216 protein-coding genes, 2 tRNA genes, 1 other RNA gene, 2 pseudogenes and 1 riboswitch (2 of these 222 only partly in view) are annotated in these 225,019 nt (G+C 66.9%); of the genes and pseudogenes, 87 read left to right on the top strand and 134 right to left on the bottom strand.

Annotated features, from left to right (window positions below):
- From XM1_RS01915 to metZ, 4 genes are all read right to left on the bottom strand, one after another.
- Positions 1-963 carry the 5' portion of a phospholipase D-like domain-containing protein gene (locus XM1_RS01915; RefSeq protein ID WP_068428870.1) on the bottom strand. It extends 279 nt beyond the left edge of the window, so only the first 963 of its 1,242 coding nucleotides appear in the window; it begins with the start codon at positions 961-963; its stop codon lies off the left edge, out of view.
- 109 nt (positions 964-1,072) lie between these two features.
- Complete coding sequence (gene folE / locus XM1_RS01910; protein WP_068428867.1) at positions 1,073-1,768, bottom strand: GTP cyclohydrolase I FolE; 696 nt, start codon at positions 1,766-1,768, stop codon at positions 1,073-1,075.
- A gap of 32 nt (positions 1,769-1,800) precedes the next feature.
- Positions 1,801-2,193, bottom strand: a complete 393-nt coding sequence (gene apaG / locus XM1_RS01905; protein ID WP_068428864.1) for a Co2+/Mg2+ efflux protein ApaG — start codon at positions 2,191-2,193, stop codon at positions 1,801-1,803.
- A gap of 83 nt (positions 2,194-2,276) precedes the next feature.
- A complete protein-coding gene (metZ, locus tag XM1_RS01900) occupies positions 2,277-3,488 on the bottom strand; it encodes an O-succinylhomoserine sulfhydrylase (protein WP_068428861.1) in 1,212 nt (403 codons plus the stop codon).
- Between the two features lie 50 nt (positions 3,489-3,538).
- Positions 3,539-3,617: riboswitch (SAM riboswitch) on the bottom strand.
- Between the two features lie 172 nt (positions 3,618-3,789).
- On the opposite strand from metZ, the gene fabI reads away from it, so the two are divergent.
- The gene (fabI, locus tag XM1_RS01895; protein ID WP_068428858.1) at positions 3,790-4,593 is read left to right on the top strand and encodes an enoyl-ACP reductase FabI; all 804 of its coding nucleotides are present in this window, start codon (positions 3,790-3,792) and stop codon (positions 4,591-4,593) included.
- A 90-nt stretch (positions 4,594-4,683) separates the two neighbouring features.
- Here the strand turns inward: fabI and XM1_RS01890 are convergent, their stop codons facing one another.
- Positions 4,684-4,959 (bottom strand): hypothetical protein, encoded by a 276-nt coding sequence (locus tag XM1_RS01890; RefSeq protein ID WP_068428856.1) that lies wholly within the window; start codon positions 4,957-4,959, stop codon positions 4,684-4,686.
- Between the two features lie 57 nt (positions 4,960-5,016).
- Positions 5,017-5,652, bottom strand: coding sequence for a helix-turn-helix transcriptional regulator (locus tag XM1_RS01885; protein ID WP_068428854.1), 636 nt, complete (start codon positions 5,650-5,652; stop codon positions 5,017-5,019).
- A gap of 119 nt (positions 5,653-5,771) precedes the next feature.
- Here XM1_RS01885 and XM1_RS01880 point away from each other — a divergent pair, with 119 nt between their 5' ends.
- The 6 genes from XM1_RS01880 to XM1_RS01855 are packed head-to-tail and all read left to right on the top strand — an operon-like array spanning position 5,772 to position 9,527.
- Positions 5,772-6,128, top strand: a complete 357-nt coding sequence (locus XM1_RS01880) for a hypothetical protein (RefSeq protein WP_068428852.1) — start codon at positions 5,772-5,774, stop codon at positions 6,126-6,128.
- Positions 6,125-6,616 carry a hypothetical protein gene (locus XM1_RS01875; RefSeq protein WP_068428849.1) on the top strand — a complete coding sequence of 164 codons (492 nt, stop codon included), beginning with the start codon at positions 6,125-6,127 and terminating at the stop codon, positions 6,614-6,616. Before XM1_RS01880 ends, XM1_RS01875 begins: the two co-directional genes overlap by 4 nt.
- Before the next feature lie 34 nt (positions 6,617-6,650).
- A complete protein-coding gene (locus XM1_RS01870) occupies positions 6,651-6,860 on the top strand; it encodes a hypothetical protein (protein ID WP_068428846.1) in 210 nt (69 codons plus the stop codon).
- 2 nt (positions 6,861-6,862) lie between these two features.
- Positions 6,863-8,497: a portal protein gene (locus XM1_RS01865; protein ID WP_068428842.1), complete on the top strand. Its 1,635-nt coding sequence runs from the start codon at positions 6,863-6,865 to the stop codon at positions 8,495-8,497.
- Complete coding sequence (locus tag XM1_RS01860) at positions 8,484-8,750, top strand: hypothetical protein (RefSeq protein WP_068428839.1); 267 nt, start codon at positions 8,484-8,486, stop codon at positions 8,748-8,750. Before XM1_RS01865 ends, XM1_RS01860 begins: the two co-directional genes overlap by 14 nt.
- 39 nt (positions 8,751-8,789) lie before the next feature.
- Complete coding sequence (locus XM1_RS01855) at positions 8,790-9,527, top strand: hypothetical protein (RefSeq protein WP_068428836.1); 738 nt, start codon at positions 8,790-8,792, stop codon at positions 9,525-9,527.
- Between the two features lie 61 nt (positions 9,528-9,588).
- Here the strand turns inward: XM1_RS01855 and XM1_RS01850 are convergent, their stop codons facing one another.
- Both XM1_RS01850 and XM1_RS01845 read right to left on the bottom strand, forming a co-directional pair.
- A complete protein-coding gene (locus tag XM1_RS01850; RefSeq protein WP_068428833.1) occupies positions 9,589-10,347 on the bottom strand; it encodes an MBL fold metallo-hydrolase in 759 nt (252 codons plus the stop codon).
- An 18-nt stretch (positions 10,348-10,365) separates the two neighbouring features.
- Complete coding sequence (locus XM1_RS01845; RefSeq protein ID WP_068428830.1) at positions 10,366-11,094, bottom strand: chemotaxis protein; 729 nt, start codon at positions 11,092-11,094, stop codon at positions 10,366-10,368.
- A 189-nt stretch (positions 11,095-11,283) separates the two neighbouring features.
- Here XM1_RS01845 and XM1_RS01840 point away from each other — a divergent pair, with 189 nt between their 5' ends.
- The gene (locus XM1_RS01840) at positions 11,284-11,766 is read left to right on the top strand and encodes a hypothetical protein (RefSeq protein ID WP_156428610.1); all 483 of its coding nucleotides are present in this window, start codon (positions 11,284-11,286) and stop codon (positions 11,764-11,766) included.
- 58 nt (positions 11,767-11,824) lie between these two features.
- On the opposite strand, the gene scpA is transcribed toward XM1_RS01840, so the two are convergent.
- From scpA to XM1_RS01820, 4 genes are all read right to left on the bottom strand, one after another.
- The gene (gene scpA / locus XM1_RS01835; RefSeq protein WP_068428827.1) at positions 11,825-13,975 is read right to left on the bottom strand and encodes a methylmalonyl-CoA mutase; all 2,151 of its coding nucleotides are present in this window, start codon (positions 13,973-13,975) and stop codon (positions 11,825-11,827) included.
- Between the two features lie 140 nt (positions 13,976-14,115).
- Positions 14,116-14,775: a carbonate dehydratase gene (gene can / locus XM1_RS01830; protein WP_068428824.1), complete on the bottom strand. Its 660-nt coding sequence runs from the start codon at positions 14,773-14,775 to the stop codon at positions 14,116-14,118.
- Complete coding sequence (locus XM1_RS01825) at positions 14,772-16,763, bottom strand: acetyl/propionyl/methylcrotonyl-CoA carboxylase subunit alpha (protein ID WP_068428821.1); 1,992 nt, start codon at positions 16,761-16,763, stop codon at positions 14,772-14,774. Before XM1_RS01825 ends, can begins: the two co-directional genes overlap by 4 nt.
- 13 nt (positions 16,764-16,776) lie before the next feature.
- Positions 16,777-18,315, bottom strand: coding sequence for an acyl-CoA carboxylase subunit beta (locus XM1_RS01820; RefSeq protein ID WP_068428818.1), 1,539 nt, complete (start codon positions 18,313-18,315; stop codon positions 16,777-16,779).
- 168 nt (positions 18,316-18,483) lie between these two features.
- Between XM1_RS01820 and XM1_RS01815 the strand changes: the two genes are divergently transcribed.
- On the top strand, positions 18,484-19,914 hold the full coding sequence (locus XM1_RS01815; RefSeq protein WP_172821876.1) for a short-chain fatty acyl-CoA regulator family protein: 1,431 nt from the start codon (positions 18,484-18,486) through the stop codon (positions 19,912-19,914).
- 43 nt (positions 19,915-19,957) lie between these two features.
- Here the strand turns inward: XM1_RS01815 and XM1_RS01810 are convergent, their stop codons facing one another.
- Together XM1_RS01810 and XM1_RS01805 are read right to left on the bottom strand one after the other, a co-directional pair.
- Entirely contained in the window at positions 19,958-20,191 is a 234-nt protein-coding gene (locus XM1_RS01810) for a hypothetical protein (RefSeq protein WP_068428815.1), read from the bottom strand.
- 99 nt (positions 20,192-20,290) lie between these two features.
- Entirely contained in the window at positions 20,291-22,717 is a 2,427-nt protein-coding gene (locus XM1_RS01805) for a helicase-related protein (protein WP_068428812.1), read from the bottom strand.
- A gap of 50 nt (positions 22,718-22,767) precedes the next feature.
- Here XM1_RS01805 and ffs point away from each other — a divergent pair.
- Positions 22,768-22,866, top strand: an RNA gene (gene ffs, locus XM1_RS01800) — signal recognition particle sRNA small type.
- Positions 22,867-22,995: 129 nt separating this feature from the next.
- Here ffs and XM1_RS01795 read toward each other — a convergent pair.
- The 7 genes from XM1_RS01795 to XM1_RS01765 all read right to left on the bottom strand — a co-directional run bounded on the left by XM1_RS01795 (position 22,996) and on the right by XM1_RS01765 (position 27,688).
- Entirely contained in the window at positions 22,996-23,352 is a 357-nt protein-coding gene (locus XM1_RS01795) for a MarR family transcriptional regulator (protein ID WP_068428809.1), read from the bottom strand.
- An 86-nt stretch (positions 23,353-23,438) separates the two neighbouring features.
- A complete protein-coding gene (locus XM1_RS01790; RefSeq protein WP_068428806.1) occupies positions 23,439-24,152 on the bottom strand; it encodes a nucleotidyltransferase family protein in 714 nt (237 codons plus the stop codon).
- Positions 24,149-25,156: an aminoglycoside phosphotransferase family protein gene (locus XM1_RS01785; RefSeq protein ID WP_082700317.1), complete on the bottom strand. Its 1,008-nt coding sequence runs from the start codon at positions 25,154-25,156 to the stop codon at positions 24,149-24,151. Before XM1_RS01785 ends, XM1_RS01790 begins: the two co-directional genes overlap by 4 nt.
- On the bottom strand, positions 25,149-25,619 hold the full coding sequence (gene tsaE, locus XM1_RS01780) for a tRNA (adenosine(37)-N6)-threonylcarbamoyltransferase complex ATPase subunit type 1 TsaE (protein ID WP_068428800.1): 471 nt from the start codon (positions 25,617-25,619) through the stop codon (positions 25,149-25,151). The genes XM1_RS01785 and tsaE overlap by 8 nt, the downstream gene beginning before the upstream one ends.
- Positions 25,616-26,560: a tyrosine recombinase XerC gene (locus XM1_RS01775; protein ID WP_068428797.1), complete on the bottom strand. Its 945-nt coding sequence runs from the start codon at positions 26,558-26,560 to the stop codon at positions 25,616-25,618. The genes tsaE and XM1_RS01775 overlap by 4 nt, the downstream gene beginning before the upstream one ends.
- A 13-nt stretch (positions 26,561-26,573) precedes the next feature.
- Complete coding sequence (locus tag XM1_RS01770) at positions 26,574-26,951, bottom strand: DUF805 domain-containing protein (RefSeq protein ID WP_068428794.1); 378 nt, start codon at positions 26,949-26,951, stop codon at positions 26,574-26,576.
- Between the two features lie 23 nt (positions 26,952-26,974).
- Entirely contained in the window at positions 26,975-27,688 is a 714-nt protein-coding gene (locus XM1_RS01765; protein WP_068428788.1) for a DUF484 family protein, read from the bottom strand.
- Between the two features lie 50 nt (positions 27,689-27,738).
- On the opposite strand from XM1_RS01765, the gene XM1_RS01760 reads away from it, so the two are divergent.
- The 4 genes from XM1_RS01760 to recQ are packed head-to-tail and all read left to right on the top strand — an operon-like array spanning position 27,739 to position 32,371.
- Positions 27,739-29,931, top strand: coding sequence for a primosomal protein N' (locus XM1_RS01760; protein WP_068437372.1), 2,193 nt, complete (start codon positions 27,739-27,741; stop codon positions 29,929-29,931).
- A 50-nt stretch (positions 29,932-29,981) separates the two neighbouring features.
- On the top strand, positions 29,982-30,215 hold the full coding sequence (locus XM1_RS01755) for a type II toxin-antitoxin system ParD family antitoxin (protein ID WP_068428786.1): 234 nt from the start codon (positions 29,982-29,984) through the stop codon (positions 30,213-30,215).
- 9 nt (positions 30,216-30,224) lie between these two features.
- Complete coding sequence (locus XM1_RS01750; protein WP_068428782.1) at positions 30,225-30,536, top strand: type II toxin-antitoxin system RelE/ParE family toxin; 312 nt, start codon at positions 30,225-30,227, stop codon at positions 30,534-30,536.
- Between the two features lie 8 nt (positions 30,537-30,544).
- Positions 30,545-32,371, top strand: coding sequence for a DNA helicase RecQ (recQ, locus tag XM1_RS01745; RefSeq protein WP_068428777.1), 1,827 nt, complete (start codon positions 30,545-30,547; stop codon positions 32,369-32,371).
- Between the two features lie 70 nt (positions 32,372-32,441).
- On the opposite strand, the gene XM1_RS01740 is transcribed toward recQ, so the two are convergent.
- Positions 32,442-32,675, bottom strand: coding sequence for a zinc ribbon domain-containing protein (locus tag XM1_RS01740; protein WP_068428771.1), 234 nt, complete (start codon positions 32,673-32,675; stop codon positions 32,442-32,444).
- A gap of 322 nt (positions 32,676-32,997) precedes the next feature.
- Here XM1_RS01740 and XM1_RS01735 point away from each other — a divergent pair, with 322 nt between their 5' ends.
- The 10 genes from XM1_RS01735 (at position 32,998) to XM1_RS01690 (ending at position 41,053) form a co-directional block, all read left to right on the top strand.
- Positions 32,998-33,552 carry a F0F1 ATP synthase subunit delta gene (locus XM1_RS01735; protein ID WP_068428768.1) on the top strand — a complete coding sequence of 185 codons (555 nt, stop codon included), beginning with the start codon at positions 32,998-33,000 and terminating at the stop codon, positions 33,550-33,552.
- Positions 33,552-35,081 (top strand): F0F1 ATP synthase subunit alpha, encoded by a 1,530-nt coding sequence (atpA, locus tag XM1_RS01730; protein WP_068428765.1) that lies wholly within the window; start codon positions 33,552-33,554, stop codon positions 35,079-35,081. Before XM1_RS01735 ends, atpA begins: the two co-directional genes overlap by 1 nt.
- A gap of 22 nt (positions 35,082-35,103) precedes the next feature.
- Positions 35,104-35,988 (top strand): F0F1 ATP synthase subunit gamma, encoded by an 885-nt coding sequence (locus tag XM1_RS01725; RefSeq protein WP_068428762.1) that lies wholly within the window; start codon positions 35,104-35,106, stop codon positions 35,986-35,988.
- 20 nt (positions 35,989-36,008) lie between these two features.
- The gene (gene atpD / locus XM1_RS01720) at positions 36,009-37,433 is read left to right on the top strand and encodes a F0F1 ATP synthase subunit beta (RefSeq protein ID WP_068428759.1); all 1,425 of its coding nucleotides are present in this window, start codon (positions 36,009-36,011) and stop codon (positions 37,431-37,433) included.
- A 71-nt stretch (positions 37,434-37,504) separates the two neighbouring features.
- On the top strand, positions 37,505-37,906 hold the full coding sequence (locus XM1_RS01715) for a F0F1 ATP synthase subunit epsilon (RefSeq protein WP_068428756.1): 402 nt from the start codon (positions 37,505-37,507) through the stop codon (positions 37,904-37,906).
- A 111-nt stretch (positions 37,907-38,017) separates the two neighbouring features.
- Positions 38,018-38,839: a ferritin-like domain-containing protein gene (locus XM1_RS01710; RefSeq protein ID WP_068428754.1), complete on the top strand. Its 822-nt coding sequence runs from the start codon at positions 38,018-38,020 to the stop codon at positions 38,837-38,839.
- Positions 38,840-38,849: 10 nt separating this feature from the next.
- Entirely contained in the window at positions 38,850-39,410 is a 561-nt protein-coding gene (locus tag XM1_RS01705) for a pyridoxamine 5'-phosphate oxidase family protein (protein WP_068428752.1), read from the top strand.
- A 34-nt stretch (positions 39,411-39,444) separates the two neighbouring features.
- Positions 39,445-39,867: a bacteriohemerythrin gene (locus tag XM1_RS01700; protein WP_068428747.1), complete on the top strand. Its 423-nt coding sequence runs from the start codon at positions 39,445-39,447 to the stop codon at positions 39,865-39,867.
- On the top strand, positions 39,864-40,448 hold the full coding sequence (locus tag XM1_RS01695) for a hypothetical protein (RefSeq protein ID WP_231920654.1): 585 nt from the start codon (positions 39,864-39,866) through the stop codon (positions 40,446-40,448). Before XM1_RS01700 ends, XM1_RS01695 begins: the two co-directional genes overlap by 4 nt.
- Positions 40,445-41,053 carry a hypothetical protein gene (locus XM1_RS01690; RefSeq protein WP_068428741.1) on the top strand — a complete coding sequence of 203 codons (609 nt, stop codon included), beginning with the start codon at positions 40,445-40,447 and terminating at the stop codon, positions 41,051-41,053. The genes XM1_RS01695 and XM1_RS01690 overlap by 4 nt, the downstream gene beginning before the upstream one ends.
- A gap of 60 nt (positions 41,054-41,113) precedes the next feature.
- Here the strand turns inward: XM1_RS01690 and XM1_RS01685 are convergent, their stop codons facing one another.
- The 6 genes from XM1_RS01685 to XM1_RS01660 all read right to left on the bottom strand — a co-directional run bounded on the left by XM1_RS01685 (position 41,114) and on the right by XM1_RS01660 (position 48,302).
- On the bottom strand, positions 41,114-41,878 hold the full coding sequence (locus XM1_RS01685) for an enoyl-CoA hydratase-related protein (protein WP_068428735.1): 765 nt from the start codon (positions 41,876-41,878) through the stop codon (positions 41,114-41,116).
- 66 nt (positions 41,879-41,944) lie between these two features.
- Positions 41,945-44,701 carry an FAD-binding and (Fe-S)-binding domain-containing protein gene (locus tag XM1_RS01680; protein WP_068437369.1) on the bottom strand — a complete coding sequence of 919 codons (2,757 nt, stop codon included), beginning with the start codon at positions 44,699-44,701 and terminating at the stop codon, positions 41,945-41,947.
- A 56-nt stretch (positions 44,702-44,757) separates the two neighbouring features.
- Positions 44,758-45,414, bottom strand: a complete 657-nt coding sequence (locus XM1_RS01675; protein WP_156428609.1) for a lactate utilization protein — start codon at positions 45,412-45,414, stop codon at positions 44,758-44,760.
- Entirely contained in the window at positions 45,407-46,843 is a 1,437-nt protein-coding gene (locus tag XM1_RS01670) for a LutB/LldF family L-lactate oxidation iron-sulfur protein (protein ID WP_068428729.1), read from the bottom strand. Before XM1_RS01670 ends, XM1_RS01675 begins: the two co-directional genes overlap by 8 nt.
- Positions 46,833-47,582, bottom strand: coding sequence for a (Fe-S)-binding protein (locus tag XM1_RS01665; RefSeq protein ID WP_068428727.1), 750 nt, complete (start codon positions 47,580-47,582; stop codon positions 46,833-46,835). Before XM1_RS01665 ends, XM1_RS01670 begins: the two co-directional genes overlap by 11 nt.
- Positions 47,583-47,687: 105 nt before the next feature.
- Positions 47,688-48,302, bottom strand: coding sequence for an FCD domain-containing protein (locus XM1_RS01660; RefSeq protein ID WP_231920653.1), 615 nt, complete (start codon positions 48,300-48,302; stop codon positions 47,688-47,690).
- 201 nt (positions 48,303-48,503) lie between these two features.
- On the opposite strand from XM1_RS01660, the gene XM1_RS01655 reads away from it, so the two are divergent.
- From XM1_RS01655 to XM1_RS01635, 5 genes are all read left to right on the top strand, one after another.
- Positions 48,504-50,147, top strand: coding sequence for a lactate permease LctP family transporter (locus tag XM1_RS01655; RefSeq protein ID WP_068428721.1), 1,644 nt, complete (start codon positions 48,504-48,506; stop codon positions 50,145-50,147).
- A gap of 98 nt (positions 50,148-50,245) precedes the next feature.
- Positions 50,246-50,959: a gamma-glutamyl-gamma-aminobutyrate hydrolase family protein gene (locus tag XM1_RS01650; RefSeq protein ID WP_068428718.1), complete on the top strand. Its 714-nt coding sequence runs from the start codon at positions 50,246-50,248 to the stop codon at positions 50,957-50,959.
- Entirely contained in the window at positions 50,956-51,843 is an 888-nt protein-coding gene (locus XM1_RS01645) for a pseudouridine synthase (RefSeq protein WP_068428715.1), read from the top strand. The genes XM1_RS01650 and XM1_RS01645 overlap by 4 nt, the downstream gene beginning before the upstream one ends.
- A complete protein-coding gene (gene rsmD, locus XM1_RS01640; protein WP_068428713.1) occupies positions 51,818-52,372 on the top strand; it encodes a 16S rRNA (guanine(966)-N(2))-methyltransferase RsmD in 555 nt (184 codons plus the stop codon). Before XM1_RS01645 ends, rsmD begins: the two co-directional genes overlap by 26 nt.
- Before the next feature lie 45 nt (positions 52,373-52,417).
- Positions 52,418-53,749: a DNA recombination protein RmuC gene (locus XM1_RS01635; RefSeq protein WP_068428710.1), complete on the top strand. Its 1,332-nt coding sequence runs from the start codon at positions 52,418-52,420 to the stop codon at positions 53,747-53,749.
- 70 nt (positions 53,750-53,819) lie between these two features.
- On the opposite strand, the gene mtnA is transcribed toward XM1_RS01635, so the two are convergent.
- Both mtnA and XM1_RS01625 read right to left on the bottom strand, forming a co-directional pair.
- Positions 53,820-54,908 carry an S-methyl-5-thioribose-1-phosphate isomerase gene (mtnA, locus tag XM1_RS01630; protein ID WP_068428707.1) on the bottom strand — a complete coding sequence of 363 codons (1,089 nt, stop codon included), beginning with the start codon at positions 54,906-54,908 and terminating at the stop codon, positions 53,820-53,822.
- A gap of 105 nt (positions 54,909-55,013) precedes the next feature.
- The gene (locus XM1_RS01625; RefSeq protein ID WP_068428704.1) at positions 55,014-55,901 is read right to left on the bottom strand and encodes an S-methyl-5'-thioadenosine phosphorylase; all 888 of its coding nucleotides are present in this window, start codon (positions 55,899-55,901) and stop codon (positions 55,014-55,016) included.
- Between the two features lie 84 nt (positions 55,902-55,985).
- Here XM1_RS01625 and XM1_RS01620 point away from each other — a divergent pair, with 84 nt between their 5' ends.
- Together XM1_RS01620 and XM1_RS01615 are read left to right on the top strand one after the other, a co-directional pair.
- Positions 55,986-56,474 (top strand): GNAT family N-acetyltransferase, encoded by a 489-nt coding sequence (locus XM1_RS01620; RefSeq protein WP_068428701.1) that lies wholly within the window; start codon positions 55,986-55,988, stop codon positions 56,472-56,474.
- 45 nt (positions 56,475-56,519) lie between these two features.
- Complete coding sequence (locus XM1_RS01615; RefSeq protein WP_068437366.1) at positions 56,520-57,590, top strand: PA0069 family radical SAM protein; 1,071 nt, start codon at positions 56,520-56,522, stop codon at positions 57,588-57,590.
- Here XM1_RS01615 and msrB read toward each other — a convergent pair.
- The 5 genes from msrB to elbB all read right to left on the bottom strand — a co-directional run bounded on the left by msrB (position 57,582) and on the right by elbB (position 62,397).
- Positions 57,582-57,980: a peptide-methionine (R)-S-oxide reductase MsrB gene (msrB, locus tag XM1_RS01610; RefSeq protein ID WP_156428607.1), complete on the bottom strand. Its 399-nt coding sequence runs from the start codon at positions 57,978-57,980 to the stop codon at positions 57,582-57,584. The two genes, XM1_RS01615 and msrB, sit on opposite strands and share 9 nt — an antisense overlap.
- Positions 57,981-58,181: 201 nt before the next feature.
- Positions 58,182-60,344: a polyribonucleotide nucleotidyltransferase gene (pnp, locus tag XM1_RS01605; RefSeq protein WP_068428696.1), complete on the bottom strand. Its 2,163-nt coding sequence runs from the start codon at positions 60,342-60,344 to the stop codon at positions 58,182-58,184.
- 169 nt (positions 60,345-60,513) lie between these two features.
- Positions 60,514-60,783, bottom strand: a complete 270-nt coding sequence (gene rpsO / locus XM1_RS01600; protein ID WP_009870465.1) for a 30S ribosomal protein S15 — start codon at positions 60,781-60,783, stop codon at positions 60,514-60,516.
- Positions 60,784-60,792: 9 nt separating this feature from the next.
- Positions 60,793-61,728, bottom strand: a complete 936-nt coding sequence (gene truB / locus XM1_RS01595; RefSeq protein ID WP_068428693.1) for a tRNA pseudouridine(55) synthase TruB — start codon at positions 61,726-61,728, stop codon at positions 60,793-60,795.
- Complete coding sequence (elbB, locus tag XM1_RS01590; RefSeq protein ID WP_068428690.1) at positions 61,729-62,397, bottom strand: isoprenoid biosynthesis glyoxalase ElbB; 669 nt, start codon at positions 62,395-62,397, stop codon at positions 61,729-61,731.
- A gap of 103 nt (positions 62,398-62,500) precedes the next feature.
- Here elbB and XM1_RS01585 point away from each other — a divergent pair, with 103 nt between their 5' ends.
- From XM1_RS01585 to XM1_RS01565, 5 genes are all read left to right on the top strand, one after another.
- The gene (locus tag XM1_RS01585; protein ID WP_156428606.1) at positions 62,501-63,997 is read left to right on the top strand and encodes a carboxypeptidase M32; all 1,497 of its coding nucleotides are present in this window, start codon (positions 62,501-62,503) and stop codon (positions 63,995-63,997) included.
- Between the two features lie 13 nt (positions 63,998-64,010).
- On the top strand, positions 64,011-64,319 hold the full coding sequence (locus XM1_RS01580; protein ID WP_068428684.1) for a hypothetical protein: 309 nt from the start codon (positions 64,011-64,013) through the stop codon (positions 64,317-64,319).
- Positions 64,319-64,591, top strand: coding sequence for a hypothetical protein (locus tag XM1_RS01575; RefSeq protein WP_068428681.1), 273 nt, complete (start codon positions 64,319-64,321; stop codon positions 64,589-64,591). Before XM1_RS01580 ends, XM1_RS01575 begins: the two co-directional genes overlap by 1 nt.
- Before the next feature lie 8 nt (positions 64,592-64,599).
- Positions 64,600-65,589 (top strand): methylmalonyl Co-A mutase-associated GTPase MeaB, encoded by a 990-nt coding sequence (gene meaB, locus XM1_RS01570; RefSeq protein WP_068428678.1) that lies wholly within the window; start codon positions 64,600-64,602, stop codon positions 65,587-65,589.
- Positions 65,590-65,665: 76 nt separating this feature from the next.
- Positions 65,666-66,232: a protein phosphatase CheZ gene (locus tag XM1_RS01565; RefSeq protein ID WP_231920652.1), complete on the top strand. Its 567-nt coding sequence runs from the start codon at positions 65,666-65,668 to the stop codon at positions 66,230-66,232.
- 168 nt (positions 66,233-66,400) lie between these two features.
- On the opposite strand, the gene XM1_RS01560 is transcribed toward XM1_RS01565, so the two are convergent.
- From XM1_RS01560 to XM1_RS01550, 3 genes are all read right to left on the bottom strand, one after another.
- Positions 66,401-67,849 carry a TrkH family potassium uptake protein gene (locus XM1_RS01560; RefSeq protein ID WP_068428672.1) on the bottom strand — a complete coding sequence of 483 codons (1,449 nt, stop codon included), beginning with the start codon at positions 67,847-67,849 and terminating at the stop codon, positions 66,401-66,403.
- A gap of 7 nt (positions 67,850-67,856) precedes the next feature.
- Positions 67,857-69,305, bottom strand: a complete 1,449-nt coding sequence (locus XM1_RS01555; RefSeq protein ID WP_068428669.1) for a TrkH family potassium uptake protein — start codon at positions 69,303-69,305, stop codon at positions 67,857-67,859.
- 158 nt (positions 69,306-69,463) lie between these two features.
- On the bottom strand, positions 69,464-70,846 hold the full coding sequence (locus XM1_RS01550; RefSeq protein ID WP_068428666.1) for a M17 family metallopeptidase: 1,383 nt from the start codon (positions 70,844-70,846) through the stop codon (positions 69,464-69,466).
- A gap of 83 nt (positions 70,847-70,929) precedes the next feature.
- Between XM1_RS01550 and XM1_RS01545 the strand changes: the two genes are divergently transcribed.
- Both XM1_RS01545 and XM1_RS01540 read left to right on the top strand, forming a co-directional pair.
- Complete coding sequence (locus XM1_RS01545; protein ID WP_068437363.1) at positions 70,930-71,556, top strand: glutathione S-transferase family protein; 627 nt, start codon at positions 70,930-70,932, stop codon at positions 71,554-71,556.
- 130 nt (positions 71,557-71,686) lie between these two features.
- On the top strand, positions 71,687-73,111 hold the full coding sequence (locus XM1_RS01540; RefSeq protein ID WP_068428663.1) for a methyl-accepting chemotaxis protein: 1,425 nt from the start codon (positions 71,687-71,689) through the stop codon (positions 73,109-73,111).
- Here XM1_RS01540 and recR read toward each other — a convergent pair whose 3' ends face one another.
- Genes recR through XM1_RS01520 form a run of 4 tightly spaced genes read right to left on the bottom strand, consistent with a single transcriptional unit; the run spans position 73,112 to position 76,902 of the window.
- On the bottom strand, positions 73,112-73,705 hold the full coding sequence (recR, locus tag XM1_RS01535) for a recombination mediator RecR (RefSeq protein WP_068428660.1): 594 nt from the start codon (positions 73,703-73,705) through the stop codon (positions 73,112-73,114). It abuts the gene before it with no gap.
- Positions 73,706-73,729: 24 nt separating this feature from the next.
- Positions 73,730-74,053 (bottom strand): YbaB/EbfC family nucleoid-associated protein, encoded by a 324-nt coding sequence (locus tag XM1_RS01530; protein WP_068428657.1) that lies wholly within the window; start codon positions 74,051-74,053, stop codon positions 73,730-73,732.
- The gene (locus tag XM1_RS01525) at positions 74,050-75,852 is read right to left on the bottom strand and encodes a DNA polymerase III subunit gamma/tau (RefSeq protein WP_068428655.1); all 1,803 of its coding nucleotides are present in this window, start codon (positions 75,850-75,852) and stop codon (positions 74,050-74,052) included. The genes XM1_RS01530 and XM1_RS01525 overlap by 4 nt, the downstream gene beginning before the upstream one ends.
- A gap of 36 nt (positions 75,853-75,888) precedes the next feature.
- Positions 75,889-76,902 carry a TAXI family TRAP transporter solute-binding subunit gene (locus XM1_RS01520; RefSeq protein ID WP_231920651.1) on the bottom strand — a complete coding sequence of 338 codons (1,014 nt, stop codon included), beginning with the start codon at positions 76,900-76,902 and terminating at the stop codon, positions 75,889-75,891.
- Between the two features lie 171 nt (positions 76,903-77,073).
- Here XM1_RS01520 and XM1_RS01515 point away from each other — a divergent pair, with 171 nt between their 5' ends.
- Positions 77,074-78,105: a hypothetical protein gene (locus XM1_RS01515; RefSeq protein ID WP_068428649.1), complete on the top strand. Its 1,032-nt coding sequence runs from the start codon at positions 77,074-77,076 to the stop codon at positions 78,103-78,105.
- A 90-nt stretch (positions 78,106-78,195) separates the two neighbouring features.
- On the opposite strand, the gene XM1_RS01510 is transcribed toward XM1_RS01515, so the two are convergent.
- From XM1_RS01510 to XM1_RS01475, 8 genes are all read right to left on the bottom strand, one after another.
- The gene (locus XM1_RS01510; RefSeq protein ID WP_068428646.1) at positions 78,196-78,567 is read right to left on the bottom strand and encodes a response regulator; all 372 of its coding nucleotides are present in this window, start codon (positions 78,565-78,567) and stop codon (positions 78,196-78,198) included.
- A gap of 20 nt (positions 78,568-78,587) precedes the next feature.
- Positions 78,588-81,692, bottom strand: a complete 3,105-nt coding sequence (locus tag XM1_RS01505) for an EAL domain-containing protein (protein WP_231920650.1) — start codon at positions 81,690-81,692, stop codon at positions 78,588-78,590.
- A gap of 67 nt (positions 81,693-81,759) precedes the next feature.
- Complete coding sequence (locus XM1_RS01500; RefSeq protein ID WP_231920649.1) at positions 81,760-83,019, bottom strand: NupC/NupG family nucleoside CNT transporter; 1,260 nt, start codon at positions 83,017-83,019, stop codon at positions 81,760-81,762.
- Positions 82,998-84,098 carry a hypothetical protein gene (locus XM1_RS01495; protein ID WP_068428637.1) on the bottom strand — a complete coding sequence of 367 codons (1,101 nt, stop codon included), beginning with the start codon at positions 84,096-84,098 and terminating at the stop codon, positions 82,998-83,000. Before XM1_RS01495 ends, XM1_RS01500 begins: the two co-directional genes overlap by 22 nt.
- A 34-nt stretch (positions 84,099-84,132) precedes the next feature.
- Entirely contained in the window at positions 84,133-85,104 is a 972-nt protein-coding gene (locus XM1_RS01490) for an SAM-dependent methyltransferase (RefSeq protein WP_231920648.1), read from the bottom strand.
- Complete coding sequence (locus XM1_RS01485) at positions 85,071-85,940, bottom strand: lysophospholipid acyltransferase family protein (protein WP_068428631.1); 870 nt, start codon at positions 85,938-85,940, stop codon at positions 85,071-85,073. The genes XM1_RS01490 and XM1_RS01485 overlap by 34 nt, the downstream gene beginning before the upstream one ends.
- Positions 85,937-86,914 (bottom strand): tetraacyldisaccharide 4'-kinase, encoded by a 978-nt coding sequence (gene lpxK, locus XM1_RS01480; RefSeq protein WP_068428628.1) that lies wholly within the window; start codon positions 86,912-86,914, stop codon positions 85,937-85,939. The genes XM1_RS01485 and lpxK overlap by 4 nt, the downstream gene beginning before the upstream one ends.
- Entirely contained in the window at positions 86,901-88,175 is a 1,275-nt protein-coding gene (locus XM1_RS01475; RefSeq protein ID WP_068428625.1) for a 3-deoxy-D-manno-octulosonic acid transferase, read from the bottom strand. Before XM1_RS01475 ends, lpxK begins: the two co-directional genes overlap by 14 nt.
- A gap of 131 nt (positions 88,176-88,306) precedes the next feature.
- Between XM1_RS01475 and XM1_RS01470 the strand changes: the two genes are divergently transcribed.
- Together XM1_RS01470 and XM1_RS01465 are read left to right on the top strand one after the other, a co-directional pair.
- The gene (locus tag XM1_RS01470) at positions 88,307-88,762 is read left to right on the top strand and encodes a BPSL0067 family protein (RefSeq protein WP_068428622.1); all 456 of its coding nucleotides are present in this window, start codon (positions 88,307-88,309) and stop codon (positions 88,760-88,762) included.
- Positions 88,763-88,792: 30 nt separating this feature from the next.
- A complete protein-coding gene (locus XM1_RS01465) occupies positions 88,793-89,194 on the top strand; it encodes a hypothetical protein (protein WP_068428619.1) in 402 nt (133 codons plus the stop codon).
- Positions 89,195-89,196: 2 nt separating this feature from the next.
- Here the strand turns inward: XM1_RS01465 and XM1_RS01460 are convergent, their stop codons facing one another.
- The 5 genes and pseudogenes from XM1_RS01460 to petA all read right to left on the bottom strand — a co-directional run bounded on the left by XM1_RS01460 (position 89,197) and on the right by petA (position 94,382).
- Positions 89,197-89,892, bottom strand: coding sequence for a lysophospholipid acyltransferase family protein (locus XM1_RS01460; protein ID WP_068428618.1), 696 nt, complete (start codon positions 89,890-89,892; stop codon positions 89,197-89,199).
- Positions 89,893-89,898: 6 nt separating this feature from the next.
- Positions 89,899-91,683, bottom strand: a complete 1,785-nt coding sequence (gene msbA / locus XM1_RS01455) for a lipid A export permease/ATP-binding protein MsbA (RefSeq protein WP_082700314.1) — start codon at positions 91,681-91,683, stop codon at positions 89,899-89,901.
- Positions 91,684-91,818: 135 nt separating this feature from the next.
- Positions 91,819-92,472: pseudogene (locus XM1_RS24770) on the bottom strand (cytochrome c1); the annotation flags it as partial.
- Positions 92,473-92,583: 111 nt separating this feature from the next.
- Positions 92,584-93,816: pseudogene (locus XM1_RS24765) on the bottom strand (cytochrome bc complex cytochrome b subunit); the annotation flags it as partial.
- A gap of 11 nt (positions 93,817-93,827) precedes the next feature.
- On the bottom strand, positions 93,828-94,382 hold the full coding sequence (gene petA, locus XM1_RS01445; RefSeq protein WP_068428611.1) for a ubiquinol-cytochrome c reductase iron-sulfur subunit: 555 nt from the start codon (positions 94,380-94,382) through the stop codon (positions 93,828-93,830).
- Positions 94,383-94,536: 154 nt separating this feature from the next.
- On the opposite strand from petA, the gene XM1_RS01440 reads away from it, so the two are divergent.
- Both XM1_RS01440 and XM1_RS01435 read left to right on the top strand, forming a co-directional pair.
- The gene (locus XM1_RS01440) at positions 94,537-95,001 is read left to right on the top strand and encodes a tRNA (cytidine(34)-2'-O)-methyltransferase (protein ID WP_068428608.1); all 465 of its coding nucleotides are present in this window, start codon (positions 94,537-94,539) and stop codon (positions 94,999-95,001) included.
- Between the two features lie 17 nt (positions 95,002-95,018).
- Positions 95,019-95,717, top strand: coding sequence for a class I SAM-dependent methyltransferase (locus XM1_RS01435; protein ID WP_068428605.1), 699 nt, complete (start codon positions 95,019-95,021; stop codon positions 95,715-95,717).
- A gap of 168 nt (positions 95,718-95,885) precedes the next feature.
- Here the strand turns inward: XM1_RS01435 and XM1_RS01430 are convergent, their stop codons facing one another.
- From XM1_RS01430 to XM1_RS01385, 10 genes are all read right to left on the bottom strand, one after another.
- Positions 95,886-96,401: a hypothetical protein gene (locus tag XM1_RS01430; protein ID WP_068428602.1), complete on the bottom strand. Its 516-nt coding sequence runs from the start codon at positions 96,399-96,401 to the stop codon at positions 95,886-95,888.
- An 84-nt stretch (positions 96,402-96,485) separates the two neighbouring features.
- Positions 96,486-96,944: a 23S rRNA (pseudouridine(1915)-N(3))-methyltransferase RlmH gene (gene rlmH / locus XM1_RS01425; protein WP_068428599.1), complete on the bottom strand. Its 459-nt coding sequence runs from the start codon at positions 96,942-96,944 to the stop codon at positions 96,486-96,488.
- The gene (gene rsfS, locus XM1_RS01420) at positions 96,945-97,367 is read right to left on the bottom strand and encodes a ribosome silencing factor (protein WP_369816056.1); all 423 of its coding nucleotides are present in this window, start codon (positions 97,365-97,367) and stop codon (positions 96,945-96,947) included.
- Positions 97,364-97,975 (bottom strand): nicotinate-nucleotide adenylyltransferase, encoded by a 612-nt coding sequence (locus XM1_RS01415; RefSeq protein WP_068428596.1) that lies wholly within the window; start codon positions 97,973-97,975, stop codon positions 97,364-97,366. Before XM1_RS01415 ends, rsfS begins: the two co-directional genes overlap by 4 nt.
- Before the next feature lie 157 nt (positions 97,976-98,132).
- Complete coding sequence (locus XM1_RS01410) at positions 98,133-99,395, bottom strand: glutamate-5-semialdehyde dehydrogenase (protein ID WP_068428593.1); 1,263 nt, start codon at positions 99,393-99,395, stop codon at positions 98,133-98,135.
- Positions 99,396-99,397: 2 nt separating this feature from the next.
- Entirely contained in the window at positions 99,398-100,510 is a 1,113-nt protein-coding gene (gene proB / locus XM1_RS01405) for a glutamate 5-kinase (RefSeq protein WP_068428590.1), read from the bottom strand.
- 103 nt (positions 100,511-100,613) lie between these two features.
- Positions 100,614-101,867: a GTPase ObgE gene (obgE, locus tag XM1_RS01400; RefSeq protein WP_068428587.1), complete on the bottom strand. Its 1,254-nt coding sequence runs from the start codon at positions 101,865-101,867 to the stop codon at positions 100,614-100,616.
- Positions 101,868-102,056: 189 nt separating this feature from the next.
- Positions 102,057-102,326: a 50S ribosomal protein L27 gene (gene rpmA / locus XM1_RS01395; RefSeq protein WP_068428584.1), complete on the bottom strand. Its 270-nt coding sequence runs from the start codon at positions 102,324-102,326 to the stop codon at positions 102,057-102,059.
- Between the two features lie 32 nt (positions 102,327-102,358).
- Positions 102,359-102,661: a 50S ribosomal protein L21 gene (rplU, locus tag XM1_RS01390; protein WP_068428581.1), complete on the bottom strand. Its 303-nt coding sequence runs from the start codon at positions 102,659-102,661 to the stop codon at positions 102,359-102,361.
- Between the two features lie 143 nt (positions 102,662-102,804).
- On the bottom strand, positions 102,805-103,017 hold the full coding sequence (locus tag XM1_RS01385; RefSeq protein ID WP_068428578.1) for a DUF1289 domain-containing protein: 213 nt from the start codon (positions 103,015-103,017) through the stop codon (positions 102,805-102,807).
- A gap of 99 nt (positions 103,018-103,116) precedes the next feature.
- Here XM1_RS01385 and XM1_RS01380 point away from each other — a divergent pair, with 99 nt between their 5' ends.
- The 6 genes from XM1_RS01380 (at position 103,117) to rbfA (ending at position 110,235) form a co-directional block, all read left to right on the top strand.
- Entirely contained in the window at positions 103,117-104,331 is a 1,215-nt protein-coding gene (locus tag XM1_RS01380) for a 6-phosphofructokinase (RefSeq protein WP_068428575.1), read from the top strand.
- A gap of 157 nt (positions 104,332-104,488) precedes the next feature.
- A complete protein-coding gene (gene rimP / locus XM1_RS01375; protein WP_068428572.1) occupies positions 104,489-104,986 on the top strand; it encodes a ribosome maturation factor RimP in 498 nt (165 codons plus the stop codon).
- A gap of 15 nt (positions 104,987-105,001) precedes the next feature.
- Entirely contained in the window at positions 105,002-106,513 is a 1,512-nt protein-coding gene (gene nusA / locus XM1_RS01370) for a transcription termination factor NusA (protein WP_068428569.1), read from the top strand.
- 11 nt (positions 106,514-106,524) lie between these two features.
- Positions 106,525-107,124 carry an RNA-binding protein gene (locus tag XM1_RS01365; RefSeq protein WP_068428566.1) on the top strand — a complete coding sequence of 200 codons (600 nt, stop codon included), beginning with the start codon at positions 106,525-106,527 and terminating at the stop codon, positions 107,122-107,124.
- A gap of 27 nt (positions 107,125-107,151) precedes the next feature.
- Positions 107,152-109,770: a translation initiation factor IF-2 gene (gene infB / locus XM1_RS01360; protein ID WP_068428563.1), complete on the top strand. Its 2,619-nt coding sequence runs from the start codon at positions 107,152-107,154 to the stop codon at positions 109,768-109,770.
- A gap of 36 nt (positions 109,771-109,806) precedes the next feature.
- Entirely contained in the window at positions 109,807-110,235 is a 429-nt protein-coding gene (gene rbfA / locus XM1_RS01355; protein WP_068428560.1) for a 30S ribosome-binding factor RbfA, read from the top strand.
- A gap of 567 nt (positions 110,236-110,802) precedes the next feature.
- On the opposite strand, the gene XM1_RS01350 is transcribed toward rbfA, so the two are convergent.
- The 10 genes from XM1_RS01350 to XM1_RS01305 all read right to left on the bottom strand — a co-directional run bounded on the left by XM1_RS01350 (position 110,803) and on the right by XM1_RS01305 (position 122,491).
- Positions 110,803-113,493, bottom strand: coding sequence for a DUF2235 domain-containing protein (locus tag XM1_RS01350; protein ID WP_068428558.1), 2,691 nt, complete (start codon positions 113,491-113,493; stop codon positions 110,803-110,805).
- Positions 113,494-113,724: 231 nt separating this feature from the next.
- Complete coding sequence (gene leuB / locus XM1_RS01345; protein ID WP_068428555.1) at positions 113,725-114,834, bottom strand: 3-isopropylmalate dehydrogenase; 1,110 nt, start codon at positions 114,832-114,834, stop codon at positions 113,725-113,727.
- A gap of 96 nt (positions 114,835-114,930) precedes the next feature.
- Positions 114,931-115,536, bottom strand: a complete 606-nt coding sequence (gene leuD / locus XM1_RS01340) for a 3-isopropylmalate dehydratase small subunit (RefSeq protein WP_068428552.1) — start codon at positions 115,534-115,536, stop codon at positions 114,931-114,933.
- Between the two features lie 11 nt (positions 115,537-115,547).
- The gene (gene leuC / locus XM1_RS01335) at positions 115,548-116,951 is read right to left on the bottom strand and encodes a 3-isopropylmalate dehydratase large subunit (protein ID WP_068428549.1); all 1,404 of its coding nucleotides are present in this window, start codon (positions 116,949-116,951) and stop codon (positions 115,548-115,550) included.
- A gap of 187 nt (positions 116,952-117,138) precedes the next feature.
- A complete protein-coding gene (rplS, locus tag XM1_RS01330; protein ID WP_068428546.1) occupies positions 117,139-117,576 on the bottom strand; it encodes a 50S ribosomal protein L19 in 438 nt (145 codons plus the stop codon).
- 3 nt (positions 117,577-117,579) lie between these two features.
- Positions 117,580-118,326, bottom strand: coding sequence for a tRNA (guanosine(37)-N1)-methyltransferase TrmD (trmD, locus tag XM1_RS01325; protein ID WP_068428543.1), 747 nt, complete (start codon positions 118,324-118,326; stop codon positions 117,580-117,582).
- Positions 118,286-118,816, bottom strand: a complete 531-nt coding sequence (gene rimM / locus XM1_RS01320; protein ID WP_068428540.1) for a ribosome maturation factor RimM — start codon at positions 118,814-118,816, stop codon at positions 118,286-118,288. The genes trmD and rimM overlap by 41 nt, the downstream gene beginning before the upstream one ends.
- Before the next feature lie 6 nt (positions 118,817-118,822).
- A complete protein-coding gene (rpsP, locus tag XM1_RS01315; RefSeq protein WP_068428537.1) occupies positions 118,823-119,188 on the bottom strand; it encodes a 30S ribosomal protein S16 in 366 nt (121 codons plus the stop codon).
- A gap of 45 nt (positions 119,189-119,233) precedes the next feature.
- Positions 119,234-120,598: a signal recognition particle protein gene (gene ffh / locus XM1_RS01310; RefSeq protein ID WP_068428533.1), complete on the bottom strand. Its 1,365-nt coding sequence runs from the start codon at positions 120,596-120,598 to the stop codon at positions 119,234-119,236.
- Between the two features lie 135 nt (positions 120,599-120,733).
- Positions 120,734-122,491: a DEAD/DEAH box helicase gene (locus XM1_RS01305; RefSeq protein ID WP_068437355.1), complete on the bottom strand. Its 1,758-nt coding sequence runs from the start codon at positions 122,489-122,491 to the stop codon at positions 120,734-120,736.
- 266 nt (positions 122,492-122,757) lie between these two features.
- Between XM1_RS01305 and XM1_RS01300 the strand changes: the two genes are divergently transcribed.
- The 4 genes from XM1_RS01300 to XM1_RS01285 are packed head-to-tail and all read left to right on the top strand — an operon-like array spanning position 122,758 to position 133,161.
- The gene (locus XM1_RS01300; RefSeq protein WP_231920646.1) at positions 122,758-124,233 is read left to right on the top strand and encodes a TolC family protein; all 1,476 of its coding nucleotides are present in this window, start codon (positions 122,758-122,760) and stop codon (positions 124,231-124,233) included.
- A complete protein-coding gene (locus XM1_RS01295; protein WP_068428528.1) occupies positions 124,211-126,232 on the top strand; it encodes a peptidase domain-containing ABC transporter in 2,022 nt (673 codons plus the stop codon). Before XM1_RS01300 ends, XM1_RS01295 begins: the two co-directional genes overlap by 23 nt.
- Positions 126,233-126,234: 2 nt before the next feature.
- Positions 126,235-127,620 carry an HlyD family type I secretion periplasmic adaptor subunit gene (locus XM1_RS01290; protein WP_068428525.1) on the top strand — a complete coding sequence of 462 codons (1,386 nt, stop codon included), beginning with the start codon at positions 126,235-126,237 and terminating at the stop codon, positions 127,618-127,620.
- Positions 127,621-127,644: 24 nt separating this feature from the next.
- Positions 127,645-133,161, top strand: a complete 5,517-nt coding sequence (locus tag XM1_RS01285; RefSeq protein ID WP_068428522.1) for a cadherin-like domain-containing protein — start codon at positions 127,645-127,647, stop codon at positions 133,159-133,161.
- A gap of 12 nt (positions 133,162-133,173) precedes the next feature.
- Here XM1_RS01285 and addB read toward each other — a convergent pair whose 3' ends face one another.
- The 6 genes from addB to XM1_RS01255 form a co-directional block, all read right to left on the bottom strand.
- Positions 133,174-136,098: a double-strand break repair protein AddB gene (gene addB, locus XM1_RS01280; RefSeq protein WP_068428519.1), complete on the bottom strand. Its 2,925-nt coding sequence runs from the start codon at positions 136,096-136,098 to the stop codon at positions 133,174-133,176.
- Positions 136,099-136,177: 79 nt separating this feature from the next.
- Positions 136,178-136,263 (bottom strand) — tRNA-Leu (locus tag XM1_RS01275).
- Between the two features lie 84 nt (positions 136,264-136,347).
- Entirely contained in the window at positions 136,348-137,328 is a 981-nt protein-coding gene (locus tag XM1_RS01270; RefSeq protein ID WP_068428516.1) for an MBL fold metallo-hydrolase, read from the bottom strand.
- A 90-nt stretch (positions 137,329-137,418) separates the two neighbouring features.
- Complete coding sequence (metH, locus tag XM1_RS01265; RefSeq protein ID WP_068428513.1) at positions 137,419-140,892, bottom strand: methionine synthase; 3,474 nt, start codon at positions 140,890-140,892, stop codon at positions 137,419-137,421.
- Between the two features lie 85 nt (positions 140,893-140,977).
- Complete coding sequence (gene metF / locus XM1_RS01260; protein WP_068428510.1) at positions 140,978-141,874, bottom strand: methylenetetrahydrofolate reductase; 897 nt, start codon at positions 141,872-141,874, stop codon at positions 140,978-140,980.
- Complete coding sequence (locus tag XM1_RS01255; RefSeq protein WP_231920645.1) at positions 141,871-142,845, bottom strand: metalloregulator ArsR/SmtB family transcription factor; 975 nt, start codon at positions 142,843-142,845, stop codon at positions 141,871-141,873. The genes metF and XM1_RS01255 overlap by 4 nt, the downstream gene beginning before the upstream one ends.
- Positions 142,846-143,110: 265 nt before the next feature.
- On the opposite strand from XM1_RS01255, the gene XM1_RS01250 reads away from it, so the two are divergent.
- Together XM1_RS01250 and XM1_RS01245 are read left to right on the top strand one after the other, a co-directional pair.
- Positions 143,111-143,923 carry a VacJ family lipoprotein gene (locus tag XM1_RS01250; RefSeq protein WP_068428507.1) on the top strand — a complete coding sequence of 271 codons (813 nt, stop codon included), beginning with the start codon at positions 143,111-143,113 and terminating at the stop codon, positions 143,921-143,923.
- A gap of 23 nt (positions 143,924-143,946) precedes the next feature.
- Positions 143,947-144,576, top strand: a complete 630-nt coding sequence (locus XM1_RS01245; protein ID WP_068428504.1) for a phospholipid-binding protein MlaC — start codon at positions 143,947-143,949, stop codon at positions 144,574-144,576.
- 70 nt (positions 144,577-144,646) lie between these two features.
- On the opposite strand, the gene XM1_RS01240 is transcribed toward XM1_RS01245, so the two are convergent.
- Positions 144,647-144,952 carry a 4a-hydroxytetrahydrobiopterin dehydratase gene (locus tag XM1_RS01240; RefSeq protein ID WP_068428501.1) on the bottom strand — a complete coding sequence of 102 codons (306 nt, stop codon included), beginning with the start codon at positions 144,950-144,952 and terminating at the stop codon, positions 144,647-144,649.
- Between the two features lie 94 nt (positions 144,953-145,046).
- Between XM1_RS01240 and XM1_RS01235 the strand changes: the two genes are divergently transcribed.
- From XM1_RS01235 to XM1_RS01225, 3 genes are read left to right on the top strand one after another with little or no spacing between them, the layout of a single operon-like run.
- A complete protein-coding gene (locus tag XM1_RS01235) occupies positions 145,047-145,442 on the top strand; it encodes a metallopeptidase family protein (protein ID WP_068428498.1) in 396 nt (131 codons plus the stop codon).
- A complete protein-coding gene (locus tag XM1_RS01230; RefSeq protein WP_068428495.1) occupies positions 145,439-147,898 on the top strand; it encodes a Lon protease family protein in 2,460 nt (819 codons plus the stop codon). The genes XM1_RS01235 and XM1_RS01230 overlap by 4 nt, the downstream gene beginning before the upstream one ends.
- Complete coding sequence (locus XM1_RS01225) at positions 147,898-148,944, top strand: extracellular solute-binding protein (RefSeq protein ID WP_068428492.1); 1,047 nt, start codon at positions 147,898-147,900, stop codon at positions 148,942-148,944. The genes XM1_RS01230 and XM1_RS01225 overlap by 1 nt, the downstream gene beginning before the upstream one ends.
- Here XM1_RS01225 and soxZ read toward each other — a convergent pair whose 3' ends face one another.
- The 3 genes from soxZ to XM1_RS01210 are packed head-to-tail and all read right to left on the bottom strand — an operon-like array spanning position 148,945 to position 150,262.
- Positions 148,945-149,265: a thiosulfate oxidation carrier complex protein SoxZ gene (gene soxZ / locus XM1_RS01220; RefSeq protein WP_197603100.1), complete on the bottom strand. Its 321-nt coding sequence runs from the start codon at positions 149,263-149,265 to the stop codon at positions 148,945-148,947.
- 5 nt (positions 149,266-149,270) lie between these two features.
- Positions 149,271-149,726, bottom strand: coding sequence for a thiosulfate oxidation carrier protein SoxY (gene soxY / locus XM1_RS01215; protein WP_082700311.1), 456 nt, complete (start codon positions 149,724-149,726; stop codon positions 149,271-149,273).
- 11 nt (positions 149,727-149,737) lie between these two features.
- Entirely contained in the window at positions 149,738-150,262 is a 525-nt protein-coding gene (locus tag XM1_RS01210) for a hypothetical protein (RefSeq protein WP_068428482.1), read from the bottom strand.
- Between the two features lie 86 nt (positions 150,263-150,348).
- On the opposite strand from XM1_RS01210, the gene XM1_RS01205 reads away from it, so the two are divergent.
- Positions 150,349-151,176, top strand: a complete 828-nt coding sequence (locus tag XM1_RS01205; protein ID WP_172821874.1) for an alpha/beta hydrolase — start codon at positions 150,349-150,351, stop codon at positions 151,174-151,176.
- Positions 151,177-151,305: 129 nt separating this feature from the next.
- On the opposite strand, the gene XM1_RS01200 is transcribed toward XM1_RS01205, so the two are convergent.
- The 15 genes from XM1_RS01200 to XM1_RS01130 all read right to left on the bottom strand — a co-directional run bounded on the left by XM1_RS01200 (position 151,306) and on the right by XM1_RS01130 (position 165,150).
- On the bottom strand, positions 151,306-153,501 hold the full coding sequence (locus XM1_RS01200) for an ATP-binding protein (RefSeq protein WP_068428476.1): 2,196 nt from the start codon (positions 153,499-153,501) through the stop codon (positions 151,306-151,308).
- A gap of 158 nt (positions 153,502-153,659) precedes the next feature.
- Entirely contained in the window at positions 153,660-154,865 is a 1,206-nt protein-coding gene (locus XM1_RS01195) for a VWA domain-containing protein (protein ID WP_068428473.1), read from the bottom strand.
- A gap of 7 nt (positions 154,866-154,872) precedes the next feature.
- Positions 154,873-155,262, bottom strand: coding sequence for a bacteriohemerythrin (locus XM1_RS01190; protein WP_068428469.1), 390 nt, complete (start codon positions 155,260-155,262; stop codon positions 154,873-154,875).
- On the bottom strand, positions 155,262-156,107 hold the full coding sequence (locus tag XM1_RS01185; protein WP_068428466.1) for a MoxR family ATPase: 846 nt from the start codon (positions 156,105-156,107) through the stop codon (positions 155,262-155,264). The genes XM1_RS01190 and XM1_RS01185 overlap by 1 nt, the downstream gene beginning before the upstream one ends.
- Positions 156,108-156,357: 250 nt before the next feature.
- On the bottom strand, positions 156,358-156,708 hold the full coding sequence (locus XM1_RS01180; protein ID WP_068428463.1) for a phasin family protein: 351 nt from the start codon (positions 156,706-156,708) through the stop codon (positions 156,358-156,360).
- A 181-nt stretch (positions 156,709-156,889) separates the two neighbouring features.
- The gene (locus XM1_RS01175) at positions 156,890-157,321 is read right to left on the bottom strand and encodes a CBS domain-containing protein (protein WP_068428460.1); all 432 of its coding nucleotides are present in this window, start codon (positions 157,319-157,321) and stop codon (positions 156,890-156,892) included.
- 116 nt (positions 157,322-157,437) lie between these two features.
- Positions 157,438-158,823, bottom strand: a complete 1,386-nt coding sequence (gene pgmG / locus XM1_RS01170) for a phosphoglucomutase/phosphomannomutase PgmG (RefSeq protein WP_068428457.1) — start codon at positions 158,821-158,823, stop codon at positions 157,438-157,440.
- A 1-nt stretch (position 158,824) separates the two neighbouring features.
- Positions 158,825-160,453, bottom strand: coding sequence for an alpha-D-glucose phosphate-specific phosphoglucomutase (locus XM1_RS01165; RefSeq protein WP_068428454.1), 1,629 nt, complete (start codon positions 160,451-160,453; stop codon positions 158,825-158,827).
- A 63-nt stretch (positions 160,454-160,516) separates the two neighbouring features.
- Positions 160,517-160,903 (bottom strand): GxxExxY protein, encoded by a 387-nt coding sequence (locus XM1_RS01160; protein ID WP_068428451.1) that lies wholly within the window; start codon positions 160,901-160,903, stop codon positions 160,517-160,519.
- A gap of 109 nt (positions 160,904-161,012) precedes the next feature.
- Positions 161,013-161,675, bottom strand: a complete 663-nt coding sequence (locus XM1_RS01155) for a DUF2971 domain-containing protein (protein WP_068428448.1) — start codon at positions 161,673-161,675, stop codon at positions 161,013-161,015.
- Positions 161,676-161,696: 21 nt separating this feature from the next.
- A complete protein-coding gene (locus tag XM1_RS01150) occupies positions 161,697-161,903 on the bottom strand; it encodes a hypothetical protein (RefSeq protein ID WP_068428446.1) in 207 nt (68 codons plus the stop codon).
- A 140-nt stretch (positions 161,904-162,043) separates the two neighbouring features.
- A complete protein-coding gene (locus XM1_RS01145; protein WP_068428443.1) occupies positions 162,044-163,351 on the bottom strand; it encodes a UDP-glucose/GDP-mannose dehydrogenase family protein in 1,308 nt (435 codons plus the stop codon).
- Positions 163,352-163,364: 13 nt separating this feature from the next.
- Positions 163,365-164,237, bottom strand: coding sequence for a UTP--glucose-1-phosphate uridylyltransferase GalU (galU, locus tag XM1_RS01140; RefSeq protein WP_068428440.1), 873 nt, complete (start codon positions 164,235-164,237; stop codon positions 163,365-163,367).
- Between the two features lie 115 nt (positions 164,238-164,352).
- Positions 164,353-164,838: a DnaJ domain-containing protein gene (locus tag XM1_RS01135; RefSeq protein ID WP_068428436.1), complete on the bottom strand. Its 486-nt coding sequence runs from the start codon at positions 164,836-164,838 to the stop codon at positions 164,353-164,355.
- Between the two features lie 9 nt (positions 164,839-164,847).
- On the bottom strand, positions 164,848-165,150 hold the full coding sequence (locus XM1_RS01130; RefSeq protein ID WP_068428433.1) for an STAS domain-containing protein: 303 nt from the start codon (positions 165,148-165,150) through the stop codon (positions 164,848-164,850).
- Between the two features lie 177 nt (positions 165,151-165,327).
- Between XM1_RS01130 and XM1_RS01125 the strand changes: the two genes are divergently transcribed.
- From XM1_RS01125 to XM1_RS01115, 3 genes are read left to right on the top strand one after another with little or no spacing between them, the layout of a single operon-like run.
- Positions 165,328-167,283: an acetoacetate--CoA ligase gene (locus XM1_RS01125; protein WP_068428430.1), complete on the top strand. Its 1,956-nt coding sequence runs from the start codon at positions 165,328-165,330 to the stop codon at positions 167,281-167,283.
- A gap of 58 nt (positions 167,284-167,341) precedes the next feature.
- The gene (locus XM1_RS01120) at positions 167,342-168,112 is read left to right on the top strand and encodes a carbonic anhydrase (protein WP_068428427.1); all 771 of its coding nucleotides are present in this window, start codon (positions 167,342-167,344) and stop codon (positions 168,110-168,112) included.
- A gap of 7 nt (positions 168,113-168,119) precedes the next feature.
- Positions 168,120-168,917, top strand: coding sequence for a hypothetical protein (locus XM1_RS01115; protein ID WP_068437349.1), 798 nt, complete (start codon positions 168,120-168,122; stop codon positions 168,915-168,917).
- A gap of 3 nt (positions 168,918-168,920) precedes the next feature.
- On the opposite strand, the gene XM1_RS01110 is transcribed toward XM1_RS01115, so the two are convergent.
- On the bottom strand, positions 168,921-169,553 hold the full coding sequence (locus XM1_RS01110; protein WP_231920644.1) for a hypothetical protein: 633 nt from the start codon (positions 169,551-169,553) through the stop codon (positions 168,921-168,923).
- Positions 169,554-169,678: 125 nt separating this feature from the next.
- Positions 169,679-170,530, bottom strand: a complete 852-nt coding sequence (locus tag XM1_RS01105) for a 23S rRNA (adenine(2030)-N(6))-methyltransferase RlmJ (RefSeq protein WP_068428426.1) — start codon at positions 170,528-170,530, stop codon at positions 169,679-169,681.
- Positions 170,531-170,943: 413 nt separating this feature from the next.
- Here XM1_RS01105 and XM1_RS01100 point away from each other — a divergent pair, with 413 nt between their 5' ends.
- The 6 genes from XM1_RS01100 to XM1_RS01075 all read left to right on the top strand — a co-directional run bounded on the left by XM1_RS01100 (position 170,944) and on the right by XM1_RS01075 (position 176,694).
- A complete protein-coding gene (locus XM1_RS01100) occupies positions 170,944-171,468 on the top strand; it encodes a PAS domain-containing protein (protein WP_068428423.1) in 525 nt (174 codons plus the stop codon).
- The gene (locus XM1_RS01095; RefSeq protein WP_068428422.1) at positions 171,446-172,756 is read left to right on the top strand and encodes a methyl-accepting chemotaxis protein; all 1,311 of its coding nucleotides are present in this window, start codon (positions 171,446-171,448) and stop codon (positions 172,754-172,756) included. The genes XM1_RS01100 and XM1_RS01095 overlap by 23 nt, the downstream gene beginning before the upstream one ends.
- A gap of 285 nt (positions 172,757-173,041) precedes the next feature.
- On the top strand, positions 173,042-174,061 hold the full coding sequence (locus XM1_RS01090; protein ID WP_068428421.1) for an aspartate-semialdehyde dehydrogenase: 1,020 nt from the start codon (positions 173,042-173,044) through the stop codon (positions 174,059-174,061).
- Between the two features lie 81 nt (positions 174,062-174,142).
- Complete coding sequence (locus XM1_RS01085; protein WP_068428420.1) at positions 174,143-174,961, top strand: ABC transporter ATP-binding protein; 819 nt, start codon at positions 174,143-174,145, stop codon at positions 174,959-174,961.
- Complete coding sequence (locus XM1_RS01080) at positions 174,961-175,851, top strand: hydrogen peroxide-inducible genes activator (protein ID WP_068428419.1); 891 nt, start codon at positions 174,961-174,963, stop codon at positions 175,849-175,851. The genes XM1_RS01085 and XM1_RS01080 overlap by 1 nt, the downstream gene beginning before the upstream one ends.
- A 75-nt stretch (positions 175,852-175,926) precedes the next feature.
- Positions 175,927-176,694 carry a class I SAM-dependent methyltransferase gene (locus XM1_RS01075; protein ID WP_156428605.1) on the top strand — a complete coding sequence of 256 codons (768 nt, stop codon included), beginning with the start codon at positions 175,927-175,929 and terminating at the stop codon, positions 176,692-176,694.
- A 6-nt stretch (positions 176,695-176,700) separates the two neighbouring features.
- On the opposite strand, the gene XM1_RS01070 is transcribed toward XM1_RS01075, so the two are convergent.
- The 7 genes from XM1_RS01070 to pip form a co-directional block, all read right to left on the bottom strand.
- Positions 176,701-177,633, bottom strand: a complete 933-nt coding sequence (locus XM1_RS01070; protein WP_068428407.1) for a ribose-phosphate pyrophosphokinase — start codon at positions 177,631-177,633, stop codon at positions 176,701-176,703.
- A gap of 102 nt (positions 177,634-177,735) precedes the next feature.
- Positions 177,736-178,551 carry a hypothetical protein gene (locus XM1_RS01065; protein ID WP_068428406.1) on the bottom strand — a complete coding sequence of 272 codons (816 nt, stop codon included), beginning with the start codon at positions 178,549-178,551 and terminating at the stop codon, positions 177,736-177,738.
- Positions 178,548-179,318, bottom strand: a complete 771-nt coding sequence (gene pgeF / locus XM1_RS01060; protein ID WP_068428405.1) for a peptidoglycan editing factor PgeF — start codon at positions 179,316-179,318, stop codon at positions 178,548-178,550. The genes XM1_RS01065 and pgeF overlap by 4 nt, the downstream gene beginning before the upstream one ends.
- Positions 179,319-180,392 carry a class I SAM-dependent methyltransferase gene (locus tag XM1_RS01055; RefSeq protein ID WP_068428399.1) on the bottom strand — a complete coding sequence of 358 codons (1,074 nt, stop codon included), beginning with the start codon at positions 180,390-180,392 and terminating at the stop codon, positions 179,319-179,321.
- Positions 180,392-181,201, bottom strand: coding sequence for a prolipoprotein diacylglyceryl transferase (gene lgt / locus XM1_RS01050; RefSeq protein ID WP_068428395.1), 810 nt, complete (start codon positions 181,199-181,201; stop codon positions 180,392-180,394). The genes XM1_RS01055 and lgt overlap by 1 nt, the downstream gene beginning before the upstream one ends.
- A complete protein-coding gene (gene rfaD / locus XM1_RS01045; protein ID WP_068428391.1) occupies positions 181,201-182,187 on the bottom strand; it encodes an ADP-glyceromanno-heptose 6-epimerase in 987 nt (328 codons plus the stop codon). Before rfaD ends, lgt begins: the two co-directional genes overlap by 1 nt.
- 63 nt (positions 182,188-182,250) lie before the next feature.
- Entirely contained in the window at positions 182,251-183,192 is a 942-nt protein-coding gene (pip, locus tag XM1_RS01040; protein ID WP_068428384.1) for a prolyl aminopeptidase, read from the bottom strand.
- A 95-nt stretch (positions 183,193-183,287) separates the two neighbouring features.
- Here pip and queA point away from each other — a divergent pair, with 95 nt between their 5' ends.
- From queA to XM1_RS01025, 3 genes are all read left to right on the top strand, one after another.
- The gene (gene queA / locus XM1_RS01035; protein WP_068428382.1) at positions 183,288-184,322 is read left to right on the top strand and encodes a tRNA preQ1(34) S-adenosylmethionine ribosyltransferase-isomerase QueA; all 1,035 of its coding nucleotides are present in this window, start codon (positions 183,288-183,290) and stop codon (positions 184,320-184,322) included.
- A 126-nt stretch (positions 184,323-184,448) separates the two neighbouring features.
- A complete protein-coding gene (gene tgt, locus XM1_RS01030; RefSeq protein ID WP_068428380.1) occupies positions 184,449-185,576 on the top strand; it encodes a tRNA guanosine(34) transglycosylase Tgt in 1,128 nt (375 codons plus the stop codon).
- Positions 185,573-186,145, top strand: a complete 573-nt coding sequence (locus XM1_RS01025) for an isoprenylcysteine carboxylmethyltransferase family protein (protein WP_068428376.1) — start codon at positions 185,573-185,575, stop codon at positions 186,143-186,145. The genes tgt and XM1_RS01025 overlap by 4 nt, the downstream gene beginning before the upstream one ends.
- Here the strand turns inward: XM1_RS01025 and XM1_RS01020 are convergent.
- The 4 genes from XM1_RS01020 to XM1_RS01005 all read right to left on the bottom strand — a co-directional run bounded on the left by XM1_RS01020 (position 186,135) and on the right by XM1_RS01005 (position 189,433).
- Positions 186,135-186,653: an invasion associated locus B family protein gene (locus XM1_RS01020; protein WP_068428372.1), complete on the bottom strand. Its 519-nt coding sequence runs from the start codon at positions 186,651-186,653 to the stop codon at positions 186,135-186,137. The two genes, XM1_RS01025 and XM1_RS01020, sit on opposite strands and share 11 nt — an antisense overlap.
- 117 nt (positions 186,654-186,770) lie before the next feature.
- Complete coding sequence (locus XM1_RS01015; RefSeq protein ID WP_068428368.1) at positions 186,771-187,796, bottom strand: OmpA family protein; 1,026 nt, start codon at positions 187,794-187,796, stop codon at positions 186,771-186,773.
- Between the two features lie 135 nt (positions 187,797-187,931).
- Complete coding sequence (gene pssA, locus XM1_RS01010) at positions 187,932-188,726, bottom strand: CDP-diacylglycerol--serine O-phosphatidyltransferase (RefSeq protein ID WP_068428367.1); 795 nt, start codon at positions 188,724-188,726, stop codon at positions 187,932-187,934.
- Complete coding sequence (locus tag XM1_RS01005; protein ID WP_231920643.1) at positions 188,726-189,433, bottom strand: phosphatidylserine decarboxylase; 708 nt, start codon at positions 189,431-189,433, stop codon at positions 188,726-188,728. Before XM1_RS01005 ends, pssA begins: the two co-directional genes overlap by 1 nt.
- A 156-nt stretch (positions 189,434-189,589) precedes the next feature.
- Here XM1_RS01005 and XM1_RS01000 point away from each other — a divergent pair, with 156 nt between their 5' ends.
- Complete coding sequence (locus XM1_RS01000) at positions 189,590-190,105, top strand: hypothetical protein (protein ID WP_068428363.1); 516 nt, start codon at positions 189,590-189,592, stop codon at positions 190,103-190,105.
- A 36-nt stretch (positions 190,106-190,141) separates the two neighbouring features.
- Here the strand turns inward: XM1_RS01000 and XM1_RS00995 are convergent, their stop codons facing one another.
- Positions 190,142-191,083 carry an Ig-like domain-containing protein gene (locus XM1_RS00995; protein WP_068428360.1) on the bottom strand — a complete coding sequence of 314 codons (942 nt, stop codon included), beginning with the start codon at positions 191,081-191,083 and terminating at the stop codon, positions 190,142-190,144.
- A 257-nt stretch (positions 191,084-191,340) separates the two neighbouring features.
- Between XM1_RS00995 and XM1_RS00990 the strand changes: the two genes are divergently transcribed.
- On the top strand, positions 191,341-193,566 hold the full coding sequence (locus XM1_RS00990) for an NADP-dependent isocitrate dehydrogenase (RefSeq protein ID WP_068428359.1): 2,226 nt from the start codon (positions 191,341-191,343) through the stop codon (positions 193,564-193,566).
- 168 nt (positions 193,567-193,734) lie between these two features.
- The gene (locus XM1_RS00985; RefSeq protein ID WP_068428357.1) at positions 193,735-194,952 is read left to right on the top strand and encodes an NADP-dependent isocitrate dehydrogenase; all 1,218 of its coding nucleotides are present in this window, start codon (positions 193,735-193,737) and stop codon (positions 194,950-194,952) included.
- Positions 194,953-195,089: 137 nt separating this feature from the next.
- Here the strand turns inward: XM1_RS00985 and XM1_RS25115 are convergent, their stop codons facing one another.
- From XM1_RS25115 to XM1_RS00965, 5 genes are all read right to left on the bottom strand, one after another.
- On the bottom strand, positions 195,090-195,221 hold the full coding sequence (locus XM1_RS25115; protein ID WP_255360606.1) for a hypothetical protein: 132 nt from the start codon (positions 195,219-195,221) through the stop codon (positions 195,090-195,092).
- A gap of 149 nt (positions 195,222-195,370) precedes the next feature.
- The gene (gene fliP / locus XM1_RS00980; RefSeq protein WP_068428355.1) at positions 195,371-196,126 is read right to left on the bottom strand and encodes a flagellar type III secretion system pore protein FliP; all 756 of its coding nucleotides are present in this window, start codon (positions 196,124-196,126) and stop codon (positions 195,371-195,373) included.
- Complete coding sequence (locus tag XM1_RS00975) at positions 196,123-196,452, bottom strand: flagellar biosynthetic protein FliO (RefSeq protein WP_068428353.1); 330 nt, start codon at positions 196,450-196,452, stop codon at positions 196,123-196,125. The genes fliP and XM1_RS00975 overlap by 4 nt, the downstream gene beginning before the upstream one ends.
- A gap of 2 nt (positions 196,453-196,454) precedes the next feature.
- Positions 196,455-196,721 (bottom strand): hypothetical protein, encoded by a 267-nt coding sequence (locus XM1_RS00970; protein WP_068428351.1) that lies wholly within the window; start codon positions 196,719-196,721, stop codon positions 196,455-196,457.
- On the bottom strand, positions 196,718-197,071 hold the full coding sequence (locus tag XM1_RS00965; RefSeq protein WP_068428348.1) for an EscU/YscU/HrcU family type III secretion system export apparatus switch protein: 354 nt from the start codon (positions 197,069-197,071) through the stop codon (positions 196,718-196,720). Before XM1_RS00965 ends, XM1_RS00970 begins: the two co-directional genes overlap by 4 nt.
- Positions 197,072-197,275: 204 nt before the next feature.
- On the opposite strand from XM1_RS00965, the gene flgB reads away from it, so the two are divergent.
- The 8 genes from flgB (at position 197,276) to recA (ending at position 204,172) form a co-directional block, all read left to right on the top strand.
- Positions 197,276-197,677 carry a flagellar basal body rod protein FlgB gene (gene flgB / locus XM1_RS00960; RefSeq protein ID WP_068428345.1) on the top strand — a complete coding sequence of 134 codons (402 nt, stop codon included), beginning with the start codon at positions 197,276-197,278 and terminating at the stop codon, positions 197,675-197,677.
- Between the two features lie 23 nt (positions 197,678-197,700).
- Entirely contained in the window at positions 197,701-198,111 is a 411-nt protein-coding gene (gene flgC, locus XM1_RS00955) for a flagellar basal body rod protein FlgC (RefSeq protein ID WP_068428344.1), read from the top strand.
- A 30-nt stretch (positions 198,112-198,141) separates the two neighbouring features.
- Complete coding sequence (fliE, locus tag XM1_RS00950; RefSeq protein ID WP_068428343.1) at positions 198,142-198,453, top strand: flagellar hook-basal body complex protein FliE; 312 nt, start codon at positions 198,142-198,144, stop codon at positions 198,451-198,453.
- A 34-nt stretch (positions 198,454-198,487) separates the two neighbouring features.
- Positions 198,488-198,757 carry a flagellar biosynthesis protein FliQ gene (gene fliQ, locus XM1_RS00945; RefSeq protein WP_068428341.1) on the top strand — a complete coding sequence of 90 codons (270 nt, stop codon included), beginning with the start codon at positions 198,488-198,490 and terminating at the stop codon, positions 198,755-198,757.
- A gap of 1 nt (position 198,758) precedes the next feature.
- Positions 198,759-199,523, top strand: coding sequence for a flagellar biosynthetic protein FliR (gene fliR / locus XM1_RS00940; RefSeq protein WP_068428338.1), 765 nt, complete (start codon positions 198,759-198,761; stop codon positions 199,521-199,523).
- 4 nt (positions 199,524-199,527) lie between these two features.
- Entirely contained in the window at positions 199,528-200,595 is a 1,068-nt protein-coding gene (gene flhB / locus XM1_RS00935) for a flagellar biosynthesis protein FlhB (protein ID WP_068428335.1), read from the top strand.
- The gene (locus XM1_RS00930) at positions 200,579-202,969 is read left to right on the top strand and encodes a PAS domain-containing sensor histidine kinase (protein WP_068428334.1); all 2,391 of its coding nucleotides are present in this window, start codon (positions 200,579-200,581) and stop codon (positions 202,967-202,969) included. Before flhB ends, XM1_RS00930 begins: the two co-directional genes overlap by 17 nt.
- Before the next feature lie 123 nt (positions 202,970-203,092).
- Positions 203,093-204,172 carry a recombinase RecA gene (gene recA, locus XM1_RS00925; RefSeq protein WP_068428333.1) on the top strand — a complete coding sequence of 360 codons (1,080 nt, stop codon included), beginning with the start codon at positions 203,093-203,095 and terminating at the stop codon, positions 204,170-204,172.
- A 199-nt stretch (positions 204,173-204,371) separates the two neighbouring features.
- Here the strand turns inward: recA and XM1_RS24760 are convergent, their stop codons facing one another.
- From XM1_RS24760 to XM1_RS23790, 3 genes are all read right to left on the bottom strand, one after another.
- Entirely contained in the window at positions 204,372-208,703 is a 4,332-nt protein-coding gene (locus XM1_RS24760) for a hypothetical protein (RefSeq protein WP_156428604.1), read from the bottom strand.
- Positions 208,704-208,860: 157 nt separating this feature from the next.
- Positions 208,861-209,118, bottom strand: coding sequence for a hypothetical protein (locus tag XM1_RS00915; RefSeq protein ID WP_068428329.1), 258 nt, complete (start codon positions 209,116-209,118; stop codon positions 208,861-208,863).
- Between the two features lie 551 nt (positions 209,119-209,669).
- Positions 209,670-209,957, bottom strand: coding sequence for a hypothetical protein (locus XM1_RS23790; protein WP_156428603.1), 288 nt, complete (start codon positions 209,955-209,957; stop codon positions 209,670-209,672).
- A 105-nt stretch (positions 209,958-210,062) separates the two neighbouring features.
- Here XM1_RS23790 and XM1_RS00910 point away from each other — a divergent pair, with 105 nt between their 5' ends.
- Entirely contained in the window at positions 210,063-210,698 is a 636-nt protein-coding gene (locus XM1_RS00910) for a recombinase family protein (RefSeq protein WP_068428327.1), read from the top strand.
- A 12-nt stretch (positions 210,699-210,710) separates the two neighbouring features.
- Here the strand turns inward: XM1_RS00910 and XM1_RS00905 are convergent, their stop codons facing one another.
- On the bottom strand, positions 210,711-211,061 hold the full coding sequence (locus XM1_RS00905) for a hypothetical protein (RefSeq protein ID WP_068428324.1): 351 nt from the start codon (positions 211,059-211,061) through the stop codon (positions 210,711-210,713).
- Between the two features lie 408 nt (positions 211,062-211,469).
- On the opposite strand from XM1_RS00905, the gene XM1_RS23785 reads away from it, so the two are divergent.
- Genes XM1_RS23785 through XM1_RS22955 form a run of 3 tightly spaced genes read left to right on the top strand, consistent with a single transcriptional unit; the run spans position 211,470 to position 212,898 of the window.
- Positions 211,470-212,075, top strand: a complete 606-nt coding sequence (locus XM1_RS23785; RefSeq protein ID WP_156428602.1) for a DUF6538 domain-containing protein — start codon at positions 211,470-211,472, stop codon at positions 212,073-212,075.
- A 2-nt stretch (positions 212,076-212,077) separates the two neighbouring features.
- The gene (locus XM1_RS00895; RefSeq protein ID WP_068428319.1) at positions 212,078-212,374 is read left to right on the top strand and encodes a DUF1778 domain-containing protein; all 297 of its coding nucleotides are present in this window, start codon (positions 212,078-212,080) and stop codon (positions 212,372-212,374) included.
- Positions 212,375-212,382: 8 nt separating this feature from the next.
- Positions 212,383-212,898 (top strand): GNAT family N-acetyltransferase, encoded by a 516-nt coding sequence (locus XM1_RS22955; protein ID WP_082700309.1) that lies wholly within the window; start codon positions 212,383-212,385, stop codon positions 212,896-212,898.
- 236 nt (positions 212,899-213,134) lie between these two features.
- Here the strand turns inward: XM1_RS22955 and XM1_RS00890 are convergent, their stop codons facing one another.
- From XM1_RS00890 to XM1_RS00865, 6 genes are all read right to left on the bottom strand, one after another.
- Entirely contained in the window at positions 213,135-214,601 is a 1,467-nt protein-coding gene (locus XM1_RS00890) for a DUF6538 domain-containing protein (RefSeq protein WP_369816055.1), read from the bottom strand.
- A 194-nt stretch (positions 214,602-214,795) separates the two neighbouring features.
- Positions 214,796-214,871, bottom strand: a tRNA-Ala gene (locus XM1_RS00885).
- A gap of 50 nt (positions 214,872-214,921) precedes the next feature.
- A complete protein-coding gene (locus XM1_RS00880; RefSeq protein ID WP_068428314.1) occupies positions 214,922-215,932 on the bottom strand; it encodes a hypothetical protein in 1,011 nt (336 codons plus the stop codon).
- Between the two features lie 111 nt (positions 215,933-216,043).
- Positions 216,044-216,949, bottom strand: a complete 906-nt coding sequence (locus tag XM1_RS00875; RefSeq protein ID WP_068428311.1) for a U32 family peptidase — start codon at positions 216,947-216,949, stop codon at positions 216,044-216,046.
- Positions 216,946-217,953: a peptidase U32 family protein gene (locus XM1_RS00870; protein WP_068428307.1), complete on the bottom strand. Its 1,008-nt coding sequence runs from the start codon at positions 217,951-217,953 to the stop codon at positions 216,946-216,948. The genes XM1_RS00875 and XM1_RS00870 overlap by 4 nt, the downstream gene beginning before the upstream one ends.
- Positions 217,953-218,633 carry an SCP2 domain-containing protein gene (locus XM1_RS00865; RefSeq protein WP_068428302.1) on the bottom strand — a complete coding sequence of 227 codons (681 nt, stop codon included), beginning with the start codon at positions 218,631-218,633 and terminating at the stop codon, positions 217,953-217,955. The genes XM1_RS00870 and XM1_RS00865 overlap by 1 nt, the downstream gene beginning before the upstream one ends.
- Before the next feature lie 184 nt (positions 218,634-218,817).
- Here XM1_RS00865 and XM1_RS00860 point away from each other — a divergent pair, with 184 nt between their 5' ends.
- Complete coding sequence (locus XM1_RS00860) at positions 218,818-219,804, top strand: cyclic nucleotide-binding domain-containing protein (protein WP_068428300.1); 987 nt, start codon at positions 218,818-218,820, stop codon at positions 219,802-219,804.
- Between the two features lie 15 nt (positions 219,805-219,819).
- Here XM1_RS00860 and XM1_RS00855 read toward each other — a convergent pair whose 3' ends face one another.
- The 5 genes from XM1_RS00855 to flhA form a co-directional block, all read right to left on the bottom strand.
- On the bottom strand, positions 219,820-221,319 hold the full coding sequence (locus XM1_RS00855) for a DnaJ domain-containing protein (protein WP_068428299.1): 1,500 nt from the start codon (positions 221,317-221,319) through the stop codon (positions 219,820-219,822).
- A gap of 82 nt (positions 221,320-221,401) precedes the next feature.
- A complete protein-coding gene (locus tag XM1_RS00850) occupies positions 221,402-223,180 on the bottom strand; it encodes a DNA polymerase III (RefSeq protein WP_068428296.1) in 1,779 nt (592 codons plus the stop codon).
- Positions 223,181-223,184: 4 nt separating this feature from the next.
- The gene (locus XM1_RS00845) at positions 223,185-223,982 is read right to left on the bottom strand and encodes a MinD/ParA family protein (protein ID WP_068428294.1); all 798 of its coding nucleotides are present in this window, start codon (positions 223,980-223,982) and stop codon (positions 223,185-223,187) included.
- The gene (locus tag XM1_RS00840) at positions 223,979-224,980 is read right to left on the bottom strand and encodes a GTP-binding protein (protein ID WP_068428289.1); all 1,002 of its coding nucleotides are present in this window, start codon (positions 224,978-224,980) and stop codon (positions 223,979-223,981) included. The genes XM1_RS00845 and XM1_RS00840 overlap by 4 nt, the downstream gene beginning before the upstream one ends.
- A gap of 16 nt (positions 224,981-224,996) precedes the next feature.
- Positions 224,997-225,019, bottom strand: partial view of a flagellar biosynthesis protein FlhA gene (gene flhA, locus XM1_RS00835; protein WP_068428286.1) — the 3' end only. Its footprint extends 2,089 nt past the window's final position; only the last 23 of its 2,112 coding nucleotides appear in the window; its start codon lies beyond the right edge, outside the window — the gene reads right to left on this strand; its stop codon occupies positions 224,997-224,999.

Genomic DNA, 225,019 nt, shown 5'->3' with positions numbered 1-225,019 from the left:
TTGGTTCCGGAGGTCGTCGATGAAGGCTCCGGCAAGAGCCGGGATGGTGCTGACATTCGTGCTTTGCCGAATGACCGCGAGATCGGTGATGATCTTTTTACGTAATGCCGCGCCGGCTGAAGTGGTCAGTTGGGAGTGCAGGCGCGTGTAGGGGCGATGCATTCGTCCCAATACATAGCGAGCGTCGATGGTCGACGGGACGGATATCAGCGGCACCCCAAAAACCTCGCGCATATCGTCCGACGACCAGGGCTGGCTTCCCAATCCGGCCAGCAGCGCGCTAATGCGGTGGATGGCGGTCAGATAGTTGTGGGTGTCGCTGAAAATGGTGTGTGGCCATTCCTGTCCCGACCAGAGGCTGTTGCACTCTTTCAGTGCGTCGACATATTCGGCCCAGGACAATTTCGCGTTGGGCGACAGTAATTCCAGACGGTTGGACGGCTCATTCTCCTCGGCCGTCGGCCGGTAATTGGGGCGGCTTCGCTCTTGCCTCTGGCGGTTGCGGTAGGCTGCGATGTCCGAATGGGCCGCCAAGGGGAGCTTTTTCCATTTCTGGCGAAAATATGCAGTGATTGCACTGACATCGCCGGAAACCTCCATGACAGCTTCATCATTCCTCTCGAAGCCGCCAGAGGTCAGATTGGCACTGCCGATCCAGGCCGTGGCGCCCTTATCGTGATGGAAGATATAGACCTTGGGGTGAAAGCACCCACTCGCCGAATGTCCCAGCTTCAATTGTCCGACCGAGGCGAATTCAGCGAGAGCCTGCGCACTGGTGGCCGTCCCGGAAACGCCGATGATTGCTTTCAGGACCTTGTTGCCACCCTTTGTTCGAGCCCACTCGATGATGTCGCGCGCAGCTTTGGGCATGGTGGCCCAGGCGACGCAAATCTCGACGGACTTGCATTTGGACAGCAGTTCCGTCAGCCGTCCGCTCAGCATCTCGGTTGTGAGAATGGTCATCAGATCCCCCGAATTTCTAAAGGGATCCTAGCGCATTGATTGATATGCGCAAGCTTTCACGCGAAATTTCACGCCAAGGCGCATAATTTTCGCGTGAAAGAATACGGGGTTAGACGTTCGACAATCCGCCCGAATGCTGGTTGTGGATCAGCGCCATGAATTCGCGCCGTGTGGCCGGGTTGTCGCGGAAGGCGCCCAGCATGCGGCTGGTGACCATGGTGACGCCGGGCTTGTGGATGCCGCGCGTGGTCATGCACTGGTGCGCCGCCTCGATCACCACAGCCACGCCCTTGGGCTGCAGCACGTCGTTGATGGTGTTGGCGATCTGGGCGGTGAGCTTTTCCTGAATCTGCAGGCGCCGCGAATAGATCTCCACCACGCGGGCCAGCTTGGAGATGCCCACCACGCGGCGGTTGGGCAGATAGGCCACGTGCGCCTTGCCGATGATCGGCACCACGTGGTGCTCGCAATGGGATTCCAGGCGGATGTCGCGCAGCAGCACCATCTCGTCGTAGCCGTCGGTCTCCTCGAAGGTGCGGTGCAGGATCTCGGTGGGGTCCTGGTCGTAGCCGGAGAAGAACTCCTCGTAGGCGCGCACCACCCGGTCAGGCGTGCCCACCAATCCTTCGCGGTCGGGATCGTCGCCGGCCCAGCGCAGCAGGGTGCGGACCGCTTCCTCGGCCTCTTCCCGCGTCGGTTTGTCCTGGCGAGAGCCGGTGGCGGGCAGCAGTTCCTTGGGCAGGGAGAGAGAGGGGGCGTCGGAGCTCACGGCGGCATTCCTTTCGCGTTGGTCACGATCCGGCATGTGGCGGCGCCTTTCGGGTTTTACAAGTCCGACTAATTCAGTCGGGGCTTCTCGTGCGGGCTGTCCAGCGAGAAGGCGGGAATGGCGATGTCGAAGGCCGAACCGTCCTCGTCCTCCATCTCGTAGGTGCCGACCATGATGCCCGATGGCGTGGGCAGGGGCGTGCCCGAGGTATATTCGTAGGCGTCGCCGGGACGCAGCACCGGCTGTTCACCCACCACGCCGGGGCCCTTGACCTCCTGCACCCGGCCGATGGCGTCGGTGATCACCCAGTGGCGGCGCATGAGCTGGACGGTGCGCGAGCCCTTGTTGACGATGCGCACGCGGTAGGCCCAGACGAAGTGGTTGTCGCCGGGCGAGGACTGGTCGTCCAGGTAGAACGGCTTGACGGTCACCTCGATGTCCCGGGTGGTCTGGCTGTACATGGGGTTCCCCGTCCGGAAAAATACCGACACCCATCATATCAGGTGGGTGTCGGTCTTTGTCCACCGGTCAAAGTCGAGGAGGGCTAGCTTTCCAGCGCCCGGCCCAGGTCCTCGACCAGATCGTCGCCGTCCTCCAGGCCCACCGACAGGCGCAGCAGGCCCTCGGAAATGCCCATGGACAGCTTGTCCTCGGGCGCCAGACGCTGGTGGGTGGTGGTCCAGGGATGGGTCATCAGGCTCTTGGCATCGCCCAGATTGTTGGAGATGTCGATCAGCTCGACGCCGTTCAGCAGCTTGTAGGCTGAAGACTTGCCGCCCTTCAGCTCGATGGCGACGATGGAGCCCCAGCCCTTCATCTGGCGCTTGGCCAGATCATGCTGGGGATGGCTTTCCAGGCCGGGATAGATCACGCGGGCCACTTCGGGACGGGTCTCGAGGAAGCGGGCGACCTGAAGCGCGTTGGCGCAATGGCGCTCCATGCGCAGGTCCAGGGTCTCGAGGCCCTTCAGCAGCACCCAGGCGTTGAACGGCGACAGCGCCGGGCCGGTGTTGCGCAGGAAGGGCCCCAGCACGTCGGCGCAGAATTCGGTCGAGCCCAGCACCGCGCCGCCCAGGCAGCGGCCCTGGCCGTCCATGTGCTTGGTGGCGGAATAGGCGACGATGTCGGCGCCCAGCTCGAACGGGCTTTGCAGGATGGGGGTGGCGAAGACGTTGTCCACCACCACCTTGGCGCCGGCCTTGTGGGCCAGGTCGCATACGGCGGCCAGATCGATGATCTCCAGCGTGGGATTGGAGGGGGTCTCGAGGAAGACGCAGGTGGTGGGCACCGAAAGAGCCGCTTCCCACGACTTGAGGTCGGTGCCGTCCACGAACACCCGCTCGACGCCGTAACGGGGCAGCAGCTCGTTGATGATCCAGTGACACGAGCCGAACAGCGCCTTGGACGCCACCACCCGGTCGCCGGCCCGAAGCTGGCAGAGCAGGGCGGCATGCACGGCGGCCATGCCCGACGCGGTGGCCCGCGCCGCCACGCTAAAGCCTGCGGGCGCGCCTTCCATCTCGGCCAGACGGGTCTCGAAGGTGGCGACGGTGGGGTTCTTGAAGCGGGAATAGACCATGCGGTCCAGGGTGCCGTCGAAGCTGGCCTCGGCCTCCTCGGCGCTGTCGTAGACATAGCCCGAGGTCATGAACATGGCTTCGGCGGTCTCGCTGAAATTGGTGCGGGCAAGGCCGCCGCGCACCGCTTTGGTGCGGGGGCGCCAGGAATGGGCCGGCTTGGACTCGTTGCTGCTCATGTGACCTCCGAAGACAAAAGCCCCGACCATGGAGCGGGCCGGGGCTCGACATTCGGAGCACTCGGACCTCTTTAGCGGAATGTTTTACGTGGCCGCAATCCGGTCGGACAAATCACCACGTCAAAGACATAGCCCCCGCCGCCGCCAAGCGTCAAGCCCATTGGCGGGGCGGCGAACATTCAATGTTTTCCGAATATTACTGTTGTGCGAAATGCGAGCCTGATCTGGTCATACCGCTTGAGGCCGGGGCGGGGGAGGTTTATGCTGCACCGCAGCAATGTATTTTGGAGATGGGCCTGACATGAATGGAATCGCCAATGGCGCCCCGGCGCCGCTGCAGCTTCTCGACCTCCGCGGCAAGAAGGGACTGGTGATCGGCATCGCCAACGACCAGTCCATCGCCTATGGCTGCGCCCGCCACTGCCACGCCTACGGCGCCGAGCTGGCCATCACCTACCTGAACGAGAAGAGCGACAAGTACGTCCGCCCGCTGGCCGAGCAGATGTTCGCCCCCATCTACATGCCCTGCGACGTGCGCGAAGACGGGCAGCTGGAGGCGGTGTTCAAGGCCATCGAGGAAAAGTGGGGCCGCCTGGACTTCGTCATCCACTCCATCGCCTACGCCAACCGCGACGACCTGCACGGCCGGGTCACCGATTGCTCGCGCGAGGGCTTTTCCCTGGCCATGGACGTGTCGTGCTTCTCGTTCGTGCGCTGCGCCAAGCTGGCCGAGCCGCTGATGAAGAACGGCGGCTCGCTGATCACCGTGTCGTTCTATGGCGGCCGCAAGGTGGTCGAGCATTACAACGTCATGGGCCCGGTCAAGGCGGCGCTGGAAAGCACCACCAAGTATCTGGCCCATGAGCTGGGCCCCAAGGGCATCCGCGTCCTGGCCCTGTCGCCCGGTCCGCTGAAGACCCGCGCCGCCTCGGGCATCGACCGCTTCGACGAGCTGATGGACGCCGCCGCCCAGAAGGCGCCGACCCATCAACTGGCCGACATCAACGATTGCGGCTCGTTCGCCGCCTATCTGGTCAGCGATCTGGCCAAGTCGGTGACCGGCACCACGCTGTACATCGACGGCGGCGCCCACATCGTCGGGTAGGATCGCGGGGGCTTCTCCGAGGCGTGCGGCCGGGACGGCCGCGCTCCAAGGGGAGGCGAGGATCGGGAGCGCGGGCGTCCCGCCCGCCTTTCAGTCCGGCCGGAGCGCGGCCCAGGCGGCGCCCTGGTCGCGGTAGAACCGCAGCCGTCCCTGGTCGCGACGCAACGTGGCGTCGCCGGGCAGGTCGGCCATGGTCAGCCGGTGGCGGCGGCGCGAGATGTCTTCGCGCTGGTCGGCGGCCAGACGCTGGAACAGGCGTGCCCGCGCCGGGCCTGAAGGCAAGGCGGCGGGGTCGGCGGGCGGGATGGGGCCGTCATGGCGTCGTTCCGCCGCGTCCATCCGCCGGAAGGCAAGGGCAATGGGCATTCCGGTCTCCTCGGGCGAGGCCGGTATAAGACCATATTAGGAATAATTTCGCAAGATCTACTGGCTGGACCACAGGATGCGGGCGATCCAGGCCACCTCCTCGGCGGCCAGCGAGCGTCCGGGATGGTCCGGATTGAGCGAGGCCAGCTCGATGCGCTTGGCGGTCTGGCGGACCAGCTGCTTGACCATCACCTCGCCCTCGGTGGTGCGCACCACCACGCGGTCGCCGCGTCGCACGCCGGCGGCGGGCGAGACGATCACCACGTCGCCGTCGCGGTAGAGCGGCTCCATGGAATCGCCGCTGACTTCCAGCGCGTAGGCGTGGGGATCGCCGATCTCGGGGAATGGAATTTCGTCCCAGCCGCCGCCCACCGGATAGCCGGCATCGTCGAAAAATCCCCGGTCCCCCGCCTGGGCGAAGCCGACCAGGGGGATGGTGGCGGCCGGCGCCTGCGGCTGGGCGGCGCTTTCGATATAGGCGACGAAGGCGGTCATGCTGGCGCTGGTGGCCTCCAGCACCTTGGCGACGCTTTCGGTCGAGGGCCAGCGGGGCTTGCCCTCGCGGGTGATGCGCTTGCTCTTGTTGAAGGTGGTGGGGTCCAGCCCGGCTTTGCGGGCAAGCGCCGACGCTGTGAGCCCGTGGTCACGGGCTAGCGCGTCAATGGCGGCCCAGATGTCAGCGTGCTTCAGCATGGGAAGATGGTCCCGCAAATCGGCTTCGGGTGCCACAGGAACATAAACCTTTCTATTGACTCTTTTCGGCTGATCCGGCACCTAATTTCGGCACGTAATCCTATACGTGAGGAATGAACATGGGCCTAAAAAGGAACATTTCAAAAACATACGACGACCGTGACGGGGAGCCCTTCGCCACGCCCGAGGATGCCTGGATCTGGTATTCCCAATGCCAGCGGGCCCGCGACGACGGCGCGCGGTTCCGCGAGGGAATCGGCGCCGTGGCCCGGCCCTGCGCCCCCGACGACATCGCCCGCGAGGTGCGCAGGCTGGTGCAGCGGCGCGTTCTGGGGCGCGCCCATCTGCGGGTTCTGACGCTGTTCGGCGGCGAGAGCGGGGTGGCGGTGGGTGACGGCGGCGGGGCGGACCGGCTGTGGCGCGAGGCGCTGGGCCGGCTGGAAGCGCCGCTGCGGGCCAAGGGGATCGTCGCATGAGCGCCGCCCCTGCCGCCACCCGCGCCCTGGTGGTGTTCTCGGGCAAGGCCGATCTTGGCTGGCTGCGGCTGTTGCGCCCCGGATTCCGTCACTGTTTCGTCCTGCTGGACCTGGGCGGGGCTTGGGTCTGCGTCAACCCCCTGGCCCATCGCACGTCGGTGGAGCTGTGGTCGCTGGACCCCGCCACCGATCTGCCGGCCTGGCTGCGCTCCCAGGAGGGGCTGAGCGTGGTGGAGACCGTGGTGCGCCACCCGCCGCGCCGGGCCTGCCCGATCGGTATTTTTTCCTGCGTCGAGGCGGTGAAGCGGGTGCTCGGGGTACAGGAACGTTGGGTGCTGACCCCGGGGCAGCTGTATGACCACCTCGCCCGATGCGGAAAAAAAACCTTTACAAGCCGGGCTAACTGGAATATGGTCCGCAAATCAACGCCAGAACCATGCCCGGATGGACCGCCTGCCCCGCAGGCCGGTTCGCATGGCCGTGGCTGAGAACAAAACATGATCATCAACAAGGAGATATGCCATGGGTGGTTTTTTTGCTCCCGATCCGCCGGCCGCGCCCGCGCCGGTGGTGTTGCCGCCGGCTCCCGATCCCGAGGCGGCGGCGGCGGAAGAGCGGCTCGACGCCATCAACCGCAACCGCCGGGGCCTGCTGGGCACCATCGCCACCTCGGACGTCGGGCTGCTGCAGCCCGGAGGTAACCGGGCGGGCAAAAGCCTGCTGGGAGAGTGACCATGGATGGCGAGGAGACCAAAAGCCGCAAGGCCGGGGAGGAGCGGGCCGCCCTGGGCGAGAGCCTGCTTGGGCCCGGCGGCGACGACCCGTCGGCTCTGCTCCGGCGTTACCGCAAGGCCAAGGAGCGCCGCGCGGCCTGGGAATCCCATTGGCAGGAATGCTACGACTACGCGCTGCCCCTGCGTGACGGCATGTTCCACGGCGGCGTGCCGGGCGAACGCAAGGCCGACCGGCTGTTCGACGGCACGGCGCCCGATTGCGTCGATCAGCTGGCCGCCAGCCTTTTGTCCGAGCTGACGCCCCCCTGGGCGCAGTGGTTCGGACTGGCGGCCGGCGACCAGCTGCCGGCGGAAGAGCGCGACGAGCTGGCGCCCATGCTCGAACGCATCGCCGCCGTGATGCAGTCCCATTTCGACCGCTCCAATTTCGCCATCGAGATGCACCAGTGCTATCTGGACGCGGTCACCGGCGGCACCGCCTCGCTTTTGTTCGAGGAGGCGCCGCCCGGCGAGCCCTCGGCCTTCCGCTTCACCTCGGTCCCCCTGGGCCAGGCGGTGCTGGAGGAGGGGCCGTCGGGGCGCCTGGACGTCACCTTCCGCCGCAGCGAGGTGTCGGTGGCGGCGCTGAAATCCCGCTTTCCCCGCGCCGGCTTGCCCGAGGACGTGCTGAAGGCGGCGGCCGACGATCCCGAACTGCGCCTCGGCCTGGTCGAGGCGGTGGTTCCGGTGCGCGGCGGCTATTCCTACGCTGCCGTGCTCGACGACGAGTCCTCGGGGCTGGTCTTGGGGCAGGGACAGTTTTCCAACTCGCCCTTCCTCAACTTCCGTTGGCTGAAGGCGCCGGGCGAGGCCTATGGCCGTTCGCCGGTGATGAAGGCCCTGCCCGACATCAAGACCGCCAACAAGGTGGTGGAACTGGTGCTGAAGAACGCCACCATCGCGGTGACCGGCATCTGGCAGGCCGATGACGACGGGGTGCTCAATCCCGCCAACATCAAGCTGGTGCCCGGCACCATCATCCCCAAGGCGGTGGGGTCGGCCGGGCTGCAGCCGCTGACCGCGCCGGGGCGGTTCGACACCTCGCAGCTGGTGCTGGACGATCTTCGGGGGCGCATCCGCCACGCCTTGCTCGGCGACAAGCTCAGCCAGCCCGCCGCGCCGACGCTCACCGCTACCGAGGTGCTGCAGCGTTCCGACGACATGGCGCGCCTGCTGGGCGCCACCTATGGCCGCCTGCAGAGCGAGCTGCTCACCCCCCTGGTGATGCGCGCCATCCACATCCTGCGGCGCCGGGGCGAGATTCCCGCCCTGGCCCTGGACGGACGGACCATCGACCTGCAGTACCGCTCGCCGCTGGCCCAGAACCAGGGCCGCCGCGACGCCCGCAACGTCCTGTCCTGGCTGGGCGCCCTGTCCAGCCTGGGGCCGGCGGCTTCGGGTACCGTGGACGGCGAGGCGGCCGCCCGCTGGCTGGCCCGGGCCTTCAACGTGCCGTCGGAACTGGTGCGGCCCGATTCGGTCGCGCCGGCGGTGGAGGCTCCTCTGGCCGATGCCGGGAAGCTGGCCCGGGTGATCCGTGACCTGGATGCGCCGCCCGCCGCCCAGCCCAAGGGAGGCGCCCATGTCCCCGCCTGAGTCCGGCTGGGCCTGGCTGGAGAACCCGGCCGGGCCCCGTGGCGACGAGGCCGCGCAATTGCTCTGCCTTCAGGCCGCCCGGCTGTTCGCCACGCCCGATGGCGAGGCCGTCCTTGCGCACTTGAAGTCCATGACCATCGACCGCTGCCTCTCCCCCGAGGCCGGCGACAACGCGCTGCGCCATCTGGAAGGCCAGCGTCATCTGGTCCTGCATCTCCTGGTCCTGGCCGCGCGCGGCCGGGCCGGAGCGTAGAGGCCCCTTCATTCACGTCCTCAAAGGAGTACGCACATCATGATCGCCCAATCCGTTCTGCCCCCCGATTCCGCCGAGTCTGCCGGCGAGGCCGCTCGCCCCGACACCATCCCGGCCAAGTTCTGGGATGCCGCCACCGGAGCCGTGCGGGTCGACGCCCTGCTGCGGGCCTATCGCGACCTGGAGCGCCGCGCCTCGTCCATGGTGCGGGTGCCCGGTCCCCAGGCCGCCGGCGACGAGGTCAACGCCTTCCGTAAGGCGCTCGGCGTTCCCGACAGCCACGAGAACTACCGCATCCAGACCCAGCATCCGTCGCTGGCCAGCGCGCCGGCGGTGAACCAGCGCCTGCATCAGGCCGGCTTCACCCAGGCCCAGGCCCAGATGGTCTACGATCTGGCCCACGAATGCCTGCTGCCCCTGATGGAGCATCTGACCCAGTGCCATGACGAGGAAAGCCAGATCGAGCACCTGAAGCGGCATTTCGGCGGCGAGGCCCAGTGGCAGGAAAGCGCCCGCCAGATCAAGGCCTGGGGCAAGGCCAACCTGCCCAAGGCGGCCTATGACGCCCTGGCCGCCACCGCCGACGGGGTCAAGACCATGCATCGCCTGATGCAGTCCGAGGAGCCGTCGCTGGGCGCGACCCTGGCCCCCGGCGAGGAGGGCCGCACCGAGGAGCAACTGAAGAAGATGATCAACGATCCCCGCTACTGGAAGACCCGCGACCCCGCCTTCATCGCCAGGGTCACCGACGGCTTCCGCAAGCTCTACGGGGAATAGGCGATAAAAAGAGCCCCCTTCCGGCAGGAAGGGGGCTCTTGTCCTGTTTTCGCCCGGGGGACTAGCGGTTCATGGCGGCGACGCCCGACCCGATCTCCAGACCGGCGAACCAGTCGATGAAGCGCTTGACGTCGTCGCCCTTGAACACCAGCCCGTGCTGGGGGGCCAGGAAATCGATGTCCAGCTTCGACACCTGGGCGCACCATGCGTCGCGTGCCCGGGTCGAGGCCAGCCAGCGGCGGTGGAAGCCCTCCATGTACTGCACATGGGTGGCGAAATCGGTGACGAACACCGATCCCGTGGCCTTTTCCTTGGGCACCAGGGCGGCGCCCACGTCGCCGGAGAACAGCACCTTGGCCTTGGGGTCGTAGACGTTGAAATTACCCGACGAATGCAGGTAATGGGCCGGCACGAAGCGCAGGCGGACGTCGTGGGACAGCGAGATCTCCATGCCCTCGTCGGGAATGGTGGTGAAGGTGGCGTCGCGGTCGAAATGGGCGATGAAGCTGGACCACAGCCAGGACAGGTAGATCTTGATGTCGGGCTCGCACACCCGCCGCCACAGGGGCAGGGACGAACCGATGTCAGGGTCCTGGTGCGACAGGAACAGCGCCTTGATGGAAGACACCGAAATCTCGCGGGTCAGCGCCGCCAGCATGGCCGGAAAGACCTCCATCCCGCCGGGATCGAGCAGGATGGCCGAATCGCCCGAGCGGATCAGGTACTGGTTGGTGTCGATCACGTTGTCGGGCTTGTCCGGGTCCTGGCCGAACATCTGCCAGCAATGATCGTCCTGGCGGAAAAGGGTGACGCACTTCATGGGCGAAATCCTGACACGCTATGAGTTGCGATGAAGATCGTCGAGGGCGTCGAGGCCGATGCGCCGAAGCGCCTCGCCCTTCTCGGAAGCGCGGCGCACCGCGTCCGACGCCTCGTCGATCATCTGGCGCAGATCGTCCACATAGGTCCGCATGGTGTCGGACACCGTGCGGAACTCCTTTTCATGCACGCCGGCGGCGGCGGCCTCGATGGCGATGTTGGTGGCGATGGAATCCGACTGGCTGACCACTTCCTCGACCGCATGGGTCCGGCGCGACAGGTCGGTCACCGCGTCGGCCATGCCGTCCAGGGTGTCGACCAGCAGGGTCATCAGGTCGGCGAAGGCCCGCTTGCCGCTGTCGCAGCGCCGCGTGCCGTCCGGTTCGGCCTCGATCAGCTGGCAGGCCCGTTCGAACAGGTTCAGCTGCATCAGGCTGCGCAGGATGGTGGACGAGAACGCGAAGGTGCTGCCCCGCAGGGAATGCATCTCGCCCTGAATCTGGGCCAGGCGGTTGACCAGTTCGCGGGTGTACTGGGTGAGCGCGCGGACCGCCTTGCCCTTGTCGCCGGCCCGGCCGGCCGCCAGCTCGGCGTTGAGCGACAGGATACGCAGGTTTTCAGCCAGTTCGTCGAGATCGCCAAAGGCATGGAAGGCGCGGCGGCAATCGCCGAGCAACCCGTTGGCCCGGCTCTCGATCCGGTCGGTGCGCTGGGTACGTGTCCGCGAGGTCGTCGAAAGCTTCGTCATGCCCGCCTATCCGGCAAAGACCCGATTTTGGCTGATGATAATCGGTTTTGAGCATCCCGGAAGGGGGAAACTTGCTCCGTCCCCCCCCAATGGCCGGGCCTGATCAATCATGGTTGTCGCGCGCTAATCACAATTCACCCCGTGGTTATTCGGCAATGCCGAAACCCTTCATTCAAGAGGAGATGAAACATGTCCGGTTTTGAAGCCATGGTTCCCCTGATCGCCAGCACCGCCATGAGCGTGGCGGGCCAGGTCAGCAAGAATTCCGCCGCCGAGGACGCAGCCCAGGCCCAGGCCGAGGCCCAGGATCGGCAGAACCAGTACATCTACCAGCAACAGGAGCGCGAGCAGCGGCAGCAGAGGAACCTGCTGGAACAGGCCAGCGCCACCCAGCGGGCCCGCATGGGGGCGCTGGGGGTGGGCAACGGCGGGTCGGCGAACGCCATCCTGTCGGGCATGGCCGAGGATACCGCCCGGTCCATCCTGGATTCCAGTCAGGCCGCCCAGGCGCGCTATGGCCGCGCGGCAAGCCGGCGCTTCCAGGCGGGGGGCGGCAACCTGCTGGATTCCGTCCTGAAGCCGGCCAATGTCCTGTCCGTCTTCACCAGCTTCTATGGGTCGGGGGATGCCTCCGACATGAATGACGGCGGCAACGATTTCATGGGGATTTGAAACGAAACGGGCGGGACGTCGCCGTCCCGCCCGTTCAACGCGCCTTGGAAACGGAAGATCAGGCGGCCTTGCCGCGCTTCTTCAGCAGTTCCAGGATCTCGGCGGCGGCCTTGGGGATGTTGGTGCCGGGGCCGTACACCGCCGCCACGCCCGCCTTGTAGAGGAAGTCGTAGTCCTGGGTCGGGATGACGCCGCCGGTCACCACCAGGATGTCGCCCGCTCCTTGCGCCTTCAACTCGCCGATCAGGGCGGGGACCAGGGTCTTGTGGCCGGCGGCCAGGGACGAGGCCGCGACGATGTGGACGTCGTTCTCGACCGCCTGGCGGGCGGCCTCTTCCGGGGTCTGGAACAGCGGGCCGATATCCACGTCGAAGCCCAGGTCGGCAAACGCCGTGGCAATCACCTTGGCGCCGCGATCGTGGCCGTCCTGGCCCATCTTGCAGACCAGCATGCGGGGACGGCGGCCTTCGGTCTTGGCGAAGTCCTCGATGTCGGCCTTGAGCCTCGCGAAGCCCGCGTCATCCTTGTAGACGCCGCCATAGACGCCCGAGATGGTGCGGTTGACGGCGCGGTGACGGGTGAAGGACTTCTCCAGCGCGTCGGAAATCTCGCCCACCGTGGCGCGAGCGCGGGTGGCCTCGACGGCCAGGGCCAGCAGGTTGCCCTCGCCCGATTCGCCGGCCTTGGCCAGCGCGGCCAGCGCCGCGTCGCACTTGGCCTGGTCGCGGGTGGCCTTGATCTGCTTCAGCCGCGCGATCTGGGCGTCGCGCACCTTGGCGTTGTCCACGTCGAGGATCTCGATGGGGGTCTCTTCCGCCGGCTGGTACTTGTTGACGCCGACCACGACCTCTTCGCCCCGATCGATGCGGGCCTGACGCCTTGCGGCGGCTTCCTCGATCTTCATCTTGGGCATGCCGGACTCCACGGCCTTGGTCATGCCGCCCAGCTCTTCCACTTCCTGGATCAGCTTCCAGGCTTCCTCGGCCAGCGCGTTGGTCAGGCTTTCCACGTAGTACGAACCCGCCAGCGGGTCGACCACGTGGGGAATGCCGGTCTCTTCCTGAATGATCAGCTGGGTGTTGCGCGCGATGCGGGCCGAGAACGGGGTCGGCAGCGCAATGGCTTCGTCGAGCGCGTTGGTGTGCAGGCTCTGGGTGCCGCCCAGCACCGCGGCCATGGCCTCGATGGTGGTGCGGATGACGTTGTTGTAGGCGTCCTTCTCGGTCAGCGACACGCCCGAGGTCTGGCAATGGGTGCGCAGCGCCATGGACGAGGGCTTCTGCGGATCGAACTGCTTGATCATGCGCGCCCACAGCAGGCGGCCGGCGCGCATCTTGGCGATCTCCATGAAGAAGTTCATGCCGATGGCCCAGAAGAACGACAGGCGGCCGGCGAATTCGTCGATCTTCAAGCCGCGCCCAAGGGCGGCGCGCACGTATTCCAGGCCGTCGGCCAGGGTGAAGGCCAGTTCCTGCACCGCCGTCGCGCCGGCTTCCTGCATGTGGTAGCCGGAGATGGAGATGGAGTTGAACTTGGGCATGTTCTTCGAGGTGTACTCGATGATGTCCGCGATGATCCGCATGCTGGGCGCCGGCGGATAGATGTAGGTGTTGCGGACCATGAACTCCTTCAGGATGTCGTTCTGGATGGTGCCAGACAGCTGATCCTGGGAGACGCCCTGTTCCTCGGCGGCGACGATGTAGCCGGCCAGCACGGGAAGAACGGCGCCGTTCATGGTCATGGAGACCGACATCTTGTCCAGCGGGATGCCGTCGAACAGGATCTTCATGTCCTCGACGGAATCGATGGCGACGCCCGCCTTGCCCACGTCGCCCACCACGCGGGGATGATCGGAATCATAGCCGCGATGGGTGGCCAGATCGAAGGCCACCGAGATGCCCTGCTGACCGGCGGCCAGATTCTTGCGGTAGAAGGCGTTGGATTCCTCGGCGGTGGAGAAGCCCGCGTACTGGCGCACCGTCCACGGCCTGGCGGCGTACATGGTGGCGCGGGGGCCGCGGGTGAAGGGCGGGAAGCCGGGCAAGCTGCCCAGATGCTCCATGCCCTCCAGGTCGGCGGCGGTATAGAGCGGCTTGACCTTGATGCCTTCCGGAGTCTCCCAGTCCAGGGTGGAGGGCGAGGCGCCCTTCAGGTCCTTGGACGCCAGGGCTTCCCAATCGGCAACGGTCTTCTTCGGGAACTCGCTCATGGACCTTCTCCATCTTCTTGTATCGGCATGCCGTAATCCGGCACGCCTCGACGCCCTCAGTCGCCGGGCGCTTCGCTTGGCTTTCGCCGCATAAGCGGCGGCGGCCTTCGGCCTTGCCGTCCCTGACGGGACGGAGTTCTTTAAAACGCCGCGCCACGCATCAGGTACGACGCACCAAACTCATCCAGCGACTTCAAGCCGGCCACCACCGGACCCAGGGTGCGGACCAGACCGTCGGTCAGGCCGTAGACCCAGGAATGAATCTCCAGTTGCTGGCCGCGCTGCCAGGCATCCTGGATCACCGGCGAGCGGCACAGGTTGCGCACCTGCTGCATGACGTTCAGCTCGCACAGCCGGTCCACCCGGGCGGGCTCGCTGGGCAGCATGTCCAGCTCGTGCCGGTGGCATTCGCAGATGTCGCGCACCGGACGGATCCAGTACTCGGTGACGCCCAGCCGCGCGTCCTGAAGCGCGGCCCGCACGCCGCCGCAGCCGTAATGGCCGCAGACGATGATGTGCTCCACCTTCAGCACGTCGATGGCGTATTGCAGCACCGACAGACAGTTCATGTCCGCATGATGGACCTGATTGGCCACGTTGCGGTGAACGAAAACCTCGCCGGGTTCCAGGCCGACGATCTCGTTGGCCGGAACCCGGGAATCGGCGCAGCCGATCCAGAGGTATCCCGGGCTTTGCTGCTCCGCCAGATGGGAGAAGAAGCCGGGCTTGGTGCGCTCGGTCTCCTCGGCCCAGGCCTTGTTATTGGCCAGAAGGCGGTCAATGCCCGGGACCTTGCTCATGAGGCGAACTCGATGATCTTCTGGTCCACCGCCAGCGAGTCGCCTGCCGCGGCATGGATCTTGGCCACCGTGGCGTCGCGCTCGGCCTTCAGGATGTTCTCCATCTTCATGGCCTCGACCACCGCCAGGGCTTCGCCGGCCTTGACCTCCTGGCCGTCCTCGACCAGCAGCTTGACCAGCAGGCCGGGCATGGGCGAGAGCAGGTACTTGCTCATGTCCGGCGGCGCCTTGAAGGGCATCAGCTTGTTCATCTTGGCGGCGTGCGGGGTGAGCACCAGCACGTCGGCGCGCGAGCCGGCATGGGCGAGGCGCAGCCCCGACCCCACCCGCTCGATCTGCACCGACACCGGACGGCCATCGACCACGGCGCGGAACAGGGGTTCGCCGATCTGCCAGTCGGTCTTGACGTCCACCGTCTCGCCGCCGATGGTCACGGCGAAGCCGTTCTCGGCCGGGCGCACGGCGATGTCGTGGTACTGGCCACTGATCACCACCACCCACTCGTCGCCCGCCTTCATCTCGTGGCCGGGGAACTGGCCGGAGATGCGGATGTCGCGCTCGGCGATGCGGCGGTTGGCGGCGGCGGCCACGGCGATCAGCACGGTCGGATCATCGGCCGGCAGGTCGTTGGCGTGGAAGCCGTTGGCGTATTCCTCGGCGATGAAGTTGGTGGTGAGCGCCCCCTTGACGAAGCGCTCCTTGGAGAACAGCGAGGCCAGGAACGGAATGTTATGGGACAGGCCGCGGATGTAATACTCGTCCAGCGCCTGACGCATGTGGGCGATGGCGGCGTCGCGGGTCGGGCCGTAGGTGATCAGCTTGGCGATCATGGGATCGTAGAACATGCTGATCTCGCCGCCCTCGTAGACGCCGGTGTCGACGCGCACGTGCTGGCTTTCGGCCGGCGGCTGGTAGCGGGTGAGACGGCCGGTGGACGGCAGGAAGTTGCGGAAGGGGTCCTCGGCGTAGACGCGGGCCTCCATGGACCAGCCGTTCAGCTTGACGTCGTCCTGGGTGATGGAGAGCTTCTCGCCATAGGCGACGCGGATCATCTGCTCGACCAGATCCAGGCCGGTGATCATCTCGGTGACCGGATGCTCCACCTGCAGGCGGGTGTTCATCTCCAGGAAGTAGAACTCGCCGGTGGCGCCGCCGACGATGAACTCCACCGTGCCGGCCGACTTGTAGTTGACGATGCGGGCCAGCGCACAGGCCTGCTCGCCCATGGCCTTGCGGGTCTCGGGCGTCAGGAAGGGCGACGGCGCCTCTTCGATGACCTTCTGGTGGCGGCGCTGGATCGAGCATTCACGCTCGCCCAGGTACAGCACCGTGCCCTGGCCGTCGGCCAGGACCTGGATTTCGATGTGGCGGGGCTGCTCGATGAACTTTTCCACGAAGACGCGGTCGTCGCCGAAGGACGACTTGGCCTCGTTGGTGGCCGAGATGAAGCCCTCGTGGGCCTCGGCGTCGTTCCAGGCCAGGCGCATGCCCTTGCCGCCGCCGCCGGCCGAGGCCTTCAGCATGACGGGATAGCCGATTTCCTTGGCGATCTTCACCGCCTCGTCGGCGTCCTTGATCACGCCGAGATAGCCCGGAACGGTGTTGACGCCGGCTTCGCGGGCCAGCTTCTTGGACTCGATCTTGTCGCCCATGGCGAAGATGGCGTGGGCGTCGGGGCCGATGAAGGCGATGCCCGCCTTGGCCAGGGCCTCCTGGAACTCGCGCTTCTCGGACAGGAAGCCGTAGCCGGGATGGACGGCCTGGGCGCCGGTCTGCTTGCAGGCATCGACGATCTTGTCGACCACCAGATAGGACTGGGCCGAGGCCGCCGGGCCGATATGCACGGCCTCGTCGGCCATGGAGACGTGAAGGGCGTCCTTGTCGGCGTCGGAATAGACCGCCACCGTCTTGATGCCCATCTTGCGCGCGGTCTTGATGACGCGGCAGGCGATTTCGCCGCGGTTGGCGATCAGAATCTTGGAAAACATGCGATCGTCCCCCTTACAGCGGAATGTTGCCGTGCTTGCGCCACGGATTCTTGACGTCCTTGTCCTTCAGCATGGCCAGCGAGCGGCAGATGCGCTTCCTGGTGTTGCGGGGCATGATGACGTCGTCGATGAAGCCGCGATGGCCGGCGATGAAGGGATTGGCGAACTTCTGGCGGTATTCCTCGGTGCGCGCTGCGATCTTCTCGGCATCGCCGATATCGCTGCGGAAGATGATCTCCACCGCACCCTTGGGGCCCATCACCGCGATCTCGGCGGTCGGCCAGGCGAAGTTGACGTCGCCGCGCAGGTGCTTGGAGCTCATCACGTCATAGGCGCCGCCATAGGCCTTGCGGGTGATGACGGTGATCTTGGGCACCGTGCATTCGGCATAGGCGTAGAGCAGCTTGGCGCCGTGCTTGATGATGCCGCCGTATTCCTGGGAAGTGCCGGGCAGGAAGCCGGGCACGTCGACGAAGGTCACCAGCGGAATGTTGAAGGCGTCGCAGAAGCGCACGAAGCGGGCGCCCTTGATGGAGGACGAGATGTCCAGGCAGCCGGCCAGAACCATGGGCTGGTTGGCGACGATGCCCACCGTGCGGCCTTCCATGCGGGCGAAGCCGACGATGATGTTGCCGGCATAGCCGGGCTGCACCTCGAAGAAGTCGCCCTCGTCCACGACCTTGAGGATCAGCTCCTTCATGTCGTAGGGCTTGTTGGGATTGTCGGGGATCAGGGTGTCGAGGCTGGTCTCGATGCGGTCGGGCCCGTCATTGGTGGGGCGCACCGGGGGCTTCTCGCGGTTGGAGCTGGGCAGGAAGTCCATGAAGCGGCGCAGCTGCAGCAGCGCCTCCACGTCGTTCTCGAAGGCCAGATCGGCGACGCCCGACTTGGTGGAGTGGGTCATGGCGCCGCCCAGTTCCTCGGCGGTCACCGTCTCGTGGGTGACGGTCTTGACCACGTCCGGGCCGGTCACGAACATGTACGAGCTGTCCTTGACCATGAAGATGTAGTCGGTCATGGCCGGGCTGTACACGGCGCCGCCGGCGCACGGGCCCATGATCATGGAGATCTGGGGCACCACGCCGGATGCCATGACGTTGCGCTGGAACACCTCGGCATAGCCGGCCAGCGACGCGACGCCTTCCTGGATGCGGGCGCCGCCCGAATCGTTGAGGCCGATCACCGGGGCGCCGACCTGCACCGCCTTGTCCATGATCTTGCAGATCTTCTCGGCGTGGGCTTCCGACAGCGAGCCGCCGAACACGGTGAAGTCCTGGGAGAAGACGAAGACCAGACGGCCGTTGATGGTGCCGTAGCCGGTGACCACGCCGTCGCCGGGGATCATGTTGTCTTCGGAATCCATGCCGAAATCGGTGCAGCGATGCTCCTTGAACATGTCCCATTCCTCGAAGGAATCGGGGTCGAGGAGAAGCTCGATACGCTCACGCGCGGTGAGCTTGCCGCGCTTGTGCTGAGCGGCGATGCGCTTCTCGCCGCCGCCCATACGGGCGCCTTCCCTCTTTTCCTCGAGCTGCTGAATGATTTCGTGCATGGACGCGGGCCTCCGGCGGGCAGAGTGACATTGGCGTCGGGTGTATTCGCAAAGCCCCATGGGTGGCAACAGGAGTCGCGGGGAAAAGGGCGGTGTTGCGAAGGTCTTCGCAACACGGCCCTGTAAAGTTGCTAAGGTTGCGAAGATCGGCGGGGGCGGTTATAACCTATGGTCATGAACAAGAAACTGTTTCTCGGCTACAAGCTCCGGCGGCTGCGCGACGGCAAGAAGCTGTCCCAGGCGGCGCTGGCCGCGCTGCTGGAGGTGTCGCCCAGCTATCTCAACCAGATCGAAAACAACCAGCGTCCGCTGACCGTGCCGGTGCTGCTGCGCATCGCCAAGGTCTTGGACGTGGACCTCGCCACCCTGGTGGAGGACGAGGAATCCCGTCTGGTCGCCGACCTGCGCGAGGCGCTGAACGATCCGGTGTTCGGCTCGGGCTCCATCGGCCTGTCGGAGCTCAGGAACGCGGCGTCGGCCTCGCCCGAGCTGGCGAAACGGGTGCTGACGCTCTACCAGACCTTCCGCCAGCTGGACGAGCGCATGCAGTCGCTGACCGAGAACCTGTCCTCGGCCACGGGGGAAGAGCGGGGCGGCCATGCCCACTTCCCCTACGAGGAGGTCCGCGACTTCTTCTACTACTGCAACAACTACTTCGGCAGCCTGGACGAGGCCGCCGAGGCGCTGGTCGAGGCCGAGGGCTTCCGCCTGGGCCAGATGCACAACGACCTGGTGGCCTATCTCGAGAACCGCCACGGCGTGCGGGTGCGTATCGTCGCCGAGGACGACACGGCGGGCATGCGCACCTTCGAGCCCGGCGCGGGCTCGCTGTCGCTGTCGGCGCTGCTGTCGGTGCCCAGCCGCACCTTCCAGCTGGCCCATCAGGTGGCGCTCTTGGCCTATCACGAACTGATCGAGGAGGTGGTGGCCGGCGCCAAGCTGTCGTCGGACGACGCGCGCTCCATCTGCCGGGTCGGGCTGGCCAATTACTTCGCCGGCGCCCTGGTGATGCCCTACATGGCCTTCGCCAACCAGGCCAAGCTGCTGCGCCACGACATCGAGCAGCTGCAAAGCCGCTTCGGCGCCAGCTTCGAGCAGGTGGCCCATCGCCTGTCCACCCTGCAGCGCCCCGGCGCGCGCGGCGTGCCGTTCTACTTCGTCCGCGTCGATATGGCCGGCAACATCACCAAGCGGCATTCGGCGACGCGCTTCCACTTCACCCGCTTCGGCGGGGCCTGCCCCTTGTGGAACGTGCACGAGGCCTTCGCCCGGCCGGGCAAGATCCTGGTGCAGCTGGCCCGCATGCCCGATTCCATCTCCTATATCTGCGTGGCCCGCACGGTATCGAAGCGCGGCGGCTCGTTCCTGCGACCCGACCGCCATTTCGCCGTGGGCCTGGGCTGCGAGACGGCTTACGCCGCCGACGTGGTCTATTCCGCCGGCCTGGACCTCGCCTCGGAACAGGCGGCGGTGCCCATCGGCGTCAACTGCCGCATCTGCGAGCGCGACGATTGCCGCCAGCGGGCCTTTCCGCCCATCGGCAGCCATATCAGCGTGGACGAGAACAACCGCTCCTTCGTGCCGTACCTGTTCGCGTGACGCGAGGCGCGGTGAAGGCCGAAGCCTTCACCGCGACACTCATTTATTTCCCGTTCTGCGTGGTCAGCGCACCGACCGCCGCGCCGGCCGCGCCGCCCAGCAGGGCCGCGCCGATGACCGGGCCGCCGGCGATATAGGCGATGCCGGCGCCGCCCGCCGCGCCGATGGCGCCGCCCGACAGCGCGCGCTGCGCCTGGGTGTTCATGTTCGAGCAGGCCGAAGTGCCGAGCAGGGCAACGCACAGCAGCGCTACGGTCGCGATCTTCTTCGTAATCATTGCGGCCTCCTGTGCCTCAATTCCGATACTGCGAGTATAGCCGGGGTCCTGTGACATGGCCTGAGACCATGCCGTGACAAGGCTGTGACAGGAGGCGCCTCAACGTGGCGTCTTCAGCACCGCGAAGGGCGAGTCCGAGGGCTTTTCCGGCCGCGCCTTGCGCCGGGGTTTTTTGCCTGTCCTGAACCCTTCCTCTGAGCGGACATAGCCCAGGGCTTCGAGCGCTTTTTCCGTGGCGTCGATGCCAAGGCCCAAGGCCGAGTGCATCTCGTGGTCGGGCTGGAAGGGGCCGTGATGGGCGAAAGCGCGGGCCAGGGCGGCGAAGCGCTCGAGCACGTCGCGGCGGATGGCGACCTTGCCCAGGACGCCATAGCCCACCGCCTCGTAGAAGGCGGGCGGCGCGCCGTCGGCTGTCATCACCGCCGGGCGGGGGCCGGGAATGTCGGGGGCGGCACGCTCCGCGTGGACGCTCCACAGCAGGGCGCGCAAGGCTTGCGCCTTGGGCTTCAGAAGAGCGGGGATGTACAGGCCGTGCCGCCCGACCCGGATGTCGAGGCGCGCCAGCGCCAGGGAATCCTCCTTGGACAGCGAGCGGACCAGGGATGCGTCGGCCGGCATGGAACCCAGCCCCTCGGCCAACTGGTGGGCCAGTCCCCGCGCCGCACCCGCCAGCGGCGCGCCGGCCAGGCGGAACAGCGAGGGCAGGCGGGCGGCCAGCCAGATCCCGGTCACCTCGCCCAGCTTCTTGCGCAGGCGCTCGCGCCCCTTGGGCGGCAGCAGGTCGCCCAGCGGCGCCTCCACCTGGGGATGCAGGGCATCGGCGCCGGGACCAAGGCGGGCCAGGACCTCGCCGCGCCACGCCACGCCGCCCGGCCCCAGGTCGAAGGCCTCGGGCGGGTCGGCCAGGGCCGCCGCCAGCCGGCGCTCCACCTCAGGCCCCAGGGCGCGCATGGCGGCGGCCTGCATGGTCCGCGCCGCAGCATTCGTCTCCGCCGTGTCGGCCTCGAAGCAAAAGCCCTTGAGGCGTCCCACATACTCGCCCTCCACCCGAACCTCGCCGCCCGGCCCGATCTCGGACTCCATGACGCCGTCGTCGCGCATGCGCCGCACCAGAACGGCGGTGCGCTTGTCCACGAAGCGGTTGGTGAGGCGCTGGTGCAGCGCGTCGGACAGGCGGTCCTCGACGCCCCGCGTCACCTCCTGCCAATGGGCCGAATCCGCCACCCAGTCGGTCCGATGCGACACATAGGTCCAGGTGCGGATGTTGGCGATGCGTTGGACGATGGCGTCCAGCTCGCCGTCGGTGCGGTCGATGCGCTTGATGTTTTCGGCCAGCCAGTCGGTGGGCAGCCTGCCCCTGGGCGCGGCCAGATGGCGGAACAGGCGGCCCAGCAGGCGGGTGTGGGATTCGTCCATCACCTTGCGGAAATCAGGGACGCGGCAGACCTCCCACAGCAGCTTCACCCGCTCGGGGTGGTTGGCGAGGCGGACGACCTCCTCGTCCTGGGCCAGCGCGGCCAGCGCCAGCTGGTCGTCGGCATCCCTGGCGCGCAGCAGCCCAGGCTTGTCCGGCGGCCGGTCCAGGCTGGCCAGCAAAGCGGGGACCGAGGCGAAGCGCAGGTCTGAATTGCGCCAGAACAGGGTCTTCAGGGGATCGAAGCGGTGGGTCTCCACCTGTTCGGCGATTTCCGGCGCGATGGTCCCGGCATCCAGCGTGGTGCCGAAGGTGCCGTCGTTCATGTGCCGCCCGGCGCGCCCGGCGATCTGGGCGATCTCGGTGGGTTCCAGCGGGCGCGGTGCGCGGCCGTCGAATTTGCGAAGGGCGGCGAAGGCCACATGGTCCACGTCCATGTTCAGCCCCATGCCGATGGCGTCGGTGGCGACGATGTAATCCACCTCGCCCGCCTGGTACATGCCCACCTGGGCGTTGCGGGTACGGGGGGAAAGCGCGCCCAGCACCACCGCCGCGCCGCCTCTGCTTCGCCGGACGAACTCGGCCATGGAATAGACCTCGGCGGCCGAGAACGCCACCAGCACCGAACGTGGCGGCAGGCGGCCCAGCTTCTTGGCCCCCACATGGGTCAGTTGGGAAAAGCGCGGCCGGCTCATGAACTCGACACCCGGCACCAGCCGGCGGATCAGCGGCTTGATGGTCTCGGCGCCCAGGAACAGCGTCTCGGATTCGCCCCGGGCATGCAGCAGGCGGTCGGTGAAGATGTGGCCGCGCTCAGGGTCGGCGCAGAGCTGGATCTCGTCCACGGCCAGGAAGGCGACGCGGCGGTCCAGCGGCATGGATTCCACCGTGCAGACCAGCCAGCGCGGGTGCGGCGGGACGATCTTCTCCTCGCCGGTGATCAGCGCCACCTGGGCCGCGCCCTTGAGCCGCACGATGCGGTCGTAGTTTTCGCGCGCCAAAAGGCGCAGCGGAAAGCCGATCATGCCGCTGGCATGGGCCAGCATGCGCTCCATGGCGAAATGGGTCTTGCCGGTATTGGTGGGGCCGAGAACGGCGAGAATGCGGGTCATGACTCGAATCGGTCTTGCAATGGGCCGCCGGTTGCTCTTATGGTCCGCGCCGGGAGATCGGCATGGACGGACCCGTCGCCAACCCGGTCAGGTCCGGAAGGAAGCAGCCGTAACGATTTCCGGTCCGGGTCGTGTCCGGTCTCCCACCCTCTCTCCACATAATCAGTTTGTCATCCCGAGCAATGCGAGGGATCTCATTCTGGTCTGCTGTTTCCGAACTGGCTGGATCGCGACAGACTCAGATTCCTCGGCTTTGCCTCGGAATGACAGGCGGTATCTCAGCCCGCCTCGGCCGCGTCCGTGCCGGCGGCGACGATGATGTCGCCGAATTCGCGCAGGAACACCGAGCCCTTGACCGTGCGCTGGATCAGCACCGAGCGGCGGTCCTGGTCGTCCACCTTGCGCTTGACCAGGCCGAACTCGGTCAGCCTGTCCAGCGCGCGGGTGATGGCCGGCTTGGAGATGTTGAGCGTGGTCGCCAGGCCGCGCACCGTGTGGGGCGGGGGCGTGAGATAGACGGTCAGCAGCAGCGCCATCTGGCGGGCCGACAGGTCGGGGGCGTCGCGCCGGACGCTTTCGACGATGGCTCCGCGCCAGAGGTCGAGAGCTTGCACCGGTTTCAGGGTAACGCCCATCAATCCACTCATTCGTTGCGACGACGAAATCTTTTAGCCGAGGCGGGGCCGGGGGGCAATGGGCCAAATGACCCCCAACCGAATTGTCATACCCGTGGAGGCAAGAGCAGGCGCTCGACCTCGGGCAGGGCCTCGGGCGTTCCCACGTGGTACCACTTGCCGTCGTGGACCAGTCCGAACAGGCGTTTGGCCGCCGCCGCCCGGTCGTAGAGGACGTTCAGCGAGAACTTGCCCTCGGGCGCGCCCTCGAACAGGCGGTGGTGCAGCACCTGCACGCCGGAGAACAGGTAGGGGGCGGTTGGCGCCTCGCCCCGGCGGTGGGGCACGTCGGCGGCGTCCAGCGAGAAGTCGCCCTTGCCCTCGTAGCCCACGGCGTCCCCGACTTTCTGCAGCAGCAGCAGGGCGTCCATGCGGTCCGGGTCCCACATGCGGGCCAGGCGGGCCAGCGCCGGCATTTCGCCGTCGGTCCAGATGATGTCGCTGTTGACCACGAAGAACGAGGAATGGCCCAGGTGGGGCAGGGCTTTGGCCACGCCGCCGCCGGTTTCCAGCAGCTCCGGCTCGTGCGAGAGCGTGATGTCGCCCCGTCCGGCCAGATGCTCGGCCACCTTGTCGGCCAGCCAGTGGGTGTTGACCACGATGTCGTCGATGCCGGCGCGGGCCACATGGTCCAGCGCCCGGTCCAGCATGGTGCGTCCCGCCACCTTGACCAGCGGTTTGGGTGTGGTGAGCGTGATCGGCCGCATGCGCAGGCCCAATCCCGCCGCCAGCACCATAGCGTGGGTGATGTGGGCGCTCATGGCTTGGATTCCTGGGGGCTGGGCACTCCCCGGGCTTCCTTCGGCATGTGGCGGTCGAGCCATCGGGTCAGCTCCGCCAGCACCGGATGCCGGCACGCCCCCTCCAGCAGGCGCCAGACGCGGGGGATGTGGACCAGATAGCCGGGCTTGCCGTCGCGCTTGCACAGCCGGGTGAAGATGCCGATCACCTTGGCGTGGCGCTGCGCCGCCATCACCGCCCACGACGCCTCGAACACGGCGCGGTCGATGTTGGGGAAGCGCTTGAGGAAGCGGCCCTTCATGATCTCGATCATCACCGGGTCGATGTCGCGGCGCGCATCCTCCAGCAGGCTCATCAGGTCGTAGGTGAGTGGCCCGATCACCGCGTCCTGGAAGTCCAGCAACCCGCAGGCGGCGAGGCCGGGCCGGTCCAGCAGCATCAGATTGTCCACGTGGAAGTCGCGCAGCACCAATGTGTCGGGGACCATGCGGGCGACGGGGAACAGCCGCTGCCAGATCGCCACGTATTCGGCCCGCGCCTCGGCGTCGGTATCCTTGCCGGCCATGGCGGGCATGTACCAGTCGGTGAGCAGGCAGGCCTCGGTCAGCAGCTTCTCGTCGTCATAGGGGGGCGTGCCGGGCAGGGGCGCGTCGGGCCGCGCCGCGATCTCGGCCAGCACGTCGGTGGCCAGCGCGTACAGCGCCGCCTCGTCATGGCCGCCTTCCAGCAGGCGGGTATAGGTGCCGTCGCCCAGGTCTTCCAGCAGCAACAGGCCGTTCTCCTCGTCCACCGCCAGCAGTTCGGGGGCCGACAGGCCCAGCGCCTTCAAGTGCCGCGCGATGCGCACGAAGGGCCGCACGTCCTCCTTTGGCGGCGGGGCGTCCATCATCACCGCCGGGCGGCCGTCTCGCACCAGCCGGTCGTAATGGCGGAAACTGGCGTCGCCGGCCAGCCGGCCGCGCTGGGCCGTCCCCCATCCGGCCTTGGTCAGGAAGGAGCGGATCAAATCCTCGCGGTCACTCATGCAGGAAATCTCCAAGACGCTCGGCCCAGGGGCCATAGGCGGTCAGGGTGGCGTGGCGGCCCAGCCCGGCCTCACCCTGTTGCAGCGAAACGTCCAGGCGTTTGCGCGGCAGATGCGGCCCCAGGCGGTCCGGCCATTCGATCAGGCTGATACCCTCGGCGAAGGCCTCCTCGATGTCCAGTTCCAGGGCGTCGTCGGGCTTCTCCAGGCGATAGAGGTCGAAATGCCAGACCAGCCCCGCCTCCGCGTCGTATTGCTGCACCAGGGTGAAGGTGGGGCTGGGCACCTCCTCGTCGTCCTCGGTCAGCGCCCGGATCAGGGCGCGGGCCAGGGTGCTCTTGCCGGTGCCCAGCGTGCCCGAAAGCGCGATCACGTCGCCCGGGCGCACCAGGGCGGCCAGCCGGCGGCCCAAGGCGATGGTGTCGGCCTCGGCCGGAAGGTCGAAGGAGATGACGAGGCTCATGCCTTGGCCCTCGGATGGGCGCCCTGGTAGACGCGGGTGAGACGGGCGGAATCCACCTCGGTGTAGCGCTGGGTGGTGGACAGCGAGGAATGGCCCAGCAATTCCTGGATGGTCCGCAAATCCCCGCCGCCGGCCAGCAGATGGGTGGCGAAGGAATGGCGCAGCGCGTGCGGCGTGGCGGTGTCGGGCAGGCCCATCAAGAGGCGCAGGCGGCGCATCTGGCGCTGCACCACGCCGGGATTGAGCGGGCCGCCGCGCGCGCCCAGGAACAGCGGCATGTCGGGATCGGCGGGATAGGGCAGGCGCTTCAGGTAATCGGCGATGGCATCCCGGACCACCGGCAGGACGGGCACCACGCGCTGCTTGTTGCCCTTGCCGGTGATCACCATGGTGTCGCCCCGGGGCAGGTCGCAGCGCAGGAGCGACAGGGCCTCACCCAGGCGCAGCCCGGCGCCGTAGAGCAGGGTGAACAGCGCCACGTCGCGGGCCGCCAGCCAGGGCTCGTCATGCAGCTCGCCGGCGCTGGCCAAGGCTTCCAGCGCCTCGTCGGGGGCCAGCGGCTTCGGCACCGATTTGGGCGGGCGCGGCGACTTCACCGCAGTGATGGCCGGGTTGTGGACCAGCCCATGGCGGTCGAGGAACTTGAAGAAGCCGCGCAGCGTGCTCATCAGCCGGGCCAGGGAGGAACGCCCCAGCCCGTCCTCGGTGCGCCGCGCGAGAAAGGCGCGGAAATCCCCCGCTCCCAGCCCGGTCAGGGCGGCCAGATCGGGCTCGGCCCCCAGATGCGCGGTCAGGAAGGACAGAAAGGCGGCCAGATCGCGGCCATAGCCGTCCAGCGTATGGCCCGAGGCGCGCTTTTCCGCCCCCAGCCACTGCTTCCATGACTCCACCGCGCGGGCGAGGTCGGCCTTGGCCGCGAAATGGATGGGGGTCGGCGGCATGGCCCGTGACGGGTTACGGCGCGGGAATCAGCGCGGTCCACAAGGGATCGCTGCCGAACATGTTCTGCCCCTCGGTGCCGCGCTGGCAGAACCACCACAGCAGCACCAGGCCGCCGATCACCGGAATCAGGATGATCAGGAACCACCAGCCCGACTTGCCCAGATCGTGCAGCCGGCGGACCGACACCGCCAGCGAGGGCACGAACAGGCCGATCATCAGGATGGCGGGCAACACCGACAGCACGCCCAGCGAAGCGCCGGCGACCACCGAGGCGATCATGCTGAGGATGATGTTGAACAGGGCGAAGAACCAGTATTCCGAGCGCGAGGCGCGGCCCTGGAAGGTGGCGTACTTGCCGATGCAGGTCTTTACCGCGGTCATGAAATCCATGCGAACCCCCACTCGCTAGACAGCTACCCCACGAATCGCCGCACCGAGCCTTCGACCACGCGGGCCAGGAAGGTGATCAGTTCGGTGGCCTGGCCGGCGTGGAAGGTGCGCCCGTGGCGCGAGCCCAGCGCCATCGCTCCCTCGGGTGACCGCCCGCCCGGCGACAGGCGGACCACGGCCGAGGATTGCACCAGGCCGGCGCCGCCGGCGAACAGGGCGGGGTCGCCCGGCATCTCCTCGGTCAGCGCGCAGTCGCGGTCGGCGCCGCCCATGATCTGGGCGACGGTGCCCACGGCCAAGGTGAGGATGCCGGGCGCCATCAGTTCGGGCAGCGCTTCCTCGGTCTTCTCGAAGCACAGCGTTGCCACGTCCACGTCCAGCAGGGCCGGCAGGTCGTCGGACACCGCCTCCACCAGTTCGGCCATGTTCTCGGCGCCCAGGATGGACAGCACGGCGCGATGGGTGCGGGTCTGGATGGACATGTTGGAGCGCGACGTGTGGATCAGGTGCTCGGCGGCGCCCCGGACCCGCTCCACCTCGTCTCTGAGGCGTTCGATCATGAACACCTGCATGTCCAGCACGCCGTCGTCCTCGGCCCAGCGCGACGGGGGCGACAGCGACAGCAGCAGGTCGGGGTGGCGGACCAGGAAGTCGGGATGAGCCTGCAGGAATGCCATGACCTGCCGTTCGTCGGGCAGCGGCAGATGCAACGCGGCGTCGTCGCGCTTGCGCGCCATAACCAATATCCCTTCCCTGGTTCTCCCTTGTTCCGTAGCTTATGCACGCCATGTCCGCCACTTCAACCCCCTCCCTGTTCAATCCAGGTCAGCGCGTCGCCGTGATGCTGCCCCTGCCCTTGGGCGGAGCCTACGATTACGCCGTGGGGTTCGAGCCCCTACGCCCGGGCGAGTTCGTCGAGGTGCCGCTGGCCAACCGTCTGGTGACCGGGGTGGTCTGGGGGGCGGGCGACGGCAAGGTCGAGATGGGAAAGCTGCGCCCGGTGGCCCGTCGCCTGCCTGCGCCCCCCTTGCCCGAGGTGACCCGGCGCTTCGTCGACTGGGTGGCGTCCTACACTCTGGCGCCCCCCGGCGCGGTGCTGAAGATGGCCATGAGCGTGCCCTCGGCCCTGGAGCCCGCCGCCCCCCATCTGGCACTTCGCCTCGCCGCAATCATTCCCGCGTTCAAGGAGACGCCCGCCCGGCGCAAGGTGATGGAGGCGGCCGGTCGCCTGCCGCCCCTGTCGGCGGCCGACCTGGCCCGCGAGGCCGGGGTGGGGCCGGCGGTGGTCAAGGGACTGGTGGAGGCCGGCGTGCTGGAAACCGTCGAACTGCCACCCCCCCCCGCTTTCTTAGCCCCCGACCTCGCCCAGCAGCGCGCCCTGCTGTCGCCGGCCCAGCAGGAGGCGGCCGACGCCCTGGTCGACGCCCTGGATCGCGGCTTCTCGGTGCAGTTGATCGACGGCGTTACCGGTTCGGGTAAGACCGAGGTGTATTTCGAGGCGGTGGCGGCATGCCTGGCCGCCGGCCGCCAGGTGCTGGTGCTGCTGCCCGAGATCGCGCTGTCGGCCCAGTGGCTGGAGCGCTTCCGCAAACGCTTCGGGGTCAAGCCCGCCTTGTGGCATTCCGACCTGGGCGATTCCACGCGGCGCAAGACCTGGCGGGCGGTGGCCTCGGGCGAGGCCGCCATCGTGGTGGGCGCCCGATCGGGCCTGTTCCTGCCGTTCCAAAATCTGGGCCTGATCGTGGTGGACGAGGAGCACGACCAGGCCTTCAAGCAGGAAGACCACGTCTGCTACCACGCCCGCGACATGGCGGTGGTGCGCGCCCGGCTGGGGAATTTCCCGGCGGTGCTGGCCTCGGCCACGCCCTCGCTGGAAAGCCTCGCCAATGTCCAGGCCGGTCGCTATCGTCTGGTCCACCTGCCCGATCGCCATGCCGGCGCGGTGCTGCCCGACATCGTGCCCGTGGACCTGCGCCGCCATCCGCCGCCTCGGGGCCGCTGGCTGTCGCCCCAGTTGGTCGAGGCGCTGGAGGAGGTGATGGCGGCGGGCGAGCAGGCCATGCTTTACCTCAACCGCCGGGGCTACGCGCCGCTGACGCTCTGCCGCACCTGCGGCCACCGGCTGCAATGCCCCCATTGCACCGCCTGGCTGGTGGAGCACCGATCGGCTGGAAGGCTGGTCTGCCATCATTGCGGCCACCATATCCGCCTGCCCCCCAAATGCCCGGAATGCGAGGCCGAGGCCAATTTCGCCGCCTGCGGCCCCGGCGTGGAACGGGTGGCGGAGGAAGCCGCCCTGCTGTTCCCCAATGCCCGCATCGCGGTGATGACGTCGGACACCTGCACCGGCCCCCACGCGGCGGCCGAGTTCGTCCGCCGGGTCTCGGACCACGAGATCGACCTGTTGGTGGGCACCCAGATCGTCGCCAAGGGCTATCACTTCCCCATGCTGACCCTGGTGGGCGTGGTCGACGCCGACCTGGGGCTGGAAGGTGGAGACCTCAGGGCGGGCGAGCGCACCCACCAGCTGCTGTCCCAGGTGGCGGGGCGTGCGGGGCGCGCCGAGCGCCCGGGCCGCGTGCTGCTCCAGACCTACCAGCCCGACCATCCGGTGATGCGGGCGCTGCGCTCGGGCGAGCGCGACGCCTTCATCGCCCGCGAGGCCGAGTTGCGCCGCGCCGCCGGCATGCCGCCCTATGGCCGCCTCGCTGCCCTGATCCTGTCGGGTCCCGATGTCGGGATCGTCGAGTCCTACGCCCGCACTCTGGCCAAGGCGGCGCCCCGGGCCGAGGGCGTGCAGGTGCTGGGACCGGCGCCGGCTCCCATGGCCCTGCTGCGCGGCAGGCATCGCCGCCGCTTCCTGGTGCAAAGCAGCCGGGCGGTCAACCTGCAGGCCCTGCTGCGCGACTGGCTTTTCCGCGCCCAGCCCCCTAAAAGCGTCCGCGTCCAGGTGGATGTCGATCCCTACAGCTTTTCCTGAATGGCAAAGTATGGCAAAATTTGCCATATCGCAGCGCCAAGGAGTCCGTCATGGCGACCATGAACGTATCTCTGCCCGATCCCATGCGCGAATGGGTGGATTCCCAGGTCAAAGGTGGCGTTTACGCCAATGTCAGCGACTACATCCGTGACCTGATCCGCCACGACCAGCAGCGGCGCCAGGCCCTGGAGGCCGCCATCGCCGAGGGGCTGGACAGCGGCCGCAGCCCGCGCAAGGCCGAGGACATCATGGCCGAGGCCAAATCCCGCCTGGTGCGTGGGTAATTCGGGCGCATGGACGATTACGTCCTTTCCAACAAGGCCGACGACGATCTTGGCCGGATCTACGTCTATTCCGCCCAGACCTTCGGCGAAGCGCGGGCGGATTCGTATTTCCTCGGGCTGCGCGATTGCCTGCAAGCCCAGGCCGACAATCCCGGCCTGGGCCGCCCGGCGGAGCTTGCCGCCGCAGGCCTTCTTCGCCACGAGCACGGCCGGCACATCGTCTTTTACCTGACGGAACCGGGGGGCATTTTCGTCGCCCGCATTCTTCATCAGGGCATGGACGCCGTACGGCATCTGCACCCTGACGACGGGTTGTTTTAAGGATTTCCATGCCCGCTCCCCTGCACGTCCTCAACCACGTCTTCGGCTTTCCCAACTTCCGCGGCCAGCAGGAGGAGGTGATCCGCCATGTGGTGGAGGGCGGCGACGCCCTGGTGCTGATGCCTACGGGTGCGGGCAAGTCGCTGTGCTATCAGGTGCCGGCGCTGTGCCGCGACGGGGTGGCGGTGGTGGTCTCGCCGCTGATCGCCCTGATGCAGAATCAGGTGGAGGCCCTGAACCAGCTGGGCGTGCGCGCCGCCGCGCTGAACTCGGCGCGCAGCCTGGACGAGGTCCGCGTCATCGAGCGCCGCATGCAGGCGGGAGAGCTGGATCTGGTCTACGTGGCGCCCGAGCGTCTGGTGCTGCCCGGCTTCCTCTCCCTGCTCGAAGACTGCCGCATCGCCCTGTTCGCCATCGACGAGGCCCATTGCGTGTCGCAATGGGGGCATGATTTCCGTCCGGAATACCTGCAGCTGGCCCTGCTGCACGAGCGCTTCCCCAGGATTCCGCGCATCGCGCTCACCGCCACCGCCGACGGGCCGACCCGCCGGGATATCGCCGAGCGCCTGAACCCTCAGGACGGGCGGCACTTCGTCGCCGGCTTCGACCGGCCCAACATCCGCTACCGCATCGCCGCCAAGAACAACGCCCGCGAGCAGCTGTTGCGCTTCCTCGAGGCCGAGCACGGCGGGAAGGGGGCGGAATCGGGCATCGTCTACTGCCTGTCGCGGGCCAAGGTGGAGGAGACGGCCTCCTGGCTGGCGGGCAAGGGCTATACGGCGCTTGCCTATCACGCCGGCCTCGACCAGGACAGGCGCGCCGCCAACCAGGAGCGCTTCCTGCGCGAAGAGGGCATCGTCATGGTGGCGACCATCGCGTTCGGCATGGGCATCGACAAGCCCGACGTGCGCTTCGTCGCCCATCTCGACCTGCCCAAGAGCCTGGAGGCCTATTACCAGGAAACGGGGCGCGCCGGGCGCGACGGGCAGCCCGCCGACGCCTGGATGGCCTATGGCCTGGAGGACGTGGCCAAGCTGGGCCAGTTCATCGCCTCGAGCCAGGCCTCGGATGCCCAGAAGCGCGTCGAATGGGCCAAGCTCAACGCCCTCTTGGGCCTGTGCGAGACCACCCGCTGCCGCCGCCAGGTGCTGCTGGAGTATTTCGGCGAGACCGGCGCGCCGCCTTGCGGCAATTGCGACACCTGCCTCGATCCGGTGGCTTCCTTCGACGGCACCGAGCTGGCCAGGAAGGCATTGTCCTGCGTCTACCGCACCGGCGAGAGCTTCGGGGCCGGCCACGTCATCGACGTGCTGCTGGGCAAGGACAACGAGAAGATCCGCCGCTTCGGCCACGAACGCCTCAGCACCTACGGCATCGGCACCGAACTGCCGGCCGAGCAATGGCGTTCGGTGCTCCGCCAATTGGTGGCCGCCGGCATGCTCGCCATCGATACCGAGGGCCACGGCGCCTTCAAGCTGACCGAGGCCTGCCGTCCGCTGCTGCGCGGCGAAATCCGCATCGACCTGCGCCGCGATCCCTTGCCGGCCAAGGGCAAGTCCAAGGCGTCCTCGGCCAAGAAATCCGCCGTCGCCCTCACCGACCCCGCCGACGAGGCCCTGTTCCAGCATCTGCGGGCCGAGCGCCTGGCCCTGGCCAAGGCCCAGGGGGTGCCACCCTACGTCATCTGGCACGATTCCACCCTGGTGGACATCGCCCGCCGCCGTCCCCGCCACGCGGACGAGCTCGACGGCGTCGCCGGCCTGGGCGAGGCCAAGCGCGAGCGCTACGGCCAGATCCTGTTGGACGCGGTGGCGGCGTTCGAGGCGCGGGAATAGGGGCGGGCGGGACGCCCGCGCTCCGCCCCACGCCATTCCATGGAGCGCGGGCGTCCCGCCCGCATCACTCCTACTTCCGCTTCAGCTCCGAGCGGGAATAGTTGCTGAAATGCCCCTCGCGGGCCGCCTGGGCGCGGGCCTTGCCCACCATGCCGGGGGTCTTGGCGGCGGGCGCGGCGGCGCCCAGATGGCGCTCCAGGGCCCGGCTTTCGCAGTGCGGGCAGGCGGGCGCGTCATCGGACGACCGCACCAGGGTCTCGAACACGGTGTCGCACGCCGTGCAGCGGTAGGTGTAGTAGGGCATCGGGAACCTCGACAAACGAACTTCGGCGGCGGCGGCCCCAGATTAGCACCGCCCGAAAACCGTCACGAAAAAAAATGTGGGGAGCGGGTAGGTCCCCCCACCCGGCCTCCCACCCCGATTTCGGCGTGCAGCCTTGCGTTCGGCGCGGAGAGGATAATTGCCTCTCCTCCCCCGAATGGGCAGGAGTCGTCTTGCAACGCAAAACCCGATGTGCTAGTTAACCGACGCGCCGACAGGGGGGCTATTCCTGCAGGCGCCAGAATTATGTTGCCTTTCAATAGGTTACGGCTGCCGGTTCGACCCTATCCAAGGACTTGCCCAGGTGCCTTCCGAAACTATTGGCGTGATCGCCGACCGCTACGCCACCGCTCTCTTCGAGTTGGCCGATTCTTCCGGCTCCCTCGACCAGGTGGCTGGCGACCTCAAGACGCTCCAGGCCATGCTGCGCGAAAGCGCTGACCTGCGCCGTGTCGTCGACAGCCCCGTTCTCAGCCGCGAGCAGCAGGGAGCGGCCATCGGCGCCGTTGCCAAGGCCGCCGGCTTCTCGGAGCTGACCTCCAAGTTTCTCGGGCTGGCGGCCAAGAACCGCCGGCTGTTCACCCTCAACGGGGTGATCGCTTCCTATCTCGGCCGGTTGGCGGCCCGTCGCGGCGAAAAGTCCGCGACGGTGGCTTCCGCCGTGGCTCTCACGCCGGCCCAGCAAGACGCCCTCACCACCGCCCTCAAGGCGGCCTTCGGCGGCAATGTCGCCGTCGATGTCAAGGTTGATCCCAGCTTGCTGGGCGGCCTGGTGGTTCAGGTCGGTTCCCGCATGGTTGACAGCTCGCTCAAGACGAAGCTGCAGCATCTCAAGCTCGCTATGAAAGGGGTTGGATAATGGAAATCCGCGCCGCGGAAATCTCCGCAATCCTCAAGCAACAGATCGCCACCTTCGGGACCGAGGCGGAAGTTGCCGAGGTCGGTCAGGTGCTGTCTGTCGGTGACGGTATCGCCCGCGTGCACGGCCTCGACAAGGTCCAGGCCGGCGAGATGGTCGAATTCCCCGGCGGCATCAAGGGTATGGCGCTGAATCTCGAGACCGACAACGTCGGTATCGTGATTTTCGGCGACGACCGCAACATCAAGGAAGGCGACGTCGTCAAGCGGACCGGCTCCATCGTGGACGTTCCGGTCGGCAAGGGCCTGCTGGGCCGCGTCGTCGACGCGCTGGGCAACCCCATCGACGGCAAGGGCCCCATCGAGGCCGCCTCGCGTCAGCGCGTGGACGTCAAGGCCCCGGGCATCATTCCGCGTAAGTCGGTGCACGAGCCCATGTCCACCGGCATCAAGGCCGTGGACGCCCTGATCCCCGTCGGCCGCGGCCAGCGCGAGCTGGTCATCGGCGATCGCCAGACCGGCAAGACCGCCATCCTGGTCGACACCATCATCAACCAGAAGCGCTGGCACGACGCCAACGACGAGAAGGCGAAGCTGTTCTGCATCTACGTCGCCGTCGGTCAGAAGCGCTCCACCGTCGCCCAGATCGTCAAGACCCTGACCGATTACGGCGCCATGGACTACACCATCGTGGTGGCCGCGACCGCGTCGGAGCCCGCTCCGCTGCAGTTCATCGCGCCTTACGCCGGCTGCACCATGGGCGAGTACTTCCGCGACAACGGCATGCACGCCCTGATCATTTATGATGATCTCTCGAAGCAGGCCGTCGCCTACCGTCAGATGTCGCTGCTGCTCCGCCGTCCGCCGGGCCGCGAAGCCTATCCGGGCGACGTGTTCTACCTGCACTCGCGCCTGCTCGAGCGTGCCGCCAAGATGGGCGACGCCGCCGGTGCCGGCTCGCTGACCGCTCTGCCGGTCATCGAGACCCAGGCCAACGACGTGTCCGCCTACATCCCCACCAACGTGATCTCGATCACCGACGGCCAGATCTTCCTGGAAACCGAACTGTTCTATAAGGGCATCCGCCCCGCCGTGAACGTCGGTCTGTCGGTGTCGCGCGTCGGCTCCGCCGCCCAGATCAAGGCGATGAAGCAGGTTGCGGGCTCGATCAAGCTGGAACTGGCCCAGTATCGTGAAATGGCTGCCTTCGCGCAGTTCGCTTCCGACCTGGATCCGGCCACCCAGAAGCTGCTGAACCGCGGCGCGCGTCTGACCGAACTGCTGAAGCAGCCCCAGTTCTCTCCCATGCCCACCGAAGAGGAAGTCATTTCCATCTACGCCGGCGTGAAGGGCTATCTGGACAAGATCGAGGTGCGCCAGGTCGGCCGCTTCGAATCGTCGCTGCTCGCCGAGATCCGCTCGAAGGCCCCGGAGATCCTCTCCACCATCGCCTCCGAGAAGCAGATCAGCGCCCAGACCGAAGAGAAGCTCAAGGCGTTCCTCGACGCGTTCTCCAAGACCTTCGCTTAACCGTCCCGTGGGAGTTTAGGTTATGGCGAGTCTCAAGGACCTGCGGATGAAGATCGTGAGCGTCAAATCGACGCGCAAGATCACATCCGCCATGAAGATGGTCGCTGCCTCCAAGCTCCGCCGCGCGCAAACCGCGGCGGAAGCGGCGCGGCCGTTCGCCGAGCGCATGGAGCGCATGCTGGGCACCCTGGCCGCCTCGCTGGCTGGCCAGTCGGGCGCGCCCCGCATGATCTCCGGCACCGGAGCCGACAAGGTGCATCTGCTTGTCGCGGTGACCGCCGATCGCGGTCTGTGCGGCGGCTTCAACTCGTCCATCGTCCGCGCCACCAAGGCGATGGCCGCCGACCTGCTGAAGCAGGGCAAGGTCATCAAGATCATGCCGGTGGGCCGCAAGGCCCGCGAGCAGCTGCGCCGCGACTACGGCCAGTACATGATCGAGGGCTTCGAGAACCTGGGCCGCAAGGGCGTCGTCTTCGCCGAGGCCGATCAGGTCGCGTCGAAGATCTCCGCCATGTTCGAGGCTGAGGAATTCGACGTCTGCACCGTGGTCTACAACAAGTTCAAGTCGGCCATCGCCCAGGAAGTGACCCGCCAGCAGGTGATCCCCTTCCCCGTGCCCGAACAGGCTGCCAAGTCCGACGCCGGACCCAAGGCCATCTACGAGTTCGAGCCCGGCGAGGAGGAAATCCTGGCGGAGATCCTGCCGCGCAATCTGGCGACCCAGATGTTCCGTGCCCTGCTGGAAAGCCAGGCCTCGGAGCAGGGCGCGCGTATGACCGCGATGGACAACGCAACTCGTAATGCGGGTGAAATGATCAATGCCTTGGCGATCAAGTACAACCGGTCGCGCCAGGCCCAGATCACCAAGGAACTGATCGAAATCATCTCCGGCGCCGAAGCGCTGTGACGGAAGACTAGGAGCACACCATGGCAAACAAGAACGTCGGCACGATCACCCAGGTCCTGGGCGCCGTCGTGGACGTGCGCTTCGACGGCCAGCTGCCGGCCATCCTCAGCGCGCTTCACCTGGATCATCAGGGCAAGAAGCTGGTTCTCGAAGTCGCTCAGCATCTGGGCGAGTCCACCGTGCGTACCATCGCCATGGACTCCACCGATGGCCTGACCCGCGGCACCGAAGTGGTGGACACTGGCGCCGCCATCCAGATGCCCGTCGGCCCCGAGACCCTGGGCCGCATCATCAACGTGATCGGCGAGCCCATCGACGAGCGCGGCCCCATCGGCAACAAGACCACCCTGCCGATCCATGCCGACGCCCCCGATTTCGTCGACCAGTCCACCGAGACCGAGATCCTGGTCACCGGCATCAAGGTCATCGACCTGCTGGCTCCGTACTGCAAGGGCGGCAAGATCGGCCTGTTCGGCGGCGCCGGCGTGGGCAAGACCGTGCTGATCATGGAGCTGATCAACAACATCGCGAAGGCGCACGGCGGTTACTCCGTGTTCGCCGGCGTCGGTGAGCGTACCCGCGAAGGCAACGACCTCTATCACGAGATGATCGAGTCGGGCGTCATCAAGCTGGACGGCCCGGGCTCCAAGGTGGCCCTGGTGTACGGCCAGATGAACGAGCCGCCGGGCGCCCGCGCCCGCGTCGCCCTGTCGGGCCTGACCGTCGCCGAGTACTTCCGCGACGTCGAAGGCCAGGACGTGCTGTTCTTCGTGGACAACATCTTCCGCTTCACCCAGGCCGGCTCGGAAGTGTCCGCGCTGCTGGGCCGCATCCCCTCCGCGGTGGGTTACCAGCCGACGCTGGCCACCGACATGGGCGCCCTGCAGGAGCGTATCACCTCGACCAAGAAGGGTTCGATCACCTCGGTGCAGGCCATTTACGTGCCGGCCGACGATCTCACCGACCCGGCTCCGGCCACGTCGTTCGCCCACTTGGACGCCACCACCGTGCTGAACCGTCAGATCGCCGAGCTGGGCATCTACCCGGCCGTGGATCCGCTGGACTCCACCTCGCGCGTTCTCGACCCCCGCGTCGTCGGTGCCGACCACTACCAGACCGCCCGCGACGTGCAGCGCATCCTGCAGACCTACAAGTCGCTGCAGGACATCATCGCCATCCTGGGCATGGACGAACTGTCGGAAGAGGACAAGCTGGTCGTGTCGCGCGCTCGTAAGATCCAGCGCTTCCTGTCCCAGCCGTTCCACGTGGCCGAAATCTTCACCGGCTCGCCGGGCAAGCTGGTGGCTCTGGAAGACACCATCAAGGGCTTCAAGGCCATCGTTGCCGGCGAATACGACCATCTCCCCGAGGCTGCCTTCTACATGGTCGGCGGCATCGACGAGGTGATCGAGAAGGCCAAGAAGATGGCCGCCGAAGCGGCCTAAGGCTTTCGGGAATAATTAGGGGCGGGTTCCCTTGGGGACCCGCCGCTAAAGAATGTTGAAGGAATCGCGGCATGGCCGAGAAGATTCAGTTCGAATTGGTGTCCCCGGCGAAGCTTCTGGTTTCGTCCAAGGTGGACATGGTCGTGGTGCCCGGCGGCGAAGGCGACTTCGGTGCCCTGGCCCTGCACGCCCCGATGATCACCACCGTGCGTCCGGGTGTCATCGACATCCATGACGGCGGCAAGGTCTCGTCCTCCATCTTCGTGGCCGGCGGTTTCGCCGAGGTCAACGAGGAGCGCATCACCGTACTGGCCGAGGAAGCCATTCCGGTGGCCGAGCTGACCGCCGAGATGGCCGAAGCCCGCAAGAAGGCCGCTAGGGAAGCCCTGGACGACGCCGGCAACGAGCGTGACAAGGCCCATGCCCAGCGTCTGGCGCTGGTCGCCGAGGCCATGGCCGCCGCCATCGCCTAAACGGCGGGTCGGGATTTTTCGAAAGGGCCGCCCCCGACCGGGGCGGCCCTTTTGTCTTGAAAATCCGTGCCCATCTCCCAGAATGGAATGCTTCAAGGGGAGCGGGGGCGCATGCAAGGCGGCAAGGTCTGGAGCGTGGACGACATCGGCTGGGGTCGGCTCGATCCCCGGCGGGTGGATTCCGATCTCCTGAAGGTGGTCAAGGCCGCCGCCATGGTCGAGCGCAATGCCGCCGACTACACCCTCTATCTCGGCCGGGTGTTCCGGGACGATCCCGAATTCGTCGCCCTGCTGGGGCAATGGCGCGACGACGAGATCCGCCACGGCGACACCCTGGGCCGCTATGCCGAGCTGGCCGATCCCGGCTACGACTTTGCCGCCCGCTGCCGGCGCTTCGCCGACGGCTACCGCATCCCGGTCGAGGCCGAGGTCTCGGTGCGCGGCTCGGCCACCGGGGAATTGCTGGCCCGCTGCATCGTCGAGACCGGGACGTCGTCCTTCTATTCCGCCGTCCGCGATTCCAGCCGCGAACCGCTGCTGCGCGAGATCTGCCATCGCATCGCCGGCGACGAGTTCCGCCACTACAAGCTGTTCTACGACGCCATGCGCCGGACCCAGGACCGCGACCGGCTGCCTTTGTGGCGCCGCGTCCTGGTGGTGGTGCGGCGGATCCGTGAAAGCGACGACGACGAGTTGGCCTATGCATGGCATGCGGCCAACGAGCCGGACGACATGGCCTATGACCGGATGCGCTGCAACGCGGCGTACGGCTCGCGCGCCTATGCGCTTTATGGCAAGGTGCATGCCGAGCGGGCGGCGAGCATGGTCGTCAAGGCGGTCGGGCTGGACCCCAAGGGATGGCTGGGCCGCCGGGCCCGCGATTTCGCCTGGGGCAAGATGCGGCAGCGCGCCGGCAGCCTGCGGCCGTCGTGAGGAGGCAGCATTGGCCCAGCACCACCCCTCCATTTCCGATCGTCACGCCGCGTTCATCGCGGCCCAGCCCGTCTTCTTCGTGGCGACGGCCACCGACCAGGGGCGGATCAATCTGTCGCCGAAGGGCCTGGACGGCACGTTCCGCATTCTCGCCCCCAATCGGGTGGCCTGGCTCAATCTGACGGGGAGTGGCAACGAGACGGCCGCCCATCTGGCCCGCAACGACCGCATCACCATCATGTTCTGCGCCTTTTCCGGCCAGCCGCTGATCCTGCGCCTTTATGGCCGGGCCCGCGCCCTGCACCGGCGCGAGGCGGATTGGGCCGAGTTCGCCCCCCTCTTTCCCGACTATCCGGCCAAGCGGCAAATTGTCGTGGTCGAGGTGGACAGCGTCATCACCTCCTGCGGCTTCGGGGTTCCCCTGATGGATTTCGCCGGGCATCGGCCGACCTTGCCCGATTGGGCCGACGCCAAGGGGGCGGACGGCATCCGGCAGTACTGGCGGGACAAGAACCTTGTCAGCTTCGACGGTCTGCCCACCGGGCTTCTGGACGGGGAGGACGAGGTGTGATGTTGTCGTGCTTGAATGATGGGGATGAGTCGGCATGAGTGGCAACGCATTGTGGCAATACCGGTGGAGCGATGAGTTCGCCCTGGGCGATCCGGTCGTGGACGCCCAGCACCGCGCCTTTTTCGAGGAGGCCGCCGCCTTGCGCACCGCCCTGGCCTCGGAAGAGCCCAAGGACGAGATCGTCTCCTATTGCGCCGCCTTCATCGCCAATCTGCGCGCTCATTTCGCCGACGAGGAGCGATTGATGCAGCGCATCGGCTTTCCCGCCCTTGCCATTCATCGGCAGGAGCACGAGCGTCTTCTGGCCCGCACCGAGGAAGTGGTGGCCGAGATTCACGCCGCCGATTGCCTGATCGACTGTCTGCTGGGCGTCCACTCCCTGATGGAGGCCCTGGTGGAGCACGTCACCAATCAGGACATGCGGATCAAGACCTTCATGCCGCGGCAATGCGCATGATCCGCCTCCTGCCCGCCCTCGCCCTGACGCTGGCCGCGGCTTGTCTGCCCGCCCTGGCCGCCGAGCCGCCCCGCAACGTCGCGGAGATCGCCTCGGCCACCTTCGTGCGGGGCTGCGCCGCCCATGTGGGGGCGCTGGACAAGCTCAGGGAGAAGATGCAGCCGGGCGGCGAACTCTACCTGCCCCGCCTGCCCGACCAGGCGGCCCGGCCCTTCCTGCAGGGGCGGCCGGGCGAGGCCTATATCCGCGAGGAGGCTGGGGTCACCCTGGCCATCGTCCCCGCCGACGAGCAATGCGCCGTCTTCGTGCGCCGGGTGCCCGCCGCCGCGCTGAACGCCCAGGTGGAAAAGGACCTGAAGACGGCGGTGGGACGTTATTTCACGGTGCAGGCCGGAGGGCGCGAGACCAAGGGGGCGTTGACCTCCCGCTTCATCGATCTGGTGCCCACCTCCACCTACCGCGATGAACTGGTGCGCAAGCATGGCGGCGAGCCGGCCGGGCTCAGGGTGATCGTCACCACCTCGGAAAGCGCCAATCCCGATCTTCAGGCCATCATCACCATCGGATTGAGGCAGCCATGAGACGCGCCGCCCTAGCCCTGCTTCTCGCCCTGCTGGCGTTGCCCGCCGGGGCTCAATCGCCGGGCGGCATCGCCATCCGCGACGAGACGTCCAGGCTGGCGGTGGCGGTGCTGGGACGCATCTGCGTCCTCAACGTGGGGGATTTCAACGCCCTCAACATCGCCGCCTCGCCCACCGGCGAGTTCGGCTTCTCCGAAGTGGCCCCCGACGTGGCCGAGACCTTTCTCAAGGGCCGTCCCGGACTGGTCCGCGTGTTGCGCCGTCCCGGCCTGGGCGCCGTCACCCTGGTGGCCGGGCGGGACGGGATCTGCAGCGTGTGGTCGGAATACGGCGACTCCATCTCGCTGCAGCGACACCTGCTGGCCATGGTGGAACGGGGCGGGCTGAAGGGCGGGGCGCAATTGCTGGCGCTGGACGCCCGCGACGAGGCGGGAAGCCTGATCGCCGACTATTACCTGATGCCGTCCGACTGGTTCGCCCGCGACCTGAGCCGCCGCCTGGCCGACGACGGCAGCCAGCCGCTGGCCCTGGTGACCTCGGTCTCTCCCCCCGGCCGCCGACCCATGGAGGCCATGCTGTCGGTCAGCCGGATATTGAAGAAGTAGGTCCTGCGGGCAGGATGCCCGCGCTCCGCATCGGCGTGGAGCGCGGCCGTCCCGGCCGCATCAGCGGCACTTGGAGAAATCGGGCGTCCGCTTCTCCTTGAAGGCCGAGACCGCTTCCTTCAGGGCCTCTCCCTTCAGGCACTGGTCGAACACCTTGGACTCGCGCGAAAGGCGATCCATGATCGGCTCGGGCGGGGTCTTCATCAGCGCCTTGATCTGCCGCAGGATCGCCTGCGGCTTGGCCGCCAGCTTGCGCGCCGCCGCCATGGCGGTTTCCTCCAGATCCTCGCCCGGCACCACGCCGTTGATCAGGCCGATGGCCTCGGCGGTTTCGACGCCAAAGGGTTCGCCCAGCATCAGCATCTCGGCGGCGCGGCGATGCCCGGCCAGGGCCGGCATGGTCTGGCTGGAGCCTGCTTCCGGCACGATCCCTAAGTTGATGAACGGCATGTGGAAGCGGGTGCCCGGCGCGGCGTAGACCAGATCGCAATGGGGCAGCAGGGTCGAGCCGATGCCGATGGCGGCACCCCTGACCGCCGCGACCACCGGCTTCTTCGCCCCGGCCACGGAGCGGATGAACGTGTCGGCCACCGAACCGGTCAGCGCCTGCCAGGTCAGGAAGTCGGGCAGGTCGTTGCCGGCCGAGAAATCGTTCTGGCTGCCGAGAATCAGGAAGACGGCGACCTCGTCGTCGGCCTCGCCCCGGGCGAAGGCCGCGGCCAGGGCGGCGTACATCTCGCCGATCAGGGCGTTCTTCTTGTCCGGGCGGTTCATGCGGACCACCTGGACGCCGCTCTCCACGTGGCTTAGCACCAGCTCGCTCATTCCGGTATCTCCTTGCGTATTTAACTTAAGGAGAAGCTGGCACGAGGGGGCGGCGTCGGCAAGTCCTTACCGCGTCGTTCTATCCAGCAGGTAGACGATGGAGCGGTAGGGCACCTCGGCGTGGTCGGCCAGGCCGATCTCGCAGGTGCGGTTGGAGGAGTAGCCGGCCTCGCAGCCCTTCGGCACCTGGGGCGCCAGATGGCGGAGCGCATGGTCGTTGAGTTCGGGCGTGGTGAAGCCCTTGTCGCCGGCGAAGCCGCAGCAGCCCACGCCGTCCGGCGTCACCACCTGCGAGGCGCAGGCCTTGGCCAGGCCCACCATCTTGTCGTCCAGGCCCATCTTGCGGGCGCCGCAATTGACGTGGACCAGGACCGGCTGGGTCTGCTTATCGGGCGAGAGGCGGGGCAGCACCGCGTCGTGCAGGAACTCCACCGAATCCAGCACCGTGAGGCGCTCGCCCAGATAGGTCTTCATGCGCCAGGCGCAGGCCGAGGCGTCCATGACGATGGGAAGCTTGCCATGCTCGCTGGCCTGGAACAGGGCGGCCTCCAACTCGGCGGCCTTGGCGTCGGCGGTGGCCTGGAGGCCCTTGCTCTCGAAGGCCTGGCCGCAGCACAGATTGTCCAGCCCGTCGGGCATCACCACGCCGAAGCCGGCGCGCTGCAGCACGCGGGTCATGACGGTGGGCAGGGATTCCTTCTCCGGATCGCCGGCGGCGGGGCCCATGGAGCGGGCGGCGCAGGTGGGGAAGTACACCACCCGCTCGCCCACCTGGGCGTTGAGAGGGGGCGTGAAGGCGGCCTTGGTGGGCAGATGCTCGCCCAGCTTGGGCGTGCGCCCGCCCGACAGCTTGCGCAAGCCTCCGGCCATGGCGGCCATGGCGCCGGTTCCCGCCACCTTGCTGACCAGCCCGGCGGCGCCCAGGCCGAAGCGGGTGGCGGCAAGCGCCGCGCCGTAATGCCTGGCCGTCCACTGGCCCACGGCATGGGCGCCCGATCCCAGGCGGCGGCCGCGCAAGGACTTGGTCAGCTTGCCGGTCTCGATGCCCACCGGACAGGCGGTGGCGCACAGCCCGCAGGCGGCGCAGGTGTCGATGCCCTGGTAGTCGTAGAGACGGCGAAGCTCGTCGGCGTTCTCGCCTGTCGCGGCGCGCCGGGAAATCTCGCGCCACGAGGTGATGCGCTGGCGGGGCGACAGCGTCAGGCCGTGGCTGGGGCACATGCGTTCGCAGAAACCGCACTCGATGCAGGTGTCGACCAGGGCGTCGGCGGCGGGCAGCGGCTTCAGGTTGGCGAGGTGGGCGCGGGGGTCGCGGTCCAGCAGCACGCCGGGATTGAGCATGCAATCGGGGTCGAGCAGATGCTTGATGTCCCACATCAACTGGGTGGCCTCGGCCCCCCATTCCATCTCGACGAAGGGGGCCATGTTGCGGCCCGTGCCGTGCTCGGCCTTCAAGGAGCCGTCATACTTGGCCACCACCAGTTCGGCCACCTCGTCCATGAAGCGGGCGTAGCGGTCCACTTCCTCCTTGATGCCGAAATCCTGGGTGAAGACGAAGTGCAGGTTACCGTCCAGCGCATGGCCGAAGATGATCGCCTCGGCATAGCCGTGCTTGCGGCACAGACGCTCGAGGTCCACCGTGGCGGCGGCGAGCGATTCGATGGGGAAGGCCACGTCCTCGATGATCACCGTGGTGCCCACCTTGCGCACCGCGCCCACCGCCGGAAACAGGCCCTTCCTGATCTTCCACAGCTTGCCGTACTCGGCCGGGTCGTTGGTGAACTCGGCCGGGAACACGGTGGTGAAGCCGGCCAGCACCTTGCCGATCTCGGCCAGATTGGCGGCCAGCGCGTCGCCGGATTCGCCCCGGGCTTCCACCAGCAGGGCGGTGACGCCCTCGGCCAGGCCGCGGATCTGGGCCGGCATGCCGGGCTTGTCCTCGACCGAGCGAAGGGAGGCGCGGTCCATCAGCTCGACGGCGGAGACCGGGGCCTTCTTCAGGGCCACCACGGCGCGGCAGGCCTCGGCGATGTCGGGGAACAGCAACAGCGCGCTGGCCTTGTTGGCGTGCTCGGCCACCGTGCGGTAGGTGATCTCGGCGATGAAGCCCAGCGTGCCCTCGGACCCGATCATCAGATGGGTGAGGATGTCCAAGGGATCGGTGAAGTCCACCAGGGCGTTCAGGGAATAGCCGGTGGTGTTCTTGATGGCGAACTTCTTGCGGATGCGCTCGAAAAGGGCCTTGTCGCCCCGCACCCGCTTGCCCATCTCGTCGAGCCGGGACAAAAGGTCGGCGTGGCTGGCGCGGAAGGCGGCCACACTGTCCGGGTTGCCGGTATCCACCAGGGTGCCGTCGGCCAGGACCAGACGCATGGACATCATGGTCTGGTACGAATTGTCCGAGGTGCCGCAGCACATGCCGCTGGCGTTGTTGGCGGCGATGCCGCCGATCTTGCACGAATCGATGCTGGCCGGGTCGGGGCCGATCTTGCGGGCGAAGGCGGCGAGGCGGCGGTTGGCGTCGGCGCCGATCACGCCGGGCTGCAGGCGGATGCGCTTGCCCTGCTCCTCGACCACGGCCTGGGTCCAGCCGGTCCCTAAGATCATCAGCACGGAATCGCTCACCGCCTGACCCGACAGCGAGGTGCCGGCGGCGCGGAAGGTGACCGGAGCGTTGTGGCGGCGGCAGGCGGCCAGCAGGCCCCTGACCTCGTCCTCGTCCCTGACCTCGGCCACCACCTGGGGCACCAGGCGGTAGAAGCTGGCGTCGGTGCCATAGGCCAGACGGCGCAGCGGGTCGGTGACCAGCCGGTTCACCGGCATCACGCCGGCGAGGTCCTGCAGCAGGGCGGAATAGTCGGGGGCAGGCGAATTACGGCTCACGGAGACTCACTCCCGATCAGCAGGACGATCAGTTCCTTGGGCCCATGGACGCCATAGGCCAGGGTCTGCTCGATGTCGGCGGTCTTGGAAGGGCCGGACACCAGCACGGCGTTGGTGGGCATGCCATTGGCCCAGCCCTGGACGCGGATGGTCTCGGCCAGCGAATCGGTGAGGCTGGCTTCCTCCACCAGGGCCACGTGGATGGGCGGCAGCAGGCTCATCAGCCGGGGCTCGTCGGGCGTCGGCCACAGCACCAGCGAGCCGGTATGGGCGATCCCGCCCTTGGTGGAGGTGAAGCCGGCATCGGCCTTGGAGACCAGCACGTCCTTGAAGTCCTCGACCGAGCGGTCATAGGCGACCAGCTCGGGGGCGTCCTTGCCCCAGGCCTGGGCCAACAGCCGTCCGGCGGGGGTGGCGGGCGCGTAGACCATGCAGCCCACGCCCTTGTCGGCCAGGATGGATTTCAGCCGTTGGGGCCAGTCGGCGGCGGTGACCTCGTGAATTTCGGCGTGGGACGCCTCCAGCATGGCCTTGAACTTGGCCTTGCGGGCCTGGGCGTCATAGGAGGGGGGCGTCCAGTCGGGGCGCGGCGGCGCGGCGGCCTTGGGCGCGGCCTTCAGGCGGCCGAGAATACGTTCTCGCGGGCTATTCATCACAGAACCCCTTCTCGCGGGCCAGTTCGTGCAGGCTCTTGGGGGCGAATTTCGGCTTGGTGCGGACCGAGGTCCATTGCTTCAGCATGGGGGCGGAAGACGGCACCAGATTGCCGAACCAGCCGAGCAGACGGGTGCCGATGCGGTAGACGAGCGGCGAACCGTACAGCAGCGTCCAGCCCTTCCAGCCCATTGTCTCGGAAGCCGAGGCCATGGAGCCGGCGCCCTTGACCGCGCCGGGCGCGGCGGGACGCACGGATTCGGTGCGCAACCGGACCAGCAGGTCGGGAATGGGGATCTGCACCGGACAGACGTCGGCACAGGCCCGGCACAGCGTCGAGGCGTGCGGCTGGTCGCCGGCGCAGTCGATGCCTTCCAGCTGGGGCGTCAGCAGCTTTCCGATGGGGCCGGGATAGGTGAAGGTGTAGGTGTGGCCGCCGACCCTGGTGTAGACCGGGCAATGGTTCATGCAGGCGGCGCAGCGGATGCAGCGCAGCGTGTCGCGCAGTTCCGTGTCACCGTGGACGCGGGACCGCCCGTTGTCCAGCAGCACCAGATGCACCGCCTTGGGTCCGTCCTTCTCGCCGTCCTTTCGGGGCGACGAGATCATGTTGACGTAGGTGGTGATGGGCTGGCCGGTGGCCGAGCGGGGCAGCAGCGACAGCAGCGGCGGCACGTCGTCGAGCTTTTCCAACACCTTCTCGATGCCGGTCACCGCGATGTGGAGTGGCGGCAAGGTGGTGGACAGCCGCCCGTTGCCCTCGTTCTCGATCAGCACCAGGGTGCCGGTCTCGGCCACCGCGAAGTTGACGCCGGAAATGCCGGCGTCGGCGCCGGCGAAGGCGCCGCGCAGCGCAGCCCGGGCAGCGGCGGTCAGTTCGTCCACGTTCTCGGTGTAGGGCTGGCCCTCGATCTTGTCGTGGAACAGCTCGGCGATCTCGCCCTTGTTCTTGTGGATGCAGGGCATGACGATGTGGCTGGGGGCCTCGCCCGCCAGCTGGATGATGTACTCGCCCAGGTCGGATTCCACCGGGGTGATGCCGTTGCGCTCCAGATGGGCGTTGAGGTGCATCTCCTCGGTGACCATGGACTTGCCCTTGATCACCGTCTTGGCGCCCGCCGCCTCCAGGATGCCCAGCACGATGGAATTGGCTTCGGCGGTGGTCTCGGCCCAATGGACCTGGATGCCGTTCTTCAGGCAATTGGCTTCCAACTGCTCGAGCAGTTCGGGCAGCTTGGCCAGGGAATTGGCGCGCGCCGCCGCGCCCCGGGCGCGCAACGCCGTCCACTCGTCGCCGTCGGCGAACTGGACGGCTCGCTTGGTCATCAGCCCGTCCATGGCGCGGCGGAAATTGGCGCGCAGCTTGGGGTCGTTGAGCGCCACATGGGCCTTGGCGCCGAACTCCATTTTGTGGGCGTCAGCGACCATGGCAGCGCTCCAGGATGAATTCGGCGATGTGGCGGCCCTTGAAGCCCTTCTTACTCTTCTCGGCGGCGCCGGTGATGTTCATCAGGCAGCCGCAATCGCCCGACACCACGCTGGTGGCCCCGGTTTCCTCGATGGAAGCGACCTTGTCGGCGACCATGGCGGCCGAGATCTCGGCCTGGCGCACCGCGAAGGCGCCGCCGAAGCCGCAGCATTCCTTCTCGCGCGGGTTCTCCACCAGGGTGACGTTGGACAGCTGGCGCAGCAGGGCCTTGGGCTGCTCCACCACCCCGGCCTCGCGCTGGGAGTGGCAGGACGGGTGCCAGGTGATGGTCACCTTCTCGCCCTTGTCCACCAGCTTGACGCCCAGCACGTCCACCAGGAACTCGGTCAGCTCGAACACCCGCTTGGAGAAGGCCACGGCGCGGGCGTGGTCGGGGGTGCCCTCGAACATCTCGGGGTAATGGGTCTTCATCATGCCGGCGCACGAGCCCGACGGCACCACGATGGGCCTCTCGCCGGGAAAGGCGTCCAGCTGCAGCCGGGCCACGGCGCGGGCCTCGTCCTGATAGCCGTTGTTGCGGGCCGGCTGGCCGCAGCAGGTCTGCTTGGGCGGAAACACCACCTTGAGGCCTTCGCGCTTCAGCAGCTCCATCCCGGCCAGTCCGGCTTCGGGGTAGAACAGGTCGATCAGGCAGGTTCCGAAGAAGTAGACGCTTTCCGGGCGGGGCTGCTTGGGCATGGGCGTTCCACCAGTGATTGTTTGGCCGGGGCTTTCGGCTCCGGCGCCACCATGGTTACAGCATTCTTACCAAGAGCGTAAAGTGGTAAAATTATTTTGCCAAAATTATCGGGCGCTGTCCCTGGCCCCATCGCGAGCCCGCCCGATCAGGTCCGAGCCCGCCCGGCGGCGCAGCGCCACGTCGCGGCGGGAATTGGCGAACTGGGCCTCGCGCAGCGCTTCCTCGGTGGAATTGATGTGGGCTTCGGCCGTGGCGCGGGCCACTTCGGGATTGCCCGAGGCGATGGCCTGCCAGATGGCCTGGTGCTGGCGCAGGAAGGCGTCGCGCACGCCACGCCGGCGATAGAGGTCGATGCGGTCGTAGAACACGCCGACCTTCAGCATGTCGAAGACGCGGCGCATCACCTGGGCCATCACCAGATTGTGGGCGGCCTCGTAGATGGCCAGGTGGAATTCGGCGTCGGCCGCCGCCTCCTGGGCGGGATCGTCCAGGGCGTGGGCCTTCTCCATGGCTTCCAGGCAGGCCCGGATCCGGGCGAGGTCCTCGTCCGTGGCCCGCTCGGCCGCCAGGGCGGCAGCGTTGCCGGCCATCACCCGGCGGAATTCGAAATAGTCGAAGACCGTCTCGGGATGGGCCTGCAGCAGGCGGGCCAGCGGGTCGGCGGCGGGTTGCTCTGTGCCGGGATCAATGGCGGTGGCGTGGGGGGCGGCGTGAATCATGCCTTCAGGATAGGACGGGGTGAGGTCATATCCAACCATGGATTTTTGGCATGGCAACTTTTCCATTTACAGCGGATGACGAAGTGAGTTATCCACCGTCATCATCTGGTCAAATTTTGTTACCACGATTCAAAAAACGTTCAACGCCAACACCTCGCCGGCATCTTGAAGGATGCACGGTCGAACCTTCGGGGAGGCACCATGCAAGCCTGGATGCAAGTTTACGATCCGGCCGGCAATCTGTGGCTGTCGTCACTGATCGCCGCCATTCCGATCATCTTCTTCTTCGTCGCGCTGGCGATTTTGAAGCTCAAGGGCCATGTGGCCGGCACCATCACGGTGCTGCTGTCCATCGCGGTGGCCATCGTGTTCTACAAGATGCCGGTCGCCTCGGCCTTGATGGCGGGCGTCCAGGGCTTCCTGTTCGGCCTGTGGCCCATCGCCTGGATCATCATCGGTGCGGTGTTCCTCTATAAGGTCACGGTCAAAACCGGCCAGTTCGAGATCATCCGCGCCTCGGTGGTGTCCATCACCGCCGACCAGCGTCTGCAGATGCTGATGATCGGCTTCTCGTTCGGCGCCTTCCTCGAGGGCGCGGCGGGCTTCGGCGCGCCGGTGGCCATCACCGCCGCCCTGCTGGTGGGCCTGGGCTTCAACCCGCTCTACGCCGCCGGCCTGTGCCTGATCGCCAACACCGCTCCGGTGGCTTTCGGCGCCATGGGCATTCCGATCATCGTCGCCGGCCAGGTTTCGGGCCTCGACCCCTTCAAGATCGGCGCCATGGCCGGCCGCCAGCTGCCGCTGCTGGCCGTGTTCGTGCCCTTCTGGATCGTGTTCATCATGGACGGCTTCAAGGGCGTCCGCGAGACCTGGCCCGCCATCCTGGTGGCCGGCGGCTCGTTCGCCTTCGGCGTGTGGTTCACCTCCAACTACATCGGTCCGGAGCTGCCCGACATCACCTCGGCGCTGATCAGCCTGGTGTGCATCACCGTGTTCCTCAAGTTCTGGCAGCCGAAGAACATCTTCCGCTTCAAGGCCGAGGGCGCGGACGAGAAGCACTCCCACGACTACACCGCCGGCCAGATCGCCAAGGCCTGGGCGCCGTTCCTGATCCTCACCGCCGTGGTGACGGTGTGGAGCCTGAAGTCCTTCAAGGCGATGTTCGCCAAGGGCGGCGAGCTGCTGTTCACCAACATCAACTGGGAAGTGCCCTACCTGCACAACCTGGTGTCCAAGGTGCCGCCGATCGTCGCCGCCGCCAAGGCCGTGCCGGCCGTCTACACCCTGAACCTGGTGTCGGCCACCGGCACCGCCATCCTGATCTCGGCCATCATCACCATCGTCATGCTGGGGATGAAGGGCTCGGACGGCCTGAAGACCTTCGGCGAGACCCTGAACGAGCTGAAGCGCCCCATCTACACCATCGGCACGGTGCTGGCCTTCGCCTATGTGGCCAACGCCTCGGGCCTGTCGACCACGCTGGCCCTGCTGCTGACCGGTGCCGGCGACGTCTATCCCTTCTTCTCGCCGGTGCTGGGCTGGCTGGGCGTGTTCCTCACGGGCTCGGACACCTCGTCCAACGCCCTGTTCGGCGCGCTGCAGGCCACTACCGCCAAGCAACTGGGGATCAGCGACATCCTGATGGTCGCCGCCAACACCACCGGCGGCGTCACCGGCAAGATGATCTCGCCCCAGTCCATCGCGGTGGCCTGCGCCGCCGTGGGCCTGGTGGGCCACGAGTCGAACCTGTTCCGCTTCACCTTGAAGCACAGCATCTTCTTCGTGTGCATCATCGGCGTGATCACCACGCTCCAGGCCTATGTCTTCACCTGGATGATTCCTTAAAAGATCACCCTCCAGCATCCCCTGATGCCGGACAAACTGGCCCGGGCGGTTTCGCCCGGGCCTTTCTTCTTTGGCCCCAGGGGGGTATAGACAGGGATATGAGCCTCTCGCCCCCCCTTATCGGCATCACCCTCGACAGCGAGGAGCCCGGCGGCTATTCCCGCATGCCGTGGTACGCGCTGCGTCGCAATTACGCCGAGATCGTGGCCCGCGCCGGCGGGCTGCCGGTGATGCTTCCGCACGAGCCCCGTCTGGCCGCCGCCTTCCTCGAGCGCATCGACGGGCTGATCGTCACCGGCGGCGCCTTCGACATTGACCCGGCCCTGTTCGGCGCCGAGGCCCGCGCCGGGCTGGTGCTGAAGACCGGGCGCACCCAATTCGAACTGGCCATGGTGCGGGGCGCGCTGGAGCGCGACATGCCCATCCTCGGCATCTGCGGCGGGCAGCAATTGCTCAACGTGGCGCTGGGCGGCACCCTGATCCAGCACATTCCCGACGAGGTGGCGGGCGCCCTGGCCCACGAGCAGCCCAATTCCCGCTCCGAGCCCGGCCACTGGGTGGAGATCGCCACCGGAACCCAGCTTGCCGCCATCGTCGGCGAGACGCGCATTCCCGTGAACTCGGCCCATCACCAGGCGGTGCGCGACGTGGCGTCCGGCTGCGTCGTCAACGCCATCGCCCCCGACGGGGTGATCGAGGGCATCGAGGCGACGGGCAAGGCTTTCTGCATCGGGGTCCAGTGGCATCCCGAATATGACATCAGCCCGGCGGATTCCGCCCTGCTGCGGGCCTTCGTTGGAGCGTGCCGATGACCGAGGAAAAAGGGGAAAGAATAGCCAAGCGTCTGGCCCGCGCCGGCCTGTGCTCGCGCCGCGAGGCCGAGCGCTGGGTCGAGATGGGCCGCGTCTCGGTCAACGGCAAGACCCTGGACAGCCCGGCTTGCGTGGTCGGCCCCGGCGACATCGTGCTGGTGGACGGCACGCCGCTGGCCGAGCCGGAAAAGACCCGGCTGTGGCGCTATCACAAGCCCGCCGGTCTGGTCACCACCCACCGGGACCCGGAAGGGCGCCCCACGGTGTTCGACCACCTGCCCGAAGGCATGCCCCGGGTCATCTCGGTGGGCCGCCTCGACCTCAATTCCGAGGGCCTGCTGCTGCTGACCAATGACGGCGAGCTGGCCCGCAAGCTGGAGCTGCCCTCCAACGCCTGGGTGCGGCGCTACCGGGTGCGGGTCCATGGCGAGGTGTCCGAGGACGCCCTGGCCCGGCTGGAGAACGGCATCACCATCGACGGCATGGCCTATGGTTCCATCAGCGCGACGCTCGACCGTCGCCAGGGCGCCAACGCCTGGCTGACCGTCTCGCTGAAGGAAGGCAAGAACCGCGAAATCCGCCGGGTGATGGAATATCTCGGCTGGCCGGTGTCGCGCCTGATCCGCGTCTCCTACGGCCCCTTCCAGCTGGGCACCCTGGCGGAAGGCGAAGCCGACGAGGTGGCGGGCAAGGTCCTGCGCGAGCAGATGGGCGAGGGCAAGACGGTCTTGAAGCCCAAGGCCGAGCACAAGCCGGCCGGCGAGCGCGAGAAGGAGCAGCGGGTCGCCGCCCGGGCGCGCAAGCAGAAGCTGGCCGAGGACAAGCGCGCCGCCGACGCCAAGAAGGAAAAGTCCCGCGATGCGCATCGTCGCCGGTCTTCATAAGGGCCGCCGCCTGGAGGCTCCGTCCGGCCGCGATACCCGGCCCACCGCCGACCGGGTGCGTCAGGCGCTGTTCGACATCCTGGTGCATTCCGATCTGGTGGAGATGGAGGATGCCCGCGTGGTGGACGCCTTCGCCGGTTCCGGCGCCCTGGGCCTGGAAGCCCTGTCGCGCGGCGCGGCCCATGCCTGCTTCCTCGAACTGGCGGCGCAGCCCCTGGCCGCCGTCTACGCCAATGTGAAGGCGCTGAGGGAGGAGGAGCGGACCAAGGTGATCCGCGCCGACGCCGCCAAGCCCCCCGTTGCCCCCCATGCCTGCACCCTGGCCTTCCTCGACCCGCCCTATCATTCCGGGCTGGCCGCGCCCTGCCTGGAGGGGCTCGCCGCCAAGGGCTGGCTGGAGGAGGGCGCCCTGGCGGTGGTGGAAGTGGCCGCCGACGAGGCCTTTACCCCGCCCGCCGGTTTCGAGATCGCCGACGAGCGCCCGCGCGGCGCGGCGCGGCTGGTGTTCGTGGTTTACCGCCGCCCGTGATGCGTGCTACAAGGCAATCGTTCCCGTAATGTTCGGACGCTTGCCATGGATTTTGCCCTGATCTCCGCTGGTCTCTCCCTGCTCGCCCTGGTGGGCGTGGTGCTGTTGCTGCTGCGCAAACGGGACGACCTGTCCGAGCGTCTCGACCGGCTGGAGCGGGTCTTGCGCGACGAGGCCCGCCAGGACCGGCGCGAGACCGCCGAGATGATCCGCGACCATCAGACCGCTTCCGCCGCCAGCGCCGACAAGTACCACACCGAGCTGCGCATCCTGGTGGAGACCAAGCTGGCCGAGTTCCGCTCGGACCAGGCCACCCAGGCCCGCGCGCTTCGCGAAGAGGTGCTGGGCGGCATCAAGCAGCTGGGCGAGGGGATCGGCAAGACCGTGTCGGAGCAGACCCGCGTGGTCTCGGAACATCTGGACAAGCTCAGGGGCGAGAACACCGCCAAGCTGGAGCAGATGCGCCAGACCGTGGACGAGAAACTGCAGGGCACCCTGGAAAAGCGCCTGGGCGAATCCTTCAAGCTGGTCAGCGAACGGCTGGAACAGGTGCACAAGGGCCTGGGCGAGATGCAGAATCTGGCCAGCGGCGTCGGCGACCTGAAGCGGGTGCTCACCAACGTCAAGACCCGCGGCACCTGGGGCGAGGTGCAGCTGGGCGCCTTGCTGGAGCAGATTTTCCGCGCCGACCAGTATGTGCGCGAAGCCAATTGCCGCAAGGGCAGCCTGGAGCGTGTCGACTTCGCCATCCGCCTGCCGGGCAAGGGCGACGACGAGCCGGAAGTGCTGCTGCCCATCGATTCCAAGTTCCCCAACGAGGATTACGAGCGCCTGCAGATGGCCGTCGAGCGCGCCGATGCCGATGCGGTGGAGGTCGCCGCCAAGGCGCTGGAAGCGCGGGTCAAATCCTTCGCCCGCGACATCCGCGACAAATACGTCAATCCGCCGGTGACCACCGACTTCGCCATCCTGTTCCTGCCCACCGAGGGGCTTTACGCCGAGGTGCTGCGCCGACCCGGCCTGGTGGACCTGATCCAGCGCGACTACAAGGTCGTCGCCGCCGGGCCGACCACGCTGGGCGCCATCCTCAACGCCATCCAGATGGGCTTCAAGACCATGGCCATCGAGAAGCGTTCGAGCGAGGTGTGGGAGATCCTGGGTGCGGTCAAGACCGAGTTCGGCAAGTACGGCGACGTGCTCGACAAGGTGCAGAAGAAGCTGCAGGAAGCGTCGAAGACCATCGACGACGTGGCGGTGAGAAAGCGCGCCATCGACCGCCAATTGCGCAAGGTGGAAGCCATCCCCGATGCCGGCGTCGAGGCCCTGCTGGCCCTTGGCGCCACCGCCATCGACGATGCGGGCGAGGACGAGGGGTGATGCGGGCGGGACGCCCGCGCTCCATTGAGACGACCTTATTCGGAGCGCGGGCGTCCCGCCCGCCCTGTCCTTACGCCCTCTCCGGGAACAGCCCCTTCAACCCCTCCGGCGAGGCCGCGCAGACCCCACGTTCGGTGATCAGGCCGGTGACCAGGCGGGCCGGCGTGACGTCGAAGCCGTAATTGACGGCGGCCGAGCCATCGGGCGTCACCTGGACCTCGTGCACCACCCCGTCTTCGGTACGACCGAAGATATGGGTCTGCTCGCGGGCCGAGCGGGTCTCGATGGGGATCTCCTTGACCCCGTCGGCGATGGTCCAGTCGATGGTCGGGCTGGGCAGGCCGACATAGAAGGGCACGTTGTTGTCTTTGGCGGCCAGGGCCTTCAAGTACGTGCCGATCTTGTTGCAGACGTCGCCGTTGCGCGTGGTGCGGTCGGTGCCGACGATGCACAGGTCGACCATGCCGTGCTGCATCAGGTGGCCGCCGGTATTGTCGGCGATCACCGTGTGGGGCACGCCGTGCCAGTTTAATTCCCGCGCCGTCAGGCTGGCGCCCTGGTTGCGCGGCCGCGTCTCGTCCACCCAGACGTGGACGGGAATGCCGGCGTCAAAGGCCTTGTAGATGGGGGCCAGCGCCGTGCCCCAATCCACCGTGGCCAGCCAGCCAGCATTGCAGTGGGTGAGGATGTTGATGGTGCGGCCCTTGGCCTTGTAATGCTCGGCGATGATCCTGGCGCCGTGGACGCCAAGGGCGGCGTTCTGGGCGGAATCCTCGTCGCAGATATCTCCGGCGCGCTCGTAGGCGGCCTCGATACGGTCCTTGACGGCCAGCGGCTTCAACACCGCCATCATCTCGTCCAGGGCCCATTTGAGGTTGATGGCGGTGGGCCGGGTGGCGTGCAGCACCGCGTAGGTCTTCTCCAGCCCCTTGTCGGAGGCGTCATCGAGGCAGGCCAGGGCCATGCCGTAGGCGGCGGTGGCGCCGATCAGCGGCGCGCCCCTGACCCACATGTCCTTGATGGCCTTGGCGGCGTCATCGAGGGATGTCAGCGCCACGGTGACGAATTCGTGGGGCAGCCGGGTCTGGTCGATGATCTCGACCACGCGCCCGTCGGCGCCCAGCCAGATGGTGCGGTAGGGGGTGCCGTTGATCAGCATGATGAGTCCTTCTTGTCCCTCAGGCGCCGGGCGCGGCCCTTCGGCCCGCTTGGCTTTCCGCGCCATAAGGCGCGCGTCGCGTTGCTCCTAGGGGCTAGGCGAAGCCTAGCCCTTCAGCACCCGTCCCGCCACCGCGTCCAGCTTGCCCACCACGGCCGGGTCGCGGACTTCACCATGGGTGATGATGGCGTTGTCGAGCGCGGTGTGGCAGCCCTTGGCGCAAGGCGCGGTGCGGCCCGTCACCTTGGGGGCGACGGTCTTGACCAGCGAGCGGGCGCGATCGGCATTGGCCAGCAGCACCTTGACGATGGCGTCCACGGTGACCGCGTCGTGGTCGGGGTGCCAGCAATCGTAATCGGTGACCATGGCGACGCTGGCGTAGCACATCTCGGCTTCGCGGGCCAATTTGGCCTCAGGCATGTTGGTCATGCCGATGACGTCGCAGCCCCACTGGCGATACAGGTTGCTTTCGGCCTGGGTGGAGAATTGCGGGCCCTCCATCACCAGATAGGTGCCGCCGCGCACGGCGACGATGCCGGCTTCCTTGGCGGCCGCTTCCACCATGTCGCCCAGGCGGCCACAGGTGGGGTGCGCCATGGAGACGTGGGCCACCAGCCCGGTCTCGAAGAAGCTCTTGGTGCGCGCGAAGGTGCGGTCGATGAACTGGTCGACGATGACGAAGGTGCCGGGCGGCAGCTCTTCCTTGAGCGAGCCCACCGCCGAGACCGACAGGATCTCGGTGACGCCGGCCCGCTTCATGGCGTCGATATTGGCGCGGAAGTTCAGCTCCGACGGCGGGATGCGGTGGCCGCGCCCGTGGCGGGGCAGGAACACCAGCTTTTGGCCGTCCAGCTCGCCGAACAGGAACTCGTCCGAGGTGGGGCCGAACGGGCTTTCCACCCGGCGCCATTCCTTGTTGGTCAGCCCGTCGATGTCATAGACGCCAGAGCCGCCGATGATGCCGAGTACGGGAGTGGAATGTCCGTCCGCCATGGGAAAGTTCCTTCGAATGCGATGGTCCGCTGGTGTTAGGCCAAATCCGTTGGCAGGTCAATGCGGCGGCGGTAGGGTTGGGCAATGATGACGATCCGTTCTGCCCAGGCCGCCGACCGCGATGCCGTCTGGTCTATTCTTGAGCCGGTGATCCGGGCGGGAGAGACCTATGCCCTGCCGCGCGATTGGAGCCGCGAGCAAGCCCTGGACTACTGGTTCGCCGAACCGCACCGGGTCTTCGTGGCCGAGGAGGAGGGGCGGGTGCTGGGGACGTATTACCTACAGCCCAACCAGCAGGGCGGCGGCTCCCATGTTGCCAATTGCGGCTTCATGACCCATGCGGATGCCGGAGGGCGCGGCGTGGCGCGACGCATGTGCGCCCATGCCCTGGAGACCGCGCCCGGGCTGGGGTTCCGCGCCATGCAGTTCAACTTCGTGGTCTCCACCAATCACCGCGCCGTGGCCTTATGGCGGCGCCTGGGTTTCCGGGTGCTGGCGAACCTGCCCGGCGCCTTCCTGCATCCGGTTTGCGGCTATGTGGACGCCATGGTGATGTTCCGGGAACTGGAGTGACGGGGCGCTCGACGGCCGAATGATGTTCATGATATGTTCGGCGTCATGGCATCCCAGGATTGGCCCAAGGCGCGCGGTGCGCGCTCCAACCCCACGCCCCGCTTCGACTGCCTGAGCGCCGAGGCGGTGGATGACGGCTGGGACCTGGTCGAGGAGGAGCGGCCCGCCCCCGGCACCACCATCCATGTGGAGCGGGCGCGCAGTATCCTGACGCGCAACGATTCGCCCGACATTCCCTTCGACCGTTCGGTCAACCCCTATCGTGGCTGCGGGCATGGCTGCGTCTATTGCTTCGCCCGGCCCAGCCACGCCTATCTCGACCTGTCGCCGGGCCTGGACTTCGAGACCAGGCTGACCGTGAAGCCCGACGCAGCCGTCTTGCTGGAGGCGGCGCTGAGGAAGCCCGGCTACCGGCCCGCTCCCATCGCCTTCGGCACCAACACCGATCCCTACCAGCCCATCGAGCGCGACTGGCAGATCATGCGCGGCTGCCTCGAGATGCTGGCCACCTTTCATCATCCGGTGATGATCACTACCAAGGGCTTTCTGGTGACCCGCGATGTGGACATCCTGGGTCCCATGGCCGCCAAAGGGCTGGCGGCGGTGGCGGTCAGCGTCACCACGCTGGACGCCCGCCTGCACGGCAAGCTGGAGCCCCGCGCCTCGTCGCCCGCCCGGCGGCTGGAAGCCATTCGCCGCCTGTCGGCCGAGGGCGTGCCCACCATGGTGATGGCGGCGCCCATGATCCCGCGCATCAACGACCACGAGTTGGAGGATATCCTGGCGGCGGCCAGCGACGCCGGGGCGACAGCGGCGGGCTTCACCCTGCTGCGCCTGCCCTACGAGGTGAAGGATCTGTTCGCCGAGTGGCTCGACGCCCATTTTCCCGAGCGGGCGGCCCATGTGCTGTCCCTGATGGCGCAGCAGCGGGGCGGCCGGCTCAACGATCCCCGCTTCGGCAAACGCATGAGCGGTGAAGGCGAGCACGCCCGCCTGCTGGCAAACCGCTTCCACGTGGCGGTACGCAAGCTGGGCCTGACGGGCGGACGGGTGACGCTGGACTGTTCCCGGTTCAAGCCGCCGCCCCGGGTGGGGGATCAGTTGCGGCTATTCTGACTTCTCGAATTTCAGCGACAGGGAATTGATGCAATAGCGCAGGCCCGTCGGCCCCGGGCCGTCGTCGAAGACGTGGCCCAGATGGGCGTCGCATTGGGAGCACAGGACCTCGGTGCGGATCATGCCGTGGCTGCGGTCGCGTTCTTCCGCCACCGCGTCTGGCGTCGCGGGCATGGAGAAGGCGGGCCAGCCGCAGCCGGAGTTGAACTTGGCTTCCGAGGCGAACAGTTCCTGGCCGCAGCAGACGCAATGATAGCGTCCGGGCTTGAACAGGTGGTCGTATTCGCCGGAGAAGGGGCGTTCCGTCGCCTTCTGGCGGGTCACGGCGTATTGGCCGGGGGTCAATTGCGCCTGCCACTCGGCGTCGGTCTTCACCACCTTGTCGGTCATGGGCTGTCTCCAAGGGTTCGTCATGCCCGGCCTCGTGCCGGGCATCCACGTCCGGCCGCGCCAAGAGCGCCTGGAATTCGGCACGGCATGGATCGCCGGGTCAAGCCCGGCGATGACGAAAAGATGGGAACCTGACGCCCAAGAAAAAAGCGCGGTCCCTTTCGGAACCGCGCCCTTTCTCGTCGGAAGTCACGCCGAGGATCAATCCTCGTGGTGACGCTCCTTCTTGCGCTCGGCGCGCTCGGCTTCCAGCTGGGCGGAGATGTCCTCGCCGGTGGTCTGATCCACCTGCTTCATGGACAGCTTCACCTTGCCGCGGTCGTCGAAGCCCAGGACCTTGACCTTGACCACGTCGCCCTGCTTGACCACGTCGGCGGTCTTGGCGACGCGCTCGCGGGCCAGTTCCGAGATGTGGACCAGGCCGTCGCGCGACCCCAGGAAGTTCACGAAGGCGCCGAAATCGACCACCTTCACGACCTTGCCGTTGTAGATCACGCCCAGCTCCGGCTCGGCGACGATGCCGCGGATCCAGTCGATGGCGCGCTGGCCGGCATCGGCGTCGACCGAGGCCACCTTGATGGTGCCGTCGTCGTCGATGTCGATCTTGGCGCCGGTCTGCTCGCAGATCTCGCGGATGACCTTGCCGCCGGTGCCGATGACTTCGCGGATCTTCTCCTTGGGAATGGAGATGGTGGTGATGCGCGGAGCATTGCCCGACACCGAATCACGGGCGTGATCCAGGCCCTTGTTCATCTCGCCCAGGATGTGGATGCGGCCGTCCTTGGCCTGACCCAGCGCGATCTTCATGATCTCCTCGGTGATCGAGGTGATCTTGATGTCCATCTGCAGCGCGGTGACGCCATCGACGGTGCCCGCCACCTTGAAGTCCATGTCGCCCAGGTGATCCTCGTCACCCAGGATGTCGGACAGCACGGCGAAGTCGTTGCCTTCCTTGATCAGGCCCATGGCGATACCGGCCACCGGCTTGGGCAGGGGCACGCCGGCATCCATCATGGCCAGGGACGAACCGCAGACGGTCGCCATGGACGAGGAGCCGTTGGACTCGGTGATCTCCGAGACCACGCGCATGGTGTAGGGGAAGCTCTCCTTCACCGGCAGGCAGGGACGCATGGCGCGCCAGGCCAGCTTGCCGTGGCCGATCTCGCGACGGCCCGGCGAACCCATGCGGCCGGCTTCACCCACCGAGTAGGGGGGGAAGTTGTAGTGCAGCATGAAGTGCTCGCGGTACTCGCCCGCCAGCTGGTCGATGATCTGCTCGTCCTGGCCGGTGCCCAGCGTGGCGACCACCAGGGCCTGGGTCTCGCCACGGGTGAACAGGGCGGAACCGTGGGCGCGGGGCAGAACGCCGACATCAACCTCGATCTTGCGAACGGTCTTGGTGTCGCGGCCGTCGATGCGCACGCCGGTCTTCAGGATGTTGCCGCGCACCACGTCGGCTTCCAGGTGCTTCAGGATGCCACCGGCGACGGCCAGTTCGGCCGGCTCGGACAAGAGGGCCAGGGCCTTCTTCTTGACCTCGCCCACGGCAGCGTAGCGGTCCTGCTTCTTGATGATCTTGTAGGCCTCGGCCATCTCGGCGGGGACGCCGGCATCGGCGAACTTGGCCGTGACCACCGCCACCTCGGCGGGGGGGGCGGGCAGGTCCCACGGGTCCTTGGCGCATTCCTCGGCCAGATCGATGATCGCCTGGATCACCGCCTGGAACTCCTTGTGGCCGTACATCACGGCGCCCAGCATGACCTCTTCCGACAGCTGCTTGGCCTCGGATTCGACCATCAGCACGCCTTCGGTGGTGCCGGCGACCACCAGGTCGAGATCACTCTTGGGCAGATCGCCGACCAGCGGGTTCAGCACGTACTTGCCGTCCACATAGCCGACGCGGGCGGCGCCGACCGGACCCATGAAGGGCAGGCCCGAGATGGTCAGAGCGGCGGAGGTGCCGACCATGGCGACGATGTCGGGATCGTTCTCGAGGTCATGGGACAGCACGGTGCAGACCACCTGCACCTCGTTGCGGAAGCCGTCGGCGAACAGCGGGCGGATGGGGCGGTCGATCAGGCGGGAGACCAGGGTCTCCTTCTCGCTCGGACGGCCCTCGCGCTTGAAGAAGCCGCCGGGGATCTTGCCCGCGGCGAAAGCCTTCTCCTGGTAGTTCACCGTCAGGGGGAAGAAGTCGATGCCGGGCTTCTGGCTCTTGGCGCCCACCACGGTGCACAGCACGGTGGTTTCGCCGTAGGTGGCCATCACGGCGCCGTCGGCCTGGCGGGCGACCTTGCCGGTCTCCAGAACCAGCTTGCGGCCGCCCCAGGTGAGTTCCTTGCGGTGGACATTGAACATGGACATGTAAGTCACTTCCTTATGTTTAGGACCGCCGCCGGATTGCGGTCGGTCCCGGCGTCAATTTTTCGCGGCGGCCGCTTTCCTGCGGCACAAACGCGGACACCCGCGCGGAGCCATCCCCGCGCGGGTGCGATCCAGGCGACGCCCGGCCTTCGTAAGTCGGCTGTGTGGATTACTTGCGCAGACCGAGGCGGCCAATGAGGCTCTCGTAGCGCTTGTTGTCCTTGGCCTTCAGGTAGTCGAGCATGCGGCGGCGCTGGCCGACCATGATCAGCAGGCCGCGACGCGAATGGAAATCCTTCTTGTGCGACTTCAGGTGCTCGGTCAGGTTGCGGATGCGCTCCGACAGAATGGCGACCTGGACCTCGGCGGAACCGGTGTCACCTTCCTTGGTCGCGTATTCCTTGACGAGTTCCTGGGTACGCTCGGCAGTGATCGACATCGTCTACTCCTATTCATCGGTGAGATTCATGACCCGCACCGGGCGGATTTCGCCGCTTTCGATGCGAACCAACGCCACCAGCCGCTCTGCCTGCATCGCCCGGCACAATGTGCCTTCGGCGAGTTCAGCCTGCGGATGCCGGGAAACCACGTGCATCACTGCGACGGGATTACCGCTCTGGAGGCGGCGGGCCTCGCTTTCCGTCAGGGCCAGGGCCGGGATGTCGTCCAGCGCGGTCTCGATGGGAAGCAGAAAGGTCCAAGGGGCGGGAACTTGACTCAAGTCCTCCAGGGATTCAAGGGAAATCGCGTTTTGCTCAGTAAACGGGCCGCAGGCCACGCGCCGCAGCACCGAGACATGCCCCACCGTGCCGAGAGCCAAAGCGAGGTCGCGGGCCAGCGAGCGCACATAGGTGCCCTTGCCGCAATGGACCTCGAAATCGGCGTGGTCTTCGTCGGGGCGGCCCAGCAGGGCGAGCGAATGGATGGCGATGCGCCGCGGCTTGATCTCCACCTCCTCGCCGGCGCGGGCCAGGTCGTAGGCGCGCTGGCCGTCGATCTTGATGGCGGAGAAGGCCGGCGGGATCTGGTCGATCTCGCCCAGGAAGGCGGGGATGGCGGCGTGGATGGCCTCCTCGGTCGGGCGGTTGGGCGATGTTTCCGTCACCTCGCCTTCCTTGTCGCAACTGGCGGTCGCCTCGCCCCAGCGTACCTGGAAGCGGTAGGTCTTGGCCCCGTCCATGACGTATTGCACCGTCTTGGTGGCCTCGCCCAGCGCGATGGGCAGCACGCCCGACGCCAGCGGGTCGAGCGTGCCGCCATGGCCGACCTTGGCGGCGTTCAGGATGCGCTTGACCCGGGACACCACCTGGGTGGAGCCGAGGCCTAAGGGCTTGTCGATGGCCAGCCAGCCGTGAACGGGATCGCCTTTCCGTTTGCGGGCCACTTAGCGTCCCATCAGCGACAGCAGGGCCTTCACCGTGTTCTCGGCGCCGTCGGCGATCTGGCTGATGGAGGAGTCCAGCATGTAGCAGGGCGAGGTCACCACCTTGCGTGCCTTGTCCACCACCACGCCGCCATGGCCGGCCTGGGTGTGCCGCGCCCCCATGGCCTCGATGGCTTGGGCGGTGCCCTGGTCCGAGCCGATGGTGACGTCGATGCCTTGGCCGAAGATCTTGGCCATCAGGGCGGGCGCGATGCACAGCGCGCCGATGGGCTTGCCCGCCGCCGCCATGGCCTTGACCGCCTTTTCCGTGTCGGGGTCGACGGAACAGTCGGGGCCCTGGGTCGCGAAGGTGCAGAGGTTCTTGGCCGCGCCGAAGCCGCCGGGGAAGACCAGGGCGTCGTAATCGGCCGGGCTGAACTCGGCCAGTGGCTTGATGGCGCCGCGCGCGATGCGGGCCGATTCCACCAGCACGTTGCGGCTTTCACCCAAAGCTTCCTGGCCCGTGAGGTGGTTGACCACATGCATCTGGGCACGGTCGGGGGCGAAGCACTGATAGGCGCCGCCCTGGCGGTCGATGGCCAGCAGGGTCAGCACGGCTTCGTGAATCTCGGCGCCGTCATAGACGCCGCAACCGGACAGCACGACGGCGAAGCGGGGTTTGGCGGTCATGGGTGTTCCTCTTACCGGGCGGGAAAGTTCCGGCATTATACGATTCCCGGAACCGAGGGCCATGGTCTATCGTTTCCACTCCTTAAGACACCATGTGAGTCCCATGAGCCCCAATCCGGCCTACGCCACCCTGGAAGACCGCTTCCGCAAGATGAACTCCGTTGCCGAGGCCCTGTCGGTGTTGTCGTGGGACATGGCGACCATGATGCCCGAGGGTGCCGCCGAGGCCCGCGCCGAGCAGGTCGCCACCCTGCGCGGCATCAACCACGAGCAGATCACCGCCCCCGATCTGGGCGAGTTGCTGGACAAAGCGGCGGCCGGGCCGCTGGATGCCTGGCAGGCGGCCAATCTGCGCGAGATGCGCCGCGACTGGATTCACGCGTCCGCCCTGCCCGCCGATCTGGTGGACGCCCTGGCGCGGGCCGAATCCGCCTGCGAGATGGTGTGGCGCCAGGCCCGTCCGGCCGCCGATTTCAAAATGGTCCTGCCGGCGCTCAAGGTGCTGCTGGGCCTGGTGCGCGAGGTGGGGCACGTCAAGGCCGAGGCGCTGGGCGTCTCCATCTACGACGCGCTTCTGGACCAGTACGAACCCCTGGGGCGTTCGGCCGAGATCGACGCGGTGTTCGATCCCCTGGAAAAGTTCCTGCCCGGCTTCATCGGCGAGGTGCTGGACGCCCAGGCGGCGCGGCCTGCCGTGACCGAGCCGGAAGGCCCCTTTCCCACCGAGCGGCAGAAGGCGCTGGGCATCCGCCTGATGGAGGTGCTGGGCTTCGACTTCCGCCACGGCCGCCTGGACGTGTCGCACCACCCGTTCTGCGGCGGCTATCCCGGCGACATCCGGGTGACCACCCGCTACGACGAGGACGACTTCGCCTCGGCCATGATGGGCGTGCTGCACGAGACCGGCCACGCGCTGTACGAATTCGGCCTGCCGTCGGGCCATTGGCGGCCCCAGCCGGTGGGCCGGGCCCGCGGCATGGTGATGCATGAATCGCAAAGCCTGCTGATGGAGATGCAGGCCTGCCGCTCGGCCGAGTTCGCCGGCTTCCTGTCGCCGCTGCTGAAAACCACCTTCAACGCGGACGGCCCGGCCTGGGAGGCGGACAACATCTACCGGCGCGGCATCAAGGTCGCCCGCGGCTTCATCCGGGTCGAGGCCGACGAGGTCACCTATCCCGCCCACGTCATCATCCGCTACCGCCTGGAAAAGGCGCTGATCGAGGGGCGGATGGAGCTGGACGACCTGCCCGCCGCCTGGAACGACGGCTATGAGCGCCTGCTGGGCATCCGGCCGCCCGACGACCGGCTGGGGTGCCTGCAGGACATCCACTGGTATGGCGGCGCCTGGGGCTACTTCCCCACCTACACCTTAGGCGCCATGACCGCCGCCCAGCTGTTCGACGCCGCCAGGAATGCCGACCCGCAGGTGATGAAGGGCATCGCCGGGGGCGATTTCAGGCCGCTGCTGGGCTGGCTGCGCGCCCAGGTCCATTCCCGGGGCTCGCTGGTCTCCACCCGCGACCTGTTGACCCAGGCTACCGGGCGGCCGCTGGACCCGGCGGTGTTCGAGGCGCATTTGCGGCGGCGCTATCTGGGGTGATAGACTCTTGCCCATGTTCGGCTGGCTGTCCCGTCTGGTCCTCGACAAGCGGGCGCGCGAGGCGCTGAAGCGCCCGGCGCCCGGACCGTCCGTTCGCCCGCAGGTCGCCGCCGCTCCCAAGCGCAAAGAGCGCGATCCCGCCACCGCGCTGGCCGAGGCGGAAGAGCGCATGAAGCGCCTGCCGCCGGAAAAGGCCCAGCTGATCCGCTCGGCCATGCTGGTCCATCGGGCGCGCCAGGGGGTGCTGGCGGAGCTGTCGGACGAGGAGCGCGAAAAGCTCAACAAGGTGGCGCTGAAGGCTTTGCTGGGAGGAGGGGCGTGATGTTCGGCTTCCTCAAAAATCTGTTCGCCGACGAAAAGCCCAAGCCGAAGGCCAGGCCCAAGCCTGCCGCCACCAAGCCCCCGTCCCCGCCTTCGCCCAAGGCCGATCCCGGCTCCGAGCGCGCCGCGCTTTTGAAGCGCGCCCAGGAGGTTCACCGGGCCAAGCGCAAGATTCTCGACCATCTGTCGGACGAGGACCGCGCCAAGCTGGTCAGCATGGCCATCCTCACCTTTCTCAACCAGGGCCGCGAGCCCGACGACAAGAAGAGATAGCCCTTAACGTGAGCTCCTCCCCCGATCCCAAGACCTTGGCCGCCGGCGTCCTGGCCGGCGAGCGCCGCGCCCTGGCCCGCGCCATCACCCTGATCGAATCCACCCGCCCCGACCACCGCGAGGCGGCCGAGGCGCTGATGCACGAATTGCTGCCCCATACCGGGCGCTCGGTGCGGGTCGGCATCACCGGCGTGCCCGGCGCGGGCAAAAGCACCTTCATCGAAAGCTTCGGCCTGCACGTTCTCGAGATGGGCAAGCGGCCCGCCGTACTGGCGGTGGACCCGTCCAGCCCGCGCTCGGGCGGCTCGATCCTCGGCGACAAGACCCGCATGGAGGAATTGTCCAGGGATGCCCGCGCCTTCATCCGCCCCAGCCCGTCGGGCTGCACGCTGGGCGGCGTGGCGCGCCGCACGCGCGAGGCCATGCTGGTCTGCGAGGCGGCGGGGTTCGACGTGATCGTGGTCGAGACGGTGGGCGTCGGCCAATCCGAGACGGCGGTGGCCGAGATGGTGGACATGTTCCTGCTGGTCCTGGTGCCGGGCGGCGGCGACGAGTTGCAGGGCATCAAGAAGGGCATCGTCGAGTTGGCCGACGCCATCATCGTCAACAAGGCGGACGGCGACCTGGCCGCCGCCGCCGCCCGCGCGGCGCGCGACTACAAGAACGCGCTGCACCTGCTGGCTCCGGCCTCGCCCCATTGGACCGTGCCGGTGCTGACCTGTTCGGCCCTGGCGCGCTCAGGCATCGACGAGGTGTGGTCGACCATCGACAGCTACCGCGCCACCATGGACAAGGCCGGCGCCCTGGCCGAGCGCCGCGCCGCCCAGGCCCACGCCTGGATGTGGAACGAGGTTTCGGAAACCCTGCTGCAGGCGCTTCGCGACGACCCCCAGGTGGAAACCCTGCTGCCCGAGATGGAGCGGGGCGTCGCCGCCGGCCTCATGGCCCCGGGCGCGGCGGCCCGGGCTCTGGTGCGGACCTTCCGGGGCAAGGACTGAACGGCGGGATGGCCCTTGGCGTCATCCTGATAAACAGGCTATCCTCAGGCGTCTATATGAAGGCGATGGAATGAACATGCGGACACCGATGACCGACAGCGGCCTCCTCAAGCGCGAGCTGGTGGGGCTGTTCGGGCACCTCCAGAAGATCAAGACCGAGCTGGCGGCCCTCAACCCGCCCGGTGCCACCGATCATTTCGGCAGCATGTCCGAGCAGCTCGACGCCATCGTCGGCGCCACGGAAAGCGCCACCAACACCATCATGGAAAGCATGGAGACCATCAGCGAGCTGATGATCGAGGCCCGCGCCGCCGCCATCGACAACGAGCCGCTGGCCAAGGTGTTCGACAAGGTGGACGACCGGGTCAATCAGGTGTTCGAGGCCTGCTCGTTCCAGGACATCACCGGCCAGCGCATCTCCAAGATCGTCAACTCGATGAAGTTCGTCGAGGACCGGATCAAGGCCGTCATCCTGACCTGGGGCAAGGACGAGCTGACCAAGGTGGTGGTCGAGATCAAGAAGGAAGAGACCGATCCCGACAAGGCGCTGCTGCACGGGCCCCAGCTGCCCGGCCAGGGCGTGTCCCAGGCCGACGTGGACCGCATGCTGGGCCAGGACGCCATCGACAAGCTCTTTGGCTGACATAAGCCGCGAGGTTGTCCGCAACCTCGCGGGACAACGACTCGGGAAGCGGGCGCCGGGCCGTCCCAAGCCCGTTTCCCTCCACCTTCTGCCCGGATGAAAGTACACCGAGGCGAAGCCGAGGGACTTTCATCCGAATTTATTGCCGCCAGAAGGCGGGCCCGGCGGCTATTGCCGCCAGAAGGCGGGCACGAACAGCACCAGCACGGTGAACACTTCCAGCCGCCCGGCCAGCATGCCCATGGACAGCAGCCACTTGGCCAGATCGGGCAGCCCGGCATAGGACCCGCCGGGGCCGATCTCCGCCCCCAGGCCCGGCCCCAGATTGGCCAGCGCCGAGGCCGCCGCCGACACCGCCGTGACGAAGTCGAGGCCGAGGAAGGCCAGCGACATGGCCAGCATGGCGAAGGACAACGCGTAGACGAACAGGAAGCCCATCACCGAGCCCAGAACGTCCTCGGGGATGGGGCGGCGGTTGAAGCTGGCGATCAGCACCGCGTGCGGCCGCAACAGCCGGCGCATCTGCATCAGGGCGTCGGCGAACAGGAACTGGAAGCGGAAGACCTTGATGCCGCCGCTGGTCGAGCCGGCGCAGCCTCCCACGAAGGCCAGGAAGAACAGGATGGCGGCGGGCATGCCGCCCCAATTGCCGTATTCCAGGGTGAAGTGGCCGGTTCCGGTCATCACCGACACCACGGTCAGCGCCCCGTGGCGGGCCGCGTCCAGCGGGGCCAGCCCCCGGCTGGTCATCAGCCACGCCGTCACCCCCAGGGTCCCCAGCAGCAGCAGGGCGAAATACCAGCGCAGCTGGTGGTCGCGGGACACGATCTTCCGGTTGCCGCGCAGGATGTGGAAGAACAGCAGGAACGGCATGCCGCCCAGGATCATGCCCAGCGTGATCAGAAGCGTGATGGCGGCGCTGTCGAAATGGCCGATGGAGGCGTCCGAGGTCGAGGCGCCCGAGGTGGAGATGGTGCCCATGGCGTGGACCAGGGCCTCGAAACCGCTCATCCCGGCCAGCCACAGCGCCAGCGCCAGCAGGGCGGTGGCGCCGCAATAGCCGGCCAGGATGGAAAGCGCGATGCGCTTGCCCCGCGAGGTGGCGCGCTCGGCCGGGCCGGGGACTTCGAGCCGGAACATCTGCATGCCGCCCACCGCCAGGTCGGGCAGGACGGTGATGGCCAGCGCGATGACGCCGATGCCGCCCAGCCAGCCCAGCAGCGCCCGCCACAGCAGCAATCCGCGCGGCAGGGCGTCAAGGCCGCGGATCACCGTGGCGCTGGTGGCGGTCAGCCCCGCCATGGCCTCGAACACCGCGTCGGTGACCGACAGCTGCAGCGGACCGTAGACCAGGGGAAGGGCGGCGAACAGGGCGGGAACCATCCAGCCGAAGGTGGCGATCAGATAGGTCTGGCGCACGCTGCGCCGCCGGTGCGGCGTCCTGGTGCCCAGCAGCAGGGCCAGGCCGAAAAACAGGGTCAGTCCCGACGAGGTGGCGAAGACCCGCCATTCCTCGTGTCCGTCGCGGAAATCGAGGATGGCCGGCAGCCACATGGCGGCGGCCAGCACGCAGACCAGGGCGCCGATGGAGGACAGGACGGGGCGAAGGTCGAGCATGTCTGCGCTACTCCCGCCAATAGCTGCGCGAGAACAGCACCGCCACGGTGAACAGCTCCAGGCGGCCCAGCATCATTTCCGCGGCCAGGATCCACTTGGCGGAATCGGGCAGGGGGCGGTAGCTGCCGAACGGGCCGATCACGTCGCCGATTCCCGGCCCGGCATTGGCCAGGGCGGCGGCCGATCCCGACAGCGCGGTCAGGAAGTCCAGGCCGACCATGCTCAAGGCCAGCGCGAACAGGGCGAAGGTGAAGAAGTACATCACCACGAAGCCCTGCACCGAATCGAGGACGGCGGGCGCGATGGGGCGCTGGTTGTAGTGGATGACGAAAACCCCGTGGGGGTGAAGCAGGCGCTTCAGGTGGATGCCGGCCAGGGCGAACAGCAATTCCCAGCGGAAGATCTTCACGCCCCCGGCGGTGGAGCCGGTGCAGCCGCCGATGAACACCAGGATGAAGAACACCACGTGGGCGAAGCCGCCCCAGGCGCCGTAATCGGTGGAGACGAAGCCGGTTGTGGTGACGGTGGACACCACGTTGAAGGCGGCGTGGCGGACGGCGATGCCGAAGCTCATGTCGTTGACCGCCCATTGCCACAGCGCCATCACGCCGCCGGCGGTGCCGATGAACATCAGGTACCAGTGGGCCTGGGCGTCGTCCATGATGCGCGGGCGGCCCCGGCGCCAGGGGCCGGTCCACAGCACGAAGCTGGAGCCGCCGACCATCATGGCGAAGATGGCGACCCACTGCACGGCGGTGCTCCAATGGGCCAGCTTGGTGTCCGAGGTGGAGAAGCCGCCGGTGGAGATGGCGGCCATGGCGTGGCAGACGGCGTCGAAGCGGCCCATGCCCGCCGCCCAGAAGGCCAGGGCCGCCAGGGCGGTGAACACCCCGTAGACCAGGGCGATGGAGGTGGCCACCTGGGTGATGCGCGGTTTGATGGTGTCGGTCCGGTCCGAGGTCTCCATGCGGAACACCTGCATGCCGCCGATGCGCAGCAAAGGCAGGATGGCCACCGCCATGATGATGATGCCGATGCCGCCCAGCCAGTTGAGCAAAGCGCGCCAGATCAGGATGCCGCGCGGCGCATGGTCCAGGCCGACGATCACCGTCGCCCCGGTGGTGGTCAGGCCGCTCATGGCCTCGAACACGGCGTCGGTGGGCGACAGGCGCAGGTTGGAGAAGGCGAAGGGCAGCGCCGCGAAGGCCGCCGTGGTGATCCAGGCCAAAGTGGTCAGCATGAAGGCCTGGCGCGCCGACAGAGTGGGCCGGCCCTTGGCCCGCGTGCCGAAGGTCAGGGCCAGGCCGGCGAAGGCGGTGACCATGGCCGATACCGCGAAGACCTTCCAGTCCACGTCGCCGGCCAGCAGATCGACCACCGCCGGGATGCCCATGGCCAAGGCCAGCACCAGCAGCAGGAAGCCGTTGACGAAGAGAACCGGCCGGATGTCGATCAAGTCATCTGTCCCCTTGGAAGAGATGACTCATGGAAGGATTCGCCGCCCCTGTAAAGGGTTGTCTTGCTTCCGGGCGGCTGCGGCCGGGACGGCCGCGCTCCAGGCAAAGGCCCTCGTGACCGGAGCGCGGGCGTCCCGCCCGCCGAAAGCCGTCGGCGCTATGTGAACCGCTGGGCGATGGTGGCGAACAGGGCCTTGAGCGCCAGGGCCTCGCCGCCCTCGGGCCGGCCGGGCCGCGCCGCGCCGTTCCAGGCCATGATGTCCAGATGGGCCCAGGCGATGTCGGGTTCAACGAATTCCTGCAGGAACAGGGCGGCGGTGATCGCCCCGGCATGGGGGGAGTCCGTGGCGTTGGCGAGGTCCGCCACCTTGGACTCGATCATGCGGCGATAGGGCTTGTAGAGCGGCAGGCGCCACATGGGCTCGCCCTCGGCCTCTCCGGCCCTCAGCAGGTCGCTGGCCAGCAGGTCGTTGTTGCTGAACAGGGCCGGCAAATCGGTGCCCAGCGCGCTGCGCGCCGCGCCGGTCAGGGTGGCGACGTCGATCAGCAATGCGGGCTTCTCGGTGGCCGCCTCGGCCAGGGCGTCGGCGAGGATCAGGCGGCCCTCGGCGTCGGTGTTGCCCACCTCGACGGTGAGGCCCTTGCGGGTGGCCAGCACGTCCAGCGGCCGCATGGATTCGCCCGAGACCGAGTTCTCCACCGCCGGGATCAGCACGCGCAGCCTGAGCTTTAGCCCGGCCGCCATGATCATGGAGGCCAGGCCCAGCACATGGGCGGCGCCGCCCATGTCCTTCTTCATCAGCTTCATGTTGGACGACGGCTTTAAGTCCAGCCCGCCGGTGTCGAAGCACACCCCCTTGCCCACCAGGGTGACCTTGGGGGCGCGCTCGTCGCCCCAGCGCAGGTCGATCAGGCGGGGGCGGCGGTTTTGCGCCGCGCCGCGCCCCACCGCATGGATGGCGGGGTAGTTCTCGGCCAAGAGGCCGTCGCCGACGATCACCCGGCATTTGGCGCCGAAGCGCGCCGCCAGGGAATCTGCGGCGGCGGCCAGTTCCGCCGGTCCCATGTCCGAGGCCGGGGTGTTGATCAGGTCGCGCACCAGGGTGAAGGCCTCGGCGCAGGACTCCACCCGGGCGCGGTCGGCGGCCTCCGGCCACACCAGGCGGGGCAGATCCTTGCCCTTGCGCGCCTTGTAGCGGTCGAAGGAATAGGCGGAAAGCGCCCAGGCCAGAGCGGCGCGCCCCGAGTCGGCGGCGGATAGCGGCCGGGACAGGCGGTAGGCGCGGGCGGGCAGCTTGGGCGGAAAATGGGCAAAGGCCCAGGGATCGTCCTCGTCGGGCAAGCCCGCCAGCGCGGCGGCCAGGGCGCCGTCCGCGCCGGGCAGCAGGCAGACGGAGCCGGGTTCGGCCTTGAAGCCGCTCTGGTCCACCCAGCGGCGAACGCCTTCCGGCTGGCCGTCCAGCCACGCGGCCAGTTCGCCCTTGCGAAGCGCGACCAGATCCGTCGTCGTCCCGTCGGCCTCGACCAGTTGCTCCAGCACCTTGTTTTCTCCTTAAATTCCCTATTGAAGGCATCCTTCACTTGCTCCCATGATCCGTGACCATCCACGGTTTGGGAAGCGTCATGTCACTCACCCTCGTCGTCGGCACCAAGCGCTGGTCGTCCTGGTCGCTTCGGGCCTGGATGGCCTTGGCGGCCACCGGCGCCCCCTTCCGTCAGGTGCATATCGAACTGCGCCAGCCCGACACCAAGGAGACGATTCTCAAATGGTCGCCGTCGGGCAAGATTCCCATGCTGGATGACGGGGGCGTCAAGGTCTGGGATTCGCTGGCCATCTGCGAATATCTGGCCGAGCGCTTCCCCGAGGCCAAATTGTGGCCCGAAGACCGCGAGGCCCGCGCCCACGCCCGCTCCATCTCGGCGGAGATGCATGCCGGCTTCGTGCCGCTGCGCTCTGCCTGCCCCATGGACGTGGTGGAAGACCACCCCATGGCCGAGATTCCCGACGACGTGAAGGCCGACGTCGCCCGCATCGACGCCATCTGGAGCGAGTGCCGCACCCGCTTCGGCCAGGGCGGCCCCTTCCTGTTCGGGGCCTTCACCAACGCCGACGCCATGTACGCCCCCGTCGTCACCCGCATCCGCACCTACAGCCTGCCGGTGGGGCCGGTGACCAGCGCCTATTGCGACGCCGTCATGGCCCATCCCGCCATGCAGGCCTGGGTGATGGAGGCCCGGGCGGCGTCCTGATCTCGGAAGCTTCATGCCGGCATCTGTTGTTTTTCCGCAGGATCAGACTTTTCTAATCCTGAGGGTGCCGGTATCTTGCCCTGGGCTGTCGGGGGACGCCCGCAAAGGCTCTGAGATCGGAGGGGGGATCATGGAAGGCATGCTCGATCGGCGCGATATCATCGAAATGGACGCGGATCGTCTGATCGGCGTTCTCGCCGAAAGAATCGGCAGGCTCGGCATCAATTCCGCCGATATCGCAGGGCGCATCTTCGATGTCTCGACTCGTATCGCGGCGCAGACCGAGTTGCTGTCCAAGGTCAGCGCGGCCACCGCCGCCATGGAATCCTCCAACGGCCAGATCGCCCTGGCCGCGGCCGAAAGCCGCGAGGCGGCCGGAACCATGGCCGAGCGCATGACCCATTCCCAGGGCGCCATCAAGCAGGCCATGGCCGACATCTTCGGACTGGTGGACAGCACCCAGCGGATCGAGCGGCAATTGCCCGGCCTCCAGGGATCCCTGGAGAGGGTGGGCAAGGCCACCCAGGAAATCGAAATCATCGCGCGGGCCACCAACATGCTGGCGCTCAACGCCACCATCGAGGCGGCGCGGGCCGGCGAGGCCGGACGGGGCTTCACCGTGGTGGCCAACGAGGTCAAGGAATTGTCGCGCCGGACCTCGGACATGGTGAAGACCATCCAGGGCACGGTGGCCGAACTGCGCGACCAGATCACCGCCCTGATCACCGAAAGCGGCGCGGCCACCGGGGCGGCGGCGTCGGCCCAGGCGGGGACGGGGGCCATCGGCGAGGCGATCGCCGGGATCGACGAGGTCTGCGTCTCCATGGACACCATGGCCGGCCGCATCGCCGAAATGGCGGCGGGCGCCGAGGACAACAGCCGGCAATGTTCCCAGGTGGTGGCGGAAATTCGCCAGGTCGCCGACAACGAAGCCCTGTCCAAGGCCGATGCCGAGCAGGTCAGCGCCGCCACCTACCAGTTGCTGGAACATGGCGAGGACCTGATCGAGATGCTGGCCAATGCCGGAATCGAGACCGTGGATACGCCCTATATCCGGACGGTCCAGGCCACGGCGGCGGAAATGGCGGCCTTGCTGGAACAGGCCATCGACTGCGGCGAGATCGATCTGGAAACCATGTTCGACGAGGATTACCGGGAGATTCCCAACATCCGGCCGGAACGCTACACCACCCGTTGGCTTCCGTTGCTGGAAAAGCTCGCCCCGCCGGTGGTGGAGCCCAAACTGGACATCTCGCCCGATGTGGTCCTATGCACCGTCACCGACCGCAACGGCTACATGCCGGTTCACAACAAGCAGTATTCGCATCCCCCGCGCCAGGACGATCCGGCCTGGAACATGGCCAATTCCCGCCATCGCATGCGCTTTTACGACCGCACCGCCATCCGTTGCGGCAAGTCCACCAAGCCGTTCCTGGTCCAGACCTTCCGCCGCAACCTGGGCAACGGGCAGTTCCAAGTGCTGAAGGACATTTCGTCCCCCATTTTCCTCAAGGGAAGGCTGTGGGGCAATGTGCGGCTGTGCGTGAAGGCCTGATCAGAACACGCGCCGCGCCCGAAGGGCCGCGGTGATGGTGCCGTCGTCCAGGTGGTCCAGTTCGCCGCCCACCGGCACGCCGTGGGCGAGGCCCGAGACGGTGACGTGGCACTCCGCCAGCCGCTCCGCCACGTAATGGGCGGTGGTCTGGCCCTCCACCGTGGCGGGGGTGGCCAGGATCACTTCGGTGACGGCCGGGTCGGCGGCGCGGGCCACCAGGGGGGCGATGCCCAAATCGTCGGGGCCGATGCCGTCCAGGGCGGACAGCAGGCCGCCAAGGACGGCATAGCGGCCCTTGAAGCTGCCGGTGCGCTCCATGGCCCACAGCCCGGCCACGTCCTCGACCACGCAAAGCTGTGACGGATCACGGCGGTGATCGGCGCAGATGGCGCAAGGATCGATGGTGTCGAAATTGCCGCAGACCGAGCAGGTGCGCACCTTGGCGGCGGCCTCGGCCATGGCCTGGCCCAAGGGCACCAGCAGGGTTTCGCGCTTTTCCACCAGCCGTAGCGCGGCGCGCCGGGCCGAGCGTGGGCCCAGTCCCGGCAACCGCGAAAGAAGTTGGATCAGGCGTTCGATCTCGGGGCCGACCATTGCGATGGCGGACCTGTTACGGGATCAGAACGGCAGCTTGAAGCCGGGCGGCAGGTTCAGCCCGCCGGTCAGCTTCGCCATCTCGTCGGCCATGGCGGTCTCGGCCTTGGTCTTGGCGTCGTTGAAGGCGGCCAGGATCAGGTCTTCCAGCACCTCGACGTCGCTGGGGTCCACCAGGGACGGGTCGATCTTGACCTTCTTCAGCTCGTACTTGCCGTTCAGCGTCACCTGCAGCATGCCGGCCCCGGCCGAGCCGGTGACCTCCATCTCGGCCATGGTGGCCTGCATCTCGGCCATCTTGGACTGCATCTGCTGGGCCTGCTTCATCAGGTTGCCAAGGTTCTTCATAGATCTTCCTCTCCAGGGATCAGTTCGTCGTCGGCGATCGCCTCGGGGTCGTCTACCGGCGCCGGGGCGGGCAGCAGATCCTCTTCGGTCCCTAAGTCGCGCACCGCCTCGATGCTGGCGCCGGGGAAGGCGGCCAGCACCGCCTTGACCAGCGGGTGCTCGGCGGCGTCGGCGCGGCGGCGCAATTCGGCGTTGGTTTCCTGCTCGGCCAGGGTCGGCTGGGCCGGGTCGGTGGAGTTGACCGACACCGTCCAGCGCCGGCCGGTCCATTCCGACAGCAGCCGCGCCGTCTTGGGCGCCAGGTCGGAGCCGGCGGCGCCGTTCTGCCGCCATTCGATACGGCCGGCGGCGAAGGAGACCAGATTGACCTGGGTGCGCAACTGCACGGCGATCAGGCCTTCGCGGCGTTCGGTGAACAGCGCCACCACCGCCGCGAAGTCGGGAGGCATGGCGGGCAGGATCACCGTCTCGGCGACGGGCGCCGGCTGAAGCTTCAGCGCGGTGGCCGGGCCATGCACCGGTCCGCCGCCCACATGATGGCCGGAGACGGCATCGGCTCCGCCGCCGCCGCCAGCAAAGCCGCCGCCGCCGCCGCCGCCGCCGGGGCCGCGCGGGGCGGGGGGCGGGGGCGGATTGGCGCGCAATTGCTCCACCAGTTCGGCCGGACTGGGCAGTTCGGCGGCATAGGCCAGGCGCACCACCGCCATCTCGGCGGCCTGCAGGGGGTTGGGGGCGTTGCGGGTCTCGCCCAGGCCTTTCAGCAGCATCTGCCAGGCCCGCGTCAGCGCGGCCAGCGACAGGGCCTTGGCCATCTCGGCACCCTTGACCCGCTCGGTCTCGGACGCGCCCAGCTGGTCGGCGGCGTCGGGGGTGACCTTGAGGCGGGTCAGCCAGTGGACCAGCTCCAGCATGTCTTGGAGCACCACCGCCGGATCGGCGCCGGCGGCGTACTGGTCGGTGATCTGGTCCAGCGCGGTGGGCACGTCGCCCTTCATGATGGCGTCCAGAAGATCGAAGACCCGGGCGCGGTCGGCCAGGCCCAGCATGTCGCGCACCTGGGCCTCGGTCACCGCGCCGGCCCCATGGCTGATGGCCTGATCCAACAGCGACAGGCCGTCACGGACCGAGCCGTCGGCGGCGCGCGCGATCAGTTTCAGCGCCGCCGGCGCGATCTCGGCCTGTTCCTTGGCGGCGATGCCCTCGAAATGCTTGGCCAGCACCTCCATCTCGACGCGGCGCAGGTCGAAGCGCTGGCAGCGCGACAGCACGGTGACGGGGATCTTGCGGATCTCGGTGGTGGCGAACACGAACTTCACGTGTTCCGGCGGCTCCTCCAGTGTCTTCAGCAGCGCGTTGAACGCCGCCGTGGACAGCATGTGGACCTCGTCGATGATGTAGACCTTGAAGCGCGCCGAAGTGGGGCGGTAGCGCACGCCCTCGATGATCTCGCGGATGTCGTTGACGCCGGTGCGGCTGGCGGCGTCCATCTCCAGGATATCGACGTGGCGGTCCTCGGCGATGGCGCGGCAGTGCTCGCACGTGCCGCAGGGGTCGATGGTGGGGCCACCCTTGCCGTCCGGTCCGACGCAGTTCAGCGCCCGGGCGATGATGCGTGCCGTGGTGGTCTTGCCCACGCCGCGCACGCCGGTCAGCACGAAGGCATGGGCGAGGCGGCCGGTCTTGATGGCGTTCGACAGCGTGCGGACCATGGCCTCCTGCCCGATCAGACCGGCGAAGTCGGTGGGCCGGTACTTGCGGGCCAGGACGCGATAGGGCGTGGGGGCGGGGGTCTCGCTCATGGTGGCAAGATAGTACGAGCGGTCATGCCCTGCAAATCAGTGAGTGACCCCGGCGTCGAAATAATAGGCCGAGGCGCCGCCATGCAGCTGGATGCCCAGCTTGTCCAGGCCGGCGGCCGACAGGTTGACCAGCTTGCCGCGCGGGTGGCTTTCGGTCAGCAGCTTCTGGGTGCTGGGATGCCACAGCGCGCGGGTGACGCCGTAGATCAGGTCGTTGGGCCGTTCGGCGGCGGTGACCAGCACCACGCCCACGTCCAGGGTCTTCACCTCCGCCTCGATGCCGCGATAGGTCTCCGCCGGGATGGAGGAGGCCGAGAAGAAGGGATAGGTGGACCGCATCTTGTCCACTTCCGGCCCGGCCAGGGGGATCAGCACGATGTCGGTGCGCTGGGCCAGTTCGGCGATGATGGGCACCGGCATTCCGTCCACCACCAGCATGGCGTCCAACTGGCCGGCGGCCATGGAATCGGCGGCGGGGCCGGGCTTGAGGAAGCTTTGCTTGATCTGGCTTTCGTTCATGCCGAAGGCGGCCAGCAGCAGGCGGCCGTGGACCAGCTCGCCCGAATCCTTGTCGCCCAGCGACACCCGCTTGCCCCTGAGGTCCTTGACCGAATGGATCTTGGCATCCTTGCGCGCCACCAGATGCAGGCTTTCCGGATAGAGCATGGCGATGGCCCGCAGGTTCTGGACCGCCCCCTTGCCCTTGTAGATGCCGGTGCCGTGATAGGCCCAATAGGCGATGTCGGCCTGGACCAGGGCGGCGTCGAGCCGTTTGGCCGCGATGGCCTCGATATTGGAAATGGCGCCGCCGGTGGACTTGGCCACCGCCACCATGCCCGGCACGCCGCACGAGCCGCCCTTGTCGCACTCGCGCGAGCCGGGGGGATTGCTGATGGCGTTGGCGATCAGGCCGCCGAAGGCGAAGCGGGTCTCGCCCGTCGGGCCGGTGCCGATCTGGAAGAAGCGGATATCCTGGGCGGCCGCGAGCCCGCCCCCCAAGCACAGCAGCAGGGCGGCGGCGAAGACGAAGCGGATGGCTCTTGCAGGCACGGCAGATTTCCCCCCACGGAAACGACGCATGACGAGGAGAGAGGATACACGACAAATATCATCAATTCCTCATGTATGTGACACATCCAAACGGAATTGGATTCATGTTCCCCATTGCGATCGGCGGCAAAGCAGGCACAATAAGCGCTCGGGATGGGGACCGAGAGTAAAATGTCAGACGACGACGGATTGAAGCCTATTAACGACAGCGACATGGATTCCATGTTCGTGCTGCCGTTATCCATCATCCCGCTCCAGACTCCCGCGCTGCAAAGCGCCAAGCTGATCAAGAACGTGCGGTTGCGCAGCGCGGTCGAGCTGTTCTCCGACGTCCAGACCGGCTCGGGGCAGGTGGACGTGGAATCCCTGCCGGCCATGTTCGGCTGGCCGACCGAGCAGATTCATCCCGATCTCGGCATCCTGCGCCGTCTGGCGCTGCTGCCCAGCTACGACGTCTACTCCCTGCGCATTTCCTTGCGCGAGCATGGCATCCCGGTGAACGACTACGCGGCCTTGAAGCTGTCGCCGGAAAAGGCCAGCGAGCTGACCCGCTACATGATCATGTTCACCCGCCCGCTGATGAAGATGATCTATGCGGACGAGGCGGTGAACATCGAGACCTACGACGACCTCTTGAAGCTGTTCCGCGATCCCGACGTCAAGAAGGCCCGCCAGCGTCTCGAGACCATGGCCCAAAGCCTGAACATCGACATCTTCGACGTGCCGCGCTTCCTCGAGGATTACGGCGACACCTTCATGTCGCTGTCCTACTTCCGCCATTGCCTCGACCGGCTGGAGCCCTATTTCACCGCCTGCGTCCAGGCGCTGGCCCCCATCCGCACCCATTTCCAGCTGAAGCAGAACGTCAACCTGATGAAGACCTGCGACATGATCGAGGAGGTGATCAACTCGATCTCGGCCTCGATCTCGGGTCGGCTGGAAGTGTTCGACAAGCGCACCCGCGAGATGTGGGAGAACATCTCACAGGAAGAATTCCGCTCGGTGAAGGGAATGATCGAGCGCTACCACGTCACCATCGGCGCCGCGCTGTGCGGCCTGACCGTGAAGATGAGCTCGTTCGCCAAGATGTTCCCGCGTCCCAGTTCGGGCGGGCCCATCAAGCGGGCCGACTTCATGATGAGCGAGATGATTCAGGGCATCGACCTGATCAAGGACGTGGAAAAGCAGTTCACCGCCCAGTAGGGCCGGGACGGCCCAACGCCCCGATGCGGCCGGGACGGCCGCGCTCCACGAAGAGGGCTGTTCCGGAGCGCGGGCATCCTGCCCGCATGCTTACTCTCCGCCGCAATAGCGCGCCACTTCGTCCAGCAGCTTGCGGATGGAGATGGGTTTGGTGATCACCTGGTTGAAGCCTTCCTCCATGAACCCGGCCACCGAATCCGGGTCGGCGAAGGCGGTGACCGCGACCACCGGCACGGACCTGGTGCGGTCGTCGGCGCGCAGCTGCTTCAACAGGTCGATGCCGGAATATTTCGGCAGCTGGATGTCCATCAGGATGACGCCCGCTCCGCTGCCGGCCGCCAGGTCCACAAGGCCGTCGCCGTCCGACGACTTGACGGTGGTGTAGCCCGCGATGGTCAGCGCCTGTTCCAGGAGCTTCATGTTCATCGCGTTGTCTTCAACGACGACGACGGTACCGCTCATGACCCGATCCTCTCAGTCATTCAACTCTGTCCCGCCCGCAACGTGGCGACCCTCTCCGGGTTGCGCGGGTGGTAGCCCTTGGCGAAAGTGGTGAAATCGGCCACCGCCATGGGCCGGCCGATCATGTAGCCCTGAATCTCGTCGCAGCCGTGCCGCGCCAGCAGCGCCGCCTGGGTTTCGGTCTCGACGCCCTCGGCGATGGTTTTCAGCGACAGCGAATGGGCCAGCGAGATGATGGCGTTGACCAGAACGCGGCCGTCCTCGTCCTGGTCCAGGTCGCGCACGAAGGCGCGGTCGATCTTCACGGTGTCCACCGGGAACCGCTTCAGATAGGCCAGCGAGGAATAGCCGGTGCCGAAATCGTCGATGCTGAGCGTGACGCCCAGCTTGGCCAGCGAGCGCAGCAGCTTCAGCGTGCCCTCGCCGTCGGCCATCAGCATGCTTTCGGTCAGTTCCAGGTCCAGGTCCCTGGCGTTGACGCCGGTCTCGGAAATACAGTCGGCGACGATGTCGGCCAGATCGGCCTCGCGGAACTGGCGGCCCGAGATGTTGACGCCGAGCCGCAGGCTGTCCATGCCGGAATCGTTCCACAGGCGCAATTGGGTACAGGCCTGGCGCAGCACCCAGCTGCCCATGGGAACGATCAGTCCGGTTTCCTCGGCGACGGGAATGAACTTGTCGGGCGTGATGATGCCCAGTTCGGGATGGCGCCAGCGGATCAGCGCCTCGGCCCCGATCAGGGCGTAATCGGTCAGACGGACCTGCGGCTGGTAGAACAGCTCGAACTGGCCGGCGCGCAGCGCGTCCTTGATGGAGCGCTCCAGCGTCATGCGCTCGGTCACCGCGAAGGACATGGCGGCGTCGAAATAGCCCTTGCGCTGGTCGCTGCGGCGCTTGACGTTGTGCAGCGCCATCTCGGCGTTGCGCAGCAGGTCCAGCGCGTCGTCGCCATCCCTGGGAAAGACCGACACGCCCATGTCCACCGGCACCACCATCTCCGAGCCGTGGATGGTGTAGGGCTTGTTCAAGATGTCGTGGATGTGGTCGACCTGGGCGGTGATCTCGTCAATGCCGTGGGCCTGGGCGACCACCACGGCGAATTCGTCGCCGGCCAGGCGGGCGGCGGTGCCGCCGGCCAGGACCGCCTGGGCCAGGCGCCGCGCCGTCTCGCGCAGCAGGGCGTTGCCCACGTCGTGGCCCATGGAATCGTTGATGGTGGTGAAGCCGTCCAGATCGACGGTGATGATCGCCGCCTGCAGCCCGGCGTTGCGGGCCATGGCGATGGCCTGGCCCAGCCGGTCGGTCAGCAAGGTGCGGTTGGGCAGGTCGGTGAGCGGGTCGTGATTGGCCAGATAGGCCACCCTTTGCGCCAGCTGCTTGTTCTCGGTGAGATCGCGGATGGTGCCGGTGAACAGCCGGCGCTTCTCGACGCGCAGTTCCGAGATGGACAGGTGGACGGGAAACAGCGAGCCGTCCTTGCGCTTGCCCATCACCTCGCGGCCGACGCCGATGATGGCGCCGATGCCGGTGGCCAGGTAGTTCCTGATGTAGCCGTCATGCCGGCCGGCATCGGGCTCGGGCATCAGGGTCGAGACGTTGGCGCCGATCAGTTCGGACAGGGAATGGCCGAAGATGCGCTCCACCGACAGGTTGGCGTTGAGGATGGTGCCGTCCTCGTCGATGGTGACGATGCCGTCCAGCACCGTGTCCATGATGGCGCGAATACGGTGTTCGCGGGCCGCCACCGCCCGCATGGCGGCGGTGACTTCGGTGGTGTCGCGGCCCACCAGCAGGGTGGCGTTATGGCTTTCGCGCCGCAGCGGCACCGCCGACAGCTCCACGTCGCGCACCCGTCCGGCGAAGGTCATCACCTTGACCGGCAGGGGGTGGCCCTCCTCGTACAGGGTGTCCAGGCCGCCCTCGAAGATGGCGCGGTAGTCGGGATGGATGAACTCGGAGAAGTGCTTGCCTTCGCAGGCCGTGGTCGAGGGGGCGCGCAGCATTCCCAGCCCGGCGGCGTTGATGCGCTCGATCACCCCGTCGACGCAGACGCAGATCAGGTCGGGCGACAGTTCCACCAGATCGCGGTAGGACGCCTGGTCCTTCAAGAGCGCCGATTCCAGCATGGAGACGTCGGTGATGCGGTCCAGAAGCTTCAGGATCTGGCTGCCGGAATTGAGGATGGATTCGGCGTACTCGCGATAGCCGACCTGGGTCAGCGGCCCCAGCATCTCGGCCGAGATCATCTCGGCGAAGCCGATCACGTCGTTCAGGGGCGTGCGGATGTCGCGGCTCATGCGGCCCATGAACTCGGTCTTGGCGCGGTTGGCGAAGTCGGACTCTTCCTTGGCCTCGGCCAGCTTGGCGGCGGTGGCGCGCTCCGAGGTGATGTCGCGCGAGAACATGGCCAGCCGATGCTCGCCAACCTCGATTCCGGCCACCGCCAGCAGGCGGTTGGCGAACCAGTGGATGCCGTCGGTGTCCTCGAACTGGACGGTGCGTCCGGTCTCCAGCGCCTCGGCCAGGAACGAGCGGCGATGCTCGGCCAGCGCCTCGGGCAGCAGGTCGAAGATGCTCTGGCCGATCAGGGAATCGGGCGTGGCGTTGAGGTACTGCTCCGCCTCGGTGTTCAGCGTCAGGATGTGCCCCTCGGCGTCCAGCAGCATGGCGATGTCGTGGCTGGCGTCCAGCAGGGCCTGATTGGTGCGGTTCGATGCCTCCAGCGCCGTCTGGGCCTGCTGGCGCTCGATGGCGTGGCGGATGACGCGGGGCAGCAGGGTCAGGCCCGCGTCGGACTTGACCACGTAATCCTGGGCGCCGGCCCGGATGGCTTCCTGGGCGACGCGCTCGTCGTCCAGGCTGGTCAGCACCACCAGCGCCTTGTCGGGGGCCCAGGATTTCAGCCGCACCACCGATTCGATACCCGACGCATCGGGTAGTCCGAGATCGGAGAGTACGCAGTCGAAGGCGTGGAAGGGGGCGTCCTTCAACGCCTCGCCCAGGGTGGCGCGGCTGGATACCTTCCAGCCGGGCTGGGCGTCGGCCAATTCGATCTCGATCAACCTCTGGTCGCCAGGGTTGTCCTCGATGATCAGCAATCGCAAGATGTCGGCGCCCGAACTCATGATCAAATGACCATGCAACATCCGGGGCCTATTGTAAACATGCCGCGAATGGCCGGTACTGGCAGAATCACAGCAGAAGGCCGACCATCGCGCCGGTAAGGCAGCTCGCCAGTGTTCCCGCAACGATTGATCTTCCACCCATGGCGACGATCTCCGCCCGGCGCTCGGGCGCCATCACCGACAGGCCGGCGATCAGAATCCCCAGCGAGCCGAGATTGGCGAAACCGCATAGGCCGTAGGTCATGATCAGTCGCGAACGGGCCGACAGCGCGCCGTCCGGCAGCTGGGCCAGTTCCAGATAGGCCAGCAATTCGTTCAGCACCGTCTTGGTTCCCATCAGGGCGCCCGCCGTGGCCATCTCGGCGGCGGGAATTCCCATGCTCCACACCACCGGGGCCATGATCCAGCCCAGGGCGCGCTGCAGCGTCAGCGGCGCGCCCGCCACCTCGGGCAGCAGCTTCAGCCCGGCATTGGCCAAGCTGACCAGGGCGACCAGGACCACCAGCATGGCGATGATGCCGACCAGCAGGCGGACGCCGTCCATGGTGCCCCGGACCACCGCGTCCATGGAGCCGGCGTAGTGGTGGGCGTCATCCAGGCGGCCGGCCCCGGTATGGGCGGCATCGGGCACCATGATCTTGCCGATCATCAGCCCGGCCGGCACCGAGATCAGCGAGGCGGTCAGCAGATGGCCGATGGCGTCGGGAATGATGCCGTCCAGGAAGGTGGCGTAGAGCACCATCACGGTTCCGGCGATGGTGGACATGCCCGCCGTCATCACCAGGAACAGTTCGCCCCGGGACAACAGCGCCATGTAGGGCCGGATCAGGAGCGGCGCCTCGATCATGCCGAGAAAGGCGGTGGCCGAGGCCGAGACGCCCACGGCGCCGCCTACCCCCATGGATTTCTCCAGCAGGCGGGACGCGGCGCGCACCACCACCGGCAGGATGCGCCAGTGATAGAGCAGGGCCGACAGCGCGCTCATCAAGAGCACCAGCGGCAGGGCCTGGAAGGCGAGGATGAAGCCCGAGGCGGGATTGGCGGCGGTCCAGGGCGCCGGCCCGCCGCCCACATAGCCGAAGACGAAGCTGGTGCCGGCCCGCGTCGCGGTCTGCAGCGCGGCCACCGCCCGGTCCAGGCCCAGGAACAGCAGCTTGGCGGCGGGAACCTTGAGCAGCAGCAGGGCGAGGCCGACCTGGACCACGAGCCCGGCGGCGACCACCCGCCACGACACCGCGCGGCGATCCTCGGACAGCAGAAACGCCAGCCCGATCAGGAAGGCTATGCCGATGAGGCCCTGGCCGGTCAATGCCGCTTGGCCAGCCACTCGTCCACGGCGGGAACCATGGCCTTGACCGACAGCCCGAAGGCCATCATCAGCTTGTCCTTCTCCTGGGTCATATGCAGGAGGTTGTCCACCACCTTGCGCAGGATGTCCTTGGCGAAGGAGGGGATGGCCAGGATTTCCGGGGCGCGGGGACCGAAGCCGGTCTTCAGCGCGTTGACCATCACCTCGACCTTGTCGATGTTGAGGCGCTGGATCTCCTGCAGGTTCTCGGCGGCGATGTAGCACAGCATGTCGGCGAAAATCTTGGCGACGGACTTGTCCAGGGCGGCGCAGACGTTGAAGAAGGCGGAGTCGCGGGCGAAGAACTCCCACGCCTTGGGCCCCAGCATCTTGTGGTAGAACTCGTACATGTCGCGGTTCCACACCGAGATGCCGCCGATGGCCTGGGGGCGGTCGGCGAGGATGGCGCCGAATTCGGAGCCGACGGCGGCCTTGACCTTCTTCAGCTTGTCGGGCTCGAACTGGGACACCGCCTCGACATGGGCGGCGGTGGGCAGGGCCACGATGTCCTCGCCGATCTCGATGATCTGGGGATAGCTGAGCCGGGTGCGGTAGGTCTCGAGCAGCGGCAGCTGCCAGCCGAAGGCGATGTAGCGCGACAGCTCGCGGATCTTGCGTTCCTCGACCGGGTCGACGGCCTGGCGCTCGATCTGCTCGGTCTTCTTGATCAGGCCGAACATGGAGGTCTTGGTGATGGTCTCGGTGACCGTCTCCATGGGCTTGTCGGCCTCGAAGATCTTCTTGGCGCAGGTGCGGACCAGCAATTGCTGGATCTGGTCCAGGCTGACGCCGCACACCAGGGGGGTGGTTTCATCGCGGACCGGCGCGTCGCCGTCCTTGGCCCGCACGATGCCGTCGACCATCTCGCGGCTCGCCAGGAAGGTCTTGATGAAGGCCTGCAGCACATCCGGGTCGGAGATCACCTGTTGGTAGGTGACGGAGGAATCGACCAGTCCGGCCTGCTGAAAGGTGGCCAGCACCTTCTTCAGACCTTCGATGATCCGCTTCTTGGTATCGGTATCGATTTCCACCGGCGGCGGAAGCTTGGCGACAGGCATGAGGCTCACGGTCCCGGAAGGATTTTCCCCGAAGTTACTGGTTTACTCCGAAGGACATAGGGTGGCAAGCCGCATCCCCAATCCGCATCCAGGTCAACTCGTGTTTGTTGTGGGCCAGATGCAAAAGGCGCGAGCCGGGGATGGCGGCGAAGGCCCGCGCCACGGCGTGGTCGGTGGCTCCCTGGAACTTCAGGGTGCAGATGAAGTTGCGCGCCAATCCGCTTTCCAGCCAGCGTTCCACCAGCCGCAGCAGGCGTTCGGGATAGCAGATGACGTCCGAGCACAGCCAGTCCACCGGGCCGATCTCGGCCGGCTCGATGCCGAAGGCGCTGCCCTGGCGGTATTCCACATTGGGCATGGCGGCGACGTTGGGGGCCAGCGGCGCCTTGTCCACGCTGATCACCCGGGCCCCGGTGGCGGCCAGTACCCAGGTCCATCCCCCGGGGCAGGCGCCGAGGTCGACGCAGGTCTGGCCCGGTCCCGGCATCTGGCCCGCCAGGGTCAGGGCTTCCCACAGCTTGAGATAGGCGCGGCTGGGCGGCGTCTCGCGGTCCTCGACGAAGGCGGCCTCGCCGTTGGGAAAGCGGCTTGAACAGTCGGCGGCGGCCAGCACATGGCCTTCGTCGATCCAGGCGAACGAGCCCAGCGGCGCGGCCGGGGCGGGCTGGCCGAACACCAGCGGCCTGGCCGAGACCTTGGGAAGCTTCTCCACCAGGAGCGCGGTGCGGCGGTGCAGGTGGAACTCGTAGGGCCACCAGTTGCGCTGGATGGCCTTGAGCGCCTTGGCCGCCTCGCCGATGGAGGCCACCTCCAGCATGCGGGGCTCCAGCCAGATGTTCTGCGCCCAGGCGGCCGGCCTGGCCGGGCCGGGCGACAGCATCAGGCGGCCGTACTCGGCCGTGACCTCGCCCAGCTCGACCCGCAGGTCGTCCTCGAAGCCCGGCGCGGCCAGATAGGCGGTGAAGTCGCCGCTCATTCCGGCCAGCGCCGGTGGACCCACAGCCATTGCGCGGGCCGCTCGCGGATCCACTCTTCGAGCAGGGCGTTGATGCGGACCAGCAGCAGGCGGTTGTCCTCGTGATTGTCGTTGGTGTGGGGGAATTCCATGGGGGGCAGGACGGTGACGCGGAAATGGGCGCCCTTGATCCGCTCTACCCGGGCGGGGACCAGGGGGCATTTGAATTTGGTGGCGAAGACGGCCTGGGCCGGGGCGGTCATGGCGTCGCGGCCGAAGAAGGGGATGGCCACCCCGTCATTCATCTTCTGGTCCACCAGCATGCCGAGATGGCCGCCCTTCTTCAGGGTGATCAGCGCCTGGCGGGCCCCTTCCGGACCCTTCTGGATCAGGGCGTGGCAGGCGTCGGCCCGGCCCTTGCGGTAGAGATCCTCCACATAGGGATTGTTGGCGGCGCGGTAGACCAGATTGAGCGGCAGGCCGCGCGCCGCCGCCACCGCGCCGTTGACCTCCCAATTGCCCATATGGCCCGAGATGAAGATGCCGGCCTTTCCGTCGTCGCGCAGCAGATCGATGTTCTCGCCGCCGATCAATTCGACCCGCTCGGCGGCGATGCGCTTCAGGTGGGGAAACTCGCCCGCCACCCGGCCGATATTGTCCCACATGTCGGCGATGATGGTCTTGATCTCGGCGTCGGATTTCTCGGGGAAGGCGGCCTTGAGGTTCCGGCGTGCCACCCGGTTGACGCCGCCCAGCAGCGGGCCGACGGTACGGCCCAGCCAGCCGCCCAGCCCCGAGGCGGCGTCCAGCGGCAGGGCGGCGAACAGCCCCCACACCACCCGGGCGCCCAGGGCCTCCAGGCGCTGGCGCAGTTCCTTTTTCGTCATGCCCGCACTCCGATCCGGTCCAGCAGGGGAGTTAGCAGGGAAGGGTCCTCCCAGTCCAGCGTCACACTCAGCACGGTGACGCGGGACTTGAGGTCGGCGGGCAGGCGCACCGCATCCTTGGCGGTGGTGACCAGCACCGCCTCGTTGCTTGCGGCCTCGGCCAGCAGCGCCTCGATGTCGGCGCGGGTGAAGGGGTGGTGGTCGGGAAAGGAATGGTCGGCGGTCAGCCGCGCCCCGCATTGTTTCAGGGTGGCGAAGAACTTCTCCGGTCGGCCGATGCCGGCGAAGGCCACCACCTTGCGGCCCTTCAGGGCGGCGCCGTCCGGGTCGGGGGCCAGCCGGGCGGCCAGCAGCGGCAAATCGTGGGCGCGGGCCATCTCCGCCAGTCCGCATTTGTCCTCGCCGATCACCACCATGGCGTCGGCACGGGCCAGCCCCTGGTCCGGGGGCTCGCGGCAGGGACCGGCCGGCATGGTGCGGCCGTTGCCGAAGCCGTATTCGCCGTCCACCACCACCAGCGACAGATCCTTGGCGATGGAGCCGTTCTGGAAGCCGTCGTCCATGATGATCACGTCGGCCCCCATCTGGGCGGCGGCCACGGCTCCGTCGGGGCGCCAGCGCGCCACCCAGGTGGGAGCCTCGCGGGCCAGCAGCAGCGCTTCGTCGCCCACCCGGGCGCAATCATGGCGGTCCAGGTCCACGGCGCGCGGTCCCACCTCGGTGCCGCCATAGCCGCGGGTGAGGAAATGGGGCTTCACCCCGGCGGCGATCAGGCGCCGCGCCAGACTGATGCCCACCGGCGTCTTGCCCGCTCCGCCGGCGACGATATTGCCGACGCAGATCACCGGCACGGCGGGGCGGTATTCCTCGGCCCGCTCCAGGTTGCGGCGCACCGCCCAGCCGTAGACGGCCCCCAGGGGGGCGAGCAGGCGGGCGATGGCGTTGTCCTTGTGCCAGAAGTCAGGGGCGCGCATGGGCGGCCTCCAGGGGTTGGAGGAAGGGGGCCAGCGCCTCCATCACCTGATCCAGGATGCCGGCCTCGCCCTCGGCCCAGGCCCTGGCCGCCGTGCCGGCCGCCCGCAGGGCCTGGGGGTCGGCCAGCAGGGCGCGGACGGCCGCGGCCAGTTCGCCCTCGTCCTTGACCCGCAGGGCGGCGCCGGCCGCCAGCATGGCCGGGGCCATGTCGGGGAAATTGTCCATCAGCGGCCCGAACATCACGGCGGCGCCCAGCAGCGCCGGCTCAAACGGGTTCTGTCCGCCGCCGACGCAAAGGCTCTTGCCCACGAAGACCGGCCCGCCCAGGCGGTAGAACAGCCCCAGCTCGCCCATGGTGTCGGCGACATAGACCGCCGTTTCCCGGGTGATCGCCTCGCCCGCCGAGCGCAGCGCCACGTGGAGGCCCCGGCCGCGCAACTCGGCGGCGATGTCCGCTCCGCGCGTATGGTGGCGGGGAATGACCACGGTCAACAGGCCGGGCAGTTCCAGGGCTTCGTGCACCCGCCCGGCCATGGTCTCCTCGCCCGGATGGGTGCTGGCCGCCAGCCACACCGGCCGGCCGGCGATGTCGGCCCGCAGGCGCCGCAGCATCGCGTCGTCGCAGGGCAGCGGCGCCACCGCGTATTTGAGGTTGCCCAGGCAGCGCACGTCGCGCCCGCCCAGCGCCCGGATGCGCCCGGCGTCGGATTCGGTCTGGGCCAGGCACAGCGCGAAGCCCGACAGCATCTTGTGGATGAAGCCGGGCACCTTCTTCCAGGCGGCGAAGGATCTGGGCGACATGCGGCCCTGGATCAGCACCTGGGGAATGCCCCGGTGGCGGGTCTCGGCCAGCAGGTTGGGCCAGTACTCGGATTCCGCCCACAGGGCCAGATCGGGTCGCCAGTGGTTGAGGAAGGAGCGCACATAGGCGATCCGGTCCACCGGCACGTATTGGTGAGCCGCGCCCTTGGGTAGCCGCTCGGCCAGCAGGCGGGCCGAGGTGACGGTGCCGGTGGTCATCAGCACGTTCAGGCCCCGGGCCAGCAGGCGGTCGACCAGCGGCAGCATGGACAGCGCCTCGCCCACCGAGGCGCCGTGCATCCACACCAATGGCCCCGAGGGGCGGGGCTGGCCGGGATGGCCCAGGCGCTCGGCGAAGCGGGCGGCGTCTTCCTTGCCGCGCGCCTTGCGCCGCTCCAGATAGGCGGCGATCAGCGGCCCGCCCATGGTGGTCAGTCCCCGGTACAGGCGGTAGATCATGCCACCCTCCTTGCGGGAGGGAACAAATTGCAAACATTGTCATTGGCGGCTAGGCTGGGTGCGTCAACGCCACCATTGTGTCCACGCACGGGCCGCCCCCATCGGGCGGCTTTTTTCATTGGAGCTCCGCCATGCCGAACACTTACGACCCCAACCAACCCCGCAACGATCACGGCCGCTGGTCCAAGACCGCGTCCGAGCACGGATACGTGGTCAAGGACTTCGAAGCCAAGATGGCGAAGGTCATCGCTGGCGGCAAACAGGTGGGCGAAAGCGGCGAATGCGTCGCCATGGTCAAGCATCTCGCCCCCGAGGTGGGCCGCGCCGCCGACTGGCAGGAAGGCCCGGCCATCCGGGATTTCGGCGATCCGCCGCTGGAACGCGGCACCCCCATCGCCACCTTCGTCGACGGCCGTTACCCCAACGCCTCGAGCGGCAACCATGCCGCCGTCTTCATCCAATACGGAACCAAGGGCATCACGCCGGGAATCTGGGTGCTGGATCAGGCGAAGGACCTTGATCCCCAGAAACGATTTATCCAGTTCGGAGGCCGAGCCGAACGCTATTCCGTTATCAAACATAAGTGAGTGTGGCAGCATGGGCCTGGAGACATGCCCATGCTTCGCTTTTTGTCTTTTATTGCCCTGATTGTCGCTGCCACACCGGCCTTCGGTGCCGTGGTGGACTGCCCTTTGCGGCATCCCGATCATCCCGAACAAGTCCTGAGCGGAGCGGGTAACGACGCCGGCGACGAAGTCGATGGTGTCGAACAGCGGCGGGGAGATATCCGGCATCACACTCAATACCTTGAGAAATGGCGGGAACGGGATACCGCGCTGCGCTGTACCTATCGTAGCCCCCTGGGCGACCATAGCGCGTTGATCCTCACGGTTCCCGGCCTTCTCATCCGCTGCGACTGGCTGGCCCGAGAGGTTTTGCGCCCCCAACCGGTCGAACCCGGCACCGGCGGACCAATCGATCAGGTCTATTTGCGCATCTGGTGTACGTCGCGGCCCTAGAATCATGAGGCCGGCTCCGGCGTATCTTGGCCCATGCGGGAATCGGCGTCGCGGGTGATGGCGTTGAGGCTGTCCTCCACCGCCTGGCGGGCGGTTTCCATGGCCGTTTCGTCGGCGTCCTTGGGCACCAGGATGGGGTCGCCCCAGACGAAAACCCCGCGCGAGAACGGCCACGCTACGGCAAAGCGGTCCCAGCTGCCCAGCAGCTTGCGGCGGCTGGTGGCGAAGGTGGCGGGCAGGACGGGGACCTGGGCCAGCTTAGCCACCGCCACGATGCCGTCGCTGGCCCGCATGCGCGGCCCCTTGGGACCATCGGGGGTGATGCCGACGCACTGGCCGGACTTCAGGAATTTCAGCATGGCGCGCAGCGCGGCGCTGCCGCCCCGGGTGGTGGAGCCCTGGACCGTGTCGATACCGAAATGGGAGACGGTCCGCGCAATCAGCTGGCCGTCGCGGTGCTGGCTGATCAGCATGTGGATGGGCACGCTTTGCCGCCACGACTTGGGCATCATCAGGATGCGGCCGTGCCAGAAGGCCAGGATGAAGGGCCGGCCGGCATCCCACAGCGCCTGGGCATGGCCGCCGTTGACCACGCTCCAGCGTCCGGTGAGGTAGACGAAGCGGATGTAGAGCGAGCCCAGCCAGCACAAGGCCCCGCGCAATCCCTCGCTCTTGCCGATGCGCTTGGCCCAGCTCATGGGCTTTCAGCCTCCGGTGGGTCTGGCGGCTTCCTCGGCGAACTGCATGGCGTAGAGACGGGCATAGGTGCCGTCCCTGGCCATCAGGGCGTTGTGGTCGCCGGATTCGATCACGCGCCCCTTGTCCAGCACGTGGATCAGGTCGGCGTTGACCACGGTGGACAGGCGGTGGGCGATGACGATGGTGGTGCGGCCCCGCATCAGCAGTTCCAGCGCGGTCTGCACCTGGCGCTCGGATTCGGTGTCCAGCGCGCTGGTGGCCTCGTCCAGCAGCAGGATGGGGGCGTTCTTCAGCATGGCGCGCGCGATGGCCAGACGCTGGCGCTGGCCGCCCGACAGGTTCAGCCCGCGCTCGCCCACCACTGTATCGTAGCCCTCGGGCAGGCCGGTGATGAAGTCGTGGGCGGCGGCCGAGCGGGCGGCGGCCTCGATCTCCTCGTCGGTGGCGCCGAAGCGGCCATAGGCGATGTTGGCGCGGATGGTGTCGTCGAATAGGGTGATTTCCTGGCTGACCAGGGCGATCTTGGACCGCAGCGAGGCCAGCCCGACGCCCCGCACGTCCTGGCCGTCCACCAGAACGCGTCCGTCGGTGACGTCGTAGAAGCGCGGCAGCAGGTTCAGCACCGTGGACTTGCCGGCGCCCGAGGGGCCGACCAGGGCCACCGTCTTGCCGCCGGGCACGGCGAGGTCGATGCCGTCCAGCACCGCCTTGGCGCCGTCATAGGTGAAGAACACGCCTTCGAAGCTGACATTGCCCTCCAGCACCACCAGATCGGCGCTTGCCTCCTTCTCGACGATGGTGGGCTGGGTGTCCAGCACCGAGAAGGTGCGCGCTGCCGCCGCCAGACCTTCCTGCAGGTTGGTGTTCATGGCGGCCAGGGACTTGATGGGGCGGTAGGCCAGCATCAGGGCGGTGATGAACGAGAAGAAGGCGCCGGGCGTGGTCTCGCCCTCGACCACGCGCTGGCCGCCATACAGGATCACCACGGTGATGGCGATGCCGCCCAGCAGCTCCATGATGGGCGAGGAGGCCGAGCGCACCCGGGCCGCCTTGTAGATCAGGTCCTGGAGCATCTCCACCAGGGCGTTGACCTTGCGCTTCTCGTATTCCTCCATGCCATAGGCCTTGACTACCCGGATGCCCTGGATGGCCTGCTCCAGATAGGTGGTCAGCTGGCCCATGTGGTCCTGGGTGTTGGCGGTGACTTTGCGCATGCGCCGGCCCAGCTTGCGGATGGGCAGGATGGCGATGGGGAAAATGAAGAAGGTCCAGGCCGACAGCCGCCAGTCCTGATAGAACATGGCGCCGATCAGGAAGATCACCGACGAGGCGTCCTTGCCCGCGCCCGTCAACGCGTCGGACACCGCGAAGCGCATCTGCGAGATGTCGTTGGTCAGCCGCGACAGGATACGTCCCGTGGAATTGGCGTGGAAGAAGGCGACGTCGAGGCGCATCAGGTGGGCGAACAGGCGCGCCTGCATGTCGGCGATGACGCGCAGGCCCACCTTGGACAGGAACACCGCCTCGCCGTAATTGCACACCGACTTGATGGCGAAGGTGGCCAGCACGGCGGCCGCCAGCGGCAGCAGGTATTCGTGGCGCTTCTCGGTGAAGATCTTGTTGACCACCGGGTCCATCAGGAGGGCGTAGCCCGCGTTGGCGGCGGCGCCGACCACCATGCAGAACACGGCGGCCATCACCTTGCCCATGTAGGGGCGCATGCCCTCGTTGAACAGGCGGCGCACCAGCACCCGGGTGGAATGGTCGAAGGAAATCTTCTGCTTGCTCAACGGACTATGGCCTCGCGACGGCACGTGCGGGCGGACCATATCACGGCGCCGCCCGGCGTCAAAACGAAACGGCCGCCGTTGATGCCAACGGCGGCCGTCCGAACATGGTGCGTTTAAGAGGCGCGGGCCTGCCTCTTAATGCACGTCCTTCCAGATCTGACGCTTCAGCGCGTACATCAGCGCGGTCAGGACGCCCAGGAACACCATCACCTTCAGGCCCAGGGACTTGCGGGCGTCCAACTCGGGCTCGGCGGCCCAGTTGAGGAAGGTGGTGATGTCGTAGGCCACCTGCTCCTTGGTCGCCTTGGTGCCGTCGGCATAGGTGACGATGTCATCCATGATCGGGGCGGGCATGCTGATGGCGTTGCCGGGGAAGTAGTGGTTGAAGAACTTGCCCTCGGGGATCGGATGACCCTCGGGAGCGGCGTCCTCGTAACCCAGCATCAGCGAGTAGACGTAATAGGGACCGTTGGGACGGGCCTTGTTCATCAGCGACAGGTCGGGCGGCAGGGCGCCGCCGTTGGCCGCCGCGGCGGCCTTGTCGTTGGCGAAGGGCGGCACGATGCGGTCCGACGCGCGGGCGGGGCGGTTGTTGACCACGCCTTCGTCGTTGGGCTGATCGGGGACTTCCTTCTCGGCGGCGAACGCCTTGATCTCGTCCGCGGTGAAGCCGATGTCGGCCAGGTTGCGGTACGACACCAGCTTCATGGAGTGGCAGTTGGCGCACACGTCGTGGAACACCTGCCAGCCACGCTTCAGCGCCGCCTGGTCATGCTTGCCGAAAAAACCCTCCCAGGAGAAGGCGGTGGCCGGCTTCTTGAACTCCGGCATGCCGGCGCTGCTGGCCTTCGCCTCGCCGCCGAAGCCGGCCAGGCCGACCATGATCATGGCGACCAGGGCGGCGGCCTTGACCACCGGCTGGGCGATGGAGGCGGGCAGGGCCTTGGGCTTCTCGATCTTGCCGATGAGGGGCAGGATCACCAGGAAGTGGGCGAAGTAGTAGGCGGTGCAGAACTGACCGATCTTGATCAGGATGCCTTCCGCCGGCTTGCCGCCCACATAGCCCAGCACCATGCAGTCCACGAAGAACAGCCAGAAGAACTGGCGGTACAGCGGACGGAACTTGGCCGAGCGCACCTTGGAGGTGTCCAGCCAGGGCAGGGCGAACAGGATCAGGATGGCCGAGAACATGGCCAGCACGCCCTGCAGCTTGGCCGGCAGGAAGGGCAGGTCGAAGGTGAAGGCGCGCAGGATCGCGTAGAACGGCAGGTAGTACCATTCGGGCACGATGTGCGGCGGAGTCACCATCGGGTTCGCCGGGATGTAGTTGTCCGGCTCGCCGAAGAAGTTGGGCGCCCAGAACACGAAGGCCATGTAGAACATCAGGAACAGGCCGATGCCGTACAGGTCCTTGATCGTGTAGAAGGGGTGGAAGGGGATGGAATCCTGCGGGCCCTTCATGTCGATGCCCAGCGGGTTGTTCGACTTGACGGTATGCAGCGCCCAGACGTGCACCACGACCAGCCCGACGATGACGAAGGGCAGCAGGAAGTGCAGCGCGAAGAAGCGGTTCAGCGTGGGGTTATCCACCGAGAAGCCGCCCCACAGCAGGGTTACGATGTGCTCGCCCACCACCGGGAAGGCCGAGAACAGGTTGGTGATCACCGTGGCGCCCCAGAAGGACATCTGACCCCAGGGCAGCACGTAGCCCATGAAGCCGGTCGCCATCATCGCCAGGAAGATGGCGATGCCGATGAACCACAGGATCTCGCGCGGGGACTTGTACGAACCGTAGTACAGGCCGCGGAAGATGTGGATGTACACCAGGATGAAGAACATCGACGCGCCGTTGGCGTGCAGGTAGCGCAGCAGCCAGCCGTAATTCACGTCGCGCATGATGCGTTCGACCGAGTCGAAGGCCAGCGAGGTGTGGGAGGAATAGTTCATGGCCAGGAACAGGCCGGTGAGGATCATGATGATCAGCATCACCGCGGCCAGCGAACCGAAGTTCCACCAGTAGTTCAGATTGCGAGGCGTCGGGTACTCGATCGCCGAGTGCTGCATCATCGAGAAGATGGGCAGGCGCTCTTCGATCCAGTTGACCACCTTGTTGTTGCTCTTGAAGTCGCTCATGACGGGCCCCCTCAGCCGATCCGGACGGTGGTGTCGGTGGTGAACTGGTAAGGCGGCACCGGCAGGTTGGCCGGAGCCGGGCCCTTGCGGATGCGGCCCGACGTGTCGTAGTGCGACCCATGGCACGGGCAGAACCAGCCGCCGAACTCACCCTTGGGGTCGGCGGGCTTCTGGCCCAGCGGCACGCAGCCCAGATGGGTGCAGACGCCGATCAGGATCAGCCATTCGGGCTTCTTGGCGCGGTCGGCGTCGGTCTGCGGCTCGCGCAGTTCGGCGGTGTTGACCTTGGCGGCGTCGGCGATTTCCTCGGGCAGGCGGTGCCGGACGAAGACCGGCTTGCCGCGCCACACCACGGTGACGGACTGGCCCGGCTTGATCGCCGAGATGTCCACGTCGGTGGTGGAAAGCGCCAAAGTATCGGCGGCCGGGTTCATGCTATGCACGAACGGCCAAAGTGCCAAGCCAGTCCCAATCGCACCGACGCCGGCAGTGGCGTACAGCAGGAAATCCCGCCGTGTCTGCCCGTCCACCGACGAGGGCTGGGCATTGTGTGCCTGATCAGCCATGATTAATCCTCTTGTTGGCCCGCGGAAGCGCGACTATTAACCACATCGTCCGGGTCGATTCAACAGCCGTCTCGACATGCATGCGGAGCGGCTAATATGACGTTGCTGCAAGGCAACATCCAGCCATCCTCCGAATCAGCCGTCGAGACCCCCCTTGGATCTTCTCCGCCTCGCCCTGTACCAGCCGGATATTCCGCAGAACGCGGGAACGCTTCTGCGCCTGTCCGCCTGCCTGGGCGTGGCCGTCGATATAATCGAACCGTGCGGCTTTGTCCTTGATGAACGTAAAGTCCGGCGTGCCGGAATGGATTATATCTCTCGGGCGAGCTACACCCGCCATTCGTCGTGGGAGGCCTTCGCCGCCACCCTGGCCGCCGAGGGGCGCCGGCTGGTGCTGCTGACCACCGGTGGCGACGAGCGCCATGACCGCTTTCCTTTCGCCGCCGGTGATACCATCATGGTCGGACGTGAAAGTTCCGGCGTGCCGCCGGCGGTGTTCGAGGCGGCCGACGCCCGCATCCGCATTCCCATGCGGGCGGAGGCGCGGTCGCTCAACGTGGCGCTGGCGGCGTCCATCGCCACCGCCGAGGCGCTGCGGCGGCTGGAGGCATTCCCGTAAGGAGGGGAGCGAGCAGAATGAGTGTTGATACCGTCCGCCACTGGGATGCCGACCGCGCCGCCGCCTATGACAAGCGGGTGCGCGAAGCCATTCCCGGCTATGACGCCCTGCACGTGCTGTCGTGCCAGATCGTCGCCGAGACCACCTCGGGCCGGGGCCGCGCCCTGGTGATCGGGGCGGGGACGGGGGCCGAATGCGTCGCCCTGGCGGAAAGCTGCCCCAATCTCTCGGTGGTGGGCATCGACCCGTCCAGGGAGATGCTCGAACACGCCGAGATCAAGGTGAAGGAACACAACCTCACCGCCCGGGTGCGGCTCTATCCCTCCAAGGTCGGCGACCTGCCGAAGTTCGAGCCCTTCGACGCCGCCACCTTGCTGCTGGTCATGCATTTCCTGCCCGACGACGGGGCGAAGAAGACCCTGCTGGAAGAAGTGGCCGCCCACCTGAAGCCCGGCGCGCCCCTGGTGCTGGCCGACTTGTTCGGCGTCTGGAGCGACGAGTGGCAGCAGCAGCTGCGCGCCTGGTGGCGCCACCTGCAACTGGCGGCGGGCATTCCCGAGGTGGAGGTGGAAAAGGGCTTCCGCCACGTGGACCGCGACATCTTCCCGGTCACCGAGGAGCGTCTCGTCCAGCTTCTGGCCGAAACCGGCTTCGGCAAGCCCGAGCCCTATTTCCGCGCCCTGTGCTTCGGCGGCTGGGTGGCGCGGAAGGTTTAGCCGTCTGCCCATGTCGTCATGGCCGTGCTTGTCACGGCCATCCACGTGGCGCCGCAGCCATATCTTCGGAAGCATTGAGCCAGGTGGACCCGCCTGGATGCCCGGATCAAGTCCGGGCATGACGGAACCGGGCGCAAAGATGTCGGAGCCGCGTCTTTTCGCAGCCTGCTACGTCCCGCCCAGCAGACCGTCGATTTCCACCTGGGCCATGGCGCGGTCCGAGCCGTGGATGATGGCGTTGGCGCAGTCCATCAGGGCCTGGGCGGCGCGGCTGATGGCCTTGACGTGCTCGGCGGTCAGCGCCGGGTCGGCGCCGCCGACGATCTCGTCTTCCAGTTTGGTGACGCCACCGAGAATCAGGGTGTTCAGGTGGTTGATGGTCTCTTCGAAGGGGCGGCGGAACTTGGTGGGGACGCGGTCATAGGCCTCCACCGCCAGTTGCTTGTCCTTGAAGGTGGAATCGGCGAAATGCTCCTGGTAGCTCTTCGGCTGCCACATCTTGCATTCCTCGATCATGTCCGGCATGTCCGGGACCATGTCGAGCAGCATGACGATCTCGTTGAAATGGTTGAGATAGTCGGTGGCGAGCAGAGTCTGGGCACTGATATTGGTGCCATTGACCCTGGCGACGTATTCCTCGAAGGCCGCCCGCTCTTCCGGCGGGATATCAGATTCCGTCACCACCCCTCCTTGGACTCCCGCCAAATCCCCTTGCCCCATCCTTGCGCCATGAAGGCGAGAATATCAAGAGCCCATACCTTGGTCCCGTCAGACCCGATGATAGGGGTGCCCTGTCAGAATCGAATGGGCCCGCCATAATTGCTCGGCCAGCAGGGCGCGGACCAGCATGTGCGGCCAGGTCATACGTCCGAAGGACAGCAGCAGATCGGCCCGTTCGCGCACCGCGTCGCCGTGGCCGTCGGCCCCGCCGATCAGGAAGGCGACGTCCTGGGCGCCGTCGTCGCGCCAGCCCCGCAGCTTCTCGGCGAAGTCCACCGAGCCCATGTCGCGGCCCCGCTCGTCCAGGGCCACCACCTTGGCGCCCTCGGGCAGGACGGCCAGCAGCAGTTCCGCCTCGCGCGCTTTCAACTGCAGGCCGGCCAGCGGGCGCTTCTCCTCCACCTCCTTGAGGATGGGGGCGGGCGACAGGCGGCGGCAATACTGGCGGAACAGGTCCTGTTCCGGTCCGGCCTTGGCCTTGCCCACCGCTCCGATCAGCAGGCGCATCTAGGCCTGTTCGATGGCCTTGGCGCGCACGGCGCTGGCGGTGGGGGCGTCGGCCTTGGCTTCCAGCGCGCCCCACATCTTTTCCAGATTGTAGAAGGTGCGGACCTCGGGGCGGAACAGGTGGACGATGATGTCGCCCGCGTCCACCAGCACCCAGTCGCACTGGGGCATGCCCTCGATGGTGACCTTTTGTCCGGCCTGCTTCAGGGCCTTCTCCACGTGGTCGGCCATGGCGCCCACCTGGCGCTGGGACTTGCCGGTGGCGATAACCATGGTGTCGGTGATGGAGGTGCGGCCCTTGAGGTCGAGGACGACCACGTCCTCGGCCTTGTGGTCGTCCAGGGTGGCCGCGACGATCTCCGCCAGCGTGGGAGCGGGGGCGGGAGCGGCGGGTTCGGCCTTGGCGGCGGGTTTGCGGGCTATGGTTGTCTCCTGTTGCGGATGGCGGTGGACGAGGCGGCGTGGCGCCTGGTGTGGAGGAACGCCCAGGCGGGCGGCTGTCCCTGCCACAAAAATCGGGCTCTCGAGGACGGCTGGCGGCTTTGGGCGAAGCGATGGGCCGCACGGCTTCCCAAGGTTCGCGCAGAATAGGGACCACGCGCCAGAATCGCAACGGGGACGGCGCGGAAGATGCTCTCCCAGCGGGCCCAGCGATGGAATCCGGCCAGATTGTCGGCGCCCATCAGCCAGACGAAGCGGATGCGGGGAAAGCGCAGGCGCAGGAGCGCCAGGGTGTCGGCGGTGTAGCTTGTGCCCCACCGGGTCTCGATATCCGTCGGACGCAGGCGGGGGTGTCCGGCGCAGACGGTTTCGGCCGAGGCGAGGCGCTTGGCGAGCGGCGCCATGCCGGCCACCGGCTTCAAGGGGTTCTGCGGGCTGACCAGCAGCCAGATTTCGTCCAGGCTCAGCAGCTTCAGGGCCAGCAGGGCGATGTGGCGGTGCCCGTCATGGGCCGGATTGAACGAGCCGCCCAACAGGCCGACCCGCGCCCGCCGGGTCTCGCCCCAGGGATTGAGTCTCGGGCGGGTCATGACGGTTCCGGCTTTTCAAGAGACACGGATGGACGCGGATACCAGCCACGGATGGACGGCGCGGCGGAAGAGGATGTTGCCCTTTTCCCTCTCCGATCCGTGTCCATCCGCGAGCGCGAAGCGCAATCCGTGTTCATCCGTGTTCCTTGGCTGGAGCTCAGCCGGGTCTGGTCTGGCCGCTGCCCTTCACCACGTATTTGAAGGTGCAGAGCTGTTCCACGCCCACGGGGCCGCGGGCGTGCATCTTGCCGGTGGAGATGCCGATCTCGGCGCCCATGCCGAACTCGCCGCCGTCGGCGAACTGGGTCGAGGCGTTCCACAGCACGATGGCCGAATCGCACCCGTTCAGGAAGGTCTCGGCGGCCTTGGCATCCTCGGCGATGATCGCCTCGGTATGGTGCGAGCCGTAGGTGTTGATGTGTTCGACGGCGGCCCGGACCCCGTCCACCACCTTCACCGAGATGATGGCGTCCAGATATTCGGTGCTCCAGTCGGCCTCGGAGGCCGGCAGGGCGCGGCAATCAGCCTCTTGGGCCCGATGGTCGCCCCTGACCTCGCAGCCCGAATCGATCAGCATGGAGACCAGGGGCTTCAGGTGGGTCCTGGCGCAGGCGGCGTCCACCAGCAGCGTCTCGGTGGCGCCGCAGATGCCGGTGCGGCGCATCTTGGCGTTCAGCACGATGGTCTTGGCCATCTCCAGGTCGGCGGAGCCGTCCACATAGGTGTGGCAGATGCCTTCCAGGTGCTGGAACAGGGGGATGCGGCTCTCGGCCACCACGCGCTCCACCAGCGACTTGCCGCCCCTGGGCACGATGACGTCGATGTAGTCGGAAAGCCGCAGCATGACCCCCACCGCCTCGCGGTCGGTGGTGGGCACCATCTGCACCGCGTCGGCGGGCAGGCCACAGGCGGTGAAGCCGCCCTTGAGCGACGTCAGGATGGCCTGGGACGAATGGAAGCTTTCCGATCCGCCGCGCAGGATGGTGGCGTTGCCGGATTTGAGGCACAGCGCGGCGGCGTCGGCGGTGACGTTGGGCCGGCTCTCGTAGATGATGCCGATGACGCCCAGGGGCACGGCGACGCGGGAAATGTGCATGCCGTTGGGCCGGGTCCATTCCGCCAGCGAGCGGCCCACGGGATCGGGCAGGCGGGCGATGTCCTCCAAGCCCTTGGCCATAGCCTCGATGCGGGCTTCGTTGAGCATCAGGCGGTCGAGCATGGCCTTGGTGAGGCCCTTGGCCTCGCCCGCTTCCATGTCCTTGGCGTTGGCTTCCATGATCAGCTTGGAATCGATGCGGATGGCTTGGGCCGCGGCGCGCAGCGCCTTGTCCTTGTCCGCCGACGGGGTGAGGGCGAGCACACGGGCGGCGGCGCGGGCGCGCTTGCCCAGGTCCGTCATCAGGGCGTTCAAATCGCTCATGCTCAACCCTCCATCACCAGATCGTCGCGGTGGATCAGTTCGTCGCGGCCCCGAAAGCCCAGGATAGCCTCGATCTCGCCCGACTTGCGACCCATGATGGCCCGCGCGTCGGCGCTGGAATAGGCCACCAGGCCGCGCCCCAGCACCTTGGCCGACGCGTCCCTGACCAGCACGCAATCGCCGCGCTCGAACTCGCCGTCCACCGTGGTGACGCCGGCGGGCAGCAGCGAGCGGCCCTGGGCCAGCGCCCGGGCGGCGCCCGCGTCCAGCACTATCGTCCCGGTGGGCTTCATGGAGCCGAAGATCCATTGCTTGCGCGCCGTCCTGGGCTCGGAATTGGGCAGGAACCAGGTGCAGCGCCCGCCATCCTCGATGGCCTTCAGGGGGTGCATGGGCTCGCCCCTTGTGATGGCCATACGGCAGCCGGCCGACAGGCAGATGCGCGCCGCCACCAGCTTGGTGACCATGCCGCCCGAACCGTAGGCCGAGCCGGGATCGCCGGCCATGGCCTCGATCTCGGGGGTGAGTTCCCGCACCTCGGGGATGAAGGTGGCCGACGGGTCCTTGCGGGGATCGGCGGTGTAAAGCCCGTCGATGTCGGAGAACAGCACCAATGCGTCCGCCGACACCATCTGTGCCACGCGGGCGGCCAGGCGGTCGTTGTCGCCGACGCGGATTTCGGCGGTGGCCACCGTGTCGTTCTCGTTGATCACCGGCACGGCGCCCAGCTTCAGCAGGGTTTCCAGCGTGGTGCGGGCGTTGAGGTAGCGCCGCCGGTTCTCGGAATCGTCCAAGGTCAGCAGCACCTGGGCCACGGTGATGTGGTGATGGGCCAGCGCGTCCTGCCAGGCATGGGCCAGACGAATCTGCCCCGTGGCGGCGGCGGCCTGCTTCTCTTCCAGCTTCAAGGGCGGCACCAGGCCCAGCTTGCGCCGTCCCACCGCCACCGCGCCCGAGGACACCACGATGACTTCCTGGCCGCGCGCCTTGCAGGCGGCGATGTCGGCGGCCAATGTCTCCAGCCAGCCGCGCTTCACCTGTCCGGTGGAATCATCCACCAGCAGCGAGGAGCCGATCTTGACGATCAGGCGCTTGGCGGCGGCCAGCTGGTTCATTTACGCAGTCCCTCAAACGCCGGGCGCGCGCCTCCGCGCGCTTGGCTTTCCTCCGCTGACGCTCCGGGGCGCTCAACGCGCCCGCGCTCGGCCCTGGCCTCGCTCATTTTTCCTCGTCGTCCTCTTCCCCGAGTTCTGCCTCGTCTTCGAGATCGTTCTCGTCTTCGTCGAGGATATCGTCGTCGTAATCCTCGTCGTCACCGTCCCCGTCGTCGTGCCAGATCCACTCGCCGTCGGCGCCCCAATGGCCGCCGGCGAACTGGTCGTCCTCGGCCTGTTCCTTGCGCTTACGCTGCTGGAAGGTGGGCGCGCCGCGCTTGCCCGAGCCGAACACGGCCGAGGCGGCGGGCACTTCGGGCTCTTCCTCGCGGGCCTCTTTGATATGGGTGAACAGCCGGGCCAGGATGGGCTTCAAGCCCACGCCCGACACGCCCGACAGCGGCAGGACGTCCTGGCCGCAGGCCTCCGACAGCTCCATCAGCTTCAGTTCAATGTCGTCGGCGGTGAGCGAGTCGCACTTGTTCAGCGCAACCACCTCGGGCTTCTCGTCCAGGCCGCCGCCATAGGCGGCCAGCTCGTGGCGCACCACCCGGTAGGCCTCGGCCACGTCGTCATTGGTCCCGTCTATCAGGTGCAACAGCACGCGGCAGCGCTCGATATGGCCGAGAAAGCGGTCGCCGATGCCTGCGCCTTCATGCGCGCCTTCGATCAGGCCGGGAATGTCGGCGATGACGAACTCTTCCTCGCCCAGCGTGACGACGCCCAGATTGGGGTGCAGCGTGGTGAAGGGATAATCGGCGATCTTGGGCCGCGCCCGCGTCACGGCGGCCAGGAAGGTGGACTTGCCGGCATTGGGCAGCCCCACCAGACCGGCGTCGGCGATCATCTTGAGGCGCAGCCAGATCCAGCATTCCTCGCCCGGCCAGCCCTCGTCGGCGCGGCGCGGCGCCTGGTTGGTGGACGACTTGTAGTGCAGGTTGCCGAAGCCGCCGTCGCCGCCCCGCATCAGGACGATCCGCTGCCCCGCCTGGGTGAGGTCGGCCAGCACCGTCTCCTTGTCCTCGTCCAGCACCTGGGTGCCCACCGGCACCTTCAGGATCACGTCGTCGCCCTTGCCGCCGGTCTTGTTGCGGCCCTGGCCGTGATTGCCGATCTTGGCCTTGAAGTGCTGCTGATAGCGGTAGTCGATCAGGGTGTTGAGGTTGGCCACGCATTCGAGGATGACGTCGCCGCCCCGCCCGCCGTCGCCGCCGTCAGGCCCGCCGAATTCGATGTGCTTTTCGCGCCGGAACGAGCAGCAGCCGGCGCCGCCGTCGCCGGATTTCACGAAAATCTTGGCCTGATCAAGGAACTTCATAACTGGCGTATCCGCAACGGAGCAAAGGGGACGTGTTTGAGGTCCCGTCATGCCCGGACTTGATCCGGGCATCCATGGGATCGCCGGGCCAAGCCCGGCGATGACGAGAGTAGACAGGTGACCAAAAAAGCAAAAGGGGAACGGCGAACCGTTCCCCTTTCTTAATAACGCAAGCGTCCGGGAACGGCCTTATTCGGCGGCCTCCGGCAGGGGCTCCACGACCACGAAGGTGCGGCCCTCGGCCTTGTGCTGGAAGGTCACCTTGCCCATCGCGGTGGCGAACAGGGTGTGATCCTTGCCCATGCCGACATTGGTGCCGGGATAGAACTTGGTGCCGCGCTGGCGCACGATGATGTTGCCGGGGATGACCAGCTCGCCGCCGAACTTCTTGACGCCGAGCCGCTGACCCGCGGAGTCGCGGCCGTTGCGGGACGAACCGCCAGCCTTTTTATGAGCCATAGTCTACTCTCCTACTATCGGCGCGCGGGCGATCAGCCGGCGGAAATGTCGGTGATGCGCAGGATCGTCAGGTCCTGGCGGTGGCCGTTCTTGCGGCGCGAATTCTGGCGGCGGCGCTTCTTGAAGACGATGATCTTCTCGCCACGGGCCTGGGCCACCACGGTGGCCTTCACGCTGGCGCCGGCCACGACGGGCGCGCCGATCTTTTCGCCGACCATCAGCACCTGGTCGAGCACAACCTCGGCACCGGCCTCGCCGGCCAGCTTCTCGACGCGGATCACGTCGCCCGAAGCGACCTTGTACTGCTTACCGCCGGTCTGGATGACTGCGAACATGACGATTCTACCTGAGCAAAAGAAACAGTGACGCGCGAAGGGAGCCCACCGCGCGAGAGGGCCGAAATATACTCACCCCCAAGGCAGAGTCAACGGCTATCTGAATCGGATTGCGAAGAACCCCGTCTAACCGATTCCGATCGCTAGGAACCGCCCTTGGACAGCAAGTCGGACTCGGCGGCGGAGCGGCCGGGAAGGCGGGCGAGAATGTCGCGCTTCTCCGATTCGCTGGCGGTGGACCAGGCCTTGATCTCGGCCCGGGTGCGCTTGCAGCCGATGCACCAGCCGAAGCGGTCGTCGATGCGGCAGACCGATTTGCAGGGCGAGTCGAAGACACGGAGCGGAGGTGCGGCCAAGTCCCATCCTTTCGAGGCGGCGGTTCCCCCCTCATATTGGTCGCTGGCGGCTTTAGGAAAAGGGTCTATCCTGAGGGGGTGCCAAAAGGGAGGCGTTCCATGCTGCACGGCAAGGTTCTGGTGGCCCAGGGCGGCGGCCCCACCGCGGTGATCAACCAGTCCATGGTTGGGGCCGTCCTCGAATCCCGGAAGTTCCGCAACGTCGACCTGGTCTACGGCGCCCATCACGGGGTGCGCGGCATCGTCAACGAGGACTTCCTGGATCTCACCCAGGAGACCAGCCACAACCTGGAAATGGTGGCGCAGACGCCGTCCTCGGCGCTGGGCTCGACCAGGGACAAGCCGGACCTCAAGTACTGTCACGAGATCTTCGAGGTGCTGAAGGCTCACGGCATCGCCTATTTCTTCTATATAGGCGGCAACGATTCGTCGGACACCGTGCGCATCGTCTCGGAGGAGGCGAGGAACGCCGGCTATCCCTTGCGCTGCATCCACATCCCCAAGACCATCGACAACGATCTGGTGCTGAACGACCACACGCCGGGATTCCCCTCGGCGGCCCGCTTCGTGGCCCAGGCCTTCATGGGCGTCAATCTGGACAACGCGGCGCTCCGGGGCGTCTACCTCGCGGTGGTGATGGGCCGCCATGCCGGCTTCCTCACCGCCGCCTCGGCGCTGGGCAAGAAGTTTCCCGACGACGGACCCCACCTCATCTATCTGCCCGAGCGGACCTTCCGGGTGGAGAGCTTCCTTTCCGACGTCAAGGCCGCCTACGACAAGTACGGCCGCTGCGTGGTCGCCCTGTCCGAGGGCATCCACGACGCAAGCGGCGCTCCCATCATCACCCGGCTGGGCAAGGCTACCGAGCAGGACGCCCACGGCAACATCCAGCTGTCGGGCACCGGGGCGCTGTCCGACCTGCTGTGCGAGGAGATCAAGGACAAGCTGGGCATCAAGCGGGTCCGGGGCGACACATTCGGCTATCTGCAGCGCTCGTTCATCGGCTGCGTCTCCGACGTGGACCAGCGCGAGGCCCGCGAGGTGGGCGAGAAGGCGGTGCAGTTCGCCATGTGGGGCGACCGGGACGGCTCGGTGGTCATCCAGCGCACCGGCTTCTACTCGGTGGACTACAAGCTGCTGCCGCTCGAAGACGTGGCGGGCAAGACCCGGGTGATGGAAGACCACTTCATCGCGGATTCGGGCACCGACGTCACCGATGCCTTCCGCATGTATCTGCGGCCGCTGCTGGGTTCGGGCATGCCCGACGCCTTCCGTCTGCGGCTCAATTCGGTGCCGAGGATTCTCAAGAAGTAGGGGCGCCGCCACAAGCTTCTTGCCTCGGCCGCCGATTTGGCTATATTGACGCCAAGACACATTCTTGTAGTCCCGTCTGACGGGAAGATGAGGGTGGGCCAGTGGCCCACTTTTTTTGTTTTTAGGGACCAACGTTAGGTCGCAAGGCGACAGGGTTATGGATCTTCAAAGCCGTTTGGAGGCCCTGATCGCGCCGTCACTGGACGCCATGGGGTACGAGCTGGTGCGGGTGCAGCTGCAGGGAAAGCAGCGGCTCACGCTTCAGATCATGGCGGACCGCAAGGACGGCGTGATGATGGCTGTGGACGATTGTGCGGACATCAGCCGCTCGGTTTCGGCCCTGCTGGATGTGGAGGACCCCATCTCGGCGGCCTACACCCTCGAGGTGAGCTCGCCGGGCATCGACCGTCCGCTGACCCGGGCCAAGGACTTCGCCGCGTGGGCGGGATTCGAGGCCAAGATGGAATCGTGCCAGCCCATCGACGGGCGCAAGCGGTTCCGGGGCAAGCTGCTGGGTTTGGACGAGACGGGCGCTTTCGTGCGCCTCGCCGTCGAGACCGGAGAAGTTGCCATTCCGCTGGCCGATGTTCGCGGCGCCAAGCTGGTGCTGACCGACGAACTGATCGCCGCGACCATGCAAGACCAGGAAGAGTGAGGACGCATTAGGACCATGGAACGGATCGCCGCACTTCCCCGCCCCGAACTCCTTCAGGTGGCCGACGCCGTCGCCCGCGACAAGGGCATCGACCGCGACGAGGTTCTCGAAGCCATGGAGCAGGCCATTCAGAAGGCCGGTCGCTCCAAGTATGGCCACGAGCACGACATTCGCGCCCATATCGACCGCAAGACCGGCGAAATCCAGCTGGCCCGCTACATCGAAGTGGTCGAGGAGGTGGAGAACGAAGCCACCCAGCAGACCCTGAAGCAGGTGCTGAGGAAGAAGCCGGACGCCGTGGTCGGCGACTTCCTGGTCGATCCGCTGCCGCCCATCGATTTCGGCCGCATCGCAGCGCAGACCGCCAAGCAGGTCATCGTCCAGAAGGTCAGGGACGCCGAGCGTCAGCGCCAGTTCAACGAATACAAGGACCGCGTCGGCGAGATCAGCAACGGTCTGGTCAAGCGCGTCGAGTTCGGCAACGTCATCGTCGACCTGGGCCGGGCCGAGGCATTGCTCCGCCGCGACGAGCTGATCCCGCGCGAGACCTTCCGCACCGGCGACCGCGTGCGCGCCTATATCTACGACGTGCGCCAGGAGCCCCGCGGCCCGCAGATCTTCCTGTCGCGCACCCATCCCATCTTCATGGCGAAGCTGTTCGCCCAGGAAGTGCCGGAAATCTACGACGGCATCATCGAGATCAAGGCGGTGGCCCGTGATCCCGGCTCGCGCGCCAAGATCGCCGTGCTGAGCCACGATTCCTCCATCGATCCCGTCGGCGCCTGCGTCGGCATGCGCGGCAGCCGCGTCCAGGCGGTGGTCGCCGAGCTGCAGGGCGAGAAGATCGACATCATCCAGTGGTCGCCCGACGTCGCCACCTTCGTGGTGAACGGCCTGGCGCCGGCCGAGGTGACCAAGGTGGTGCTGGACGAGGAAGCCGGCCGCATCGAGGTGGTGGTGCCCGACGACCAGCTGTCTCTCGCCATCGGCCGTCGCGGCCAGAACGTGCGTCTGGCCAGCCAGCTGACCCAGTGGAACATCGACATCCTCACCGAGGCCGAGGAATCCGAGCGTCGCACCGAGGAGTTCCGTTCGCGCTCCAACATGTTCATCCAGGCCCTGGACGTGGACGACGTCATCGCCCACTTGCTGGTCACCGAGGGCTTCTCGTCGGTGGAAGAGGTGGCCTACGTGCCGGCCGAGGACATCGCCGACATCGAAGGCTTCGACGAGAGCGTCGCCGAGGAACTGCAGAACCGCGCCCGGAACTTCCTGGCCGAGCAGGACGAGCGCTACGACCAGATGCGCAAGGACATGGGCGTCGCCGACGAACTGGCCGCCATCGAGGGCCTGGCGCCTTCCATGCTGGTCAAGCTGGGCGACAAGGGGATCAAGACCCTGGACGACCTGGGCGACCTGGCCGGCGACGAACTGCTGGACATCCTGGGCAAGGATGCCATGAGCGAGGACGAGGCCAACGCCGTGATCATGGCGGCGCGCGCTCACTGGTTCGAGGAAGGCAAGTAAGGAGGCTCGGCATGGCCGACCTCCCCGACGAGGACGAGTATGACGAGGGGACCGGACCGCAGCGCCGCTGCGTGGTCACCGGCCAGGTCCGCCCCAAGTCGGAATTGCTGCGGTTCGCCGTGGCGCCCGATGGTACGCTGTTTCCAGACCCCGGCCATGAATTGCCGGGACGGGGAATCTGGTTGAGCGCCAGCCGGGATGTGGTAAATACGGCCGTGGCCAAACGGTCCTTCGCCCGGGCGGCCCGCCGCCCGGTCGTGGTGCCCGAGGGTCTGGCGGACCGGATCGAAGCGCTTCTGGCGCGCCGTTGCCTGGATATCCTGGGCCTGGCGCGCCGCGCCGGTCAGGCGGTCTGTGGATTTGAGAAGGTGAGCGCCGAGATCAAGTCTCGCCGCGCCGCCTTGGTTCTAGGGGCCCGCGACGCCGCCCGCGACGGGCGCGCCAAGGTCCAGGCCATGGCGCCCGGCGTGCCGGTGATCGAGCTTTTCGACGGGGCTGAGTTAGGCACCGTTTTTGGCCGTGATGCGGCCGTTCATGTCTGCGTGTCTCCGGGCAGGCTGGCGCAGCGTCTCAAGGATGACGCGGCGTTGCTTGCCGGTTTCCGTGGATGATTTTTTGCAGAAGAGACGAAGTCGTACATGAGCGATTCTCAGGATCAAGACCGTAAGGCCCCGCTGAAGCTGACCCAGCCGGGTAAGCTGGAGCTGAAGAAGACCGTCGAGACCGGCCAGGTCCGGCAGAGCTTCTCCCATGGACGATCCAAGGTGGTGACCGTCGAGGTCCGCAAGAAGCGCACCTTCTCCAGCGCCGGCGGCGCCATGCACGAGGTCAAGGACGGCGTCCATTCCGTCGCCGAGGCCGACCTGGCCGCCGCCGTGGCCAAGGTGGAGGCCGCGACGCGCGCCGCCAGCGCCCACGACCTGACCAACAATGAGAAGGCCGCCCGCGCCAAGGCGCTGCAGGACGCTCTGCGCCACGAGGAGGAGCTCCGCGCCCGCGCCGAGGAAGAGGCCATCCGCCACGCTGCGGAGGAAGAGGCCGCCCGCGCCGCCGAGGAAGAGGCCGCTCGCCTCGCCGAGGAAGAGGCCGCCCGTCGCGCCGCCGAACCCCAGCCCGAGCCCGAGCCGGAAGAGGCCGCCCCGGTCGAGGCCGCCGCTCCGGCCGCTGCCGCGCCTGCCGCCCCGGCTCCCGCCGCCGCCGTCGCTCCGGCCCAGCCCAAGCCTGCGGCTGCCACCGCCGCTCCGGTCGGTGACGCGCCCGCCGCCCCGCGTGGCCGCACCGAGGAAGAGGAAGAGGAAGAGGAGCGCGCCAAGAAGCGCGCCGCCGCCCACAAGCCCGCCCCGGTCAAGCGCACCGAGCCGCGCCGCCGCACCGGCAAGCTGACCATCACCGACGCGCTGACCGACGACGACCGCTCCGAGCGCGGCCGGTCGCTGGCCGCCGTCAAGCGCGCCCGCGAGCGCGAGCGCCTGAAGCACATGCAGAAGGGTTCGGAAAAGGTCATCCGCGAGGTGATCGTGCCCGAGAGCATCACGGTCCAGGAGCTGGCCAACCGCATGGCGGTGCGCGGCGCCGACGTGATCAAGTGCCTGATGCGCCTCGGCGTGATGGCCACCATCAACCAGAACATCGACGCCGACACCGCCGAGCTGGTGGTGACCGAATTCGGCCACAACATGAAGCGCGTGTCCGAAGCCGACGTCCTGGTCGGCCTGGAGGGCGAGGCCGACACCGACGAGGCGCTGTTCACCCGTCCGCCGGTGGTCACCGTCATGGGCCACGTCGACCACGGCAAGACCTCGCTGCTCGACGCGCTGCGCGCCACCGACGTGGTGTCGGGCGAAGCCGGCGGCATCACCCAGCACATCGGCGCCTATCAGGTGACCATGAGCTCGGGTGACAAGATCACCTTCATCGACACTCCCGGCCACGAAGCCTTCACCGCCATGCGCGCCCGCGGCGCCAAGGTGACCGACATCGTGGTGCTGGTGGTGGCCGCCGACGACGGCATCATGCCGCAGACGGTTGAAGCCATCCGCCACGCCAAGGCCGCCGGCGTGCCGATCATCGTCGCCATCAACAAGATCGACAAGCCGGGCGCCACCCCCGACAAGGTCCGCCAGGAGCTGCTGCAGCACGAACTGGTGACCGAGGAACTGGGCGGCGACGTGCTGGCCATCGAGGTCTCCGCCAAGAAGCGCATGAACCTCGAGAAGCTGGAAGAAGCCATTCTGCTCCAGGCCGAAATCCTCGACCTCAAGGCTAATCCGAGCCGCGCCGCCCAGGGCGTCGTGGTCGAGGCCAAGATGGAAAAGGGCCGCGGCTCGGTGGCTACCGTGCTGGTCCAGAAGGGTACGCTGAAGGTGGGCGAGGTCTTCGTGGCCGGCGCCGAATGGGGCCGCGTCCGCGCCCTGGTGGACGACCACGGCAATTCCATCAAGGAAGCCGGTCCCTCCACCCCGGTCGAGGTGCTGGGCCTGCAGGGTACGCCCGCCGCCGGCGACGACTTCATCACCGTCGAGGACGAGGCCCGCGCCCGCGAGATCGCCGGCTACCGCCAGCGCATGGACCGCGAGGCCAAGGCCAAGCTGGCCCAGCGCGGCACGCTCGAGCAGATGTTCTCCGCCATCAAGTCGGGTGAGGCCCAGGAACTGCCCGTGGTCATCAAGGGCGACGTGCAAGGCTCCATCGAAGCTATCTCCTCCACGCTGGAGAAGATGGGCAACGAGAACGTCAAGGTGCGCATCCTGCATGCCGCCGTGGGCGCCATCAACGAGTCGGACATCACGCTGGCCAAGGCCTCCAACGGCCTGTTGATCGGCTTCAACGTCCGCGCCAATCCCCAGGCCCGCGACATGGCCCGGCGCGACGGCGTGGATATCCGCTACTACTCGATCATCTACGACGTCACCGACGACCTGAAGAAGATGCTCTCTGGCATGCTGGCGCCGGAACTGCGCGAGAAGTTCCTGGGCTACGCGTCCATCCGCGAGGTGTTCAACATCACCAAGGTCGGCAAGGTGGCGGGCTGCATGATCACCGAGGGCATCGTCAAGCGCGGCTCCAAGGTGCGCCTGCTGCGCGACAACGTGGTCATCCACACCGGCGATCTTGGCCAGCTCAAGCGCTTCAAGGACGACGTCAAGGAAGTGCGCGAGGGCTACGAGTGCGGCATGTCCTTCACCAATTACGAAGACATCCGTGTCGGCGACGTCATCGAATGCTTCGAGATCGAGGAGATCGCGGTCACCCTGTAACAGGGTGACCGTGTTCCTCGCAGCAAGGTCATTGCCATGAGCCGGGGTGCCAAGCCACCGTCCCAGCGCCAGCTTCGCGTCGGCGAGGAACTGCGCCACGCCATCGCCATGGTGATCGAGCGCGGCGAGTTCCGCGATCCCGATCTCCAGAACCGCGCCATCACCGTCACCGAGGTCCGGGTCAGCCCCGACTTGCGGAACGCCACCGTTTTCATGGTTCCCCTGGGCGGTGGCGACGTGAAGCCCATCTTAGAGGGCATGAAGCGCGCCAAGGCCTTCCTGCGCCACGAAATCGCCCGCATGGTCGAACTGCGCGCCGTGCCGGACCTGTGGTTCCAGGAAGACACCACCTTCGACACCGCGTCCAGGATCGACTCGATCCTCAATTCCCCGGAAGTCCGCCGCGACATCGACCATGCCCCGGCCGAGGACGATTTCCCCTCCGACGGGGACGACGGGCAGTAGCCTCCGTCCGAATCCGCCTCCTCGCCCGTCACCCTGGCCTTGAGCCACTGCTGTCCGGTTTAAATTTCCATGAGAGCCCCGAATGGCGGAGCCAATGCGGGTTTCATCTGGTCATGGAACACGGATGGACACGGATGCCGCTTCGCGGCCACGGATGATCACGGATTATGGAAATCCCATATGGTCATCCTGGGGCCGGGGCGGGGAGGTCGGCGGAAACGAGAGCATTTCCGTGTTTATCCGTGAGCGGTGGGAAGCACCGCATCCGTGACATCCGTGTCTCATGACTCCACGTCTGCCGCCTCAAATTAAACCGGACAGCCGTGGTCTTGAGCCGGGGTGACGGATCAAGTCCGGGACGACGAGGTCAAGAGCTTCAACCTAACTCGGACAGACTCTAGAAGCTCCAAGCCGTAAATCTGCACCGTTCCCACTCTCGTCATGCCCGGACTTGTTCCGGGCATCCACGTGGCTCCACCTGGCACCGTACCGAACGGCTCCACGTGGATGGCCGGGTCGAGTCCGGCCATGACGCAAAGGGGTGCTTCTGATTTAACGCGCGGTGCTCTAGAAGCGTTCCGCGACGCTCACCTTGGCGCTGCCCTTGTTGTTGGCGTAGAACCGGTTGGTCGCGACGAACGGGAAGCCGATGGCGTCGTTGACGTAGAGGTAAAGCCGGCCGCTGGTGCGGGCTCTGATCTCATAGGTGACGATGCGGCTCGTCAGTCGCGGATGGGCCTTGGTCTCCTGCAGGGCGAGATCGTCGCCGATCACCTCGAACGGGCAGAACTCCTTGGGAACCCGCCGGATGACCCCGCCGTCGGCGGCGGCCAGTTCGGTCTCCTCCGGCTCGAGGACGTATTCGTCGTTGCCGCTTTCGCCGATCCTGGCGATGGGTTGGAACCAACGGGCCCCCCAGTGGCGCTTGAAGATGTTGGCGTGCATGACGCCTTCACTGGGGAAGCCGAGGGGATCGGTGTGAATCGCCTGATCGAACCAGTCCATGTCGGGGGGCAGGGTCAGGGTTATGATGTAGCGGCGGCCGGACACCGCCTTGACTCCCGCGTCCCAGCAGAAGTGGCGGGTTTCAAAATCGTCGGGGGCGTGGCCGTCGGACGCCCGGCAGAATTGGCCGGTGGCGTCGCGAAGCGCAAACAGGACGTGCGGGCCGGGAACCACCACCAGTCCGATGAACAGCCCGAGGAAGAACACGAACGGGAATATCTGCGACGACCAGAACGCCGAAATGCAGCCCACCAGGGAATTGGTTCGGAAGAAGCGGGCGATGCCGTCGATCCGCTCTATCCTGCGGGGGGCGAAGGCGCGGGCGAGGACGATGGTTCCAAGGATCAGGGCGGACAGCGCGACCCAGGAGATGGTTTCGCCGCCGCGCAGCAGGATCGTCACGCCCAGCAGCAGCCAGAACACGCCCCAGGCGATGCTCATCAGTTCCTTATGGCCGTGTTCCGGCGGCTGATCGCTCAACCAGCTGACCCGAACCCGATCGCGGATTTTCATCTGCAGATGCCGGCTATGGCTGATCAGGGCGAAGCCGGCCAGCAGCAGCGTGCCGGCGGTGTTCGGGGCATTGGCGAAGCTTTTCAGCCAAAGGGTGGCCGCATCGGGCAGCACATCCTGGGCCATGACGAACAACCATCTGAGCCCCCAGCCGATTCCGTCGGCCGCGTTGCTGGCCCGGCCATCGCCGTGGTGCAGGTCTAACCAGTTCATCAGCGAAATGCGGACGGAGTCTATGGCTGACGATATGGCCTCGCCGATCAGCGGATAAGCAAGGAGGGTAAGAAAGCAGCCCAGCGTCGAGAAATACACGACGCGACGCCACCAGACGATATTCATCGTCCCGTCGCGCTCCCTGCGAAACAGAGTGCCGGCGGGAGCCCCGCCGAGTTGCGGGTCGTTTGCCTGCCGTTTGGTCACGGCGGTCATGGTTCGGGCAACGGCGTCGCCCATTTCCTGGTCGCGATCGTCGGGAATCGGCGGAACGGGAATGGCGGCCGCTGTCCGGCCGTCGGAGGTCAGGGTGGCGACCGGCATGTTTCCTACGGCAAAGGTGGGACATGCCGTCAAGGGATAGGCCGTGCCGGAGGTGGTCAGCACGTCGGCATCCATGGTCAGTGGCAGCGGAGCATAGCGGTCGTTGCCGTTGGCCAGGCGACGGAACACGCTGCCGTCGATCAGTGGACGGGCGCCCTTCATCAACTGGTGAAGGTCGCGCGGTTGATAGCGGTAAAAGACCCCGCCGCCGCCGCGGGAATCGTAGATGGGGCCGCATTCCGAGGCGACGGCGCGATAGCCGGCCACCAGCGACGACATAAAGCGCAAACCCTTGTTGGCGGCCTGGTCGATCATCCAGCACAACGGGACGTGCGCCAGGCCGTCATCGGGATAGCCGCCTCCGACATTGGCGTGGGCGCCGGCGAACCACACCTGCAGGAGCTTTTCACCGCCCAGTGGACGCCCGGTCGGGCGCGCCGCCCCGCCCTCATCCCAGGGGATGGGATGGAAGGTCTCGCGTTCGTCGTCCAGGCTGAGCGCCTGCCGTCCGTACTGGACATTGTCGGGCAGCGTGGTGTCGGAAAACGACATGGGAAAGATCCACGTGTCGACGAACCGGGTCAACTCGGCAATGGGCAGGCCATAAGCCGAGACCGTGTCCCATAGCCCTAGGAATTCCACCTGGACCTGTCCGGGGCCCCGGTCCTGGCTCAGGGTGTCTTGCTCCACCTCGGCCCACGAGCGCAGATTGCTCGCCTTGCGCGCGCCCCACCATGTGGCGTCGGCCAGAAGCCCCATGACGGTACCGAGGATCGTGGCCAGACCGCCGCGCCGGAAGGCCGCCATGCGGAAACGGCGGTAGGCGGCGCGGGCGTTGTGCCACAGTTCCACCTCGGACTCGTTGTAGGTGACGAGCCCTTCCCGGGCGAGCAGGCCGTTGAGAATTCGGATGGTGAACGCCCCACGGCTGAAGCCGAAGGCATAGATCTTGTCGCCGGGGCGATAATTGCGGCAGAGGAACTTGTAGAGGGCGAGCACGTTGCCTTTGACCCCGAAGCCAAGGCCGAGGCCCAGGATCTTTTCGGGCATGAACGACGAAGTGCCGACGCCGTCCGCGAAGGCCGCCAATTGGTTGCCATCGGTGAGGTCGAGCGCCTGGTAAAGGCGCCAGACATTGGTCTTGGTGGTGCTGGCGGCGCTGTTGCCCGTGCCGTCGGCGAAGACGATGATGTTTCGTCCCATGCTTTCCCCCCTAGTCCGGGCAACGCGGCGGAAAAGAGACCTTTTTTACGCGATGCGCAGTCAGGAAAAGCAATTATTGGAAATATGGCGTGGGCGAGCAAGACTCTAAAATAGACGATAAATTATCGCCAGATGCTTTTGATTGCCGTTGGCGCGAGTGGGGGGGCCAGAAACGATAACGGCGGCCCCATGGGGGCCGCCGCCTCGTCGTGTGGCGAGATCCGGAAAGGATCAGGCGTTCAGCTTGTCCAGCTCGCGGACCACGGCCTCGCCCATGACGGTGGTGGAGACCTTGGCCTTGCCGGGCTGCATGATGTCAGCGGTGCGCAGGCCGCCCTTCAGGACGTTCTTGACGGCGGTCTCGATCAAATCGGCCTCGGCGGCCATGTCGAACGAGTAGCGCAGGCACATGGCGAAGGACATGATGGTGGCCAGCGGGTTGGCCATGTCCTTGCCGGCGATGTCGGGGGCCGAGCCGTGGACGGGCTCGTACAGCGCCTTGCGCTTCCCCTGGGCGTCCGCTTCGCCCAGCGAGGCCGACGGCAGCATGCCCAGCGAGCCGGTCAGCATGGCGGCGCAATCGGACAGGATGTCGCCGAACATGTTCTCGGTGACCATGACGTCGAACTGCTTGGGATTGCGGACCAGCTGCATGGCGGCGTTGTCCACGTACATGTGGGAGAGCTCCACGTCGGGGAACTCTTCCTTCTGCAGCTTGATCATCTCTTCGCGCCACAGCACGGTGCATTCCAGCACGTTGGCCTTGTCCACCGAGCAGAGCTTCTTGTTGCGCTTACGCGCCAGGTCGAAGGCGACGCGGCCGATGCGCTGGATCTCGGGCGTGGTGTAGACCAGGGTGTTGTAGCCCTTGCGGGTGCCGTCGGGCAGGGTGTCGATGCCGCGCGGCTGGCCGAAATACAGGCCGCCGGTCAGCTCGCGCAGGATCATGATGTCCAGGCCGGCGACCACTTCGTTCTTCAGGGTCGAGGCGTCGGCCAGGGCTTCCAGCACGGTGGCGGGACGCAGGTTGGCGAACAGGCCCATGTCCTTGCGGATGCCCAGCAGGCCGCGCTCGGGCTTCTTGTCGAAGGGCAGGTCGTCCCACTTGGGACCGCCCACCGCACCCAGCAGCACGGCGTCGGCGGCCAGGGCGGCCTCCAGCGTCTCGGCCGGGTAGGGAGTGCCATGGACGTCGTAGGCGGCGCCGCCGATCAGGCCCTCGGTGATCTCGAACTCCACCTTCCGCTTGCGGGCCATCCAGTCGATGATCCGGCGGACCTGCGCCATGACTTCGACGCCGATGCCGTCACCGGGAAGGATCAAAAGCTTCTTGGCGGCCATGCTGTACTCCCGAGCATATAAGATATATCGAACGGATGCCTGCCTAACGCCTGGGGGCGGCCCCGTCAAGCAATGGAAAGAGTCGAATTCCCTCGGCTACAGCCAGGGCGAGGCGGTCTTGCGGGCTTCTTCAAACGCCGCGATCTTGCCTTCGCGCTGGAGCGTCAAACCGATGTCGTCCAGACCGTTCAGCAGGCAATGCTTGCGGAAGGGATCGACCTCGAAGCTGATGGAGCCGCCGTCGGGACCGGTGATGACCTGCTTGGCCAGATCAACGGTGACGATGGCGTTGGCGCCGCGTGAGGCGTCGTCCAGCAGCTTGTCCACTTGGCTCTGCGGCAGCTTGATGGGCAGGATGCCGTTCTTGAAGCAGTTGTTGAAGAAGATGTCGGCGAAGCTGGGCGCGATGACGCAGCGGATGCCGAAATCGGCGATGGCCCAGGGGGCATGCTCACGCGACGAGCCGCAGCCGAAATTGGCGCCGGCCACCAGGATCTTGGCGGAGCGGTAGGCGGCCTTGTTCAGCACGAAGTCGGCGACTTCCTTGCCGTCGGGGGTATAGCGCATCTCGTCGAACAGGTTCTTGCCCAGACCCGTGCGCTTGATGGTCTTCAGGAACTGCTTGGGGATGATCATGTCGGTGTCGACGTTGATCATGGGCAGCGGCGCCGCGACGCCGGTGAGAACGGTGAACTTTTCCATGTCCGTTTCCCTTACAGCGAGCGAACGTCGGTGAGCTTGCCGGTGATGGCGGCGGCGGCGGCCATGGCGGGGCTGACCAGATGGGTGCGCCCGCCGCGGCCCTGACGGCCCTCGAAATTACGGTTCGAGGTCGAGGCCGAGCGCTGGCCCGGCTTCAACTGGTCGGCGTTCATGGCCAGGCACATGGAACAGCCGGGCTCGCGCCACTCGGCACCCGCCTCGAGGAACACCTTGTCCAGGCCTTCGGCCTCGGCCTGCTCCTTGACCAGGCCGGAGCCGGGAACCACCAGGACCTGCACGCCCTTGGCGACCTTGCGGCCCTTGAAGATTTCGGCGGCGGCGCGGAAGTCCTCGATGCGGCCGTTGGTGCAAGAGCCGATGAACACCACGTCGATGGCGATGTCGGTGGCCTTCTGGCCCGCGGCGAGGCCCATGTACTCGAGCGAGCGCTCGACGGCCTTCTTCTTGGCCTCGTCCTTGATGTCGGCGGGGTTGGGCACGGTGCCGGTGATCGGAATGACGTCCTCGGGGCTGGTGCCCCAGGTGATCTGCGGCACCAGGGAGGCGGCGTCCAACTCGATCTCGGCGTCGAACGTGGCGCCCTCGTCGGTGAACAGGGTCTTCCAGTAGGTGACGGCGGCCTCGAAGGCGGCGCCCTTGGGGGCGCGCGGCTTGCCGGCGATATAGGCGAAGGTCTTCTCGTCAGGCGCCACCAGGCCGGCGCGGGCGCCCGCCTCGATGGTCATGTTGCAGACGGTCATGCGGCCTTCCATGGACAGGTCGCGGATGGCTTCGCCCGCGAACTCCACCACGTAGCCGGTGCCGCCGGCGGTGCCGATCTTGCCGATGATGGCCAGCACGATGTCCTTGGCGGTGACGCCCGGGCCGGGCTTGCCGTTGACCGTGATGCGCATGTTCTTGGCGGGCTTCTGCACCAGGGTCTGGGTGGCCAGCACGTGCTCGACCTCGGAGGTGCCGATGCCGAAGGCCAGCGAACCGAAGGCGCCGTGGGTGGCGGTGTGGGAATCGCCGCAGACGATGGTGGTGCCGGGCAGGGTGAAGCCCTGCTCGGGCCCGACGATGTGAACGACGCCCTGGCGGATGTCGTCCATGGCGAAGTACTCGACGCCGAACTTGGCCGCGTTGGCTTCCAGGGTTTCGACCTGAATCCGGCTCTCTTCGTTCTCGATGCCCTTGGAGCGGTCGGTGGTCGGCACGTTATGGTCGGCGACGGCCAGCGTCAGCTCGGGGTGGCGCACCTTGCGGCCCGACATCTCCAGGCCCTCGAAGGCCTGCGGGCTGGTGACCTCGTGGACCATGTGGCGGTCGATGTAGATCAGGCAGGTGCCGTCATCCTGGACGTCCACCAGATGGGCGTCCCAGATCTTGTCGAACAACGTGCGGGGCTTGGCCATGTCGAATCCCTAGAATTGGCAGCGGACAGCGGCCTGATATCTCGGGACGCGAACGCCCCCCGACAAGAGGCCGCACCACTCGGTCACTTCCCCTCGGCGTCCGGCCCCGCCCCGGTCCTGAAAACAAGGACCGGAACGGGACCGGAGTGCCTGAGGAGCGTAAAGCCGGAAAGCGAGAAGGAAGAGACTACTCTTCCTTGGCCTTGGCGGCCTTGGCGGCGGCGGCTTCGGCGCGCTCGGCGGCGGAGACCTTGCCGGAATGGCCGGTGGTCTGCTCGGCGATACGGGCCGACTTGCCGCGACGGTCGCGCAGGTAGTACAGCTTGGCCCGACGCACGTCGCCGCGGCGCACCACCTCGATGGAGGCGATGTTGGGCGAGTACAGCGGGAAGATACGCTCGACGCCTTCGCCGTAGGAGATCTTGCGGACCACGAAGGACGAATTCACGCCGTCGTTCTTGCGGGCGATGCACACGCCCTCATAGGCCTGCACGCGCTCGCGATTGCCTTCGATCACCTTGACGTTGACCTTCAGCGTGTCGCCCGGAGCGAAGCTGGGGACGCCGCGGGCGGCGGTCAGCTTCTCGATCTGCTCCTTCTCGAGCTGCTCAATGATGTTAACCATGGCTCAACCCTCACTCACGTTCTTGGCCGCGACGTACCGATCCCACAGATCGGGCCGGCGCTGCCGGGTTATGTCCTCTGCCTGACGCTTCCGCCAGGCGCGTATCTTTTCGTGGTGACCGGAAAGCAGAACCTCCGGCACCGTTCGCCCGTCCCAGACCTGGGGGCGGGTATAATGGGGATATTCCAGCAATCCCCATTCGAAGCTCTCTTCCACCAGCGATTCCTCCTTCCCGATCACGCCGGGAAGCAGGCGGACGATGGCGTCCAACATCAGCAGCGCCGCCGGCTCGCCGCCCGAAAGGACGAAGTCGCCGGCACTGACCTCGAGCGCCCCGTGGGCTTCCAGCAACCGCTGGTCAACCCCTTCGAAACGCCCGCACAGAACCCTCACACCCGGCCCCGCCGCCAGCTCGCGAACCAGCTCCTGGTTCAAAAGCCGGCCGCGCGGCGTCATGTACACCAGCGGCCCCGGCGCTTGCGCGCCCTTGATGGCGGCGTCCAGCACGTCGGGACGCATCACCATTCCGGCTCCGCCGCCGAAGGGCGAGTCGTCCACCGACCGGTGCTTGTCCGTGGCGAAGCCCCGGATATCCACCGTGTCGAGAGCCCACTTGCCCTCCTCCAGCGCCCGACCTGCCAAAGACAGGCCGAGAGGCCCCGGAAACATCTCGGGGAAGATGGTGAGTATCAAAGCCCGCCAGGGCGCCTTACTCTCCACCGTCCCGATCCTCTTTCTCGTCGGGCGCATAGACCGGCGGAACCACCACCAGCCTGCCGCCCGGCACATCCACGTCCGGCACCGAGGCCTTGGTGAAGGGCACCATCATGTCGCCTTTCGGCTCCAGTCTGATGTCCAGCACGTCGCCGGCCCCGTAATCGGCCACCGCGCGAACGGTGCCCAATCTCTTGCCGTCCACCGTTTCCGCCACCAGCCCGATCAGATCGGAATAGAGGAACTCGTCCTCGCCCGACTTCGGCAGACGCTCGCGCGACACCCACAACTCGGTGCCCTTGAGCGCCTCGGCGGCGTTACGGTCCGTAACACCCTCCAGCGTGGCGATGACGAGGCCCTTGACCTCGCCGTTCACCTTCAGCCGGTACTTGACGCTGCCCGCCTCGTTCTCCACCGGTGAGTAGTAGCCGATATCGGCCGGCTCCTCGGTGAAGCTCTTGATGCGGACGGCGCCCCGGACCCCATGGACGCCAGCGATCACGCCGACGCGGACACGAGGTCCCATGGGTGATTACTCGCCCGCTTCGGCGGCGGCGGCGGCGGCGCGGTCGGCCTCGTCCTTGGCGCGCTGCTGGGCCTTGGCCTTGGGCTGGGGCTGCTTGGTCTGCTCGGGGCGGGTCGGCTTGGCGACCAGGCCCTTGTCGGCGAAGAAGCGGACCAGACGGTCGGTCGGCTGGGCGCCGACGGACAGCCAATGCTTCACGCGCTCCTCGTCGAGGATCCAGCGCTGGCCGTTGTCGTTCGGCAGCATGGGGTTGTAGGTGCCCACCTTCTCGATGAAGCGGCCGTCGCGCGGCGCGCGGGCGTCGGCGACGACGATCTTGTAGAACGGACGCTTCTTGGCGCCGCCGCGGGAGAGACGAATCTTCAGAGCCATTCTTAGGTCTTCCTCTGTTCGAAACCGAATTACCTCTGGGCGGATCTACCGCCCGAACTTCATACCCGGGGGCAAAAGGCCGCCGATGCCGTGCCGCATCAACCCCTTCTGACCCAGCTTGCCGACCTTCTTCATCATGTCGGCCATCTGCTGATACTGCTTGAGCAGCTTGTTGACGTCCTGGACCTCGACCCCGGCGCCCGTGGCGATGCGCTTCTTGCGCGACGCCTTGATCAGGTCGGGGTTCTTGCGCTCGGCCTTGGTCATGGACGAGATGATCGCTTCCTGGCGGGCGACCATCTTGTTGTCGATATTGGCGTCCTTCAGCGCGCCGGCCATCTTGCCGATGCCGGGCAGCATGCCCAGGATGCCCTTCAGGTCGCCCATCTTGCGCACCTGGGCGAATTGCTTGCGCATGTCGTCCAGGTCGAACTTGCCCTTCTCCATGCGCTTGGCAAGGCGTTCGGCTTCTTCCTGGTCCAGGGTCTCCATGGCCTTCTCGACCAGGCCGACCACGTCGCCCATGCCGAGAATGCGCCCGGCGATACGGTCCGGGTGGAAGACTTCCAGCGCGTCGAGCTTTTCGCCGGCGCCCAGGAACTTGATGGGGCGCCCGGTGATGGCGCGCATGGACAGCGCGGCGCCGCCACGGGCGTCGCCGTCGATACGGGTAAGAACGATGCCGGTGACGCCGACCTTCTCGTTGAACTCGCGCGCCAGGGTCACGGCGTCCTGGCCGGTCATGGCGTCGGTGACCAGCAGGGTCTCGGTGGGCTTGGTGGCGTCGCGCACGGCGGCGACCTCGGCCATCAGCTCCTGGTCGATGTGCAGGCGGCCGGCGGTGTCGAGGATGACGACGTCGTAGCCTTCCTTGCGGCCCACGTCGAGCGCCCGCTTGGAGATGGCGACGGGCATCTCGCCCATGACGATGGGCAGCGAGCCCACTTCGGCCTGACCGGCCAGAATCTGCAGCTGCTGCTGGGCGGCCGGGCGGTAGACGTCGAGCGAAGCGAGAAGAACCTTCTTCTTCTCCTTCTTGAGCTTCAGCGCGATCTTGGCCGAGGTGGTGGTCTTGCCCGAACCTTGGAGACCGACCATCAGGATGACCACGGGGGGCACGGCCGACAGGCTCAGCTCGTTGCCCTTGGTGCCCAGCGTGGCGATCAGTTCGTCATGGACGATCTTGACCACCATCTGGCCCGGAGTGACCGACTTGATCACCTCGGCGCCCACGGCGCGGGCCTTCACCCGGCCGATGAATTCCTTGACCACGGAAAGCGCCACGTCGGCCTCGAGCAGGGCGACGCGAACCTCGCGCAGGGCCTCGGTGACATCGGCTTCCGACAGGGCGCCACGGCCCGTCAGCTTCTCGAACACCTTACCCAGTCTTGAGCTCAAGCTCTCGAACATGATCCGTCCATAAACAATTACACGCCGGTGCGCGAAACTCGCGGACCAGCGGGCCTCCTCGGAGGCGGGGTCTCCAGAAATCTGAAGAGGGTGGGGTTTTAGTCCGACCCGTCTCCAGAGTCAACACAATGTGCGTTAGGAGGGCTTGGGCCCCTTGCGGTGCGGCTTCTTGTCCTTCCAGGGAGCCTTGGGCTTCTGGCCCTTGTGCTTGATCTTGGCCTTGTCGGGCCCGGGGGCGGCGGGCTCGGCGGGCGGGGCCGCGGCGTGCTCGGCCAGGCGCTCGATGCGCACCTCGGCCTTTTCGATCTGGCGCAGCGCGACGGCGAAGCGGTCGGCGTGGGCGGCGTCGATCTCGAAGCGGGTCTCGCGCTCGAAGATGCGGATGGCGCCGATCTCGGCCTTGGTGACCTTGCCCTGGCGGCAGATCATGGGGATCAGCCAGCGCGGATCGGCGTTCTTCTGGCGGCCGATATTCATGCGGAACCACACCGAGCCGCCGGGCAGGCCGGGGCCCTTGCCCTCGCGCGGCGGGCGGGGCTCGCGCTCGCGGTGCTCACGGGGTTCGCGAGTGGGCGAGCCGGGGCCGGGATCGAACACTTCTTCCGCGGCGGGCAGGTGCGAGCGGTACAGGCGGACCAGGGCGCAGGCGATGTCCTCGGCCGAGCGCCCGGCCAGCAGGGCGCGGGCCATCTCCAGATCGTCCTCGGAATTCTCCTCGGCCAGCAGGGGGCTGGCCAGCAGGCGTTCCTGGTCGAGGCGGTGGATGTCCTCAGGGGACGGCGCGCCGCTCCAGATGGCCTGGACGCCGGCGGTCTGCAGCAGCATGTCGGCCTTGCGCCGCCGCGACAGCAGCACCAGCAGGACGCTGACGCCCTTCTTGCCGGCGCGGCCCGTGCGGCCCGAGCGGTGCTGCAGCGTCTGGGCGTTCTGGGGCAGTTCGGCGTGAATCACCAGGCCCAGATTGGGCAGGTCGATGCCGCGCGCCGCCACGTCGGTGGCGACGCAGACCCGGGCCCTTCCATCTCGAAGGGCTTGCAGCGCGTTGTTGCGTTCGTTCTGGCCCAGCTCGCCCGACAGCGCCACGGCGGCGAAGCCGCGCTCCAGCAGGATGGCCTGGAGATGGCGCACGGAATCGCGCGTGTTGCAGAACACCATGGCGGTGGGCGATTCGAAATAGCGCAGCAGGTTGACTACCGCGTGCTCGATCTCGTTCGGCGCCACGCGTACGGCGCGGTATTCGATGTCGGCGTGACCCTGGGTGCCGGCCGAGACGGCGATGCGCCAGGCGTTGCGCTGGTAGCGCTTCGCCAGGGCGACGATGCCGTGGGGCAGGGTGGCCGAGAACAGGAGGGTCCGGCGTTCCTGGGGCGTGGCCTCCAGGATGAACTCCAGGTCCTCGCGGAAGCCCAGGTCCAGCATCTCGTCGGCCTCGTCCAGCACCACCGCCTTCAGGCTGCCGACGCTGAGCGCGCCGCGCTCCAGATGGTCGCGCAGGCGGCCGGGTGTGCCCACCACGATGTGGGCGCCGTGGCTCAGCATGCGCTGCTCGGCGCGCGGGTCCATGCCGCCGACGCAGGAGACGACGCGGGCGCCGGCATGTTCGTACAGCCACGACAGCTCGCGGTGGACCTGCAGCGCCAGCTCGCGGGTGGGGGCGACGATCAGGGCCAGCGGCTCGGCCGCCCGGTCCAGCACGAACGATTCGCCCAGCAAGGTGTCGGCGATGGCCAGGCCGTAGGCCACGGTCTTGCCCGATCCGGTCTGGGCGGAGACCAGCAGGTCGCGTCCCATGGCGCCGGGCTCCAGGACGGCTTCCTGGACGGCGGTGGGGTCGGTGTAGTCGCGCTCGGTCAGCGCCTTGAGCAGCGGATGGCCCGCGGGAAAGAAATCCATGGAGAGGGGGGTGCTTTCGTCAGACATAAGAGGGAGCCTCGGCTCCGGGGCTTTCCGCCTGGGGCGGCAAGCGACGCGGTGAGATATCACGATTCGTGGCGCTTTCGCCAAGAATATGGTTCCGCCCGGCAAGCAGCCCTGTCCTGCGAAACCTATAGATGGAGGTATTACATAGGGATGGCGTCCCTTCCTTCATGGAAACTTTAGATTCTGTCGGCGATAGTAATATGTTGAATTCGTGCGCCTTGATACAGAAGGGGGGCGTTTTGTCCGGCCGTACGGTGTTTCGTCATGCGGTTCTGGGGGTGAGCGCGGCGGCCTTGCTGTCCGCCTGTTCCGCCATGCCCGAGGACCTGGCCGAGATACGCCAGGATATCAACCGCCATGCCGAGTCTTTGCCCCAGGAGGTGCTGAAGCGTCCCCTGACCCTGGAAGACGCCGTCGCCCTGGCGGTGGCCCACAATCTGGACGCCCGGGTCAAGGTGATGGAGGAGGTGCTGGCCGCCGGCAAGGCCGACCTGTCGCTGTTCGCCATGCTGCCCGAGCTGGCGGCCAAGGGAAACTGGTCCAAGCGCAATCCCAGGAAGCTGACCACCTCGAAGGATGTGGGCACCGGCGCCATCAGCACCGATTACAGCACCGGCGAGGACAAGGTCAGCCGCACCGGCGACCTGACCGCATCGTGGAATCTGGTGGATTTCGGCATCGCCATGGTGCGCGCCGACCAGGAGGAGGACAAGATGGTCCTGGCGGCGGAAAAGCGCCGCCGCGCCCAGCACCTGCTGATCCAGGACGTCCAGGCCGCCTATTGGAAGGCGGTGATCAACGATTACGCCAACCGCAAGTACAAGTCGCTGGAAGCCCGCCTGGTCAAGTCGGTGGAGGACGCCGAGACCGCCGAGCGCACCAAGGTGGGCGACCCCATGCAGATGCTGGGGCATCAGCGGGCCATCGTCGACACCATGCGCCAGATCGCCGAGCTGCAGCGCCAGACCTCCACCGCCAAGGCCGATCTGGCCGGGCATATGGGGGTGCCGTCGGCCAACGCCTTCGATCTGGCCGAGCTGAAGGACGATTCCTTCCTCTCCGTCGAGGACCCGGAGACGAGCGTCGAGGCAATGGAGGCCGTCGCGCTGGCCAACCGGCCGGAGTTGAAGACCGAGGAAGTGCAGTTCCGCATCGACCGTAACGACATCCGCACCGAGCTGTTGAAGACCCTGCCGGGCATCGGCCCGTTCATGGGCGGCCACTACGATTCCAATTCCTTCATCAAGTACAACGCCTGGGTCGACGCCGGCACCCATGTGGCGTGGAATCTGGTGGACATCCTGACCGCGCCCAAGCGCATCGGCAACGCCCAGAACACCGCCGAGACCACCCGGGCCCGGCGCCTGGCCATGGGCATGGCGGTGCTGACCCAGGTGCATGTGGCCGACATCCAGGTCCGCCACGCGCTCAAGGAATACCGCCTGACCGAGCAGATGGCCGCCATCGACCGCCGCATCACCGGGCTGGCCGCCAAGTCCAAGCAGGCGGGCGCCGGCAGCGCCATGGAAGAGATCAAGGCGGAAGCCTCGGCCATGCTGTCGACGCTCAGGCGCTTCATCCTCTATTCCGACCTGCAAGGGGCCAAGGCCCGTCTCAAGGCGGCCCAGGGCATCGACCACGTGCCGCCGTCCGAGACCTTCACCGATTCCCCGCCGCCGGAAACCACCGCCGATGCTGCCCCCCAGACCGGTTGAGCTGGAGGGCCTCGACGACAAGGCCAAGGCCGTTTCCGCCTGCCTGCGCTCGTTGGGTCATGCGGTCGCGGCGTCGGCGCTGAAGGATTCCTACCGCATGGCCAGTGCCGATGCGGCGCAGAATCCCTGGGTCACCGCGCTGGGACGCTATGGTTTCGCCGCCCATGTGGAGGACGGGGTCAATCCCGCCCGGCTGGGCGCCGATTTGTTTCCCTGCGTCGTGCTGGGTCCGGGCGAGCCGCGCGCCCTGGTGATGGCGCCGGCCGAGGGCCAACCGAGCCGCATGCTGTTCATCCGCCCGCGCCTCGACCGCGAGGCCGCCGCCCTGCCCACCTCGTGGCCGGCGCTGCTGTCCTCGTGGCGGCCCATGGTGGTGCGCGCCGGGCTGGCCGGCATGCTGGCCAACGTCCTGGCTCTGGCCGCCCCCATCTTCTCGGCCCAGGTCTACGACCGGGTGCTGCCCCACGGCCTGCTCGACTCGCTGGGCGCCATGGTGCTGATGTTCCTGGGCGCCGCCCTGTTCGAGCAGGTGTTCCGTCGCCTGCGCGCCCTGTTCGTCGAGGACGCCCTGCACGAGGGCAACATCCGCCTGGCCATGGACATGCACCGCCGCATCCTGGAGACCCGCTTCGAGGGGGCGGCGGCGCCAAGCGGCCATCTGATGCGGCTGTTGCAGGATTTCGATTCCATCCGCGACGGGCTGGGGGCGGCGGCGGTGTCGCTGCTGGCCGACCTGCCGTTCATGCTGCTGTTCTTAGTGGGCCTGTTCCTGTGCGATCCGGTGATCGCGCTGGCCGTGCTGGCGCTCAACGTCGTGGTGGCGGGCGGCACCTTGTTCGCCATCCACCGCCAGAAGCTGCTCTACAAGGAATTGTCGGGCGCCGCCACCCAGCGGGCCCAGGCCGCCCAGGAATCCTTCTCCGATCCCGAGACGGTGCGGCGCGTCGGCGCCGCCACCTATCTCCAGGCCAAGTTCCGCCACGGCACCGCGCTCTACGCCGCCACGGCGCGGGCCATCCGCACGCTGTCGGCGGCACGCGGCAACCTCTCCATGCTGTCCCAGAATCTGGCGCTGCTGCTGGCCGTGGGGCTGGGGGCGTGGCGGGCGCTGGACGGCGGCATGAGCGCCGGCGTGATCCTCGCCGCCACCATGCTGGCCACCCGCTTTACCGGCGCGGCCATGCAGATGGTCTCGGTGGTGCCCCAGGTCCAGTCGGCGGTGGCCTCGCTGGAAGCACTGCGCACCGTCACCGGGCGGCCCACCGAACGGCCCACCGGCTCGGCCCTCATCCACCGGCCGGTGGCGCGCGGCGGGCTGGCGGTCGAGGCGGTGACCGCCCGCTATCCCAATGCCTTCAACCCGGCGCTGGATTCCATCTCCCTGGATCTGGAGGCGGGCGAGCGGATGGCGGTGATCGGGCCGTCGGGATCGGGCAAGACCACCCTGGAAAAGGTGCTGTCGGGCGTCATTCGCCCCATTTCGGGCCGGGTGCTGCTGGACGGGGTCGACATCGCCCTGGTGGACCCCGCCGACCTGCGCCGCCACATGGCGGTGTGCCCGCAGACCCCGCCGCTCTATTCCGGCACGTTGCGCAATAATCTGTGCTTCGACGGGCTGGTCTCGGACGAACAGATGGTGGGCATGATGAACCTGCTGGGCGCCGGCGGCGTCATGCCCATGGGCATGGGCCTCGACTTCCAGGTGGTCGAGGGCGGCCGCAACCTGTCGGGGGGCCAGCGCCAGATCATCGCCCTGGCCCGCACCCTGCTGCGGGGCGCGGCGGTGACCATCCTGGACGAGCCCACAGCCTTTCTCGACGAAGCCTCGGAAAAGCGCGCCATCGCCGGCATCCATCAGGCGGTGGGCAGGAATTCGCTGGTGGTCATCTCGCACCGCCCGGCGGTGGTGGCCCTGGCCGCCAAGGTGGCGCGCCTCGACAAGGGCAAGCTGGCCGACGTGACGCGGCGCGCCGCCAGCACTCCGGCGGGAGGGGCTTAAAGATGGCCGGCGGCCCCCTCGACAGCTTCCGTTCGCCCATCCACGGCATCGCGCCCAAGCTGACGCCGCCTTCGGCCTCGTGGCTGCTGATCTGGTCGGTGCTGGCCTTCGCCGTGCTGGTCGGCCTTTCCGCCGTTCTCGAGATCGACGAGGTGGTGACCGCCCAGGCCCGCGTCGAGCCCTCCAGCCAGGTGCGCCACGTCCAGCATTTCGAGGGCGGCACCATTTCCGAGGTGCTGGTCCACGAAGGCACCCTGGTGGCCGAGGGCGACGTGCTGGTCCGGCTGGTCAACAGCCAGGGCGCCGGCGACCTGGCCGACAAGCGGGCCCGCTGGTCCGCCTATCAGGCCCGCGCCGCCCGGCTGCGCGCTGATCTGGACGGAACGCCCGAGATCCGCTGGCCCAGGGACGTGGAGATCGACGCCGAGACCCGAAAGCGCGAGACCTCCATCCACGCCGAACGCCTGTCCCACCGCGCCCAGCAGGCCACGGTGATCTCGCGCGAGATCGAGCGCCGCCGCCGCGAGGTGGTGGAGACAGAGACTAAGGTCGCCGGACTGTCCCGCGCCCAGGCCAAGGGCGTCGAGGAGATGCGCATCAAGAAGAAGGCCTATGATTCCGGCGTGGTGGGCAACCAGGAGATCGTCAAGCTGGAGCGCGAGCAGCTGATGCTCGACACCGAGGTCTCGACGGCGCGCGATTCCATCTCGCGCCTCAAGGCCCAGATGAGCGAATCCGAAGCCCGGCTGTCGGAATTCGAGAAGGGCTGGCGGGCCGGCGTGCTGGACGAGATCGGCAAGGTCGAGGCCGAGCTGGCGGCGCTCAAAGCCACCATGGAAGTGGCCAGCGACCGGGAATCCCGCTCGGAGGTCCGTTCGCCGGTCAAGGGCATCGTCAAGATGAGCGCCATCAGCAGCGTCGGCCAGGTGGCCCGGCCCGGCGACACCCTGATGGACATCGTGCCGCTGGATGACACCCTGGTGGTCGAGGCCAAGGTGCCGCCCCAGGACATCGGCCATCTGCGCCCCGGCCTTTCCGCCTCGGTACGCCTGTCGGCCTACGACCAGTTCCGCTTCGGCTCGCTGCCGGGGCGTGTGGTGATGGTGGGCGCCGATTCCTTCGAGGAAGCCAGGGGCGCCGTCACCTCCACCTATTACAAGGTGCAGATCCGCTCCGACAAGGTCGAGCTGATCGACGGCAAGGGCGTGGCCTGGCCGGTGCGCTCCGGCATGGCGGGAACCGCTTCCATCGTCATTGGGGCCAAGCCCATCTTACGTATGGTTCTGGACCCGCTGTTGCGCAACGACATGATTTTTTCATTGAATTCGTTCAAGCTGAAATGGCCGGCGTGGTCCGTTTCCCCAAGAACGGGGAGCGGGGCGCCATGACGATCGGCGTTGAGGATTGGTGCCATGCACATTGATCCGTCCCAGATTCCGGCGGCGAAGAACCTCGCCACCCCGGTGGCCGATACCAAGGACTCCGCCAGCCCGGTGGTGATCGGCAAGGTGGAGAAGCTTTCGGGCGACGCCTGGATCGTCCACAACGGCCAGAAGACGCCCGCCAAGGTCGGCGCGCCGCTGATGCAGGGCGATTCGGTGGAGACGGCGCAGGGCGCCCAGATTTCCATGGTCTTCGCCGACCGCACCACCTTCGTCCTGAAGGACAAGGGCCTGGTCGGGCTGGACGAATTCTCCTACGACCCCGCCACCAAGACCGGCAAGGAATCCTTCCTGGTGGCCCAGGGCGGCTTCTCCTTCGTGTCGGGCGACATCGCCAAGACCCAGCCCGACGCGGCGCGCATCGCCACTCCCGTCATGACCATGGGCATCCGCGGCACCACCGTGGCCGGCGCCGTGGCCGAAGGCGGCGCCACCACCGTGGCCCTGCTGCCCGACCCCGGCTCCAACTTCGTCGGCGAGGTGGCGGTGGCCGCGCTGGGCGGCGGGGGAAGCTTCACGCTCAATTCCGCCGGATCGGGTATCATCGGCGCCACCTCGGGCGGTTCGTGGTCGGTGTCGGCCAATGCCGCGGCGGCGGTGGCCAATATCGCCCCCGCCCCCGCCGCGCCGCCGACCTCGCCGCCCGTCCTGCCTGGCGCGACGGGAACGGGGAGCCCCACCGGCCCGACCGGGTCGGGGAATAACGGTACCGGCGGTGAGCCCGCTACGACCAGTTCCCCCGAGCCGGTTACATTGCCGCCGCAACCGGTCGGCCTGCCGAATCCCAATCCGGAGCCTAAGCCGGAACCAAAGCCGGATCCTAAGTCCGACCCCAAGCCGGATCCCAAGCCGGACCCGAAGCCAGAACCGATTCCCGTCAACCACGACCCGATCGTCACGGGCACCGTGTCGCTGACCGGCACGGGTACGGTGGGGGCGTCCGGCACCATTGCGATCTCCTCGCTGGTGAGCAACGCGCGCGATTCGGACGGGGACGTCCTGACCATCAGTTCCATCACGGCCAGCAACGGAACCGCGACTATCGTCGGTTCCGACGTGGTCTACACCCCGGCCTCCTCCGGTACCCTGACCTTCACCTATACCGTTTCGGACGGTAAGGGCGGCACGGCGAGCGACAGCGCGTCGATATCCGTGGGCGGGGGAACGCTCTCCACCACGGCGGGGACCGACAATCTCGACGGCGGTGCGGGTTCCAGTGTCTACGAGACGGCGGTGGCCAATTTCACCGCCGGCGACACCATCAGCGACAGCGGCGGCAGTGGCGTCGACACCCTGACCGTTACCGATGCCGGAACCGTCGATCTGGCCGCCGGGACGGTGAGCGGGATCGAGGTCCTGAATTTGGCGGCAGGCGGCAACACCGTCATTCTCGGCGGCGGCGCCAATCCGCAGCAATTCACCACCATCAACGGCGGCGCCGGCGTCGACGTCATCTCGCAGGCCAATGGCGGCGGAACCTTCGACCTGACCGGCATCGTGCTGAATTCCATCGAGACCATCGCCACCGGCACCGGCACTTCGTCCGTCACGTTCGACGAGACCTCGGCTCCCGGCGTCAATGTGTTGATCGACGGGAACTCGGGCGACGGCGATTCCGTCACCTTCTACCAGACCGTGGCGGGCACGCTGGACATCAGCGGCAAGACCATCACCAATTTTGAAGGCATCATCCTCGACGGCTCGACCTCGTCGGGCGACGTGGTCCTGGTCGGGGGCAATCAGGCGGCCACGTTCATCGGCGGCAGCGGCAACGATACCTTCACCGGCGGGACCGGCGCCGATTCGTTCACCGGCGGCCTGGGCAACGACGTGATCCACGGCGCCAGCAACGACGCCCTGATGGACGGCGGCGGCGGGACCGGCGACGCCCTGTCCATCGACTCGGTGAATTTCGACGACGGCCTGGGCAATAACGGCCAGATCGTCAATATCGAGACCATCAACATCACCAACGCGACGACGGCGGGGCAGTGGTTCAAGTTCGACGATCAGAACGACGGCTTCACCATCAACGTCACCTCGTCCGCCAACGTCACCGTCCAGGGCAGCCAGGGCAACGACGTGATCAACGGCGGAACGGCCGGCGAGTATCTGTTTGGTGACGGCGGCAACGACACCATCGCCGGCAACGCGGGCAACGACACCATCATCGGCGGGGCCGGCACCGACGTCGCCCTGTTCAACAACAATGCCCAGGACTACACCTACACCTTAAGCGGGACGACCATCACGGTGGCGGCGCAGTCGGGCACCGATGGCACCGACAAGGTCGATACGGTGGAAACCCTGCGGTTCGCCAATGGCGACGTGGCGGTGACCACCAATGCCGGAATCGCCATTTCGGCCATCAACTTCTCCACCGTCACGGGCGGGATCACCGCCGACGCCTCGGCCCTGACCACGGCGGTGACCCTGACCGGCAGCAACGGCGCCGACACCTTCACGGGCGGCTCCGGCGCCGATTCATTCGTGGGCGGCCTGGGCAACGACGTGATCCACGGCGCCAGCAACGACGCCCTGATGGATGGCGGCGGCGGCACCGGCGACGTCTTGTCCATCGACGCGGTGAATTTCGACGACGGCCTGGGCAATAACGGCCAGATCGTCAATATCGAGACCATCAACATCACCAACGCGACGACGGCGGGCCAGTGGTTCAAGTTCGACGATCAGAGCGACGGCTTCACCATCAACGTCACCAGTTCCGCCAACGTCACCGTCCAGGGCAGCCAGGGCGACGACATCATCAATGGCGGCGCGGCGGGCGAGTATCTGTGGGGTGACGGCGGCAACGACACCATCGCCGGCAACGCGGGCAACGACACTATTGTCGGCGGCGCGGGAACCGATGTGGCGGTGTTTTCCGGCAACATGTCCAACTACGCCATCTCGATTACCGGCGGTTCGCTCACCGTGGCGGCGCAAAGCGGCACCGACGGCACCGACACCTTGAACGGGATCGAGACCCTGCGCTTTGCCGACGGCGACCTGACCTATGCCGGCGGCACGCTCACCGCCACCGCGTCGGCCGATACCCTGCTGGTGGGCAGCGGCCTGACCGAGGTGGACCTGGGCAACGGCAACGACACGGTTACCACCACCAACGCAGTTATCCTCGCCGGGCTGTCGGTGGTGGGCGGGTCGGGCAACGACCAACTGGTGATCAGCGACACCGCCAGTCTTGGCGCCACCCAGATGGCGACGTTGAGCGGCATCGAGACACTGACCCTGGCCTCGACCAACGGGGCGTCGCAATTAGTCCAGCTGGGGGCCGAGGGCGATTCCGCCGGTCTCAATGTGGTCAGCGGGGCGGTTGCCACCGGTTCCATCAGTATCTACGGCAATAACCGCACAACCAACCTGACCTTGACCGGCGGCAACGGCAACGACGAACTGTCCGGTGGCAGCGGCAACGACACCCTGGCCGGCGGGGCGGGGGCTGACATCTTCAGTGCCGGCAGCGGCAGCAACGTCATCACCGGCGGCAGCGGCACCGATACGGCCAGCTATGCCACCACCGGCGCGGCGATCACCGCCACGGTCTCGGGATCCTCGGCCACCGTCGTTCATTCCGGCGGCACGGACACTCTGTCCGGTGTCGAGGTTCTGGTCGGCGGGACCTACGGCGACACGGTCACCACCGACGGTTCGGGGGCCTGGTCCTTCAGCGGCGGCGGCGGCACCGATTCCGTCACCCTGACCGCCGCTCCCACCGCCAATCAGATGGTCGATAATTCCAGCGGCAGCGGCACCCTGGCGCTGGACGTGTCCGGCCGCACGGCGGAATCGCTGGTGCGCGACATCGCGTGGAGCGGCTCGGACATCGTCATGACCATGGACGGCGGCGGCCAGATCACCAACGTGGCCAACGCCATGAACAAGCTGGTCGACCTGACCGGAGGCGGGACGCATTACGTGGTCGGCGAGGGCGGCGCCACCACGGCGGCCACCAACTACATCGTGGTGGGAACCGCCTCCGACAGCACGCTGACCGGCAATACCGGCGACGACATCCTGGTCTGGCATTCGGGCAATGCCAGCCTGGTCGGCGGCGGCGGCACCGACATCGCCGATTTCGGTCACGCATCCGCCGCCGTGGTCGCCGACATGTCCAGCGGCACCGTCGCGGTGGTCGGCGGCGCCACCACGGTGAGCCTCAGTTCCTCGCTCAACCAGATCGTCGGCGGCGATTACGCCGACACCCTGACCGGCGGCACCGGCACCTGGGTGCTGACCGGCGGTGCCGGCAACAACACCCTGGACGGCAGCGCCGGCACCACCACGATCAATTACGGCGACCAGACCAGCGGCGTTGTCGTCGATCTGGTGGGCGGCACGGCCACCCATGGCGCCTATACCGACACCCTGACCGGCATGTCCGGGGTCCGGGGATCGGATTTCGCCGACCTCATCATGGCGGCCGGCGGCTCCCATTACCTGGACGGCGGCCATGGAGCGGATACGGTCAGCTACGCCACCAGCGGCATCGGAATCGAGGCCACCATCACCGGAACCACCGCCAGCGTGGCGCATAGCGGCGGCACCGACACCGTGGTCAACGTGGAGGTTCTGGTCGGTTCGACCCATTCCGACACCTTCATCGGCGGGACCGGCAACGACAGCTTCGTCGGCGGGTCAGGGGCCGACACCTATACCGGCGGCGCGGGCGCCGACGCCTTCGTCATCACCGACCCCAACGATTCCGTCGATGGAAGCCGCGACGTCATCACCGATTTCACCTCGGGCACCGACCACATCGACCTTTCGCTGACGGGGTCCCACGTGGACGTCTCGGGCTTCGAGGTGGTCGCCACCTATAACGATGGGCAGGCATCGCTGACCGGCGGGTCGGCGCGGACGGGCGGCGTCATCGGCGACGGCTTCTATTCCGCCCTCGACGACGCGCTGTACATCTACAAGGGAAGCTCGGATTCCAACATCGGTTCCGACGGCGGCTATGTGGTCGGCAGCGCCAGCACCATCAACGCGGCGGACCTGAACTTCCACATCACCGGCACGGCGGGCAACGACACCCTGGTGGGCGGCGCGGGCAACGACACCCTCGCTGGCGGCGACGGCACCAATACCCTGACCGGCGGAGCCGGATCGGACGTCTTCGCCCTTGATTCCTCGGCCACCGCCACCGCGGTCGTCACCGATTTCAACGCGGCCACGGACAGCATCTCGCTTTCCGACGGCAGTTTCGGCCTGGGGACCAGCGGCACCCTGACCAGCGGCACCGCCGGGGCCACCTATGCCGAGGGCACCACCACCATCAGCGGCACGGCCCAGGATTTCGGCGACGCCAATGCCGGCATCGTCGCCATCCAGAACGGCGCCGACGTGGAGTTGTGGCACACCACCAACATGAACGCCGCCGACAACACCAATTCCCATCTGGTGGGAACGCTGAACAACGTCAACACCAGCGCGTTGGACAACACCAACTTCCATCTGGCGATCTGAGGAGCCGGGGGCCTAGTCCTCGGAATCCTCAGCCCCGCTGGCCCATTCGCGCACCCGGGCCAGATGCAGGTAGTCGGAGTATTTGGGGGCATGTTCGGGATGGGGCCGCGCGGCGTAGGGCGTGGCCGGATCGTCGAACACCGCGACCAGGGCGTGCAGGCCTTCCAGCGCCTCGTCGGCCAGGGTGGCGGCGTCGCCGCCCGCCTGCCGTTCCTCGCCGCCTGCCGTTCCTCCCTTGAGATGCCAGTACAGGAGGTCGGAGACCGGAGCGGCGGCAATGCCGCCGAAGCCGCCGTGGCGGGCGATCACCGCTTCCAGCGGCAATTGCGGCGCGAAGCCGGCCGCCACTTCGCGGGCGCGGGGCGGCGTGCCGGTCTTGTAGTCGATCAGCGCCAGGGTTCCGTCGGCCATCTCGTCGATACGGTCGGCCTTGGCGGTGAGCGTGAAGGGGCCGCCCGGCGCGGCGATTTCCAGCGCGCCTCCCGTCTCGGCATGGACCCGGGCCACGCCGTGGCGGCGGCCCCGCTCCTTGGCGGCCACCCAGCGGGCCACCGACTGGAAGCGCGGCCACCAGAAGGCCCACAGGGCGGGCGAGAGCGCCTTGGCCTCGAACACTTGGCGGCCGACGCGCAGCAATTCGGCCTCGGGGTCGGCGGGAAGCTCGCGCGGCCAGGCCTTGAGAAAGGCCTCCAAGGCCTCGTGGACCATGCTGCCGTATTCCGCCGCGCCGGGATCGGCGTCGATGGGGTCCAGCGCCTTGAGGCGCAGCACGTGCTTGGCATAGATGGCGTAGGGATCGCGCATCCAGGTCTCGATCTCGGTGACCGACAGCCGCCGGGGCCGCGCTGACACCGGCGGGGCGGGGGCGGGGATCTCTGGCCGCTTCCACGAGCCGGGGCGGTCGAGCTGGGCGTGCCAGTCCAGCCACTGGCCGGCATCCTGGTCGAAGGCGAGGTTCGAGCCCGCCATCACCGCGTCAAGCCGCATCAGCCAGCGCGACGGCACGGTGGGCGTGCCGTCGACGCGGGCCGAGCGGCTCAGCACCACCTGGGGCGCCGCCGCCCCCTGGGCGAAATCGTGGGCGGCCAGACCGATGCGGCGTTCCGGGGGCGCAAGGCCGAAGGCGGCGCGCATGGGACGGCTCATCCACGGATCGGCCTCGGGCGGGGCGGGCCAGGTGCCCTCGTTGAGCCCGCCCAGGATCAGCAGGTCGGCATGCTGCAGGCGGGCCTCCAGCGGCCCCCAGATGAACAGGCGGGGATGGTGGTCCCAGGCCGAGCGCACCGCCACTCCGGCCATGACCTCGTCGAACAGGGCGGGATAGCAGCGCCCCGCCAGTTCCCCCAGGGCGGGCGCGGCGGCGGCCAGGTCGGCGGCGAAGCGGGCGGCGGCCTCGCCCGCCTCGCCCCGCCACAGCCGGGCCGGGCCGGGCAATTGGTCGTCGCCGGCCAGCCACTCGGCGAATTCCATATGGGCGCGCAGCACTTCGGCGAGGGAGGCGTTCTCGGCCGCCAGACAATCGGCCAGCGGCGCCGCCATGGTCTCCAGATCGGCCAGCCACGAGGCGAGGCGCGGCTCCTTCACCACTTGCCGCAGCCCGGCCACGCCCGGCGCCGGGCGGGGGCCGCGCAGCACCAGCCGTTCCAGCCGGCGGACCTGGGCGCGGAACGCGCCGCTTTCCATGCCCCCGGCGGCCAGGGGATGCTTCAGGCAGGCCAGCAGCGGCTGGGGTGCGAACTCCTCGGCCACCATGGCGACGGCCAGGCGCAGGAAACCGCCCGGCTCGGTCAGTCCCAGGGGCCGTCCGGCGGAATCGTCGACGCGGATGCCCCAGCGCTCCAACTCGCCCGCCACCCGCCGGGCCAGCCCGCGATCGGGGGTGACCAGGGCGCAGGTATGGCCCTCGCGGTCCAGCTCGCGGCGCATCATCAGGGCAATGGCGCCCGCCTCTTCGCGGGGCGTGGGGGCGTCCAGGCGCCAGACGCCGTCCAGCACCCGGGCGTCGAGGGCGGGCAGGTCGCGCCACGCCTCGCAGGTGGCGGCCGGGCGCATGGCCTCGGCCAGCAGGCGCACCCTTTCCTGGCGCAAATCCACGTCGGAGGTGAGCGGGCGCACCCGGCGGCGCTCCACCCCCAGGCGGGCCAGCAGGGCCTTCAGGCCGTATTGCGGATGGGCGGGATCGAGCGCCGCCCAGGATTCCTCGTCCATGTCGCGGTCCAGCCCGGCCAGCACCACCCGGCCGGCGGGCAGCGCCGCCACCGCCGCCAGCAGGTCGGCGGTGGCGGGCCGCGAGCCGGTGGAGCCGGCGGCGACCACCTTGTGGGCGGGGGGCTTGGCCCGCCACGCCTCGATCTGGGCCGCCATCACCCGGTTGAGGCGATCCTCGGGGTCGAGCACGCCGCGCTCGGCCAGGATCTTGGGCCAGGCTTCGGTGAGAATCTTGAGGAAGTCCAGCGTCAGCTGCCAATGGCTGGCGTAATCCTCGGGCACCAATCGGGCCAGGGCGGCGAAGTCCAGGCGCTCCACCTGCACGGCGTCCAGCAGCTTGGCCAGTTCCGAGGCCAGCCGCACCGCCTGGTCGGGACTGGGCACATGTCCCTTCTGGGCCTTGGCGGCCGTCAGGATCAGGCGGGCCAGGATCAGCACCCGCTCGGTGGGGCTGACCGCCGGGGGCAGGTCCAGGGGATCGGCCCCCGACAGCTCCATCTCCTCCTCGTCCATGTCGCCCAGGGGGCGCAGGCGGGGCAGCAGCAAAGGCCGCCCGCCCGACAGGCGCAGGAAGGCGTCGCTCATGGCCCGGCAGGCGCGACGGGTCGGCAGCAGGATCTCCATGTCGGCCAGGGCCAGCGGATCGTCCCCCGCCTCGGCCAGCAGATGGGCCGCCAGGGTATCGACGAACGCCGCGCCGGGCGGAATGGTGAAGACCGGAGGGGTCATGGGGGTGCCTTCTCGGATCGGGCGGACATTGTCACCCAATCGGCGGCCAGTTGCAAAAGCTGGAGAAGCTTGAATTCGTTGGTGCCCCAGGCCGGACTCGAACCAGCACGCCGTTGCCGGCAACAGATTTTGAGTCTGCCGCGTCTACCATTCCGCCACTGGGGCACCGCAAGAATGGTGGCGGGATCATAGCGGGTGCGGAGGGCGGGTCAACGGATTTAAGCGACCCGCCGCTCCCATCGTGTTTTCTCAGCGATCTTTGCGCAGCGGCGAGTATTCCAGCGGCACCCAGGCGAAGGCCTTGCCCTCGGCGCGCACATGGCCGATGCCGGGGAAGGGCAGATGGGCGCCGGCCACCCACAGCCTCTGCTTGGCCGCGTCGGCGAACACCTTCTTGCGGGTCTTCACCGCCTGGACCCTGTCGCTGTCGTATTCGAAGGCGACCTCGGGGTGGGCGAACTGCACCGCGTGGTTATGGACCAGATCGCCCAGCACCAGGAGGCTCTGGCCCTGGGAGGTCAGCAGGTAGGAGGTGTGGCCCGGCGTGTGGCCATTGGTGTCCACCGCCGCGATGCCGGCGGGCAGGCCCACCTGACCGCTGATGGCGTGCAGCTTGCCCGCCGCCTTGTAGGGCGCCACCGCGTCGCGGGCCATCTTGAAGAACACCCGGTTGGCTTCGGGCATCTTGGCGGCGACGGCCTCGTCCAGCCAGAAATCGGCCTCGGCCTTGGCGACCCAGATTTCGGCGTTGGGGAAGGCGGGCTTGCCGTCGGCCCCCAGCAATCCGGCGGCGTGGTCGGGATGCAGATGGGTCAGCAGCACCGCGTCTACCTGGGCGGGGTCGTAGCCGGCGGCGCGGATGTTGTCGGGAATGAAGCCCAGCGTCGGGCCGAAGGCCTTGGCGGTGCCCGCATCCACCAGCACCAGCCTGGTGCCGGTATGGACGAGATAGGCGTTGACCGCCGTCTGGATGCCCTTGCCGTAATCCACGAACATGCGCCGCAGCAGCTCTTCCGTGGTCTTGGCGCTGATGTTGAGCATCACCTTCTGGGGCAGGTCGATATAGCCGTCGTAGAGCGCGGTGACCTCGAAGCCGCCCAGCTTGAAGCGGTGCCAGCCGCCCACCTGATCGCCCTTCTGGGCGGGGGTTTCGGCGTGTGCCGGCAGGGCGGCGGCGAGAAGCAGGGCGGCGCCGGTTAGGGCTGCGCGGGCCAGGGACGCAAACGACATGGACCTCTCCCCAAAAGTGGTTTGGTCGCCATTCCAGCCCGAGGGGCGGGGGAGGTCAAAGGAATTTCCTTCACCTCCCCCGGACGGTGTTTACACGCTGAAGTACTTGGCCTGCGGATGGACGGTGACGATGGCCGAGGTGCTCTGCTCGGGCTCGAGCTGGAATTCCTCGGAGAGCGTCACGCCGATGCGCTCGGCGCCCAGCAGGGCCAGCAGCTGGGTCTGGTCCTCGACGCGCGGGCAGGCGGGATAGCCGAACGAGAAGCGCGAGCCGCGATAGTTCTGCTTCAACAGCTTGTCCATGTCGGCGGCGTCCTCGGCGGCGAAGCCCAGTTCCGAGCGGATGCGCTTGTGGACGTATTCCGCCATGGCCTCGGCCATCTCCACCGACAGGCCGTGCAGGTAGAGGTAGTCCTGGTACTTGTCGGCCTTGAACCAGTCCTGGGCCACCTCGGTGGCGCGCTTGCCCATGGTCACCACCTGCAGGCCGATGACGTCGCGGACCGGGTCGGACACGGGCCGGAAGAAGTCGGCGATGCACAGGCCCCCCTCCTTGGCCTGGCGCGGGAAGGGGAAGCGGGCGACCTCGGTCTTGCCGTCCTCGGCGAACAGCACCACGCAATCGCCGTCCGACGCCGCCTTCCAGTAGCCGTAGACCGCCTGGGGCCGCAGAATCTCTTCCTTGGCGCAGCGCTTGAGCATGTCCATGGCGATGGGGCGGATTTCCTTGTGCGCCCAGGTCTTGAACTCATCGAGGGACTTGCCCTGCTTCCGGTAGCCCCAGTGGAACTGGTAGAGCATGGTCTCGTTGAGGAAGGGGATCAGGTTCTGCAGATAGGTGGATTCGATCACCCGCGCCCCCCAGAACGGCGGCACGGGGGCGGGAACATCCTTGTGAAGTTCGGCGCGGCGCAAGTTGATCTCGTCCCAGTCCACCGGACGGGTGGCGGGCTGGGCCGCCTCGCCCAGGGTGCGGCTGGGAGAGCCGGGGCGGTGCGGATTGGCCGCCTTGGCCGCCACGTGGTCGTCGAAGGACTTGTCCGCCACCTTGGACATCAGGTCCAGGCCGTCGAAGGCGTCCCTGGCATAGGCCACCCGGCCCGAGCCGTAGGCCTTGACGCAATCCTCCTCCACGTATTTGCGGGTGAGCGCCGCACCGCCCAGCAGCACGGGCACGTCGAGACCGGCGGCGGTCATCTCTTCCAGATTCTCGCGCATGATCACCGTGGACTTGACCAGCAGGCCGGACATGCCGATGGCGTCGGCCTTGTGCTCCTTGGCGGCCTTGATGATCTCGGCCACCGGCTGCTTGATGCCGATGTTGATCACCTTGTAGCCGTTGTTGGTGAGGATGATGTCCACCAGGTTCTTGCCGATGTCGTGGACGTCGCCCTTCACCGTGGCCAGCACCATGGTGGCCTTCTGTTGGCCCTCGGCCTTTTCCATGTGGGGCTCGAGGAAGGCGACCGAGGCCTTCATGGTCTCGGCCGATTGCAGCACGAAGGGCAACTGCATCTTGCCCGAGCCGAACAGCTCGCCCACCACCTTCATGCCGTCCAGCAGCAGGGTGTTGATGATGTCCAAGGGCTTCCAGCCCTCGGCCATCACCTGGGCGAGGTCGTCCTCCAGCCCGGTGCGGTCGCCGTCGATGATGCGCTGCTTCAACCGATCCTCGGCCTTGGCCGGGCGTTCCTTCTTGACCTCGGCGGCCTTGCGGTCGCCGAACAGGGCGATGTAGCGGGACAGCGCCTGCGGATCGCGGTCGTAGATCAAATCCTCGGCGGCCTTGACCTCTTCCTCGGGCAGGGTGTGCAGCGGCACGATCTTGGAGACGTGGACGATGGCCCCGGTCATGCCGCGCTTGATGGCGTGGTCGATGAACACCGAGTTCAGCACCTGGCGTGCTGCGGGTTTGAGGCCGAACGAGACGTTGGACAGGCCCAGCACGATGCCGCATTCGGGCATCTCGCGGGTGATGGCCTCGATGGCGTCCAGGGTCTCCACCGCCAGCTTGCGGTCGTCCTCGTTGCCGGTGCAGATGGTGAAGGTCAGCGGGTCGAACAGCAGGTCGGAGGGGGCCAAGCCGTGCTTGTTCACCGCGAAGTCGTAAAGGCGCTTGGCGACGCGCAGCTTGGCGGCCGCGTCCTTGGCCATGCCGTCCTCGTCGATGGTGAGCGCCACCACGGCGGCGCCGAACTTGCGGGCCAGCTTCAGGCGGTCGGCGGCATCCTTCTCGCCGTTCTCGAAATTGATGGAATTGAGGATGGCCTTGCCGCCATAGAGCTTGAGGCCGGCTTCCAGCACCGGCAGTTCGGTGGAATCGATCACCAGCGGCGTGGTGACTGCGCCACGCAGACGGGTCACCACCTCGGTCATGTCGGCCACTTCGTTGCGGCCGACGAAGGCGGTGCAGACGTCCAGCGTATGGCTGCCCTCCTTGACCTGCTCGCGGGCGATGGCGGTGATGCCGTCCCAGTCCTCGGCATCCTGCAGGTCGCGGAACTTCTTCGAGCCGTTGGCGTTGCAGCGCTCGCCGATGGACAGGAAGGCGTTCTCCTGCTTAAGCGGCACCTGGGTGTAGAGCGACGCCACCGAGGGCACCCAATGGACGGAACGCTTCACCGGGCTGGGGCGCGAGCCGTTGCCGATGCGCTTCAGCATCTCGTTGGTGGCCGCGATGTGCGGCGGCGTGGTGCCGCAGCAGCCGCCCAGCAGATTGGCGCCGGCGGCGACGAAACGCTCGTGCCAGATGGCCAGCTCTTCAGGCAGCAGAGGATAGCGGGTCTGGCCGTCCACCAGTTCGGGCAGGCCGGCATTGGGCTGGATGGAGACGAAGCCGGTCCAGTTGTCGACCAGCCATTTGAAGTGCTCGCCCATCTCCTGCGGGCCGGCGGCGCAGTTCAGCCCCATCAGCGGCACGCCGAGCGACTGCACCACCGTGGCGGCGGCCGCGATGTCGGCGCCCACCAGCAGGGTGCCGGTGGTCTCCACCGTCACCTGGACGAAGACGGGGACGTCGGTGCCGGCGGCGGCGTTGGCGATCTTGCAGCCGTTGACGGCGGCCTTGATCTGCAGGGGGTCCTGGCAGGTCTCCACCAGGAAGGCCGACACGCCGCCGGCGATCTGGCCCGCCGCCTGGATGACGTAGGCGGCCTCCAACTCGTCATAGCCGATATGGCCCAGGCTCGGCAGTTTGGTGCCCGGCCCGATGGCGCCCAGCACGAAGCGCGTGCGGCCGTCACCCTTGAAACGCTCGGCCGCTTCCCAGGCCAGCTCGATGGCGGCCTGGTTCAACTCGTGCGCCCGCTCGGCGATGCCGAACTCGGCCAGCGTGATGGGCGAGGCGCCGAAGGTGTCGGCCTCCACCATGTCGGCGCCGGCCTCGAAATAGCGCTCGTGGATGGAGCGGATCACGTCGGGGCGTGACTTGACCAGGATCTCGGTGCAGTTCTCGAGGCCCAGGAAATCCTTCTCCACGTTGAGGTTCATGGCCTGCACCAGGGCCCCGGTGCCGCCGTCGCAGAGAAGAACGCGGCTTGAGAGATGGTCGAGAATGTTGGTCATCGGTCGTTCCTTTGAAGCCGTCATGCCCGGACTTGATCCGGGCATCCATGGATCGCCGGGTCAAGCCCGGCGATGACGAGAAAAATTAGTCGGCCGCCTTCGGCCGAACGCCCAGGATGTGGCTGATGGCATAGGCGAGGTCGGCGCGGTTCAGCGTGTAGAAGTGGAACTGCTCCACCCCCTCGGCGGCGAGGATCCGGCATTGCTCGGCGGCCATGGTGGCGGCCACCAGGCGCCGCGTCTCGGGATCGTCGTCCAGGCCCTGGAACAGATCGGCCATCCAGCCGGGAATGCTGGCGCCGCAGGCGGCCGAGAATTTCTGCACCTGGGCGAAATTGGTCACCGGCAGGATGCCGGGCAGGATGGGCACGGAGATGCCGGCCTTGGCCGCCTTCTCGCGGAAGGCCAGGAACACCGCCGGATCGAAGAAATACTGGCTGATGGCCCGGTTGGCGCCCGCGTCGACCTTGCGCTTCAGGTTGTCGAGATCGAACTGTGCCGAGGGGGCGTCGGGGTGCTTCTCGGGGTAGGCGGCCACCGAGATCTCGAAATCGGCGATGCGCTTCAAGCCTTCCACCAGATCGGCGGCGTAGGCGTAGCCCTGGGGATGGGCGACATAGGCCTGGCCGTCGGGCATGTCGCCCCGAAGAGCCACGATATGGCGGATGCCCTCGTCCCAGTAGCGCCGGGCGATGTCGTCCACCTCGCCCTTGGCATGGCCGACGCAGGTCAGATGGGCGGCGGGCTTCAATGCCGTCTCGCGGGCGATGCGCACCACGGTCTCGTGGGTGCGTTCGCGCGTGGTGCCGCCGGCGCCATAGGTCACCGAGACGAACTGGGGGGCCAGCGGAGCCAGCCGCTCGATGCATTCCCACAGCGATTGCTGCATCTTGTCGGTCTTGGGCGGAAAGAACTCGAACGAGACGCTGACCGGCTTGCGGCTGGCGGCGGCGATGGGCAGCTCGGAACGGGGGAGACTCAACGGATCGCTCCTGTGGACTTGGTGTGCAAATGGGGTTTGTCGGCGGTCCAGACCACCACGGTCAAGGGCTTGCCGGGCAGGCGGGAGACGGGACCCGGCTCCAGTCCGGCGACCCTGAGCCAGCCTTCCACCTCGGCATCCTCGAAGCCGAGGCGGCGGTGGGCGTGCTGGTCGCGCAAGGCCTCCTCGCCATGGGGGGCGAAGTCGACCAGGGCCAGCCTGCCGCCGGGCTCCAGCACCCGGGCGGCCTCGGCCACCAGGGCGGCGGGGTCGGTGGCGTAGTGCAGCACCTGATGGATGGTCACCGCGTCGGCGGCTGCGGCGGGCAGGGGCAGCTGGGCGATGTCGCCCTGGCGCACCATGCAATTGCTCAAGGAGAGGCGTTCCAGATTGGTGCGGGCCACCGAAAGCATTTCGCGCGAAAGGTCGATGCCGACGGCGCGCTCCACATGGGGGCCGAGGACTTCCAGCACGCGACCGGTGCCGGTGCCCATGTCCACCAGATCATGGATTCTCCGCCCGGCGAAGACGGCCAGCAGGGCCTTTTCCACCTCGGCCTCGTCCACCTGAAGCGAGCGGATCTCGTTCCAGCGCGACGCGTTGTCGCGGAAATAGGCCTGGGCCCGGTCGGCGCGCACGGCGCGGATGGCCGACAGCCGCTGCTCGTCCAGCGCCAGGGTCTGGTCGCCCTCGGGCAGCAGTTCCAGAAGGCGCCGCGCCACCGCCCCGCCGCGCCCCTTGGCCGCCAGGCGGTAGAACACCCAGGCGCCCTCGGGGAAACGGTCGAGCAGCCCGGCCTCGCACATCAGCTTCAGGTGGCGCGACACGCGCGGCTGGCTCTGGCCCAGGATCTGGGTGATCTCGGTGACGGTCAGTTCGCCCTGGGCGAGCAGGTGCAGCAGTCGAAGCCTGGTCGGCTCGGCGGCGGCGCGCAATCCCGTCAGCAAGGTGTCCACCACAGGGGCTCCCATTGTCATCTCGAAAACATATAAACATATCTTTATGCGGATATGAAGTGCTGAATGTCCCCGGCGGCAGCATGGGCATAAGGTGTTTGCTCCATGATGCGCAATTGCCACAGGAAGCCGAGTCAGGAGCGTGATTTTCCCTTTCCCCTCTAGCCATTAGGTCGGGACTATGATACCTCGGAATATTGGGGGCGAGGGGCTCCCGACAATGGGCGGCGCCCCGGCGCGCCCATATCCCTGAGACCGAAGGTACAGAAGGTACGCAGCCATGAACGCCTCGCGCCGGACCATCGCCCGCCTCGTCGCCCCCGTGCTTGCTCTGGCACTGGTGGCTGGCTGCGCCACGCCGCCCCCGGCCGACGACAAGGAAGCCGTCGCCGAATGGGAGCAGGTCAACGACCCGCTGGAGCCCATGAACCGGGCGATCTTCGACTTCAACCGCGCCGCCGACAAATACGCCATCAAGCCGGCCGCCGAGGGCTATCGCGCCGTGATGCCGAAATTCGGGCGCGAGCGCGTGCACAACATCCTGAGCAACCTGAACAGCCCGTTGACCTTCGCCAACGACGTGCTGCAGGGCGAGACGGACCGCGCGGTGCAGACCTTCTTCCGCGCCATGCTCAACAGCACCTTCGGCCTGGCCGGCTTCATCGACATCGCCACCCCGGCGGGCATCCCCCCGCACGAGGAAGACCTGGGCCAGACCCTGGCGGTGTGGGGCGTGGGCGAAGGCCCCTTCCTGATGCTGCCCATCTTCGGGCCGTCCAATCCCCGCGACACCGCCGGTCTGGTGGCCGAGATCTTCGCCGATCCCTTCGACCTGGCCATGGCCAATATCGGCAAGGAATACATCTCCTATACCCGCATGGGCATGACCGGCCTGGACAAGCGCGAGGCGCTGATCGACACTTTGGACGAGATCGAGCGGACGTCGCTGGACTACTATGCCTCGCTGCGCTCGCTCTATCGCCAGCATCGCGCCTCCGAGATCAAGAACGGCCGCGGCGGCGGAGAGAAGATCCCGGCTCCGGGGCTGTCGGGCACCTCCAAGTCCGAAGAGCTTTCCCAGTCGGCGCAGTGACAATCCATAGGCCGGACAAAACAATGATTTCCCGTCGTTTCCTTCTCGCCGTGCTGGCAGGGCTGTTTCTCGGCCTCGCCTTCAATCCCATTGCCGCCGCCGAGGCCGACCCCAAGGTCTTCGTCTCCCAACTGGCCGGCAAGGCCATGGAGACCATGACCGCCAAGGGAATATCCGATGTCGAGCGCAATCAGCGCTTCCGCACCCAGTTCACCACCGACGTCGACTTGCCTGAGATCGGCAAGTTCGTGCTGGGCCGCCACTGGCGCGCCGCCACCCCGGAGCAGCAGCAGGAATTCCTGAGGGCCTTCGAGGACATCGTGGTGCTGACCTGGGCGACCCGCTTCAAGGATTACGGCGGCGACCTGCGCCATGTGGTGACCGGCGCCGTCTCCGATGGCGAGCGCGCCATCGTCGTCGAGTCCAAGGTGGAGCGCGACCACCAGAGCCCGATCAATCTGCAGTGGAAGCTGCGGAAGGGCGAGGCCGACCTTCGCGTCGTCGACCTGGTGGTCGAGGGCGCCTCCATGGCCATCACCTACCGCAACGAATATTCGTCGGTGATCCAGGCCAATGGCGGCAAGATCGACGGGCTGTTGGGCGCCATGCGCACCAAGGTCGCCGAACTGCAGGCGAACAGCAAGGCCAACTGAGCCCTGCGGGAACGACGCTGATCGCCAAGGCCGGGGCCATGTCCCGGCCTTTCGCGTTCAAGGCGTCGCTTCAGCCCGGTTTGGCCCCGCCCGCCGCCGCGTCGATGGCCCGGGCCAGGTCGATGTCCTTGCGCGTCACGCCGCCGGCATCGTGGGTGGACAAGGTGATGTCGACCCGATTCCAGACATTGAACCATTCGGGATGGTGATTCATCTTCTCGGCGGCCAGGGCCACCCGGGCCATGAAGCCGAAGGCTTCGCCGAAATCGGCGAAGCGCAGGGTGCGCCGGATGGCGTCGCGCCCCTCCGCCTCGCTCCAGCCGCTCAGTTCCGCCAGGGCGCGGGCCCTGTCGTCCGCCGTCAGTTTCGCGCTCATCGAGGCACCTCGCCGGAAGTCTGTCTCAGAGAGTGGGGACCCCTGGTGCGGGCCGCAAGGACAGGGTAGATTCTTAAAGATCATGAGCAGAGTGATGCCCCACCACAGCACCCCACCCGGCCTGGCCGACCTGGAGACCATCGCCCAGGCCGCCTTCGCCGACATTCCCGAGGAATTGCGCCGCTACGCCGCCGACGTGGTGATCCGCGTCGATGACTTCCCCGACGAGGAGGTGGAGCGCGAGATGGACCTGGAAAGCCCCTTCGACCTGCTGGGGCTGTATCGCGGATCGGCCATGGACATCCACGCCTTCGGCGGCGCGCCGGGCGACGTGGACATGATCTTCCTCTATCGCCGGCCCATCCTGGACTATTGGTGCGAGACGGGCGAGGACCTGTCCACCCTGGTCAAGCACGTGCTGATTCACGAGATCGGTCATCATTTCGGCCTGTCCGACGACGACATGCAGCGCATCGAGGATGAAGCGTGAGTAAACGCAAGCCTGCCGCCCACCCCGTTCCGTTGTCGCCCGAAGCCCTTTACCGGGTGTGCGACCCGGCGCTCTTCGACTTCGCCACCACCGCCGACCTGCCCGACGAGGCTGACGAGCCCGGGCCGGCACTGGGCCAGGACCGCGCCGTCGAGGCGATCCGCTTCGCCATCGGCATGCGCCATCGCGGCTTCAACCTGTTCGCCCTGGGCGAGGAGGGAACCGGGCGGCGCAACTTGATCCTCGGACATCTGCGCGAGGCCGCCGCCGCCCGTCCGCCCTCCGACGACTGGGGCTATGTGGAGAATTTCGCCGAGGCCGCCCGGCCGCGGGCGCTGCGCCTGCCCGCCGGGCGGGCCCGGGCGCTGGAGCGCGACATGGCCCATCTGGTGGAAGAGCTGGGCCACGCCCTGCCGGCCGCCTTCGAGGCCGAGGAGTACCGGGCGCGCCGCCAGATGGTGGAGACCGAAGCCAAGCAGCAGCGGGAAGAGGCCTTTTCCGCCATCCAGCAAGACGCCGAAGCCCACGGCATCGCCCTGATCCGCACCCCCATGGGGCTGGGTCTGGCGCCGTCCAAGGGCGACGAGGTGCTGCCGCCCGACGAGTTCAAGCAATTGCCGGACGAGGTCCAGACCCGGCTGCGGGCCGAGATGGAGCGGCTGCAGGAGCGCCTGGAATCCACCATCAAGCAGGTGCCGCGCTGGGAGCGTGACACGCGGACCCGTCTGCGTGAGCTGGAGCGCGAGGCCGTCGGCCACGCCATCGCCCATCTGATGGACGACCTCAAGGGCGACTGGGCCGACCTGCCCGAGGTGCTGGCCTATCTCGACGAGGTGGCCGGCGACGTGGCGCTCAACGCCCAGGATTTCCTGCCCGAAGCCGATGACGCGGAACGCCGGGAAGGTCGCCCGCGCGGCCCCGACGGCCGTTTCCGCAAATACCGGGTCAACGTCCTGGTCTGCCGCGAGGGCGAGACCGGCGCGCCGGTGGTGATGGAAACCTATCCCACCCAGCCCAACATCATCGGCCGGGTGGAGCACATCGCCCAGTACGGCACCCTGATCACCGATTTCAACCTGATCAAGGCGGGCAGCCTGCATCGGGCCAATGGCGGCTATCTGGTGCTGGACGCGCTGAAGCTGCTGATGCATCCCTTCGCCTGGGAGGATCTGAAGCGGGCGCTTCGGGATCGCGAGATCCGCATCGAATCCCCGGGCCAGGCCATGGGCCTGATCAGCACCCTGTCGCTGGAGCCCCAGCCCATTCCCTTGGACGTGAAGGTGGTGCTGGTCGGCGACCCCATGCTGTACTACCTGCTCAGCCACAACGACCCGGAATTCAGCGAGCTGTTCAAGGTCTCGGCGGATTTCGACTGGCGCATGGACAGAAGCGAGGCCAATACCGTCCTGCTGGCCCGCTCGGTGGCCGGACTTGCCCGCAAGGAGGGCTTAAGGCCGCTCGAACGCGGCGCCGTGGCCCGCATCGTCGAGCAGGCCTCGCGCGAGGTGGGCGATTCCTCGCGGCTGTCCACCCACATGGCCAGCCTGGCCGATCTGGTGCGCGAGGCCGATTACTGGGCAGGCGAGGATGGCGCCGCCCACGTGTCCGCCGCCCATGTGGCCCGCGCGGTGGCGGCCTCGGTGCGCCGCCTGGACCGGGTGCGCGACAACGTCCAGGAGGAAATGCTGGCCGGCACCGTCCACATCAATACCGAGGGCGAGGCGGTGGGCCAGATCAACGGTCTGGCGGTGCTTGAGCTGGGACGCTTCTCCTTCGGCCGTCCCACCCGCGTGACGGCCAGGGTGCGCTTCGGCAAGGGCGACGTGGTGGATATCGAGCGCGAGGTCCAGCTGGGCGGCCCCATCCATGGCAAGGGGGTGATGATCCTGTCGTCCTATCTGGCGTCGCGCTATGCCACCGAGTTGCCCATGGCGCTGTCGGCCACCCTGGTGTTCGAGCAATCCTACGGTGGCATCGAAGGCGATTCGGCCTCGTCCACCGAGCTTTACGCCCTGTTGTCGGCCCTGGCCGACCTGCCCATCCGCCAGAATCTGGCGGTGACCGGCTCCATCGACCAGTTCGGGCGCATCCAGGCCATCGGCGGGGTCAACGAGAAGATCGAGGGCTTCTTCGACCTGTGCCGGGCCAGGGGGCTGGACGGCAGCCACGGCGTGCTGATTCCCGCCGCCAATGTTCGGCACCTGATGCTGCGCGAGGACGTGGTCGAGGCCGCCAGGGCCGGCCTGTTCTCCGTCTATCCGGTGGAAACCGTCGACCAGGGCATGACGCTGCTGACCGGGGTGCCGGCCGGCGAACGCGACGCCGACGGCAAGTTTCCGACCGGCTCCATCAACCGAAGGGTCGCGGCCCGCCTGGGCGCCTTCATGCGCCGCGCCGAGGACCTGGCGTTGCCGCGGCCGCCCGTCGGCATGGGGCGCAACGGGAACGGCGGGTGATGCGAGCCCGGGCGCTCCTGCTCGCCGTTCTGCTCCTGGTGGCGGCCACCGGGGCCATGGCCAGCGAGTTGCGGGTTCTGACCCGGTCGTCCTATCTGTCGCCCGAATTGCTGCGCAAGTTCGAACGCGAAACCGGAATCAGCGTGGCGCTCACCGTGGTGGCCGACCACGATCAGGTGAGCAGCCGCCTGCAGGGCGGCCGCTCGGGCTTCGACATCGCCTTCTTTCCCGATTACCACGTGGGCGGGCTGATCGGGGGCGGGCTGATCGAGCGGGTGCTGGCCGACCGCCTGAACGGCTTCTGGAACGTCGAGGACCCCTGGCGGTCGCGCTCGTTCGATCCGCGCAACGAGTACACCATTCCCCATCAGTGGGGGACCACCGCCTTCGCGGTGGACACCTCCATCCATCGCGGCGACATCGATTCGCTGCGTCTGCTGTTCGAGCCGCCGCCCGAGGTGGACGGCCGCATCGCCCTGCTGGACGAGGGCGACATGGTCCAGCTGGCGCTGATCTATGCGGGCGAGGCGCGCTGCGCCGACGACGAGGGCAAGCTGGAAAAGGCCGCCCGCCTGCTCGAGCCGCTGCTGGCCCGCAACCGGCTGGTGCCCGCCGAGAAGGCGATGGCGGCCCTGGCGGACCCATCCATCGTGCTAGCGGTGTCATGGAACGGCGACGCCATGCGGGCGCGGGAAAAGCGCCCCAGCCTGGCCTATGCCTATCCGCGCGAAGGCAATCTGGTGTGGACCGACGTGGTGGTGGTGCCGAAAAATCCTCCCAACCGCGCCAACGCCATGAAGTTCCTGACCTTCATGCTGAAGCCCGAGAACGCCGCCCTGGATTCGAATTTCAACGGCTATGCCAACATGATCCGCGGCAGCGAGAAATTCCTGGCGCCGACCGTGCTCGGCGCGCCCGAAATGGTGGCGCCCTGGCCGGCCAAGGTGGGGTTCCTGCCGTCCTGCCCGGACGTGATCCAGCGCCGGCACGAAGCCGTCTGGGCGGAGATCAAGGCGCGGGCGCGTCCGTCTTCCGCCCGGCGGTGATCACTTCACCGTCAGCGGCCGCGACAGGGTGTAGCGGCTGCCGTCGTCGTCGAACCAGGTGAAGTCCAGGGCGCCGCTTTCGGCTGCGGTGATGAAGAAGCTCAATCCCGGATTGGCCGAGATGCCCGGATGAAGGTCGGCCGCGAACACGATGCGGCCGTTGAGCGCGCAGGTGAAGCGGTTGATGATCCGGCGCGGCAGCAGCACGCCGTTCATGTCCTTGCGCTGTCCCGATTCCATGTCGTGGTCGATCAGGGTCTTGATCTCGATGATCTCGCCCTTGGCGGCGCTTTCGGGGAATTTGACCTTGGGGGTGGGCATGTCCGTCAGCCTCCGCAGCCGCCGACGGTGACCTTGACCTCGCGCCGCGTCTCCCAGGCGCTGCCGTCGGACAAGAGTGCGATGGCGCGCACCTCCTGGCTGCGGGCCAGACGCAGCCGTCCCGACACCTCCGCCTTGCCGGTGGGGGTGAAGTGGAAGCTGGCCACCTGGGGGGCGGGATTGTCGTGGGCCAGGATGTGGATTTCCCTGACGTAATTGTTCGGCGCCATGGGGTGGTCCACCGAGACGGTGAACGGCACGGTGGCGCCGTTGTCGGCGATCTCGGGAAGCTTCAGGTGGACCTTGCCCGCCTGGGGCCTGACGCCGCCGAGCAGGCGCGCCGCCGCCTCGTCCGCCTCGGCCCGGCTGGCCATGGCGGCGCCGGGGGCCAGGGCGAGGGCGCAGCCCGCCACGGGCAATCCGAGAACCAGGGCGCGGCGCTGGAGGGAAACCGGGGGCATGATGCTCCTTTTCATTCCTGATGGTGGATCGGCGTGCCCTGGGGCACCTTGATCCTGAGGCCCGGCGTCGGAATTTCGGCGATGAAGCGCCCTTGCTGCAGGGCGGAACGCCGCTGCAGCAGGCGGGCGTGGCACAGCAGCAGCGCGGCGCAATTCAGCGCGAACAGGACGATGCTGACCCGCATGGCGACGTTGCCCAGGGGGGCCAGCAGGGGAATGGCGAACAGCAGCGGCAGCAGCGCGTAAAGGAAGGTGTCGCGCCAGCGCTTGGCGTAGACCACCGCCGAGGCCAGGGCCGCCACCGGCGACACCAGCACCAGGTCCACCTTGGCGTTCAGCACGACCTGGGCGGCCAAGGCGGCGTAGTTCGGAGGCAGGCCCTCGAAACCGGCGATCAGCGACAGGCCGTCGCTGCTGGGCGTGAAGGTGGCGCGCAAGGCCTCCACCGGCCAATGGGCACGGGGAATGGCCGGGCGGATTTCCTTGTAGACGGCTCGGGAGAACTCGGAATCGGGGCGTAGCAGCTCGCTGACCATGAGGCGGGGAGCGGTCCTGGATGTTGCCGACGCCGTACTGTGCCATGATGGAGGCATCGGGGCCAAGCGGCATGGGAGAATGGGTGATGCGTGGATGGCTGATGGCACTGCCGCTGTTGCTGTTTGGACACGCAACCTGGGCGGCTGAAGCCATCCGCGGCGAGCAGGCGCTGGAGATCGAAACCCGCCCGGGGGTGTCCACCGCCTTCTACCTGACCGAGCCGGCGCGCCCGCCCGTCGTCGCCGCCATCCTGCTGGCCGGCGGTGATGGCAGCGTCGGGGTACGTCCCGGCGAAACCGTGGACGCGCCCGTCGCCTTCGGGCGCGGCAATTTCCTGGTCCGGACCCGGGGGCTTCTCGCCGGTCACGGCGTCCTGGCGATGACCATGGACGCGCCGTCGGATCAGGGGCGCTCCCTGACGGCGCAATTCCGCCTTTCCCAGGAGCACGCCGACGACATCGCCGCCCTGGCCGCCTGGCTTAAGCGCCGGAGCGGCGGCCTGCCGGTCTGGCTGGTGGGCACCAGCATGGGGACGTTGTCGGCGGCCAACGTGGCGGTCCGGCTGGGCGCCCAGGTGGACGGCGTGATCCTCACCTCGTCCATCACCCGGGGGCACCGCAAATACGCCTATCCCGCCGACGGCGTGTTCGGCCTGGGATTGGGGGGCGTCGGCGTGCCGGCCATGGTCGTCGCCCATTCGGGCGATTCCTGCGAGGTCACGCCGCCCGGCGACGCCGCCGGGCTGCTGGAGAGTCTGGCCAACTCGCCCCGGCGACGGCTGCTGATGGTCGACGGCGGCGCCCCGGCGCGCTCGGCCGCCTGTCAGGCCATGTCGCCCCACGGCTTCTTCGGCCGCGAGGACGAGGTGGTCGCCGCCATGGCCGAATTCATGACCCACACCAGCCCGCGATGAGCCTGCTCGTCGCGGGGTGGGTAGGCCCAAGGGGCCGCGCCGCCTATGCGGCGGAAGCCAAGCCGCCACAGGCGGCGCCCGGCGATTGAGGGCGATGCGGGGATCGGTTTCGATCGCCGCATCCCGGTATCAGTCCGCCGCCGCGCTGAACAGGCGGGACGGGGGGAAGGCGACCGTCACCCGGGTGCCCTGATCGGGCTGGCTGTGGATGCTGACCGAGCCGCCGTGCATCTCCATGATGGCCACCACCATGGGCAGTCCCAGGCCGGTTCCCTCGTGACGCCGGGCGATGCGGGCGTCCACCTGGACGAAGGGCTCCATGGCCTGGGCGATTTCGTCGCCGGTCATGCCGATGCCGCTGTCGGCCACATGCAGTTCAAGCCCCCCGTGCGGCGGGATTGTGGCGGAGATCCTCACCGTTCCGCCATGGGGGGTGAACTTGACGGCATTGGCCATGAGATTGATCAGCACCTGCCGGATGCGCCGCTCGTCCGCCATGACCTGCGGCAGGTCGGCGGGAAGGTCGGCGATCAGGTCCAATCCGGCGGCGCGGTCGCGCATCAGGCGGATGGCGGCCTCGACCAGCGGACGGACCTCCATGGGGCGGTCGTCCAGCTCCATCTTGCCGGCCTCGATCTTGGCCAGGTCCAGGATGTCGGTGATGATGCTGAGCAGATGGCGGCCCGAGGCGGAGATGTCGCCGGCATATTCCCGGTAGCGGTCGGGCATGGGGCCCAGGACCTGGGAATACATGGTCTCGGCGAAGCCGATGATGGCGTTCAAGGGCGTGCGCAGTTCATGGCTCATGCCGGCCAGGAAGTCGCTTTTGGCGCGGCTGGCGCTTTCGGCCTGTTCCTTGGCGGCCAGCATCTGGGCCTCGGCCAGCTTGCGCCGCTCGATATCCTCGGTGACGCCGATCAGGTATTCGATGCGGCCCTCGCGCCACAGGGCCGACAGGGTCAGGTTGATCCAGGCGATGGAGCCGTCCTTGCGGATGTAGCGCTTTTCCATGGCGAAGCTCTGGCACTCGCCGCGGATCATGCTGGCGATCTCGTCCCCGCCCAGCGCCCGGTCGTCGGGGTGGGTGATGTCCAGGGTCGGTCGGCCGATCAGTTCCTCGGGCTCGTAGCCCAGCATGGCGGCGAAGCGGCGGTTGACCCGGATGAAACGGCGGTCGGGACTGGCGTGGCTCATGCCGACGGCGGCCTGCTCGAAGGTGGCGCGGAAGCGGTCCTCGCTGTCCTTCAGCCAGACCTCGCGCTCGTTCAGCGCGCCCAGCATGGTGTCGAAGGTGGCGCACATCTCGCCCACCTCGCCCAGGCCGCCGCCTGTGCGGGCATTCATGTCGCCGCTCCGTACCCGGCGCATGGCCCCGGCCAGCCGGCCGAGCGGGGCGAATAGCAGCCGGCGGCTGGAAAACCACAGCAGCAGGACGGCGCCGGTGCCCGCCACGGCGAAGGCGATCACCGCCATGCGCAGGAACTGGCGCTCGGCCCCGCCCAGCATTTCCACCGGGACGGTCACCGCGACCATGGTATCGGGGGCCAGATTGCCCAAGGGCGCGATGCCGAACATGGACGTCTCGCCGGTGATGGCGGTGGCGATGAACGAGCCGCTGGCGCCCCGCACCGCCGCGTCCTTCAGTTCCGGCACCGGGGTGACCTGGGGCGCGGGTTCGGGCAGGGCGGGCACCCGGGCCAGGATCGTCCCGTCCTTTCGCAGTACCAGCAGGCGCGCTCCTTCGGGCAGGATGGGCGGGGCGACTGCCCTGGCCAGGTGGTCCAGGGAACGGGCGGTGGCCACCACGCCGCGCGGCGTGCCCAGCCAGTCCAGGATGGGATAGGCGATGGGCAGGGCGGTGCGGCCGTCGTCGAGCAAGTGATAGGGGGCGGTGGCGATGCTTCCCGTTTCCAGGGCCCGCTCGATGTGGGCGCCCTTGGCGAGCCAGGAAATGTCGGAGCCCTGGCCGATGCTGCACTTCACCTGCCCCGAGGCGTCGGTACGCATGAAACCCGCATGCCCCTCGATGGCCAGCAGGAAGTGGCGGTAATGGTTGCCGCACTCGTCATCCTCGGGGTCGGTGGCCAGGGCGGCCAGCGCCTCGCGCGAGCTTTCCAGCCCACGGTCGTGGATGGCGGCGGCCATGCGCGCCAGGGTCTCGATCTGGGCGCCCGCCGCCTGCAGCGACAGGGATTCGGCCAGATGGACGATCACCGCCAGGGTGCCGAGGAAAATGCAGGGGATGAGGCCGAGCATCACCACCTGGAACAGGTGGCCCTGCGCTCCGCCCAGCCAGGTCAGGGTCCGTTTGCCCCCCTCCGCCATTCGGTCCCGTTTCCCCCCAAAGAGACATTCATGCCAAGCGGAAGGCTATCATATGGCGCGCTCAAACCAATACCGGCAATCCGACATTACGGAGGGGGCCGACATTACGGAGGGGGCCGACATTACGGAGGGGGCCGACATTACGGACGGGGCCGACATTACGGATGGGGCGTGCCCCGATTGAGATCGCGCATGGCCTGGTCCAGGCCCTCCAGCGTCAGGGGATGCATGCGCCCGCCCATCAGCTGCTGGATCATCTGGGTGGAATGGGTCCACTGCCAGCGCGCCGGGGGGGCCGGATTGAGCCAGACGGCACTGGGCCACTGGTCGAGCAGGCGGCGCATCCACACATGGCCGGGCTCCTCGTTCCATTCCTCCACGGCGCCGCCCGGCATGGTGATCTCGTAGGGGCTCATGGCGGCGTCGCCGACGAAGATCAGTTTGTAGTCCGACGGGTAGGTATGGATGACGTCCAGCGTGTGGGTGACGTCCTGGTGGCGGCGGCGGTTGTCCTTCCACAGCCCGCCATAGGGGCAGTTGTGGAAGTAGTAGTACTCCAGGTGCTTGAACTCGGAGCGCACCGCCGAGAACAGCTCCTCGCAGGTGCGCACGTGCTCGTCCATGGAGCCGCCGATGTCGAGCAGCAGCAGCAGCTTGACCTTGTTGTGGCGCTCGGGCCGCATCTTGAGGTCGAGCCAGCCGCCGGCCCGCGCCGTCGAGGTGATGGTGCCGGGCAGGTCCAGTTCGGTGGCGGCGCCCTCGCGGGCGAAGCGGCGCAGCCGTCGCAGGGCCATGCGGAAGTTCCGCGTGCCCAGTTCGATGCCGTCGTCGAGATTGCGGTAGACCCGCTCGTCCCACACCTTGACCGCGCGGCGGTGCCGGGATTCGTTCTGGCCGATGCGCACGCCCTCGGGGTTGTAGCCGTAGGCGCCGAAGGGCGAGGTGCCGGCGGTGCCGATCCACTTGGAGCCGCCCTGGTGGCGCTCCTTCTGCTCCTCCAGGCGCTTGCGCAACGTCTCCATCAGCTTTTCGAAGCCGCCCGCCGACTGGATTTGCTCCATCTCTTCCGGCGTCAGGTGCTTTTCCGCCAGCTTACGCAGCCATTCCTCGGGGATGGCGGCTTTGAGCGCGGCGGCCAGCTCGTCGCCCGATCCGACGATACCGTTGAAGACGCGGCCGAACACCCGGTCGAACTTGTCCAGGTTGCGCTCGTCCTTCACCAGGCAGGCCCGGGTCAGGTAGTAGAAGGTGTCGACGCTCATCTCGGCGACGCCCTCGGCCAGGGCCTCGAGCAGGGTGAGGTATTCCTTCAAGGTGACCGGCACCTTGGCGTCGCGCAGTTCGAGGAACAGGGTCAGGAACATGGTGGACTCAACCGCCCTTCGCCCGGGTCCAGGCGGCGTAGCGCTGGTCCTCGATCAGGATGTGGCCCTTCAGCCACGACCACAGGAAGTCCTTCAGCCGGGTGTCGTCGTCCTCGAAGGCCTGGGTGCGGTACTGCTTCAGCATGGCCGCCACCTGGTCAGCGAAGTCGTCGTGCTGGACCCGGTGGGCGTCCAGACCGGGAAAGCCGATGGCTTCCAGGTGGGCCTCCTCACGCTCGAAATGGCCGGTGGTGTAGTCCAGCACCGCGTTGAACAGCTCCAGGAAGTCGGGAGCCGACTGGTCGAGGTCGTTGATCATGCCGATCAGCTTCTGGTGGTCCTTGTCCAGGGCGGAGTTTCCCACGCTCATGGCCTCGGTCCACGAGATGACGGTCATCAGCGTCCCTCCCGCCGATTGAGGAAGGCCAGGCGCTCGAACAGGTGGACGTCCTGCTCGTTCTTCAAAAGCGCGCCGTGCAGCTTGGGAATCAGCGAGGCCTTGTCCTTGGCCCGCAGGTCTTCCGGCGACAAATCCTCGGACAGCAGCAGCTTGATCCAGTCCAGCAGCTCCGAGGTGGACGGCTTCTTCTTCAGCCCCGCCACCTCGCGGATGTCGAAGAACGCGGTCAGCGCCTCGTGCAGCAGGGCCGGCTTGATGCCGGGGTAATGCACGGCGACGATGCGTTCCATGGTCTCGCGGTCGGGGAAGCGGATGTAGTGGAAGAAGCAGCGGCGCAGGAAGGCGTCGGGCAGCTCCTTCTCGTTGTTCGAGGTGATGATCACCATGGGACGCTGCGCCGCCTTGACCACCTGCTTGGTCTCGTAGACATGGAACTCCATGCGGTCGAGTTCCAGCAGCAGGTCGTTGGGGAACTCGATGTCGGCCTTGTCGATCTCGTCGATCAGCAGCACCGGCGGGGTGGGGGCCTCGAACGCCTCCCACAGCTTGCCCCTGACGATGTAGTTGGAGATGTCGTGGACGCGGGCATCGCCCAGCTGGGAATCCCTGAGGCGCGCCACCGCGTCGTATTCATACAGGCCCTGCTGCGCCTTGGTGGTGGACTTGATGTGCCATTGCAGCAGCGGACGGCCCAGCGACTTGGCCACCTCGGCGGCCAGCACGGTCTTGCCGGTGCCCGGCTCGCCCTTGATCAGCAGGGGGCGTTCCAGACGCAACGCCGCGTTGACGGCGACCAGCAGGTCTTCGGTCGCCACATAGCTATCGGTACCCTTGAACGACATCGGCTCACTCCTTCTTGGCAAGAAAGGTAGGAGCCTCGGGCAATTCGGTCAAGGAATGCCGATTTAAATCGGGCAAAGAAAAAGCCCCGGCCTTGGGAGGAAGGCCGGGGCTTCGTGGCCGTCGTCGCGAATGTCCGGAAGCAGCGGGATGGGGGGGAGAGCCCCGGACGTTCAAAAAGCGGCGGCGGTCATTTCGATCCAGACCCGGGCGAGGTGGGAGGAGAGACCTCGCCGGGCTTGCGGATCGAAGTTAGGCGGCAACCTTGGTCAGCGCGGCGAAACGGGCCTGGATCGGCTCGACCGCGGCGGTCAGCGCAGTGGTCGACAGCTCGGCCAGCTTGCGGCCGTCGGCGATGGCGCCCTCGAGGGCCTCGCGGGCCAGCTTGCCCTGCAGATCGGCCAGCTCGGCCGGGCTCTTGACGGAGAACAGCGCCTTGACGGCGGCGTCGGCCTTCTTGACGTTCTCGGCGATCAGGGCCTGCTGGGCCTTGGCGATCTCTTCGAAAGCCTTGACGGTGGCGGCGCCGGACTTGGCGAAAGCGTCGGCGTTTTCCTTGCCCAGGGCGACGAACTTCTCGAAACCGTCGATCTTGATGGTCATGACCATGATCCTTTTCAAAGGGTGAGGCGCGTTGTGCGCTGCAACATGAGGCTAATCTAACAGAATCGTGTTGCAGCGCAACATGATTTTTGCGCTGCAACATAATTGTCGCGCATGGAGGGGCTGCAAAAATGCAAACGCCCCCGGAATCCTGGGATTCCGGGGGCGTTGAAAGTGAAGATCAGCGCGTGGCGGCGACGTCGCGCAGCACGTTCATCTCCATCTGGGCCTCGGTCAGGCGGAAGTTGACCGCGTCGCCGATGGAGACGATGCCGATCAGCTCGTCCTTTTCCACCACCGGCAGGTGGCGGATGCGGCGTTCGGTCATCACGCCCATGATGGTCTTGACGCTGTCGCCGGGCGAGCAGGTGACCACCGGGCTGGACATGACGTTGCGCACCGGCATTTCCAGGGCGGCCTTGCCGTACTGGGACAGGCCCTTGACGATGTCGCGCTCGGACAGCACGCCCTGCAGCTTGCCCTTGGCGTCGCAGACCACGGCCACGCCGACCTTCTTGTTGGTCAGCAGCGCGGCGGCGTCGGCCACCGAATGCTCGGGGCGGATGGTGAAGACGACGTTGCCCTTGGTCTTCAGGATGGATTCAACGGACATACTGGTCCCCCTTGATCTGACGGATATTGTTCTTGCGCAAGGGGTGGCCGGTCCCAGACCCCCTACCTTCGAATGATATCAGTCTGGAACCTAAGCCGAAGAAATTCAAGCCGCCATCAGTGGGTAGTCCCAAGGCTGACGCCGCTGGCCGCCAACTGCTCCGAGAGGGTCTGGCGCAGCCGCTTCAACCCCTCGGCGCTGGCCGCCTCGCAGCGGGCCACCAGCACCGCCTGGGTGTTGGAGGCGCGCAGCAGCCACCAGCCGTCGGCCGTGTCCACCCGCACGCCGTCGATGGCGGAGAAATTGGCGCCCGCCGCCTCGAGGCGCGCCCGGACCTCGGCCACCACGGCGAACTTGCGCTCCTCCGGGCAGTCGAAGCGCAGTTCCGGGGTGTTGACCATGTGGGGCAGCTTGTCACGGCGCTGGCCGATGGTCTGGCGATCCCAGCGGGCCACGATGCCCAGCAGGCGGATGGCGGCGTAAAGGGCGTCGTCGAAGCCGTAATAACGGTCGGCGAAGAAGATGTGGCCGCTCATCTCGCCGGCCAGCGGCGCGCCGGTCTCGGCCATCTGGGTCTTGATCAGCGAGTGGCCGGTGCGGCCCATGACGGCGTTGCCGCCCATGCGCCGCACTTCGTCGAAGAACACCTTCGACGCCTTGACGTCGGCGATGATGGTGGCGCCCGGCCGCGACTTCAGCAGGTCCTCGGCCAGGATCACCAGGATCTGGTCGCCGTAGAGGATGCGGCCTTCCGCGTCCACCACGCCGATGCGGTCGCCGTCGCCGTCGAAGGCGATGCCCAGATGGGCGGATTCGGCCAGCACCTTGTCTTGCAGCGCCACCAGATTGTGGGGCTCGGTGGGGTCGGGGTGGTGATTGGGGAAGCGGCCGTCGATCTCGCCGAACAGCACGGTATGGGTGCCGGGCAGACGCTTGACCAGGGCGTGCAGCGCCTCGCCGGTGGCGCCGTTGCCGCAATCCCACACCACCCGCAGGTCGCGCTCGCCGTCGTAATCCTCGGCCAGGCGGGTGACGTACTCGTCGAACACCGAATCCTCGACCGCCTTGCCCTCGCCGGTGGCGAAGTCGCCCTTGGCGGCGATGGTCCCCAGCGACTGGATGTCGGGGCCGAAGAACGGCTTGCCGGCCAGCACCATCTTGAAGCCGTTATGGGTGGGCGGGTTGTGGCTGCCGGTGACCATGATGCCGCCGTCGGCCTCCCTCACCTTGGCGGCGAAGTACAGCATGGGGGTGGGGCCGCGTCCGATGCGCCGCACGGTGCAGCCCGAAGCCATCAGGCCCTTGGTCAGCGCCTCGGCCATCTCGGGGCTCGACAGCCGCCCGTCCCAGCCAAGGGCAACCACGTGGCCGCCATTGCGGCGCACCCTTGTGCCGAAGGCCCGGCCGATGGCCTCGGCATCCGCAGCGAACAATGTCTCGCCCACGATGCCGCGGATGTCGTATTCGCGCAGGATGGTGGGGTGGAAGGTGTGGGAGGTCATGTCAGGTGATCACCGTCGGTTCGGTCCGCCCGGTCCTGGCCTCGATCTGGGCCAGATCGCGGGCGATCTTGATGAGGTCGGAAAGCGCCACCTGGGGATCGAGGTGGTGCTTGGCGGCGTCGGGCTCATAGCGCTCGATGTAGACGCGCAGCGTCGCTCCTTCCGTCCCTGTTCCCGACAGGCGGAAGACCACGCGCGAGCCGTCCTCGAACACCACGCGGATGCCCTGCTTCTTCGAGACCGAGCCGTCCACCGGATCGGTGTAGGCGAAGTCGTCGTTGAAGGCGACGGTATAGGCGCCCAGCTTCTGTCCCTTGAGCGAGAGCGAGCGCAGATGCTCCATCAGCCCCTCGGCGGCGGCCGAATCGATGCCTTCGTAATCGTGGCGGGAATAGACGTTACGCCCCAGTTCCTTCCAGTGGGCGGTGACGATGTCGGCGACCGATTGCTTGCGCGCGGCCAGCACGTTCAGCCAGGCCAGCACCGCCCATAGCCCGTCCTTCTCGCGCACATGGTCCGAGCCGGTGCCGAAGCTCTCCTCGCCGCAGAAGGTGGCCTTGCCGGCGTCCAGCAAGGTGCCGAAGAACTTCCAGCCGGTGGGGGTCTCCCAGGCCGGGATACCCAGCTTGGCGGCCACCCGGTCGGGCGCGGCGCTGGTGGGCATGGAGCGCGCTATGCCCTTCAACCCGTTGCGATAGCCGGGGCACAGCGTGGCGTTGGCGGCCAGTACGGCCAGCGAATCCGACGGCGTGACGTAGAAGTCGCGGCCCAGGATCATGTTGCGGTCGCCGTCGCCATCGGACGCCGCGCCGAAATCGGGGGCGCCGGGCCCCGTGAGCGCCTCGACCAGATCGTGGGCGTGGACCAGATTGGGGTCGGGGTGGCCGTGGCCGAAATCCTCGAGCGGCGTGCCGTTCATCACGGTGCCCTTGGGCGCGCCTAGGCGGCGTTCCAGGATCTCGGTGGCGTAGGGGCCGGTCACCGCGTGCATGGCGTCGAACTTCATGCGGAATCCGGCGGCGAAATTGGCGCGGATGGCGGCGAAGTCGAACAGGCTTTCCATCAGCTCGGCGTAATCGGCGACGGGGTCGAAGACCTGGACCTCCATGCCGCTTAAGGAGGTGGCGCCCAGCACGTCCAGGTCCACATCCGCCGCCTCGACGGTCTTGTAGCTGTCGATCCCTTGAGAGCGGGCGTAGATGGCCTCGGTGATGGCCTCGGGGGCCGGGCCGCCGGCCGGGATGTTGTACTTGATGCCGAAATCCTCGTCCGGGCCGCCGGGATTGTGGCTGGCCGACAAGATGATGCCGCCGAAGGTCTTGTACTTCCTGATGACGCACGACGCCGCCGGAGTCGACAGGATGCCGCCCTGGCCCACCATCACACGCGCAAAGCCGTTGGCGGCGGCCATCCTCAGGATGGTCTGGATGGCGGTGCGGTTGTGGTAGCGGCCGTCGCCGCCCAGCACCAGGGTCTTTCCCGCCACGTCGCCAATGGAATCGAACACCGCCTGGACGAAGTTCTCCAGGTAGTGGGGTTGGGCGAAGACATTGACCTTCTTCCTTAAGCCCGACGTGCCGGGCTTCTGGCCGGTAAAGGGGGTGGTGGAAACGGTTTTCACGGCGGCCATGATGCTATCTTCCCCAGGACTATGATTGCCGACGATGTTGGTCGTGATCTTGGGCCATATTGCTCATTTAGCCAACACCACCCGGCGGATTTCCAGCTTTGGCCGTCCGAAATTCAGCAGCAGGCCTACCGGCAGGCCGCTGGCCTTGAGGTAGTTGAGAACCTGCGCCGCGTGGGCCTGGGCCAATCCGTCGGTGGTCTTCAATTCCACGATCACCCTGTCTTCCACCTCCAGATCGGCCACATACAAGCCGACCTGGCGGTCCCGGTAATGAACCGGGAAGGGCTGCTCCTTCCTGACGGCAAGACCGGTCAGGCTCAATTCCTCGAACAGGGCGTTGCGGTAGACGATCTCCAGGAAGCCATGGCCCAAGGCATTCGCCACGGCAAAGGCCGCGCCGATGATGCGTTCGGTCAGTGCATTCAGGCCGGGCTCGGCTTCGGAGAGCATGGGACGTCCTGTTCAGGCCTCCGTGTTGCTTCTGCGGCATGCAGAGGTGCGGACGGCGGGGATGGGGGTAACACGGATGGACGCGGATGTTCACGGATGAAGGGGATGATTAACGATAGGATGCCTTGGATAGAACCACATCGACGTTCTCGTGGCCGTGCTTGGCGAGAAAGCCCTTGATCACGGGAATGGGGGTGATGTTGCGGGGGCCGAGAACGACCCGTTTGATGGGCGATTGGCCCTCGTGGCGAAGGGGGAGGGGCCGGAATGGGACGATCCTATCTCGCAGTGCTCGGAATTCCATGGATTTTAGGTCTGATGATGGCTCCCACTCCGCCCCTCTGCCCACGATTATGGAGATGAGACGCCACTCAGCCTCTTCGGAAAATGCGGGATTTTTAACGGTGTATAGGCTGCCAAGGAAAAATATGTTTGTTCGCCACATTGATTGGCGAAGCGTGTTTGTCGCTAATAATTCAGCGTCTGTTGTAAATGCCAGCAGACCCCTGGATTGTTGTTTGAGGGCGCCTTGATTTATATATGATATTATTTTATCTGCTGTCTCGGATATCGCTGCGGCCTGCTCTCCCGCCTCATACAAGATATTCCTCAGGCGAAAGCCCCAGCCATCTTTGGGGCCGATATCACTGACATCGATAAAATGTTTTGCAGAAAATCCGATAGCCACTCCAAAGCCATCATCGGCATATGCCCGCCATTGGCTCAGGGTGTCGTCCCGCTCGGCCATACAGAAGCCTGCGGCACCAATCATCTCTATGGTCCAATCTAAATCTTATAATGCCGTATCGAGATGGCCCCGCGTCACACCATGTGAGGTGCAATATTCCTCGAACACCTTCCTGACCCACCGTCCTTCCTGGCTGTCATTGGACAGGCTGAGGTCGGACAGCCGGATGGAGTCGCTCTCGACGATCGAGAGGAAGGCGGCGTTACTGCAGTAGTGATAGAGAATGTCGGGGGGATTTGGTTCGTCGCCCATCCGTGTTCATCCGTGCCAATCCGCGTCCATCCGTGTTGCCAACCAGCGTCGGCCACAACTCAGACGAATGATCGGCGAAAACAAGAATGCGGGCAACATGTGCCCGCATTCCCGTCGTTCATGAACTGTCAAGAAGACGGCTACGGTCGGCCGATGCTGGTGTAGGCGAAGCCCAGTTCGGCCATCTCGTCCGGCGCGTAGACGTTGCGCAGGTCGACGATGGCGGGGGCGGCCAGCAGCGACTTGACCTTCTTGAGGTCCAGCGCCCGGAACTCGTTCCATTCGGTGATGATCACCGCGCAATGGGCGCCCGGCATGGTGGCGTAGGCGTCCTTGCAGTATTCGACCGACGCCGGCAGCAGCTTCTTGGCCTCTTCCATGCCCTCGGGGTCGAAGGCCTTGACGGTGGCGCCCGCCTCGATCAGGGCCTTGACGATGTCGAGCGAGGGCGAATCGCGCATGTCGTCGGTGTTGGGCTTGAAGGTCAGGCCCAGCACCGCGATGGCCTTGCCCTTGACCGAGCCGCCGCAGGCCTTGGTGACGCGCTCGGCCATCTGCTTCTTGCGCTGGTCGTTGACGGCGACCACCGATTCCACGATGCGCAGCGGCGCGCCGAAATCCCGTGCGGTCTTGACCAGGGCCAGCGTGTCCTTGGGGAAGCACGAGCCGCCGTAGCCGGGACCGGGATGCAGGAACTTCTTGCCGATGCGGCCGTCCAGGCCGATGCCCTTGGCCACGTCGTGGACGTCGGCGCCCACCTTCTCGCACAGATCGGCGATCTCGTTGATGAAGGTGATCTTGGTGGCCAGGAAGGTGTTGCCGGCGTACTTGATCAGCTCGGAGGTGCGCCGCGACGTGAAGACGATGGGCGTCTCGATCAGGTACAGCACGCGGTAGAGCTGCTTCATCACCTTGCGGGCGGCGTCGGATTCGGTGCCGATCACCACGCGGTCGGGGCGCATGAAGTCGTTGATGGCCGAGCCTTCGCGCAGGAATTCCGGATTGGACACCACGTCGAATTGGGCGTCGGGACGGCGCTTCCTGATGATGGCCTCGACCTCGTCGCCGGTGCCCACCGGCACGGTGGACTTGGTGACCACCACGGTATAGCCGGTCATGGCGTCGGCGATCTCTTCCGCCGCCGCGTAAACATAGGAGAGATCGGCATGGCCGTCGCCGCGACGAGACGGCGTGCCCACGGCGATGAACACCGCGTCGGCGTCCTTGACCGCCGCCTTCAGGTCGGTGGTGAAGGACAGGCGGCCGGCTTCCACGTTGGCGGCGACCATGTCGTCCAGGCCCGGCTCGTAGATGGGCATGACGTTCTGGTGCAGCTTCTCAATCTTGGCGGCGTCCTTGTCGACGCAAACCACGTCGATGCCGAATTCCGAGAAGCAGGTCCCCGACACCAGGCCGACATAGCCGGTGCCGATCATGGCGATGCGCATGAGGCTCTAGTCCTTAGCCGTGAAAGCGGGTGATCAGGTCCCGGGCGGCCTCGGCGGTGTCCTCGCGGGCCAGGGCGAAGGCCAGATTGGCTTCCAGCCAGCCCACTTTGTCGCCGCAATCGTAGCGGGTTCCCTCGAAGCGCAGGCCGTGGAAGGGGACCATGCCGATGGTCTGGCTGATGGCGTCGGTCAGCTGGATCTCGCCGCCGGCGCCCTTTTCCTTCTTGTCCAGCACGTCGAACACCGCCGGGTGCAGGATGTAGCGGCCGATGATGGACAGCGTCGAGGGCGCCACCGCCGGGTCGGGCTTTTCCACCAGACCCTTGGCGCGGGCCAGGCGGCCGTTGTCGTTCTCCACGTCCAGGATGCCGTAGCGCTTGGTGTGCTCGCGCGGCACGTCGGAGACGGCGACCACGTGGCCGCCCACTTCGGTGTGAACGGCGGCCATCTGCTTCAGGCAGGCGGTCTTGGACAGGATCAGGTCGTCGGGCAGCAGCACGGCGAAGGGTTCGTCCGCCACCAGGTCGCGGGCGCACCACACGGCGTGGCCCAGGCCCAGGGGCTCGCTTTGCCGGGTATAGGAGATCTGGCCCGACTTGGGCATCCACGAGGTCACCGCCTCGACCAGGTCGAACTTGCCGCGATCCTTGAGGATGCGCTCCAGCTCGGGGTTGTGGTCGAAATGGTCCTCCAGCGCGTTCTTGCCCCGCCCGGTGACGAAGATGAAGTGCTCGCAGCCGGCCGCCGCCGCCTCTTCCACCGCGTACTGGATCAGCGGCTTGTCCACCACCGGCAGCATTTCCTTGGGCATCGCCTTGGTGGCGGGCAGGAAGCGGGTGCCCATGCCACCCACGGGGAACACGGCTTTGCGGACTCGACGAGTCATCGATCACTCCTGAAGCTTTGTCTCGACCCATCGGCGCGCGCAGCCGCGCCTTGTTTCGGTCGCGGCATGTTTTGCCACGCCCGCGCGGCGGAAGCAACGGTTTGCCCTTGGATATTTATCCCAGAAGGACGTCGCGGGCCTGGTTGAGGCGCGCCGCGATCCAGGTGGAGCCGCCGGTGTCGGGATGGTTGGCGCGCATCAGGCGGCGATGGGCCTCGCGGATTTCGTCTGGCGTGGCGCCGGGGGCGAGGCCCAGAACGTCGTAGGCCTGGGCTGGGGTCATGGCGGTGTCGGCGGGGGGCGGGGGCGGCGCCGAGCCCCCGGCGGCAGGGGCGTCGCGCCCGGTCATCCGGCGCAAACCCTGCCACAGCTGGTGCAGCCGCATGGCCCGGCCGATCCACGGCGACAGGCCGGCGAGGATGGCGAACAGCCCGGCCAGCTTGCCGGTGACCACCAGGGCGACGCCGCCGATCACCAGGGCGGCGAGGATGGCGCCGATCAGCGCCTTTTTCGCCTTGTCAGGCGGAGCCTTCGACCACCAGCGCAGCGCCCACCACAGGGCGAGCAGCCCGCCGACCGCCAGAAGAAGGCGCAGTGCCATGGCCGGAAACTATTCGAAGTCGAAGCTGGCGCCGCCGTCGGTCAGCTCGAACAGGCGCCGCACGTTTCCGGCGGCGCCGCGCAAGGTGAGGTGGCGGCCCTTGCCGACGATCTCGTCCTTGGCCAGGTGCAGCATTCCCAGGCCGACGGAATCCACCCGCGCCACCTTGGCCAGATCGAAGACGACCCGCGACGCCGAGATCGAATTGATATCGGAGATCAACCCGTTCATCAGGCTGGTGGCGGTATAGTCCATGGTCCCGTCGAGGCGGACGGTCAGGGTATCGTCCTGGTGGGAGATGGAAACATTCATGTGAAACCCGAATTCCTCGATTTGATAGCGGTCGAGTATGCTACGACTTGGTTCGCCGCTCCAGGGATTGATTCAGGCAAATTGTGTCGTATCTGTAAGTAGTTACACCAATATCGCCTTGGCGAACCCGCATCTTCGCGGTAAAACGAACGAGTGATCGTAAAGGCTGGAGGTAGCATGTCTGTTCTGCTGTGGCAACCGTCCAAGGAGCGTGCCGGGTCTTCGGCGCTTGCCCGGTTCATGCGGGACGCCGACGCCCGTTTCCAGACCGGGGCCGGCGATTACCAGGCGCTGTGGCGCTGGTCGGTGGACCGTCCCGACCAGTTCTGGTCCCTGATGTGGGAGGACGCCGGGATCATCGGCGACGGGCCGGGCGCGCTCGTGGTGGACGACGACCGCCGCATGCCCGGCGCCAAGTGGTTTTCCGAGGCGCGGCTGAACTTCGCCGAGAACCTGCTGCGCCGCTCGGACGATGGCGACGCCCTGGTGTTCTGGGGCGAGGACAAGGTCAAGCGCCGCTTGAGCTTCGCCGAACTGCACGCCGTGGTGTCGCGCATCCAGCAGGCGCTGAAGGCCGAGGGCGTGGGCGTGGGCGACCGGGTGGTGGGCTACATGCCCAACATGCCGGAATCCGTGGCCTTCATGCTGGCGGCGGCGTCCTTGGGCGCCATCTGGTCCTCGGCCTCGCCCGATTTCGGCGTCCAGGGGGTGCTGGACCGTTTCGGCCAGATCGCGCCCAAGGTGCTGGTGGCGGCCGAGGGCTATTTCTATTCGGGCCGCGCCCACGACTGCCTGGAGAAGCTGGCCGCCATCGTGCCGGGCATCCCCTCGCTGGAGCGCGTGGTGGTGGTGCCCTACACCCGCGAGGCGGCGGACATCTCGGGCGTGGCCAAGGCGGTCCATCTTGGCGATTTCCTGGCGCCCTTCGCCGCCAAGCCGGTGGAGTTCCTGCGGCTGCCCTTCGACCACCCCCTGTACATCATGTATTCGTCGGGGACCACGGGCGCGCCCAAATGCATCGTCCACGCGGCGGGCGGCGCGCTGATCCAGCAGCTGAAGGAGCACCGGCTGCACTGCGACGTGAAGCGCGGCGACCGGGTGTTCTACTTCACCACCTGCGGCTGGATGATGTGGAACTGGCTGGTGGCCGGGCTGGGGGCCGAGGCCACCTTGCTGCTCTATGACGGCAATCCCAGCCATCTGGGCGGCAATATCCTGTTCGATTTCGCCGATGCCGAGGGCATGACCCTGTTCGGCACCTCGGCCAAGTGGATCGACGCCATCGCCAAGATGGGCCTCGAGCCCATCCGGACCCATTCCCTGAAGACGGTGCGCACCATCTGCTCCACCGGCTCGGTGCTGGCGCCCGAGGGCTTCGACTACATCTACGCCAAGGTGAAGGCCGACGTGCAGCTGGCCTCCATCTCGGGCGGCACCGACATCATTTCCTGCTTCATGCTGGGCAATCCGCTGGCCGCGGTCTACCGGGGCGAGATCCAGGGGCCGGGCCTGGGCATGAAGGTCGAGGTGTTCGACGAGAATGGCCGCCCGCTGGCGGGCGAGAAAGGCGAGCTGGTCTGCACCAAGGCCTTCCCCTCCATGCCGGTGGGGTTCTGGAACGACGACGACGGCGCCCGGTACCGCGCCGCCTATTTCGAGAAGTTCCCCGGCGTGTGGACCCATGGCGACTGGGTGGAGGTCAACCCCCAGACCGGGGGAATCATCGTGTTCGGCCGCTCGGACGCCACGCTCAATCCCGGCGGGGTGCGCATCGGTACCGCCGAGATCTACCGCCAGGTGGAGCAGATCGACGACGTGCTGGAAAGCCTGGTGATCGGCCAGGACTGGCAGGGCGACGTCCGCGTGGTGCTGTTCGTGCGGCTGCGCGACGGACTGACGCTGTCGCCGGAATTGGAGGCGCGCATCAAGCAGCGCATCAAGGACAACACCACCCCGCGCCACGTGCCGGCCAAGATCGTGCAGGTGGCCGACATTCCCCGCACCAAGTCGGGCAAGATCGTCGAACTGGCGGTGCGCGACGTGGTGCATGGCCGCGCCGTCAAGAACAAGGAGGCCCTGGCCAATCCGGAGGCCTTGGACCTGTTTACGGGGCGGCCTGAATTGGATGCGTGACGGCGACCGACTTTGGCGATAGCCTTTTCCTCCTAGTCGCTTGCGGGGAGGGGTTGCCATGGATCGTCGTTCATTCCTCAAGGGGGCCACCGGCGCCGCCTGTCTGTGCGGAACCTGCGGCGGTTCCATCGCCAATGCGGTGGCCGCCGAGGGCGCCCACTGGGCCTACGAGGGACATGGCGGGCCCAAGGAATGGGGCATGCTGTCGCCGGAATACGCCGCCTGCTCCATGGGGCGCGAGCAATCGCCGGTGGATCTCACCAAGCCCATCGCCGCCATCATCGGCGACCCCATGACCGCCTGGCGGCCGGTGCCGCTCAGGGTCCAGAACAACGGCCACACCATCCAGGTGGATTGCGCCGGGGGCGGCAACCTGATGCTGGACGGCAAGTCCTACGACCTGCTGCAGTTCCACTTCCATCATCCCAGCGAGCATACGGTCGACGGGGCCTTCTTCGACATGGAGTGCCACTTCGTCCACAAGGCGGCCGATGGCGGCCTGGCGGTGCTGGGCGTGATGATCGCCAAGGGCGGCGCCAATCCGGCGCTGGAGGCCATCTGGCAGGTCATGCCGTCCAAGGGCGGCGAAAGCGCCACGGCGTCGTCCATGCTCGATCCCTCCATGCTGCTGCCCAAGGACCCGGTGACCTTCCGCTATGCCGGATCGCTGACCACGCCGCCCTGCTCGGAAGTGGTGCAGTGGGTGGTCTATCGCCAGGCCGTCACCGCCTCGGCCGAGCAACTGGCCGCCTTCGCCAAGCTGTTTCCCAACAACGCCCGTCCTGTCCAGCCGCTCAACCGCCGCAAGCTGCTGCTCGACGTGATGTGAGGTGGTGATGACCCGTCGTCTCTCGCTCACGCTTTCAGCCCTGGGGGGCCTGGCCCTGCTGGGAGGCTGCGCCGCCTCGCCCCAACCCATGGATGGAAGCGCCTGGCAGTTTGGCACCTGGATCGTCACCGACGCCTTCGCGTCCGGTCCGGTGGCCGACGTCAATTCCGCTCCGCGCGGGCAATCGGTGCCCATGGAGGCCGCCCGGGCCGGCGATGCCGCCGGCCGTGTCTGTGCGTCGCCGCGCTATGGCCGGGACCGGGCGCCGCTGGCGTCGGTGATCGGCGCCGCCGCTCCCGATTGGCCGGGCATGGGGGAAAAGGTCGCCATCCTGCAGGTGGAGTGCGCCGGCAAGCCCTTCGCCTCCTATGCGGTGATGGGCGATGGCGCCCTGCTGACCCGTTATGGGCCCTGGGTGCTGCGCCTGGAACATGGCGAGAAGCTGGCCGCCAATCCCGCCCCCATGATGGCCGAGCCGACGGCTCCGCCCATGGACGTGGCGGCCTTGGCCCCGGCCGCGCCGCCGCCGCCGGCCGCCGCGCCGGCGCCCGCCGCCGGGCCGCGCAAGCTGGTCTACCTCGCCTCCTACAAGACCGAGGACTGGGCGAAAAAGGGCTGGGGCATCCTGGCCGGGCACTCCGCCGGGCTGAAGGCGGCCGAGCCGGTGATGAAGACGGTCGACCTCAAGGACAAGGGACGTTTCGTCCGCCTGTTCGCCGCCGCCAAGGATGACGCCGCCGCCAAGGCCATCTGCAAGGAACTGGGCAAGGCCGTCGCCGAATGCGGCGTGGCCGGACGGGAGTAGAATCTAGAAGCGATATCCCAGACCGGCGCCGACCGACAGGCCGGTTCCGGGGGATTCGCTGCCGCCGGTCCGGTTGGCGCCGGCCATGCCGCCGACGCTGAACGACGGGCTGACCTGATGGGTCAGGCTGAGCGACATGTTCACTTCGCTGCCGCCGCCATTGGGGATGCTGCGATAGGGATCGGCCAGGGTCAGGGCCGGGTGCTGGGAATTGGGGCTGATACGGCTCCAATCGGTGCGGTTGACCCCCAGGCTGAGCGCCGCCCGGCTGTCATTGCCCCACGAGGCCGAGACGTTGGCGCCGCTGGTGGTCCCGTCGCTGCGCAGTGACGAACTCAGTTGGGCCGGGCCGTTGCCGTAGGCCACATAGCCGCCCACCGCCAGGGGGCTGCCCGGCTGGCCGAAGGGCAGGGGAGACCTGCTGGGGGCCGACACGGCGCCGGCCGACAGCTTTCCGGCCGAGACCAGGGGCAGGCGGGTTTCGCCGAGGCTTACGGCGGGGGCGTCCGAAGGGACCGCGCCGCCGCCGGGAACCAGCCGGGCGGTGGGCGACAGCTCCGCCGAATCCGCCACGCCCGCCGCCCACAGGGGCAGCGCCAGGACGGCGGACAGGACGAGGCGGGCGCAGGTCATCATCGGAAACGAAAAAGCTGTATCGCTTCAGGAAGATATAGGAGAGCGCCGGGCCATGGGGAAGACCCCGGGGGACGCGAAGGCTCTGATTCCTCGCGAGTGTTGCAGTTTTGCACTGCACCATCGGGTCACGACCCGATGGTCTTCTCGGCGATCAGCTGGCGGATCTCCCATGCGCCGGTGTCCGGCGCCACGAGGCCGGTCAGCCAGGGCAGGATCCGCTCCAGGTTCTCGCGCAGCTGCCAGGGCGGGTTGACGACCAGCAGGCCGCTGCCGTTGAGCTTGAAGGGATCGACGGCCGGGCGCAGCAACAGCTCGACCGCCAGGGCCTCCGCCCCGCCCTGGCCGGCGATGGCCTGCAGGAAGGCGTCCACCGGTTCGCGGCCCTTGATGGGGTACCAGGCCATGTAAATTCCGGTGGGCCACAGCTTGCGGGCGCGGCGCAGTGCCGCCAGCAGGCGCTCGAACTCGTTCTTTACCTCGAAGGGCGGATCCATCAGCACCAGGCCGCGCCGCTCGGCCGGCGGCAGCAGACCCTTGGCGGCGGTGTAGCCGTCCAGATGGTGGACGCCCACCCGGCGGTCGCCGTGAAAGCGCGCGCGCAGCGTCTCAACATCCTCGGGGTGCAGTTCCACCAGGGCCATGCGGTCCTGGGGGCGCATCAGGCCGCGCACCAGTTCGGGCGAGCCGGGATAGCGGCGCAGCAGGCCGCCGGCGTTCCACGACCGCACCACCGCCAGATAGGGCTCCAGTTCGGCGGGCGGGTCGTCGGCGTCCAGCACCCGGGCGATGCCGTTCAGGTATTCCCCGGTCTTGTCGGCCTGGGGGGCCTCGAGGTCGTAGGCGCCGATGCCGGCATGGGTGTCGAGCACGAAGAACGGCGTGTCCTTGCGCTTCAGCGCCGCGATGGCCAGGGCCAGGGTGGCGTGCTTCATCACGTCGGCGAAGTTTCCGGCATGATAGGCGTGACGGTAGTTCATTCCCTGCTCTCGCGGCTCAGTCGTCCAGGCGGCGGGAGCATAGGCCGCCGCCGCCCGCCTGCAAAGGGAATGTCGCGGCGGCTGAGGTGAAATAATTATAATAATTAAAAATACGAGACGTGTTGTATCCGAGAGGCGGCGCCTCATCCCAAAGCAATAAGTGGTATGACCTTCGAATAGAGTGGGTGGTGCCTCAGGAGAAGCAAAAGCCTCATGGGATGATGTCGTCGAACGACTGAGTTCGTAGGGTAATGACTCTATTCATCCCCAATACAGACACAATTTGATACATCCTTCTTCATCTTTTCCCAATGAGTATGGTGTAATGTCTGCTGTCGAAGAGCCTCTTGGAAGGGGGCGGAACTGCATTGTTCGGGTAGCTACCCGACTTCTGCTTGCGCGGGGATAAGGTTATGTCGCGTCCTGGTGTATACTTGTCCGGGGTGGAGCGCACGTTCGGCGCTGACGAGATCATCGTCAGCAAGACCGACACCAAGGGGCGGATCATCTACGCCAACGAGGTCTTCCTGCGGATGGCGGGCTTCACCGAGGGCGAGATTCTCAATCAGCCGCACAGCATCATTCGTCATCCCGACATGCCGCGCTGCGTCTTCAAGCTGCTGTGGGACACCATCGAGACGGGCAAGGAAATCTTCGCCTACGTGAAGAACCGCTCGAAAAACGGCGATCATTACTGGGTGCTGGCCCATGTGACCCCCACCTTCGACAAGTCGGGCAAGATCGTCAGCTACCATTCCAACCGCCGGTCGCCCCGGCGCGACGCGGTGGCCAAGGCCGAAGCCCTCTACCAGGAACTGCTCGCCATCGAGAATGGCCACGACGACCGCAAGGTCGGCATGGAGACGGCCTTCCAGGCCGTGGTCGCCAAACTGCAAGGCGCGGGAGTGCCCTACGATGAATTCGTCTTCTCTCTCTAGGGCTCTGGCCGCCGCGGTCCTGGCCGCGGCTCTGTGCGGCGTCGGCGCGGTGATCGCCGCCACCCGCGGCGCGCTGCTCGATTCGGGCGCCATGGCGCTGGCGGCGCTGGGCGCCCTTGCCGTGCTGTTCTACGTCAACAAGGCGCGGGGCAGCGTCAACCGGGCCTGCTCGGTCCTGGCCGAGGCCGGAGCCGGCCGCCTGGACGTGCGCGTGGTCGGCATCACCGAGGGCGGCGTGCTCGGCCAGTTGGACAAGTCGATCAACCGTCTGCTGGACCTTACCGAGGTTTTCACCAAGGAGGCCGACGCCGCCATGGCGCTGACCTCCGAGGGCCGCTATTTCCGCCATATCCTCACCGACGGCCTGGTGGGCGAATTCGCCGACCATGCCCGCCTGATCAACAAGGCGCTGTCCGAAATGGAAAAGCGCGCCCAGGCCTTCAGCGCCGAGGCCACGGGCGTGGGCAACACCATCAAGCATGTGACCGGCGTGGTGGCCGCCACCGCCACCGAGCTGGAAGCCACCGCCCAGCAGATGTCGGACATCGCGTCCCAGACCAGCGAGCAATCCACCCGGGTGGCAGGCGCCGCCGAGGACGCCTACACCCATGTGGAGGCGGTGGCCGCCGCCGCCGAGCAGGTGTCGTCGGGCATTCGCGATGTGGCCGAGCGGATTCAGAACTCGGCCCGCATGGCGCAGGAGACGGTGCGGGTCGCCACCGAGACGGACGAGGCCATCAACGGCCTCAACGCCGCGGCGCAGAAGATCGGCGAGGTGGTCAACCTGATCACCGAGATCGCCAGCCAGACCAACCTCTTGGCCTTGAACGCCACCATCGAGGCGGCGCGGGCCGGCGAGGCGGGCAAGGGTTTCGCCGTCGTCGCCAACGAGGTCAAGCATCTGGCCAACCAGACGGCGCGCGCCACCGACGAGATCTCCAGCCAGATTGACGGCATGCGCCAGGCCACCGGCCAGGCGGTGGGCGCGGTGCGTAACATCGCCGGCAAGATCCGCGAGATCAACGACAACGCCACCGGCATCGCCGCCACCACCGAGCAGCAGAGCGCGGCGGTGGCCGAGATGAGCCGCTCCATCCGCACCGTCGCCGCCGACGTGCAGACGGTGGCCGACACCATCGGCGAGGTGGCCTCGACTGCCGGCACCGCCACCGACGCCGCCGGCCAGGTGCTGATCGCCGCCGGCGATCTGGCCAGCCGTACGGTCAGCATGAACGACGACATCGATTCCTTCGTCTCGCGGGTGTGCTCGGGCATCAAGGGGGCTTAAGCCCTTTCCTTTCCCCTTGCGCCCGCCCGGCGCTTCCGTTAAAGCTACGCCTCCGATGGAGGAAACCATGTTCGTCTGCTTGTCCAAGGCAAACGCATTTCGCGTCCGGGGCTCGGCCTCGGCGGCGGCCTTCGTCACTACCAAAACCGGCACCACCAAGACCGCTTGAGCGGGCCGGTTCGTCACGATTGCACGAAAAAGGCCCGCGGAAAGCTTCCCGCGGGCCTTTTCGCATCTCGATCAGGCGCCTGGGAACCAAGGGCTTAGGAAAACGGAGAGGACAAGATGGGTTACAAGGTTGCTGTGATCGGCGCTACCGGCAATGTGGGCCGGGCGATGCTTCAAATCCTGGCGGACCGCAAGTTCCCGGCGGACGAGGTGGTGGCCCTGGCCTCCGAGCGCTCGGTCGGCCGCGAGGTCTCGTTCGGCGACGACAAGATTCTGAAGTGCAAGGACCTGGCCACCTTCGACTTCAAGGGCATCGACATCGCCCTGTCGTCGCCGGGCGCCAAGGTCTCGGCCATCCACTCCCCGCGCGCCGCCGCCGCCGGGGCCGTGGTGATCGACAACACCTCGCATTTCCGCATGGACCCCGACGTGCCGCTGGTGGTGCCCGAGGTCAACCCGGAAGCCATCGCCGGTTACAAGAAGCGCGGCATCATCGCCAACCCCAATTGCTCGACCATCCAGATGGTGGTGGCGCTGAAGCCCCTGCACAAGCTGGGCAAGATCAAGCGCGTGGTCGTCTCGACCTACCAGTCGGTGTCGGGCGCCGGCAAGGAAGGCATGGACGAGCTCTACGACCAGACCAAGGGCGTGCTGGTCCATGACGCGGTCAAGCCGCAGAAGTTCGCCAAGCAGATCGCCTTCAACCTGATTCCCCAGATCGACGTCTTCATGGAAGACGGCTCGACCAAGGAAGAGTGGAAGATGGTGGTGGAGACCCACAAGATCCTCGACCCCGACATCGCGGTGAACGCCACCTGCGTGCGCGTGCCGGTGTTCGTCAGCCACTCGGAATCCATCAACGTGGAATTCGAGCGCCCGGTCAGCGTCGAGGAGGCCACCAAGGCCCTGTCCGAAGCCGAAGGCGTGGTGGTTCTCGACACCCGCGAGCCCGGCGGCTACATCACCCCGCTCGAGACCTCGGGCGAGGATCCGGTCTATGTCAGCCGCATCCGCAAGGACCCCACCGTCAAGAACGGCCTGTCCTTCTGGTGCGTCGCCGACAACCTCAGGAAGGGCGCGGCCTTGAACGCCGTGCAGATCGCCGAGGTGCTGATCCGCGATCATCTGAAGAAGTAGGTCTTCCCGGCATACGCGACGAGCGGCCACCCCACCAGGGTGGCCGTTTGCTTTTGGGGGCAGGCGGTCTATCCTGTTCCCATGAACCAGACGACCTCAGAACCGGTGGAAATCCGTATCGAAGGCCTGACCAAGGCGTTCGATGGCCATCAGGTGCTGCGCGGCGTCGACCTCGACATCCATGCCGGCGCCTTCATCGCGGTGGTGGGGGGATCGGGTTGCGGCAAGAGCGTGCTGCTCAACCATGTTCTCGGCCTGATGCAGCCCGATGGCGGGCGGGTGCTGGTGGCCGATCCCGAACGAACCGACGGCACTCTGCTCGACCTTGCCGCCCTGGATGCCGACCGCATGGCCGACATCCACGTCCATTGGGGCGTGGTGTTCCAGCGCAACGCCCTGTTCTCGGGCACGGTGCTGGACAATATCGGCCTGTGGCTGGAAGAGGTCGGCCATATGGGCCAGGGCGACATCGAGCGGGTGGCGCAACGGGTGCTGGCGGCGGTGGGCCTGCCCGGCAGTCCCGAGTTTCTGGAGGGAAGGGTGGAATCCCTGTCGGGCGGCATGGCCAAGCGCATCGCCATCGCCCGCGCCTTGGCCATGAAGCCCCGTTGCATGTTCTTCGACGAGCCGACCACCGGTCTGGACCCGGTCACCGCCTCGCAGATCCAGGACCTGCTGCTGTCCACCCATGTGGACGAAAGCGACGGGCGGGCGCTCACCACCATCGTCGTGACCCACGACAAGGACCTTTTGTACCGGCTGCGGCCGCGGGTGGTGATGCTGCATGAGGGACGGGTGTCGTTCGATGGGCCGTTCGAGGAATTCGAGGCCTCGGACTCGCCTATCATCCGGCCCTATTTCGAGTTGATGCCGGTGCTGCACCAGGGGGAACACGGCTGATGTCGTCCTATCTGCCGACGCTCCGGCAATTGCGCTATCTGGTCGCCATCGACGAGCACCGCCATTTCGGCCGGGCGGCCGAAGCCTGCCTCGCCACCCAGAGCACGCTGTCGGCGGGATTGCAGGAACTGGAGAACCTGCTGGGCGTCACCCTGGTGGAACGCACCAAGCGCAAGGTGCTGATGACGCCGCTGGGCGAGGAGGTGGCGGCCCGTGGGCGTGAATTGCTGCGGGGCGCCGAGGACATCGCCGATCTGGCCCGCGCCCACGGCAAGCCGCTGTCCGGGCGCCTGCGCCTGGGGGTGATTCCCACCATCGCCCCGTTCCTGCTGCCCCGCGCCCTGCCGGGGCTGCGCCGCCTCTATCCCGAGCTGAAGCTGGTCCTGCGCGAGGACCTGACGGCGCGCCTGCTGGAGCGGCTGGCGGCCGGCGACCTGGACGCGGCGGTTCTCGCCCTGCCCTACGACGCTCCCGAGATGGAGATGGAGGCGCTGTTCACCGATCCCTTCGTGCTGGCCTGTCCGTCCGGCCACCCCCTGGCGGCCAAGGACAGCGTCGGCGGCGCCGATCTGGCCGACGCGGACCTGTTGCTGCTGGAGGAGGGGCATTGCCTGCGCGACCATGCCTTGGCCGCCTGCTCCCTGCCGGCGCCCAAGCGGGGTGAGGGCATGCTGGGCACCTCGCTCGGCACCCTGGTGCAGATGGTTGCCACCGGCATGGGGGTGACGCTGCTGCCCCGATTGGCGGTGGAGGCGGGCATCCTGGCGGGGACCGATCTGGTCACCCGGCCCCTGATCGGCGGCGGCGCCCGCCTGCTGGGCCTGGCCTGGCGCAAGTCCAGCGCCAGGAAGGACGAATTTCGCTTGTTGGGGGAAGCGCTGTTTTCATGAGCGCATGTCATTTGGTAGTCTTCGCGGCCCCGGTGACGGCCAGTCGCCGTGCCTCTTGAAGGGTTAGTGACCGAGATGAGCATTCTGCCGAAGTTGATGAAGGCGTACCGCGATCAGGGCCTGAACCCGTTGACCGGCTATAATCCGGCCCACTTCAACGGCTTTTCTGATGCCCCGTTCACCCAATTCCTGAACCAGGATAAGCAACTGGTCGGCTTTCTCGGGCTGGCGTTGCAGGAAATCATGTTCCTGGAAGCGCTCGGCGGGGTGCTGTCGCCAAGGAACATCCTGGTCATCGGCAACGCCCATGGCTGGAGCACCGTGGCGCTGTCCATGATCTTTCCGCAGGCCAAGGTGGTCGCCATCGATCCCGGCGTGGACGGCAACGCGCTGACCAACCGGATCGCGGCGGCCAATGGCCTGAACATGCGGGCGGTCGAGGGCTATTCGCCCCAGGCGGTCGCGCCGGTGGTGGCCGGGCATCTGAGCGGCAAGCCCGATCTGGTCCTGGTCGACGCGGTACATACCAACGAGGCTATCGTCGAGGATTTCCTGGCCTGCCGCGCCGTCGCCTCGAACGATGTCGTCTGGCTGTTCCACGACGTGATCAACTGCAGCCTCGTGGACGGCGTCAACCGTATCCGCGAGATCAGCGGGCTTACGGTCCAGGTTCTGACCCGCACCGCTTCGGGGATCGCCGTCGCCTATGGCGCCGCGCCGCAGGACTTCATCGACTACGTGGAGTGCTTTACCGACGCCAACATGAACGCCTTCCGGGCGTACCGGCGCATGGCCATCGACACGGCGGTCGACAGGCTGAGCGGGCAGATCGCCAAGCTGTAAGGCGGCTCAGTCGAACAGGCTGGAGACCGAACGCTCCTCGCTGATGCGCGAGATGGACTCGGCCATCAGGGGGGCGATGGTGACCTGGCGGATGTTGCGGGCCATCTTCACCGCCTCGGTGGCGGGGATGGAATCGGTGATCACCAGTTCTTCCAGCGGCGAGTTGGTGACGCGTTCCACCGCCTTGCCCGACAGCACGCCATGGGTGACGAAGGCGGCCACCGACACGGCTCCGGCCTTCATCAGCGCCTCGGCGGCGTTGCACAGCGTGCCGGCGGAATCGACGATGTCGTCCACCATGATGCAGCGGCGGCCCTTGACGTCGCCGATGATGTTCATCACCTCGGACACGCCGGCGCGCTCGCGCCGCTTGTCGATGATGGCCAGGTCGGCGTCGATGCGGCTGGCGATGGCCCGCGCCCGCACCACGCCGCCCACGTCGGGCGACACCACCATGACGTCGTCGCCCTGATAGCGGGCGCGGATGTCGTTGGTGAACACCGGGGCGGCGTAGAGGTTATCCAGCGGAATGTCGAAGAAACCCTGGATCTGGCCCGAGTGGAGGTCCAGCGTCACCACGCGGTCGGCGCCGGCGGTGGTGATCAGGTTGGCCACCAGCTTGGCCGAGATGGGCGAGCGGGGCGACGACTTGCGGTCCTGGCGGGCATAGCCGAAATAGGGGATCACCGCCGTGACGCGCCGGGCCGACCCGCGACGCAGCGCGTCGAGCGTGACCAGCAGCTCCATCAGGTTATCGTTGGCGGGATAGCAGGTGGACTGGATGACGAAGACATCCTCGCCACGCACGTTCTCGTGAATTTCGACGAACACCTCGTTGTCCGAGAACCGGCGGATCACCGCCTTGGTGATGGACATAGTGAGATATTCGGCGATCGCTTCCGCGAGAGGCCGGTTGCTGTTGCAAGCGAGGATTTTCATGTTGGATACCGCCGGGTTAGCGCGCTGCCGCGCTGACGTGAAACCGGCACCCGTATAACAGCCGGATACCCGTCCTGTAAACTGATGCCTATGACCGGCCGATTATTTCTGAGGTATGGCGGCTATGATGTCGGCGATGCCCTCGGCGCCACCGGCGGCGATATCGCCGGCCAGCGCGCCCCAGGGGCCGGACAGCCGCCCCTTGGGCAGCGCGCCCTGCTGGGCGGCCTTGCCCAGTTCCTCGCCGGTGCGGGCGTCCAGGACGATCCAGGCGACGTCGAGAACCTCCTCGCCGGGACGGCCCGGCACCAGGGTGACGCGCCCCCTGACGATCAGTTCCGCCTCGGCCCCGGCCAGCACCAGCCCCAAGCGCCGAAGCGCGATGCCCAGGGCCTTGGGCAGGGCGGAATCGCCATCGCCGGGCAGCCCGCCCAGCTTTTCGATCCGGATGGTGGGCACGCGGGGCGGGGCGGCGGAGGCCTCCGCCGTTTCGCCGTGCAGAGTCGCGGCGTAGCGGGCCACCAGCTCGTCGGCCAGCCGGTCGATGGTGGCCGGGCCGGCCTTGTCCCACAGCGCGCTGGGGACGGTTTGGGTGAATTCCACCGGGGTGTCGCCATCGGGCGCGATCAGGCGCCAGCGGAGCGTCTTGGCGGCGATGGTGGTCTCGGTGGCGGCGTCCAGCACCCAGCTGCCGCTGGCGGCGTTGCGCGTCGAGGCGGGGATGTCCTGGTCCGTCAGGCGTTTGATGATGGCGCGGACCAGGGCCTGGTCGCTGGGGCCGTCGCCCGGCGGGCGCACCACCACGCCACGGGGCCCCGGCGGGGCCACCGCCGCGTTGATTCCGTCGTGGCGGAACGGCTGGGGCAGGTCGCCGCAGGCGGCGACGAGCAGCACAAGCAGGACGGAAAGAAGCCTCATCGGTCCAGCATGATCACCGAGAGCTGGCGGCCGTAATCGGCCTCGCCCCTGAGGGTGGCGCGGCGATAGCTGAAGAAGCGGGCCTCGTCGCGCAGCGTGTCGGCAGGCACGCGGGTCACCTCGTGGACGCCCAGCCGGGACAGCTTGCGCGAGATGTAACCCGGCAGGTCGAACAGGTGGTGGCCGGGCTTGGCCGGCGAGGGGGCGAAGAAATCGGCGTTCTCGGCCGCCTCGGCCAGGAAGGGGGCGGGGAATTCCGGCCCGACCTCGTAATTGCGGTGCCCGATGCACGGCCCGATGGCGGCGACGATCTTGGGCTTCCTGGCGCCCATCTCGACCATGGTGGCGACGGTGTTCTCCAGCACGCCGCCCAGGGCGCCCTTCCAGCCGGCATGGGCCGCGCCGATGATGCCCGACTTGCCGTCGGCGAACAGCACCGGGGCGCAATCGGCGGTGAGGATGCCCAGCGCCACGCCCGGCTGGTCGGTGACCAGGGCGTCGGCCTTGGGAGCGTCGCCCGGCTCCCACGGCGTCTTCACCTTCACCACGTCGCTGGAATGGGTCTGGTAGAGGGTGACCAGGGCCTCTTCCGGCAGGTCCAGCAGCGCCATGGCGCGGCGGCGGTTTTCCCTGACCGCGTCGGGCTTGTCGCTGGATCCCGGGCCGCAATTGAGCGAGGCGTACAATCCTTCGGATACGCCGCCCTCGCGGGTGAAGAAGCCGTGGCGGATGCGGACGAACTCGTTGAGGGCCGACAGGGTGATCATTTAGGCGGATTCCAGGCCGGGGGGGACGGGCAGAAGGGGGGCGGCGAGCGCCAGGACCTTGAACAGGGTGCCCATTTCGCCGGGATCGATCAAGCGCCGTGCGCCACGGGCCAGTTCGGTGGCCTGCTCCGTGGTGGCGTTGGTCATCAGCATGCGGGCCCGTTCCTCGAGCCCCAAGCTGGCCAGGAAGCGGCCCTGGGGCACCGGGCCATGGGCCTTGGCGAGGCCCTGGGCGGCCTCGGCCAGGGCCTGGAAGTCCACATGGGCGGTGATGTCGGCATGGCCCGGCTGGGACAGCACCGGGTGATGCTTGTGGGCCTTCAAGGCCTGGAGCGAATCGCCGGCGGCGCTTTTCTCGTAGCCGTAATCGACGATCAGGGCCGCGCCGCCCTGATGGGCCAGCCGTTTGGCGATGGCGCGGGCCAGATCGCGGCCCTGGGGGCAGATCTCGGCCAGGGCGCCGTCGGGGGCGGCCAGCACGGCGGGCGCCAGGGGCGGCTCGACCACCGCCGGGCCAAGGGCGAAGGCGAAGGCCCCGGTCTCGTCCAGGCCCACCATCCGCTCGTGCCAACGGCCGTCGGCCTTTTCCAGTTGGCGGATGGGCAGGGCGTCGAACAGCTCGTTGGCCACCAGCAGCAGCGGCCCGTCGGGCAGGTCCTCGAAACGCTGGTGCCAGGTGACGTTCCGCCCCGTCAGGGTCTGGCGCTGGCGGTTGGCCAGGGCCGGGCTGGTCTCGACCAGATGCACCTCCAGAGCCTTGGCAAACGGCGGCAGGGCGCTTGCGGCGCGCAGCAGGTCGGCCATCAGGGTGCCGCGCCCCGGCCCCATCTCGGCCAGCACCACGCGCTCGGGCGCACCCATGCTCTGCCAGACCAGGGCGCACCACAGGCCGATCAGCTCGCCGAACATCTGGCTGACTTCCGGCGCGGTGATGAAGTCGCCGGCCATGCCGAACGGGTCGCGGCCCATGTAATAGCCATGCTCAGGGTGGCCCAGCGCCTCGGCCATGAAGGTCTCGACGGAAATCGGCCCCGTCGCCCGAATGCGTTCGGCGAGAATTCCCGAGAGAGGCATCAAGCGGTCTTCGGTCCGCGCCGCCACGCCCAGACCAGCAGGCCCAAGCCGACCAGCACCTGGGGGATGGACAGCAGCTGGCCCATGGTGGCACCGCCCCACAGGAAGCCCAGATGGGCGTCGGGCTGGCGGAAGAACTCGGCCGTAATGCGGCCCAGTCCGTAGCCGGCCAGGAATACGCCGGACAACGCGCCGGCGCGGAAGCGGATGTCGGTGAGCTTCCACAGGCCGAACATGACCAGAAACAGCAGCGCGCCTTCCAGCCCGGCCTCGTACAGCTGGCTGGGGTGGCGCGGCAGCGGCCCGCCGCCGGGGAAGACCATGGCCCATTCCACGTCGAGGGCGGGCCGCCCGAACAGCTCGCCGTTGACGAAATTGGCGATGCGGCCGAAGAACAGGCCGATGGGCACGGCGCAGCAGATGACGTCGCCCACCTGGAACAGGTTGCGCTTGCGGAAGTGGGAAAAGGCGATGATGCCGATGATCACGCCCAGCGCGCCGCCGTGGAACGACATGCCGCCCTGCCAGACCATGGGAATCTCCAGCGGGTTGGCGAGATAGTGGAGCGGCTTGTAGAACAGCACGTAGCCCAGCCGGCCGCCCAGCACCACGCCCATGGTGGCCCAGACCAGGAAGTCGTCGACCTCTTCCTCGGTCATGGCATTGGGCGGGCGGGACACCAGGAACTTGACGTAGCGCCAGCCCAGCATCAGCCCGGCGATATAGGCCAGCGCGTACCAGCGGATGGCGAACGGCCCCAGCTGCAGCGCGATGGGATCGATCTGGGGATAGGCCAGCGCGAGGGTCATCAGCGGTACGGGTCCGCAGAGGCTAGGAAGCGCTTCACGTACATCTCGACGCCGTCCTCCAGCGAGGTGAAGGGCTTGGAATAGCCGGCACGGTGCAAGCGTTCCATCTTGGCCTGGGTGAAGTACTGGTACTTGTCCCTGATCTCGATGGGGGTGTCGCGGAACTTGATCTGCGGCTCGCGGCCCACGGCGCGGTAGACGGCGTTGGCGAGGTCGAGGAACGAGCGCGCCTTGCCGGTGCCCACGTTGAACAGGCCGCTGACCTTGGGGTTCTCGATCAGCCACATGATCACGTCCACCACGTCGCCGACCCAGATGAAGTCGCGCAGCTGGCCGCCATCGGGGTACTTGGGATTGTGGGACTTGAACAGCTGATAGGCGGCGTTCTTCTCGGCGTGGGGATAGACCTGGGCCACCACGCTCTGCTGGCCGCCCTTGTGGTACTCGTTGGGGCCGTAGACGTTGAAGAACTTGAGGCCCGCCCATTGCGGCGGCTTGCGCGAGCCGGCCCACACCTTGCGCGCCACCCGGCGGTCGAACAGGTGCTTGGACCAGCCGTAGGCGTTCAAGGGGCGCAGTTTCGCCAGGTGCTCCATGGTGCTGTCGTCGTCGAAGCCCACCGTGCCGTCGCCATAGGTGGCGGCTGAGGAAGCGTAGATGAAGCGTACGTTGTGCAGCGCGCACCACTTCCACAGCGCCAGCGACAGCGAGAAGTTGTTGGCCAGGATCTTGTCGGCGTCGGTCTCGGTGGTGGCCGAGATGGCGCCCATGTGGATCACCATCTCCATGTGCTTGGCGTTGGCTTCCAGGAAGTCGAAGATCTGCTCGGGGTGGACGATGTCGGCCAGCTCGCGCTTGGCGATGTTCTGCCACTTGGTGCCCGAGCGCAGGCGGTCGCACACCACCAGCTTGCCCGCCCCCCGCTCCTCGAGGGCCGCCAGGATGTTGGAACCGATGAAGCCGGCTCCGCCGGTGACGAGGATCATGGGGCGCTCCGCGACTGGGAATTGTCCGCGACTCTTATAGGCCGGGACGGGAAGGCCCGCAAGTTACCGTCTGATCCTCATCTTCATGCGCTCGACCGCGTCGACCAGGCCGGCGCGGGTGCCGGGCTCCATGGCCGAGTGGCCGGCGTCGGGAATGATGCGCAGCTCGCAATTGCCCCAGGCCCGCGCCAGGTCGTCGGCTGAACTGGGCGGGCAGACCATGTCGTAGCGGCCCTGGACGATGATGGCCGGCAGATGGCGGATTCTGTCGAGGTCCGCCAAAAGCTGATTGGGGCGCATGAAGCCGTCATGGGCCATGTAATGGGCCTCGATGCGGGCCAGGGCCAGGGTGGTGGGGCCGTCGCCCATCCCGTTCTCGTCACGGGGCAGCAGGCGGGCGCAGGCCTCCTCGTAGGCGCACCACGTGCGGGCGGCGGGCATATGGATCATGGGGTCGGGGTGGTTGAGCCGCCGGAGATAGGAGGCAAGCGGATGGTCGCGCTCGGCCTCGGGCAGGAAGGTGATGAACTGGCGCCGCGCCTCGGGAAAGAAATGGCCCATGCCGTTCATGAACCACTCCACCTCTTCCGGCCGGAACAGGAAGACGCCGCGCATGACGAAGCCGGTGCAGCGCTCAGGGAAGGCCTCGCCATAGGCCAGCGCCAGCGTGCTGCCCCACGAGCCGCCGAACAGCAGCCAGCGATCCACGCCCAGGTGGTGGCGCAGCGCTTCCAGGTCGGCTACCAGATGGGCGGTGGTGTTGGCCTCCACCGAGGCGACAGGGCGCGAGCGCCCGCTGCCGCGCTGGTCGAACAGCACGATGCGCCAGAACGAGGGGTCGAAGAAGCGGCGATAGGTGGGCGCCGTGCCCGCCCCCGGCCCCCCATGGACGAAGACCGCCACCGGGCCGTCGGGATTGCCCGACACCTCCCAGTAAAGACTGTGGCCGTCCCCCACGGCCAGCATGCCCGAGGCGTGGGACTCGAACGGGGCAAACAGCTCCATGGAATCTCCTCTTTCGCTTGTTTCCAATATGGCACGGGCGCCGTCGGCCTGCGAGTGCTTGACGGTAGGTATTCGCACGGCCTAAACCCGCCCTCATGAAAGTGGACGATTTCGACTTCGACCTGCCGCGCGAGATGATCGCCGAACGTCCCGCCTGCCCACGGGATGCGGCGCGGCTGCTGCATGTTCCCGCTAATGGCGGTCTGGTGGACCTCGGCATCCGCGACCTGCCGTCGCTGCTGGCGCCCGGCGACATCCTGGTGTTCAACGACACCAGGGTGATTCCCGCCCGCCTGTTCGGTAAACGGGGGCTGGCGGGGGTCGAGGTGACGCTGCACCAGCGCACCGGCCTGGCCCAGTGGAAGGCCTTCGCCCGCCCGGCCAAGAAGCTTCGGCCCGGCGACCGGGTGGACTTCGCCGAGGGGTTCTTCGCCTCCGTCGCCGAAAAGGGCGAGATGGGCGAGGTGACGCTGGATTTCGACCGTTCGGGCGAGGATCTGATGGCGGCGCTGGAAGCCCACGGCCGCCTGCCGCTGCCGCCCTATATCCGCCAGGGCGAGGCCGACGAGCGTGACCGGGGCGATTACCAGACCGTCTTCGCCCGCCAGAAGGGGGCGGTGGCCGCGCCCACCGCCGGGCTGCACTTCACGCCGGAACTGCTGGCGGCCTTGGACGCGCGCGGCATCCGTCGCGTCACCGTCACCTTGCATGTGGGGGCGGGGACCTTCCTGCCGGTCAAGGTGGATGATACCGACGACCACCGCATGCATCAGGAAATCGGCGTGGTGACCCCCGAGGCCGCCGCCGCCATCAACGCCGCCAAGACGGCGGGCGGACGCGTGGTGGCGGTGGGCACCACCTCGGCCCGTCTGCTGGAAAGCGCCGCCGATCCGCTGGGCACGCTGCGGCCCTTCGATGGCGCCACCGACATCTTCATCACGCCGGGCCACGCCTTCCGGCTGGTGGACGTGCTGCTCACCAATTTCCACCTGCCGCGCTCGACCCTGTTCATGCTGGTTTCGGCCCTGTGCGGCCTTCCACGCATGAAGGCGGCCTACGAGCATGCCAAGGCGGCGGGCTACCGCTTCTACTCCTACGGCGATTGCTGCCTGCTGGAGAGGAAGACTTGATCGTTAGTCCCGTCATGCGCGGGCTTGACCCGCGTATCCACGTGTGTCCGTTTGGCATCGTGCCGCCGGTCGGACGTGGGTGGCCGGAACAAGTCCGGCCATGACGAGAAAAGTTGAGAGCGCCTCATGACCGAATTCTCCTTCGAACTCCTGGCCACCGATGGCGCCGCTCGGCGGGGCCGCGTGCAGACCGCCCACGGTCCCATCGACACCCCGGCCTTCATGCCGGTGGGCACGGCCGGCACGGTCAAGGCCATGCTGCCGGCTTCGGTGGCCGCCACCGGCGCACAGATCGTGCTGGGCAACACCTATCACCTGATGCTGCGCCCGGGGGCCGAGCGGGTGGCGCGCTTAGGCGGGTTGCACAAGTTCATGAACTGGCCGGGACCGATCCTCACCGATTCCGGCGGGTTCCAGGTGATGAGTCTGGCCAAGCTCCGGAAGATGGACGCCGACGGCGTCACCTTCCAGTCGCACCATGACGGCTCGAAGCACCGCCTGACGCCGGAAAGCTCCATGGAGATCCAGCGCCTGCTGGACGCCGACATCACCATGGCCTTCGACGAATGCACCCCCTTTCCCGCCACCCATGAACAGGCGGAAGAGAGCATGCGTCTGTCCATGCGCTGGGCGCGCCGCTCCAAGGAGGCGTTCGTGGCGCGGGAGGGCTATGGCCTGTTCGGCATCGTCCAGGGCGGCGTTTACCCGGACCTGCGGGCGGAATCGGCCAAGGCCCTGCTGGAGATCGGCTTCGAGGGCTATGCCGTGGGCGGGCTGGCGGTGGGCGAGGGCCAGGACGCCATGTTCGCCACGCTGGACGTCACCACGCCCTTGTTGCCCGCCGATAAGCCCCGCTACCTGATGGGGGTGGGCCGCCCGTCGGACATCATCGGCGCGGTGGGGCGCGGCATCGACATGTTCGATTGCGTCATGCCCACCCGCTCGGGCCGCACCGCCCAAGCCTTCACCCGGCGCGGCACCGTCAATCTGCGCAACGCCCGGCACCAGGACGATCCCCGGCCGCTGGAAGAGGGCTGCCCCTGTCCGGCCTGCCGCGACCACAGCCGAGCCTATCTCCACCACCTGATCCGGTCCGAGGAGATATTGGGGCCCATGCTGCTGACCTGGCATAACATCCAGGCCTACCAGACCCTGACGGCGGGCTTGCGCGCGGCCATCGCCGAAGGCCGCTTCGCCCAGTTCGCGGCGGAGGCGGCGGCACTGGAAGAGATGGGGGACATTCCGCCGCTATGAGCGGCCATCTCGCCTATCTTCTGGCCTGGATCGCCTTCGGCCTGTCCCACAGCGCGCTGGCCGGACGCGATCTCGCCGGGCGCTGGTCGCGCATTGTATACAATATCATCGCCGTCGCCGCCTTCCTCGCCGTGGGCGGGGTGGGAGCCCGGGCGCTGGGGGGCGAGCCCGCCTTCGATCTGCCGCTCTGGGCCAGGCTGGGGCTGGGGGCGGTGCATCTGGCCGGCTGGGCGGTGATGCTGCTGTCGGCCCGCTATTACGACCTGGGGCGGCTGGGGGGATTGAGCCAGCTGCGCCATCCCGACCAGCCGCAAGACGAGTCGCTTCGCCTGGACGGCCCCCACGCCTGGGTGCGTCATCCCCTGTATGCCGGGGCCTTCCTGATCCTGTGGGGGGCGGCGGCTTCGCCGCTGGGCCTCGCCACAGCATTGTGGGGAAGCCTTTACCTGCTGGTGGGCACCTATTGCGAGGAGCGCCGCCTGCTGGCCCGCTATGGCGAGGATTACGCCGCCTATCGGGCCAGGGTGCCCGCCTTCGTGCCGTGGCGGGGGCGGATTCCTACCGCTTGACTCCGCAGGCCTTGTCGGCGGCGGACAGGGCGTCGGAGAAGCCCGACAGCGGGAAGGCGGCGGCCACGTCGGTTCCCTTGGCCGGGCTGGCGTGCAGGATGGCTTCCTTGCCCCTCTGCAGGCTGGTGACGATGGCCTTGTCGGCCTTGGAATCGTCGGCCCAGGCGCGGTCGCCCTTGGTGAACAGCGAGTGCTTCATGGCGCCCACCTGCAGTTCGACCTTGGAGTCCTTCTTGAACCCATAGACGCCGTTGATGCTGACCTCGTCGCTGCTCTTGGCGCCGGGGCGATGGGTGACGATCAGGTAGGTGGTGGTGGGCTTGCCCTTCTCGCCGCCGGTGACCTTGCCGGCGGTGGCGGCCAGATAGCAGGTGGCGGCCTTGCCCTCGGTGTAGGAGAAGGCCTCCCACTCGCCGAACTTGCCCAGGCGCTTGGTGGCGTCGGCGGCGAGGGCCGTGCCGGTGGATGCGAAGACGGCGGCGGCGATGATGAGCGAACGGGCGATCATGGGCAGGAATCCTCGGCTGGCATCTGGAATCTTAATAGCCGTCAAAGACGGGAATGGGAATCGAAAAGGGCCCGGCCTTGCGGCCGAGCCCTTCCGAAACTGCTTCGACGTCGCCGATTAGGGCAGGACGATCTCGACGCGGCGGTTCTGCGGCTCGCGCACGCCGTCGGGGGTCGGGACCATGGGCGAGGACTTGCCCTTGGCGACCACGACGATCTGGCTGCCCGGGATGCCCAGCTGCTCCAACTGCGCCTTGACGGCGGCGCCGCGCTTCTCGGACAGGGCCTGGTTGTACTTGGCGCTGCCCGACAGGTCGGTATGGGCCGACAGGTCGATGCGGGCCGAACCGGCCGACTTGGCGGCGCCGGCGGCCTGCTGCAGGACGCGGGCGGCTTCCGGGGTGATCTGCGCCTTGTCGAAGTCGAAGAACACGATGTAGTTCTTCTGCACCTGGGCCATGGGCTTGGGCGCCGGGGCCGGAGCCGGGGCGGCGACCGGAGCCGGAGCGGGGGCCGGAGCGGCCTTCGGCGCGTTGAACTTGTAGACGAAGCCCAGCATCACGCCGTGGTCGCGATACTCGGAATCCAGCTTGGTGCCGGCGGCGGACTTGGTCTCGTAGTCCAGGGTGGCGAAGTAGCGATACTGGGCCTTCAGCTCGACATTGTCGGTGACGTCGTAGCCCACGCCGGCGAAGCCCTGGTAGGCGAACTGCCAGTCGCTGCCGTTATAGGCGTCGGCGCCGCTCTTCTTGACCTTGCCGTTGTCCACATAGGCGGTACCGATACCCAGGCCGACGAAGGGATGCCACTTGGACTGGGGCAGGAACTCGTAGACGCCGTTGATCATCGGGGCCAGCGCGGTGGTGCTGCCGCTGCCCGACGCGCCGCCGACCTTGTCGATGCCGCTGTCGCGATAGGACAGTTCGCCTTCAACGCGCCACTGGCCGAAGCCGTAGCCCACCACGCCCTGGGTCAGCCAGCCGACCTCGGACTCGGACTTGAGGCCGGAGACGCCGCTGTTCTTGGAATCCTGCAGGAACTGGGCGCCGGCGTCGAGGCCGACATACCACTGGGCCTGGGCGGCCACCGGGGCCAGGGCGCCGGCGACGACGGCCGCGGCGAGGAGGGACTTGATGCTGCGCATGGTTTTTACCTTCCCAAGAGGGTGCGAGGCGTTGTGAATCTGCCCCCATATGTACAGCCGGTGGCTGAGGGCGGCAAGACGGCCGCGCCGCGCTGCGGCACGATCTTCGGCGCCTGTTGCGTAAAAGCCACAGTGTTACGCGGAGGTCGTAGCCGGTTCGTCTGGGGGGGTGGACTCTGCCTGTGCCTTAAGGCGTGCGAACGAGCGCACGCTGAGCGGAATCATCCCGAGATAGAGCGTGCCCAGCAGCGACAGGGTCAGCCACGGCTCGGTGACCAGGAAGGCGGCGGCCAGTCCGATGACCAGCAGGATGGGCAGCACCCATTTGTGGGGCACGCGGACCTTCTTGAACGAGAAGGTGGGGATCTTGCTGACCATCAGGAACGACACGCCCATCAGGAAGACCGAGACCACCACCGGCTGGTCGAAGAATCCGCCGCCGAACTGGATGGTGAACACCAGCGGCATCAGCACCAGTCCGGCCGCCGCCGGGGCGGGGACGCCGGTGAAGAAGTTGTAGGCGTAGGGTGGCAAATCGGGCTCGCCGATCATGGTGTTGAAGCGCGCCAGGCGCAGCGCGCAGCACACCGAGAACAGCAGCACCATGGCCCAGCCATAGGCCCCCGCGCCCTGCATGGTCCAGAAATACAGCACCATGGCCGGCGCCACGCCGAAGCTGACGAAGTCGGACAGGGAATCCAGCTCGGCGCCGAACTTCGACGTGCCCTGCAGCAGGCGGGCCACCCGACCGTCCAGCCCGTCCAGGATGGCGGCCAGCACGGTGGACATCACCGCCTCCTTCCACATGCCGTGGACGGCGAAGCGGATGGAGGTCAGCCCCGCGCACAGCGCCAGCATCGTCAGGATGTTGGGGATCAGCTTGTTGATCGACAACCCTCGGATGCGGGGCGGGCGCTTGGGGCGGAACATCAGCGGATTTCCCCCTGACGGGCGCCTTCCGCCGAATCCAGGTCGGCCAGCACGGTCTCGCCGGCGATGATGCTTTGTCCCAGGCTGACCAGGGGGGCGACGCCGTCGGGCAGATAGACGTCGACGCGCGAGCCGAAGCGGATCAGGCCGAAGCGCTGGCCGGCCCGGACCTGCTGGCCTTCCTTCAGGTCGCACTTGATTCGACGCGCCACCAGCCCGGCGATCTGCACGAAGGCGATCTCGCGGCCGTCGGCGCGGCTCATGCGCACGCTCATGCGCTCGTTGTCGGCGCTGGCCTTGTCCAGCGAGGCGTCGAGGAACTTGCCGGGACGGTACGAGCACTTGACGATGGCGCCGTCCACCGGGCAGCGGTTGATGTGGACCGAGAACACGCTCATGAACACCGAGATGCGCATGCGGGGTTCGTCGCCCATCTCGAGCTCGGGCGGCGGGGCGACCATGCCCACCATCTGCACCACGCCGTCGGCGGGGCTGATCACCAGGCCGTCGCGGGTCGGCGTGACGCGGTCGGGATCGCGGAAGAACCAGGCGCACCAGCAGGTGAGCAGCGCTCCAACCCAGCCCAGCGGTCCCCAGACCTGGCCCAGCAGCAGGGCTCCCAGCGCGAACAGGCCGACGAAGGGCCACCCCTCGCGGTTGATGGGGAACCAGAGATACTTGGTCAGGGAAATCTGCTGAGCCTGCACGCGTCACCTCCGAATGGCCGCCCCCTCCATTAGTCGGGGCGATGTCCTTGGGCAAGGCCGGCCTTTTGGATTTTCATCCCGGTCGGCGGCATGATACTAGTGTGGAGGAACCTAAGTTCCTACCATGAATTTCGTCGAGGATCGGGCGGCGTCGGCATGTCCAAGTCGAATGCGTTTTCTTTGGGTGGCATGGCCTTGCCGTTGGATATCGACGCGGTGCTCGAAGGCGCTGAGGCTCCGCCCCTGGCCCTGGGCGATGGCCCGGTGGCCTTCGATTTCGGTTTCCGCTTCGTCCGCTTCGCCGGCCGTCTGGAACAGGCCGGGTCCTCGGTCCTGCTCAAGCTGGTGGGCGATCTGGGCCCCATGCCCTTCTCGGCGGAATCGCCGGCGGCCCGTGCCGGGCTGGCCCGGATCGTCGACGCGGGCAACGCCGTTCTGGGCGGGGGAAGCTTCCGCATCAACCAGGGACGCATCCTGCTGGGGGGCGAGCTTTCAGTGCCCACGCCGGTCTCGGCGGTCCGTCTGGTTTCGGCGGTGATCCGCTTCCTGGCTCCGGCCGTTCCCTACATGGAGCTGATCGCCATGTATGTGCGCCCGCCGCTGGCCCCGGCCCGTCCGGGCGAAAGCGCCGTGCGTCCGGAATGGCGCCGGGCCAAGTCCCGGGGACGTTAGCGCCTCTTTCCTACTTCGCGGGCCTACTTCGCGGCCCTACTTCGCGGGAACGCTGAACACCTGACCGGGATAGATGAGGTCGGGGTTCTTGATGCTGTCGCGGTTGGCCTCGAAGATCACCGTGTAGGCGACGCCCTGGCCGTAAAGCCGCCGGGCGATGCGCCACAGCGAGTTACCCTGCAGCACCGTCACGCTCGAGCCGCCCGAAGGCGCGACGTTGTCGCCCAGAATCCACGGGAATTCCACCCGGGCCAGCACCTTGCCCTTGTCGTCCACCTGGTCGGCGCGCAGCGTATGGCTGCCCTTGCCCGGCGCTAAGGTCGAGTTCACCCGCCAGTTGCCGTCCGCGTCGGCGGTGGTGCGGCCCAGCAGCCGGTTGTCCATGTAGACGTTGACCTTGGCCCCGGAGGGCGCGCGGCCGCTGACCGCCATGCGGCCCTTGTCGTCGTGGTCGACGATGTCGAGCGAAAGGGCGCCCGGAGCGCCGTTGGCGGGGCCCTGCAGGATGCGGCTGCTGCCGTCGCGGCCCGACTTGATGGCCAGCGCCGAGCCCTGGCCGCGGGGCGGCACCACCAGGACGACGGACTCGCCGGACTCCACCGTGCTGCCGTCGGGATTGACGGCCCTCAGCCGCAGTTCCCGCGAGCCGGGAGCCAGCGGGCCGGAGGGCAGGAACACCCACTCGCCGCGCTGGTCGGCGGTGACCTGGCCCAGTTCCTTGCCGCCGTCGATGATGACGACCCGCGCTCCGGGCTTGGCGCGCCCGGCGATGACCGCGTCGCCGCCGGAATCGATGCGGACCACGTCGAAGGTCGGCTCGTTCGCGTCGGCCACGGCGGCGGGGGCCGCCGCGCCGGGCGGCGGCAGGGTCTGGACGACCATCTCCTTGGTGTCGTCACGCTGGCTGAGCATGGCAAGCACGATGGCGACAACCGCGACGGCAAGTCCGATCAGGGCGATGAGCGTAGGCCGGTTCAAGGCGCCTCGCGAGGTGGTGGCGGAAGAATTTGCGGTCGCTACCCTAGCTCTAAATTCCGCCAGTGTCACGGGCGGGAATCCATCATTCCGGTGCGTTTCATGGGTTTCGGGTGGGGCCTACCCGCCCGTTTCCCCTCCCAACGAGTAGGATTGAGTCTTGCGTTTGGCGTCTCGAATGCTATCGTCCCGCGTTTGCCGCGTGGCGGGATTTCACGGGCAATCGACGGCATGGGCTTCCAGCGAAGGGATGAGAAACGATGAGCACCGCGAAAATCATCTGGACCAAGGTTGACGAGGCGCCGGCTCTGGCGACCTATTCCCTGCTTCCCATCGTCCAGGCCTTTACCGGGGCGGCCGGAGTGGCCGTGGAAACCCGCGACATCTCGCTGGCCGGCCGCATCATCGCCAATTTCCCCGAGAACCTGACGCCTGCCCAGAAGATCAAGGACGAACTGGCCGAACTGGGCGAGCTGACGCTCAAGCCCGAAGCCAACATCATCAAGCTGCCCAACGTCAGCGCTTCCGTGCCCCAGCTCAAGGCCGCCATCAAGGAGCTGCAGTCCCAGGGCTACAAGATCCCCGACTTCCCCGAGGACCCCAAGACCGATGCCGAGAAGGAAATCAAGGCCCGCTACGGCAAGGTTCTGGGCTCGGCGGTGAACCCGGTCCTGCGCGAGGGTAATTCCGACCGCCGCGCCGCGCTGTCGGTCAAGAACTACGCCAAGAAGAATCCCCACAAGATGGGCGCCTGGGCCTCTTCGTCCCAGTCCCACGTGGCTCACATGAATGCCGGCGACTTCTACGGCAGCGAGAAGTCGGTGACCGTTTCCGACGCCACCACCGTGCGCATCGAGCTGGTGGGCAAGGACGGCGCCACCACCGTGCTGAAGGAAAAGACCGCTCTGAAGGCCGGCGAGGTCATCGACGCCGCCGTGATGAGCGCCAAGGCGCTGCGCGCCTTCTACGCCGAGCAGATCAACGACGCCAAGTCCCAGCCGGGCCTGCTGCTGTCGCTGCATCTCAAGGCCACCATGATGAAGGTCTCGGACCCCATCATGTTCGGCCACGCCGTCACCGTGTTCTTCAAGGACGTGTTCGAGAAGCACGCGGCCGCCATCAAGGATATCGGCGTCAACGTCAACAACGGCTTCGGCGACCTGATCGCCAAGCTGGACAAGCTGCCCGCCGCCAAGAAGGCCGAGATCGAGGCCGACATCAAGGCCGCCTACGAGGCCGGCCCGCCGCTGGCCATGGTCAATTCCGACAAGGGCATCACCAACCTGCACGTGCCGTCCGACGTGATCGTCGACGCCTCCATGCCCGCCATGATCCGTGATTCGGGCCGCATGTGGGGCACCGACGGCAAGCTGCACGACACCAAGGCCATGATCCCCGACCGCTGCTACGCCCGCATGTATCAGGTGGTCATCGACGACTGCAAGAAGCATGGCGCCTTCGATCCCAAGACCATGGGCAGCGTGCCCAACGTCGGCCTGATGGCCCAGAAGGCCGAGGAATACGGCTCGCACGACAAGACCTTCGAGGTCCCCGCCGACGGCGTGGTCCGCGTGGTCGACGCTTCGGGCAAGGTGCTGCTGGAGCAGAAGGTCGAGGCCGGCGACATCTTCCGCGCCTGCCAGACCAAGGACGCGCCGATTCAGGATTGGGTCAAGCTGGCCGTCACCCGCGCCCGGCTGTCCAATACCCCGGCCATCTTCTGGCTGGACAAGAACCGCGCCCACGACGCCCAGATCATCGCCAAGGTGGAAAAGTACCTGGGTGACCACGACACCAAGGGGCTGGACATCTCCATCAAGGCCCCGGAAGAGGCCATCGCCGTCTCGCTGGAGCGCATCCGCAAGGGCCAGGACACCATCTCGGTGACCGGCAACGTGCTGCGCGACTACCTGACCGACCTGTTCCCCATCCTGGAGCTGGGCACAAGCGCCAAGATGCTGTCCATCGTTCCGCTGATGGCGGGCGGCGGCCTGTTCGAGACCGGCGCCGGCGGCTCGGCGCCCAAGCACGTGCAGCAGTTCCAGGAGGAAGGCTATCTCCGCTGGGATTCGCTGGGCGAGTTCCTGGCGCTGGCCGTGTCGCTGGAGCATCTGGCCCAGACCTTCAAGAACCCCAAGGCCCAGGTGCTGGCCGACACCCTGGATCAGGCCAACGGCAAGATCCTGGACAACAACAAGTCCCCCGCCCGCAAGGTGGGCGAGCTGGACAACCGCGGCAGCCACTTCTACCTGGCCATGTACTGGGCCCAGGCCCTGGCCGAGCAGACCAAGGACAAGGAGTTGGCCGCCAAGTTCGCTCCGCTGGCCAAGGCGCTGACCGAGAACGAGGCCAAGATCAACGCCGAGCTGATCGCGGCTCAAGGCAAGCCCGTCGACATGGGCGGTTACTACAGCCCGAACGATTCCAAGACCTCGGCCGCCATGCGGCCCAGCGCCACTCTGAACGCGGCGCTGGCCGCCATCTAATACGGTACGGCGGCGGCGGGAGATGCGAACTCCCGCCGCTTTCGTTCCGGTCCGCCACAGTTTGAGTTGGTGGGCCGCCTCATCCAAACGCCTGGCGAACAGGCTCGTGGGGCGGGCCGCTTGAGACAAGCAGTTATTGGGCCTTTCGCACCCCGAGGAACACCGTCAATGAAGAAGATCAAAGTCGCAAACCCGATCGTCGAGCTGGACGGCGACGAGATGACCCGGATCATCTGGAAGTTCATCAAGGACAAGCTGATCCTGCCCTACCTGGACGTGGATCTGAAATATTACGATCTGGGCATCGAATACCGCGACAAGACCGACGACAAGGTGACGATCGAGGCCTCGGAGGCCATCAAGAAGTACGGCGTCGGCGTCAAGTGCGCCACCATCACCCCCGACGAGGCGCGGGTGAAGGAATTCAACCTGAAGAAGATGTGGAAGTCGCCCAACGGCACCATCCGCAACATTCTTGACGGCACCGTGTTCCGCGAGCCGATCATCTGCAAGAACGTGCCGCGCCTGGTGCCCGGCTGGACCAAGCCCATCGTCATCGGCCGCCACGCCTTCGGCGACCAATACAAGGCCACCGACTTCACCGTCCCCGGCCCCGGCAAGCTGACCATCAAGTTCGTCGGCACCAACGGCGAGACCATCGAGCACGAAGTGTTCGACTTCCCCGGCGCCGGCGTGGCCATGGGCATGTACAACCTGGACGAGTCCATCTACGGCTTCGCCCGGGCCTGCATGAATTACGGCCTGCAGAAGAAGTGGCCGGTGTACCTGTCGACCAAGAACACCATCCTCAAGGCCTATGACGGCCGCTTCAAGGACATCTTCCAGGAAGTGTTCGATAAGGAGTTCAAGGTCGAGTTCGACAAGCTGGGCATCACCTACGAGCACCGCCTGATCGACGACATGGTGGCGTCCGCCTTGAAGTGGTCGGGCGAGTTCGTCTGGGCCTGCAAGAACTACGACGGCGACGTGCAGTCCGACACCGTGGCCCAGGGCTTCGGCTCACTGGGCCTGATGACCTCGGTGCTGATGAGCCCCGACGGCAAGGTCGTCGAGGCCGAGGCCGCCCACGGCACGGTGACGCGGCACTACCGCGAGCACCAGAAGGGCAAGGAGACCTCGACCAATCCGATCGCGTCGATCTTCGCCTGGACCCGCGGCCTGTTCTATCGCGCCCAGTTCGACAACACCCCCGAGGTGGCGAAGTTCGCCCAGTCCCTCGAGGAAGTGTGCGTGGAAACGGTGGAATCCGGCTTCATGACCAAGGACCTGGCCATCCTGATCGGCCCCGGCCAGTCGTGGCTGACCACCCAGCAGTTCCTGGACAAGCTGGACGAGAACCTGAAGAAGCGGATGGGTCTGGCCTGATCCTCCGAGGGGGGGCGGCCGGGACGGCCGCGCTCCACGACGGACCGACCTCTGGAGCGCGGGCGTCTCGCCCGCAAACCGGTCAAAAAAGAACCCCGCCGAGGCCAATGCGTCGGCGGGGTTTCTTTTGGTCCGGGTCAGCGGACGCCGAACGCTTCGATGCGCCGGTGCATCTCCTCCTGGGCGCGGCTCAACTCGCGCAGATTGTCCCTGATCTGGGCCATGGTGGCGCCGAAACCGGCGCGAAAGGTGTCGAGATTGAAGGGCATTCTTCGGCGTTTCCTTCGGCTGGATTTAGTCCAGGCATTGGCTATGCGCGAAGTATGTCAAAGATCGGTCAACACAGTTCGCGCTCTTGGTTAACTGAATTTAAACCAATGCGAAATGTGTCGTCACTTCTCTATTCGGTAGTAGGTCCTTACCCGTAACTCTGCACCAGGGACCCTACGACGAGATACCACCCGTCCACCATGACGAAGAAGATCAGCTTAAACGGAAGTGAGATCATGGCCGGCGGAATCATCATCATGCCCATGCTCATCAGCACCGAGGCGATGACCATGTCGATGATCAGGAAGGGCAGGAAGACCAGGAAGCCGATCTCGAACGCCCGGCGCAGCTCGCTGATCATGAAGGCGGGAACCAGGGCCTTCAGGGGCACGTCCTCGGCCTTCACCACGTCCTTGGAGCGCGACAGGTCCATGAACAGCTTCAGGTCCTGGGCGCGGACATGCCTGCTCATGAAGGCGTGAAACGGCCTGACGGCCTTCTCGAAGCCCTCCAGCTCGTCCAGGTGGCCGTCCATCACCGGCTGGATGCCGTCGGTCCAGGCCTTCTCAAAGGTGGGCGCCATGACGAAGGCGGTGAGGAACATGGCCAGGCTGACCATCACCGTGTTGGGCGGGCTCTGCTGGGTGCCCAGCGCCTGACGCAGGAAGCCCAGCACCACCACGAAGCGGGTGAACGACGTCACCATCACCAGGATGCTTGGCGCCACCGAAAGCACGGTGGTCAGCGCGATCAGCTGGATGATGCGCGAGGTGGCGGAGGCCTGGGGGCCGCCTAAGTCGATGTTCAGCGACTGGGCCAGGACCGGTCCCGCCGCCAGGGCGGTCATGATGCCGGCGGCGATGGCCAGGATCAGCCGGGGGCGGGACATCGGCAGGCGGGTCATGATCCGGTCTCCGGCTTGGGGGCGTCGGGCCACGAGGCCTCGGGCTTGGACAGGGCGAAGGCGGCCCGGGGACAATCGGCCTCCACCACCACGGGCTGCGCACCGCCCAGGACCAGCAGATGCTCGCGGTCGTCGCGGCGCACCAGGACAAGACGATGTTTCACGTCCAGGGTCAAGGATTCGACGATGCCGAGGCGCCGTCCGGTGGCGTTGCGGCCGGCCATGACGCCGGGCAGGCGGCTCCGCACCACCCAAACCACGGCGAAGATCAGTCCCAGCACCGCCACGAGCGACAGGATGAAGCGCAGGTAATTGGCTGAATCCATGCTCAGGCGTCCAGGGATGTCGGATTGTGGCGCTGGGTCAGCGCGGCGGCCAGCCGGTCGAGATCCTCGACCAGGGCCTCGAGGCCGGGGCGGAAGGCGGCACCCTCGGTGCGCTCCAGGCCGAGGACGGCGCCGCAGACGAACTTCACCCGGCCTTCCAGGGCGGCCAGGTCCACCTCGGTGCCGGTGGCGAGCAGGCGCCGGGCGGTTCCCACCAGGGTGGCGGCCTTTTCCAGTTCCTGGCGGACGGTTTCGGACTGTTCGCTCATGCGCTGCCTCCCGGAGCCGCCGTCGCGCCCATGGCGGCGTTGGCGCGGTAGACATAGGCCAGGATCTCGGCCACGGCGACGAAGGCCTCCACCGGAATGACGGTGTCCACCTCGACGGCGGCCAGCACCTCGGCCAGATCGGGATCGGTGCGGACCTTCACCCCATGGGCGAAGGCCAGTTGCAGAATCTGTTCGGCCACCGCGCCGCGACCCGAGGCGGTGACGGTGGGCATGCCGGGATTGTCGGGGTCGTCGGCCAGCGCCACGGCGACCTGACGGCGCCGGGGTTGGGCGGCGGCCTTGGCCCGCTCGCTCTCCGCCTCTTCGTCCCAAATGTCCCTGTTGCCCATCGGCGGCTTCCCAAAGGGGGCGTCAGCCTCCACAATGGCTCCGGCGCGCTTAAAATTCGTTTAAGCCGGGGGCGGGCCGGGCGGCCCGCAAACCCGCGTCGCGACTCGGACTTTACGGAATCTTAAAGGGGCCGGGCGGATAGTGAACTTGGCGAGAAAGGCTCCGCTCGCCCATCATTGCTGCAGGCGTAAGGTTTCGCGCGAATGTACGACGATCTCGGCATTTTCAAGATGGCCAAGGCTCAGATGGACTGGATCGCCCAGCGCCAGGAGGTGCTGGCCGGCAACATCGCCAACGCCAACACGCCGCGCTACCTGCCCAAGGACATCAAGCCGCTGAACTTCAAGGAGGTCCTGGCCGGAACCTCCCAGCCCGAGGTCGGCGCCGCCGCCACCAACGCCAAGCACATTGTGCCCGAGATGGCGCCCAGCCCGTTCAAGGCCGTGACCCAGCGCCGCACCTACGAATCCACGCCCGACGGCAACGCCGTCATCCTGGAAGAGCAGATGGCCAAGATGGGCGAGGCCAATTCCCGCTACAACGCCGCCGCCTCGCTGTTCCAGAAGTACCAGAAGATGATCAAGACCGCCTCCGGCAGCCGGTAACCGGGTAAGTCGAAGAGACCGCCATGGACGAACTGAGCAAAAGTACGCAGACCGCCATTTCGGGCATGAAGGTGCAGTCCCAGCGCCTGCGCCTGATCTCGGAGAATCTGGCCAACGCCGATTCGCTGGCCCAGACTCCCGAGGGGCTGCCCTATCGCCGCAAGGTGATGACCTTCAAGAACGAGCTGGACCGCGCCACGGGCGTGGCCACGGTCAAGGTGGACAAGGTCCGGGGCGATTCGTCGGAATTCCAGCGCCGCTACGACCCCAAGCATCCGGCCGCCGATCGCGACGGCTACGTGCTGGCGCCCAACGTCAATCCGCTGATCGAGATGATGGACATGCGCGAGGCCCAGCGCAGCTACGAGGCCAACATGAACGTCATCAACACCTCCCGCTCGCTGCTGAGCCGCACCATCGAGATGTTGCGCTAGGCTCCGTTGCCGGGTTAAGGATTCGCCATCATGACTTCTCGCCTCACCGACGCCATCTCCGCCTACAAGACCGCCGCCAATCCGTTCGAATCGGTGGGCAAGACCTCCGAGGCCGAGGGCAACGGCACCGATTTCGCCAGCGTGCTGAAGGATGCCGCCAAGGTGGTGGTGGGCGACGCCAAGTCGGCGGAAAAGGCCTCCATGGCCGCCATCGCCGGCAAGGCCGACATCCGGGAAGTGGTGGCCGCCGTGGCCAACGCGGAAATGACCCTGGAAACCGTGGTCAACGTCCGCGACAAGGTGATCAACGCCTACAACGAAATCCTGCGCATGCCCATCTGAGCCAGGGACCGCCGAAAGTGGGGCCGTCGCAAGGATGACCGAACCCGAACTCATCGACATCGCCCGCGAATCCATCCTCGTCATGCTGAAGGTGGCGGCGCCCACCCTGCTGACCGGCCTGGTGGTGGGCCTGGTAATCTCCATCTTCCAGACGCTGACCCAGATTCAGGAACAGACCCTGACCTTCGTGCCGAAAATGCTGTTGGTCTTCGCGTCGATGATCCTGTTCCTGCCGTTCATGCTGCACTCGCTGACCGAGTTCTGGAGAATGATCATGGACCGCGTCATCGCCGGCGGCGGTTGACGTGCTGACCGAACTGCTGCAGCTGGACATCTTCCGCTTCTTCCTGGTGTTCACCCGCATTGGCGCGGCGCTGATGCTGTTTCCCGGCCTGGGCGGCTCGCTGGTCTCGACCCGCATCCGCCTGCTGCTGGCGCTGTCGGTGGCCTTCGTCATGCTGCCGGTGGTGGGCGTCACCTTCCCGCGGGTGCCGGGTTCGGTGGGCGGCATGCTGCTCGCCATCTTCGGCGAGGCGGTGATCGGCATCTATCTCGGCACGGTGGTGATGGTGATCATGTCGACGCTGAACATGGCCGGTTCCATGATCGGCTATCAGACGGGTCTCACCAACGCCTTCTCGTTCGACCCCATCGCCCAGCAGCAGAGCCAGCTGCTGACCGGTTTCCTGTCCAATATCGGGCTGGTGGCGGTGTTCGCCACCGACCTGCATCATCTGATGTTCCAGGCGGTGTTCGAATCCTACGCCCTGTTTCCGCCGGGCCAGCCGCTGCAATTCGGCGATTACGCCGAGACGCTGGGCCATCTGGTCACCGAGACCTTCAAGGTCGGCACCCAGTTCGCCGCGCCCCTGGTGGTGTTCGGGCTGGTGTTCTACACTGGCCTCGGCCTGCTGTCGCGCCTCGTGCCCCAGTTGCAGGTGTTCTTCGTCGCCATGCCGGTGCAGGTGATGATCGGAATGTGGCTGTTCATGGTGGCGATGCCGCTGATCGTCACCTTGTTCCTGCGCTTCTTCGAATCCGGCCTGATGGCTTACGTCCAGCCGAGGTGAGAGCATGGCCGACGACGCCGAAGACAAAACAGAAGAGCCAACAGACCGAAAACTGAGCCAGGCCCGCGAGCAGGGCAACATTCCCACCTCCCAGGAGGTGAAGATCTGGGCCGGTCTGGTCGGCTCGCTGACCATCGTCGCCCTGTTCGCGCCCTATATGGCCCAGGACGTCCAGCGCCTGATGCTCCCCTTCATCGAGCATCCCCACGCCTTTCCCATGGAACAGCCCGACGTGGGGCAGTTGCTGGCCGAGGTGACGGTCAGCATGATCAAGATCCTGATCATGCCCATGATGCTGCTGATGGTCCTGGCCGTCGCCGCCGCCATGTCCCAGAGCGGGCTGATGTTCCTGCCCGACAAGCTGACCATGGACTTCACCAAGCTGAGCCCCATGAAGGGCATCACGCGTATTTTCTCCGGCCGCAATCTGGTCGAGTTCGTCAAATCCGTGTTCAAGGTCGGCGCCATCGGCTTCGTCATCTTCCTGGTGCTGAAATCGCATATGAGCGAATACGCCGGCCTGGCGGCGCTCGAGCTGATGGCGGTGATGGAATACCTGCGCCATCAGGTGCTGGCCATGATCATGATCGTGGTGCTGCTGGTCTTCGCCCTGGCCGCCGCCGACTGGTTCTATCAGCGCTGGTCGTTCAACCAGCAGATGAAGATGACCAAGCAGGAGATCAAGGACGAGCACAAGCAGACCGAAGGCGACCCCATGATCAAGGGCCGCCTGCGCGCGTTGCGCATGCAGCGCGCCCGCCAGCGCATGATGGCCGCGGTGCCCAAGGCCAGCGTGGTGGTCACCAACCCGACCCATTACGCCGTGGCGCTGCAATACGACCAGGATTCCATGGGGGCTCCCGTCCTGGTGGCCAAGGGCGTCGACCTGATCGCCAAGCGCATCCGCGACCTCGCCACCGAGAACGAGGTGCCCATCGTCGAGAATCCGCCGCTTGCCCGCGCCCTTTACGCCACCGTGGACTTAGACGAGGAAATCCCCCCGGAGCACTACAAGACGGTGGCGGAAATCATCGGCTACGTCATGAAGCTGAAGGGTGAAATTGCGCACTGAGTTCATTCCCTCCCCGCTGGTCCTCAGCCTGGCCGCCTCGGTGGCCGGGACCGCGCTGCTGGGAATCGCCGAGGCCGGCTGGCCTTCCATCGCCGCCGGCGTCCTGGTCTCGGCGGTGTCGGGGGGGGTGCTGCTGCGCCGGCGCCGCCGTCCGGCGGGCGACGCGTCCGTCCTGGCCGGGGCGCTGGACTCGGAAAGCCGCGCCGTGCTGGTGGCGGCCTCCGACGGGCGCGAGCTGTACCGCAATCAGGCGGCGCGCCGCCTGCTGGGAGGGGCCGCCGACCCCCTGGCCCCGCTCAAGGCGCGGGCCGCGGACGACGACCGCGCCCTGGCCGAGCTGGAGCGCCTGGACGCGGCGGCCGCGGTGGGCGCGCCCCGGCGCACCGAGGTCAGCGTGGTCTCGGCCGGCGGCGGGCGCGAGTGGTTCGCGCTGGAGGTCCGGCCGGCCGGCAGCGCTCAGGCGGTGGCCTGGACCATCGAGGACATCAGTCCGCGCCGCGCCATCGAGGAGACCCTGCGGCGCGAGAACGAACTTCTCTCCGACTTCGTCGACCTGCTGCCGGTGGGCTGCTATTCGGCGGATGCCGACGGCACGGTGCGCTACGTCAACCAGCGTCTGGCCGAATGGCTGGGCAAGAGCGGCGACGAGATCGTCGGCCATAATCTGGCCGAGGTGTTCGGCACCGTGCCCAATCCCGAGGAGGAGCGCGCCGAACTGCGCCTGCGCGGCCGGTCGGGCGAGGTCTTCCAGGCCCTGGTCGCCCATTCGGTGTTTGACGAGGGCGGCGAGATGTTCACCCGCTCGGTCGTGGTGCGCGATCTGGTGCCCGAGCAGCAATGGGAAAAGGCGCTGCGCGCCGCCGAGCGCCGCTTCCGCTGGCTGTTCGACGACGCGCCGGTGGGCATCGCCCTGGTGGACCTGGACGGGGCCATCGGCGCCTGCAATCTGGCGCTTCAGGCCATGCTGGGCATCGACCGCGACGACATGGTGGGCCGTCCGGTGATCGACGTCATCGCCGAGGATAATCGCGCCGCCGCCTCGGAACAGCTGGGCAAGGTCATCGCCGGCTCGACGCCCGGCACCCATCTGGAGGTGCGGCTGAAAGGGCGGCGCAACCTCATCGCCCAACTGTTCGTCAGCCCCAGCCACGAGGACGGCGACATCTCGGGTCTGGTCATCCACTTCATCGACGCCACCGAGCAGCGCAACCTGGAAATGCAGTTCGCCCAGAGCCAGAAGATGCAGGCCATGGGCCAGCTGGCCGGCGGCGTGGCCCACGACTTCAACAACCTGCTCACCGCCATGATCGGCTTTTGCGACCTGCTGCTGCAGCGTCACGGGGCGGGCGATCCCAGCTTCGCCGACATCATGCAGGTCAAGCAGAACGCCAACCGTGCCGCCTCGCTGGTGCGCCAGCTGCTGGCCTTCTCGCGCCGTCAGGCGCTGCAGCCGCGCCTGTTGAACGTCACCGACGCCCTGGCGGAACTCTCCAACCTGCTGCGCCGCCTGCTGGGCGAGACCATCGAACTGCGCATGACCCACGGCCGCGCGCTTGGCCTGGTGCGCGTCGATCCCGGCCAGTTCGATCAGGTCATCATCAACCTCGCCGTCAACGCCCGCGACGCCATGCCGGGCGGTGGGGCCCTCGCCATCCGCACCAACGCCGTCCACGTGGACCAGCCGGTCCAGCGCGGCCCCGAACTGATGCCGGCCGGCGATTACGTGCTGATCGAGGTGATCGACACCGGCACCGGCATCGGCAAGGAAAACCTGGCGCGCATTTTCGAGCCGTTCTTCTCCACCAAGGAGGTGGGGGCGGGCACCGGTCTGGGCCTGTCCACCGTCTACGGCATCGTGCGCCAGACCGACGGCTTCATCTTCGTGGAATCCGAGCCCGGCCAGGGCGCCACCTTCTCCATCTACCTGCCGCGCATCGACGCCGACCCGGCGGCCGAGACCCGGCGCCCCACCCAGCAGGCCGAAGCCTCCGGCGCCGACCTTACCGGCTCGGGCACCATCTTGCTGGTCGAGGACGAGGACGCCGTGCGGCTGTTCGGCGCCCGCGCGCTCCGCAACAAGGGCTACACGGTGATCGAGGCCCGCTCGGGCGAACAGGCCATGGAGGTCCTGAACGGCGGCGAGCCCATCGCCGTGCTGATTTCCGACGTGGTCATGCCCGGCATGGACGGCGTGACGCTGGCCCGCTTCGTGCGCATGGAGCGCCCGGCCATCAAGGTCATCCTCATCTCCGGCTATTCCGAGGACGTCGCCCGCGACGGCATCGACCCCGATGCCGGCATCCACTTCCTGCCCAAGCCCTTCTCGCTGAAACAGCTGGCCGGGGCGGTGAAGCAGGTGATGGAAGAGGGGTAGGAACCGTTCAGGGAACTCAATAAGAACAAACGCGAACAATTCCCCTTGCGTTCTCATCTCGTTCGTGTACCGTAATCCTCATTGCGGAACCGCCCGGTTCGGGATAGATGAAGGGGAACGGCCATGTCTCAGGCTGCGTTGCGTCTCGTGGACAAGGATACCATGGATAGACAGAAGGCTTTGGAAGCCGCCGTCAGCCAGATCGAGCGGGCGTTCGGCAAGGGCTCCATCATGAAGATGGGCCAGAAGGACCAGGTGGTCGAGACCGAGGTGATCTCCACCGGGTCGCTGGGCCTGGACGTGGCCCTTGGCATCGGCGGCCTGCCGCGCGGGCGCATCATCGAGGTCTACGGGCCGGAAAGCTCGGGCAAGACCACGCTGGCGCTGCACGTCATCGCCGAGGCCCAGAAAAAAGGCGGCACCTGCGCCTTCGTCGACGCCGAGCATGCGCTCGACCCCGTCTACGCCCGCAAGCTGGGCGTCAATCTGGACGAATTGCTGATCAGCCAGCCCGACGCCGGCGAGCAGGCGCTGGAAATCGCCGATACCCTGGTGCGTTCGGGCGCCATCGACGTCCTGGTGGTGGATTCGGTCGCCGCCCTGGTGCCGCGCGCCGAGCTGGAAGGCGAGATGGGCGACAACCACATGGGCCTGCATGCCCGCCTGATGAGCCAGGCGCTGCGCAAGCTGACCGGTTCGGTGTCCAAGTCCAAGACCATCGTCATCTTCATCAACCAGATCCGCATGAAGATCGGCGTGATGTTCGGCAACCCGGAAACCACCACCGGCGGCAACGCGCTGAAGTTCTACGCCTCGGTGCGCATGGAGATCCGCCGGGTCGGCGCCATCAAGGACCGCGACGAGGTGGTGGGCAACCAGACCCGCGTCAAGGTGGTGAAGAACAAGCTGGCCCCCCCGTTCAAGGTGGTGGATTTCGACATCATGTACGGCGAGGGCGTGTCCAAGATGGGCGAGCTCATCGATCTCGGCGTCAAGGCCAACGTGGTGGAGAAGTCGGGGGCGTGGTTCTCCTACAATTCCACCCGCATCGGCCAGGGCCGCGAGAACGCCAAGCAGTTCCTGCGCGACAACCCGGCCATGGCCGCCGAGATCGAAGGGGTCATCCGCCAGAATGCCGGTCTCATTTCCGAGGCCCTGGCCGGCGGTCCCGGCGATCTGGACGGCACCCCGGTCGAGGAATAATCCCAAGGGGCATCCGTCCGCCGCGATAGAAAGGGCCACCCGTCGAAAGGCGGGTGGCCTTTATCGTGACGGGTGGAAACGGCCCTAAATCTGCGCCAGTTTCCGTTGAAATAAAAAGAAACCGGAGGCTTGGAAGGCTGGGCCTCCGAATGGGTTCGGGCGATAGCCCGGCCGCGCAGCGGAGTTTTTCCGCAGCCTGTTAGAACAGCGACACCAGGCTGTCGATCTGGGTGGTGCTCATGGCCGCGACCTGGGTGGCGTTGAGCGCGGCGGCCTGCGTGCTGCTCAGCGACAGGATTTGGGTGGTGGACAGCGCCGCAACGTTGGCCGACGAGATGGACGCCGTCTGGGTGGCGGTCAGGCCGTCGATCTGGGTGGTGCTGAGACCGGCCACGCTGGTCGACGTCAGCACGGCCAATTGGGTCGTGGTCAGGGCACTCAGCTGGGCCGAGGTCACCACGCTCAATTGGGTCGAGGACAATCCGCCGATCGCGGTCGAGGTAAAGCTCCGAATCTGGGTGCTGGTCAGCGATGCGACCTGGGTGCTGGTCAGCCCTTGCAGCTGGCTGGTGTTGATCACCGCCATGACGGTCGCGGCCAAGCCCCTGACCTGGGTCGTGGAGAGGGCGGCAAGGGATACCGAATTAAGTCCGGCGACGGCGGCGGAGACCACCGAGCCGAGAACCGTGGCGGTAAGACTGCCCAGCTGAGTGGTGGATAGGGTGCCCAAATCCGTGGAATCCAGCCCCCGGGCCTGGGCCGCGCTGAGGGTCGCCACCTGCGTGGTGGTCAGTGCCGAGAACTGGGTGGTGTTGAGGCCGGCCATGCTGGTGGCGGTCAGGGCGGAAATCTGGGTGGTGGTCAGCGCCTGCGTCTCGGTGGAGGTCAGGCCGCCGATCTGGGTGGTGGTCAGGGTGGCGACCTGGGTGGCGCCGAAGCCGGTCAGCTGGGTGGTGCTGAGGCTGGATAGGGCTGTGGTGGACAGGGACTTCACCGACGTGGTGCTGATCCGTGCCAGCTGGGTGGTCGTCAGCCCGGTGAGCTGGGTGGTGGTCAGTCCGCCGACCGCCGAGGAACTGAGCGAGCCGATGCCCGTGGTGCTGAAGGCCCCGAGGGCGTTGGAGCTCAGGCCGGCGAGCTGGGCGGAGGACAAGGTGGTGATGCTGCCCAAGGACAGGCCGTTGATCTGTGTGGTGGACAGGCTTGCCAGGGTCGTGGTGGACAGTCCGCCGACCTGGGTAGCGCTCAGCGCGGCCGTCTGAGTGCTGCTCAACGCTGCGGACTGGGTCGTGCTCAGCGTTTCAAGAGTGGTGGTGGTCAGGGTCCGCAACTGGACGGTGGTCAGTCCGACCAGACCGGTGGTGGACAATCCCCCCACCATGGTCGTCGACAGGCCGGACAATTGCACGCCGATCAGTCCGCCCATTTGGGTGGAGGACAGCGTCGCCAGGTTGGTGGTGGACAACCCGTTGAATTGGGTGGCTGTCAGCGAGCCGAGCAAGGTCGGGGTCAATCCTCCCACCTGGGTAGTGGAAAGCCCTCCCAACTCGGTGGTGCTGAGCCCCCGAATGCTGCCGCCGCTGATCGCCGCCAGCTGGGTGGTGGCCAGGTTCCCCAACTGGGTGGTGGTCAAGGCGCCGATGCCGGTGGCGCTTAGCGCCGCAACGGCGGTGGTGGTCAGCCCGGCGACCTGAGTGGTCGACAGTGCCGCGACCTTGGTGGTGGCCAGTGTCCCCAGCACCGTCGCCCGCAGGTTGCCCAGCTGGGTGGTGGAAAGGCTGGCGATGCCGGTGGTGGTGAGCCCTCCCGCCTGGGTGGTCGTCAGGGCGGCCGCCTGGGTGCTGGTCAGCGCGCTCAGGGACGTGGTGTCCAGGGCCGCCACCTGGGTCGCGGTCAGCCGCGACGTCTGGGTGCTGGTCAAGGCGGCGAGCTGCGTGGAGGCGACGGTGTTCAGCTGAGTGGAGGAGAGCGCGGCCAGGCCGGTGACGGACAGCCCGGCCATCTGGGTGGTGGAAAATGTCGAAAGTGCCGTGGTGGTCAGCCCGGCCGCCTGGGTCGCGGTCAGGGCGACCAGCTGGAAGGCGCCGATTCCGGTGATCTGGGTGGTGGTGAGCGATGCCAGGTCGGTGGTGTTCAAGGCGGCAAACGAAGCGGCGGCCAGTCCGCCCACCTGTGTCGACGACAGGCCGCTCAACTGAGTGGTGCTGAGGGACGCGGCGACAGCCGTGGTTAGCCGGCCGAGCTGGGTGGTGGACAACTGGGCCAGATCGGTGGTGTCCAGAACCGCCATCTGAGGGGTGGTCAGCGCCCCGACCTGGGTGATGGTAAGGCTGCCGACCTGGGTGGTTGAAAGGGCGCCGACCACCGAAGTCGTTATGGCGCTCATCTGGCTTGCGGTCAGCGCCGCCAGCTGCGTGGTCAGCAGCGCCGCGATCTGGGTGCCGGCCAGTGCCGAGATGTCGGTGGCTTCCAGCCCGCTCACCTGGGTGGCGGTAAAGGAGGTCAGGTCGGTGGTGGTCAATCCGGCCAGACCCGACGACGACAGCGCCGCCACCTGCAGGACGCTGAGCGAGCGCAGCTGGGTGGTGGTCATCGCGTCAAGGGTGGTGGTGGACAGGCCGTTGACCTGTGTGGTGCTCAATCCGGCCACCTGGGTGGTGGACAGCGCCGCAATCTGGGTGGTGGTGAACGATCCCAACTGGGTAGCGGTAAAGCCCCGGGTCTGGGCGGTCGTCAGCCCCGCCATCTGAGAGGTCGTCAGGTTGGAGAGCTGGGTGGAGGTCATCCCCACCAGCACGCCCGAGGACAACCCGCCCAACTGGGTGGTGGACAGCGTCGCCAGGCTGGTGGTGGAGACCACGCCCAACTGCGAAGCGGTCAGACTGCTGAACTGGGTGGCGGTCAACCCGCTCAATTGCGTGGTGGACAGCGCGTCGACCTCGGTGGTGGTCAGGCCGCGCAGCTGGGTGACGCTCAGCCGGCTCAGCTGGGTCGTGGACACCGCCGCCAGTTGCGACGTGGAAAGGCCGGAGATCTGGGTCAGGGTCAGGCCGCCGATCTGGGTCACGGTCAGCGCGGCGATCTGGGTGGTCGAGGAACTGCCCAATTGCACCGTGCTCAGGCTGGCGATGCCGGCGGCGCTCAGGGCGGATATCTGGGTGGTGGACAAAAGCCCCACCTCGGTGGTGGTCAGGCCGGCCACCTGCGTCTGGGTCAGCCGCACCATTTGGGTCGCGGTAAGCGCCGCCAGCTGCGTCGTGGAGATGGACGCCAGTTGCGTGGTGGTCAGCAGCGCCAGCTGGCTGATGGGCAGGCCGGCGACCTGGGTGGTGGAAAGCACGCCGACCTGGGTGGTGCTGAGGGCGCGCAGCGCGGTGGCGGACAACTGGCCCAACTGGGCCGTGGACACCGCCGCCAGGGATGTGGTCGTCAATCCGCCTATCTGGGTGGCGGTCAGCATGCTGATCTGGGTGCAGGCCAGGCCGGCGACCTGGGTGGTGGAGACCGCCGCCAGTTGGGTGGTGGTCAGGCCGGTGACGTTGGTGGCGGTCAGCGCGGCCAGCTGGGTCGTCGCCAGGCTGGCCAGCTGGGTGGTGGAGATGACGCCCAGGTCGGTGCGTTCGAGCGCCGCCATCTGGGTGGTGCTCAGCGCCGCCACGTCGGTGGTCTCGATCCCCGCCACCTGGGTGGTGGTCAGCGCCGCCACCTGGGCGGCGGACAGCGCCGCAACCTGGGTCGAGGTGAGGTCGGCCACCACCGTCGTGCTGAGCGAACGGACCTGGGTGACGGTCAATCCGCCGATCTGGGTGGCGGTCAGGCTGTTGAGATGGGTGGTGTCGAACGCGGAAACATGGGTGGAGCTCAACCCGGCGACCTGGGTTCTCGTCAATCCGCCCAATTGGGTGGAGCTGAGCGCGTTCAGCTGGGTGGTGGAGATGCCCGATATGCCGGTGGTGGAGAAGCCCGCCACTTGGGTGGTGGTGAGATCGGCCAGCTGCGTCGTGTTCAGGCTGGAAATCTGCGTGGTGTTCAGCGCGCCCAGATGGGTGGCGGTGATGCCGGCCAACTGGGTGGTCGAGATGATGTTCAGGTTGGTGGAGCTCAGGCCGCGCGCCTGGGAGGCCGTCAGCGCCCCCAACTGGGTCGAGGCCAGGACAGCGACCTGGGTGGTGTTCAGCGCCCCCACCTCGGTGACGGTCAGGCCCCTGATCTGCAGGCTGGACAGCACCGCGACCTCGGCGGCGTCGAAGGCGTCCACCTGCGCCGCGCTCAGGATCGACAGCTGGGTGGGGGTGAAGCCCATCTGGCCGGGGGTCAGGGCATGAATCTGGGTGGTGGTCAGCGCCGCCGCCTGGGTGGTGCCCAACTGCCCGATCTGGGTGGAGGACAGCGCCTGGATGTTGGTGACGGTGAATGCCTGGACCTGGGTCGCGTTCAGAGCGGTCAGCGACGCCGACGACAGCGACTGCACCGCCGTCACCGTAAGGGCGGAGATTTGTGTGGCTGTCAGGAATGAGACAGGCGAGACCACGGAGCAGCACTTCCAGTTCAGGGAAAGCCGTAACCTTCACCGAATAACAGACGTGGTCATAACGTCGGGTTAACGCTTGGCGGGAATCCGTGGCGGCAGAACAGGCCCGCGCCGCCTTGCGACGGCCCGGCGGGTCCGGGGATTCCGTCAGGTTTCTCTATTTGGAAAGGGGCGGCGTCGGGGGAAGGGGCGGCTTTTGCTCTCCGGCGGTTCGGTCTTTCTTTTCCGCCTCCTCGGCCGCCTTTTTCTTGGCCGCTTCGGATTGTTGCTGTTCGGCCGCAGCCGCCTTGCCCACGGCATCGCTGGTCGATTGTACGGCGTTCTCGGTGATCGTCCGGCTGACGTTGCCCATTGGAGTTTGGGACATGGCGGGATAGGCGCTCAGAACCAGGAACATCGCAAGCAGGTACCGCATTTCGAGCCTCCAACACGGGGAAAGGCGCCATTCAACTCTGCCACATCCAGGCTGTCGGGCGCATGCTTTTTGGCCAGGCGACAAGTCCCGAACCGGGAAGCGGTCTGCCGCCGCGCAAGCCTGACTCCACGAGATACCTTTATCGGACGGGAGAAATCCGGGGTGGAGCAATATTCGGTCCCATGCCCAACAGCTCCTACAGCAACAGCCATCGGCCCGCTTTTCCGCGAGTACGGATCGAGGGTGACGTGATCTGATCTGCCCCAGGTCAGAAAGGCCGGGACTGAGCCGCCGCAAAGGAGGGAATGCGGCAATCGGACGGCACCCCATCGGTAATGGTGTTGCATCTGTTCGCAGAGCACCATCCTTGTGCAATCTCTTTTTTAGCGACGGTGAAGCAGAAACTTAATCGCCATTCCTGGTGTCCATTTCGTCTGCCGTCGGCGGTCGGGTCCAACCGTCTCATCGCGTTCCTGATGCCCAAGCATCCCTTCCGCTGTTTTCCAAAGCCCTATGTCGAGGACCGCATCAGCAGTCCTCAGAGTTATTTATCACGGACGATCAGTCGCGTGTCCCGGACCAGATTTGGCCGTTTTGAGGTTGTTGGTATCGGTGCGTTCCAAGATCGACAGCAACCAGTGGCACTGTTTCTCCGTCATGGTGTTCGTGAACGCCAGCCGGTCGAACATCGACATCAGAAAGTCACGCTCGACCGGGGTGAGCATGTTTGCACGCTTTTCCAGGCGATGCTGGATGCGTTTACGAGTTCCAGTGCAATCTGACGCCAGAATGGCAATGGTGTTCGCTGTTTTTCTTGGTTTATTGTTCATAACTGCCATTGTCTCAAATCAGCGTTCGATCTGGCAATTTCTTTTTTTACTTCGGCATATTAACTATTCGACGCGATTACTTTATAATGTCCGCAGTTATCGTGGAGAATCACCATGAAGCGGGTCGCCCTATATGCTCGGGTTTCGACGGATTTCCAGACCGTGGAGAACCAGCTTCAAGAACTTCATCGGATTGCGAATCGGATGGAGTGGGAGGTCGTGGCCGAGTTCACCGATCAAGGAATAAGTGGCAGCAAGGGTCGTGATCAGCGGCCTGGATTTGACCGGCTTCTGAAGGGGGTGGCCCGTCACGAGTTCGATCTGGTGGCCGCGTGGGCGGTGGACAGGCTGGGTCGATCCCTGCGGGATTTGGTGCTGTTCATGGACGACCTTCGCGAACAGCGGGTTGATTTGTTCCTGGCCCAACAGGGTCTGGACACATCGACCGCCAGCGGCAAAGCGATGTTTGGGATGCTGTCGGTCTTCAGTGATTTTGAACGCAGTCTGATCACTGCCCGCGTCAAAAGTGGCCTTCAACGGGTCAGGAGTTCTGGTGTTCGGTTGGGTCGCCCACCCACTGATCCGGCCAAGATCGAAAAGGCCAAGGGTTTGCTCGCGGCGGGAACCAGTCTGAGGCAAACCGCCAAACTGGCAAAAATCAGCCCGGCCATGGCTGCTAAGATCAAGGCCCAGATGGGAGAAGTGGCTGCCGTACCGGCTGATTCGGCAGCCAAAATCCCGTCCGTTTAACGTGAGAAAACCTCAGCGTCTGCCTATGGATTCCGCGTGGTCGGAGTTTTCGCCATACACATCCCAGATGAAGTCATCCCAAACCCTGGCTGGAGAGCCAGCATTTGCCGCCAAGGCATAGCCCTGGAGCAGAGCCAATAGCGTGGCAACTTCCTTGTCATCCAGGGACTCAACAGCAGACAGCGTGTTGCTCCCGAGTTCGACAAGTTCATCGCCAATATCTTTGGATTTACGAGTGATGTAGCTAGAAATTTCCCAACATAAACTAGACTTGTCTAGTTCGCTTGATGTGATGTCGATGGCATCAAGAGATTCCTTGATAACGCAGAAGTGTTCCCCTCTGATGTCTGGTATGCTTAGCATTCTGATACTCCATTAAAGTTACGTTCTGTCTATTTTGGTAATTCGCAGACAAGCACGGTCGATATCCAAATTAATTCATTTGAAATTCCGTCCTGCATATCTGTACGTTAATTGTGCTTAACGTCGTTAGTTCGTGTCTTGTGTCACTTGCATTTATGGTTCGTCAATTTTTCTCCTCAAACTCGCGGTTGATGTGGAGATGATGTGACGCAAGAGAGCAGACGGCAATTTATTTTTATACTTTGTGATATAAGTATTTGTCGCCGTCTTCTGCGTGATTACTTCAATGTATCATTGGGGTTGTATTCATGGGGATGCCTTGGGGGAGCCGAAAAGCTGGCCCAAGCCAACCGGTTTATGGCCGCCAAGATCAAGGCTCAGGTGGCGAAATAGGGGTATGCTCGGGGGATGATCACCATCCAGACCAGGATGCCCACGATGCAGACATCCAACCCGTCCCCGCTCGGCTCCACCAAAAAGCACCAACACATTGATTCTGTTGGTAATTTTCAACAGGCCGGTGAGAAATCATCGGCCTGTTACGATTCCACGCTACATAACGAGCCATCACAGCCACCCGGAAAGCCGCACAAATCCTCGGTTTTTCGAGGAAATGACTGTCACATAACGGCGTCACATAATGGCTCCACCAAACCACGTCGTCGCCGTCTGACCGGCCTATGGCTTCGGGGTTCGGTGTGGCAGTACCGGGTGGCCGTTCCGACCGATCTCAGGCCCAAACTGGCCCGTTCAGACCTGAATAGGTCACTGGGCACCTCGAACTACTATGATGCGGTCAGGATGGCCCGGAAGGTGGCCTTTCAGGTCGAATGTCTGTTTGATCAGGTCCGATCTGGTGAACAGGTCCAGGTCGATTTCGGTGGTGGTGATCATGCTGAACCAGAGCAGGCATCGACCATCACCATGGATGTCGATGAGGTTGCTCGCCGCCTTTGTTGTATTGCAAAACGCACTACGCTGGCTCATATTGATGATCGGTCCACAGGAGTCTGATCATGGCCCCCACCGCCCATCGCAAAGATCATCCGCTGTCCATGCGACTGCCCGACACCGACATCGCCCTGATTGATCGGGCGGCGGGACTACGCGGTAGGTCGCGGACGGATTTTGTGCGTGAAGCAGCGGTGCGAGCGGCTGAAGAAGTCCTGATGGAGTCCGGCCTGATTCGCATGAGCCAGGAAGGGTTCGCCGAATTCATGGCCGTACTGTCGGCACCGGCCACCGTAGTGGCCCCCATGGTCGAGGTTCTGCGGCGACCTGCACCATGGGATCAGGGCAGCGGCCAGGGTTGATTGCTGCCATGGCGTTGTCAGCCCCCGAACCTTTAAACGCAGGCCACGACGTATCGCAATTTTCCTGCGGCAAGCCTGCTCTCGATCATTGGCTCAAAACCCGTGCCCTATCCAACCAAGAAAGAGGCTTCACCGTCGTCATGGTCGTCCATGATGCGGGCCGAGTGATTGGCTATTATGGGCTGGCACCCACGGCGGTGCTCCCGACCGCTATGCCCAGATCGATCAAGACCGGGCAACCACCGAACCCAGTGCCATGTCTGCTTTTGGGCCAACTGGCGACCGACCAGGGATGGGCCGGTCAGGGCATCGGTACCGGGCTACTGGCCCACGCCCTAACCCGCTGTGTTCAGGGGGCGAAGCTGATCGGCGGGAGGGCATTGATAGTGAACGCCATTGATCCCGATGCCGCATCGTTTTGGCGGCGACGTGGGTTTTTGCCGTCCAAGGATGATCAGTTGGTTCTATTTCGATCCATCGCTGATATCGCGGCATCGTTGGATGCCGGGGAGGTTCGGAAATAGCGATGCTCTACCCAATCGGGGGGGCTTCAGATTTTCGAAGTGGTAGCGATTGATGCGAAGTGCATCCAGACCCGCAGCCGAAGGCAAGGTGTCTGGTGAACGAGCATCCGTGTGGTGCCGAGCGTAGCGGAGGCACCCACGCCCACCCGATACGAGTTACCCCAGCATCACAGCACCGTGAATTGCCACACTCGATCTGATCCGATTGCCGCTGCGTTCTTTTCTGACGCTGATTTTCACCCTTCGGCGAAAGCTTGAATATCAGGCAGCTTCAGATGCTGAAGGTCCAGGTCATATCGGATCAGTGAGATGGCTTCGAACAAGGTAGATGCCTTGTATCCTCGGCCATAATTATCGGCGGTCTCTGCTCCTTCATCGCCCTTCCCGTCGCCTGCCCAGCCACCGAGGGCCAGCCCGATTTCACGATCAAGCCGGGCCTCCCGCAGGGCGTCCCTGAAATTGTGCCGAAATGAATGAAACGATGTGCGGGGGGCCTTTGCGGCAGTCTTGCCCAGAAAGCTGGCGAAGAACTTGGAAAATGTATCGCTGTAGTAGCCGGTTTTTGCCACGCTGAGGTCGGGGAACAGCTTCGAGTGCCGGGTCTTTTGGCGTTCGACAAAATAGTCGATGAATCCAATTTCAATGAGTTCCGGGTGGACCGGAACGACCCGTTCACCATTGTCGGTTTTGATCTTCTTGTCGTTGATTCCCGACTGCACGTCGGTGGTGACGATGAAGCAGTGAACCCCATCGATCACCTGCACATCCTCGACATTGAGTTGACAGATTTCATTCAATCTCATGCCCGAATACAGGGCGATCAGCGGCACCCAGAATCGTCCCCGTTTTGGGCGATCCTTTCCCGGTGAGGCGTAGCCAGCAGCATCATTGACGCATCCACGAAATAGGGGGGCATTGAAAATCTTCTGGAGTTGCCACAGTGCAAATGGAAGCCGCTTGTCCTTCTTCCTGACCACATCGACGACCTTCAAACCCTTGGCCGGATTCTTGTCCAGATATCCCTCGTTGGCTGCCCAGTTGAGCAAGGACGAAAGCTTGTTGGTGTAGCCGTTGACGGTGGCGGAACTGATCATCGGCAACCCTTCCTTGCGGGCCTTTTCGGCAGCTTCCCGCGACGAAAGCTTTGGATATTTTTTGGTGGCATTGGCGGGCATGGACCGGAGTGTATCAAGGACATCACGGCAGACCTCACGGGTAACCTTACTGATTGGGGTGTTCTCTCCGATCAACTCGATCAGCAGGCCGTAGATCGACTCGTATGCAATCAGGGTTTTGCCCGAACGACGGACACGACCTGGGTCGGCCAGATAAAGACGATATACATCCTTGATCGTCTTTTCCGCAGGGGGCTGGACGCTTGGTTCGGGCTGAACGGTCGTTGCGATCATCCGGTCTGCGATGATCCGAGCAACCTCATCGACATCCATGGTGATGGTCGATGCCTGCTCTGGTTCAGCATGATCACCACCACCGAAATCGACCTGGACCTGTTCACCAGATCGGACCTGATCAAACAGACATTCGACCTGAAAGGCCACCTTCCGGGCCATCCTGACCGCATCATAGTAGTTCGAGGTGCCCAGTGACCTATTCAGGTCTGAACGGGCCAGTTTGGGCCTGAGATCGGTCGGAACGGCCACCCGGTACTGCCACACCGAACCCCGAAGCCATAGGCCGGTCAGACGGCGACGACGTGGTTTGGTGGAGCCATTATGTGACGCCGTTATGTGACAGTCATTTCCTCGAAAAACCGAGGATTTGTGCGGCTTTCCGGGTGGCTGTGATGGCTCGTTATGTAGCGTGGAATCGTAACAGGCCGATGATTTCTCACCGGCCTGTTGAAAATTACCAACAGAATCAATGTGTTGGTGCTTTTTGGTGGAGCCGAGCGGGATCGAACCGCTGACCTCCTCATTGCGAACGAGGCGCTCTCCCAACTGAGCTACGGCCCCGAAAACGGGAAGCGGGATAATGTTCAAATCAAGCGGGCCTGTCAAGCGCCCTACCAGCGCATTTGGCCGCCGAGGGGTTTGGATTTCTGCATACCGCGCTTGGTCACCAGGACCCAGTCGTTGAACTGCATGTAGCGGGGTGCCAGGAACTGGTAGATGTCCCTGATCTTGTTGGTGTTGTCGTCCGAGCGGACCACGAAGACCGTCTTCCAGACCTGGATGAAGTCTTCCCACGGCAGCAGGCGGCAGTGCAGGGCGTCGCGCACCTGGCGGATATAGCCGATCTGGTTGTCGATGTTCTTCAGCATGGCCAGGATTTCGCCGGTCTGGGCGTCCACCTGGTCGAAATAGTCCTGGAAGACCTTCAGCGCCCGCTGCGACAGGCGGCCGACCTGGTCGGTGGTCTCGATCATGGAGCGGTCGGCGCCATAGATGCGCCGCAGCCCCTGCAGCTTCTCGTCGATCTTCTGCACCTCGCCGTAGGTGTCGCGCAGCGCCTCGATATAGGCCAGTTCCTTGGCCAGGGTCTCGATGTAGCGCACCACCTCGTCGCGGTTCTCGCGGCCAAGGCCCAATTCCTCGGCGGCCTCGGTGAAGGCCAGCTGGACGTTCTTCTTCACCTGGGGGTCGTCGGCCACCTGGGCCAGTTCCGAGACGTTGCTGATCACGTGCTCGTTGCCGGTCAGCCAGGTGACCAACTGCATGGTCAGGCGCTGATAGGCGATGCGGCGGTGGCGATCCTGGGGTTCCCACGACGCCTCGCGGGTGGTGACTTCCTTGGGAAGACGGTCGCCGGGGCGCAGGCCGCGCACGAATTGCAGCCCCTCGGCCACCTTGTCCAGCATCTTGAAATCGTGCTGGTCCTCCTTCATCCCGAACTCGCGCTTGATGCCGTCGAAGGACAGCACCGCCTCGTTGGTGGCCAGCTTCAGCACCGCCACGGGCTCGCCCGAATCGGTCAGTCGGAAATAGAGGTCCTCGAAGGATGTGAAGAATTTGTGCTCGAAGGAGACTTCGCCCTCGACCGCCTCTGCATCCTTGCCCTTGCCATCATCAGCCATGTATGTCGCTCACCCCAGGTGGGCGCCCCCCAAGGCCGCGCCACCATCCCGAAAAGCCAAAATTACGGCTAATACAGTATGCCGGGCTGCGCGCTCATGAACAAGAGGTGGTCAATCTTCCGCTTCAATGAAGAGATGGCCGGGACGGCCGTGGATGTAGCCGTTGGCGAACTCGGCCCCCGGGCACAGGGCGGCCAGCCGGTTCTCGGCGTCCTCCAGTTCGACCTTGCCGGCCAGCACGGCGCGGAACAGGGCGGCGACCGCCACCATGTCGAAGGTCTGCGGCCACAGGCGGAAGCGCCCGATGCCGCGCGCCGCCAGCCCGGCCACGTCGCCCAGCAGGTCCATGGTGTGATAGGACATGGTCTGGGTGCCGTTGACCGCCAGGAAGGGCACCTCGTCCAGGGTCTCCACCGCCATGCCGTCGGGATCGTCGGCGCAGACGTACTGGCAGCCGTCCTTGGACAGGTTGCGGGCCCGGGCGGCGTAGCAGCGCGCCGAGATGGCCAGCGGCAGGCGGCCGAAGGCCTGGACCTCGGTCTCCATGGCGGTGGAGGCCGCCAGGGCGGTCACCGCGTCGGCGGACAGTTCGGCCGGCAGGCAGACGCGGGCGGCGCCCATGGCGGCCAGGGCGGCCAGCGTGCCTTCGTTGTAGATGTTGAGCAGCGGCCCGGCGACGAAGGGGCGCCCCTGCATCAGGGCCGCCACCGAGATGTCGTTGGCCTCCACCAGGATGCCGTCGCTTTGCGCCAGGTCGCGGGCCTGGGCGATCTCGCGGTCGCTCATGATCAGGGCCAGCGACGACAGCACCACTTCCTTGCCCGCCGCTGTCAGGCGCTCGACCACTTCGGGGATGAAGGGCTCGAAGAACGGCGTGCGCTTGGAGCATACCACCTCGCCCACGTGGACGGTGTCCACGTCCGCCTCGTCGGCCATGCGGAAGTAGAAGTCGCGCAAGCTCTCCGGCGCCCAGTTGAACAGAACCGGGCCGAGGGTGATTTTGGGGGAAGAGGTCATCGCCAAGCTTTCTCGTAGGCGCCGGTGGTCTGCTTGCCGCCTTCGGTGATGCGGTCAAGGTCGATGTCGGGCAGCGGCCTTCCCTCCATGACGGCGTCCACGCCGGCGCGGAAGGCCTGGACCACGGCGGCCACATAGGCGCGGCCGCGCTGGCGGCCCTCGATCTTGAAGGCGGTGACGCCCGCCTTGATCAGGTCGGGCAGCATGGTCAGCGTGTTGAGCGAGGTGGGTTCCTCGAACAAATAGCTGGCCTTGTCCTTGGCGATGAAGCGGCCCTTGCACAAGGTGGGATAGCCGGCCGGCTCGGTGTGGGCGAACTTGTTGATGGTGAAGCCGCCCAGCTCCGAGGTGATGCCCTGGGAGGTCTCGGTGTAGCGCACCTCGCCGGCCGGCGAGCAGACGCCGTTCATGTTGGGCGACTGGCCGGTGGCGTAGGACGACAGCGCGCAGCGCCCCTCGGCCATGACGCACAATCCGCCGAACACGAACACCTCGGTCTCGACGGGGGCGATGCGGGCGTTGACGGCGGCGATCTCCTGGACGGTCAGCACGCGGGGCAGCACCACGCGGCGGACCCCGAACCGCTCGGCGTAGAAGCGGATGGAATCGGGGTTGGAGGCGGCGGCCTGGACCGAGAGATGAAGCCGCAGCTCGGGATGGGCCTGGGCGGCGTGGGCGATCAGGCCGATATCGGCCAGGATGGCGGCGTCGGCCTTGAGCTTGGCCGCGTCGGCCACCGCCTGATGCCAGATCTCTGGGCTGCCGGCGCGGGGGAAGGTGTTGATGGCCACCAGCACCTTGGCGCCCCGCTCGTGGGCATAGGCGATGCCCTCGGCCAGTTCCTTGCGGTTGAAGTTGAGGCCGGGGAAATTGCGGGCGTTGGTCTCGTCGCGGAAACCCACATAGACGCAGTCGGCGCCGGCGTCCACGGCGCTGCGCAGTGCCGCCGGGGTGCCGGCCGGGCAAACCAGTTCGGGACGGACGGGGGAGGTAACCGACGCCATCAGGCCGCGCCTCCGCGCCGGGCCGCCTTGCGCAGTTGCTTCAACTCGCCCTCCAATTCGGCGATGCGCGCCCCCTGGTTGGTGACGTCCTTGACCGCCGGGGCGATGATGGCGGCGCGCAGCGTCTCGAAATCCTCGCGCATGCGGCCCATCAGGCCGATGGCCGCGCCGGCCAGACCGCGAAACGGGCGGGCCAGCGGGCCCAGTTCCAGGCTGATGTCCTCGATCAGGTCGATGCCGGCGCCGTCGATGGCGTTTCTGAGCGCCACCACCACCTCGGTGTCGCCCTCGATCACTAGCCGGCGCGAGAAGAACAGGGCGTCGCCGTCCACCTTGCCCTCGGCGAGCGCGATCAGCAGCTCCAGCGGCCCGTGGATGGTGGCGGCCACCTCGCCCGGTTCGATGGAGCGGCGCACGGTCAGGCGCGGGTCTTCCGGGTTGGGCTCGAGCAGGATGACGAAGGGCAGGTCGACGGGATCGATGCACACCGCCTTGTCGGCGTAGTCGGACATGCGCTCCAGGATGTCGGGATGGCGGCGGCGGATCACCTTCAGCATGGCGTCGAACAACGGCTGCAGCGCCGCCGGGCGGAACGGCTTCAAGGCCATGCCCAACAGCAGCACCGGCGAGAACGGCGGCGTTACCGGCGTGGTCCCGGTTCTGGCATGTGCTTGCGTCATGATGTGCGGCCCTCTTTCAAGACAGGCATTCTGCCGAGCGGTGATAGCCCCCCTCATTGACCGCCGTCAAGCAAAGGACGAGAAGGGGCAGTGGACGAGAAGACCGCACAAGCTCCAGTAGGGCTTGGCAGACGCCCCCGCCCTGGCTAACCTCAGGAGACCAGATGGTGGAGGGAACGTCCGGATGAACATCGATGTCGATCTGAGCCCGATCACAGCGCTCATCATCGACGATTCGCGCTATGCCCGGTCGTTCATCAAGACCGCGCTGCAATCCTTCGGCATCAAGACCATCCTCGAAGCCGGCGACGGCCCCGCCGGCCTGGAGATCCTGGGCCAGCAGCCGGTCCATCTGGTCATCGTCGATCACGACATGTCGCCCATGGACGGCATCGACTTCACCCGCTTCGTGCGGGCCGGCGACATGGTGGCCTGCGACGACGTGGCCATCATCATGATGAGCGCCGAATCCGCCACCGAGGTGGTGTTCCAGGCCAGGGGCGCCGGGGTGAACGAGTTCCTGGTCAAGCCCATGTCCACGGATTCCCTGTTCCGCCGTCTGCGCAACGCCCTGGTCAACCCCAAGGCCTTCGTGCGCACCGCCTCGTTCAAGGGGCCGGACCGCCGGCTGCTGTCCCGGCCGCCGCCCGGCGTGGCCGAGCGCCGCGTGGCGCCCCCCCTGGTCAAGCCGCTGCCCCTGGTGGTGCCCATCGGCGCCGCCCAGCCGGCGCGCCCCGCCGCAGCACCCCACGCCCCGGTGGTCCAGGCCCCCAAGCCCGCCCAGGAGCGCACGGGGCGCAAGAAGTTCCACGCCGGCCAGGTCATCTTCAACGAAGGCGACCCCGGCGACATGGCCTATGTGGTGGAAAGCGGCAAGGTCACCATCTTCAAGACGGTGAACGGCCAGAAGGTCACCCTGGGCCAGATCGGCGCCAACGGCGTGTTCGGCGAGATGGCCCTGATCGACAACGAGCCGCGCATGGCGTCCGCCATGGCCGCCGAGGAAACCACCTGTCTGGTGATTCCCATGGCGGCGCTGAAATCCCAGATCGGCAAGACGCCCGATCTGGTGATCCTGGTGCTGGAAACCCTGCTCTACGACATCCGCAAGATGGGGCGCGAGCTGGGCCAGGTGCGCGCCACCCTGGAAAAGAAGCGGGCGGGCAAGTAGGCCTGCCGGGTGGGGTCAGTCGTCGGCCGCGAAGCGGTCGGCGGCCAGCGGCTGCGGCTGGATGGGATCGTCCGAGGCGGGCGACAGCGAAATCTCGGCGATATGGGTCAGCGAGCGGATGGTTCCCGCCGACTGGTACTTGAAGGTCAGCGTCACCGGCAGCACCGAGGCCTGCATGTCGTCGAGGAAGACGCCGCAGCCGCGCGAATAGCGGGCGCCGGTGGCGAATTCGATGCGGTAGGTGCCCTCGGGGATGCCGCCGATGCCGATATGGTAGGTGGCGGGCACGTAGAAGGCGGTGACCGTGTTGCCGGCCAGGGTCTTCAGCTTGATCACGCCGTCGCGGCGGCCCTCGTTGTGGACCAGCAGCCGGTGGTCGCCGCTGACCCGCCGCGTCAGGATTTCACCGGCCGTGGGCTGGGCGCCCCGGTTCTCGGCGCACCATTGCGCCTTGAAGCGCCCCCCCGATCCGGCATAGAGCGAGCGGGTCTCGACGAAGCCGTCGATGCCCGACGGCGTCCTGATCTTGACCCATTCCGGGTCGACCGGATCGGCGCCGACCTCGACGGTGGTGAAGCGGTCCAGCAGGGTCAGCACCGGGGCGCCGGGCAGGGGCGCCATGCGGACCTTCAGGCTGTCCACCGCCACATGGCGGATCTCGCCGCTGCGGGCGGGCTGCATGGCGATGGGAGCGGCCGAAGTGGCGACCGGCAGGTCCCACGGCTTGGTGGCGATCAGGGCGAAGACGCCGATGGTGATGGGCAGGGCCATCAGCGGCAATCCTTGCGCCAGGAACACGCCTCCGCCCAAGCGCCAGCGGGCCTTGAGCCGGCGGTTGTCGGGCACGTCGCGGGTGGCGTGCATCAGATCCTCGACCCGGGCGCGGTCGTCGGGCAGGCGGGCGAAGCGCCCGGCCTGCAGCGCCAGCGAGCGGGCCAGCTCCAACTCGCCCCGGCCCAGGAAGGCGCGGCCCTGGCGGATCAGCACCCTGGCGTTCTCGTGGCGCGGCTTGGAGCCGCCCAGCAGATTGCGAGCCAGCGCCAGGGGGGCGAGAAGCAATCCGGGCAGCGACCACCAGCCCCAGGCCCAGGTGATGATCGAGGCGCGGACAGAGGCGCGGTCGGCGCATGCCCGGCAAAAAATTCCCTCCACCGTGCCGCTTTTTGCCCACACCAGAAACGAGCGGACCCAGTGGAAGACCACGTAGCGGGGCTGGGCGGTCAGCGCGCCGCAGCCGCAGCAGGCGATGGGGGCGCCGGCCACCTGGGCGTCGTCGTCGTGGCTGGCCTCCTCGCCGAAAGTGTCGTACTCGGCCCGGCGCACCACGTCCTTGAGCACGCCGTAGGCCTCGATAACCCTTTGAAATTCTTCCTGCGCGCGCTTCGAGGCGTTGCGGTCGGGATGGACCGTCTTCACGCGGGAACGATAAGCGCTTTTGATGGCGCCGGCGTCGGCCCCGGGGGCGAGGCCGAGGATCGCGTAATAGCCTTTGGGGTCGCGCGCGATGGTGTTCATCTCAGACGATGCTTGTGGTTTTCCTGATTCTTCAAGCAAAGCCTATGCCATCGGTCGGGGAGGTGGAAAAGCCGCGCAGGGATCATACCACGATTTGCGTTGCCGGTGCGGCCGACGGCAGCAGGTCCACGAAGGGCCGTCCCGCCTGGAACGACACCTGGCCCTTGATGCCGGTCAGCTGGCCGCATTCGGCGAAGATGCCGGAAATGTCCCGGCACATGGCGGCCGGCAGGGGTTGGGCGGTGCGCACGATCAGGTCGAAGCGCTTGACGTCCTTCTGCACCAGTCCGTCCAGCTGGATGCGACCCAGAACGCTCATGCGCACGTCCAGGATGAAGCGCTGCTCGCTTCCCTGCTTGCCCCGTCCCTCCTCGTCGTCGGGCGGGCGGTGGACGTAGAGGTCGATGGGGTCGATGTTGGCGCCATGGGCGAAGGGCAGGGTGATGGCGTGCCAGTCGCCACGGCCCATGGGGCGGGCGGAATCCTCGGCCAGATCCATGAATTCCTGCTTCAGCCGCTCGACCAGGTCCTTGCGTCCGGCCTTTTCCAGCCCACGGGTCACCGGTTCGGAAAGCAGGGGGCGGGAATCGCCGGCCCGCACCGCGCCCGCGAACATGGACAGCGCGGCGGCCAGGCGGGGGCCGGCCTGGGGGATCATCCGCATCAGTTGCTCGGCCGCCTGGCGGTCCGACTGCATCAGGGTGTCCACCGCCTGGTCCAGGCTGGGCCAGCCGCCGGGGGTGAGGCCCTGGGGCTGGCTGGGGGCGGGAGCCAGGGGCGGCGGGGCCAGGGGTTGGCCGATCACCTCCAGGCGCAGCAGGCTGCCCACCTGCAGCGGCGAGGCGACGTTGAGCGACAGCACGCCCGCCGGGCTTTGCACCAGGGCGGCGCCGCCGGCCGGCTGGGAGAGCACCACGGCCGGCATGGTGGTGGTCGTCTGCGGCTGGGGCGGGCTGGTCGCCGGCGGCGTGGCGGGGATGCCGCCCGCAAGGGGGGGCGTCGCGGCCGTCGCCGCCGGAGCCGGCTGGCCGGAAAGGTGGGGCGCTGCCGGTATTCCGGCGGCGGTGGCGGGCGGGGTGGCCTGCGGCGCGGCGGCCGGCGCCTGCGGCGGGACGGGCGCGCTGGCGGCGGGTTGGGCCGTCGCGGTGGGAACGGGCTGGCCGCCGCTCACCGCGCCCTGGGCCGGCGGAGCCATGGCGGCGATGCGGACGGTAAGGCGCGTGCCGGACGCCAGTCCGGTCAGCGCCTCGGGCAGCGGCTGATCCATCTGGAGGCCCGGCGTACCGGCATCATTGGACAGCATCACCGCGCCGGGCGGACCGGAGCGGATCACCGTGGCGGAGAGGCCCACCGGCCCCGCCGCCAGTCCGGGCGAGGTCACCACCGGCGCTCCGGCCGGGCCCGGACCAGCGCCTGGCGCCTGGGTCAGGGCGTTCTGGGCGGCCTGGGGCTTGGCACTGCCGCCTGGGCCCAGCAGGGTGGCGAGATCGGGCAGATTGGGCAGGCCGGTCTGCTGCGGGGACAGGGGCAGGCCGCCGGCGGGGCGTCCGTTGATGGCGAGCAGCTTGAAGGCGGGCAGGCCGTTCTGCGAGATGTACTGCATGGCCAGTTGCGCGCCGTCGGGCGGCAAAGGCTGGCCGGGGGGCAGGCGGAGCGACAGGCTGCTTCCGTCGGCGGTCATCACCTGGACGACACCCTTGCCCTCGGCGGCGGCCATGGTGGCGGCCAGCACGGCGCCGGCCTGCAGCTTGGCCAGGACCTCGGCGGCACCCTTGTCGGCCACCACGCTCAACACCACCGGCGCGCTGGCCTGGGGCGGCGGCGCAGGCGGAGGCGGGGCCGGCGGGATGGCCGAGCACATGGCGCTAGCGCGAGCGGATCAGGCGCTCGACGATGGCCTCGACGTCGGCGGCGGCCTCGGCGTTGGGCGAGCGCATCATGATCGGCGTCTGGTTGCGGATGGCCTCCCTGACCTTGAGGTCGCGGCGGATGACGCCGGCCAGCGGCGGGGAAATCTTCAGGAAGCCCTCGCAGGCCTTCAGCAGGGTGTTGTAGATGCGCTCGCCTTCGCGCGTCGAATTGGCCATGTTGACCACGATGCGCATGTCGGTGCCGGGCCGCTCCATGTGGGTGACCTTGATGAAGGCGTAGGCGTCGGTCAGCGAGGTGGGTTCGTCGGTGGTCACCACCATGATGGTGCCGGCCTGCTGCGAGAAGTTGCGGGTGGTCTTCTCGACGCCGGCGCCCAGGTCGACCACCACGCGGTCGTAATTGCCGGCCAGCAGCACCAGGTCGTCGCCCAGCATCTGCAGCCGCGACAGCGGGATGTTGGCCAGCGTGCCGCTGCCTGAGCGCCCGGCGATGATGTCGAAGCCGCCTTCGGAGAAGCGGGTCAGCGCCTGGTTCAGCGTCATGCGCCCGGCCACCACGCTGCCCAGATCGGTCTTGGGCATCAGGCCCAGCTGGATGTCCACGTTGGCCAGGCCCAGGTCGCCGTCGAACAGCAGCACCCGCTGGTTGGCCCGCGCCAAGGCGTGGGACAGCGTGATGGAGAACCAGGTCTTGCCCACGCCGCCCTTGCCGGACGCCACCGCGACGATGTTGCGTCCCTTGGCCCTAAGGGTGGGGCGGGGGGCCAGGGTGGGAACTTCCATCGTGGTCATGATGCGGATGCCTCGGTCCAGAAGGTTTCGTCTTTGGGTTCGGCCTCGGCCGATTGCGGCATGATCAGCCGCGCCAGCGCCACGGCGGAGATGGGCGAGATGCCCGACGCCACATGGGGGCTGGCGGAAACGTCGCAGAAGGCCAGCTGGCCGGCCTCGGCCGCCGCCAGGATCGAGCCCAGGCGGCGGGTGGTGTCGAGCCTGGACGCGAACAGCCGGGTCGCGCCGATGCCGGCGAAGGCCTCGCCGATCTCGGCGGCCTCCTCCGGGTCGCCGCCGGCGGCCATCACTAAGATGGGCTCGACGTCGGCGGCCTCGATCAGCGCCTGCAGGTAGTCCATGTCGCTCTGCTTGAAGGGATTGAGGCCGGGGGAATCGATCACCACCAGATCGAACATGCCGTTCATGCTTTCCACCACCCGGGACAGGGATTCCGGCCCCCTGGCGCGGACCAGGTCGATCTCCAGGATGGAGGTGAAGGCGGCCAATTGCTCCACCGCGCCGGCGCGGATGTTGTCGCAGGTGATCACGCCCACCTGCCATTGCTTCAGCACCGAGCGGGCCGCCAGCTTGGCCGCCGCGATGGACTTGCCCGAACCGTTGGGGCCCACCAGCATGAAGGGGCGCGGCGCGCCGTGCTCGGGCAGATGGGCGAAGGTGAAGCCGGCCTCCAGCGCGGCGGCGCAGGCCAGCGGCGGCTGGGTCAGGCCCGAGGTCTGGGCGGCGTTGACCAGCCGGTCCATCAGGCGCTGGGGCACGCCGTGGTCGGCCAGGGCCTTTCTCACCGCCTCGGACACTTCCGAGCCGCCGGTGGCTTCCTCCAGCATGGAGGCGACGGCCAGGTCGGCGTCGACGGATTCCAGGGCGGCGGTGATGCGCACGCCCTTGGAGCCGGCGGCCCGCTGGGTCGAGACGATGATGGCGTCGTCGCCCAGTTCCTGGCGCACCAGTTCCATGGCCTCGGTCATGGTGGGCGCGGTGAAGGATTTGAGCCTCATGGTCTAGCCGCCATCATCAGATCTGCCCCAGTGTCTTGA

The sequence above is a fragment of the Magnetospirillum sp. XM-1 genome, from assembly GCF_001511835.1.
Taxonomy (GTDB): Bacteria; Pseudomonadota; Alphaproteobacteria; order Rhodospirillales; family Magnetospirillaceae; genus Phaeospirillum.
This window is presented reverse-complemented; position numbering and strand designations above follow the sequence as displayed.

Coding starts and splice junctions, on each gene's coding strand:
- folE (WP_068428867.1), bottom strand. CDS start 1,768: ATGCCGGATCGTGACCAACGCGAAAGGAATGCCGCCGTGAGCTCCGAC.
- apaG (WP_068428864.1), bottom strand. CDS start 2,193: ATGTACAGCCAGACCACCCGGGACATCGAGGTGACCGTCAAGCCGTTC.
- metZ (WP_068428861.1), bottom strand. CDS start 3,488: ATGAGCAGCAACGAGTCCAAGCCGGCCCATTCCTGGCGCCCCCGCACC.
- fabI (WP_068428858.1), top strand. CDS start 3,790: ATGAATGGAATCGCCAATGGCGCCCCGGCGCCGCTGCAGCTTCTCGAC.
- XM1_RS01890 (WP_068428856.1), bottom strand. CDS start 4,959: ATGCCCATTGCCCTTGCCTTCCGGCGGATGGACGCGGCGGAACGACGC.
- XM1_RS01885 (WP_068428854.1), bottom strand. CDS start 5,652: ATGCTGAAGCACGCTGACATCTGGGCCGCCATTGACGCGCTAGCCCGT.
- XM1_RS01880 (WP_068428852.1), top strand. CDS start 5,772: ATGGGCCTAAAAAGGAACATTTCAAAAACATACGACGACCGTGACGGG.
- XM1_RS01875 (WP_068428849.1), top strand. CDS start 6,125: ATGAGCGCCGCCCCTGCCGCCACCCGCGCCCTGGTGGTGTTCTCGGGC.
- XM1_RS01870 (WP_068428846.1), top strand. CDS start 6,651: ATGGGTGGTTTTTTTGCTCCCGATCCGCCGGCCGCGCCCGCGCCGGTG.
- XM1_RS01865 (WP_068428842.1), top strand. CDS start 6,863: ATGGATGGCGAGGAGACCAAAAGCCGCAAGGCCGGGGAGGAGCGGGCC.
- XM1_RS01860 (WP_068428839.1), top strand. CDS start 8,484: ATGTCCCCGCCTGAGTCCGGCTGGGCCTGGCTGGAGAACCCGGCCGGG.
- XM1_RS01855 (WP_068428836.1), top strand. CDS start 8,790: ATGATCGCCCAATCCGTTCTGCCCCCCGATTCCGCCGAGTCTGCCGGC.
- XM1_RS01850 (WP_068428833.1), bottom strand. CDS start 10,347: ATGAAGTGCGTCACCCTTTTCCGCCAGGACGATCATTGCTGGCAGATG.
- XM1_RS01845 (WP_068428830.1), bottom strand. CDS start 11,094: ATGACGAAGCTTTCGACGACCTCGCGGACACGTACCCAGCGCACCGAC.
- XM1_RS01840 (WP_156428610.1), top strand. CDS start 11,284: ATGTCCGGTTTTGAAGCCATGGTTCCCCTGATCGCCAGCACCGCCATG.
- scpA (WP_068428827.1), bottom strand. CDS start 13,975: ATGAGCGAGTTCCCGAAGAAGACCGTTGCCGATTGGGAAGCCCTGGCG.
- can (WP_068428824.1), bottom strand. CDS start 14,775: ATGAGCAAGGTCCCGGGCATTGACCGCCTTCTGGCCAATAACAAGGCC.
- XM1_RS01825 (WP_068428821.1), bottom strand. CDS start 16,763: ATGTTTTCCAAGATTCTGATCGCCAACCGCGGCGAAATCGCCTGCCGC.
- XM1_RS01820 (WP_068428818.1), bottom strand. CDS start 18,315: ATGCACGAAATCATTCAGCAGCTCGAGGAAAAGAGGGAAGGCGCCCGT.
- XM1_RS01815 (WP_172821876.1), top strand. CDS start 18,484: ATGGTCATGAACAAGAAACTGTTTCTCGGCTACAAGCTCCGGCGGCTG.
- XM1_RS01810 (WP_068428815.1), bottom strand. CDS start 20,191: ATGATTACGAAGAAGATCGCGACCGTAGCGCTGCTGTGCGTTGCCCTG.
- XM1_RS01805 (WP_068428812.1), bottom strand. CDS start 22,717: ATGACCCGCATTCTCGCCGTTCTCGGCCCCACCAATACCGGCAAGACC.
- XM1_RS01795 (WP_068428809.1), bottom strand. CDS start 23,352: ATGGGCGTTACCCTGAAACCGGTGCAAGCTCTCGACCTCTGGCGCGGA.
- XM1_RS01790 (WP_068428806.1), bottom strand. CDS start 24,152: ATGAGCGCCCACATCACCCACGCTATGGTGCTGGCGGCGGGATTGGGC.
- XM1_RS01785 (WP_082700317.1), bottom strand. CDS start 25,156: ATGAGTGACCGCGAGGATTTGATCCGCTCCTTCCTGACCAAGGCCGGA.
- tsaE (WP_068428800.1), bottom strand. CDS start 25,619: ATGAGCCTCGTCATCTCCTTCGACCTTCCGGCCGAGGCCGACACCATC.
- XM1_RS01775 (WP_068428797.1), bottom strand. CDS start 26,560: ATGCCGCCGACCCCCATCCATTTCGCGGCCAAGGCCGACCTCGCCCGC.
- XM1_RS01770 (WP_068428794.1), bottom strand. CDS start 26,951: ATGGATTTCATGACCGCGGTAAAGACCTGCATCGGCAAGTACGCCACC.
- XM1_RS01765 (WP_068428788.1), bottom strand. CDS start 27,688: ATGGCGCGCAAGCGCGACGACGCCGCGTTGCATCTGCCGCTGCCCGAC.
- XM1_RS01760 (WP_068437372.1), top strand. CDS start 27,739: ATGTCCGCCACTTCAACCCCCTCCCTGTTCAATCCAGGTCAGCGCGTC.
- XM1_RS01755 (WP_068428786.1), top strand. CDS start 29,982: ATGGCGACCATGAACGTATCTCTGCCCGATCCCATGCGCGAATGGGTG.
- XM1_RS01750 (WP_068428782.1), top strand. CDS start 30,225: ATGGACGATTACGTCCTTTCCAACAAGGCCGACGACGATCTTGGCCGG.
- recQ (WP_068428777.1), top strand. CDS start 30,545: ATGCCCGCTCCCCTGCACGTCCTCAACCACGTCTTCGGCTTTCCCAAC.
- XM1_RS01740 (WP_068428771.1), bottom strand. CDS start 32,675: ATGCCCTACTACACCTACCGCTGCACGGCGTGCGACACCGTGTTCGAG.
- atpA (WP_068428765.1), top strand. CDS start 33,552: ATGGAAATCCGCGCCGCGGAAATCTCCGCAATCCTCAAGCAACAGATC.
- XM1_RS01725 (WP_068428762.1), top strand. CDS start 35,104: ATGGCGAGTCTCAAGGACCTGCGGATGAAGATCGTGAGCGTCAAATCG.
- atpD (WP_068428759.1), top strand. CDS start 36,009: ATGGCAAACAAGAACGTCGGCACGATCACCCAGGTCCTGGGCGCCGTC.
- XM1_RS01715 (WP_068428756.1), top strand. CDS start 37,505: ATGGCCGAGAAGATTCAGTTCGAATTGGTGTCCCCGGCGAAGCTTCTG.
- XM1_RS01710 (WP_068428754.1), top strand. CDS start 38,018: ATGCAAGGCGGCAAGGTCTGGAGCGTGGACGACATCGGCTGGGGTCGG.
- XM1_RS01700 (WP_068428747.1), top strand. CDS start 39,445: ATGAGTGGCAACGCATTGTGGCAATACCGGTGGAGCGATGAGTTCGCC.
- XM1_RS01695 (WP_231920654.1), top strand. CDS start 39,864: ATGATCCGCCTCCTGCCCGCCCTCGCCCTGACGCTGGCCGCGGCTTGT.
- XM1_RS01690 (WP_068428741.1), top strand. CDS start 40,445: ATGAGACGCGCCGCCCTAGCCCTGCTTCTCGCCCTGCTGGCGTTGCCC.
- XM1_RS01685 (WP_068428735.1), bottom strand. CDS start 41,878: ATGAGCGAGCTGGTGCTAAGCCACGTGGAGAGCGGCGTCCAGGTGGTC.
- XM1_RS01680 (WP_068437369.1), bottom strand. CDS start 44,701: ATGCCGGTGAACCGGCTGGTCACCGACCCGCTGCGCCGTCTGGCCTAT.
- XM1_RS01675 (WP_156428609.1), bottom strand. CDS start 45,414: ATGAATAGCCCGCGAGAACGTATTCTCGGCCGCCTGAAGGCCGCGCCC.
- XM1_RS01670 (WP_068428729.1), bottom strand. CDS start 46,843: ATGGTCGCTGACGCCCACAAAATGGAGTTCGGCGCCAAGGCCCATGTG.
- XM1_RS01665 (WP_068428727.1), bottom strand. CDS start 47,582: ATGCCCAAGCAGCCCCGCCCGGAAAGCGTCTACTTCTTCGGAACCTGC.
- XM1_RS01660 (WP_231920653.1), bottom strand. CDS start 48,302: ATGATTCACGCCGCCCCCCACGCCACCGCCATTGATCCCGGCACAGAG.
- XM1_RS01655 (WP_068428721.1), top strand. CDS start 48,504: ATGCAAGCCTGGATGCAAGTTTACGATCCGGCCGGCAATCTGTGGCTG.
- XM1_RS01650 (WP_068428718.1), top strand. CDS start 50,246: ATGAGCCTCTCGCCCCCCCTTATCGGCATCACCCTCGACAGCGAGGAG.
- XM1_RS01645 (WP_068428715.1), top strand. CDS start 50,956: ATGACCGAGGAAAAAGGGGAAAGAATAGCCAAGCGTCTGGCCCGCGCC.
- rsmD (WP_068428713.1), top strand. CDS start 51,818: ATGCGCATCGTCGCCGGTCTTCATAAGGGCCGCCGCCTGGAGGCTCCG.
- XM1_RS01635 (WP_068428710.1), top strand. CDS start 52,418: ATGGATTTTGCCCTGATCTCCGCTGGTCTCTCCCTGCTCGCCCTGGTG.
- mtnA (WP_068428707.1), bottom strand. CDS start 54,908: ATGCTGATCAACGGCACCCCCTACCGCACCATCTGGCTGGGCGCCGAC.
- XM1_RS01625 (WP_068428704.1), bottom strand. CDS start 55,901: ATGGCGGACGGACATTCCACTCCCGTACTCGGCATCATCGGCGGCTCT.
- XM1_RS01620 (WP_068428701.1), top strand. CDS start 55,986: ATGATGACGATCCGTTCTGCCCAGGCCGCCGACCGCGATGCCGTCTGG.
- XM1_RS01615 (WP_068437366.1), top strand. CDS start 56,520: ATGGCATCCCAGGATTGGCCCAAGGCGCGCGGTGCGCGCTCCAACCCC.
- msrB (WP_156428607.1), bottom strand. CDS start 57,980: ATGACCGACAAGGTGGTGAAGACCGACGCCGAGTGGCAGGCGCAATTG.
- pnp (WP_068428696.1), bottom strand. CDS start 60,344: ATGTCCATGTTCAATGTCCACCGCAAGGAACTCACCTGGGGCGGCCGC.
- rpsO (WP_009870465.1), bottom strand. CDS start 60,783: ATGTCGATCACTGCCGAGCGTACCCAGGAACTCGTCAAGGAATACGCG.
- elbB (WP_068428690.1), bottom strand. CDS start 62,397: ATGACCGCCAAACCCCGCTTCGCCGTCGTGCTGTCCGGTTGCGGCGTC.
- XM1_RS01585 (WP_156428606.1), top strand. CDS start 62,501: ATGAGCCCCAATCCGGCCTACGCCACCCTGGAAGACCGCTTCCGCAAG.
- XM1_RS01580 (WP_068428684.1), top strand. CDS start 64,011: ATGTTCGGCTGGCTGTCCCGTCTGGTCCTCGACAAGCGGGCGCGCGAG.
- XM1_RS01575 (WP_068428681.1), top strand. CDS start 64,319: ATGTTCGGCTTCCTCAAAAATCTGTTCGCCGACGAAAAGCCCAAGCCG.
- XM1_RS01565 (WP_231920652.1), top strand. CDS start 65,666: ATGCGGACACCGATGACCGACAGCGGCCTCCTCAAGCGCGAGCTGGTG.
- XM1_RS01560 (WP_068428672.1), bottom strand. CDS start 67,849: ATGCTCGACCTTCGCCCCGTCCTGTCCTCCATCGGCGCCCTGGTCTGC.
- XM1_RS01545 (WP_068437363.1), top strand. CDS start 70,930: ATGTCACTCACCCTCGTCGTCGGCACCAAGCGCTGGTCGTCCTGGTCG.
- XM1_RS01540 (WP_068428663.1), top strand. CDS start 71,687: ATGGAAGGCATGCTCGATCGGCGCGATATCATCGAAATGGACGCGGAT.
- recR (WP_068428660.1), bottom strand. CDS start 73,705: ATGGTCGGCCCCGAGATCGAACGCCTGATCCAACTTCTTTCGCGGTTG.
- XM1_RS01530 (WP_068428657.1), bottom strand. CDS start 74,053: ATGAAGAACCTTGGCAACCTGATGAAGCAGGCCCAGCAGATGCAGTCC.
- XM1_RS01525 (WP_068428655.1), bottom strand. CDS start 75,852: ATGAGCGAGACCCCCGCCCCCACGCCCTATCGCGTCCTGGCCCGCAAG.
- XM1_RS01515 (WP_068428649.1), top strand. CDS start 77,074: ATGTCAGACGACGACGGATTGAAGCCTATTAACGACAGCGACATGGAT.
- XM1_RS01510 (WP_068428646.1), bottom strand. CDS start 78,567: ATGAGCGGTACCGTCGTCGTCGTTGAAGACAACGCGATGAACATGAAG.
- XM1_RS01505 (WP_231920650.1), bottom strand. CDS start 81,692: ATGAGTTCGGGCGCCGACATCTTGCGATTGCTGATCATCGAGGACAAC.
- XM1_RS01495 (WP_068428637.1), bottom strand. CDS start 84,098: ATGCCTGTCGCCAAGCTTCCGCCGCCGGTGGAAATCGATACCGATACC.
- XM1_RS01490 (WP_231920648.1), bottom strand. CDS start 85,104: ATGGCTGTGGGTCCACCGGCGCTGGCCGGAATGAGCGGCGACTTCACC.
- XM1_RS01485 (WP_068428631.1), bottom strand. CDS start 85,940: ATGACGAAAAAGGAACTGCGCCAGCGCCTGGAGGCCCTGGGCGCCCGG.
- lpxK (WP_068428628.1), bottom strand. CDS start 86,914: ATGCGCGCCCCTGACTTCTGGCACAAGGACAACGCCATCGCCCGCCTG.
- XM1_RS01475 (WP_068428625.1), bottom strand. CDS start 88,175: ATGATCTACCGCCTGTACCGGGGACTGACCACCATGGGCGGGCCGCTG.
- XM1_RS01470 (WP_068428622.1), top strand. CDS start 88,307: ATGCCGAACACTTACGACCCCAACCAACCCCGCAACGATCACGGCCGC.
- XM1_RS01465 (WP_068428619.1), top strand. CDS start 88,793: ATGCTTCGCTTTTTGTCTTTTATTGCCCTGATTGTCGCTGCCACACCG.
- XM1_RS01460 (WP_068428618.1), bottom strand. CDS start 89,892: ATGAGCTGGGCCAAGCGCATCGGCAAGAGCGAGGGATTGCGCGGGGCC.
- petA (WP_068428611.1), bottom strand. CDS start 94,382: ATGGCTGATCAGGCACACAATGCCCAGCCCTCGTCGGTGGACGGGCAG.
- XM1_RS01435 (WP_068428605.1), top strand. CDS start 95,019: ATGAGTGTTGATACCGTCCGCCACTGGGATGCCGACCGCGCCGCCGCC.
- rlmH (WP_068428599.1), bottom strand. CDS start 96,944: ATGCGCCTGCTGATCGGAGCGGTGGGCAAGGCCAAGGCCGGACCGGAA.
- XM1_RS01415 (WP_068428596.1), bottom strand. CDS start 97,975: ATGACCCGCCCGAGACTCAATCCCTGGGGCGAGACCCGGCGGGCGCGG.
- XM1_RS01410 (WP_068428593.1), bottom strand. CDS start 99,395: ATGAGCGATTTGAACGCCCTGATGACGGACCTGGGCAAGCGCGCCCGC.
- proB (WP_068428590.1), bottom strand. CDS start 100,510: ATGAACCAGCTGGCCGCCGCCAAGCGCCTGATCGTCAAGATCGGCTCC.
- obgE (WP_068428587.1), bottom strand. CDS start 101,867: ATGAAGTTCCTTGATCAGGCCAAGATTTTCGTGAAATCCGGCGACGGC.
- rpmA (WP_068428584.1), bottom strand. CDS start 102,326: ATGGCTCATAAAAAGGCTGGCGGTTCGTCCCGCAACGGCCGCGACTCC.
- rplU (WP_068428581.1), bottom strand. CDS start 102,661: ATGTTCGCAGTCATCCAGACCGGCGGTAAGCAGTACAAGGTCGCTTCG.
- XM1_RS01380 (WP_068428575.1), top strand. CDS start 103,117: ATGCTGCACGGCAAGGTTCTGGTGGCCCAGGGCGGCGGCCCCACCGCG.
- rimP (WP_068428572.1), top strand. CDS start 104,489: ATGGATCTTCAAAGCCGTTTGGAGGCCCTGATCGCGCCGTCACTGGAC.
- nusA (WP_068428569.1), top strand. CDS start 105,002: ATGGAACGGATCGCCGCACTTCCCCGCCCCGAACTCCTTCAGGTGGCC.
- XM1_RS01365 (WP_068428566.1), top strand. CDS start 106,525: ATGGCCGACCTCCCCGACGAGGACGAGTATGACGAGGGGACCGGACCG.
- infB (WP_068428563.1), top strand. CDS start 107,152: ATGAGCGATTCTCAGGATCAAGACCGTAAGGCCCCGCTGAAGCTGACC.
- rbfA (WP_068428560.1), top strand. CDS start 109,807: ATGAGCCGGGGTGCCAAGCCACCGTCCCAGCGCCAGCTTCGCGTCGGC.
- XM1_RS01350 (WP_068428558.1), bottom strand. CDS start 113,493: ATGGGACGAAACATCATCGTCTTCGCCGACGGCACGGGCAACAGCGCC.
- leuB (WP_068428555.1), bottom strand. CDS start 114,834: ATGGCCGCCAAGAAGCTTTTGATCCTTCCCGGTGACGGCATCGGCGTC.
- leuD (WP_068428552.1), bottom strand. CDS start 115,536: ATGGAAAAGTTCACCGTTCTCACCGGCGTCGCGGCGCCGCTGCCCATG.
- leuC (WP_068428549.1), bottom strand. CDS start 116,951: ATGGCCAAGCCCCGCACGTTGTTCGACAAGATCTGGGACGCCCATCTG.
- rplS (WP_068428546.1), bottom strand. CDS start 117,576: ATGGTTAACATCATTGAGCAGCTCGAGAAGGAGCAGATCGAGAAGCTG.
- trmD (WP_068428543.1), bottom strand. CDS start 118,326: ATGCGCCCGACGAGAAAGAGGATCGGGACGGTGGAGAGTAAGGCGCCC.
- rimM (WP_068428540.1), bottom strand. CDS start 118,816: ATGGGACCTCGTGTCCGCGTCGGCGTGATCGCTGGCGTCCATGGGGTC.
- rpsP (WP_068428537.1), bottom strand. CDS start 119,188: ATGGCTCTGAAGATTCGTCTCTCCCGCGGCGGCGCCAAGAAGCGTCCG.
- ffh (WP_068428533.1), bottom strand. CDS start 120,598: ATGTTCGAGAGCTTGAGCTCAAGACTGGGTAAGGTGTTCGAGAAGCTG.
- XM1_RS01305 (WP_068437355.1), bottom strand. CDS start 122,491: ATGGATTTCTTTCCCGCGGGCCATCCGCTGCTCAAGGCGCTGACCGAG.
- XM1_RS01295 (WP_068428528.1), top strand. CDS start 124,211: ATGCTGCCCCCCAGACCGGTTGAGCTGGAGGGCCTCGACGACAAGGCC.
- XM1_RS01290 (WP_068428525.1), top strand. CDS start 126,235: ATGGCCGGCGGCCCCCTCGACAGCTTCCGTTCGCCCATCCACGGCATC.
- XM1_RS01285 (WP_068428522.1), top strand. CDS start 127,645: ATGCACATTGATCCGTCCCAGATTCCGGCGGCGAAGAACCTCGCCACC.
- addB (WP_068428519.1), bottom strand. CDS start 136,098: ATGACCCCTCCGGTCTTCACCATTCCGCCCGGCGCGGCGTTCGTCGAT.
- XM1_RS01270 (WP_068428516.1), bottom strand. CDS start 137,328: ATGTCGTTTGCGTCCCTGGCCCGCGCAGCCCTAACCGGCGCCGCCCTG.
- metH (WP_068428513.1), bottom strand. CDS start 140,892: ATGACCAACATTCTCGACCATCTCTCAAGCCGCGTTCTTCTCTGCGAC.
- XM1_RS01255 (WP_231920645.1), bottom strand. CDS start 142,845: ATGGGAGCCCCTGTGGTGGACACCTTGCTGACGGGATTGCGCGCCGCC.
- XM1_RS01250 (WP_068428507.1), top strand. CDS start 143,111: ATGAACGCCTCGCGCCGGACCATCGCCCGCCTCGTCGCCCCCGTGCTT.
- XM1_RS01245 (WP_068428504.1), top strand. CDS start 143,947: ATGATTTCCCGTCGTTTCCTTCTCGCCGTGCTGGCAGGGCTGTTTCTC.
- XM1_RS01240 (WP_068428501.1), bottom strand. CDS start 144,952: ATGAGCGCGAAACTGACGGCGGACGACAGGGCCCGCGCCCTGGCGGAA.
- XM1_RS01235 (WP_068428498.1), top strand. CDS start 145,047: ATGCCCCACCACAGCACCCCACCCGGCCTGGCCGACCTGGAGACCATC.
- XM1_RS01225 (WP_068428492.1), top strand. CDS start 147,898: ATGCGAGCCCGGGCGCTCCTGCTCGCCGTTCTGCTCCTGGTGGCGGCC.
- soxZ (WP_197603100.1), bottom strand. CDS start 149,265: ATGCCCACCCCCAAGGTCAAATTCCCCGAAAGCGCCGCCAAGGGCGAG.
- soxY (WP_082700311.1), bottom strand. CDS start 149,726: ATGCCCCCGGTTTCCCTCCAGCGCCGCGCCCTGGTTCTCGGATTGCCC.
- XM1_RS01210 (WP_068428482.1), bottom strand. CDS start 150,262: ATGGTCAGCGAGCTGCTACGCCCCGATTCCGAGTTCTCCCGAGCCGTC.
- XM1_RS01205 (WP_172821874.1), top strand. CDS start 150,349: ATGCGTGGATGGCTGATGGCACTGCCGCTGTTGCTGTTTGGACACGCA.
- XM1_RS01200 (WP_068428476.1), bottom strand. CDS start 153,501: ATGGCGGAGGGGGGCAAACGGACCCTGACCTGGCTGGGCGGAGCGCAG.
- XM1_RS01195 (WP_068428473.1), bottom strand. CDS start 154,865: ATGTTCCTGACCCTGTTCCTCGAACTGCGCGACGCCAAGGTGCCGGTC.
- XM1_RS01190 (WP_068428469.1), bottom strand. CDS start 155,262: ATGACCGTCATCTCGTGGACCGAGGCCATGAGCGTGGGAAACTCCGCC.
- XM1_RS01185 (WP_068428466.1), bottom strand. CDS start 156,107: ATGTCGTTCAAGGGTACCGATAGCTATGTGGCGACCGAAGACCTGCTG.
- XM1_RS01180 (WP_068428463.1), bottom strand. CDS start 156,708: ATGACCATCAAGATCGACGGTTTCGAGAAGTTCGTCGCCCTGGGCAAG.
- XM1_RS01175 (WP_068428460.1), bottom strand. CDS start 157,321: ATGTCCGTTGAATCCATCCTGAAGACCAAGGGCAACGTCGTCTTCACC.
- pgmG (WP_068428457.1), bottom strand. CDS start 158,823: ATGACCTCCCACACCTTCCACCCCACCATCCTGCGCGAATACGACATC.
- XM1_RS01165 (WP_068428454.1), bottom strand. CDS start 160,453: ATGGCCGCCGTGAAAACCGTTTCCACCACCCCCTTTACCGGCCAGAAG.
- XM1_RS01160 (WP_068428451.1), bottom strand. CDS start 160,903: ATGCTCTCCGAAGCCGAGCCCGGCCTGAATGCACTGACCGAACGCATC.
- XM1_RS01155 (WP_068428448.1), bottom strand. CDS start 161,675: ATGATTGGTGCCGCAGGCTTCTGTATGGCCGAGCGGGACGACACCCTG.
- XM1_RS01150 (WP_068428446.1), bottom strand. CDS start 161,903: ATGGGCGACGAACCAAATCCCCCCGACATTCTCTATCACTACTGCAGT.
- XM1_RS01145 (WP_068428443.1), bottom strand. CDS start 163,351: ATGCGCATCGCCATGATCGGCACCGGCTATGTCGGCCTGGTGTCGGGG.
- galU (WP_068428440.1), bottom strand. CDS start 164,237: ATGACTCGTCGAGTCCGCAAAGCCGTGTTCCCCGTGGGTGGCATGGGC.
- XM1_RS01135 (WP_068428436.1), bottom strand. CDS start 164,838: ATGGCACTGCGCCTTCTTCTGGCGGTCGGCGGGCTGCTCGCCCTGTGG.
- XM1_RS01130 (WP_068428433.1), bottom strand. CDS start 165,150: ATGAATGTTTCCATCTCCCACCAGGACGATACCCTGACCGTCCGCCTC.
- XM1_RS01125 (WP_068428430.1), top strand. CDS start 165,328: ATGTCTGTTCTGCTGTGGCAACCGTCCAAGGAGCGTGCCGGGTCTTCG.
- XM1_RS01120 (WP_068428427.1), top strand. CDS start 167,342: ATGGATCGTCGTTCATTCCTCAAGGGGGCCACCGGCGCCGCCTGTCTG.
- XM1_RS01115 (WP_068437349.1), top strand. CDS start 168,120: ATGACCCGTCGTCTCTCGCTCACGCTTTCAGCCCTGGGGGGCCTGGCC.
- XM1_RS01110 (WP_231920644.1), bottom strand. CDS start 169,553: ATGATGACCTGCGCCCGCCTCGTCCTGTCCGCCGTCCTGGCGCTGCCC.
- XM1_RS01105 (WP_068428426.1), bottom strand. CDS start 170,530: ATGAACTACCGTCACGCCTATCATGCCGGAAACTTCGCCGACGTGATG.
- XM1_RS01100 (WP_068428423.1), top strand. CDS start 170,944: ATGTCGCGTCCTGGTGTATACTTGTCCGGGGTGGAGCGCACGTTCGGC.
- XM1_RS01095 (WP_068428422.1), top strand. CDS start 171,446: ATGAATTCGTCTTCTCTCTCTAGGGCTCTGGCCGCCGCGGTCCTGGCC.
- XM1_RS01090 (WP_068428421.1), top strand. CDS start 173,042: ATGGGTTACAAGGTTGCTGTGATCGGCGCTACCGGCAATGTGGGCCGG.
- XM1_RS01085 (WP_068428420.1), top strand. CDS start 174,143: ATGAACCAGACGACCTCAGAACCGGTGGAAATCCGTATCGAAGGCCTG.
- XM1_RS01080 (WP_068428419.1), top strand. CDS start 174,961: ATGTCGTCCTATCTGCCGACGCTCCGGCAATTGCGCTATCTGGTCGCC.
- XM1_RS01075 (WP_156428605.1), top strand. CDS start 175,927: ATGAGCATTCTGCCGAAGTTGATGAAGGCGTACCGCGATCAGGGCCTG.
- XM1_RS01070 (WP_068428407.1), bottom strand. CDS start 177,633: ATGAAAATCCTCGCTTGCAACAGCAACCGGCCTCTCGCGGAAGCGATC.
- XM1_RS01065 (WP_068428406.1), bottom strand. CDS start 178,551: ATGAGGCTTCTTTCCGTCCTGCTTGTGCTGCTCGTCGCCGCCTGCGGC.
- pgeF (WP_068428405.1), bottom strand. CDS start 179,318: ATGATCACCCTGTCGGCCCTCAACGAGTTCGTCCGCATCCGCCACGGC.
- XM1_RS01055 (WP_068428399.1), bottom strand. CDS start 180,392: ATGCCTCTCTCGGGAATTCTCGCCGAACGCATTCGGGCGACGGGGCCG.
- lgt (WP_068428395.1), bottom strand. CDS start 181,201: ATGACCCTCGCGCTGGCCTATCCCCAGATCGATCCCATCGCGCTGCAG.
- rfaD (WP_068428391.1), bottom strand. CDS start 182,187: ATGATCCTCGTCACCGGCGGAGCCGGCTTCATCGGTTCCAACATCCTG.
- pip (WP_068428384.1), bottom strand. CDS start 183,192: ATGGAGCTGTTTGCCCCGTTCGAGTCCCACGCCTCGGGCATGCTGGCC.
- queA (WP_068428382.1), top strand. CDS start 183,288: ATGAAAGTGGACGATTTCGACTTCGACCTGCCGCGCGAGATGATCGCC.
- tgt (WP_068428380.1), top strand. CDS start 184,449: ATGACCGAATTCTCCTTCGAACTCCTGGCCACCGATGGCGCCGCTCGG.
- XM1_RS01025 (WP_068428376.1), top strand. CDS start 185,573: ATGAGCGGCCATCTCGCCTATCTTCTGGCCTGGATCGCCTTCGGCCTG.
- XM1_RS01020 (WP_068428372.1), bottom strand. CDS start 186,653: ATGATCGCCCGTTCGCTCATCATCGCCGCCGCCGTCTTCGCATCCACC.
- XM1_RS01015 (WP_068428368.1), bottom strand. CDS start 187,796: ATGCGCAGCATCAAGTCCCTCCTCGCCGCGGCCGTCGTCGCCGGCGCC.
- pssA (WP_068428367.1), bottom strand. CDS start 188,726: ATGTTCCGCCCCAAGCGCCCGCCCCGCATCCGAGGGTTGTCGATCAAC.
- XM1_RS01000 (WP_068428363.1), top strand. CDS start 189,590: ATGTCCAAGTCGAATGCGTTTTCTTTGGGTGGCATGGCCTTGCCGTTG.
- XM1_RS00990 (WP_068428359.1), top strand. CDS start 191,341: ATGAGCACCGCGAAAATCATCTGGACCAAGGTTGACGAGGCGCCGGCT.
- XM1_RS00985 (WP_068428357.1), top strand. CDS start 193,735: ATGAAGAAGATCAAAGTCGCAAACCCGATCGTCGAGCTGGACGGCGAC.
- XM1_RS25115 (WP_255360606.1), bottom strand. CDS start 195,221: ATGCCCTTCAATCTCGACACCTTTCGCGCCGGTTTCGGCGCCACCATG.
- fliP (WP_068428355.1), bottom strand. CDS start 196,126: ATGACCCGCCTGCCGATGTCCCGCCCCCGGCTGATCCTGGCCATCGCC.
- XM1_RS00975 (WP_068428353.1), bottom strand. CDS start 196,452: ATGGATTCAGCCAATTACCTGCGCTTCATCCTGTCGCTCGTGGCGGTG.
- XM1_RS00970 (WP_068428351.1), bottom strand. CDS start 196,721: ATGAGCGAACAGTCCGAAACCGTCCGCCAGGAACTGGAAAAGGCCGCC.
- XM1_RS00965 (WP_068428348.1), bottom strand. CDS start 197,071: ATGGGCAACAGGGACATTTGGGACGAAGAGGCGGAGAGCGAGCGGGCC.
- flgB (WP_068428345.1), top strand. CDS start 197,276: ATGTACGACGATCTCGGCATTTTCAAGATGGCCAAGGCTCAGATGGAC.
- flgC (WP_068428344.1), top strand. CDS start 197,701: ATGGACGAACTGAGCAAAAGTACGCAGACCGCCATTTCGGGCATGAAG.
- fliE (WP_068428343.1), top strand. CDS start 198,142: ATGACTTCTCGCCTCACCGACGCCATCTCCGCCTACAAGACCGCCGCC.
- fliQ (WP_068428341.1), top strand. CDS start 198,488: ATGACCGAACCCGAACTCATCGACATCGCCCGCGAATCCATCCTCGTC.
- flhB (WP_068428335.1), top strand. CDS start 199,528: ATGGCCGACGACGCCGAAGACAAAACAGAAGAGCCAACAGACCGAAAA.
- recA (WP_068428333.1), top strand. CDS start 203,093: ATGTCTCAGGCTGCGTTGCGTCTCGTGGACAAGGATACCATGGATAGA.
- XM1_RS00915 (WP_068428329.1), bottom strand. CDS start 209,118: ATGCGGTACCTGCTTGCGATGTTCCTGGTTCTGAGCGCCTATCCCGCC.
- XM1_RS23790 (WP_156428603.1), bottom strand. CDS start 209,957: ATGGCAGTTATGAACAATAAACCAAGAAAAACAGCGAACACCATTGCC.
- XM1_RS00910 (WP_068428327.1), top strand. CDS start 210,063: ATGAAGCGGGTCGCCCTATATGCTCGGGTTTCGACGGATTTCCAGACC.
- XM1_RS00905 (WP_068428324.1), bottom strand. CDS start 211,061: ATGCTAAGCATACCAGACATCAGAGGGGAACACTTCTGCGTTATCAAG.
- XM1_RS23785 (WP_156428602.1), top strand. CDS start 211,470: ATGATCACCATCCAGACCAGGATGCCCACGATGCAGACATCCAACCCG.
- XM1_RS00895 (WP_068428319.1), top strand. CDS start 212,078: ATGGCCCCCACCGCCCATCGCAAAGATCATCCGCTGTCCATGCGACTG.
- XM1_RS22955 (WP_082700309.1), top strand. CDS start 212,383: ATGGCGTTGTCAGCCCCCGAACCTTTAAACGCAGGCCACGACGTATCG.
- XM1_RS00880 (WP_068428314.1), bottom strand. CDS start 215,932: ATGGCTGATGATGGCAAGGGCAAGGATGCAGAGGCGGTCGAGGGCGAA.
- XM1_RS00875 (WP_068428311.1), bottom strand. CDS start 216,949: ATGACCTCTTCCCCCAAAATCACCCTCGGCCCGGTTCTGTTCAACTGG.
- XM1_RS00870 (WP_068428307.1), bottom strand. CDS start 217,953: ATGGCGTCGGTTACCTCCCCCGTCCGTCCCGAACTGGTTTGCCCGGCC.
- XM1_RS00865 (WP_068428302.1), bottom strand. CDS start 218,633: ATGACGCAAGCACATGCCAGAACCGGGACCACGCCGGTAACGCCGCCG.
- XM1_RS00860 (WP_068428300.1), top strand. CDS start 218,818: ATGAACATCGATGTCGATCTGAGCCCGATCACAGCGCTCATCATCGAC.
- XM1_RS00855 (WP_068428299.1), bottom strand. CDS start 221,319: ATGAACACCATCGCGCGCGACCCCAAAGGCTATTACGCGATCCTCGGC.
- XM1_RS00850 (WP_068428296.1), bottom strand. CDS start 223,180: ATGTGCTCGGCCATCCCGCCGGCCCCGCCTCCGCCTGCGCCGCCGCCC.
- XM1_RS00845 (WP_068428294.1), bottom strand. CDS start 223,982: ATGACCACGATGGAAGTTCCCACCCTGGCCCCCCGCCCCACCCTTAGG.
- XM1_RS00840 (WP_068428289.1), bottom strand. CDS start 224,980: ATGAGGCTCAAATCCTTCACCGCGCCCACCATGACCGAGGCCATGGAA.